Source organism: Halalkalibacter sp. HAAS-P014 (genome assembly GCF_056619965.1).
Genome location: NZ_JBWQTV010000006.1, coordinates 1 through 230,686, shown reverse-complemented (window position 1 = coordinate 230,686; position 230,686 = coordinate 1). Strand labels below are relative to the sequence as shown.

The window sequence follows — 230,686 nt, the reverse complement described above, 5'->3', positions numbered from 1 at the left end:
GCGATCGGTATGGCAGCTGGGTTAATTTATTTAATCCGAACACTGGATTTCACAAAGACGAACATACAAACTCGAGCACTTGAATTTGTTATGTATTGCTTATTATCTTTAGTAGGATTTATTTTAGTCGGCACCATCTTCAATGCAATGAATTATGAAGCTAACTTTGCGTATATCAATGAAAATGGCTTGGAAGCAGAAATGGTTTATAATCTTCCTGCTTTTATTGGTCCACACGAAGGAGAACTTCTAACAGAAGGTGTTATGGCACCATTTTTTAATGTTCCAGCAATCATTGTTGCAAATGACCTTAATACAGTTATATGGTCTTTATTTGCTGGTTTAGTACTTTATTGGGGCTTGCGTTTAGTCTTACGGAAACGAATTGGAGCAGCAATTCAACCTGTTATTAAAGGTGTTAGTCCTCAAGTTGTCGATGAAGTTAGTTACCGAGCAATTGCAATTGGATTCCCAGTCTTTGCTCTTGGTGGATTGATTTTCGCGATGATATGGGCACAAATTGCATGGACGAGATTCTGGGGTTGGGATCCGAAGGAAGTTTGGGCATTAATCACATTTCTCTATTATGCTGCTTATTTACATTTACGATTATCTAAAGGCTGGCATGGAGCAAAATCTGCTTGGTTATGTGTTGGTGGATTTGCAATTATCATGTTTAACTTAGTTTTTGTTAACCTTGTTATCGCAGGTTTACACTCATATGCTTTATGAGTTGAACCCTCGCCTGAAGCGAGGGTTTTCTTTTATATTAGTTTATTGGTAAAATAAATATAATAGCTTGATTTTGAGGAGGACATTTGGATGGAAAAAGAAGCTCGTATTTTAGTGGTTGATGATGAAGATCGTATTCGTCGTTTATTGAAAATGTACTTAGAGCGTGAAAATTATGAAGTTGAAGAAGCTGAAAATGGTGAAGAGGCATTAGAAAAAGCGATTGCCGAAGAATATGATCTTATCTTGCTTGATATTATGATGCCAGGTATGGATGGAATTGAAGTGTGCCAGGAACTCAGAAAAACAAAAGCAACACCAGTTATGATGCTAACTGCAAAAGGGGAAGAAGCAAATCGGGTTCAAGGGTTTGAAGTAGGGACAGATGATTATATCGTCAAGCCATTTAGTCCTAGAGAAGTTGTATTACGTGTGAAGGCGCTGCTTAGACGCTCTTCTTCAACGAAATTTTTGCAAACGGACACACAAACTAAAGATGTATTAGTCTTTCAACATTTGATGATAGATAACGACGCTCATCGAGTAACGGTATCAGATGAGGAAATCAGTTTAACACCTAAGGAATACGAATTGCTGCACTATTTGGCTCAATCACCAGATAAGGTGTTTTCACGTGAGCAGTTACTAAAAGATGTTTGGAATTATGATTTCTTTGGTGATTTACGTACGGTAGATACACATATCAAACGTCTACGTGAAAAGTTAAATAAAATCTCTCCTGAAGCAGCTTCAATGATTTCAACTGTATGGGGGATTGGCTACAAATTTGAGGCTGTGAAGTAAACATGTTTTGGCGAAGCGTCGTTGGTAAGTTATGGTTTACAATCTTACTTTTAGTATCGGTTGTTTTAAGTATTTTAATGGTTTTATTGCTTCAATCTTTTGAAAGATTCCATGTCAATGAGGCTGAATCTCAACTTGGTAATCATGCAACGATGATTGCTTCTATGTATGAAGGATACGAGAATAAAAGTGATGCACTGTATACAATTTCAAATTATGGACAAGCCTTTGACACGCATATCATCATTCTAGTCGATGGTGAGAAAGCCTGGAGTACAGATGAGGCAGAGGCCCATCAAGTTCCTCTCGAGACTTTCTTTACTGATCAAACATTGTCGCAAGTGTTTGAGGGAGAAAAAGTCGTGACGACTGAAGGCGATTTTGTTTTTATTGGCAATGGAGAAGAGGTTCATTCCGAAATCATGATTGTTGGTGTACCACTTTCTTCCGAGGAAATTGACGAAGGTGCAGTCTTTTTATATCAGTCACTTGCTGCTATTGATGATGCTACAAATGAAACAAGACAAATCATTTATTTTTCTGCAGGAATTGCGCTTGTGCTAACGACCGTCTTTGCATTTTTCCTTTCTACGCGTATATCTTCACCATTACTGAAGATGCGTCAGAGCGCATTGGAAGTGGCTGAAGGGAAGTTTAAGACCAAGGTACCTATATTAACCCATGATGAAATTGGACAATTAGCAATTGCTTTTAATCGGATGGGAAGAGAATTAAACAATAATATTAATGCTCTCAACCAAGAAAAAGAGCAGTTGGCACGTATTCTCGTAAGCATGGCTGATGGTGTTATTACATTAAATAGAAAAGGAAAGGTCGTATTAACCAATCCACCGGCTGAGCGATTTATTCAAGCATGGTATTATGAGCAAGGAATGAAAAAAGAGCAAGAGGAGCAATTGCCAGTTACAATTCAAACATTATTCGAGAAGGTAGTTCTTTTTGAAAAAGAGCAAACAACAGAAGTCGAAATGCAAGGCCGAAGTTGGACAGTATTGATGTCACCGTTATATGGCGAAGATGAGATTAGAGGGGCTGTTGCTGTATTTCGCGATATGACAGAGGAACGTAGGCACGATAAGTTGAGAAAAGACTTTATCGCTAATGTCTCGCATGAACTGAGAACGCCTATTTCGATGCTCCAAGGATATAGTGAAGCAATTATCGATGATATCGCTGGTTCTGATGAAGAGAAAAAAGAACTTGCGAAAATTATCTATGAAGAGTCATTGCGAATGGGTAGATTAGTGAATGAATTATTAGATATGGCGCGAATGGAAGCTGGACATGTTGAATTAAATATTGAACCGTTAGAGGTGCAACCGTTTGCCGAACGTATTGTTCGTAAGTTTCAAGGGTTGGCACGTGAACAAGAGATTGAAGTTACTCTTGATATGAACACTACTGAAACGATTCAATGTGACCCAGATCGAATCGAACAGGTATTAACAAATCTTCTCCATAATGCTATACATCACACTAGTGAAAATGGAAATGTCACATTATGTATTAGAGGTTATGAGGAAGGTTGTAAGTTTGATGTCCTCGATACCGGTTCAGGAATACCAGAAGGTGATTTACCTTACGTGTTTGAACGGTTTTATAAAGCCGATAAAGCCCGTACTAGAGAGCGTGGAGGTACCGGACTCGGACTAGCTATTGCTAAAAATATAGTTGATGCACATGATGGACATATTTCTGTTCATAGCAAAGTAAATGAAGGAACAACTTTTTCATTTTTTATACCGAAAAAAAAGCAGGACGAATAGAACATTCGTCCTGCTTTTTATAATTGGCTGTAATTCACAAGCCATCGTTCTTTTGTTAATTCAGCTGCTCCTCTTTTATGCAAGAGCGCACTTCTTTTGCAGCTTGTACCATATTCCTTATTGAAGCCATCGTTTCCTCTTCACCACGCGTTTTCAGGCCACAATCGGGGTTAACCCAAAAAAGTGATGCTGGTAATACGGAGAGGGCGCGTTCAATTATAGTTGTCATTTCAGCCTTAGTTGGAATTCTTGGACTATGAATATCATAAACACCTAGTCCAATACCATTATTATAGACTGTGGTTTCAAATGCAGATATGATTTCTCCATGACTACGAGAAGTTTCAATTGAAATAACATCTGCATCTAATGATTTAATAGCTTCAATAATTTCTTTGAAATCGCTATAGCACATGTGAGTATGGATTTGAGTTGTATCTGCAATAGTGGACGTACTCATCCGGAATGAGTCAACTGCCCACGTCAGATAATTGCTATGATCTTTCTTTTTTAAAGGAAGGCCTTCCCGTAAAGCTGGCTCATCAACTTGAATCATCGTAATTCCATTATTCTCTAATGCCTGGACTTCTTTAAGTAAAGCTTCAGCAATTTGAAATGCTACTTCTTTAGGTGGGATGTCATTCCGAACAAATGACCAATTTAAAACTGTAACAGGCCCTGTAAGCATTCCTTTAACTGGTTTTGTTGTTAGTGATTGTGCATAAATCGTTTCTTTAACTGTCATTGGACTAGTGAATGAAACATTCCCGAAGATAATCGGTGGTTTCACGCAACGCGAACCGTAAGATTGTACCCAGCCATTTTTTGAAAAAGCAAAACCCGCTAACTTTTCACCAAAAAATTCTACCATATCATTTCTTTCAAATTCACCATGTACAAGTACATCAATATCTAAGTCTTCTTGAATCCGGACCCATTTTTCAATCATTGAGTTAATCTTTGCCTCATAGTTTTCTGCTGTTAATTCACCTTTTTTCCATTTGAAACGAGCCCTGCGAATGTCCTTTGTTTGTGGAAAGCTGCCAATGGTCGTTGTAGGAAGAATTGGCAAATTCCATTTTTGATTTTGGAGTTGATATCTTTCAGAGAAAGGCTTCATTCTTTCTGTTCGAAGACTCGTTAATTCTTTCTTATCACGCCAAGATGAGGCTTCAAGTTTTTCAACGGACTGCTGATAATGTTTTAGCGCTGCAAGTCTAGCAGATGTAGGTTCTTTCGCTGCGTCTTTCAACAAGCTCAATTCATCTAACTTTTCATCAGCAAAGGCTAATGCATTCTTTATTAAAGGGTCTAACGTTGTTTCATGCTCTAAACAAACCGGAACATGAAGCAAGCTAGAGGACGGTTGTACAAGTAGGTTTTCTAATGGAATAAGTTGGGATATACTTGTTAAAATATCATGACTTTGACTTAATTTATTTTTCCAAATGTTCCTTCCATCGATTAGTCCGACTCCAAGAATTTTATCTTCTGGGAATCCATACGCTTGAATTGATTTTAGGTTTTCTGAGTATCCATTAACAAAGTCAAGGCCAATTCCTTTGACAGGGAGATTCATTAATTCCTGATAATGAGACACTGATTCAAAATATGTTTGTAGCATAATATCTAGGTGAGGAATGTTGCTTGTAATTTCTTCATACAGTTTAGAGAAAAGTGATATTTCATCCGTTGTTAAATCCATTACAAGGTAGGGCTCATCAATTTGAACAAATGTACATCCGGCATTGGCGAGTTCGGATAATAATTGGGTATATACAGGTATAAAACGTTCAAGAAGATTAGCAAACTCCTTAGACTTGTACCCTTTTGATAGTTTTAAAAACGTGAAAGGTCCGAGTATAACCGGTTTCCCTTCAATATTTAATTCTTCTTTTGCTTCTAAAAATGCTTGTAATGGCCGGTTTTCGACTAGAGTTGGCTGTCTATGATCTAGTTCTGGGACGATGTAATGGTAATTGGTATCGAACCATTTAGTCATTTCGCAAGCATGAGCTTGCTGTGTTCCACGAGCCATTGAAAAGTATGTATGAAGTGGAACAGGGCCATTAGAATAATCAAAGCGCTTTGGCACAAGACCAAACATTGTTGCAGTATCAAGAACATGGTCATAATAAGAAAAATCACCAACAGGTATTAGATCGATACCCTTATTTAATTGTTTTTGTAAATGTTGCAACCGATATGCTTTCATTTGTTCTACAAAAATTTCTTCGGAGATCGTTTGAGCCCAAAATGCTTCAAGTGTTTTTTTCCACTCTCGTTGTTCACCTATACGTGGATAGCCTAAGTTACTACTTCTAATCGTTTTCATTGTTAAATTCCTCCAATTTTATATTAATCAACAAAAAAGGATATCATTACCAGAAAAAGTGGTAACGATATCCATAGAAATATTAATGAAATACAGTTAACACCTCCCCATCTCCCGTAGGTAAGCAGTGTTGTTGAAACAGGCAGGTCTCCTGGCTCTAGTATCTTCGTTATTATGGTCTTCCCGGCGTTAACCAGTGACATTTGACATAATAACTCCTCTATTACAGTGGCGGGACCGCTCCGGAATTTCACCGGATTCCCTTTTAAACTTTGAACAAACATTCAAAGTACCTATTTCCAACATATGAAATTGATTTCAACTTTAGCGTAGAGAAGGAAACTTGTCAATAGCTTTTTGAGAATGATACAAACCGAAAAAAGTTTTACTGGTGCGAAACTATGAAAAAAATCATAATCATGTATACTATGAATGCATGCATGTACATAGTAGTTGTGTTAATTACAGCATGAATTGTGATAAAAGTTGTAAAGAAAATATTTTAATAAACTAAATTACTAGGGGGAATTTCGATGAAACTTTATACTCGAACTGGAGATGAAGGGAAAACAAGTGTTATAGGAGGACGAATTGCTAAAGATGATACGAGAGTTATCGCTTATGGTACAACAGATGAACTTAATTCTTTTATTGGACAGGTAGTGGCCCAATTAGAAGAAGACGTATTTCCTGATATCAAGGCTGAGCTTTTCAAAGTCCAACATGAATTATTCGATTGTGGTGGTGACTTAGCGATGATTAAAGTGACAAATGAGCATCCATATAAGGTCAAGCAAGAAATCGTTGACTTTTTAGAACAGCGTATAGATAACTACATCTTAGAAGCACCTGAATTAGAACGTTTTATTTTACCGGGTGGCTCAAAAGAGGCAGCTTCACTTCATATTTGTCGTACTATTACAAGACGTGCTGAACGATATGTGACGAGGCTTAAACGAGAAGGTGAGCAAGTCAATCCTATCGTACTAAAATATTTAAATCGCCTATCGGATTACTTTTTTGCGATTGCGCGAGTCGTGAACCATCGACAGGGAGTAAAAGATGTTGAATATGAGAGAAGTGCGATCGTCTTCAAAGGTGGAAAACGAAAGGAAAACGGATGATACAGTAGTTAGCTCAGCATAACCCCAAAAATGGTGCTACAACAAGGTATTTTTTAAGTTTGTTTTCATATATTGGTAAATGTGTAATAGAAAGAGGGGGAAAACAAATGAAAAAAGGTTGGTTTGTTGCATTGTTGTTGCTTGCTGGCTGTAGTGGTGAAGCGTCTGCTGAGGGCCCAAAACTTGTGGCTGAACATTCTTCTTTCTCTCAGATCGAGTCTTTATCAAAAGCGCCTGTTTATTGGAAAGTTGACTTGACTGATGAGTGGAATGATACGAAACATAATATTGTCCTAAATGAATATGGGTATATGACAGAAGATTCTCTTAATGAAGAAGCTCTTCAGAATCTTGCTAAAGAACTCGCCATACAAATAGATACCCCGATGGAAAATCCTCGTATCACCTCCGAAGGTGAGATCATCCCTGGAAAAGAGCGTGTCATATTGTCTGAAGAGGAACTAGTTGATCAATTGAAAAGCTTAGAAATAGGTACTAAGGAACTAGTAATGCCAATTTATGTAACAGAGCCGAAGGTATCAGAAGATGCTCTTGATGGAATTGATCAAAATACTATAGGGGAATTTAAGACATATTTTAATCCAGCTGTATCAGGCAGATCACAAAATGTCAAATTATCAGCCGAGGCGATCTCTGGAATCGTTCTTGGCCCTGGAGATTCGTTTTCTTTTAATCAAATGGTTGGCGAGAGGACGGTAGAGCGTGGGTATAAAGAAGCTAAAGAGATTGTCAATAAGGAGTTTGTGATGGGAATTGGAGGAGGGATTTGTCAAACATCGTCTACATTATTTAATGCAGTCGATCATGCCGGCTTGGAGATGCTAGAGCGCTATACGCATTCAAGAGAAATTGGTTATGTTCCAACAGGAAGGGACGCTACTGTATCTTGGGGGGGACCAGACTTTAAATTTAAAAATCCACACTCATACCCAGTGTTACTTAAGTCAGATGTTGACTTAGAACGAGGAGAGATTCTCGTTTCTGTACACACTCATTAGAACGTAAGCATAAGTGGCTTATGTTCTTTTTTTATCCTTAAAATGATATTTCCGTATAATTCCTATTGCTCCATTTCATACTACAATAAGATAATGTTTGGCAAATGTAAAAGTAGAGGTGACAAAAATGCTTGGTAGATGGCTATTGAAACAATTAATTGATAAACGCAAAGAAACGCTGCATGATGTGTTAGCATTGTTTCAAAAATCAAGTGACTTTGTTACCTATCAGCTTCGAGCAAAATCAAAACGATTTCATATAGCTTATTTTCAAACTTTGATTGATAACGATCGCCTTAATCGAGATTTGTTACCTTTTATAAGAGAAAAGGAAAGCGAATCATTGGAGGAAATAGTAAATGTAGTTCCAATTCAAAATAAAGAAGTGATTAATGCTTCAAAAGACTTGCGTGATAAAGTAATGCAAGGATTTGTTGTCATATATGAAGGTTCCAATCCACACAAATGTGCGGTTATTGAAGTAGCAATGGATTCTGGTCGAGAAGTTTCTCCACCGGAAAATGAATTTACAGTAGCTGGTCCACAAGAAGCGTTCATCGAATCAATCGATACAAACATTAATCTAATTAGAAAGCGTTTGCCACTTCCTAATTTGCAAGTTAAAGAAATGAAGATAGGAAAGATTACACAAACAAGGGTTGCTGTTCTCTATATAAACGGGATTGCTGATGAAGAAAATGTAAATACCATGATTCAAAGGCTTGAAGATATTGAATTTGATCAAGTACTTGATTCAAGTAGTTTAGCACAAATGGTTAGTGATCAAACGATGTCTCTGTTTCCTCAATTGATTAATACTGAGAGGCCAGAGCGTATTGCTTCTGTTTTGACGGAAGGAAAGGTTGCCTTTTTAACAGACGGTTCGCCTGAAGGTGTATTTGGACCAACATCATTGGTGGAGTTTTTTTCGTCCCTAGAAGATTATTACTTACCTTGGCATGTTTCAACATCAGTTCGTTTGCTGCGTTTCTTCGCAGTCGCATTTTCAGTTTTATCTACGCCGATTTACGTTGCGGTTTTAACCTTTCATTATGAATTAATTCCAAGAGATCTGTTATCAACAATTATTGCTTCTAGAAGTAATATTCCATTTCCACCAATCCTTGAAGCTATTTTTCTTGAGGTTACTATTGAGTTGCTACGTGAAGCGGGGGCACGCTTACCGACAAAAATTGGTCAAACGATTGGGATTGTTGGGGGAATTGTAATTGGTCAGGCATCAGTTGAAGCTGGGTTAACAAGTAATATCTTGCTAATCATTGTAGCGTTAGCTGCGCTGGCATCCTTCACAACACCGGTCTATCAAATGGGGAATACGATTCGATTACTGCGTTTTCCCTTTCTTATAGCTGCTGCCTACTTAGGTGGTGTCGGAATTGCATTTTTATTCTTACTAACAATCGTGCATCTTTTGCACTTAAAGTCATTGGGTAGACCTTATTTAGAACCGATTTTCCCGCCAAGGTTTTCAGATTGGAAAGATGCATTTGTAAGGTTGCCTTTTAATTGGATGTCTTCACGCCCAGTTTATTTAAGGCCTCGTGACAAAGGTAGATTTAATCTCTCTGTAGTGAAGCAAAAGCGTGATATTGATGAGTAAAAAGGAGGGGGTGGTTAGATGGACAAGCCAATTAAAGAACAATATTTAATATCAGGCTTTTTAACTTTATTTCTTATCAATGGGATGCAAGTAGGTGTAGGCGTTCTTGGATTTCAGCGAGGAATTGTGGAAATTGCTGGGTATGATGCATGGATTTCTGTCTTAATGGCTGGTTTGGTTGTCCATTTAATCATTGCCTGTATGTATATATTATTAAAAAGAGCAGATGGGGACTTAGTAACCATTCATCAACAAGTCTTTGGAAAATGGATAGGAAATACGCTCAGTTTTGTTGTTTGTCTCTATTTTATTTTATTAGCAACAATGGTATTAAGAGCGTATATTGAAATCGTACAAGTATGGATGTTTCCAGATTTACCAACTTGGTCAATGGCAGTTGTAGCTGCACTGTTTTTTTATTATGTTGTATCTGGAGGATTTCGAACAGTTGTCGGTCTTACGTTTTTAGGGGTTATAATTCCAGTCACGTTAATACCTATTTTTTTATTGCCACTGGAATTTGCTAGTTTTATTAATATGTTACCAGTTTGGAAACATTCAATTGGTGAGCTTGCTTTAGGAGCAAAGGGGACAACGTTAAGTTTTCTCGGCCTGGAGTTGTTATTGCTTTACTATCCATTCTTAAAAACGAAAGAACTAACGCAAAAATGGGCTCATTTAGGTGCTGTGTTGACTACAATTTCATATACTGTTCTTATGATTGTGAGCCTAGCTTTTTATAGCGAAGAACAATTAAATCGGACGATTTGGGCAACGTTGACTCTTTTTAAAGTTGTACAGTTACCTTTCTTAGAACGGTTTGAATATATAGGTATTTCATTATGGATGTTTCTAATAGCACCTAATATTGCCCTAGCTCTTTGGGGGGCAAGTCGATGTGTCAAGAGGGCTTTTCAAATGAATCAACGGATTGCCCTTGTTATATCTCTAGTTATGATGGTAATCATTGTACTATTATTACCAACTAGACAAGAGGTGAGTTTATATAGTGAATGGGTTAGTGAAATAGGCTTTTATCTAGTTTTTGTTTATGTACCCATTCTTGTAGTGTTACAAGCTGTGGTGTTTAAAATCAGGAGGGGGAAACATGAACAAACGACTAACATGTAGTATTCTGCTTCTAGTCATATTATTGTCAGGATGTTTGGAAACAAGGATTGTAGATGAAATTTCGTTGGTTCGTGTTGCGGCTTTTGATTATGATCAAGAGTATGGGATGGAAATCACAGTTAGTTTTCCGACCTTTCCAGAGCAAGGGCAAGAGGAGGAATTGCAGCAAGGGATCATCTCCACTAAGGAAAAAACAGCAAGAGGGGCAAGAGTTGGGTTGAATAAACAAAGTCAAAAACCATTGAGAACAGGACAAATTCGTCTGCTGCTCTTTAGTCAGGAGTTGGCTGAAAGAGGGATAGAAAGGTCAGTTAATGCTATGTACCGTGATCCAGCGGTTGGCAATCGAATTTTACTTGCTATTGTCGAAGGAAATGATGCTGGTTCTTTGATAAAACAGGATTTAGGGGACGGCGAATTAGCAGGAGTATTCTTACCAGATTTAATTGAACAGAATATGGATACTAATGCATTATCTCCTACGAATTTACATGAATTTCTATTTAGTCTATATAATGACGGTCGTGATCCCTACTTGCCGTTGTTAAAACAGTACGATGACGGCAATGTTGCCGTAGTCGGAACAGTCTTGTTTGACGGAGAATTTTACCATACTGCACTTGATCTAAATGATTCATTTATCTTAAAAATGATGGTGGATACAACTAGACAGTTCACTCAGCAGTTTGAAGTGTCAAATGGACGTGATCCAAGCTTTGTCGTTATCGAGAGAATAGATAGTAACGTAAAAAGAACGTTAGACAAATCTGGAGATGCACCTGTTTTCACACTCAATATTCAATTATCTGGAGCGATTGTAGATTACGATGGAAAGATGAATTTAGATGATAAAAATGTTATTGAAGAAATGGAAAAATCGATAGAGCAGCAAATAGCATCTCGTGCAGAAGAGCTGCTTATACAGTTTCAAGAAGAGGGTATAGATCCGATTGGAATTGGAGAAAAATATCGAAGTACGACTAGAAATTGGGATTCAATAGATTGGGATAATGAGTTGTACCCAACGGTTGATTTCAAAGTTAACGTTGGTATGAAAATTGTTCAATCAGGCGCCGTAGAGTAAAAATAAGTAAATGGAATATTATGTTTGGGGCCTCCATAGGATAACAATGTGAAATAATTGGAAAAAGTGTTCCTAAATCAATGAGGAGGAAAGTATGGTTGATTTTATAAAACGTCTTTGTATTGCATTGGCCTTAGCAACGTTCATTGGCTTATTGTTTGTAAGTACTTCAACATCATTTGCTGAAATGAAGGAAGAGGTGCCACAAGAGCTACGTGAAACACTCATCTGGCCTACAGTTGGTGATATTACTGATACATATGGAACAAGATGGGGGGAGCATTATGGTATTGATATCGCAGCTCCCGAAGGAACAAAGGTTGTCACAATTGCAGACGGAGTAGTAAGTCGTTCTTACTACTCTGATACATATGGTAATGTTGTATTTGTTGAACATACAAATGGTCTGGAAACGGTTTATGCTCATCTTTATAGTAGAAGTGTCGAAGAAGGAGATGTTGTTAGAGAAGGCGAAAAAATTGGACAAGTTGGTACGACAGGTAGGTCATCGGGTAATCATCTACATTTTGAGGTTCACAATGGAAATTGGAATGTTGAAAAGTCGGAATCGGTTGATCCTTTTCTAGTCCTTTCGAATGAACCTGAATATATGTATGCATCTTTAGGAGAGGAATCTCCATATGGACAAGATTGGAAACAAAGGGAGACTGTTTCGGTTATGAGTCCAAATGAACTTGAAGATGAAACAAAAGGCAACAGCAGCATAGAAACTGTTGAAATAACCGTGAACAGTGGAGATACATTATGGAGTTTGTCTTCTAAGTTTGGTGTAGAGGTAGAGGAGATAAAAGAGTGGAACAATTTAACTAGTGATGAGATTCATTCGGATCAGATCTTGGTTGTTTATCAGGCCGATCATTTACATGTGATTCAATCAGGAGAAACACTCACTTCTATTGCTAGTTCCTACGGCGTGAAAACAGAGGACCTAATCGAACAAAACAACTTACAGACAGACATCATTCTTCCAGGCCAAACGATTGTTATTAACCATAAATAAAAGGATTAGCAATGTGAAATTCCTGTCGAATATGGTAAAATTAAGTCAAGTTTTGATGTTAGGGATGAAAACAGCGATGGGAATGGAACAAGTCAAGGTGAAAACAGAGTTATTACTATGGCTAAATAAACAGGCTAATTTAAATAGTTCGCAAGTTGACTTAGTTGATGGTTTTATTTTTATGATGAAAAAGATCAGACATCATGGATCGATTCGCCTAATTCAAGAAAGAAAAATTCACCCTCGTTTTTGGAAAGGGCATGATCGAGCTTTTGGATATTGTCTTACGAATCCGAAAAAGAAACACCAAGTTGCTCACCTTTATCAATTTTACGTAGATGTTGCTTTTGCTGAAGATTTAGTAAAAACGAGTGACGATAGGCTATCCCTTACAAACAAGGGAGTGGCCTATTTATTGTCTGATCACGACGAACAGTTAGATCTTTTATTCAGTTATATTTGGTAGAGGGATTAGTTAGAAAAAGGTTGTTCACATTAGAACAACCTTTTTTGTTGTAATTCATTTATATCAGCAAGCAAACTAAATGTCTACAATTGAATCTACGTGTTTTTCTCTCTTTGTCATAAAATAAATTAATGAAATACCTAGAAAAAAGAAAAATAATTGTATGCATTTCGACTATAGCTCATAAGAATGAATAGAGGAGGGATATTATGAAGCATATAGTTAAAAAAGGGGAGACTATTAATAAAATTGCACACATGTATAATATTAGACCATTTGATCTACTTTTATTTAATCCTCATGTTTATTCCCACAATAGTTATGTCTATCCAGGAGTGGAATTGCATATACCATCTATTCAGTCTGAAACGGACCTAGTCCTGGATTGGACTTCTCATACAGAGTTTTCTCAAACTGATTTAGAAAAAAAGTTACCAAAATTAAAATCTTTAGGTGTAAGTGTGGATATAATTGGGTACTCAGTATTAAAGCAGCCCATTTACGCACTATCGATTGGTCGTGGGAAAAAAGAAATTTTTTATTCTGGGGGGTGGCATGCCAATGAATGGCATACAAGTAAATTTTTAACACAATACATACATCATGTTGCAAAGTGTAAAGCAGAAGGTAAATCGTGGCGTGGTTTCGATCTTACTAAAATATTGGATGAGGTAACCCTTTATGTTGTCCCACTCGTGAATCCGGATGGAGTTGATCTTGTTCTCCAAGGAATATATGAAAATCACCCTTACTATCATGAAGTGTTAGACATAAACAAAGGGATGAGGCGGTTTGAGCATTGGTCAAGTAATATTCGTGGAGTTGACTTGAATCATCAGTGGCCCGCTGGGTGGGAAATTGAAGCAGAAGAAAGTCCTCAAGAACCTTGGTCACGCCATTACAGTGGGTCTGCGCCCCTCACTGAACCAGAAGTTCAAGCCATTTATCACTTTACAAAAAAACGGTCTTTTGCTTATGTTCTTGCGTTTCATTCACAAGGTCAAGTCATCTATTGGGGATACCGTGGGATGGAACCAAAGAGTAGTAAGACGATGGTTGAGAAATTATCACTTGCAAGTTCATATACACCTGTACACACAGCAGATAGCGACGGAGGTTATAAGGATTGGTTCATCCAAGAAACCGGGCGTCCTGGTTTCACAATTGAAGTTGGGGTCGGGATTAACCCCTTACCTCCAGAAGCGTACAACGAAGTTTGGTCAAATAATTGTTTGCTTGCATGTGTTGGACTTACTCTCTAAAAATGTAACATAATGGCGCAGAAAAACTTAAGATTGGTTATGGTACGGAGGATTCATGGTAATTTATTAAGTTCAACTAAAGATGACTTTAGATAAGGCTCTTCAAACTGGTCTTGATACAAATTACTCTAGAAGCACTTTGTATGCTTAATGAGGGGAACCCTTGTTTAATTAGAAAAAAAGAGGGCAATCAAAACTGCCCTCTTTCCACGTACTATTCGAATTTTAGTGCATCTCCGTCAAATGACTCTTCAGCTACTTTAATTGAGTCTGTCGGACAGCCTTCCTGTGCATCAATCATGTCTTCTTCTAGCTCTTCTGGGATTACACTAGTCCCCTTATTCTCGTCTAAAATGACAAATGCAATTCCTTCATCATCATAATCGTAAATATCTGGAGCAGCGGCTCCACAAGCTCCGCATGCGATACATGTGTCTTGGTCGACGATTGTATATTTTGCCATCAGTTTACCCCTCCAATTGTTGCTATTCGTGATTTCAACTAACAGATAGTTAACAGAATAGTGTTGTTTTTCTACTGCACTATTGTAAAACGGATTGCCAAACTTTTCAACTAAACATTTTGTAATGACGAAAATTTTTGAGATCTTCTTATTATTTATTTGCTAATTGAAGCCTTTTAAGCCGTATAATTGACTGGAATTTGTTACAATAGGTGTAACTAAATTTTCTGGGTGAGGTGATCAAATGGAGACAAGACAAGCTATCGTTGCGATGGTCCTTAATGTCTTCAAGTCTGACAGAACTATATATGGAATATTTCACCTCCTAAAAGGGAAAAAATCAGCACAAACGATTCAAGATGGTGCATTTTTTGGGATGCTTTCTTTCTTTGGTTTGTTCCCATCTTTAAAACGAACCGAGATCGAAGAAGATATTCGAAAGATGCTTAAGCATAAGCAAGCCGAACAAGTTGAGAGTGAACGATTCACCCTTACAGAATATGGAAAAGAAGAGTTAGGAAAGTTTCAATTGAATAATCAATATATAAAAGATCTTGAAGGCTGGCGTTACCATACTAATACTGATGAAGTATGGTTACGTTTGTCGTTGTATATTCAAACAATTTCCAACCTAGCAGATGGAAATAAGAACTTTTTTCCTGTTACTCATGATGTAAGGATTCAACGGTGGGTGAAAAAACATTTGCCTCAAGATCTAAATCAAAGGAGAAACGTATGTGGTAAGATGTTCTCTGAATTAGAGAGCTTTTTATCCTCTAGCTTGGAAATTCAAGCATATATATTTGTTCAACAATTAAGTGGACGTGCAAAAATAGGACTAACTAAACAACAAATTGCAGACCACTTAAATTTAGAATTAACAAAGGTTCAATTGGTTCATTATTCGACTGTCCATCGCTTTATAGCAGAAGTGGACAAAAATCAGAAAAACTTTCCAATTTTATCAACTTTTTTAACTGATATGAAGCAGTCACTAGTTTTAACAGATTCAGCTAGAGAAACTCTGGTACTTTTAGACAAAGGACATTCAATTGCTGAAATATCGAGCAAACGGAAGCTGAAAGAAAGTACAATTGAAGACCATTTAGTAGAGATTGCAATTTCCAACCCTGATTTTTCAATTCGTCCTTTTGTAAGTGACGAGATTGAAAAAAAAATTCTTTCATTGGTTGATCAGCTGCAAACGGCACGTTTACGTGAATTGAAAGAGCAGATAGGAGAAGAGGTTAGTTATTTTATTATCAGATTAGTATTGGCGAGGAAGAAGGTAAACTATGGAACTTGAACAAGCTTTACAAAAATATTTTGGATATACAAGTTTTCGTCCAGGACAAAAAGAAATTATTTCATCCTTGCTAAAAAAAGAGGATGTGGTTGCTATGCTTCCAACAGGTACGGGCAAATCCATATGCTATCAACTTCCAGCTCTTCTTTTTTCTGGAGTTACGATTATAGTCTCGCCACTTTTATCATTGATGGAAGATCAAGTTCAGCAGTTACGTAGCGAAGGGGTTAAATCGGTAGTAGCTTTAAACAGCTTTATGACAAGTTCCGAACGAAGAACAGTTCTTTCAAAGTTGCATACATTTAAGATGATTTATCTTTCTCCTGAAATGTTACAAATGTCGATTATTCAAAAGAAATTACAGGAGCTTCATCTTTCATTATTTGTTGTTGATGAAGCACATTGTATTTCCCAATGGGGGCATGATTTTAGGCCTGACTATTTACGACTAGGTCATGTGAAACGACTACTTGGTGATCCTCCAAGCCTTGCAATTACTGCAACTGCAACGAAAGATGTACAGAAAGATATCAGCGAAAGATTACATATGAAATACCCGAAATTTTTCATTTACTCAGTTGATCGCCCCGCGATTTCCTACCATGTGGAAGATTGTCAGACGCAGCAGGTAAAAATTGAACAAGTCGAGTATTTGGTAAAAACGTTGAATGGACCTGGTATGATTTACTTTTCAAGTCGCTTATGGGCCCAGAATATTGCTGAAATGCTTAAACGAAAAGGTGTAAAACGTGTTGCCTATTATCATGGAGGTCTTTCAACGGAAGACAGGTTACTGATACAGCAACAATTTATGAACGGGCAATTGGACGTTATATGCTGTACAAGTGCGTTTGGCATGGGAATTAATAAAAAAGATATTCGTTATGTCATTCATTTTCATTATCCGATTGATATGGAATCATATGTACAAGAGATTGGACGAGCAGCTAGGGATGGTCAGTTAAGTGTCGCAATTTTATTGTATTGCGAAGATGATCAAGGGTTAATTTCGATGCTCCTCGAGAGAGAACGACTAACGGATATGCAGTTGAAGCAATTAGTTCAAATGGTCAGGTCTATCCGTAATCTGACGAGTGAGCGAGAAAGAGAATTCATAGAGCGAATTGACTGTAGTGAGATCTCTTGGCGTACTTTTCGTTATCAATTGGAAGAACGAGGAATCCTAAAAGACGGCATAGTGAGGCCGTTTGCAGAAGACTCACTTTTCTTTAGTATATGTGAACAAGAGAATGAACATCAACAGCACAAAAGGAAAAAGCTTGAAATTTTTTTGCGATGGATACGTACAACATCTTGTCGCAGAGAAACGCTTCTGCAGTATTTCTCAGAACAGGTAAAAAGGGAACAGTTTTCGAATTGTTGTGACAATTGTGGGGCTAAGGTCGATTTATTCATGAAAGAAAAAGTGTTGGAGGAGCCGAAAAAGGAAGAATCATGGAGAAGAATACTATTGAACTTACTTTATCAAGGGGAGAACCATGAAAAAACAGAGTGATCTTGTAGCTGAAATGAGCGATAAAGAATTACAGGCAAATGTCTTTATTACTCAAGGCATAATGATAGTTATATCTATCATTGTTGGTTTCTTTATCTTTAAAAGTTGGGGTGAATTTCTCTCCTTGTTCAAGTGGGAGCTTGGCCTTATCATAGTATTAGGTGGGGGTGTAGCACTTTTTGTCGTTCTTATTGATATCATTATAGAACGAACATTGCCTAGATCGTGGGTGGATGATGGTGGAATTAATGAAAAAGTGTTCAGGAGTCTTTCTTTGCCCCAATTAACCATTTTGTGTTTTATCGTAGCTGTAGCAGAAGAGTTATTGTTTCGTGCTGTACTTCAGACAGCTTTTGGTTTAGTTATTGCAAGTACACTGTTTGCAATGATTCATTTTCGTTATCTATATAAGCCTGTTTTGTTTTTGAATGTTTGGCTAGTTAGTTTTCTATTAGGGTTTTTATTTTATTATACAGAAAACATCCTTGTGACTATTTTTGCACATTTTTTAATTGACTTTCTTTTAGGTTTACTTATCTGGAAGCGAAATCATACACAGATGTAGAGGAGAGTGAGGGTAATGGTTGATGGATGGAAGGATCAAGCTGAACAATTACGTAAAGAGGTGTCAACTTTTGAAGGCAAACAAAATAAAAGGTTACCGTCAAGAAGAGAGGTACATAGAAAAAAGAGAAAAAAGAAGGAAGTGTTCACATTTCCTTTAATTCGTGTGCTCGTTATACTTTTCTTTATTTTAATCATTGCAGCACTTACTTCTCCTTATTGGTTATTTTAGTTTAATGTTTTTAGTTGCAAAAATTTGATGAGTTTGATTTATTACTTCTAACCAATATAACTTCCTCATAAAATATTGGGGGAGGTGATTGAATGAAACATTTCAAGGAGTGGAATGTCAAACAATATTATGGGCCTGAAATTGTAAAAGTAATGCTAGAAGAATTGGTTTCAAGGAAAGAAAAGTTCGAACAGATGGAACAAGCGAAAATAAGATGGTCATTATTTGCTATGTTATGTGCAGTTATTTTCCTTTTATTTGGCTCCAAAACTCTTAATGATCAATACACTTCTCTAAATACAAATATTTTAAACGCTATTATTGGACATCCCCTTATTTTAATTATCATGCTTCTTCTCTCAATTAGTTTTATTCAACTGCGCTTGTTTGTGAAAAAGTCCAAAAAAGCAGAACAAGAATTCGATGAATTACGTGAAGAAATTATTGATCGTAGTTCTGAGCTATGGGAAAACGATACTAACTGGGAGTCGCGTAAGGCTCTTTACTCATATGTTAAGAAAGAACATGATATTAATCTTTATCACAAATAAAGAAAGCGCCTCCGGCTAGGGAGCGCTTCTTTATTTGTGATAAAGGGGTATTATAGTTTGAGTTTCACTAAAGCAGGCTTACCAAAAAATAAGTAACTAGAGCGACAATAATTTTGATTACGAATGTGGATGTTGTAATCGTCAAATTTTCTTATTGATCCAAACGCAATCGTTTCACCTTGTTTTGAACAGAAAACTTCAACAGGTAACCCTAAACGATAATTAAGATCAAGGTCTTCATTGGTTACGAGCGATTTGTTAGTTAATTTAGTTAAAATCAAGCCTATCACTCCTAGCTGAAGAAAGTATGACTTGCTAATGTAAGCGTTTACCAAGCTTCGTTACTTTAAGTATAAAATGAATTTACTAAATTTTCAATTAATTTGTTTGTTTTTCTAACAGGTTTTTAAATTTCGATTCGTTTTACTTTTATTTAAATAACGTATAAAAATTCTTGTTTTTGTCACAATGTTGTTTTATCGATTTTCTAATTTATGCTACTATTTATATAGTGTATATGTGACTTGTTTATATCAAATTTTAATTCCTACGTGTAACTTTTAAAAAGGGGTGGAGTAAAATGACAGCAGTACAATTAGTTGCAATTCTTGGTATTGGCTTATTGGCAATGGTAGTAGCTGTTGCGATGGCTATCTACATGCTGAAACTTTCAGAGCATACGGATTAATCTTCATATTAGATGACAAATGACAAGAGACCCTTAAATGATTAGTACAAAAATAAACGAGTATTTTATTATTCGTTTCTGTTGTAACTGATCATAAGGGTCTTTTTTATTTTTTATAAAGTTGTTGGTTATTATCCTATATTTTCGAAACATTCAGGTAGAGCTATTTTCTTTTTTGAACCGTGAGAGTACAATAGATAGAGAGGAGGGTTACGTGTTGATTGAAACAATTTTAACTAGATTAGAAGAATTGCATCCAGAGATGGTTCAGTTAAGACGAATGTTGCATGCTGAACCAGAGCTATCTTTTCAAGAAGAAAAAACGCCGACGTTGATCGCCGATTACCTTGAAAGATTAGGAGTATTTGTTAAGCGAGGTGTTGGAGGGCGTGGCGTAGTCGGATATATAAAAGGAGCAAGACCCGGTAAGACCGTTGCATTAAGAGCTGACTTTGATGCACTGCCGATACAAGAAGAAACCGGATTATCATTTGCTTCAAAACGACCAGGTATTATGCATGCTTGTGGACATGATGGCCATACGGCTACGTTGCTTGTTCTAGCTAAAGTGTTAATGGAACATCGTGAACAACTAAAAGGAACAGTTGTTTTGATACATCAATTTGCTGAGGAGGTCGCGCCTGGAGGAGCGATAGCAATGATTAACGATGGTTGTTTAGATGGAGTTGACACAATCTTTGGTACTCATCTTTGGTCTCCAATACCGGTCGGACAAATAGGAGTCCGTAAAGGACCGATCATGGCAGCCGCAGATCGGTTTGAGTTAGTCATACGTGGGCGGGGTGGCCATGGTGCTAGTCCACACGAGACTGTAGATTCGATTGTTGTTGCAGCAAATGTTATAAGTCAGTTGCAGCATATAGTAAGTCGTAATATCGATCCATTGAAATCAGCTGTTATTAGCATTGGTTCGTTCCATTCCGGAGAGGCTTTTAATGTAATACCGGATACTGCAACCATTATTGGAACAGTAAGAACATTTGATGAGTCTATACAAGAGTTCATTGAAGAACGTATTGAGCAAGTTGTAAAAGGAGCTTGTTTGTCAATGGGGGCAGATTATTCGTTGGATTATAAAAAGGGATATCCTGCAGTTGTGAACGATCCTAATGAAACAGAGCATTTCATTCAAGCAAATAAAAGCATATTCGATGAAGAACTAGTCTATGAAATGGAGCCTGTTATGGGTGGGGAGGACTTTTCCTACTACTTACAACATGTACCTGGTACGTTCTTTTTTACAGGGGCAGGTAATGTGGAGAAGGGGATAGTTTATCCACATCATCATCCTAAGTTTGACATTGATGAAGATGCGATGTTAATTGCAGCCAAGTGTTTAGGGAAAGCAGCAATTGACTTCCTAGAGCGAGAATCTATTGAAGTGAAGCCAGAACATACACTTTAACGAAAACGTAATTTTGATGAGGGTGTCTCAAACTAATCTGCCACAATTTATGAGCTTTTATCGTGGTTAGTCGAGGCAGCCTCTTTTTTTGACCCTGTTTTAGTAACCCCCAATTGTGAATACTTCTTTTTCCTATAAGAACGAGCCTTCTCATTATTAGGTTAATGCATATAGATAGTTAGAGAGGAGGGGGAACTAATTGCTTGCAATGTGGATTTATAAAAGGGCCTTATTATTGCTGTCAGCATATGGAGGAGTGTTACTGTCCTTCGCCTTATTTCCTGATCTACCGAATTGGTCATTGTCATCGTTTCTTGGCGAAGTTTTGTTCTCTCCTTTGAAGCTGTTATCCGCAGTTATATTGTTTATACTTGGGTTTCTAGCCTATTCATTATTCGTTAGGGATATTGTCAAGTTATTTAATACAACATATTCAATCCCTTTTCAAAAGCCACGACTGTTTTTTGTGGGATTGGCTTGTCTTTCATGGGTTCATATTTTTTTTGTGAGTATTGCATTTGCACTTTTAGTATTAGTTTTTGCTCTGTGGTATGGTATTATGGACGTCAAAATTGAGTAATAATGGGGGCGTTGTGCCCCTATGAAGGATGAACACTAAAATTGAATTAAGGAGTTTGAAATGATCATTTATATACTCTTAGTGATGTTTGTGATCCTTTTTCTATTTATGTGGGGTGAATCAAAACGTAATCGCATTAGGTCTAAGACATTGGCCTTTGAGACGCTTCCTAAATCTTTTGACGGTTTTCGTCTTTTTTTTATAAGTGATATTCATCGAAGAACAATTTCACCTCGTTTATTAAAGATGTTAGAGGGTAAAGTTGATCTAATCATTATTGGTGGAGATTTATGTGAAAAAGGAGTGCCGTTAGAACGTGTTGAGAAAAACATTAAACATTTATCAACAATGGCAACTTGCTTATTTGTATGGGGGAATAATGATAAGGAAGTAGGAGTAGAAAACCTTCGTGCTCTTTTTCGTAAATATGGGATCATAGAACTTGCTAATTCTGAAACGACGTTGTGCAGGTCAGGTATGGAGGTCGTATTTGTAGGTGTGACTGATTTTGAAAATGAAGAAGAATTGGAGAGAGTCTGTAAATTAAAAGAGGCATTTTCAATATTAATTTGTCACTTTCCAGAAGTAGCAGAAGCACTCCCCGTGGAGCATCCGTTTTCCTTGCTGTTAAGTGGCCATACCCATGGTGGACAAATTAGAGTATTTGGTTTTGGTATAGCAAAGAAAGGTCAATGGATTGAGACAAATCGGTTCACCCAATTAATTAGTAATGGTTATGGAACAACTGGATTACCATTGCGCCTGGGTGCGCCTGCTGAAACACATCTTATTACTTTAAAGAAGAAATAAAGTCTAATTTACTAGTTGGTTTGCGTTTACACAAAATTGTGTATTCGTTATACTAAAAAACGATGAAATATAGTGTAAATATCTTCCCTGTTGTAATAAAGCAGATTGTGTTGTTATTTAGGAGGAAAAGAATATGGTCTCAAAAGAAGGGAAATATAATATAAAGGCAATCTCGAAGATGCTTAGTATCCAGCCAGGGACACTGCGCGCTTGGGAACGCCGCTATCATATTATTGAGCCAGTTCGCAATACAGCAGGGCATAGACTCTATTCAGACGAACATGTTGCGATACTTAGATGGTTAATTGGAAAGGTGAACAAAGGCTTTACAATCGGACAAGCAGTAGACTTGTTTGAAAAAGAGACAGAGTCCGTCCAAATGGTTGAAACAACATATCAAGAGGATTACTCAATTAAGTTAACCGATGAACTATTAGAAGCATTACTTGGCTTTTCAGAAGACAAAGCTAATCAACTTTTAAATCAAGCGTTTAGCATTTTTACTATCGATAAAGTCACAATTGAGATATTTGGGGCATTACTTATTAAGGTAGAAGAAATGTTGGAGAACAATCAAATAACAGTCGCGCATGAACGCTTTGTGACATGCTTTCTACGAACAAAAATTGGTGTAATTTCACATGGGATAACGGCAAACAACTATATGAAAAAAGTGGTTGTTGTTTGTGCACCAGGTGAATCTCATGAAATATGGTTGCTTATTTATTCTTTCTTCTTAAGGCTCAAAGGAATTGAAGTTGTGTATCTTGGTGTGGGAGTTCCTAAAAGGGATATTGAAGTTGCGATTCGCGAAGTGGATGCCGACATGTTTTTTGCTTCATGTACAATTGAGCAAAACCTTGATTCAACCTTAAATCTAGTTGATGATTTAAAAGTGATCTTTCCAAGTCTTTCAATGGGTGTTGGAGGGATTACATTCGACTACCTTGGCAAACGTCATTCTACATATCGCGATTATTTAGTTGGCAGGACACAGCAAGAGTGGGAAAATTGGTTAAAAAAGCAACTTAATTGAAAATTATAGTCTCGTGTATTGAACCTTCTTTTATGTCCTCTCATATTGTGTAGTAAGACGGTTTTGGTGGAAACGAGCAACTTATAAAGGGCGTTCGTAATAAGGAGGGTTTAAAATGCGTCTTGAGCGTTTAAATACCAATAAATTTAAAGCATTCCTAACCTTTGATGATATGCGTGAAAGAGGATTAACGAAAGAAGATTTGTGGCAAGATCTTCCAAAAGTTCATGAGTTATTTCGTGATATGATCCTTGAAGCTGATGATGAATTAGGATTTAAGGTAGATGGTCCTATAGCTGTCGAAGTTTATGCAATGCCAGCTCAAGGTATGGTAATTATTGTATCGAAACATACCGCTGATGATGAATTTGATGAAGAGGGATTTGAGGAAGGTTACATTGAAATGCAAGTAACACTAGATGAGACAGAGGATATTTTTTATGAGTTCTCTGATATAGAAGATGTAATCGCACTTTCATCAAGGTTATATCCTTTTGGCATTACTGGAGGTACGCTTTACTCGTTTAACGATCAATACTTTATAAAGTTTGAAGAATTTGATATTGATGTTGTCGATGAAGAATCATTTGTTGCCCTTTTGGCGGAATTTGGTAACCCATCTACAGTATCGTCATATGTTGTTGAAGAGTATGGGAAATGTTTAATAAAGTACAACTCTATTTTAGAGTTTTATAAAACCTTTATTAAAAAATAAGAGCTGATGATCTTTATTGTCAGTTCTTTTTTTTATAAAAGGTGTGACTAAGTTAATTTTATTTTTCTTTATGTAAAAGTATACTTAAAGCTGGAAAAATTTATATAGGTTCATTATAGTAAGAAGTGATATGCTTTAATACCAGTATTGAGGTGAAAGGGAATGGCAGAGAATAATAAGCAAGCCGAACAATTAGACGTGCTTGCGTCGACACAAAGTGTCGTAAAAACCGCATTGGACAAGCTTGGTTACCCAGAAGAGATGTTTGAATTAATGAAAGAACCGATTCGGATGCTGACGGTAAGAATTCCTGTGAGAATGGATGATGGATCGACAAAGATTTTTACTGGGTACCGTGCACAACACAATGATTCGGTTGGTCCTACAAAAGGTGGGGTCAGATTTCATCCTAATGTTACGGAAAAAGAAGTAAAAGCTCTTTCAATTTGGATGAGTTTAAAAGCTGGAATTGTTGATTTACCTTATGGTGGAGGGAAGGGAGGGATCGTTTGTGATCCACGTGAGATGTCCTTCCGTGAGCTAGAACGTGTTAGTCGAGGGTACGTAAGAGCGATTAGTCAAATAGTAGGTCCTACCAAAGATATCCCTGCACCTGATGTTTTTACAAATTCTCAGATTATGGCATGGATGCTTGATGAATATAGCCGAATTCGCGAGTTCGATTCACCTGGTTTTATTACAGGTAAACCACTTGTACTCGGTGGATCTCACGGAAGAGAATCAGCAACTGCAAAAGGAGTTACGATTTGTATTCGTGAGGCTGCGAAAAAGAAAGGAATTGACATTAATGGTGCAAGAGTTGTCATTCAGGGCTTTGGAAATGCTGGAAGTTTCTTAGCGAAGTTTATGCATGATTCCGGCGCTAACGTTATTGGGATATCTGATGCTTACGGAGGGTTATATGACCCGGAAGGATTGGATATTGATTATTTATTAGATCGACGAGATAGCTTCGGGACTGTAACGAAGCTTTTTAAAGATACAATCTCGAATAAAGAACTTCTTGAATTAGATTGTGATATATTAGTCCCTGCTGCCATTGAGAATCAGATCACCGAACAAAACGCACATGATATTAAAGCGTCAATTGTTGTTGAAGCTGCCAATGGACCTACAACAATGGAGGCTACTAAAATATTGACAAGCCGTGATATTCTTCTCGTTCCAGATGTACTAGCAAGTGCTGGTGGTGTAACAGTGTCTTATTTTGAATGGGTTCAAAATAATCAAGGGTATTATTGGACAGAAGATGAAGTCGAAGGTAAACTTGAATCAGTAATGGTAGGTGCTTTTGAGAATATATATAAATTGGCTAGAGTACGTAAAGTAGATATGCGGTTAGCTGCTTATATGGTTGGTGTTAGAAAGATGGCTGAAGCATCAAGGTTCAGAGGTTGGGTGTAACCAAAATAAAAAGGGAGCTCAATTGAATCTAGCCTTCAAAAGCACGAGAAGCAATTGCTTTACTTGCGTTTGAAGTCGATTCAAGACGAGTAGCCCTTTTTTTATTTTTAGAAGAAGGTGGAAAAATGAGAAAAGAAGAGGTAATCATTGTTGGTGGTGGGCCTTGTGGATTAGCGGCAGCAATTTCTTGTTCAAATCAAGGTCTAAAGCCACTTGTGATCGAAAAAGATAACGTCGTTAGTGCGATTCAAAGGTATCCCACACATCAAACGTTTTTTAGTTCAAGTGATAAGTTAGAAATTGGGGGAGTTCCTTTTGTAACAGAGGAACGGAAACCGAAAAGAAATCAAGCGCTTGTTTATTATCGTGAAGTGGTTGAGAGGAAAAAAATACGAGTACATGCATATGAACAAGTCAAACAAGTGGAAAAACAAAATGATGGGTGCTTTTACATAAGAACAACAAAAGCAGAATACTTAGCTAATCATGTGATCATTGCGACTGGTTATTATGATTCTCCTAATTTGATGGACGTGCCCGGAGAAGATCAAGACCATGTTCTCCATTACTTTAAAGAAGCCCATCCGTACTTTGATATGGATGTTGTTGTAATTGGGGGGAAAAATTCGGCTGTAGATGCCGTCCTTGAGCTTGACAAAGCAGGGGCACATATAACGAATTTATACCGAGGAAGTCAGTATTCGAGTAAAGTGAAACCATGGATCTTACCTGAGTTTGACTCACTTGTACGAAATGAAAAGATAAAAATGGAATTTAATGCTCATGTAATAGAGATTACGAAAGATGAAGTTATTTATAAAGTTGGAGAAGAAGTGAAAAAGGCCCCTGCCCAATTTGTTTTTGCTATGACAGGATACCACCCCGATCATAAGTTTCTTGAAGCAATGGGCGTTCAAATTGACCAATCTACAGGTCGTCCTCTATTTGATTCTGATACGATGGAAACGAATGTATCAGGGTTGTACATTGCTGGTGTTATTGCTGCAGGAAATAATGCAAATGAGATCTTTATTGAGAATGGTCGTTTTCATGGGGATCTAATTGCAAAGGCAATAACAAAAGTAGATAAATAATGTGAGGTTGGCAGATATGGTTTTGCCCCCTGTAAGTAGGGGGCATCCAAGAGTCCAACATTATTATTTAAAAAATAGCTCCTGTATTTTTAAACGGTCTGATGATTGTTCGAGCACTACCATTAATTTTAATCTAGCTTTTTGTCCGTTTAGGCCATTAGTAAAAATAACCCCTAATTCTTTTAATGTTCGTCCTCCACCTTCATATGCGTATGTATCTGCAACGATCCCATTAAAACAACGAGATACGAGAACAACAGGAATATTTCGATCGATTAAAGCCTTTAGAGCAGGCATAATTGTTGGTGGAACATTTCCTTGCCCAAAAGCTTCAATGATTAGTCCATCAATTTGCGTATTGGCAATCGCTTCGACGATCGCTTGGTCCATCCCTGCATATACTTTTAGTAATGGCACCTTTTTTGTTAATTGTTTAACAGGATAAGATTCACGGTTTGTTAAGGTATGATGAAAAAACACCCCTCGCTTTGTTACGATTCCAATTGGTCCATACTGTGGACTTTGAAACGTTGCAATGTTACTAGAGTGTGTTTTTGTTACATTCTTTGCTGTATGGATTTCATCATTTAATACAACCAAGACACCTTTACCTATAGCGTTCTGGCTTGCAGCAACTCTAACTGCTGATATTAAATTATGAGGACCATCGGCACCAAGTTCGTTGCTAGAACGCATGGCTCCGGTGATTATAACCGGAGTATCCCAATCAAGAAGAAGGTCAAGTAGATATGCTGTTTCTTCAAGTGTATCAGTTCCGTGTGTTACAACAATGCCGTCCAATTTATCCTCTTTTACCCTTACTTTTAATCGTTCTGCTAAATCAACCATTAAATTAGGTGTCATATGGGGAGATGGTATGTTTAAATAGTCATCCACTACAACAGATGCGATGCTTGATAGTGATTCTATAGTGGAATATAATGGATTTATTGAATTAGGTTGTACGGCACCATGTTCATTTTCCAACATAGCAATGGTACCCCCTGTATGTAATAAGAGAATTTTTTTCAAAATAATCACCCCGATTTACTCTATATAGATTACTTATCATACCATATCAAAAAGCTGCGTTGCTTTTTAGGTACTTAATAATAACACACAGGGGAAGGTTTTGAAATTTGTTTGCACTAGTTACAGCAGCCATGGCTCCAGGAATGGCTTTATTATCTTATTTCTATTTGCGTAATCATTACAGTCCGGCAATGGGGGCCCTTGTTTTTAGGACTTTTATTATAGGAATATTACTCGTTTTTCCTGTTATGGTTTTACAATTTGCTTTTACGACTGAAGGATATTTTCTACACCCATTGACTAGGGCTTTTATATTATATGGTTTTATTGAAGAGTTTTTTAAGTGGTTTCTTCTTTGGATATTTGTGTATCAACATACAACATTTGCGAGACGCTATGATGGAATCGTGTTTGGTGCTTCGCTTTCATTAGGATTTGCTTCTTTAGAAAATGTTTTTTATTTAATAGCATATGGGCTTGAAACAGCTTTTGGCCGAGCATTACTGCCAGTTTCTAGTCATGCGTTATATGGTGTGATAATGGGGTATTACTTAGGGAGAGCTAAAGTAGAAAAAGAAAAGCGTGCGAAACATTTGACGTTGGCACTATTGTTACCTATTATGCTACATGGCGTGTACGATTTTATTTTATTGAGTTTTGGGATGTATTTTCTTGTTGGATTGATTCCGTTTATGCTGTTTTTATGGTGGATAGCTCTTAAAAAGGTTAAGCGTGTTCGTCAATTAGACGAGTAGTATACTAAACGGGGTTTAGTTAAATTATTTAAAGTAAAGGGTGATACTTATGGCTAAAGGACGTTACCGTGTAATTATTCGGTGTACGGTTTGCGGCGAGAAGTATATTTTACGAGGAGTACGAAATGAAAAAGGTGAATTTGAAACAGGCTTTAAGCGCTGTGTTTGTGGGAATGAAGAAAAGTTAAACATCGATGCATCATTAGAATAAAAGATGTGATTTTATTTTCATAAAAAATTATTCCTTGCAAATTAGCGAGAATTGTTGTAATTTTGATACAATCAAAACATTTTAATAATTGAATTTCTTATCAAGAGAGACGGAGGGACTGGCCCTAGGATGTCTCAGCAACCAGCCTAAAAGGTCAGGTGCTAATTCCATCAAGTCATTGACTTGAAAGATAAGAGGAAGCGAATTTAAACAACCACCTTCTTCTTATTTTAGAAGGTGGTTTTTATTGTTATTGGAGGTATTAGAGATGAGTAGAGAAAAATTAGAAACGATTTTAGTTCAATTAGGTAACCGATCAAGTAATCCAACTGGAACTATTAATACACCGATTTATTTGTCAACAGCATATAGACATACAGGAATAGGAGAATCTACTGGATATGATTATGCAAGAACAGGAAATCCGACTCGGGAGGTTGTTGAACAAGCAATAGCTAAGCTCGAGGAAGGCGATAGGGGCTTTGCTTGTAGTTCTGGTATGGGAGCCATTCAGACGGTCCTCTCACTTTTTGAGCAAGGTGATGAAATATTAGCATCTCAAGACTTATATGGTGGTACGTATCGCTTGTTTGAACAAGGATGGAATCGTTGGGGGTTAACGTTTGCATTTGAAGACCCAAGAAACATAGAGAAATTTGAGAGTCGTATAACTGAAAAGACAAAAGCGTTATTTATCGAAACACCGACTAATCCTTTGATGCAAGAAGCGTCAATTCCAGATTTGGCCAATTTAGCGAGGAAGCATCAGTTACTGTTGATTGTTGATAACACATTTTATACACCGCTTTTGCAGCAACCATTAGTAGAGGGTGCCGACATTGTTATACATAGCGCAACAAAGTACTTAGGCGGACATAATGATGTTGTTGCTGGTTTGATTGCAGCAAAAGGAGAACACCTTTGTGAGCGTATTGCGTATTATCATAATGGTATTGGAGCAACGTTATCAGCATTTGATTCATATTTATTACTAAGAGGAATGAAAACACTGGCTTTACGTATGGAAAAACATGAAGAGAATGCAAAGGCAATTGTGGAGTATTTAGAGAAAAAGCAAGATGGAATCACGGAAGTACTGTACCCTGGTAAGGGTGGTATGCTTTCATTTAGGATTTTAAAAGAAGAGTGGGTGAATCCATTTTTACAACAGTTAAAATTGGTTTCATTTGCAGAGAGTTTAGGTGGGGTTGAAAGTCTAATGACATATCCTGCAACCCAAACACACATGGACATTCCAGAAGAGGTTCGTATTGCTAATGGTGTTTGTAATCGATTGTTGCGTTTTTCAGTTGGAATTGAACATAGCGAAGATTTAATCGCAGATCTAGAGCAAGCATTTCGCTATGTGAAAGAGAGGGAGAGTGAATGAGTTTACTTGAACAATTAGCCAACAAAGTTCTTATTGGGGACGGAGCGATGGGGACATTGCTTTATGAACAAGGGTTTGATCATTGCTTTGAGGAGGTTAATATAACTGCACCAGAAAAAGTCATTCAAACACACAAAAAGTATGTTGAAGCTGGTGCGGATGTTATTCAGACGAATTCGTATGCTGCAAATTCACTAAAACTTGAAAAGTACGGATTAAATAATGAAGTTCAAAAGTTAAACCGTGAGGCTGTTCGTCTAGCAAGAAAAGCGGCTGGTGACCAAGCTTATGTTTTGGGCACTATTGGAGGAATAAGGCGCTTCGAGCTTGATGATTGGAGCTTGGATGAAATCGAGGCAGCTTTTCGTGAACAAATGAATGTGCTTTTGCAAGAAGGAGTCGATGGTCTACTACTAGAGACATTCTATGACTTAGAGGAAGCGAAAATGGCAATCACTCTTGCTAGAAAGTTAACGAATGCACCAATTATTATTAATCTGGCTATTGGAGACATCGGTGTGATGAATGGAGGTATTTCAGTCTCGGATGCATTTGATCAACTGATTGCTTCAGGTGCTGATGTCGTAGGTTTAAATTGTCGGACAGGCCCATTTCATATGCTGAGGTCATTTGAAACAGTTGCTATCCCCGACAATGCTTATCTTTCAGCGTACCCGAATGCGAGTCTTCCTGATGTTCGGGATGGTCGAGTATTTTATCAATCGAACGCTGATTACTTTCAGGCTATGGGTGAAAAGTTTATTAAACAAGGTGTACGTTTATTAGGAGGTTGTTGTGGAACAACTCCTGCTCATATCGAGGCGTTTGCTAAAGTTAGAGATGAGACAGACCCTGTTGCAACGAAAAAAGTAAAACCACTTACTCGTTTTATTCGTGAGTCAATTGAAATTCCGAGAAAACAAAAGCCTTTAACAGACATTGTTAAGGAACGTAGATCTGTCATCGTAGAGCTTGATCCTCCGAAGAAATTAAATACAAATCGCTTTATGGAAGGAGCAAAAGCTCTAAAAGATGCAGGTGTGGATGCTATTACAATGGCTGATAACTCCCTTGCCTCTCCAAGAGTTGATAATTTAGCACTCGGGGCAATGATTAAGGAGCAAGTAAAAGCGAGGCCACTCGTACATATCACTTGTCGTGATCGGAATCTTATTGGTTTGCAATCTCACTTGATGGGACTTAATGCATTAGGGATTGATGATATTTTAGCGATTACGGGAGATCCAACTAAGATTGGTGATTTCCCAGGAGCTACATCTGTCTATGATGTGAGTTCATTTCAATTGATTTCTCTAATCAAACAATTGAATGAAGGCATCTCGTTCTCAGGGAAAGAACTTGGTCAAAAAGCCAATTTTTCAATAGGGTCTGCTTTTAACCCGAATGTTAGACATTTGGATAAAGCAGTAAAAAGAATGGAGAAGAAGATTGACAGTGGCGCTGATTATTTTATGACACAGCCTATTTATAGTGAAGCTCAAATTGAAGCTTTAGCAAAAGAGACTAAGCATATTGACGAACCTATATACATTGGAATTATGCCATTAACAGGAACTCGCAATGCTGAATTTTTGCACAATGAAGTTCCTGGTATTAAGTTAACAGATGAAATACGCTCAGCAATGGCTGCATGTGGAGAAGACCGAATTGCGTCGGCAAATGAAGGGATTAAAATAGCTAAGTCCTTAATTGATGCAGCTTTAACATATTTTAATGGGATCTATTTAATCACTCCATTTTTGCGTTATGAAATGACAGTGGAGTTAACGCATTATATTGAATCAAAAAGGCTCTTAAAGCAAGGAAGATAAAAAAGTAAGCGTGGAAGTAGAAAGGACGGACATATGGTTAAGTCTTTGTTTGAACAACAGTTAGAAAAGAGAATCCTCATCTTAGATGGTGCAATGGGAACGATGCTTCAACAGGCAGAGTTAACAGCTGAAGATTTTGGGGGAGAAGAATACGAAGGGTGTAATGAGTATTTAAATGAAACAGCACCTCACGTCGTTGAGAATATTCACCGTGCGTATTTAGAAGCGGGCGCAGATATTATTGAAACGAACACGTTCGGGTCGACAGACATTGTTCTGGATGATTATGATCTTGGATATAAAGCAGAAGAGTTAAGTCGTGTTGCTACAGCGATTGCGAAAAAGGTGGCAGAAGAATATTCAACTCCGGAATGGCCACGGTTTGTAGCAGGAGCGATGGGTCCAACAACAAAATCTCTATCAGTAACTGGTGGAGTTACATTTGAAAAATTGATTGAATCTTATCATGAACAAGCTCGTGGAATAATCCGTGGTGGAGCAGATGTGATTCTACTTGAAACAAGTCAAGATATGCGTAATGTTAAAGCTGCATATATTGGGATTAATCGCGCTTTTGAAGAAATGAATCAAAAATTACCGATTTTTATCTCAGGGACTATTGAACCAATGGGGACTACGTTAGCCGGGCAAAATATTGAGGCGTTTTATTTATCGTTAGAACACATGAATCCTGCTGTAGTCGGGTTGAATTGTGCAACAGGACCGGAATTTATGAGAGATCATATTCGTTCACTTTCTGAATTAGCAACAACATTTGTAAGTTGCTACCCTAATGCAGGGCTCCCGGATGAAGAAGGTCATTATCATGAATCGCCAGAATCACTCGCGACAAAGTTACGTGGATTTGCTGAAAAGGGTTGGTTGAATATTGTGGGAGGATGTTGTGGAACAACACCAGACCATATTCGTGCGATGGTTGAAGCAACAAAAGGATTTAAACCAAGAGAAGTAAATACAGAACATAATCACGCTGTCTCTGGAATTGAACCTTTGATTTATGACGATAGTATGCGCCCATTGTTTGTTGGTGAGCGAACAAATGTAATTGGTTCAAGAAAGTTTAAACGGTTGATTGCAGAAGGGAAATTTGAAGAAGCTTCTGAAATTGCCCGAGCTCAAGTGAAAAAAGGAGCACATGTCATTGACGCATGTTTAGCTGACCCTGATCGCGATGAATTAGAAGATATGGAGAACTTCCTTCAATACCTTGTAAATAAAGTGAAAGTACCACTTATGATTGATTCAACGGATGAAAAAGTGATTGAGAAAGCCTTAACCTACTCACAAGGAAAGGCAATTATTAATTCGATTAATTTAGAAGATGGTGAAGAACGCTTTGAAGCTGTTATTCCAATCGTGAAAAAATACGGAGCTGCTGTCGTTGTAGGAACAATTGATGAAGATGGGATGGCAGTAACAGCAGAAAAGAAATTGGAAATCGCCAAACGTTCTCATGATTTACTTGTTAATAAATATGGACTTAAAGCAGAAGATATTATCTTTGATCCACTTGTGTTTCCAGTTGGTACAGGTGATGAACAATATATTGGATCAGCGAATGCGACAGTGGAGGGGATACGCCTTATAAAAGAAGCTCTTCCGAAATGTTTAACGATTTTAGGGGTTAGTAATGTTTCTTTCGGATTGCCACCTGTCGGACGTGAAGTGTTGAATGCTGTATATTTGTATCATTGTACTCAAGCTGGACTTGATTATGCGATTGTAAATACTGAAAAACTTGAGAGGTATGCATCAATTTCAGATGAAGAAAAAGAAATGGCAAGCAAATTGTTATTTAATACAAATGATGAAACACTTGCTGAATTTACGGCTTTTTACCGTGGAAAAAAAGCAGAGAAAAAGGTTGATAATGCAAATTTAACACTTGAGGAGCGGTTAGCCTCATACATTATCGAGGGAACAAAAGAAGGACTGGCAGAGGATTTAAATGAGGCGCTTTCTAAGTACTCAGATCCATTAGATATCATCAATGGTCCCCTCATGGTAGGGATGGATGAAGTGGGGAGATTGTTTAATAACAATGAATTAATTGTTGCTGAAGTTCTCCAAAGCGCTGAAGTGATGAAGGCTTCCGTTGCTCATCTTGAACCTCATATGGAACAGAAAGAAAATGATAATGGTAAAGGAAAGATTTTACTCGCAACCGTTAAAGGTGATGTTCATGATATTGGTAAGAACCTAGTAGAAATCATTTTAGGGAACAACGGTTTTAAGATTGTAAATCTAGGGATAAAAGTAACGTCTAATGAATTAATTGAGGCGGTAAAAAGAGAAAATCCAGATGCTGTTGGTTTGTCAGGACTTCTTGTAAAGTCTGCCCAACAAATGGTTTTGACGGCACAAGATTTGCGCCAACAAAATATTTCTATTCCGATATTGGTGGGAGGGGCTGCACTTACGCGAAAATTCACCGATACAAAAATAGCAGCAGAATACGATGGGCTTGTCCTATATGCAAAAGATGCTATGAATGGGTTAGACATAGCCAATCGGCTTGCTAAGCCAGCAGAACGCGAACTACTTGCGAAGGAATTAGCTGAAGCTAGGGCGAAAAAAGAAGCTGTACGACAACCCGAGCGTAAACAAGTGAATGAAAGACCAATTGCAGAAAATGTCCAGTCTGATGTGAAGCGAGATGGTCCGATCTATACCCCAACAGATTTAGATGCGCATATATTACGTGATTACAAACTGTCTCATCTAGAACCGTATATAAATATGCAGATGCTTCTTGGACGTCACCTTGGACTTCAGGGAAAGGTTAGTAGGCTTCTTGAGGAAAAAGACAAACGAGCGGTTGAATTGAAAGAGAAAGTCGACGAATTTCTAATCCAGGTTAAGAAAAACCAACTGATTCAAGCTCATGGAATGTATCAATTCTTCCCAGCTCAAGCTGATGGGAATGATATTATTATTTATGATCCAAATGATCATAAAACGGAAATAGAGCGATTTTCATTTCCTCGTCAAAATCAAAAACCATTTTTATGTTTAGCTGACTACATAAGACCAAAAGCTAGTGGTGAAATGGATTATGTAGGTTTCCTTGCTGTTACAGCAGGAGGAGGCGTTCGAGAATTAGCAGATCAAGCGAAGCGAGATGGTGATTATTTATATAGTCATTTAATACAAGCGACTGCATTAGAGGTTGCTGAAGGGTTTGCAGAACGTCTCCATCAGCAAATGCGCGATCGGATGGGATTCCCTGATTCTGCTGATATGTCTATGAATGAAAGATTTGCTGCTAAATATCAAGGTGTTCGTGTTTCGTTTGGGTACCCAGCTTGTCCTAATCTTGAAGACCAAGAAAAATTATTTAAGCTGCTGAAACCTGAAAAGATAGGAATTCAATTAACGGAGGGGTATATGATGGAACCGGAAGCTTCTGTTACGGCAATGGTGTTTGCCCATCCGGAAGGACGTTACTTTAACGTACTATAGTGTTATAAAAAACTGTTGAGAAAAGTATTCTCAACAGTTTTTTTGTTGCGAAAACTTGTTTATCAAGGTATTTAGGAAATGTTTAGGCTTCATATTGGTAAGTTATTGATAAGAATTTGTATAAAACTAGGTTGAAAACAAACACTATCCATATCAATCATGACCCAATAAGGATGTCATGAAACAGATAACACGAACATAAGGAGGTCTACAACATGAAACGTAATCTGTTTTCATTTAAGGTTCCACTAATAATGACATTAGTTTGTATTGGATTGATTATGAACACTTCTAGTACTCACGCCTTTACAGATCAAATCATTCAAAGAGGGGCTACTGGTGATGATGTAGTCGAGCTACAAGCTCGCCTTCAGTATAATGGATTTTACAATGGAACAATTGATGGAGTATATGACTGGGGAACTTATTGGGCTGTTCGAAACTTCCAAGAGGAATTTGGTTTAGAAGTAGATGGTTTAGTAGGTCCGAAAATGAAAGATATGTTAGAAAGAGCAACAAATTATAACGAAGAATTTGTCAAGAAAGCTCTTAATGAAGGAAGAAAATTTACTCATTACGGTGGTACGCCGAAGGACATTCAAAAAGGACCAAAAGGTAGTCGCGATAAAGTAGAAAAACAGGAACAAAAGGAAACGCCGAGAAAAGACCAAGCTGAGGGACCTAGAGAAGAAACACCAAGTCCAACACCAGCTGAAGAACCGGCACCAGAAACACCAAGTCCAGCACCAGCTGAAGAACCGGCACCAGAAACACCAAGTCCAACACCAGCTGAAGAACCGGCACCAGAAACACCAAGTCCGGCACCAGCTGAAGAGCCGACACCAGAAACACCAAGTCCGGCACCAGAAGAACCTGTTCCTTATCCGGAAGAACCTGAAGAACAGGATAATGAAGCAAATATTCAAAAGGCAACGAATGTTCCAGCTGGTTACTCAGAGAACGATATCCAAATTATGGCTCAAGCCGTTTACGGCGAAGCGCGTGGTGAACCTTATGTAGGTCAAGTGGCAGTGGCAGCAGTTATTATCAACCGTATCAATAGTCCGACATTTCCGAATACGGCTTCAGGGGTTATTTTTGAGCCTCGTGCGTTTACAGCGGTTGCAGATGGACAAATTTATATGGAGCCAAATGAAACTGCTCGTCGTGCTGTTATTGATGCAATAAATGGTCAAGACCCTTCTGGAAATGCTCTATATTATTTTAATCCGGATACAGCTACATCGGGTTGGATTTGGACTAGACCACAAATTAAAAAAATTGGAAAACATATTTTCTGTCATTAATTTTTGGAGGTGAATAATATGGTACGAAATATTGTAATAGGATTGTTAGCTGTTGCTGTTGTTGCGACTGGGATTTGGGGCTTTCAGGAACGAGAAGAAAAACAAGTTCTAAAAATAACAGCAGAAAATAATTACCAAAGAGCGTTTCATGAACTGGCTTTCCATATGGATCAAATCGAGGATCAGTTAGGTGCCTCTTTAGCTATGAATTCCAGGCGTCAATTAACACCAGCATTAGCTGATGTTTGGAGAATTGTTAGCTTAGCGCAAGAAAATATCGGGCAACTCCCACTAAGTTCTGTCGATTTAGGGAAAACAGAAGAATTTTTATACAAATTAGGTAGATTTAGCTACAGAACATCAATTCGTGACTTAGATAAAGAACCACTAACTGATCAAGAATATGAAACATTAGAAAAGTTATATGGCTATTCAAAAGATATTAGAGAAGAAGTTCGTGAATCTCAAGCGATGATGCTAGCAAACGGCGACCAATGGATTGATATTGAAGCAGAAATGCGCGCCACACAAGAACCTATGAGTAATATGATTGTAAAGAATTTAGAGGTAATGAATAAATCAATTCAAAGTTATAGTGAAACCGAATGGGGGGCATCGCTGGCTTCTATTGACGATTTAAACGGTGAATTGAAAGAGGCATTGGATGGAGAGCCTGTTTCGAAAGAAGAAGCTGAAAAAATTGCTCGCGAATATTTAGATGTTGACGAAGCCACTAACGTTCATGTTGCAGAAACGGGTAATGGTTTAGAATACCCAGCATATACAATTGTTGTAGATGATCCGGAACACCAGACTAACTACTACATGGATATGAGTGAGAATGGTGGGGAACCAATTTGGTTTTTGCAAGAACGTCAAATTGAAGATGTCGACATAAGTTTAAATAAAGCAGCTGAAATTGCTGAAGATTATTTGAAAGAGCATGACAAAGAGGATATGCAATTGATAGATAGTAAGCAATACGATTCAATTGCGATGTTAGAATTTGTTCATCTTGAGGATAATGTCCGTGTCTATCCTGATCTAATTCGGCTGGAGGTTGCACTTGACGATGGAGATGTTATTGGATACGAAGCGAAAAGTTATTTAATTCATCATAAAGAAAGAGATATTCCTAAACCTGAATTAACTAATGAAGAAGCAAGAGAAAATTTAAACCCTCGCCTAGAGGTTATGGAAGACCATCTTGCTGTTATTGAAAATGATTTAGGTCAAGAGGTACTTTGTTATGAATATTATGGTGTTATAGATGATGAAACGTACCGGATTTTCATTAATGCAAAAGATGGAGAAGAGGAAAAGGTTACTCGCCTAAATCAGTCTGAACCAGTATATGATTTTTCATAACGGGCAAAAGAAGAAGCAGGAGATGCTTCTTCTTTTTGCATATTCATGAGATAATAGGAAGAACTAGAAATATAGGGGAGGAGTAAAGAAGGTGATTAAAATTGGTTCGACTATTTTCTTAGAGTTACAAGAGAGAAAAGATTCCGAAAAAAAATCGCTGCGTTATAAATGTAGGCTCGTTGACAAAGATAAGTCGACTTATGTAATTGACTACCCAATAAATGAAGAAACAGGTAAACCAAGCTTTTTTTTTGATGGGACAGAATTTAGAGCATCATTTATAGCTGATGATGATACAGCTATTTATGCTTTTGACACTGAAATTGTCGGAAGAAGAAAAGGGAATATTCCAGTTCTACTTTTAAGAAACCCAGGTAAAGATAAGTATATTCGTATTCAAAGACGTAATTATGTACGAGTAGAGACAGCGGTGGATGCAGCGGTCCATCCAGTAAATGAGGAGTTTTCGCCATTTACAACGGTAACGATTGATTTGAGTGGTGGAGGATGTGCCATTGTTGTACCACCTGATAAATCGTTTCCCGTTAGTGGAGAGGTCAATCTTTATCTGGTTTTGCATATGCAATCAGGTGATATTGTATATGTGAGAGCTTTGTGTAAAATTGTGCGAGTTTTTAGGCCGCGTAAAGAAACGAGGGATCGTGCCTCTTTGCAGTTTCTTGATCTTGATGAGCGAGATCAACAAAAAGTAATTAGATATTGTTTTGAAAGACAAGTTGCATTCCGGCGAAAATACGAAGCAGGAAATAATTGAAAGTAGGTTATCCATAAATAGATGAACTATATTTTCTTAGTGGAGATTCATCTTATCAGTAAGGGTGATATGACTTTTTATAGTTAGACCAATAACTAAAATTATGATAAAATGAGAACAATTAGAAGGTAATGTAAACACTTTCAATTGTTTGTATTTTATATGGGGTGTATTAGTAGATGAACAACGATAAGATGAACATTGCAATTGATGGTCCTGCAGGAGCAGGGAAAAGTACGGTTGCCAAATCAGTTGCAGAAAAGCTTGGCTTTCTCTATATCGATACTGGTGCCATGTATCGAGCTCTAACATTTGCAGCCTTGCAAAAAGAAATAAATCTTCAGGATGAAAGTTCCTTAAAAAAATTATTAGATGAAAGTACAATCCAACTTGAACATGATGAAGAAGGTGTGCGAGTACTTTTAAACAACGAGGATGTAACCGAAGCCATTCGAACTAAGGACGTTACATCCAATGTTTCATTGGTTTCTAGTCATGAAGTGGTTCGAATTGAGATGGTTGAAAGACAACGAAAGCTTGCTGAAAATGGCCAGGCAGTACTAGATGGAAGAGATATAGGAACATATGTATTGCCAGAAGCTAAATTGAAAGTGTTTTTAACTGCTTCGGTAGAAGAAAGAGCTAGAAGACGTTATGAAGAGCAAAAGAAAAAAGGGATTGAGTCAGAACTTGAACAATTAAAGAAAGATATAGCTCGTCGCGACGAATTAGATTCAACAAGATCTTTTGCTCCATTAAAGAAAGCTAATGATGCAATTGAAATTGATTCAACAGCTCTATCAATTCCCGAAGTGATAGAAATTATTATAAAGCTAGCGAAAGAAAGGGCAAATTAATATGGGCATTTATCAGTTTGGTCAGCAAGTAAGTAGAATCTTTCTTTCATCTTCTTATAAAGTTGAGGTAATTGGTAAGGAAAATATTCCTGAGAACGGAGCAACAATTCTTTGTTGCAACCATATTCATAATTTTGACCCCCCTTTACTAGGTGCCTACATAAAGCGTCCGTTACATTATATGGCAAAGCAAGAACTTTTCGAAAAGCCTATATTAAAAGGGCTCCTGCCTAAATTAGGGGCGTTTCCTGTACGGAGAGGGATGAGCGATAAACAAGCGATACGCACAGCTCTAAAGCTATTAAAAGAAGGCCGAATGATAGGTTTATTTCCAGAAGGAACAAGAAGTAAAGATGGTGAATTAGGAAAAGGATTGACAGGGGCTGGTTTTTTCGCATTAAGAACAGAGGCCGAGGTTATTCCTTGTGCGATTATTGGTCCCTATAGAAGGCGTCAGCCACTTAAATTAGTATATGGAAAACCAATTGATTTCAGTGAAATGAGAGAACAAAAAGCATCAGCAGAAGAAGCAACTGAACGTATTATGGGTGAGATTAAAAAATTAATTAACAATCATAGCCTATAAGCTTAAGTAATAAATTTTCTTTCGCTTGTTGTGAAAGATAGTTAAAAATAATAGTGAGTTGCCGCTACTAGACTGCGGGGATTGAAGGAGGCAAAAGTCAATGGTCGAAGAAATGAACAATGAAGTGACAGAAATGAAGTCTTTTTCTGAAGGAGACATTGTAACGGGTAAGGTGACAAAAGTCGAAGATAAACAAGCGTTTGTCGATGTGGGCTTTAAAGTCGATGGGATAATTCCTATTAGTGAATTATCAAGTTTACATGTAGAGAAAGTAAGCGATGTTCTTTCAGTTGACGATGAGCTTGAATTGAAGGTTCTGAAAGTAGAGGACGATGAGCTCATCCTTTCTAAGCGAGCTGTAGAAGCTGAGAAAGCATGGGACGAGCTTCAACAAGCTTATGAGTCTGGCCAAATCCTTGAGGTAGAAGTTGCTGATGTTGTAAAAGGTGGACTCGTTGTTGATGTAGGCGTAAGAGGCTTTATTCCAGCTTCATTAGTTGAACGTCATTTTGTAGAAGACTTTTCAGATTATAAAGGCCGTATTTTACGTTTGAAAGTGGCTGAACTTGATAAAGAAAACAATAAACTTATTCTATCGCAGCGTGTGGTACTTGATGAAGAGGTTGAAAAGAAGAAACGAAATGTACTGCAATCGTTAAAAGCTGGAGACGTTGTTGAAGGGAAAGTACAACGTTTAACAGATTTTGGTGTTTTTGTTGATGTTGGTGGTGTTGATGGTTTAGTACATATCTCTCAACTTGCTCACCACCGTGTTGAAACGCCTTCTGATGTTGTACGTGAAGGTGACGTTGTTAAAGTAAAAATTCTATCTGTTGATGAAGATAGTGAACGTGTTTCATTATCAATCAAGGATACATTACCTGGCCCGTGGGAAAGCTTCACTGGTAAGGTGAGAGCTGGGGATGTTCTTGAAGGAACTGTACGACGCCTCGTTTCATTTGGTGCATTTATTGAGTTAGCACCTGGCGTCGAAGGCTTGGTTCATATTTCTCAAATTGCCAACCGACACATTGGAACACCTTCGGAAGTATTAACAGAAGGAGATAAGGTTGATGTGAAAGTTCTTGATGTTAGTATCGAAGAAAAGCGTATCTCTTTAAGTATCCGTGAACTACTTGAAGAGGAAGAGTCGGGCGATGCTGACTTTAAACAGTATGAAGCATCACAAGCTGAAGAAGAGTCAGGTGGCTTCTCTCTTGGAGATATGATTGGTGACCAATTAAAGAAATATAAGAATTAATGAATAACTAAATATTCATTTCTAGGTTATCAGTATTTGTTTCATAATAATGTTTGGTTTTAATAAAAATCGGTGAACTTAAGTTAAGTTTGCCGATTTTATTGTTTCTTGACTCCTGCTAGAGGTGAGAGGTCTGAAATTGAGATCAATAGGTGAGAGACTTTCTAATATAGAGGTAGTTATGCAAACTACCTCTATAAGGATGGTTTCGTTACTGATTGAAGGAAAAATAAGGTAGACCGTTATGGGCGTTGTTGTTTTCTTGCTTGTTCTGCGTTTTGCATCTTAGCAGCTCCTGGGTAATCTAAACTTTGATCGCGATCTGATTCAACTCTTCCTGATTTTTTTAATTTTTGTTGTTGTCGATCTTTTCCCATTGAACATCCCTCCTTTGTCATCTATTTTATTGTGTCACCATTGGTGTATTTCATGTATTTATATGGTTAGAATAACCATACTTAGTCGATACTTAAGGTGAAGGAGGTAGGTAGAAGAATGGAAGGTGTATTTGTTTATTGGATTGGGTGGGGACTTTGGGCAATTATTACTTTTATATGGCCGAAGTCAAAAAAGAGGTTTTGGGATGCGATATGTCTATTGCTATTATTAATATTACTGCCCCAAACTTTTGTTATTGCAAATACATCTTTTCATGTTGTCTATTTCCTATTTTCTATCTATTTATACTGGCAGTTGAAACAAGTGAAACATGTTAACATATTTCTTTCGCTAGTTGCATCGACTACAATTGCTGCGGCTTACGCTGGGTTTGAAATGATACTCATTTTTGATCCTGTTGTTGAATTTATTGATAGTCGTTGGATGGTGGGGGGGATTGTCGCCATTATTGCATTTTTCTTTTCGTTGACTCTTAGACATCGTCTGCTTTTAGCTTTATCTGGTCTTATACAAGGAGAACTTTTGGTGGGGAGTTTTATTCAACATCAACTTCAAATGCCCTATATTATTGGGAGTCTGTATATTTTTGATGTGATAGCCATTGTAAGCTTATTATTTGGTACTGGTTGGACATTAAAACGACTTTCTATCCAACTTAGTAAAACTATTATAAAGGAAGAAAGAACAGACATATTAAAACAGAGTTCGTGAAACTAGCAGTCGACAAGGTTACTTAAATCAAGTAAAATAAATTAGTTGCAAGCAAGATGGAATACATTTACATAGTAAAAAGAAAGGTTGTGACGTTATGACAAAGCCTATTGTAGCGATAGTCGGACGTCCTAATGTAGGGAAGTCAACGATTTTTAATCGAATAGTAGGAGAACGAGTTGCGATTGTCGAAGATATGCCTGGAGTTACTCGTGATCGTATTTATAGTAAAGGTGAATGGTTAAATCGTGAATTCAACATTATTGACACTGGTGGGATAGAATTAGGGGATGAACCATTGCTCGTTCAAATGAGGGCTCAAGCAGAACTTGCGATAAAAGAAGCTGATGTTATTATTTTTATCGTGAACGGCCGTGAAGGGGTAACAAGTGCTGACCAAGAAGTGGCAAAAATCCTATTTAGATCAGACAAGCCTGTTGTATTAGGAGTTAATAAAATCGATAATCCAGATATGCAGGAAGAATTGTATGAATTCTATTCATTAGGGATGGACACTCCCTATCCGATTTCTGGTTCTCATGGGTTAGGCTTAGGTGATTTACTTGATCAAGTTATTAAACATTTTCCAGCTGAAGAGGAAGATCCGTATGATGAGGACACGATTCGCATATCTTTAATTGGACGACCTAATGTTGGTAAGTCTTCAATTGTGAATGCAATGCTTGGAGAAGAACGGGTGATTGTAAGTAATATTCCTGGAACAACCCGTGACGCGATTGATACACCTTTTACGCGTGATGAACAGGAATATGTACTGATTGATACTGCTGGTATGCGCAAACGAGGCAAGGTGTACGAGGCAACAGAAAAGTATAGTGTATTACGTTCTCTTAAAGCCATTGAACGATCAAATGTTGTTCTTGTTGTAATTAACGCTGAAGAAGGACTGATTGAACAGGATAAGAAAATTGCAGGTTATGCTCATGAAGCTGGGCGTGCTGTTGTGATCGTTGTAAACAAGTGGGATGCCGTTGCAAAAGATGATAAGACTATGAAGAACTTTGAACAGAAATTGCGAGATGAACTTTTGTTTTTAACTTATGCACCAATCTTGTTTGTTTCTGCCAAAACGAAACAACGACTCCACCAAGTATTACCGATGGTAAAGAATGTATCTGAAAATCACCATCTACGAGTAGCAACAAATGTGTTAAACGATATGATTATGGATGCTGTGGCCATGAATCCAACGCCTACAGATAAAGGTAAGCGATTGAAGATTAATTATGTAACACAAGTGGCTGTTGAACCTCCAACGTTTGTTTTCTTCGTTAATGAACCTGAACTAATGCACTTTTCTTATGAACGCTTTCTGGAAAATCGTTTGCGAGCAACATTTAATTTTGAAGGAACACCGATAAAAATATTTGCTAGAAAGAAAAATGTATAATAGTCTGTAGCAAACGAAATTACGGCATGTGAGCTTGCTTCATGTCGTACATTCGTTTGTCATTGTTTAAAGAAGGGAGAGTTAGAGGTGGGGGAAGTACGATGATTATTGCACTTATTTTTTCTATTTTGATTGGATACCTATTAGGTTCTCTTAGTTTTAGTTATATTATTGCAAAAAAAATTAAAAAGGTTGATATTCGCCAGCATGGAAGTGGGAATGCAGGAGCAACAAACACATTGAGAGTGTTAGGATTAGGCCCTGCGATTTCTGTTTTAGCATTAGATGTATTAAAAGGAATTGTTGCTGTGTGGATTGGGGTGTTAATTGCCCCTGATGAAGTAGGTTTATTGCCCGCATTAGCTGGTTTTGCAGCGATACTTGGCCATAATTGGCCGGTGTATTATGGGTTTCGTGGTGGAAAAGGTGTGGCAACTACAATCGGTGTATTAGCAACACTAGTTTTCTTTCCAGCTTTATTTGCTGGTATTGTAGCAATTGCGAGTATTTTTATAACTAGATATGTATCATTAGGATCGATTTTGTTTGCAATCTTAACACCTGTTTTTTCTTACTTTCTCTTTGAATACTATGGCTATCCGATTATTTATGTGTATCTAACTGTAATTGTTGCGATTCTTTCTGTTTGGAGACATCGTACAAATATAAAACGGTTATGGGCTGGAACTGAGAGTAAAATTGGACAAAAATCTTAATATTTTGGTAGGGAGTGAGTCGATTTGACTAAAGTTGCTGTTATTGGCGCAGGCAGTTGGGGAACTGCTTTGGCAATGGTTCTAGCTGATAATAATCATGAAGTTAAACTTTGGGCAAGGAGAAAAGAACTAATTGACGAAATTAATAATCATCATACAAATAAAAAATATTTACCTAATATTACGCTTTCGGAACGAATTGTCGGCTATGATCAATTAGAGGAAACGACTCGTGATGTTGAAATCATTCTATTGGTTGTCCCAACGAAAGCTGTTAGGGATACAGTAAAACAATTGAAAGAAGTTTTAACAGCACCAGCTACAGTTATTCATGCGAGTAAAGGAATAGAACCTGGCACTCATAAACGAATATCAGAGATGATCGAGGAAGAGTTTGAGGGTACAGGTCTATTGCGTGATGTGGTTGTCTTATCTGGACCGAGTCATGCTGAAGAAGTGAGTTTAAGACAACCAACAACAGTTGCAGTTTCGTCGAAAAATCACACAGCGTCAGAATTAGCACAAGATTTATTTATTAATCAGCACTTCCGTGTTTATACCAATCCTGATTTAGTAGGGGTTGAAATTGGTGGCGCATTAAAAAATACGATTGCACTAGTCTGTGGGTTAACAAAGGGACTAGGGATGGGTGATAATACAAAAGCTGCTATTATGACACGAGGATTAGCAGAGATTACAAGAATGGGAATGAAACTAGGTGCTAACCCATTAACGTTTGCAGGGCTATCAGGTTTAGGAGATTTGATTGTAACTTGTACTAGTGAACATTCACGAAATTATCGAGCTGGATATATGATCGGAGAAGGAAAGACATTAGAAGAAGTATTAGATTCCATGGGAATGATTGTTGAAGGTGTGAGAACGACAAAAGCTTCCTATGAACTAGCGACAAAATTAGAAGTTGAAATGCCTATAACAAGTGCACTATATGCTGTGTTGTTTGAAGGTTTACAACCGGAGAAAGCGACAGAGAGGTTAATGGGGCGCGTTAAGAAGCACGAAGTGGAACAATTGAATATTGATCTAAATTAAAATCGTTGAGCATGCACCTTCTTCTTAATCACGCATATGATATCGTGATATTACGAAAGAGGGAGGGCGCATCATGTTTCAAAATAATGACTCATCTTTCATGGACCAAATTCAAAAGAAGACCAATGTTAAGCCAGAAGATTTGATGAAGTTAGCGAATTCTGTTAACAATACAAACCTTCAAGATGAGAAAGCTGTAAGGCAACTGATTGCACAAGTAGCAAAGCTTGCTAACAAAAATGTTTCTAAAGAAAAAGAGGATCAAATTGTTAAAGCAATTACGAATAATGATATGCCAATGGACTTTGCTTCACTTGCAAAAATGTTCAATAAAAAATAAATATGTGTAGGCAAAAGCCACAAGCAAAATTGTGGTTCGTGCATATACTTTTAGTGAACGAACATTACTATAGGGCTGTGTTTTAAGACGAAGGGTTTCGTCAAGTTGGAGAAGTGTGCCCCCACTTCTCCAACCTTTTTTTATGTTAAAGTATAGGGGAGATGGTAACAATCTTTTATAAAACAATAGCTTTAATAATTGCCAATAGTCTATTACGACAAAATTGGACAGGCTGTGCTATAATGTGGAATGGATAATGGAAGATGGAGGCTGATAAATCGTGTCACAGGCGATGATGAGTATGTGGATATCCTTTTTTGCTCTTGCGTTAATGTTTGTTTCAGCAGGAACTGCTATTTTTAGTCGATCAAAGTTAAAGGGTTGGCTTCAAAAACTTGTGTTAGCTTTTTCGTTTATTTGTTTATTAGGTGCAGGTTGGATTGTCTTTCTTATTGTAATTATTGGGCCGACGGCTACTATGTAATAAGAAGGAGAGCTAATACCATGAACAGAAAGACTTTTACCGGATTTATTGTTTTAAGCTTAGTTTTTTTAAGTGGCTGCTTATTTCCAGCTGAAGAACGTGCTGAAAACAGGGTGGCATATCCTGATCAATTGCAATCTGTTCAACTAGCTGTTGAGCAGTTTCAAACTGATACTGGGGTGTTACCGATTCGTACTTTTGATGAGACAATTTCGCTTTACCAACGTTATGTTATTGATTTTAACCAGTTGATCCCTAGATATATACAACAACCACCTGGGACGGCATTTGAAAACGGAGGTGTGCTTCAATATGTTCTTGTTAATGTAGAAGAAGCACCAGAAGTGAGAGTAATTGATTTGACTTCACAGCGAGAGATTCAGCAAATGCAACAGCGTTTAAATGACTATATGAGGCAACATCAATTTGCTCCAATTGATGAAATGCTTGATGTCGGACTTTTTAAACTTGATCATGAAGCTTTGAATTATAAAGAAGCTCCTCATGTCAGAAGTCCTTATCATGATACTATGCTGCCTTTACTTCTAACAAATGACGGGGAAATTATTATTGATTATCGTATTGATCTTAATATAATGCTTAATGAACACGGGCATGATTTTGACGAAGGGGAAGATATACGCTCGATACTATATGAGCATGCACCTTTTGTCCCTCTTCGAAGTGTTCCTTATGTATTGGATGAAAACGGTGAACCAACGTATGCGATGGAACTGAGGTAAACTAATAGATTTTACACTTTATCATTCTAACTGTAATGAAGTGGAAATTAATACGCGCTCCAGTCAGTTAAGAGAAGTCCATTCCTAACTAACTTAGAAGGTAGCAAAAAGATAAAATCAATCTTTTTGCTACCTTCTAAAATATAATTGGTATAATGCTCCTTCTACTCTGATATATATAGTCAGAGGAAGGGGCATTTTTTCGTTTCCCCTTCTCGGTAGCCCAAAAAACGAGTTTCTTCATACTTTCTATTAAAGTTGTCATAAACCTTGTACAACATCATAGATATGATAGTGTCGAAGGTTTACGGAAAGAAGTTGAGACTTAAATTTTTACTCGATCGGGAGGGGATCACGTGGAAAAGGTTGATATTTTCAAGGATATTGCTGAACGCACAGGCGGCGATATTTATCTCGGAGTGGTAGGTGCAGTTCGTACAGGGAAGTCGACATTTATTAAAAAATTTATGGAGTTAGTCGTTCTCCCGAATATTGAAAATGAGTCAGAAAAAGCACGTGCACAAGATGAGTTACCTCAAAGTGCAGCTGGTAAGACAATTATGACAACGGAGCCGAAATTTGTACCAAATCAAGCTATTTCTATTCATGTTGATGATGGTCTTGATGTGAATGTACGCTTAGTTGATTGCGTAGGATATGCTGTACCTGGTGCGAAGGGATATGAGGATGAGCATGGTCCACGAATGATTAATACACCATGGTATGAGGAGCCAATCCCATTTCAGGAAGCAGCAGAAATCGGAACTCGAAAAGTTATCCAAGAGCATTCAACTTTAGGGGTTGTCGTTACAACAGATGGTTCAATAGGAGAAATTCCTCGGCAAGATTATTTAGAGTCAGAGGCGCGAGTAGTAGAAGAGTTAAAAGAGGTTGGTAAGCCATTTATTATGGTTGTTAATAGTGTACGTCCACACCATCCAGATACGGAACAACTACGCGCTCAATTAGCTGAAGAGTATGATATTCCATGTCTTGCTATGAGCATTGAAAGCATGACAGATCAAGATATAAATAATGTACTTAGAGAAGTGCTTTATGAATTCCCAGTGCATGAAGTTAATGTGAATCTACCTAGTTGGGTTATGGTACTTCGCGAAGAACATTGGTTGCGTCAAAGCTATGAAGAATCTGTACGTGAAACAGTTAAAGATATTAAACGCCTTCGTGACGTCGATCGTGTTGTCGGTCAGTTTGCTGAGTATGAGTTTATTGATGATGCCCGTCTAGCAGGAATTGAGATGGGGCAAGGTATCGCAGAGATTGATTTATATGCACCAGATGACCTTTACGATCAAGTGTTAAAAGAAGTTGTTGGCGTCGAAATCCGAGGAAAAGACCATCTTCTTCAATTGATGCAAGATTTTGCTTATGCGAAAGAAGAGTATGACCAGGTAGCTGATGCCCTAAGAATGGTGAAGCAAACTGGGTATGGTATAGCAGCGCCAGCTCTATCAGATATGAGTCTAGATGAACCAGAAATTATCCGTCAAGGATCTCGGTTTGGGGTGAGATTGAAGGCTGTTGCCCCATCAATTCATATGATTAAAGTGGATGTTGAATCTGAATTTGCTCCAATTATTGGTACTGAGAAGCAAAGTGAAGAGCTCGTTAGATATTTAATGCAAGACTTCGAGGAAAATCCATTATCGATTTGGAATTCTGATATTTTTGGACGCTCATTGAATTCTATTGTTCGAGAAGGAATTTCTGCTAAATTATCACTAATGCCGGAAAATGCTCGTTATAAGCTAAAGGAAACATTAGAGCGAATCATCAATGAAGGTTCTGGGGGACTAATTGCTATTATCTTATAGTACAAACGTATAAAGTGAAAAAGAGTAAAGAGAACGCCCCTTTTTGTTGAAAGGGGTTCTTTTTGCTTTATAATAACAGTTTATGCTAAGATTATTTATTATAGAAATGGAGCAATCAAGAAAGAAAAAGTTTTATGCTGGCTAGTATATGAAAAGGATGTCTTTTAAGATGTGAGCGATTTCCACGTATTGGAGTTGCTCACATTATGTAGGTTTGGACTAGCAACGAATAGAACCTACAGGAGCGCAATCAATTAATTCATGTTAAAATAGAACATGCTGGGCATGTGTTGTAGATCTTATGAAGAGGAGATAGGAGAGTTGAGATGAGTAATCAAAATGAATTTTTTGTGATAAAAGCGAAAGAAAATGGTGTGAATGTGATTGGTTTAACCCGAGGATCAGATACTCGTTTTCATCATTCGGAAAAACTAGATAAAGGTGAAGTAATGATCGCTCAATTTACTGAACACACATCGGCAGTGAAAATTAGAGGAAAAGCAGTTATCCAAACAAGTCATGGTACAGTCGATACCGAAGAATAAGGGATTTATACATATAATGTTCATTGTATGTTAGAACCTATGATATAATGGACGCGATATAAATAGGCTACTACAACAATGAAGGACGGAATTTGGGGGATTTTTAAATGGTGAGTATGGGTCAGGTTAATGACAATGTCAAAGAAATCAAAAAGAGCTTCTATAAACTAACAGAGCATCCTTATTTGGAGTCATACGTAAAAAAACCAGAAATCGATGATGATAAAGTTCGGTTTATATACGCAATGTTATATAACCGATTAACAAATGCAGAAGTAAAAATGTTTACGATTTCAGCTTTATTACTTCAATCTGCTCTGGATGTTCATGATGAGGTCTCCCTCCATCCAATTACGTCTGATAAGCTGAGAAAAAATAGGCAATTAACAGTGCTTGCAGGTGATTATTATGTAAGTCTCTACTACTATTTGCTTGCAGAAAAAAATCAAGTTCCAATGATTAAAGTATTTAGTCAGTCAATACAAGAAATTAATGTAAATAAAATGAATTTGTATGGTTCAGCTGAATTAAGCTGGAGCTATGATGAAATTGAAAGGAAGACGGCTCAAGTTGAATCTGGACTTATGCAGAATATGGCTGAACATTTTGAGGAAACTCGTTGGAAAGAGGTTATTAAGGATTACTTTTTCTTGAAAAAATTACTAGCCGAAAAGAGGTCTTGGAAAGAAGGTAAAACAAGCATTATTATTGATTCAATTTTTAAGGAATCTGGCGTCGAAAGTGATAAATTACAATCTATAGATAGAAAAATAGAAGATTTGAAAGATCGTCTATTGACTAGAAGTAAACAGTTGAGAAACTTTGATAATTTTGTTATTGAACATGTTGATAAGCTATTCGTACAATCATCATTTCAAGAGATAGCAGCAGAAGAAGGGTGAGCAAGATGACACAATCGAAAGAAGAACGCGTCCATCAAGTGTTTGAGTCAATTTACAAAAAATACGACGTCATGAATTCGGTTATAAGTTTCCAACGTCATAAAGCATGGCGAAAGGATACAATGAAAAAAATGAATGTGCAAGAAGGCGATCAGGCACTAGATGTTTGCTGTGGTACAGCTGATTGGGCAATTGCTTTAGGTGAAGCAGTAGGCACTAGTGGACATGTTGAAGGTCTCGATTTCAGTAAAAATATGTTAAAAATCGGAGAGGAAAAGGTAAAGGAAAGAAACCTTACCCAAGTACATTTACGTCATGGTAATGCCATGGAACTCCCATATGAAGATAATCGCTTTGACTTTGTAACGATTGGTTTTGGATTGCGAAATGTACCTGATTATATGAAAGTGTTACAAGAAATGTATCGCGTTACAAAACCAGGAGGAACGGTTGTTTGTCTTGAAACATCACAGCCTACTATTCCTGTCTTTAAACAATTATACTTTTTTTATTTTCGTCGAGTTATGCCGTTATTTGGAAAGTTATTTGCAAAAAGTTATGAAGAATATTCGTGGCTTCAAGAATCGACTATGTCTTTTCCAGGTCGAAAAAAACTAGCTGAAATGTTTCAGAAAGCAGGATTCGTTGATGTTGAAGTGAAACCATATTCAGGTGGAGTCGCTGCAATGCACTTAGGAAAAAAATCGAGTACCAAATAGGGAAGTAGAATTGGAGCAGATATAAAGTGATTAGAAAGTTAAAAATCATCTTAGAAATGATTAAGTTTGAACATACGGTTTTTGCCTTGCCATTTGCGTTTTTTGGTGCAATAATGGGATCTTTCATTGTCAATGGCGATTGGCCTACATTGTCACAATGGATTTGGATTACAGTGGCAATGGTGGGGGCAAGAAGTGCGGCGATGTCCTTAAATAGAGTAATTGATGAACAAATTGATAAACACAACCCAAGAACAGCAACTCGTGCTATTCCGGCTGGTTTAGTGTCTAAATTAGAAGTTTTATTATTTATTATTATTTCGTTTGGACTACTCTTTTATGCAGCGTTTAAGTTAAACATGCTGGCTGTTTATTTATTACCAGCTGCAGTCTTCTTCCTTGTTATTTATTCTTATACAAAACGATTTACATGGACGTGCCATATTATTTTAGGGATTACAATTGGAATTGCTCCTCTTGGAGGATGGGTTGGTGCAACAGGTACACTAACTTGGGAAGCATTTCTTCTATTTCTAGCTGTGGCGCTTTGGACAGCAGGATTTGATGTAATTTATGCAACGCAAGATGCTGATTACGATAAAGAACATGGACTTCATTCAATACCAAGTCGATTTGGGATTGGACGAGCACTAACAATCGCTCGCTATTTTCATGTGATTAGCTTCCTTTGCTTTCTTGGGTTGTTTTTTGTGACAGCACTTGGCTGGGTGTACTTCTTAGGGGTAATCATTGCTGGTGGAATTATGCTTTATGAACATTCACTTGTTTCGGAAAATGATCTTTCAAAACTTGATGTAGCATTTTTTACTATGAATGGTATTTTAAGTGTTGTATTGTTTGTATTTGCAATAGGAGATGTACTTTTATGGTAGTTAATGAAAAAGGAATCTATATCGTTGGAATTACAGGAGCTAGTGGGGCAGTTTATGGAGTTCGGCTCGTTCAAGAATTGTTGAACAATAGTTATAAAGTTCATTTAATTTTAACCGAAGCAGCTTGGCGAGTTTTTAAAGAAGAATTGTTATTGGATACTTCGAATCGTACCAAGGTTATAGATAATTTATTCGGTAGTTATAAAGGGGAGCTTCATATACATGAACTGAATGATTATGGTGCATCAATTGCAAGTGGTTCTTATCAAAACAATGGAATGATTATTATTCCATGTTCTATGGGAACGCTCTCGGGGATTGCGAATGGAGCTTCTGGTAACCTCCTTGAGCGAACGGCTGACGTTATGTTGAAAGAGGGGCGAAAGCTAGTCTTAGTTCCTAGAGAAACCCCACTTAATCAATTACATTTAGAAAACATGCTTAAGGTTTCTAAGGTGGGAGCAAAAGTCCTTCCTGCTATGCCTGGCTTTTATCATTTGCCCAATTCAATGGATGATCTGATAAACTTTCTTGTGGGAAAAGCATTAGACAGTCTAGGGGTTGAACATTCATTGTTTACACGCTGGGGGGGAGGTCGGTGAGTGTTGTAATTGGCGAGATTTCCTATACAAATATTCAACCATTTTTTTATCATTTAGATCGTAAGTTTTTGAAAGCAAATGGTTGTAGCTTTATACCGGCCATCCCGGCAGAACTTAATAGAGGAATGGTAACAGGACGTATCGATGTTGGAGGTATTTCCTCTTTCTCTTACGCTGAGAACGCAGATTCTTTCACTTTATTACCGGACTTATCCGTTTCTAGTTATGGTTCAGTAAATTCCATCTTTCTTTTTTCGAAAGTTCCACTTGATGAATTGAACGGTAAAAGGATTGCATTAACTTCTAGTTCTGCAACTTCACTTCATCTATTAAAAATTTTGTTAGAATATTTCTATTCGTTTTCAATATTCTACAAAGTAATGAGCCCTGATATTAACAGTATGTTATTAGATAATGAAGCTTGTTTATTAATAGGAGACGATGCGATTCTTGCAGAGAGAGAGAAGAACAGTGGTCTATACCATTACGATCTAGGAAAGTTGTGGTATGAGCAAACGGGGTTGCCTATGACGTTTGCCGTCTTTGCAGTACGCAATCAAACACTGCACGAAGAACCAAATATTATTGAATTACTTTATCGTTCTTTTGTGGAAAGTAAGATGACTTGTGAAGCTGATCAATATCAGGCAATGATCGCTGATATTGTAAAAAAACACGGTGGAGAACGCTCATTTTGGAATTATTATTTTCAAAAACTATGTAATGATTTTGGACCAGAAGAACAAAGAGGATTATCCTATTATTATGACCTGCTCTATAAAATGAATTTTATATCTCGACCGGTTAAATCATTGACTATTTGGAATGAGATTAAAAACTAGTAACTAGTAATTATATAAGGTGGACGACATGAAACTAGCAGAAATCTACATGCAATTTCAATCTGATATTACAATTATTGAAAAAGAGCTTGAAGCAAATGTTCAGTCTGATAATGCTGTGATGCAAGAAGCGGCCATTCAATTGCTAAAAGCAGGTGGGAAAAGGATTCGTCCCGTGTTTGTCTTGCTAGCAGCAAAGTTTGGACAATATGATATTAATGAACTTAAGCACATTGCTGTTCCACTTGAATTAATACATATGGGCTCCCTTGTTCATGACGATGTAATCGACGATGCGGATCTTAGGCGAGGAAAGAAGACGGTTAAGTCACAATGGGATAATCGTGTTGCTATGTATACAGGTGACTTCATTTTTGGTAGAGCTTTGGAATCAGCTGCATTTTTTGCTAATCCAGATATTCATAAAATCTTATCTAATGCGATGCAAGAAATATGTCTAGGAGAAATTGATCAAATTCGTGATCAATATAATTGGGGGCAAAATTTTCGTATTTACTTGCGTAGGATTAAACGTAAAACGGCCTTACTCATCGCGGTAAGTTGTGAATTAGGAGCAATAGCAGCTAATGCTGATAAAACGATTCAACGCAATTTATTTCAATTCGGTTATAATGTTGGGATGTCTTTTCAAATAACTGATGACATTTTAGATTTTGTTGGAACAGAGGAACAATTAGGCAAGCCTGCTGGTGGAGATCTAAGGCAAGGAAATGTTACATTGCCAGCTCTTTATGCTATGCACCATAACCCGACGTTAAAACAATCAATTGAAAAGACTTTAGTGGGAAGTTATGCAAAGAATAAGGACATTTCAGCGATCATAAACGATATTAAGCAATCAGGCAGTATTGAGTATTCTTTAAAGATTAGTGATCGATACTTAAATAAAGCTTATCAAGCTTTAGAGAGGTTACCAGATACAGAAGAGAAGATGTATTTACGTGAAATTGCAGCCTATATTGGAAAGCGCAAATTTTAATTACATAATAAAGACGACCACATTTTGTAATAGAGGAAATGTGGTCGCTTTTTTTATCACAAATGGATATGGTAATGCTTTCAAACAAATATTTCTCAACTATATTGTCCCTGTTTTAATAGTTTGTTATACTATTAAAGATTGTTATATACATACATTGGATAGGAGCGATTAACATGGAACGTACATATTTAATGATTAAGCCAGATGGTGTACAAAGAAATTTAGTTGGTGAAATTGTATCTCGCTTTGAAAAGAAAGGTTTTACACTAGTTGGTGCAAAATTGATGACGGTTTCAAAAGAATTAGCAGAAACACATTATGGTGAACATAAGGAGAGCCCTTTCTTTGGAGAATTGGTAGACTTTATAACATCAGGTCCAGTATTTGCAATGGTTTGGGAAGGTGAAAAGGTTATCTCTACTGCTCGTACCATGATGGGGGCTACTAACCCACAAGAAGCAGCACTAGGAACAATTCGTGGAGATTTCGGTGTGCAAGTTGCAATGAACGTTATTCACGGGTCGGATTCACCAGAAAGTGCAGAAAGAGAAATTTCAATTTTCTTTGAAGAAAATGAATTAAATAATTACGAAAAAACTGTTAATAAATGGGTGTAATGTAAGCGTTTAAAAGCTCGTCCTAAATTGGGCGAGCTTTTTGTGTGACCATCAGGGCCAGACTAATCATAAATATAGTGCATATTTAAAGTAGTTATTTTATATGAAAATAGAAGTACTACCTAAGGTTCTGTTAATTTACGGTTATCATAGATTTTTTTATTTTTTCGTCGTATGATAAAGCCATCACATTAAGGAAAGGTATTATTATATGAGTCAAGATTATATGCAATTTATTAGCAATATAAAAAAGAAAACAGCGATTGATCTCTCTTTGTATAAAGAGGCTCAGATGAAACGTAGACTAGAGTCATTACGCAACAAAAAAGGTTTTACGAACTTTGATACTTTTTATCAAAAAATGATTTCAAATGAAGACCTATTTAATGAGTTTTTAGAAAGGATGACGATTAATGTTTCTGAATTTTATCGAAATGCTAAAAGATGGGAAGTGTTAGAGGAGAAAATACTCCCACGGCTTATTAAAGAAAATTCGAGATTGAAATTATGGAGTGCTGCTTGTTCGACTGGAGAAGAACCTTACACATTAGCGATGATTATGTCGAAGTTTATGCCTTTGAGCAGATTATCCATATTAGCAACTGATTTAGATCGTGCTATTCTCGAACAGGCAAAAAATGGGTTGTATCCAGAACGATCCATAAAAGAAGTCCCACCTGATATGCTAACGAACTATTTTATTAAAGACCCTATGGGATATAAGGTTACCGATGATATAAAAAAGACCGTTACATTTAAACAACAAAATTTATTAGCTGATCGCTTTGATGAAAACTTTGATCTTATTATTTGTCGTAATGTAATGATTTACTTTACAGAAGAAGCCAAACATGATTTATATTTGAAATTTAGTAAAGCGCTTCGGCCTGGTGGTGTATTGTTTGTTGGAAGTACGGAACAAATATTTAGTCCAACTACATATGACCTCGAGGTAGAGGATACTTTCTTTTATAAAAAAAGATAAGTATTCGGAGGAAGATATTAGATTATATCCTTTTTACATATAATAAATTTAAAATTTTCTTAGACGTATGACAAATATTTTGATACAATCTCTAATTAATAACGAAATTGTCTAAATTTTTTGAGGCGCGTAATAGTAATATATGTTATAATTTAACGCATAAAAGCGATAAAGAGAAGTGTTGGTGAAATTGGAGGAGTCGAGATGAGATATTTAACAGCTGGTGAGTCGCATGGTCCACAATTAACGACGATTATAGAAGGTGTTCCTGCACAACTAGAGTTGGTAGCAGAAGATATTAATTATGAATTAGCACGCAGGCAAGGTGGATATGGCCGTGGAAGAAGGATGCAAATTGAAAAGGATCAGGTGCAGATTCTAAGTGGTGTTAGGCACGGACGTACTACAGGAGCACCAATTGCACTTGTTGTTGAGAATAAAGATTGGACACATTGGACAAAGGTGATGGGTGCTGAACCTATTAGCGAAGAAGAGGAAAAAGAAGTAAAGCGAAAACTTACGCGTCCACGACCAGGACATGCCGATTTGAATGGTGCAATAAAATATGGTCATCGTGATATGAGAAATGTATTAGAACGTTCATCAGCTCGCGAAACAACTGTGCGAGTTGCAACTGGAGCAGTTGCGAAAAAAATCTTATCAACCTTTGGAATTAAGGTTGGTGGCCATGTTCTTGAAATAGGTGGAGTAAAAGCTGAAGAAGTTCACTATGATTCGGTCGAGGATTTACAAAAACGCTCGGAAGCATCACAAGTGCGTTGTTTAGATGAGGCTGCAAGTGCAAAAATGATCGAAGCGATTGATGCTGCGAAAGAGGATGGGGACTCAATTGGTGGAATTGTTGAGGTTGTGATAGAAAATGTTCCTGTTGGTTTAGGGAGTCATGTTCATTATGATCGCAAACTAGATGCGAAATTAGCCGCTGCTATTATGAGCATTAATGCTTTTAAGGGTGTCGAAATCGGAATTGGTTTTGAAGCTGCCCATCTACCTGGAAGTCAAGTACATGATGAAATTATTTGGGATGAAGAAAACGGGTTTAGCCGTAAAACGAATCGCCTTGGTGGATTTGAAGGTGGAATGACTACTGGGATGCCAATTGTTGTAAGAGGTGTAATGAAGCCGATCCCAACGCTTTATAAGCCACTTCAAAGTGTTGATATCGACACAAAAGAACCATTTGCAGCAAGCATTGAGCGTTCTGATAGCTGTGCAGTGCCAGCAGCATCAGTTGTGGCAGAAGCTGTTGTAGCTTGGGAATTAGCAAGTGCGTTATTAGAAACATTTGGCCATGACCAAATCGAAACGATTAACGAGAACATAGAGCGTCACAGGGATGAAGCGAGGAAATTTTAATGAAGCAAGTTCTAATTGACACTAAATCAAAAACATACCATGTTCATATAGAGGCAGGAATACGAAGTCAAATTGATGAGCTTGTTTCTAATTTTACTGATCCGGTATCTTCTGTGCTTGTGATTACAGATTCGTCTGTTGCCCCTCTTTATTTGGAAGATGTAATAGGAAGCTTTCAGAACAAGCTTCCTATCTACACAGAGGTGATTGAAAGTGGGGAAGCATCCAAGTCATTTTCCGTATATGAACAGGCTATAACAAAGGCGTTAGAATGCGGGCTTGATCGCAAGTCTCTTATTGTAGCGCTAGGTGGAGGCGTAGTCGGTGATTTAGCTGGTTTTGTTGCTGCTACATATATGCGAGGAATTCGTTTTGTACAAGTTCCTACAACTCTTCTTGCTCATGATAGCAGTGTAGGTGGAAAAGTAGCGATTAACCACCCTCTAGGAAAAAACATGGTAGGAAGCTTTCACCAACCTGAAGCAGTATTCTATGATACAGAGACACTTTATTCTTTACCTGAGAAAGAATGGAGATCAGGTTTTGCAGAAGTGATTAAGCATGGCTTTATTAGAGACAAAACTTTACTTGATTGGTTGGAAAAAGAAATCACATCATTCGACCAACTGCCATTGCACACACTAAACCAAATGTTAGAACAATCAATCGCGGTTAAAGCGAATATTGTCGCTGAAGATGAGATGGAATCAGGAATAAGAGCGTATTTGAACTTCGGTCATACTCTCGGCCATGCAATTGAGTCTGAGTTAGGTTACGGTGCTCTCACACATGGAGAGGCCGTTGTTATAGGAATGGTGTTTGCGCTAAAAGTAAGTGAAAAGATGTTCAAAGTTGATCTGCAGGTAGCGCGATATGAACAATGGTTTAAACAATTAGGATACAAAACAGATGTTCCAGCTAACTTAAAAGTATCTAAATTGATCGAAAAGATGCAAAAAGATAAGAAAGCAGAAGTGGGTACTTTACGTATGGTTCTTTTGAAAGATATAGAGGAAGCAACTTTAGTAAAGGTCACACCTGCAATCATTGAACAGGTAATCGTGAAACAGTTGGAGGCGAAAAGTCTTGATTAGAGGTATACGTGGTGCAATTACAATTAAAGAAAATAACGACAATGAGATAGTAGAAGCTTCGAAGGAATTAGTTTCCGTTCTCATTGAGCAAAATAAGATCGATCCCGAAAGTGTGGCTCAAGTCCTTTTCACTGTAACAGAGGATGTAACGGCGACATTCCCAGCTAAAGTGTTGAGAGAATTTGAAGGGTGGTCCTATGTCCCTGTTGTTTGTGCAACGGAAATCCCAGTGCCAGGCAGCTTACCACTTTGTATTCGTGTTTTAATGACAGTAAATACGGATACAAAACAAAGTGAAATCGCACATGTATATTTACGGGAGGCTATTAAGCTTAGGCCAGATTTAACCTTGACGAATGAATAAGAACACGATAGACTTATGGCAGATGAGATGAGGAAAAAAGTTTCCTCGAGCCTAGAATAGCAAATTGCAATATAAATAGTACGAAAATTGAGATTAGTTGAGAATGAGATTGAGTTGAGGAGAGTTGAGTTTAGTTGAGGGATACGTCTATCATTATCCTCCTAAACGAAAGTAGTTTAGGAGGTTTTTAATATAATCTTATAGAGCTATACTAATCTAAATGCATAAGCTTTAGATTTATTGATTATATCATCCCCTCCCACTCATTTCATTCATTCCCATTTTAAGGAGTGATTGTAAATGATAACCCCAACGTTTTTAGAATTTGAAAAAGTTTCAGCTGTTTATGATACGATTCCCGTTTATCAACATTTTTTTGCTGATGGTCTTACCCCTGTCCAAATCGTTCACCATTTAGGTGATCAAGTGTCCTTTTTACTTGAAAGTAAGGATGAGCAATCCTCATGGTCTAGATATTCGTTCATTGGTTTAAATCCAATGTTTGAACTAGTAGAAGAGAATGGTTCATATCGAACGTATTCTAAGCATCGCGATTTAGTAATTGAAGAAAAAACATTTCATGATGCTTATGATAAAACGATGTCATATCTTAACGTTCAACCGTTAGAAATCCCTATCCCCTTTCGTGGTGGAGCCGTCGGGTACATGAGTTATGATGCTATTGAAACAATTGAACCGACACTTGAGACAAATGTGGATCATCGAATTCCCCATTATCAATTTTTATTCTGTCAAACATTAATTGCTTATGATCATATAAACAAAGAACTAACTGTATTAGTTCATGTAAGACCAAATGAAGAAGAGTCACTAGTGAATTCCTATCACGAGGCTAGAAGTGAGATTATGAGAATCTCCTCTTTGCTTGAACAACCTAGCAATGGTCTGATATTAAAAAATGTTCCGAAAATGGATGAGGAAGTTTCATTTGCTAATGTGACGTCTAATTATAATAAAAATGAATTCTTAGCTGATGTAGAGCGAATCAAAGAGTATATCTTGGCTGGTGATGTTTTTCAAACCGTTCTCTCTCAGCGTTTTGAGATGGAGGTTTCTGCATCAGCTTTAGAAATTTACCGTGTTCTTCGGATGGTGAATCCTTCTCCTTATCTATTCTATTTAAAATTTAATGAAATTGAAATAGTTGGAAGCTCACCGGAGAGGCTTGTTCAAGTTCAAGATGGTCATGTTGAAATTCACCCGATTGCTGGAACAAGAAGACGGGGAAAAAATGCAAAAGAAGACCAAGAACTAGCAGAAGATTTACTAGCTGATGAAAAGGAACGTGCTGAACATTATATGCTTGTAGACCTAGCTCGTAACGATGTTGGTCGTATAGCTGAATATGGCTCAGTTAAAACACCGACATTACTCTCGATTGAAAAGTTCTCCCATGTTATGCATATTGTCTCTAAGGTCACAGGCAGGCTACGTGCAGGGACACAACCATTGGAGGCGGTGACAGCATCATTTCCAGCAGGAACGGTTTCAGGTGCTCCTAAAATCCGTGCAATGGAAATTTTGCAGGAACTTGAACCGACGAGAAGAGGTATTTATGCTGGGGCTATTGGCTACTTAGGGTATGACGGTAATGTCGATTCTTGTATTGCGATACGTACAATGGTAATTGAAAACGGAAAAGCATATATACAAGCAGGTGCAGGAGTTGTAGCTGATTCAGTGCCAGAGAAAGAGTATGAGGAAACACAAAATAAGGCGAAGGCATTAATCAGAGCAGCTCAAATAGCTGAAAAGATGTTCGGGAAAAGGGAGGAGACAGCGCATGCTTAAACAAATTCTTCGTTCGTGTATGGAAGGTCAAACGATGACAGAAACTCAAGCCGAAGCGGTAATGGATGAGATCATGAAAGGAAGGGCAACCCCGAGTCAAATTGCAAGCCTTTTAACATTAATGAGATTTAGAGGTGAAACAGTTGATGAAATGACTGGGTTTGCAAGATCAATGCGTGCTCATTCTTTTCGGATTGAAACGGATGATATTCCAGTCGTCGATACATGTGGAACTGGTGGAGATGAGCTGAGTACGTTTAATATTTCTACTACTTCAGCAATTATTCTATCGGCAATTGGAGTACCGGTAGCCAAACACGGAAACCGTGCTGTTTCCTCTAAAAGTGGTAGTGCTGATGTGTTAGAAGAATTGAATATCCCAATTCAACATTCAATGGAAGAGGCGAGGCAATCATTAGTTCAAACGAATCTTTGCTTTTTATTCGCACCTTTCTATCATCAATCAATGAAGCATGCTGTTACTCCACGGAAGGAAATTGGTTTCAGAACAATCTTTAACTTATTAGGACCAATTACAAATCCTGCTGGAGCAAAACATCAATTAATCGGGGTGTATGATCATGAGTTTGCTAAAAAGCTTGCTGAGACGTTAATAAGATTAGGTACCTCTAGAACCCTATTTGTAACAGGTGGAGAAGGTCTCGATGAATTATCGATCACTGGCGAATCAAAAATAGTTGAAGTAAATGGTGACAATATTATGGTTTATACGATCACACCAGAAGAAGTTGGATTAAAACGAGGAGTGTTGGATGAAATTCAAGTTCAAACTCCAGCTGAAAGTGCTGAATTGATCAAACAAGTTTTAAAAGGGGAGGCAAATCATTCAGCTTGTGGAATTGCAACGCTTAATGCAGCAGCTGCTTTATATGTAGCAAATCGTGTTTCGTCGATAAAAAAAGGCGTTGAACTTGTTCAAGAGGCGATTCAATCTGGTTCTGTATACGATCATTATCTAACATTGCAAAAGGAGAAACAGCAATATGCTTAATAAAATCTTGGAAACTAAACGTGTAGAAATTTCTGAAATGACTTTACCGGAGCAAGCAAATGTTCCTCATTACTCTCTTTACGAAGCTCTGAAATTTTCAAAGCGTTCAGTAGGTCTTATTGCTGAAGTGAAGAAAGCTTCTCCTTCTAAGGGTGTTATTTGTGAGGAGTTTGAACCAGTCTCTATTGCTAAAGGATATGAAAAAGGTGGAGCGGATGCTATATCTGTATTGACAGATGTCAGCTATTTTCAAGGTCATAGGAAGTACCTTACTGCTATTAAGCATGAGATAAACCTACCTGTAATGAGAAAAGATTTTATTATCGATAAAAAGCAAGTTGATGAAACAGCAAGAATAGGAGCCGATGCAATGCTACTTATTGTTGGCACGGTGCCTATAGAAGAGTTAAAAATGCTATATGATTATGCATATTCCCTTGGATTAGAATGTTTAGTAGAAGTGCATGCAAAGGAAGAACTTGAAGAACTTCTTGCATGTTTCATCCCACAAGTTATTGGTGTGAATAATCGCAATCTGAAAACATTTAAAACGACTTTGACTCAAACGGAAGAAATGGCTAAATTAGTGCCAGAAGGAAGCCTTTTTGTGAGTGAAAGTGGTATCCATACGAACGCCGATATTGAAAGGGTAAAAAAAGTTGGGGCAGCGGGTGTATTAGTCGGTGAGTCATTAATGAGAGCAAAGACACCTGAAGTTGGTATTAAAGAATTGTTTGGAGGAGAAACCATTGCAACCTCTTCTTAAATTATGTGGCAATCATTCGGATAGCGACACACAGGTAGCACTTCAAAGCAGCGCTGATTATATTGGCTTTGTTTTTGCGAAAAGTAAAAGACAGGTTGATCGCGACAAAGTGTCTGAATGGCTAATTAAGAATACGAATACAGATAAAAAACTAGTCGCTCTTTTTGTCAATGCAAATCCAGAGACAATACAAACTTCAATTAAAGGCTTACCCATTGATGTTATTCAATGTCATGGGAGTGAAACAGCAGCTGATATTGCAGCTATTAAAGAGGTGGTTTCTCTTCCGATTTGGAAAGCAATTCATCATAATGATCATGCTCTTGAACTGATGCAGAAGTACGACGGGGTAGTATCTGGCTATATAGTAGATTGCAAGGTCGGCAACCAATGGGGAGGAACTGGTGTATCATTTGATTGGAACTATATCCCTTATTATCTTAAAGAAGGTAAAAAACAAGGAGTTCCAGTTTTCATTGCTGGAGGGATTCGCCCAGATAATGTTGAGAAGGTGCTTCAGTATTCCCCTGATGGAATCGATGTTTCTAGTGGTATCGAGGCAAACGGCAAGAAATCTAGAGAATTAATAAGGCAACTAGAGGAAAGGATGAACCGATATGACAATAACATACCCAGATAAACGAGGGCGTTTTGGTGATTTTGGTGGGAAGTATGTTCCCGAGACATTAATGAGCGTAATTGAAGAACTGGAAGTAGCTTTAGATGAAGCAAATGCTGACGAAGAGTTTCAGCGTGAATACCTATATCACTTACAAGAATATGCAGGGAGGCCTACAGCGCTATCTTACGCTGAGAATCTATCGAATTATTTCGGTGGAGCGAAAATTTATTTAAAGCGTGAAGACCTGTTGCATACTGGAGCTCACAAGTTAAATAATGCAATGGGGCAGGCACTTCTAGCTAAAAAAATGGGAAAAACAAAGATTGTAGCCGAAACGGGTGCGGGGCAACATGGTGTTGCGTCTGCTACAATTGCTGCAAAATTCGGTCTTGAATGTAAAGTTTTCATGGGAGCAGAAGACATGGAGAGGCAAGCTCTTAATGTATTTCGGATGGAATTACTGGGTGCAGAAGTAGTACCTGCTACATCTGGGAGTCAAACATTAAAAGATGCAACAAATGAGGCGATCCGTTATTGGGTTGCAAATGCGGAAGATACGTTTTATTTAATAGGTTCTGTTGTTGGACCACATCCTTATCCTAAGATGGTTCGCGATTTTCAACGAATTATTGGTGATGAGGCAAAAGAACAATTTGTTGATCGAGTTGGCCAGCTTCCTACTGAAATAATTGCTTGTGTAGGTGGTGGGAGTAATGCAATTGGTATGTTTTATCCTTTTCTTGAAGATTCAGTTACATTAATTGGCGTTGAAGCTGCTGGACTTGGGGTAGATACGGATAAACATGCAGCAACAATGACACACGGTAAAAAAGGAGTTATACATGGTTCTTTAACGTACTTGCTTCAGGATGAAGCTGGTCAAATAACAGAGCCATATTCCATATCTGCCGGTCTTGACTACCCTGGAGTAGGACCTGAACATGCCTACCTAGCTAATAGTGGACGAGTTTCATATCAAGGAGTTACAGATCAACAAGCACTTGATGCTCTAAAGTTACTATCTGAAAAAGAAGGTATTATTCCTGCAATTGAATCTGCACATGCATTGGCAAAAGCGTTTGAACGAGCTCAAGATCTTACACCGGATGACACTATCCTTGTTTGTTTATCTGGTCGTGGTGATAAAGATGTCCATACGTTAATGAAAAGATTTAGAGGTGAGCAAAATGGCCAATAGCCGAATGGAAGCAGCAACTAAGACGGGAGAACGTTTATTTATTCCATTTATTACAGCAGGCGATCCTTCAGACGAAGCGACTGTCGAGATTGCTTTATCATTAGAAGAAGCTGGGGCAAGTATTTTAGAGCTTGGGATTCCTTATTCTGACCCACTTGCAGATGGACCAACGATCCAGGAAGCTTCTAAACGTGCATTAAGTGGAGGTATGTCATTAGAAAAGGCTTTGCAGCTTGTACCTCAGATGAGAGAGAGAGGGCTAACGATTCCTGTAATCATTTTCACCTACTTTAATCCTCTTTTGCAATATGGTGAAGAGCGTTTAGTGAAAGAAAGCAGTGAGCTTGGAATCGATGGTTTGTTAGTCCCAGACCTTCCATATGAAGAGAGTGAATATTTAGATCGTCTTTGTGATGAAAATGGATTATCGCTTATTTCACTCGTTGCACCAACTTCACAGCAACGCATGAAAAAGATCGCAGAACGGGCAAAAGGATTTTTGTATTGTGTGTCTTCATTAGGAGTAACAGGAGTTCGTAGCGAACTTGACCCTAGAGTTTATGACTTCTTAAAGACAGTCCGTGATGCTAGTAATATACCTACAGCAGTGGGATTTGGAATTTCTAGCGGAGAGCAAGTGAAAATAATGCAAGAACATGCCGATGGTGTTGTAGTTGGAAGTGCGCTCGTCAATGTAATTGGAGAGCATGAAGCTGCTTTAAGGGATGAAAAAACAAGACCACAGGCACTTCAGGAAATAAAAAAGTTTGTCTCTTCGCTCATTTCATCGTAACATAAAGAGATAGAATATAATCCCAGAAAAATGAGGTGCTATCATGAAAGCAAAATCGCAATTGTACGGCTTACCTTCATATAAACCCGGTAAACCTATTGAAGAAGTTAAAAGAGAATTAGGCTTAACGAAAGTTGTTAAACTTGCTTCTAATGAAAATTCATATGGAGCCTCACCAAAAGCAAAAAAGGCAATTCAAGAGGCTGCCGGTCAAACAACTATTTACCCTGACGGCTATGCTGCTAATATTAGAGAAAAGGTTGCGACGAAAATAGGTGTAGATGAAAACCAACTTGTTTTTGGCAATGGATCTGATGAGGTTATTCAATTTTTATGCAGAGCATTTTTATCACCAGATACTAATACGGTAACAGCCGATCCAACATTTTCACAATACAAATTAAATGCAACGATCGAGGGTGCGGAAGTAAGAGAGGTACCTTCAGTTGAGGGTGTGCACGATTTAGAGGCTATGCTAGAAGCGATAGATGATAATACAAAGATTGTTTGGGTTTGTAATCCGAATAACCCTTCAGGTACATATGTTGATGAAAAGACGTTTATTAATTTCCTAGAACGTGTTCCATCTGACGTACTTGTTGTTTCAGATGAGGCTTATTATGAATATGTAACAGCTAAGGATTACCCAGAAACATTACCGTTATTGAGAAAATTTGATAATTTAATAGTGTTACGTACATTCTCAAAGGCTTACGGACTTGCAGCACTACGTATTGGGTACGGGGTAGCAAATCCGTCGCTTATTTCACTTATTGACCCAGTTAGACCACCATTTAATAATACGACATTTGCTCATCTTGCGGCTGCTGCATCATTAGACGATGATGAATTCATTGCATCATGTGTCGCCAAAAACACTGAAGCTTTAAAGCAATTTGAGCAGTTTTGTCAAAAACACAATTTAAAATATTATCCATCGCAAACGAATTTCATTTTAATAGATTTTAATATACCTGGAGATGAAGTGTTTGATTACCTGTTGAAGAAGGGCTTTATTGTTAGATCTGGACAAGCACTAGGATTTCCAACTTGTGTGCGTATTACTGTTGGGACTGATGAAGAGAATAAAGAATTGTTTTCTGTCTTAGATGAGATGCTCGTTTCAAAAGTGGTAAAAAAATGAAGCTTTTAGGAGAAATCGTCTTTCATGATTGATGAAGGGCGTTTTTTCTTCACAATGGAGGAAGGGAGTGCATCATGAAGCGAACGGTATTTATCATAGGTCTCGGATTAATTGGTGGTTCCATTGCTCTTGCAATTAGAAAGGAGCATGATGTTCACATTCGAGGTTATGATATCTCAGAGCAACAATTAAAAATGGCAATATCATTAAAAATCATTGATGAAGATATATCTACGATTGAAGAAGGGGTTCAGGGAGCGGACTTAATTGTTTTTGCTACACCTGTATTGAAGACAGAAACTCTAATAGAAGAACTAGCACATTTTGATTTGAAAGCTGGAGCTATTATTACAGATGTTGGAAGCACAAAGTCAAGAATTGTTGAAAAAGCTAGCTGTTTAAAAGATAAGGGAGTCACGTTCATCGGTGGTCACCCGATGGCAGGCTCTCATAAAAGTGGAGTAGAAGCAGCGAGATCCCATTTATTTGAGAATGCTTTTTATATTTTGACACCGGCTAATGAAACAGATATGCGATATATTATTCAACTTCAAAATTGGTTGAAAGGGACGAAGGCGACGTTCATTGAATTAACAGCTAAACAACACGATCGGCTCGCTGGGGCGATTAGTCATTTTCCACATGTTATCGCCGCAAGCCTAGTTCATCAAATTGCCAAGATAGAAGGTGAAGAACCACTTGTAGCCCGATTAGCTGCGGGAGGGTTTAGGGATATCACTCGTATTGCATCTGCTAGTCCAACCATGTGGCGTGATATCTTACTTCATAATAAAGAAAGTCTTTTGAATCTGTTAGATACATGGACAAGTGAAATGAGTGCAATTAGGTCGTTAATTGAAGAAGAAGATGCTGAGGCTATTTATACATATTTTCAGGAAGCGAAAGATTTCAGAGATGGATTGCCTGTTCGTAAAAAAGGAGCGATTCCTTCTTTTTACGATTTATTTGTTGATGTACCCGATCATCCTGGAGCAATTTCTGATGTTACAGGTATATTGGCTCAGAATCATATAAGTTTAACGAATATTCGTATTTTAGAAACGCGCGAGGATATAATGGGTGTTTTAAGACTAAGTTTTCGTTCTGAAGAGGATCGAGAACGTGCCCAAATTCATTTGAAACAAGAATTATATGACACATATATTTTATAATATTTTATAGAGTTGTTCGTAGTTCTTAAATACTTTTAAATACCAAAAGGAGAATGATTATGGATATCGCTATTGTGAAACGTTCACAAATTGGCTTGACTGGAGCAATTCGAGTACCTGGTGATAAATCGATTTCCCATCGTGCTGTAATGTTAGGAGCCATTGCTGAGGGAACAACAACGATTGAAGGGTTTCTGCCAGGTGAGGATTGTTTAAGCACTATAGCTTGTTTTCGTAAGTTAGGTATAACAATTGAACAAGAAGGTGAGAAAGTAACTGTTGAAGGGCAAGGGTGGGATGGTCTTACTGAGCCAAGTGAGATTCTTGATGTTGGAAATTCAGGCACAACGACACGTCTTATGTTAGGAATTTTGGCTACTCGACCTTTTCATTCTGTTGTAATTGGAGACGACTCAATTGCGAAACGACCAATGGCTCGAGTTACGGATCCATTACGGCAGATGGGGTCTATCATTGATGGACGCGATAATGGAAACTTAACGCCACTATCCATTCGAGGTGGTGCAACAAAAGGGATTCATTATCAATCGCAGGTAGCTAGTGCTCAAGTGAAATCAGCTATCTTGTTGGCTGGATTACAAAGTGATGGTATAACATCTGTTACAGAACCTGCTCTGTCTCGTGACCACACGGAGCGAATGCTTGAGGCATATGGGGTCGAAGTAAAACGTGATGACTTAACGGTATCTATACAAGGAGGACAATCCTTAAAAGCTGGACATATTATTGTACCGGGTGATATTTCTTCTGCGGCATTCTTCCTAGTTGCTGCAGCAATCGTGCCTGAAAGTGAAATTACGTTAGAAGGAGTGGGTATAAACCCGACACGTTCAGGGATTGTTGATGTCCTTAAGCAAATGGGTGCTAATATATCGTTACATAATGAACGAATCGATGGTGGAGAACCACTTGCTGATATCAAGATTTCTACATCAGAATTGAAAGGGATCGAAATTGGGGGAGAGTTAATTCCAAGGCTAATTGACGAAATTCCTGTTATTGCTGTTTTAGCGACGCAAGCAGTAGGAAAAACTGTCATTCGAGATGCAGAGGAATTAAAGGTCAAGGAAACGAATCGAATTGATACAGTTGTAAGTGAGTTAAGCAAATTAGGAGCAAATGTTACAGCTACTGAAGATGGAATGATCATTGAAGGGGGAAGTACATTAAATGGTGCCACAGTAAATAGTTATGGCGATCATCGGATTGGAATGGCAATGGCGATTGCTGGACTAATCTCAGAAAATGATGTGAAAATCGAACGTAGTGAAGCGATTGCTGTATCATACCCAACTTTCTTTGATCATATTAAACAACTTCAACAAACCTAGTATACAAAATTATAAGAGGTTAGCTCTAATTTTTAATCTTGCCTATTTTGTAGGGAGGAGGAAAGGGGGCAGCCTCTTTTTTATTTAAAAAAAAGCCCTTATCCGAGAAAACGTAAGCGTTTTCAAAAATAAGGGTTTAGCAAAAGCTAAATATTGTATGGATAGGAGTGGAGAGAAACCATACGCTTACTTTTATTATAACTAGAAACGATTTATTGTCAATATATATTTTGAAAAATTCTGATATTATATTAAGAACAATCTATTCGGTTCTCTTTTACGATTTGCTTTCATAGCTTGTCTATATCTAATCATTTTAGGGAGGAATGGTAATGTATTTATTAGACAATGCTACGAAAGTGGATGAAAAAGAAAATATACTACGTTCCTATTTAATTAAAAATGGGCAAATTCAATATGTGACAAGCTCTTTTGATAAGTGGAACAAGCAGCGTATCAATATGAAAGGTATTCTCATGACAGAAGGTCGTATTATGTTTGATAATCAGTTATTGGCCTGCGCTGATTTTAAAGCTTTTCAAGAACGGCAAAGTCAACTTATCAAAAGGGGTTGTACTAGTGTAGCTGTGGCACCTGAAGTTCGGTATGAAGGAGATATCGAAAAGGCTTTCAAAAGAGCTAAACATGAGTTGGCAAGTAGTACATTAGATTTTATTATAGGGTTAACATTACCGATATCATTGTTGCGACCTACAGTGCTACGCCTTTGTCAAAATCTTAAGATACCATTCGTACAAATTGAAGTTAAGTCTTTCAAAGAAATGAATTCGTTACCATGGACACATGTTTCACAAACACTCCTAACATATCCAACTGTTATAATTCCCAGTATAGCCTCTTCTACAAGAAGGTATGAGGCTACTTTATTGCAGCAATGGAATATGTTGTGTAATCATTATCAAATACACACCACGGAGCCTTTAGAACCACTTGTAGCTTGGGGGAAGCCGTTACTGCAAAAAGTTGGATTGTACCCGAGAAAAGGGAGGTTACTTACTGGAAGCGATGCAGATTATCTTCTGTTCCTCTCTGAACAAGAGCAGCAAGAGGATCCCGTAAAGCAAACAGTTGCAACGAATGGTGAGATTGTATATGATGAAAAAGGTCCAGCAATTGTTGTCTCCAAAGGTGAAATAATTAAAGCGAATGATACGGTTTCTTTAAAACCAGGATATGGGCGTTTGATCGATGTTGCTAGACCGGGGAGGTTTTTGCCATTACCTACTATTGTAGAGGATTTGCAACCTCAAAAAGTAGTTACACATAGGTAATGAGTTCCCTTTGGTATTCTACCGTCATTCAGTTTGAATGATGGTTTCTTCTATTTTTATAAAGGGGATTATAGCTTGTTGTCGAAGAGGAGTAATAGATGGTGAATAATGGGGGACTATACATGGATGTACTTGAAAAAGTCGTAAAGGATATAGAGAGTGGGAGCGTCGAAAAAGGGTTAGCAGAATTAGCACGTCTTGAAAAAGGTGCCAATCATCAATTGAAACACGACATTGCTGAACTTTACCATGAATTAGGTCATGTTGAAAAAGCAAAACAAATTGTTGATGAATTATTAATGCTCTATCCTGATGAAGGTAGTTTATTTGCATTTGCGGCAGAGCTTTTAATAGATATGAACGAAGAAGATGAAGCAATTGAGTTATTGTTAGAAATAAAAAAAGATGATCCTGTATTTTTACAGGCTCAACTACTACTTGCAGATCTTTATCAATTGCAATCTCTTGATGAAGTCGCTGAACAAAAATTGCTGCTTGCATACGAGGCTGCACCAGATGAACCGATTATTTATTTCGGTCTTGGGGAATTTTATTTAGAGCGTGGAGATTACATAAAAAGCATTCCTTTTTTAAAAAAAGCAGTTCATTCTGGTGAACATATTCCTAATGTACACATAGAATTGTTGTTAGCAGACGCATATAGTGCAACTGGACAATTTGAAGATGCGTTACTATATTACGCAAAAGGAATAAAAAATCATCTCGACGCGAATGCGTTATTTGGTTACGGATTTACAGCTTATCAATTAGGTGATATGGTTCTGGCAATAGAACAACTTGAAGCATTAATGGCATTAGATCCTGATTACTCAAGCTTATATACGTACTTAGCAAAGGCCTATGAAGCAGAGGGCAGGCTTGATGAAGCGATTGAAACGTTAGAGAAAGGGTTAAGTGTCGATGAATATAATGAAGCTCTATATATTCACGCAGGAAAATTAAGCTTCAAACGTCAACAACCTACTGAAGGAGAGATATTTTTAAGAAAAGTAATTGCCCTTAATCCTTCGAATGTTGATGCTGTTCAAACATTGGCAGCTTATTTAAAGCATACTGAATCGTTTTCAGAGTTACTTGACTTAATGGAGCATATGCGTGAGTACGGTGAAGAAGATGTACTCTATTCATGGTATGAAGCAACAGCTTTAAAAGAAGAAGACGATTACGATCGAGCCTACAATAGATTTAAAGAGATTGAGCGTGCTTTTGCTGAAGATATCGACTTTTTAGAAGAGTATGGTTACTTTCTGCTTGAATACGGAAAAAAAGCGGCGGCGATTGAAAAGTTTAACAAGATTCTTAAGCTTGAACCTGAAAGAATGGATATTGCAGAGTTGCTTCAAAATTTAACTTGATCTTGCTCTTTTTAAAGGGAATATAAATTATTTAGCGAATACTAACATCATACAATCTACCTAATGAATAGTCATGAATGGAGAAGATATAAGGAGGGGTGAAGCATGGGCAACATCATTCCAGTTGTAGATAAGAAAGAGTTTCTTAAAACTTTTTTGCAACAGTTTGAATTAAAAAGACGAGAATGTGCTTGGTTATTAAATTATTTGATGAGTGATGATGAATTAATGGAAAGAGTGCATTTTGTTGAACAGGCTGCGCATACTCCAAAAGCTTTAATTATATCGGCTAAAGGAGTCGATAGCATTCCGTTTTCGTTTCATAAGGAACAACATATTACAACGGATGCGGAAAAAGCTTTTCATGATATTCGGCTAAACTACAAGGAGGATATCTATATCGAACTTCATTTTAATGGTTCGAAACAGTATCCACCTTATCTAGTGGTTCTTGAAGAGAATCCGCATGTTCCTGAAGATTTAGAACTTGCCGTTGTTTTTCAAAAAGAAACGGAATGGCTTCTGAAGCGCTCAATAAGTAAATTTAAGAAAGAACAACTTTTACAGCAGATCGATCAGGCGTTGGATGAACAAAATCAAGACCGATTCAATAAATTAGTTGATAAATTAAAACAATTAGAAGAAGACAAATAAAATACAGGGTGACTTTCATGAATTTCTGTTGGGTGAGAATGTTCGCAATGAGAAATTTATGGGAAAAGTCACCCTGTTTTATTTGTGCTTATTTTGCGTTCAAGGTAAAATAAGAGCAGACTGTTGGAATTGGAAGGTGTTTACTATGAAATGGCAAGCGAATGAAATTGATACATATTTACAAGCGAAAGAGTATGTGGACACAGCTATCATACCTCTGGTCCCATTGGCGTGGCAAAAGGAAGTGAAACAAACAGTTGCGATGGGTGAATTTATTTCGATAATTACTCTTGAAATTGAGAAGCAATTTCGTGGACGAGTTGTCCAGTTCCCTGCTTTCACTTATTTAAAATCAGAAAATGTATCAAGTCGAATAGAACGAATTCGAAGCTGGCAAGAAGAGCTAAGCAAAGGTGGTATTAAGCACATTGTTTACTTGACATCCGATGGCGAGTGGAAATCTGTAGAGAGTGAATTGGAAGGGATGTTACTTTGGCTTCCTACGATCCCTCTTGAACATATGGAAGCGAGTTATAAAAGAGATGTCATCTCTGATCAATTGAAACAACTTATCCCGATCATGACAAATAAATGGCAAAGTGAGTAGAAAGTAACATTGAAATGAAATTAGGAGCTTCGTAATTAGGTTTGTTTTTGTAGGCCTAGAGAAGCTTCTTTTATTTCAAAAGACTGTTTTCATTTCGTAATGATTGTTGCTATTAGAAAGTTTTTACTCGTGTGAAATGAAGTGGAAGTCACTCGACTCCTGTGGGATTTAGAGGTAGGGGCGAGACCCCACAGGCGCAGCCGAGGAGGCTCGGCACCTCCCCACGGAAAGCGAGTGACTGGAGCGAAATGAAACGAACATGTGAATACACGCAAGCCCCAAAACAACAAAGTAACAGCCTTTCAAAAAGATCAATAAATACTGGTACTTTTTTCAATCTAATTATTGTTAGAAATATATAGCAAAACCTGTTATGATAGTCAAGGATGTTTTTCACACATATACCCATGTAATTTTGCCGATTTTGTGCCAGAATGCGGAAATTGTTGCTTATTATTTCGTGTTGTATTATTATGGGTATGTCCTAGTATTATATGTGCTAAATTTTACCCATTTATGGGTCGACCTTAATGTGTAAGGGGGGAAAACGAGTGAGTGAAAAAGACCACAGAGTTTCACGAAGACAATTTTTAACATACACACTTACGGGTGTCGGCGGCTTTATGGCAGCAGGTATGTTAATGCCAATGGCTCGATTTGCGCTTGATCCTGCTTTAAGGGCAGGGGCAGAGTCTGATTTGGTTTACGTATGTGATGTGGAGGAACTAACGGAGGATCCACAAAAGTTCAGCTTCTCCTTTGAGCAAGTTGATGCATGGTATGAATCTGAAGTGACTCGTGAAGCGTACATTTATATTCGGGGTAATACAGTAACGGCTTTATCTCCGACATGTACGCATTTGGGATGTACAGTAGCCTATGGAACACAGGATCCAAATGAATTCTACTGTCCATGCCACTTTGGAAGATTTGATAAAGAAGGGATTAACGTTCCTGGTACACCTCCACAGCGTCCACTAGATGCTTATGATGTTGTAGTGGAAGATGGAAAAGTATACTTAGGTCAAATTAATCAGCGAACATAAGGAGGGGCGTAATCGATGCTTCAAAAAATTTACGACTACGTTGATGAGCGTCTCGATATTACGCCTATGTGGCGCGATATTGCCGATCACGAAGTACCAGAGCACGTTAACCCGGCTCACCACTTCTCTGCGTTCGTTTACTGTTTTGGAGGATTAACATTCTTTATTACAGTTATTCAGATTTTATCTGGTATGTTTCTTACAATGTATTATGTACCGGATATCGTCAACGCTTATCAATCAGTAGCATACTTACAAAATGAAGTCGCTTTCGGTGTGATTGTACGAGGTATGCACCACTGGGGCGCGAGTTTAGTTATTGTTATGATGTTTTTACACACATTACGTGTCTTCTTTACGGGATCGTATAAGAAGCCTCGTGAATTAAACTGGGTAGTTGGTGTCCTTATTTTCTTTGTTATGCTTGCATTAGGGGTAACGGGTTACTTATTACCTTGGGATATGAAGGCATACTTCGCAACAGCAGTTGTACTTCAAATTGCTGAAAGTGTACCGATTATTGGTGACTTTACGAAGACGTTGCTTGCCGGTGGAGAGATTATTGGTGCTGCAACTTTGGCTCGTTTCTTCGCGATTCATGTCTTTTTCTTACCAGCAGCACTGCTTGGTTTATTGGCGGCTCACTTCTACATGATCCGTAAACAAGGTATTTCTGGACCGTTGTAAGATTTAATTACTCAATATGCGTTTAGCTGACAATTGAAAAGGAGGGAACGAGATGGAACGTGGTAAAGGAATGAAGTTTGTCGGTGACTCTCGTGTTAAGGCAAACAATCGTAAACCTAACATTCCAAAAGACTACTCGGAGTATCCAGGTAAAACGGAAGCGTTCTGGCCGAACTTCCTCTTAAAAGAGTGGATGGTTGGAGCTGTATTCTTAATGGGTTACCTTCTCATCACGGTTGCTCACCCAGCGCCGCTTGAGCGAATGGCTGATCCTACTGATGCTGGATATATTCCATTACCTGACTGGTATTTCTTATTCTTGTATCAGTTACTTAAATATCAATATGCATCTGGTGACTACAATGTTATCGGAACGATCGTTATGCCAGGACTTGCTTTTGGTGCGCTGTTACTTGCACCATGGTTAGATACTGGAAAAGAGCGTCGTCCACTTAGACGCCCGATTGCTACTAGTATGATGTTGCTTGGTTTTATTTCTGTATTCTACTTAACGTGGGAATCAGTTGATCAACATGACTGGGAAGCTGCTGCAGAACAAGGAGCTATTGTTGAAGAAGGTGACATTAATACCGATGCCCATGGGTATGAAATTTACACTGCGCAGGCATCATGTATTGGTTGTCACGGTGATACAATGACAGGTGGAGCAGGTGGACCATCCTTACTTGATACAGAGAAATCTGCTGAAGAAGTAATGGATGTAATCCTTCATGGTATTGGCTCAATGCCTGGTGATTTGTTTGAAGGTACAGATGAGGAACTAGAAATCCTTTCTGAATACATTGCTGCTCATGGTCAACCTGAAGATGAGTAGAAGAAAAAGCTGACTATTATGGTCAGCTTTTTTCTTATCAAAAATAAAAAAGGCAGGTATGTTGATGATAAGAAATATATTATCTATGTTTGGTTATAAATGGATCATTGTCTTTTTATTGATTGTCAATATTCCTGGAACGATATATGGGTATATTTGGTATCAAGATCAATTGGCGATTACACCTAATCAGTTCTTACTGTTTGTCCCGGATAGTCCAACTGCTAGTTTGTTTTTTGTCTTTGTTTTACTTGCATTTTTAATGAAAAGAAATTGGCCTTTAATCGAAGCGTTGGCTGCAGTGACATTGATAAAATATGGGATCTGGGCAGTCGTAATGAATATTGCCGGTGGAGTAGCTGGTGATAACCTTAATTGGCAAAATTATATGTTGATCGCTTCTCATGCTGGTATGGCATTACAAGCGATTTTATATATGCCGTATTTTCGCATAAAGCCATGGCATTTACTTATTGCTGCCGTTTGGACTTTACATAATGACGTTATTGATTATGTCTTCATGATGCATCCATGGGTATCCTCTCGTTTAATGCCCGATATTGATCTAATTGGATATTTCACTTTTTGGCTTAGTATCTTATCAATCACCATTGTATATTGGTTAGGTGTGAGAAAGAACCGGTTAAAGTTAGAAATTCAATAAATAATTTGTCTCTCTTTCTTGGTCTACTCTTGTCCAAACAATCATAGGATGTTATGAGAAGAAGGAGGGACAAACATGCGTCAAGTTATCATGGCAATGGTAGCCGTATTCGTTTTAAGTAGTCCGATGAATATTCATGCAGATGAAACGACGTTGCTACATACATGGAAAGAATTAAATCACACATCAGACCAAATCCTTCAGTTAGTCAAGCAAGAACAATTAGAGGAAGCTAAGCAATTGTTGGATTATTTCTCTGTCACCTTTTTGGACGTTGATTTTCAAGAAGAGGGTATCACGATGAGCTCGCTCAGAACGGTTACTACAACGTTTGAAGGAGCGGTTGAGGCTGTAACTGCAGTAAATATGGGAATCGACCAAAGGATTAACAAAGTAACAACCTTTCGTTTGGCAGTGGACGCTCTATCTAGTGAACACCATCCATTGTGGTTGCATACCGAAAAGACAATAATGACCTCTTTAGCAAACATGAAGGAGGAGGTTAAACAAGGAGAGAACCAAGCTTATCAACATCGTTTAAATGAATTTATGCGTCATTATGATATGGTTCGACCTGCATTGTTTATTGATATTGAACCTCAGCTTCTTCAAAAAATAGAGTCGCAAGTAACATATTTGGATCGTATGAGATCAGAAAGTGTGGATCAAGATAAAGTTATGTCTCACATAGAAATGATGGAATCTGAGTGGTCGAATTTATACAATCGTGTAAAAGAAGACAGTGCAGATCCTTCGCTTTGGTGGGTGATGTTTACGATCGGTGGTATGATCACGATGTCGTTAACATATGTTGGGTATCGAAAGTACAAAGCTGAGAAACAAAAAGTAAGGGCGAAAGAGTAATGTGACGAAAATGTGATAAGTTTGCGTAACTACTGTAATTACAGTGTTTTTGTTTGACTTTGTTTGATGTTCACTTTAAAATATTAGGTAAGAACAAACAACAGAGGTGGTACATTCGATGGCTTTTCTCGTATACTTTATTTTGCTACTTATCATCCCAATTTGGGCACAGATGAGAGTGAAAGGCGCTTATAAAAAGTATTCTCAAGTGCATGCCTCATCAGGCATGACAGGGGCACAAGTGGCTAGAAAGATTTTAGATGATAACGGTTTGTTTAATGTTCGAGTAGAGGAGACACGTGGGACACTGACAGATCATTATGACCCACGTTCAAAGATTGTTCGCTTGTCTACAGACAACTACCATGGTACTTCTGTAGCGGGTGCTGCTGTGGCAGCTCATGAAGTTGGGCACGCTATTCAAGACGCTGAAAATTATGCTTTTTTACGTTTTCGTCACGCGCTTGTTCCAGTTGCAAGCTTTGGATCCAATGCTTCCTTCTTCTTAATCTTAGCCGGTATTTTAATGGGAGCTTCGGGTTTCATTTTATTAGGTATTTTTGCAATGGCAGCTGCTGTTTTGTTCCAACTTGTAACATTACCAGTTGAATTTAATGCATCAAGCCGTGCGATGGAACAAATTGTTTCAACCGGTGTCATTCGTAATGATGAAGAGCGTGATACTAGAAAAGTGTTAAATGCAGCGGCATTAACATATGTTGCAGGTGCACTTGTTGCTCTACTTGAACTTGTACGCTTTATCTTAATGTATATTGGTATGAACGGCGATGATTAAAAAGAGGTTATCTCAATAAACCTAACCCGAAAGAGGAGACACAGTGGTGTTTACTACTGTATCTCCTGGGAATGGTTTAATTGCAGATAAGCCTCTTTTTTTTGAGTAGGTCAGGTTACAATTGTAGTGGTTTTTTATTTTCATCTAAAGTAAAGCCTTCACCAATAACGTCTTGAACATCATTCACTGTAACAAACGCATGAGGATCGATTCGTTCTACTAATGTTTTTAAGCGAATCAACTCATTACGACCCACCACGCAATAAAGAATTTCCTTATCAGTTTTCGTGAAACTCCCTTTACCTTTTAAAATTGTTGCTCCTCGGTCCATTTCATTCATAATGGCATCAGCTATTTCTGGAACTCTATCAGAGATAATATGAGAAGCTTTTGCTGAATAAGCACCTTGTTGAATGAAATCAATGACTTTCGCTGCGATAAAAACAGCAACAAGAGTGTACATTGCTTCTCGATAGTTTAGATAAATTAGCGATGATGCAATCACTAGTGCATCAAACAAGAACATTGTTTTCCCCATACTCCATCCAAGATACTTAAAACCTAGTTTGGCTATAATATCAACTCCTCCTGTCGTACCCCCGTAACGAAAGACGATTCCAAGGCCAACCCCAATAAATGCACCTGCAAATAGCGCAGCTAACGTCATATCATCTTGAAGTGGAATACGAACAACCGTGTATCGTTGAAAAATCTCAAGGAAGATGGAGACTCCTACTGTACCTATTATTGTATAGATAAAAGTAATTTTCCCTAAAACCTTCCAACCTATAAAAAAGAGTGGGATGTTTAAAATAAGGTTCGTAATTGCAGGGTTGAATAGAAACAAGAAATAAAGGATTAAGGTAATACCTGTAAATCCCCCATCAGCTAGATTATTTTCCATATTAAAATAAACGAGACCGAAAGAAAGGATAGCAGAACCTAATAAAATAAAAAGTATGTTTTTGAACTGAACCTTGTAAGCCATAAAGCCCTCCTTGTGATAATATATAGGTACAAATGAAACATAAATGGTTGTTAGAATTTCATGCTTATTATAAAGAAAGTGTTAAATAACGGCAACTGAGCTTTTTTTATTTGTCAAAAACGTAACATTTCGATAACATGGATTTGTTAGGAATGTGAGGTGAACGACATGGATGAGAAGTCGATTAAACAAATGCAAGATGAAGTTGATCAATATATCGGACAGTTTAAAGAAGGTTATTTTAGCCCGTTGGCTATGTTGGCTAGGATGAGCGAAGAAGTCGGTGAGTTAGCTCGCGAGGTGAATCATTACTATGGTGAAAAGCCAAAGAAATCAACTGAAGAAGAACAAACAATGGAGCAGGAAATGGGCGATATCTTGTTTGTCTTAATTTGTTTTGCGAACTCTTTACATATTGATTTAGAAGAAGCATTTGATTTAGTGATGGAAAAATTTTCTACTAGGGATCAGAATCGTTGGACAAGAATCGAAGGAGAAGGTGTAACAGATGAATAAAGTAAAAATTGTTGTGGCTGGACCACGAGGAAATATGGGTAAAGAAGCTGTGAAAATGGTAACGGCTACAGAGGAATTTCAATTAGTGGCTGCTGTGGATTCGAAGCATGAGGGTATGAAACTAAACGAATTAGAAGGTTTTCATGAAATTGAAGTACCGATCTATACAGACATGCAACGTTGTTTTGAAGAACTTGAAGTTGATGTCCTAATTGACTTAACTGCACCAGCCTTTGGGAAAAAACATATGGAGATCGCTTTTGCAAATGGTGTTCGGCCAGTAGTGGGAACGACTGGTTTTAGTGATCAAGACATTGTGGAATTAAGAGCAACGGCAGAAGAAAAAGGAATTGGGGCAATTATAGCACCTAACTTTGCAATTGGGGCAATTCTAATGATGAAATTTTCGCAAATGGCTGCAAAATATTTGCCGGATGTTGAAATCATTGAACGTCATCACGACCGTAAGTTAGACGCACCATCAGGTACTGCTATAAAAACGGCCCAGCTTATTTCTGAAGTAAGGGAGCAAAAGAGTCAAGGTCACCCGAATGAAATTGAAGAAATGGCCGGTGCACGAGGTTCAGATCATGAGGGGATGAGAATTCATAGCGTTCGCTTACCAGGCCTAGTAGCTCACCAAGAAGTAATATTCGGTGGTGTTGGGCAGACACTAACGATTCGTCATGATTCAATCAATCGTACGTCATTTATGCCAGGAGTTAAATTAGCTGTTGACACAGTATTACGATTAGATACGTTAGTTTATGGATTAGAACAAATTATTGAATAAGAAAATAACAAACTAGAATAAAAAAGGGGAGAATTCGGATGAAAATCGCACTTATTGCTCACGACAAGAAAAAAGAGGACATGGTTCAATTCGCAACAGCCTATGAACACATTTTAGCTAAACATGAACTATTTGGAACAGGGACAACAGGAACACGTGTGATGGAAGCTACTGAATTGACTGTAACACGTTTTAAATCAGGTCCACTAGGTGGAGACCAACAAATAGGAGCACTAGTTGCAGAAAATAAGTTTGATTTAATTTTATTCTTCCGTGATCCATTAACTGCACAACCACATGAGCCGGATGTAACAGCGCTTATTCGTTTGTGTGATGTCAGAAGCGTGCCACTTGCAACGAACCTTGGAACGGCAGAAGTCCTGATTAAGGGATTAGAACGTGGAGACTTTTCTTGGCGTGAAGCCGATAAGGACGAATATAATGGCTAGGTTAGACGTCCTTGCTTTTGGTGCCCATCCCGATGATGCAGAAATTGGGATGGGAGCTTCATTAACTAAATTTGTACAAGAAGGCTATCGCGTAGGAATATGTGATTTAACAAAAGCGGAATTATCTTCAAATGGTACGGTTGATATAAGACAACAAGAAGCGGCGATGGCAGGGAAAATTATAGGATTATCAACAAGAATTCAATTGAGCTTACCTGATCGAGGGTTGAAGACAATAACGGAGAACCAATTAGCTGAAGTGGTTTCAGTTATTAGAAGGTATAAACCGACTATTGTATTTGCACCTTACTTTGTAGATCGTCACCCGGATCATGGGGCTTGTAGTGAAATTGTCAAAGAGGCATGTTTTAATGCAGGTATAAAGCGCTATCAATGTAAAGAGCGCCTTGAAGCATATAGACCAGATGACGTATTTTTTTATTTTATCAATGGCTATGAACATCCTGACTTTGTTATTGATGTTACTGAACATATGAAAACAAAAAAACAAGCATTGTTAGCTTATAAAAGTCAATTTATAAAATCAGCAGATTCAGTTGACACCCCTTTAACGAATGATTATATATCTGTAGTGGAGGCTAGGGAACGTCTATTTGGAAGAGAAGTTGGACTTACATATGCAGAAGGCTTCAAAACTTCTAAACCGTTAGTCGTAACAAACTTATTTGCCAGAAAGGATCACCGTCTATGAAATTAAAAATTGGCATCAGTTGTTACCCAACTGTGGGGGGATCTGGAGTTATTGCAACGGAACTTGGGAAATTATTAGCGGAACGGGGGCATGAGGTACATTTTATAACCTCAAGCGTACCTTTTCGTCTTGATCGAGTCTATCCAAATATTTATTATCATGAAGTTGAAGTGAATCAGTATTCTGTTTTTCAATACCCACCTTATGATTTAACACTTGCAAGTAAAATGGCTGAAGTGGCGAAGAGGCAAGAGTTAGATCTTATTCATGTACACTATGCTGTTCCACACGCTATATGCGCTATTTTAGCAAAACAAATGTTAAATAATAATCTGAAGATTATTACGACCTTACATGGTACAGATATTACGGTACTTGGCTATGATCCGTCGCTAAAAGACATTATAAGATTTGGGATTGAGAAGTCAGATCTTGTTACGGCGGTTTCAAATGATCTTGTTATACAAACAAGGGAACTTGTTTCAACAGATAAGCCAATTGAGACAGTATATAACTTTATTGATGAACGTGTGTATACGAAACGAAAAGTTGATGAGTTAAAAGCGCATTACGGTTTGGCGGATGATGAACACGTGATAATCCATATTTCCAATTTTCGACCAGTGAAAAGAGTGTCAGATGTTGTGCGAAGTTTTGCAAAGATTTCGGGGCAGTTGAAAGCAAAGTTACTTTTAATTGGAAATGGTCCTGATTTAGTGGTGGCAAGGCAATTAGTAAAAGAGTTAGGAGTCGAGGAGAACGTTTTGTTTTTAGGGAACCAAAAGCATATTGCGGAACTGCTCTCGATGAGTGATCTCATGCTACTACTAAGTGAGAAAGAAAGCTTTGGTCTTGTCGCATTAGAAGCAATGGCTTGTGGAGTTCCGGTTATCGGTACATACACAGGAGGAATTCCTGAGGTTGTGCTTGAAGGTGAGACAGGATATCTTTGTGAAGTTGGCGATATAAACTGTGTTGCAGATAAAGCGATTGAGCTGCTTAAGGATAAAGAAAAGCATGAAGCATTTGCTCTTAGAGGTATGGAAAGAGTGAAATCTGTATTTCATTCTCAATTAATTGTATCTGAATACGAGAAACTTTATCATGAAGTTTTGAAGAACTAGTAACGAGAAATGAGGAAACTTTTTGGGGAATGGATGGAAGAAAGCTAGAGAAGTTATACATACTTTAAAAGAAAATGGCCATGAAGCCTATATAGTTGGTGGTGCGGTACGGGATTTTCTGTTAGAGAGAGAGATTGCTGATATTGATATTGTTACAACGGCAACTCCAGATAAGGTGTGCGCTATCTTTCCAAACTCGTATATAATGAATACACAACATCAAACCGTGATAGTTCGTTCTCAGATGGAATCGTTTGAAGTGACAACAATAAGAGGCACAACACTAGAAGAAGACCTTGAACGACGCGATTTAACGATAAATAGTTTAGCAATGGATAACAACGAGCATTTGATTGATCATGTGAACGGAAAGGTTGATTTAAAAAAGCAACTCTTGAGATCAACTGACTCAATGAGTAGAATGATCGAAGACCCTTTAAGGATGCTGCGTGTTATACGTTTCGTTAGTCAGTTAGGGTTTGATGTTGATGATGCTTTAATCAAAACGATAAAAGAAGAGCATCAACTTCTTGAAGCTGTCGCTGTTGAGCGAATTGTAAATGAATGGATTAAATTGTTAAAGGGTGAGTATCGAAATAAAGCGTTAACGTTAATGAAGGAAACGAGAATGTATCATTCTCTTTCTCAACTTGCTTTAACAGAATTAACTTTGAATCAGTTAAGTAAGTTACGTACGTTAAAGCTGGAATCGGATACAATTTGTTGGTCTATTTTTTGTATTTGCGTACAAAAGGAAGATGAATTATTTTTGAAACAGCTTACACTATCTAAAGAATTGACCCGTGAAGTACGGGTTAGACATAGCTATTTCATTAAACGAAATAAAATGGACTGGAATCCACTCTCTGTTTACGATGCATCGGTTCATGTTGCGATTGACGTAGAAAAATTACGCTTTTTAACTGAAAAAGAAACGCAACCGGTTGATCAACTATTAGCGATACATGAGTCTTTACCAATTAAAAAACGATCAGAGCTTGCAATAACAGGAAGAGACTTATTAGAGTGGAATCGCAAGCAAGGCCCGTGGATTAATAAAGCATTAAGATTAGCAGAGACGTTAGTGGTGACGAAGCAATGTGAAAATAAAAAGTCTGAATTATTGAACGTTTTGGATGAAAGGAGGGAAGAGCTGTGAAGGAGAAGGTCTTAAAAGTTTTTGCCGAAAATCCAGGTCAATTTGTATCAGGTGAGAAAATTAGTCAACAGTTAGGCTGTTCAAGAACTGCGGTTTGGAAACATATTGATGAACTTAGAAAGAATGGATATGAGCTCGAATCTGCCCCAAGAAAAGGGTATCGATTAGTAAGCAAAGGTGATGGTATTCATGCGCATGAGATAAAAGTGGGTCTTAAAACGAATCGGATTGGAAAAGAGATTACGTATTTTGATACGATTGATTCAACCCAGCATGTTGCCCACAAATTAGCACAAGAAGGAGCACGAGAAGGCCACGTGATCGTTGCGAATGAACAAACTGCTGGAAAAGGAAGGCTCGGAAGGAAATGGCAATCAAGACTTGGAACAAGTATATCAATGAGTATCATCCTTCGGCCGGAGCTCCCACCTCAAAAAACACCACAATTAACACTGCTTACGGCTGTTGCTGTCGTTCGAGCTATAAAATCATTAACAGGAATTAGCTGTGATATTAAGTGGCCCAATGATATTATGTTGAATGGCAAAAAACTTGTCGGTATTCTAACGGAAATGCAGGCAGACCCTGATCGTGTTCATTCAATCATTGTTGGGATTGGGATTAATGTCAATCAAAATGAGGGTGAATTTGAAAAGGAGATTGAGAATTTGGCCACTTCATTAGCTGTTGAAAAAGGAAGTCATATTGAACGAGCCCAAGTGATTTCATCGATATTAAATGAATTTGAACAACTTTATGATATATACCTCTCAGCAGGATTTGATATGATACGGTCACTATGGGAAGCAAATTCAATTAGTATAGGAACCTATATCTATGCCAGGACAATACGAGATGTTATTTATGGTTTTGCAAAAGGAATTACCGATGAAGGTGTCCTCCTTTTGGAAGATGAAAATGGTACCATTCATCATATCTATTCAGCAGATATTGAAATTGCTTCCCAATCCTAAAGAAGATCTGTTATACTTTTTACGTATGGGTGGTATCCGATTTGGAACTGCACCGATTGATTCATGAATAGCGGATCTGCCTTGATCCATTTAAGGACTAGGACAGAGGGGTTCATCATAATGACGTCAATTTATTTATAAGGGACTGACCCCTACGTGACACGTTTGTGTTCTTTTAGGTCAGTCCTTTTTTATATGACGAGTATGAAGCCCTCCTCTAAAATAAGGAGGAAGAAGAATGAAAACAACAGCTAGTTTTATGAAAATGAAGAAAGCAAGCGAGAAAATTACAATGATGACAGCGTACGATGCACCAGCTGCTAGACTGGTAGAACAAGCAGGAATGGATATGATTCTTGTCGGTGATTCTCTTGGTATGGTCGTTTTAGGTTATGATTCAACCGTTCCTGTGACGATGGATGATATGGTGCTTCATACAAAAGCAGCACGTAGAGGTGCTAAGGACACCTTTATCGTTACAGATATGCCTTTTTTGACGTATCATAGTAGCGATGACGAAACATTTTCTAATGCGAGGCGTTTACTACAAGAAGGTGGTGCGAACGCATTAAAATTAGAAGGTGCTGGCGATGTTATTGAAACAATTAGAAAGCTAACAGCAGCAGGTGTCCCTGTAATGGGTCACTTGGGGTTAACGCCACAATCCGTTGGAGTATTAGGTGGATATAGGGTTCAAGGGAAAGACGTTGAATCAGCAAGGCAGCTGTTAAAAGATGCAAAAGCGTTAGAGGAAGCTGGAGCTTTTGCCATTGTTATTGAGTGTGTTCCTGAACAAGTAGGTGCAATGCTTTCAGAGAAGTGTAATATCCCTATTATTGGAATTGGTGCTGGTGTAGATACTGATGGTCAAGTACTTGTCTATCATGATGTACTTGGTTATGGTGACGTTCATGTCCCTAAGTTCGTAAAAAGTTATGCCCAGTTATCACCAATTATTAACCAATCATTACAAACGTATGTGGCCGAAGTGAAAGAACGTAAATTCCCAGCAAAAGAGCATTCGTTTACAATGAGTGATGAAGCGTTAGCAGGCTTATACGGAGGCGTTAATTCGTGAAAGTAGTTGAAACCATAGAGTCTGTTAGAAATATAGTTAAAGAGGCGAAAAAGCAAGGGTTCTCAATAGGCTTCGTTCCAACTATGGGATATTTGCATGAGGGTCATGTAAGTCTAATTGAAGCTGCAAAAAAAGAGCATGATTTTATCGTTCTAAGCATTTTTGTAAACCCACTTCAATTTGGTCCGAATGAGGATCTAGATCGTTATCCTCGTGATTTTAAAAGGGATGAACAAATTGCTAAAGAGGCTGGCATAGACCTTATCTTCTATCCAGCTGTAAGTGAGATGTATCCTACAAAAATGCCGATGACCATCCATGTCACGAGTGGTGTAGATGTACTTTGTGGAGCAAGCCGTCCTGGGCATTTTGATGGAGTAGCAACTGTGGTATTAAAGTTATTGCAGATCGTTCAACCAGATGCAGCCTATTTCGGTCAAAAAGATGCCCAACAATTAGCAGTCATTATGAATATGACCAATTCATTCAATATACCGGTTAGTATAAAACCTTGTCCAATTGTTCGTGAGGATGATGGATTAGCAAAAAGCTCTCGAAATGTATATTTATCAGATGTAGAAAGAAAAGAGGCTCCATTTCTTTACCAAACACTTAAGGAAGCTGTAGACCTGATTCGCTCAGGAGAAACGAATCGGTTGACGATTTTAAATGAAATGAACAATCAACTCAATAAAGGTTTAGGGAAAGTTGACTATGTCGAAATATTACAATATCCAACTCTTGAACCAATTGAAAAAGTAAGTGGTCAAATTATAATCGCCCTTGCTTATCACTATGAAAAAGCACGTTTAATTGATAATTACATTTTGGAAGTGTAGGGGGAAAACTATATGTATCGTACAATGATGAAAGCAAAAATTCACCGTGCTCGTGTGACAGAATCTAATTTAAATTATGTTGGGAGCATCACGATTGATGAAGACATTATGGATGCTGTTGATATTGCAGAAAATGAAAAGGTGCAAATAGTAAACAATAACAATGGACAAAGGTTTGAAACTTACGTTATTAAAGGCCCGCGAGGCAGTAATGTCTTTTGTTTAAATGGCGCTGCAGCTAGGCTTGTTCAAGAGGGAGATGTCATTATTGTCATTTCCTATGCACTTGTAGCTGAAGAAAAGGTGAAAAATCACAATCCTAAAATTGCTATTATGAATGAAGATAATAAAATTGTTGAAATGTTAGGACAAGAGCCAGCTTCTACCGTCTTATAATTCGCATATTCCCTTCCTCTTCGATAAACACTTTTACTATAGGATCGAGAGGAGGGGTTTTTTTGAAGGACTGGTTATCATCGTGGAATGCCATTTATGAGAATATAGAAAAAAAATGGCCATATTTGCCTGAAGCAGAACAGGAAAATCAACTTGCTTATTTAGAAGAAACAGCGGGTATGCTGTTAGATAAATGGACAGAATTAGATGAAAAGATACATGATCTTAAAAGTATAGAAAATCAAGACATTAAAAAAACATCATATAAATCTAAAGGAACAAATTTTTATGAATTGGACATGTTCGAACAAGCAGCTAGTACGTTACAAAAAGAATATGCAACAGGTGAAAAAGATGACTTGCGTAGACTATATTTAGGATTTGCTTATCTTTTTTCTAACCAATTTGAAAAAGCAAAAGAAACATTTATTTACGTCATTCAAGCGAGTTATCAGCCATATTTTAAGCATTTTGCTTACGTAGGTTTAGGGTGTGTGCATACAAAGCAGGAAAGAATAGATGATGCAATTGTTGCTTTTGACAAAGCTAATGATCTAACTTCGTCTACAGATGTTATGTATAATTTAGGGGTGTGTTATTACTTTATTGAAGTATTTCACATAGCAGAAGAATACTTTTTAACATATATTGAACAAGTACCGGATGATGGTGAAGCATTTTTCTATCTCGGCTGTTGCCAGTGGCATGCAGGAAAAAAGGACGAAGCTTTTATATCATGGACAACGAGCATTTCCCTTCTAGATACAACAGAGGCTTTATTCGCTCTTGCTTACGTATGTGAGTGGCATGGTTTATATCACACAGCTATTCATTGTTATAAAAGGATACAAGAAAAACAGGTAAATTCCGTACAAGTTTTACATGGGTTAGCGTGGAATCATGCTTTGTTAGATGATAAGAAAAATGCGATGAATTACTTTCAGCAAGCAATTCAATTGGAACCTGAAAACAAAAATATTATTTATTCACTGAATTGGTTAAAAAAAAGTTGGCCGGAAATTACCCGATTTCAACTTATATAGCAGGTACGGTTATAAACGAGGTGGACTATGAACGAGCGTTTTATTGTAGTTGATGTTGAAACCACGGGTCACTCGGTGTCAAAAGGTGATCGAGTGATCCAAATAGGTGCGGTTGTGATTTGTGAAGGGGAAGTTGTAGAAACGTTTGCTTCTTTTGTGAACCCTGGGCAAGCCATTCCACCTTTTATTGAGGACTTAACGGGCATTTCCGATAATGTTGTAGCAAATGCCCCTTCTTTTCATGAGATTATTCCTGAATTATTACCATTATTTGAAGGAAGCATCTTTGTTGCTCATAATGTTGAATTTGATCAGTCTTTTTTAAAAAAACAAATCGAATTGGAAGGATATAAATTCCCTGAAATGCCAGTGTTTGATACAGTGGAACTATCCAGGGTTTTATTACCCCAACAAGAAAGTTATAAACTAGGGCATTTGGCGGATCAGTTAGGCTTTTCTCATGATAGGCCACACCAAGCTGATAGTGATGCAGAAGTTACTGCAACACTGTTGTTAAGCTTATTACATAAATTAAAAAATTTACCAGTTTTAACTCTTCAACAGTTAGTTCCAATATCAAGAAAATTTAAAAGTGACTTAGAGCCTATGTTAGAATCCTTAATTCAGGAAAAGCTAACAAAAGGGATAACGGATGATCAGAAATACGATTGTTATCGTCAAATCGCTTTAAAGAAAGTGAATGAAGTTGAGCGAGAGGAAAATAAAAAAAACGATGTAGAATTTACTGATTTTATGAAAGAGCTATTTAACCAAGATGGAATTATAAAAAATGTTTTCATGAATTACGAGCTCCGTCCTGGTCAACAGCAAATGATGCTTGAAGTCAATGAAGCCTTTGTGCAAAGTGTACATAAAATTATTGAAGCAGGAACGGGAACCGGTAAATCATTAGCCTACCTTTTGCCTGCTGCTTATTTTGCCCAAACAAGTAATGAACCAGTTATTATAAGTACACAAACTATTCCACTCCAAACACAATTATTATCACGTGACTTACCATTACTCGAAAAACTACTTCCTTTTAACGTGAAGGCTGCGCTATTGAAAGGTAGAAGTCATTATTTATGTTTGCGCAAGTTCGAACAATCAATAGTGCAAGTTCACGACGATAGTTACGATGTAGCACTAACGAAAGCTTTGATATTAATATGGTTAACGGAAACAGAACATGGTGATATTGAGGAATTGAACCTTCCATCCGGTGGTAGGGGCTTTTGGTTTGAAGTTCAAAGTGATGCTAAATCCGACTTAGGTCGTTATAGCCCTTGGTTTTCTCGGTGTTTTTACCATAGGGCTAGAAGGAGGGCGCAAGGGGCAGACTTAATTATTACGAATCATGCATTACTATGTACCGATTTAGTACATGATCAACGATTATTGCCAACATACTCCTATGCCGTTTTAGATGAGGCTCATCATTTAGAAGATACTGCTAGTGATCATTTAGGCGTGAAAGTTGACTTTATTACGTTCTCTTATTTGTTTCAACGTTTAGGATTGGGTCAAGAAGATGGGATGATTGATCAGTTTGAACAATTAGTTAATGATTACCAAATTCAAAATAATCTAAAGGCTGATGTAATATCAGAAAAAGTCCAACAGTTAAAAGAAGAAGTGGATGATTTATTTACAATGCTTCATAGTTATGTTGTGCAAAAGAATAAGGCAAGTGCAACTGATGTAGGTCGTCTACGATATCGCTACGAAAGCTATAAAGAGTCCGGTGCAAAATGGCAAGCAATTCTCGAATGTGCTATGCGTGTCCATATGCAAACAAAAGACTCTCTTGGTCAGATTAATGCATTGTTAAAGTCATTTACTGACAAAAAAGAAGACATGACCTATAAGGGTCGTGGATTTATTGCAAATTTTGAAAGTGTTGTTGAATCTATATATGAAGAAGAACAAAATTTATACGAACTTTTATTGGAATATGACCCAAATATAGTCTATTGGATTGAAGTCGAACCAAGAGGAGCTAGAAACGCAACGTTTTTATATAGCAAACCGATTGATGTATCGGAATTGCTTGCAGATCAGTTTTTTGCTAAGAAAAAAAGCGTTGTTATGACTTCGGCAACCCTTTCTGTAAATGGAACATTCGATTATCAAGAAAAGCGTTTAGGTTTAGTTGATTTTGGTGTGGAAAAGAGTGTTATCCCTTCTCCCTTTTCTTATAAGGAGCAAGCTAGGTTACTTTTACCTACTGATATACCGGCTATTAAGGAGGTATCAGAGAAAGATTTCGCTATTGAAGTTTCCATTAAGTTATGGAGAATGATGGAAGTCTCAAAAGGCAAGATGCTCGTGTTATTTACTTCTTATGAGATGCTAAAACAAGTGTATTCCCATGTGAAAAAATATAATGAACTAGGAGCTTTTCAATTAATTGGTCAAGGGGTTACAAGTGGAAGTCGTATGAAACTGATGAAAATGTTTAAACAAAGCAACCAAGCTGTTCTTTTTGGGACAAGTAGTTTTTGGGAAGGTATTGATTTACCAGGTGATGAATTACGTACACTTGTGATTGTTAGGTTACCATTTTCTCCACCTGACCAACCCTTGCTTCAAGCACAATATGAAAAAGCGAAAGAGGAAGGCCGGAATCCTTTTATGGAAATAGCCTTGCCACAAGCAATCATTCGTTTTAAACAAGGGTTCGGTCGCCTTATTCGAACCACACAAGATCGTGGTTGTGTATTTGTTTTGGATAGGCGTATTTCTGCAACTCGTTATGGGAAGCAATTTATAAAGTCACTACCGGATGTTCCAGTACATGAAGCGAAGTTAGAAGTGCTGCTTGAACAGTTCGAAGACTTTATGTAAATGTTCAATCTTCACATCAAAACTAATGGAAGGATTGAAAGCTATGCGAAACATTCTTATTGGGCTTGTGTGTTTAGGCATAGTTGGGATATTACTTGGTCTAGAGGTTCGTATTACTTCAGGTGAAAAGGAAGAAGAGGTAGAACTAGACCTCCAACTTGAGGAAGAAGATGTTGGTTTTGTTTTTTTTGACCTTCCTAATGGTGAATCGACTTTGATTGAATTACCTAGTGATGAATCGATTATGGTTGGTACAGGGGCAAAGGATTCAGCAGAAGCGTTGTTTTTACGTTTAAAGAAATTAAAGGTTACAACGATTGATACGATCGTCTTACCAAGGTTTGAAAAAGAGTATAGTGGAAATGTAGAGGAAATCGTTCTAGAAATGGGAACTCAAACATTGATTGTGCCAGAGGAAGGGCTTGAACAAGCAATATCGCAATATGAGAAACTTGATGTTGATATCATCGCCTGGTCAAGTGATCAGACTGAAGAGCTAACAGACTTTGTTTCCGTAGAAATATTACCTAGTCCTTCAACTTTAATGCCGATGTTATCTTTCATTATTACCATTCACGAAAAGCATCATTTTTTCTTTTCTGCTGAAGCAAGTGAAGAGGTAGAATTAGAATGGGTTCAGCAAGGGTTAACACCGATTTCTATTTTGAAAGTGGCTGAGTTTGGGATAGATGCAGGAACGTCTCAACGTTTTCTAAACGAGATTGATCCACAAGTTGCAATTTTATTTACAAAGCGTAACGGAGAAGTAAGCAATCAACTACTAGAACGTTTGCAAGAGACGTGGATTGATACGTATTATACAAAACAAAATGGTTCAATTATAGTAAAGGTTAATCAAACTAATTATGATCTAATGACTGTCCATGTTCATGATTAAGGAAAGGCTAGTGCATATAAGAATGTGGATGTTATAATTGAACTAAGGATTTTAAAAGCGAGTATGAGAAAAATAATGTTCTGCACGAGGCATTAGTGCAGAACATTTTGAGGTGTGAGTAGGCAGGTTTTTTATTGTGTTCAAATGTCAGTTTTGTTTATTTTTCCGAAAAATGAAGGAAATATTGTTTGACGGATTGAAACTGGCAAAGTTTGATACCATTTAAATCCGTCGCGACTTAACAAAGCAACTTCATCTTTTTCTTTTTGATATCGCTCGCTTGTCGATTGAAAATGGTTAGACATTGTGTACGCCCCCTTTCATCGGCGTACTGTTATTATCACCACATTTTTGTTCGGCTATGTTTAGCAATACTTGTGCTAATAGGAAAGAATACTTATTTATTTTTGGAGGAGTAAAGATGGAACAAAAGATGGTTGTCTTATCAACAACACGAGTGAAGAAAGCACCTGATACATATAAAATTGTTGATGCTCTCAATCGTACGTTAAAAGAAAAAGATCTTTTATTTGGCCTTGCTTTAGATGAGAAAGATCCAGATACGATGGTTTTTACAATCTATCGAACATAATGAGGTAAAATATGAAGAAGTGGATTATTTTTATATTTATCATTTTAGTGATTATGGTTACTACTGCAAGTGTGTATGCATATCAAACAGTTCGTGAGAGTTTAATTCAAACTTATGAGCAAGCTGAAAAGTATGTAGTCGAAAAATCATTAGTAAGAGAGATTACGGATGTTATATACTATCACGGTACTGAGGCTTACTATGTGATTAGTGGCTTAAATGAAGAAGATGAAGAAGTGATTGTTTGGGTAACTGATGAATTTGATTCTCATCATTTGGAAAAGGCAAGCGATGGGATATCAAAAGAAGAAGCAATTGAGATCGCAATGAATGAAAATGACATTAAGCAGCTTCAGGAGGTTAAGCTCGGCTATGAAAGAGGATTGCCGGTATATGAGGTTGTTTACGTTAATATTGAAAACAGAAAAGGATACTATTATCTAACATTTGAAAATGGTACTTTTCTGAAAAGATATCTTTTACGGACAGAATAATCTGATTTGACACTTGAATGATTGGTTATGACAATTTATAGTGTATAGTATACTACTCGGGAGGGACATACATATGAAGTTAGCAAAACGCGTTTCAACATTAACACCTTCTACAACGCTTGCGATTACAGCCAAGGCAAAAGAATTAAAAGAACAAGGTCATGATGTTATTGGTCTTGGAGCTGGGGAGCCAGACTTTAATACTCCTCAATACATAATTGATGCAGCTGTACGCTCAATGGAAGAAGGACATACGAAGTACACTCCTTCAGCTGGTTTACCAAAGCTGAAAGAAGCGATTATTGGTAAATTTGAGAGTGATCAACAAATTACCTATACTGCTAGTGAGATTCTTGTAGGATCAGGTGCGAAACATGTACTCTATACATTGTTTCAAGCGATTTTAGACGAAGGAGATGAAGTCATTATTCCAACGCCTTATTGGGTAAGTTATCCTGAGCAAGTTAAGCTTGCTGGTGGTAATCCAGTTTATATTGAAGGGCTTGAGAGTAATGATTTTAAAGTAACGGCTGAGCAACTTGAAAAAGCAATTAACGACAAGACAAAAGCATTTATTTTAAATTCTCCAAGCAATCCAACAGGCTCAATGTATTCAGAGGAAGAACTTCATAAGCTTGGTGAAGTTTGCCTTAAGCATGACATTCTTATTGTTTCTGACGAGATTTATGAAAAGCTTGTTTATGATAAAGCTACGCACACATCAATTGCACAACTTTCAACTGAATTAAAGGAACAAACTATCGTTGTCAACGGCGTATCTAAATCCCATTCAATGACTGGATGGAGAATTGGTTATGCAGCTGGTAATGCTGATGTAATTAAGGCAATGACGAATCTTGCTAGTCATAGTACATCCAACCCAACAACAAATGCTCAATATGGAACAATTGCAGCCTATACAAAGGATGACGGCTCTGTTGAAAAGATGCGACAAGCTTTTGAAGAACGTTTAAACGGTATTTTCGAGAAACTTATCGCTATTCCAGGTGTATCGTGTGTAAAACCTAAAGGGGCGTTTTATCTTTTTCCAAACGTTAGTGAAGCGGCAAAGCTTAATGGTTTTGCAGATGTAGATGCATGGGTTAAAGCGATTTTAGAAGAAGAAAAGGTAGCTTTAGTACCTGGTTCAGGGTTTGGTTCACCTGACAACGTTCGTTTATCTTATGCAACGTCGTTTGACGCATTAGAAGAAGCGTTAACTCGTATTGAAAGATTTGTTCAAAATCATACTAAGTAAGAGAAAAAGGTTGACTCGGTTGAAGAGTCAGCCTTTTTTGAATATTAAGATAATGATGTAAAGCAGTTTTTTGAACGAGGTTTAAGTGCAATCTGAAAGAGCAAGTAAAGAAATGTTACGGTCAGTTGACTGAACGTTGACTTAAATTTTTATAGAAGGGTATAATGTAACATGTTATACATAGTAGGAGGTATAAATAGTGAAAACAACAATCGCAAAAGTCGGTCAATATGTAGATAAAGAAGTGATTATTGGCGCATGGCTTGCTGGTAAACGTTCAAGTGGCAAAATTGCTTTTTTACAATTGCGTGACGGGACTGGCTTTATTCAAGGGGTAGTCGTAAAGGCTGAAGTGGATGAGGAAATGTTCCAACAAGCAAAAAACTTAACTCAAGAAAGTTCTTTATATGTTACAGGAATTGTAAGAGCTGATGAACGAGCTCCTTCAGGATACGAATTAACGGTTACAAAGATAGAGGTAATACATGAGGCAACGGATTATCCAATAACACCGAAGGAACACGGTACTGAATTTTTAATGGATCATCGCCATTTATGGTTACGGTCAAAACGCCAACATGCGGTAATGAAAGTAAGGAACGAAATTATTCGATCTACATATCAATTCTTTAACGAGAATGATTTTGTTAAGGTTGATCCACCCATTTTAACAGGAAGTGCTCCTGAGGGCACTTCAGAATTGTTTGCAACAAAATATTTTGATGAAGATGCTTATCTCTCTCAGAGTGGCCAGCTCTATATGGAGGCTGCTGCAATGGCTTTGGGTCGTGTTTTCTCCTTTGGTCCGACATTTAGAGCAGAAAAGTCTAAAACACGTCGTCATTTAATTGAATTTTGGATGATTGAGCCAGAAATGGCATTTGTTGAGTTTAATGAAAGTTTAGAGATTCAGGAACAATATGTAGCGTATATCGTTCAATCAGTACTAGAAAACTGTCAATTAGAGCTGAAAACATTAGGACGAGATGTAACGAAGCTTGAATCCATTAAAGCACCGTTTCCTCGTATAACATATGATGAAGCCCTTGAATTATTAAAAGAAAAAGGATTTGATGATATTTCGTGGGGGGATGACTTTGGTTCTCCACATGAGACGGCTATTGCAGAACATTATGAGAAGCCCGTTTTCATTACACATTATCCAACAACACTTAAACCTTTTTATATGCAACCTGATCCAAATCGTGACGAAGTCGTGTTGTGTGCAGATTTAATTGCACCTGAAGGATATGGCGAGATCATCGGTGGGTCAGAGCGTATTTATGATTATCAATTATTGAAGGATAATATTGAAAAGCACAATCTATCTCTGGAAGCATATCAATGGTATTTAGACTTACGTTCTTATGGAACTGTGCCACATTCAGGATTTGGGTTAGGTCTTGAGCGAACAGTTGCTTGGATTGCTGGTGTTGAACATGTTCGTGAATCAATACCGTTTCCACGCTTGTTAAACAGATTATACCCATAAATATGTGTATTCTTTCAGGCTTAGCAGGCAGCTGCTAAGCCTGGTTTACCTTAAAGCTCGTTTGAACTATTTTTAGGTGGCATAAGAGTTAGGAAAAGGAAACGACGAGCCGGGACTCTCATGGTATAATAATGCGTAGAGGTGTTTAAAGATGGATCAGAATTTACTACTTAAATGGACAACTCAGAGACAGCTATCCGTTCCAACATTGCTCCTTAAGCATTACAAATATTTGGGACTTAAAGAAGATGAGCTTGTTGCCTTGTTACATGTGCAGTCCTTCATTGATGATGGGGATGGTTTTCCAACACCTGAACTATTAAGTGATCGTATGACTCTCTCCATGAATGATTGTGCTGAAATGTTAGGTCGCTTAATACGTAAGGGATTTCTAACCCTAGAGAAGAAGTGGGACGAACAAGGGATTTTATTTGAATACTATACTTTAGACCCATTATGGCTTCGATTGATTCAAGTGTTAAAAGGGGAACAAGTGCAATTACAAGAACAGAAAAAAGAAAACCAGGAAGGGTTATTATATAAACGTTTTGAGGAAGAATTTTGTAGGCCACTCTCTCCAATTGAAGCTGAAACGTTAGGAATGTGGCTCGATCAAGACCAACATTCACCAGATCTTATTACAGCAGCTTTACGAGAGGCGGTTGTGTCGGGGAAATTAAACTTTCGCTATATTGACCGGATTCTCTTTGAATGGAAACGTAATGGAGTTCGCACAGTTGAACAAGCCCGAACACAAGGTGAAAAATTTCGTAAATACAATCAAATGCCAAAGCAAGAACCTAAGCGTGTAAAGCCAGACGCCTATCCGAGTTTTAGCTGGCTTGACCAATCATAACTAGCTTGAGAGAGAGGAAAGATTAATGTTATCAAAGAAACAAACGGTTGAAGCTCTTGATGTAATTGCAGGTATGTACCCGGATGCAGAATGTGAATTAACGCATTCTAATCCATTTGAATTGGTTATAGCCGTTCTTCTATCAGCCCAGTGTACAGATGCATTGGTAAATAAGGTTACACCTGGTTTATTTGCAAAATATAAAAGACCCGAAGATTACATTAATGTACCATTAGAAGAACTTGAGCAGGATATAAGGTCAATAGGGTTATTTAGAAGTAAAGCAAAAAATATCAAGAAGCTCGCCCAAGCGCTTATTGAAGATTATAATGGGGAAGTACCAAAAGAGCGTGATGAGTTAGTTAAGCTAGCAGGCGTAGGAAGAAAAACAGCGAATGTTGTAACTTCTGTTGCTTTTGGCGTTCCAGCTATTGCTGTTGATACACATGTTGAGCGTGTTTCAAAACGATTAGCAATATGTCGATGGAAAGATAATGTACGCGAAGTAGAAGAAACTTTAATGAAGAAAATTCCGAAGGAGCGTTGGTCCGATTCACATCACCAACTGATTTTTTTTGGAAGGTATCATTGTAAAGCGCAATCTCCTCAATGTGATTCATGCCCTTTGTTTGAAATGTGCCGTGAAGGGAAGAAACGTATGAAAGCTAGGGAGAAGAAATGAAAATCACGATTCCAATAGCATTTCAGCGATTCCCATTTTATAATCAAACAAGTATAGAAGTAGAAGATTCTAGAAATTCGTTTAAAGAAATTTGCGAAGTTGTCCCATTTTATTATGATATAACTGAGGAAAGAAGACCGTGGGAAGAAAAAGAACTCTTTATTCCTATGCTTCTTGAATGGTGGGAAGTGGAAGAAGCAATACTTCAACAGTTTTATAATAAACGGGATGCACAGGCAGCTAAAAGTCAAACAATTATCATGATTGCTGTATTTATAAATGGGTTGTTTTGGATGAATGGAAAAAAAGTTGATGGTTTAGATACATTAGAAGATGAAGTGAAGCAATTACATTATAAGCCCTTAAATTGTCTGGAACGACTTGGTTTCTTACTTGGTGGACCACCACGTTATCATACTTTTGTGCAACTTAGAGCATTATTTTTAGAACTCAAAAAGTTGTATGCGAAAGCTAAAGTTATTGAAAGAAATAAAAAGTCAAAATAATGAAGGGACGTAGAGTCTAGATAGTCCCTTTAAAACTTTATTACATATTATCAGAATAGATAGAATGTTACTAGGAGCAGGTGAAAAAATGAGTAAAGTCGTTAATTTGGAAACACCGATTCACATAAGTGAAGTCACATCTAAAGAAAAAGAACGAAAACATTTGATCGAAGAAAAGAAGCAAAAAGATAATTTTCAAGTTTCTTTTTGTGGACATTTTTCAGCTGGAAAATCAACTATTTTAAATCATTTACTCGGAGCAGAAATGCTACCAACAAGTCCAATTCCGACTAGTGCAAATATTATTGGTATCAAAAATGGTGAGCTTGGACTTACTGTTCATTCTCTAAACGGGGAGAAGAAAGAGTGGCATGGGGAAATCCCTTGGCAACGAGTGAGAGAATGGGGAATGGATGGAGGAGAAATTTCCTCTTTAACAATTGAAGCACCATTACCGTTTTTAGGAAATCATAGTACGATTTATGACACTCCTGGTGTAGATTCAACGGATCCCACGCATCAAGCAGTTACGTTAGAAGCATTGTATACGACCGATTTTATTGTATACGTGATGGATTATAATCATGTTCAGTCCGAAACGAATCTTACGTTTTTAAAGCAATTATCAGATGAGAAAAAGCCACTATATTTAATTGTCAACCAAATTGATAAGCACGATGAAAATGAATTGTCATTTCAGACATTCGATCAGTCTGTACGTGACACATTTCGGGCTTGGGGAATTAATATCATAAAGTTAACTTATACGAGCATGAAAAAACGTCACCATCACTTAAATCAATTAGCTCAGTTTGAACAAGATATGAAAGCCATCTTGTATTATGGTGGAGAGCTTTTACCCTATGCAAAGCAACGCTTAGAGCAAGGTTTCTATTTAAGTATTATTAATCGACTTGAAGAGGAAAAGGAAGAAGAGTTAGAACAAGTTAAAGAGCAGATGAAAGCGGCAGGTTTTTCAATTGATCAATTAGAGAAACGGCACGAAGTAGCTTCTCGTTATGATGAGATACTAAATGCGAGTAATCGTCTTGAAGAAAGATTTGAAAAAGAATGGAAAAAGCTTGTTAAAGATGTCACAATTTTCCCCTATACAACAACTGAATTAGTTCGAAATTGGTTTGAGTCCATCCAACCAGGGTTTAAAGTAGGGTTTTTATTCTCTAAAAAGAAAACAGAAGAAGAACAGGAAGCTAGATTAAAGCGTCTAATTGAAGAAGCACAAGATAAGGTGAAGAGCCAACTAGAGTTTCATCTCCACCGTATATTTCAATCTTATGACTTTACGAAACTATCTAATCGAGAAAGTGTTGAAAAAGAATTAGAACAATTATCTGTGACTATTGATCGTGAGTTCTTTCTGCAAGCGGTTCAAACAGGTCCTAAAAATAGGGAGTATGTTTATACTTTTACAAAAGACAGGACAGCAGAAGTAGTAAGGCAGTTACGTCAAAAAGCGGCATCGGTGCTTACTCTAATGGCTAAAGGACTGGAAGCTTACTGGGAACAAGAGAGAGCAGATCTTGAACGTGAACTTGAGGAACTACATGAGTTAGATGAATATGTTATTCGTTTAGCCACAATTAAAGATAGATTTAATGAAGTTATAGAACAACATCAAGAAAAAGTAACTCAGCTACAAGATGCTGGTACATTTGAAAAAGTAATTAATGAGACCATGCAAAAAACGTTACCTACATTTAAAGAAGTCGAATCGTTTGATTCTATTACGTTACCTGAAGAAACAGTTATTGATACGGATTGGGAACAGGTTGATAATAATGAAACGGCTTATTTTGACGAAAAACAAGCAGCTAAATGGACGAATCAATTTAAAAACACACTTGAAACATTTATGAGTGAAGAACGTATGAGTTATGAGCGTACTATACTTACTAAACGCATTCGCCGTTTTCAAGAACAAACCTTTACGATTTCATTATTTGGTGCGTTCAGTGCAGGAAAGTCGAGCTTTGCTAATGCTTTGCTCGGTGAAAATGTCCTTCCTGTATCACCACATCCTACTACTGCAACCGTCAATGTCGTGAAAAAGTCAGATGAGAACCATCGCTCAAAAACGGCAGTTGTTCAAGTCAAATCAAAGCAACAATTATCAGCAGAAATTAGATCAGTAGCAGAGCAGTTAGATAGTAATGTAAGTATCGAAACAATTCACACATGGAAAGAAGATGTAACTGTTACGACTAGCTGGCAAAAAACCTATCAATCATATTTAACGACATTGAAGAATAGTTTAGCTGATGGTAAATGGGAGCTTGGTAGCTCGTTTGAAGTAGAATTAGATGAGTTGCAACCATTTGTCGCAAACGAACATGATGCATGTCTCATTGAAAAAGTTATACTTTACTATGATTGTCCTTTAACCGAAAAGGGAATTATTTTAGTTGATACACCTGGTGTTAATTCAATTCATGGTAGGCATACAAATGTAGCATTTAAACAATTACGAGATTCAGATGCTATTTTCTATTTGACGTATTACAACCATGCATTTTCTAAATCTGATCAACAATTTCTACAACAGATGGCTAGAGTAAATGAAGGCTTCCGAACAGATAAGCTGTATTTCATTTTAAATGCCGCAGATTTAGCTAGTAGTACGTATGAATTAAATGGTGTGAAAAAGCATGTTTATGACCAACTTGTCGCAAATGGTATTGAAACCCCTAGACTTTTTCCGCTTTCTAGTAAAAAGGGTCTTAAAGGGAAACAAAGTGGTGAATCCGTTGATAAGCTATTTGATGCGTTTGAGAAAGCATTTTATCAAAGTACAATTAATGAACTGAAGCGATTAAGTTATGAACTAGTAAGAGAAGAAGGAAAACGCTACAAAACTCTTCTTGAGAAAGGGTTGGTGTTTGCTACAGAGGCAGAGGAGACCAAGGTTGATAAAAGAGAGCAGCTAGTACAAACGATTGAGGAATGGAATCAATCAATTAATACACTTAAGCCACTAAGTGCTGAACAAATCAGTAAACAAGAAGTATCACAACTTTTCTTGTATTTGCGTGAACGCATACGCTTTGTCTTAGGTGATCAATTTGGCGAATCAATAAATGTCACAACAGTTGTTGGAAATAGCAAACGAGTTCAGCAGCAAGCTCTTTTATCTTCATTGAAAGAATGGAGAAGTGAGGGGGAGCATTTCTTAACTCAAGAATTACAAGCTACTTTTGTACGAATTGAATTAGCTCTCCAAAAGGCGATTGAGGATTGGGTAGCTGAAACCGTAGACAAAATCCGTTTTGAATTCCCTAACTATTCTCTATCTTATGAGCCAGAAAAACTCGACCTTATCCAAACCGTAACGGGACGTGTTATCCCGATTGAGGTTGAACCATACAGTCATTATTTCCAATCGTTAAAGGCTTTCTTTGAGCAGGGGAAAGTAAAAGAATTAAAAGAGGATATTATCGAAGAAGCAACTAGAAAATCGAGTGAGGTACTCAGACAGTTAGAACAGAGAACAGAACAACAAGTGGAAGAAGGGTTTGAACGATTAATACGAAAGGCAAAGGAGTCAATGATTGAAGCGTTAGGTCGTGAATTAGACCGTTTTGATACATTATCAGATCCACAACATTTAGAATCATTAAAAGCAGAACTTGAAGCAATAAAATCATTACAATAAGTTAAAAAGGTGACTCCCTATTTGGGGTGAGTCACCTTTTTACTGTGTACGTTATTCTTCTTCAGCCTCATCTTCAGTTGAGGTTGTTTCAACTTCTTCTTCTGAAGTCTCTGCTTCTGGCGATGAGTCGCCGTTACCATTATTACTATTGTTATTATTGTTATTTCCGTTTCCGTTATTGCCGTTATTATTTTCGTTGTCTTCAACATCTTCGAGTGGATCAGGAATGGTTTCTTCAACTTCTTCTAAATCTTCTTCAATCTCCTCTTCAATTTCTTCTTCCTCTTCTTCAATTTCCTCTTCCTCTTCAGGTTCTTCCTCAATTTCCTCTTCTTCTATTTTTACATTTACAGAGACAGGGTCGCTGCGTAAGCTAGAATCATCATCTGAAATGGCTCTGACACTGAAGGTATAAGTAGATCCTGGTTGTGGATCACCGTAAATATACTGCATGTCTTTTTTTCTATCTAACGTTTGTGGACTGCCACCATCAACGGCTAGTTGGATTTCAAATGTTACATTATCTGCTTGATCATCTGGATAATTCCATGTCACAATAATTTGATTTGCGCTTTCTTCATAGCTAGCCTTTAAGTTTGAAGGAGCAGTGAGTTCTTTATACTCGTTAGAAACGCGCGTCGGTTCATTTCCTCTAACAAATAGTTCATAAATAATCTCGCTTTGAGGTGTAAAATCACTTGGTAATAAGCCAGTAGAACGTTCCACCCCTACGCGAACAACTGAGTTAGGCATCACGAAGTCTTCGGTTTCAACACTAGCTGAAATCTCTTGCATAACAGCTTTAAAGATTTGTTGTGCAGCCTGACGTTCATTCGAGCCACTAGGGAAGTAGTTATTACTATGATCATCAGCAGAACGAGAGAAACCTGTCCATACGGATAAAGTATAATTAGTTGTATAACCAGAAAACCAAATATCAGGTACGGCCCCTTCTGGGTAACCACGTTGCTCACGAAACTCACTAGTGAAGTTTGTTGTCCCAGTTTTCCCGGCCATCGGTAATCCTGAGATATTGGCAACTCCACCTGTCCCGTTTGTGACAGCAGTTTTTAACATGTCTGTTATCATGTAAGCAGTATAATCACTCATCGCTTGAGTAGATTCCGGTTCCAAGTTGATAATGCGCCCATCAGGAAACTCTACTTTTCGCACCGTATATGGTTCTGTGTAAGTTCCGTTATTTCCAAATGCAGCATAAGCACCAGCTAATTCTTTTGTTGTGACCCCGGTGTGGAATCCACCGAGTCCATATGATTCCGGCATCTCAGTAGCATCATCAGGCAGATCAATTAGAACCCCTAAATCTTCAGCAAAAGATTGTGCACGACCTACGCCAACTTCTTGAAGAGCCTTTACAGCTGGAATGTTTCGTGAACGTGCTAATGCAGTTCGAATTGACATAGGGCCTTGAAATTGGCGATCAAAGTTGTTGAACTCTACTCCATTTGAATACGTATGTGGTTCATCAACAATTCGGTGTGCAGTTGACCATTGTAAGTATTCAACAGCAGGGCCATAGTCAAGTATTGGCTTGATCGTTGACCCTGGTTGTCTGCGTTCTTCTGTTGCTAAATTATATCCTCTTTGATAGCCCGTATCTTCCCGTCCACTTCCGAGTGCCTTAATTTGTCCAGTTTTTGTATCAAGAAGTGTTACAGCAGCAGTGAAGTCTTCATTATCAGGGTAGACTGTTACATACTCATTTGTTTGAAGCACTTGGTCTACATGCTCCTGTGCGTTAACATCAAGTGTCGTATAAATTTTTAGTCCGGCATTATAAATATCGTTAATCGTAACTCCATCCATCGCTTCGAGTTCGTTTAGAACTTGATTATAAAACGCTTCATATTTATAAGATTCACGCTCGGTAATATCTAATTGATCTTCTATTGAAACAGCCATAGCTCGTTCTGCTTCCTCGCTCGTAATTTTTCCGTGTTGTTTCATTAATGAAATAACAAGGTTACGTCTGCTTTCAGCTGCTTCAGGATTTTTTGTCGGGTCGTAGAAGCTTGGACGACGTGGAATCCCAGCAAGCAAGGCTGCATCTTCAAGTTCTAGTTCACCAACAGATTTATTGAAGTATGTTCGCGATGCTAATTCAACACCATAAACACCTGAACCGAGGTAAATTTGGTTTAAATACATTTCAAGTATTTGATCTTTTGAAAATTGTTGTTCTAACTTAATTGCTAAATATTGTTCTTGTACTTTTCTTGTTATTTGTTTCTGGTCATTAAGGAATAAGTTTTTTATAAGCTGTTGTGTGATAGTACTGGCACCTTCAGCACCAAACCCTTCCGTAATATTAGCTCTTACAGCACCGAACAGACGACGGACATCTATCCCAAAATGCTCTCTAAATCGAACATCTTCAACCGCAAGAAAAGCATCTTCTACAACTGGAGGGATATCTTGAATCTTGACATTTTGCCTGCGCTCAGTTGATTCTAACTGTGAAACAAAAGTATCATCCTGGTCGTATATTTGAGACCCTTGTGTAAGCATTAATTTTTCTTCATCAAGAGGAGGGGCTCCTTGAATGATAGCAAAGACAGCAATACTTCCTGCAATCATTGCGATGGCGCCGATCACAACAAGTGTTAGGGCTATTTTTTTCCATAGTCCTTTTGTATTCTTTTTTGATTTCTTTTTTGACTGACGGGCCTGACGACGGCCTTGTCTAGAATTAGTCGTTTCATTTGACATGATGTTTCTCCCTTTCTTCATCAACTAAACTTCTCTTAAAAATAAACGGAGTCAACAACACGTAAGTAATCGATACGTGGATGATAACCTATTTTAATTAAAAATCCGTATTTTTCAATATCTATTTTTCGAATTGATTTTCTTTGAGTTTCTTTTTGATCATAAAAGTCGATTAAATGATGAGCATCTAGCAAGAATATTTCATCAGTAACAGCAAATCGTAAAATCACAAAAGCAATTCCGTTTTGTTGCTGGACTTGTTTCATATGGTCAATTTGATGTTTATGAAAATTTTGTAATGGGAATGATGTTTTATTTTTTGTTTCTTTTGCTTCAAAGTCAAGGTACCTTCCTTTATATACCCCGTTATAATCAGTAGTTGAAGCTTGTTTAAAGTATGCTTCCTTAATAACAGCTGCACTTCTTTTTGGATAATCAACGGAAACAATTTGAACAGGTGTTGGCTTTTTATGAACAACAGCAATTGATTTTTCGAGGTAATATTCATTAGTTTCATTTAGATCCTCTTCTAATGTCATTCCTCGATTGCTATAAGTCAATGCTTTATTAGGTAATTTTCTGTTTGTGGATGTACGCTCATTAAAGCGGCGTCCATTAGGGTAACGTATCGCCATTTTCTCACAAACCTTTCCAAACAAATTCAGTTCTATGCATGGAATCTGCAAGAAATAGAAAAAGTAGTAGTAGATTCCATCACATAATCTTACCATAAATCGTTGTGGGAAAGGTGAGAAAAATATGAAAAATAATTGAGGAGAATGTGGGAAAATGAAAAAACATGATGTGATTATAGAAATTAAGAGGAAAACAGAAGTCGCAAACAAAGATAATATTTCACGTACCGTAATGTATGAAGCTTTTTATAATAGAAATAAAGAAATTAAATGGTCCTTATTGGCCGGTATGGTGTCAAGGAATGCAGGTTGGAATATGACAGACTTACAAAGTAAATGGTTTCAAGAACTTTTAACAAAACAATTTCGAGATTTACTTTTTCAAACCTATGAGAGAGCGAACTGGACAATTTTTGCTGATGCATATCCACAGTTACTTTGGTATGAGTATGTAAAAGAAACGAAGGAATTAGATTTCGATTTACTGAGGGAGCTTGGTGTATCAGAGTTTATGTTATACGAATGGAAACATTTTTTTGAAAAGGGTGACCAGGAAAGGATTTGTACAGCGTTAATTGTTAATGAGCAATATATGGTTGAACAAACGGTAATGGACAAGCCCTTATATCGGCACAATGTATTTTCTTCGCTCGTCTATATACTTGAAGAACATGCTCATATGAGTTATGTTATTTTCCCTTCGATAACAGGTGATGTATATGGTTTGTATGTGCGTAATTTTAAAAATGTTAAATCAAGAATATGGCTTGGTAGGCAATTACAGAATCTATTGTTTCATCCCGACGTTCACAATCAGATATACAGATTTTGTATTTCAACCCCGCCAACGGGTTCAAGAGATGATTACCAACAATATATGAGTTGGTCGACAGGAAATACAAGCCCTTTTCTAAGAGACGTATACCCGGTTATTTCTCATCATTGGAAAAAGAAAGGTGATTGGTCAAAAACTAGAAAGAAGACGGATCAATACTTTTTACCAATAAAAAAGGTTTATCCGGTAGAGAGATCGAATTGGCTGCGAAAAAAGTGGATTGAACTTTATTTAGTACAGAAAATTAGCAAATTTATTCCTCAGAGTACCATTGAAAGATAAAATATTTAGTTGAAGGCTGCAAAAAAGGGGAAAAAGATCGACCTTTTTGCAGCGCCTCTTCATAGCTGTTTTAAATTGCTATTCGGCTGGACGGTTTGGTCCACCAAGTTTTTTGTCGCCCGTATAGCCTTGTTTTCTTTGTTCTTTTGTTTTGTCAGCTGTGTTTATTTCACTATTTCTCTTTTGATTTTTATCCATTGGAATGCCTCCTTTCCTTATCTCGTACATGAATAGTATGTGAGTAGTCACAGTTCGACATTCGAGGGGAGTACGATCAATTAATAACAAGTTTTGTCAAAAATCGAACTTATATCTTTTTGTTTTGAATATTACCACTTTCTTTGCCGAATCAGTTCTAGTTTTGTCAGGGGTGAAGGGATCTTTGAGGCAAAAGCGAATTTGTTTTGCAAGATCAATATAAGGAGGTACGTCTAATGGAAATGACAATGAAAACAAAAGAGGTATCAGAACAATTAGGTGTGAATCCAACAACGGTACAACGGTGGGCGAAATATTTTGGTTTGGTTTGTGAAACAAATGAACATGGTCATTATTTATTTACTTCTCATCATGTTGAGGTGATGCGTGAAGTTCAAGAGCAGCTAAAACAAGGGAAACGAATGAAAGATATACAAATTAAAGAAACAGGACTCACGAAAGAAAAACAGGAACAGACTGTTGAGCGAGTTGTGTATGAGGACAAGTTAGAGGAAGTGATGAATCGAGTACAAGAGTTGGACCAGAGACTTTCTCAAAAAGCAGATGATGTTGTCACTTACCAATTGTTAAAACATCGATCTGAGCTAGATGATATGATGAAAATGATTAAAAGTCTTGAAGAGCGCCTAATTAAGATGGAAAATAAAATTCAGCAACAGCCTATTGAAGAACCACACAAAACTGAATTAGCATTAGTATCTGGTGGAGATATTAAAACAAAAAAATGGCGCTCATTTAAACAACTTTTTTCCTTCTAACGAGATACCACAATCTCTAAATATAATATTTTTAAAAACTTTAGGTTGTTCAATTGAACAACCTCTTTTAAGTCACTAAGCTATTTGATAAAATTGGGGGGCGGGAGGTGTCATTATGAACGAAGAAAACCGTTCACGGTTGTTGATATTGACTGAAGAATTACGTCAAATGACGAAAGAAGCTCAAGACTTCTATGTTGAAAAAGTTAGAGGTGAAAAAGATTATAAGCCTGATTTCTATGGTTTGGTCAAACCTTTTGCCGATCGTGTCGATAAGGTACGGAATGAGTGGCTTCCACTAGCACAATTATATGTGCAGCGAGAAAAACCACTGCACCTACATCCGAGTCAGCTACAACAAACAGAAGAAAACCTTGAAATTGTAGCAATTAAATCATTCTATAAAGAAACCGGATTAAAACGTCAAATGGAGACGTTTAAGTCGGTTGATTATGTTTTGAATCAACTTAGTGAGGGAATAAAAACAAAGTAACGTAACGACAGCATAATAGTGCAAAAGAAAAATGATACCAATTACTCGATAGATTCTCCCACATTTTCATTTTCCTCCAATAGACTCCCTAAATGAAAAAACGTGGACAAATTGTCCACGTTTACATTACTTAGCCATTATCACGAAAAGAAAATACGACCATTGTAATCAGAGTTAGTACTGACAAGATTGTAAGTGCAGTGATAAGCATTCCAGATGGTTCGCTAGCTGCCTCACCACCATTTCCAGCACCTAAAACCTGTGTTGGTAACATTAATAAAATAAAAGTGAAAAACGTTAATAAAGAGGCTTTCTTTCCCATTATCAACCCTCCTTTAGTATGTAAGTGTATAAATTATCACATTATTTCTCTATTATAGATAGGACATCATAAATAATCAATCATAAACTGAATTAGGGTAACCGTATACACTCAATAGTGAAGCTTTGCTCTCTAGAGGGGTTACGCAAAGATAGTCGGTATGATAATATAAATATATTGCACAATTAGAGATAGTTTGAATTGAAAGGAACACGTAAATTATGGGAAGCGTACATATTGAAGATATTATTATTGCGAATCAACGATTAAAAGACGTAGTTACACATACTCCATTACAAAAAAATGAAGTATTATCAGAACGCTATGAATGTAATGTTTATTTGAAACGAGAGGATTTGCAAGTTGTTCGTTCATTCAAAATTCGAGGGGCATTTCACCAAATATCAAGCCTTTCTAGAGAAGAGCTAAATAACGGTGTCGTGTGTGCTAGTGCAGGAAATCATGCACAAGGTGTGGCGTATTCTTGTCGTACATTACGCATAACAGGAAAGATTTTCATGCCTACAACAACACCTCGCCAAAAGGTAGACCAAGTTAAGTTTTTCGGGAAGGAATATGTAGAAGTAGTGTTGACAGGCGATACCTTTGATGATTCTTTTAATGAAGCGAAGAGCTATTGTAATGAACATGAAATGGCATTTATTCATCCATTTGACCAAGAAAAGATCATTGCTGGACAAGGGACAGTCGGTATGGAAATAATGAACGATATTGATGAAAATATCGATTATTTATTTTCGTCTATTGGTGGTGGGGGGCTCATCAGTGGAGTTGGGACCTATATTAAAAGTATTAGTTCACATACAAAGATCATTGGATGTGAACCAGCTGGTGCAGCTTCGATGAATGAGTCTTTGAAACAAGGACAAGTTGTTGAACTCGAAAACATTGATAAATTTGTAGATGGAGCTGCAGTTAAAAAAGTAGGGCAAACTCCTTTTGAGATTTGTCAAAAAATTATAGACGATATTGTATTAGTACCAGAAGGAAAAATTTGTACAACAATACTAGAATTATATAACCAGAATGCAATTGTTGCCGAACCGGCGGGCGCAATGTCAATTAGTGCGCTTGATTTTTACAAAGATCAAATTAAAGGCAAGAATGTTGTCTGTGTTGTTAGTGGAGGGAATAATGATATCGGACGTATGCAAGAAATGAGAGAAAGGTCTCTAATCTATGAAGGGTTACAATATTACTTTATTGTTCAATTTCCACAACGTGCCGGAGCGTTACGAGAATTTATCCAGGATGTTTTAGGTCCAAGTGATGATATCACGCGCTTCGAATATACAAAGAAAAACAATAAATCAAATGGTCCAGTTTTACTAGGTATAGAGTTAAAATGTCCAGATGACTATTCAAGTCTTATTGACAGATTAAAGAAAAAAGGCTTTGATTATCAAGAAATAAATAAAGATGAGAGCTTATTTCATTTACTGATTTAAATTAAGCTTTGTATGGAGGAATACGGGTGAGTGGAGAACAGAAAGGAATCTTACTTGAAAGTGGGACAAATGAATTAGAGGTTATTGTTTTTCAAGTGGGGACAGGGACATTTGGAATTAATGTCCTAAAGGTAAGAGAAGTCATTCAAGCCCCTATAGTCACACCAATGCCAAATAGCCATCATCACATAGAAGGTATTATTAGGATAAGAGATGAAGTGTTGACGGTTGTTAATTTAAATAAAGTACTTGGGATTGCATCGTCAATTGAACCAGAACAGGATAAGCTTATTATTTCTGAGTTAAATCAAATGAAAGTTGCATTTCGAGTTCAAAATGTCTCAAGAATCTATCGCATTTCATGGGAACAAATTGAAAAGCCTACAGATCTTTCGCAAGGCTTAGAAAGCTCGGCAACGGGCATTGTTAAAATGGATGGTCAGATGATTTTGTTACTTGATTTTGAAAAAATTGTTGTTGATATTAATCCTGATAAAGGAATTAATATCAACAAAGTAAAAATGTTAGGTAATCGTGAAAGAAGTATGAAAAAATTAATCGTCGTGGAGGACTCCACGATGCTTCGAAAATTGCTGCAAGAAACGTTATCGGAGGCAGGGTATGATCAAGTTACATTCTTTGATAATGGCCAGGCTGCATGGGATTACCTAGACAATCTTGCAACTGAGTCTAATGTGAGTGATGAGGTTCAACTTGTTATCACAGATTTAGAAATGCCCAAAATGGATGGACACCACCTAACGAAGAGAATTAAAGAAGAGCAGAACTTGTCGAATATTCCTGTTGTTATTTTCTCGTCACTTATTTCAAAAGAGCTCTTTCATAAAGGGAAGGTTGTAGGAGCAGATGCTCAAGTAAGTAAGCCGGAGATCGTTAAGTTAATAGAGACGATTGATCAATTAGTTCTATAAGCTTTTTGAGGATGATATAGGCTGGAAATGAAATGGAATGTTTATTCCCTTTTGCTTCCTCCTGTGTCGTTCTCTTTTTTATTGAATAATGTATGGTGTATGTATACTTTCTTTTAGTATAATGTTCAAAACGCTCTTGAGATACAAATTTTAAATTATTCGAATGAATAAGAATTCATTAATATACATTGACCAACTCTCTTTTTTTTCGTATGGTAGTAATAGAAAAGGAGAGGTGATAGATGAAAGCTAGATTAAAAATGGTTTCATTCGTTATACTAGGCTTGTTTCTTACATCATTTGGCCTTAAGTTATTAGCGTTACATGAACTTACTTTTGGAGGAACAGCAGGGCTTGCGACTGTATTAACATTTATAAGCTCGTGGTCGTGGGGTGTGCTGTTTTTCCTAGTGAATCTTCCGTTTTTCTGGATGTCATTAAAAAAACTTGGAAAATGGTTTACGATATCAAGCTTTATGTCCATTATTGGGATTTCGGTTGTTCGTGATAGTCTAGATATGATTCAATTTGTCTCTATCCCAATTTGGTTATCGACGATTTTAGCAGGGTTAATGATTGGTTTTGGAGTTACACTTGTTTTGAATAATGGTTCATCGCTCGGAGGCATTCATATATTAGCTCTATATCTAGATCAGAAATGGAAGATTAATAGAGGAATTACGATCTTCTTCTCTGACTTATTAATAATTGTATTTGCTGGACTGTTAGTAGGTTGGAAAAATGCAATATGGTCTATCTTTGTTATCTTTGTTGCTAGTAGCATTATAGGGCGTTACAAAAAATCTCCTATTAAAATGACTGAGCAACCAGAATATGAAAATTTCTCTTCTGAACAAGCTCAAGAATCTTAGCTTTTAGAGGTTGACTCAAAGTGAGTCTGATTTATTCGACTGGCAGTGTCTGTAATATACACTAGTTCTGTGGGTCCATAGATCAGAAACTCGTTTATGAGTCAACTTTTTTATATGTAAAAAAGGATGTTTTTACTAAATTTGTTTACGTGCTATACTGATCAAGTGTAGGCTTAGGAAGTAGATTAATACAGAATAGGTGACAATATGGAATTACATTTTTTGGGAACAGGTTCCGGACTCCCTTCGAAAGATCGGAATGTTAGTGGACTGGTTGTTCGATTTCTCCAAAGGAAAAGCACACAATGGTTATTTGATTGTGGCGAGGCCACACAACATCAAATATTACAAAGTCCAATTACGCTAACGAAGATTGACCGGATTTTTATTAGCCATCTTCATGGAGATCATATATTTGGTCTGCCAGGTCTGTTATGTTCACGTTCTGCGCAAGGTGCGAAAACACCACTTGTTATATATGGGCCTGAAGGGACAGAAAATTTTGTGCAAACTGCACTTGAGGTATCGCGTTCTTATTTGTCTTACCCAATTGAATATGTGATTGTTCAGGAGGGACTCATCTTAGAAGATGAGTCAATAAGTGTTGAAGCTTTGGAATTAGATCATGTCATGCCGAGTTTTGCTTTCAAAATTAAGGAAGCAGACCGTCCTGGTTCACTAAAAGTTAAAAAACTTCAGGAGATCGGTCTTGAACCTGGTCCGGTTTATCAAAAGATTAAACGAGGAGAAGTTGTCGAACTTGATGATGGTCAAACTATTAACGGTTTGGATTATCTTGAAAATAAAAAAGCAGGAAGAACGTTAGTAATCGCTGGTGATACGAGACCTTTAGCAAAGATGGTTTCCTTCGCAGAAAATGCAACGTTACTTGTTCATGAAGGGACATTTCTAGCTGAGAAAAAAAAGCATGCAGAGCAATTTGGACATTCGACGATTCCAGATGTAGCAACTATTGCAAAGCGAGCAAGTGTAAACCAATTAATTATTACCCATATTAGCTCACGCTATGTGGGAGAGGAAAAGGAGTTAGAAAAGGAAGCGAAGTCCTATTTTTCTAAGTCACTGATTGCTCATGATTTTATGGTTTATAGGTTGATGCATAACGAATGATTTAGTTGCGCAAAGTAAGATCAAGGCTCAAACAACTTTAGGAGGAATGGTCATGACAGAGCGCACAAATCTTGAACACTTTTTAGAAAAGGCAGAAGCATCACTTGAAGAAGCTCAAAAAACATTTGCTGATTCTCAGCGAGTTCAGGCAGGTGATCCTGAAGATTACATACAAACACAAATTCATTTAGAAGAATTAGGATCAGAACTAGATGCTTTAATGCATGCCGCAACCCCTGAACAAAGAGACCAGCTATATCGCACTCAAATTCAAATTCGTCAATTGCAAAATCGCTTTATCTTAAAAAGGTAACAGACGGCGAGCATCTGAAAAGATGCTCGCTTTGTTACGCTATGTGGGAACAGACCCTATACATCATTCGTCAACTTCTGGTAAAATAGGAAGTGATGAAATGAGGGGAATAATATGGAAGAGATTTCAAGCGGCACACTGGAGAATATGTTGATCGCGCGTGATCCGATAACGATTGTCTTTGTTTATACACCTTTATGTGGGACGTGTAAATTAGCTAAGCAAATGATGACGATCATGGAATCGACATATAAATCAATACCTTTTTATTCTCTAAATATCAATCATTCACCAGACTTTGCTCAAAAATGGAAGATCAAGAGTGTACCATGTTTACTTTTATTTCAAAAAGGCTTAGGTGTTGAACGGATATATGCTTTTCGATCGATCGCTTATATCCATAATGCTCTAAAGCCCTATGCAGCAACATCGTCCATACCAAAAAAGTAGCATACTGAAAGGAGATTAGAAATATGTCAATGGCTTATGAAGAATACATGCGACAAGTTGTTTTGCCGATGCGAGCAGAATTAACAGAAAATGGTTTTAAAGAGTTGACAACTGCTGAAGAGGTTAATCAATATATGGAGCAAGCTGAAGGAACGACATTAGTTATGATTAACTCTGTTTGTGGATGTGCAGCTGGTCTAGCTCGTCCAGCTGCTGTCACGTCACTACAACACGACACGACACCCGATCAACTAATTACGGTATTTGCAGGACAAGACAAAGAGGCAACAGCACAAATGCGTTCATATTTTGCTGAAATCCCTCCATCTTCACCTTCTATGGCATTGTTAAAAGGAAAAGAAGTTGTCCATTTTATCCCACGGGAGCATATCGAAGGGGCGGCACCTGAGGATATTATTCGTAATTTAGCTCAAGCATATAATGAGCATTGCTCTAAATAAATCTATCCATGGTGACTCAAACTAAACTGAGTCACCATATTTTATTTATAAAGGATGATCGATATGAAACAAGCTCCTAATTTTAATTTAAGACAACTACATACAGCAGAAAATTGGTCTCTGCATAATGTCACGAAAAAGGTGACGATGCTTACATTTTGGACATCATGGTGCCCTGATTCCCAAAGAGATTTGCAAGCAAAACAACATTTATATCAATCGATGGATTCAGATCAAATGGAAATGGTAATGGTCCATGTAACAGGACGTGATCCTGATGTAGATCTATCTACATTCTTAGAGAAACATGAATATACATTTCCTGTATTAGTCGATGAAGGAACACGTGTTTACGATCTTTATCAATGCATGGGTGTACCGACAACAATACTCATTAACAATAGAAAAGAGGTTGCCTTCATGTATCATGATAAGGCAACCATAATGGATATTATGAAAGGTGTAACATCATTGCTTACTTAACCATTTTAGGGTCTAACACCATAAAAAATAACTCGTCCCATTGTTTCAATATTCGGATAGCCACCTTGCTTGTAGATTTCGACTACGTGCTCTCTATTATATGGAACACGATTTAGATGAAGACGATGTCTACCTTCTTGTATCTCGGCAACTAAATAAGAGGCAAGGGGGTGTCCGTCAAAGGGCATACCGACACTACCCGTATTGACAACATTTTTTCCATGTAACGAACGAATAAATGGCTGATGGGTATGACCATATACATATAGATCAGCATCATCACGCTGCATGAGGTTATTCTCAATTTCAGCCGTTTGATCGGGAAGAACAACATCAAATAAACTAGTTGGTGTAGCATGAAATGCATGAACAATGGAATCTAATCCATCTTGTAATACTAATTCCGTTGGTAAGTTCTTTAAGTATGTTAAATCGTCTTCGTTCAATCGTTGTAATGTCCAATCTCGCTCTTGTTGCATAATTTCAAAAGCGCTTTCAGGAACTTCATCTTGTTTAATTCCGCGAACTAGCCATTCATCAGCATTCCCTTTTATCACGTCTGCCTCAAGGTTTTGTACAATTTCTAGTACGCGTTTTGGTTCTGGACCACGGAAGCACAGATCACCTAGGAAGCAAATCTTATCTACTTGTTGTGATCTTACATCACGCAAAACCGCTTCTAATGCAGTGGCGTTTCCGTGTATATCAGACAAAAAAGCTATTCTCATTGAAAAACCTCCCTTTTATATCTATTATAACAGACAAGCTCCAATTTTCATGTTCTTAAATCGTTTTTTTTCTCTTTACATTCGAAAAAGGAGGTATAAGCCCTGTGAATGGCAGTTATTTTAGTGCTATGATAAGATCAAAGAGGTAGAAAATGTGACTGGAGGTATCATAATGCATATTACATCAATTGAACCAACACCAAGTCCCAATACAATGAAATTAACATTGAGTGAAAGTCTTGGTGAAAGTGCAAGAAATAGTTACACCGAAAAAAATAAAAATGAAGCACCATCCTATATAAAAGCTTTATTTGAAATTGAAGGAGTAAAGGCAGTCTATCATGTTGCAGATTTCATAGCGATCGATAGACACCCTAAAATAGATTGGAAAGTAATTCTCCCACAAGTTCGTACGGTCTTTGGAGAAGATGTTGAATCAGCCTCTGACCAAAATACTGTGAACGATCATTTCGGTGAGGTAAATGTATTTGTTCAAACTTTTAAAGGAATCCCGATGCAAATTAAGTTGACGGACGGTGAGCAAGAGAGAAGAGAAGGGTTACCAGATCGCTTTGTTGACGCTGTTGCAAAAGCGCAAAAGCCTGACGATAATGTTGTTATGGAACGTAAATGGGTAGAAAAAGGCGTGCGATATGGTGAATTAGATGATGTGGCAAAAGAAGTAGCTGATGAATTATCGGCTGCTTATACAACTGAACGGTTAAACGGTCTTATAGCGATGGCTAATGGCACTGAGGATATACAAGCAGCACAACGAGAACGTTTTATTAATGTGACTCTTGATATGCTTGAGCAAGAAGACTGGCGTGACCGGTATGCGATACTCGAGCGCATGGATCCGAAGGAAAAAGATATTCCTGTTTTGGAAAAAGCACTTAACGATGAGAAAGCATCTATTCGTCGCCTTGCTACGGTTTATTTTGGAATGATCGAGACAGAAGAAGTTTTACCTTATTTATATAAGGCATTAAAGGACCCTTCCGTAACGGTCCGTCGTACAGCTGGTGACTGCTTGTCAGACCTTGGTAATGAAAAAGCTATTCCTTCAATGATAGAAGCTCTAGAAGATAAAAATAAATTAGTTCGTTGGCGTGCAGCTATGTTTTTGTATGAAGTTGGAGATGAGCGTGCGATTGAAGCACTAAAGCAAGCAGAGTCTGATCCTGAATTTGAGGTATCGCTGCAAGTAAAAATGGCTCTTGGAAGAATTGAAGGTGGTGAACAAGCCAAAGGTTCAGTGTGGAAACAAATGACCGAATCAAGAAAAAATAACGATTAGGGGTGTAAGAACTTGTCAAAAGAAGAAGTCTTAGAAGAACTTAAAAAACATAAAATGGAGGACATAATTGAACTAATTGAAGACGCTGAAGCCGGCCAACTTGAGGAGTTAGAATTGGTTGAATCAATTGGTTTAGTATATGACACAACGTTGAATGGTGCTTTACTTAGCTTGTTAAAGGATTTAGGTGTTACGATTATTTATGTAACTGATGAGGATGAAGACTAACACTAAATGGTTAACGATCAAGAGAGGTTGTTCAAAAGGAGTTTCTTTTGGGCAACCTCTAAACAATGATCTTACAAATTAAAAGTGTTTTGTAACAGGAGGGTTAGATTTGCGACTCGAACCATCACAATCATTATCAAAAAAAGCATTGCCTGCATGGAGACTTCAAGCGTTTTTTGAGAGTCTTATTATCGCTTTAGTGCCTATTGGTTATGGTCTTATTGTTTATTTTTTTCAAATACCGATTTGGATCCTTTGGTTGCTTATAGGGGGATATATCATTTATACCCTTATAACAGTCTTTGTTCTACCACCAATACGTTGGAAGCGATGGCGCTATGATGTGTTAGCAGATGAGATTGACTTGCAACGTGGCGTTTTTATCGTTAAACGAACATTGATCCCCATGTCACGTGTACAGCATGTTGACACGGAACAAGGTCCATTACTAAGAAGGTATAAATTGGCAGCTGTTTCGATCTCGACTGCTGCAACTGTTCATCAAATCCCTTCGCTAACAACAGAGGTAGCAGATGAATTACGCGATCGAATTGCTGAGCTAGCGGCGGTGGCAGAAGATGAATAATCTTAAACGGTTACATGTTGCAGCTATTTTTGTTTCGTTTTTAACGGCATTAAGAAGTTTTCTGATTCCTTTGGTTTTAAGTTTCTTTTTAGGAAATACAGGGGAATCGACCGGCTTTTTTAGATTCGAATATATTTGGCTTGCTATTCTACTATTTATTATTATTAACGGGATCCTTCATTGGTTTACATTTAAGTACAGACTTGTTGAGGGAGAGCTCTACATACAAAGAGGGATCTTTGTTAAAAAAAGACGATATATTCAACAGCAACGTGTACAAAGTATAGATATAACTGCTGGAATATTTCAACGGTTGTTTGGCCTTGTGAAATTAAAAATTGAGACAGCTGGAGGGGGAGCTGAACCGGAAGTTAACTTAATAGCAATCAGCCGTGAAGAAGCAGAGGAAATAAAAGCTGAATTACGAAAGAACCATATTGCAGTGCCTCATGAAGAAGAGCTGGAAGAAGGGAGCAACTTTGAATATTCAGACCAAAGAATAGTGGACTATACTTGGAAGCTTAAAACTAGAAATTTAATTATTGCTGCTTTAACATCAAGTGGGATTGGTCTTACAGTTTCAGCTGTTGCAGCGTTATTCAGTCAAGTTGAACAATTTCTACCTGAGACCATCTATGAACGTATGTTTGGATTCTTTGCAAGTTCTGGGCTGTGGATCGTCTTTTCAATCGTTGTGTTTGTCATATTTGTATCATGGATGATATCTTTTATTGGAACTGTAATAAAATATGGTGGATTTAGGATTGAGAAATACGGGAATGAGTTAGTCATTTCAAGAGGGTTACTTGAACAGAGGCAATTAACGATCCACACGGATAAAGTTACGGCTGTTCGTGTTGTTCGTAATGTTTTTCGACAACCTTTTGGTTATGGTGCAGTGTACGTTGAGAGTGCGGGTGGAGGGACCGATGATGAGCAATTATCAACCGTACTGTTCCCTTTAGTAAAAGAAAAAGAAATGGTTGAAGTCATGACTAAGATCCTACCGAATTACGCTTTGTCGGCTAAGGTTAACTCAGTTCCCCAAAGATCATTGATACGATTTTTTATTCGCGCTTCATATATACCTATTATTGCTACGATTACATTCGGCTGGTTCGTTAATTCAATAGGCTATTATGGCTTTATATTGGTTGTCATTTGTTTATTATTCGGATATTTACAATATAAGGATGCTGGATCCGGATTTAATGATACTCATTTATGGATTCGGTACAGGAAAATAAGTCAGATGATTGTGATCTCGAAAAAAACGAAAATACAATCCGCTGAATTACATTCATCCTATTTTCAAAGAAGGAAAAATCTAGCTAGTTTTCGATTCTCAGTGCTATCAAGTGTTGTGGGGAAATCCTTTACTGCTGTAGATCTTGATCAAGCTGAAGCCAATAAAATGCTTTTCTGGTATTCAACCAGATTAAAAAAAGAAAACTAGTAAAAGCAAAAATGAGGTTGTCTCACCAGGGAGTAGTGTGGTCTGTGACTAGGTGAATACTGGTTTTTGAGCAACCTCATGTTATATTAAAAGGAATATTCATTTGTATAGGTAGCGATTGAACGTTTCCCTAGTTCAGTTGTAAATTCAAAGCGGTCATAAATCTTATCATTTTTGTCGTTGTGGAGTGAACGTTCAAAATGGTGTTGGACAAAAACAATTCCATCTTTCCCTTGATACTTTAAAAAGTTAACACCCTGATAAGTTTTTTGTTTATCTTTGTGAAGCAATTGTGCCAACAAGGAGTTATGACAGTCGATTATATCGTCATGAGAAACTTGGAAATGACCTAGTGTTGTTTCTAGTGAGGATAAAGCTGCAGGTTCAAGTTCATTTCGCAAAATTACATATGGGTCAAATTGCTCCTTATTAATTGTAAAGAGAGCACCTTCTTCTGGAGAATACCGATTACCATTTGATGATACAAAAGTTCCGTTACCTACGTAGTGACCTGACATTTGCTCTCCTTCTGCGTTCCAAGAGATTGTGAAAGGGCATCCTTCTAAGTCAAGACGATCCTCATTGTTATCTCTTAAAATAAAACGATCTCCATCATGATGAAACGTGTATGTAATATGGCTAGAGTGCAGTGTTGGTTGATCTAGTAAATCCATACGTAAACCAGAACTAGCTAAAAACCCTAATAAGCCTTCTTGCTTTTTTTTCAGTAGTTCAATCTCGTTTTGAAATTGGTCATGTCGATCCTTTATGGAAGTAATGACACTTTGGTCATATGAGGGGGTGTCATTTATCTGCAGTTCAGATAATTTTATTCCCTCACATTCAATGATTTCTTCTTTCTCATATTGAAAAGGTTTTAGCTTCACTTCATTCTCATTATCAAATAAAATCGGAACATTCAAGACACCTAATATTTTTACAATTCCTCTCCAAGGTTTTTTGGGTTCTGTAACTATATCTAGTAGTTCGCCAAAATAGGTTCCGGACTCACCTTCTTCTATTTTTACAATCTTCCCTATAATTGATTGTGCTTGTTTACGATCCATAAAACCCCTCACTTCTACAGTGTTGTAGGCAAATTCTATTCTCCTATTATAGCTAAGAGTGGATTTATTTCGCAAGTAACACGGTCGGTACTTAAGGTTACTATTTAGATTTATTCATTTTTTGAAAATAATCAAGGATTCCCATTGAACAAATTTCTAAGTCAAGATGAAGGTGATTATAGATAGAGTGACTTCTAGGAACCTTCATGGTATCTAATTCTTGTTGAACTTGCAAAAATAACCTATTACTCAGGTCTAGGTAATTACCTTGTTCGTTGTAAACAGAATGCCCTATAGAAACAAAAATAGGTAGCCATTTTCTAATCTGTTTATAGACTGTTTCTGGTTCATTAGATGCGCTATAATGCCCAAAGAAAATAGTCTCAACCTTTAAATCTTCAATTTTTTTCAGTGATTTAAGAGTGGCTTCAGGATCAAACTGATTAGGAGATGTGGAAGGGAGGACAAAGTGATGCCCTTCTTGTGCAAGTAATTCATAATGAACGCCTAGTGTATCTCCAGTGAAAATTCCTTTTGAGTAATTATCATAGATGGAAAAGTGATGGTTTGAATGGCCAGGAGTATCGTAAAAGTACAATGTTCTATTTGGACCTATTTGTAATGTTTCACAATCTTCTTTAATAATCATTCGTTCTTTTGGAACCGGAATAATAGGATCAAACAATTGATCAAACTTCTCCTGATAAACTACTTTTGCTCCTGCTATAAGACGAGATGGATCAATCAAATGTCTGGCTCCCTTAGGATGGACAACAAGTTTAGCATTAGGGCAGTGCTTGAGTAACAAACCTGCACCACCTGCGTGGTCTAAGTGGATATGTGTAACAATGAGATATTCAATGGTTCTAGGGTCGATATTTAATGTTTCTAAACCTTTTAATACATGCGTAACGGAAGGCGATGGTCCACTCTCAATTAGCGTTGGTCTTTCAGCGTGTAGAACGTATGTTCCTGTTCGATTGGAGAGACCTAAGTCAAACCCATCAATTAAAGAAATATCAGATGAAAAGTTTGTAATGTTGGACATATCTTTTTCCTCCTTGTAAAAAAAGAAAACACTTACAAATAGTGTAAGTATTTATTAGGAAAGTGGCAAGCTTCATTTTGAAATTTACGAAAAAACTATTGTTTATCATATCTTAAGGACTGTAATTTAAGGAGGTGATTCATACGATCTACGCGCAATTGTTCCAAACGTTCTACATAGCGAATTAGTGCTAGTTCCATTTTTGATAAAGCGACATAAAGTTCTTCTTTGTGTACTAATTGATGTTGTGGTGAGAGCGATAAATATGTATTAAGGATTGACGGGATGTCCTCTTTGAACATACGTCTCACGATATGTCGTTCTTCAAAATCTAGTAGAGTGAAGTCATTTTGCAATTTTTCAGCCTGCTGAATAATTCGGTGTAATCTGCTTTCGATAAGTGGATCCACTGAAAATTGTTTTACGGTTTGGATGTAGCGTCTGGATTCCTCTATTAAAAATGTTACATCATTAGTGTTTGCTTCTTTTAATAGTGTTTGTTGATTTTTAAGTAATTCTCTAGAAGGCTGTTCGGTTCCAAGTAGATCATTTGAATATGCTAAATCAAGCTGATGAATTTTATAGAACAAGCTATGGAACAATGGAGATTCACGTATGGAACGAATTTGAGCACGACCATCTTTCATATAACGTATTGATGATTCTTTACAAATGCCGATACCATTTTTAGCTTTCATATATTTTCGATAGCATGTGATGACGAAACGTTTTTTTATAGGTGATGTGGAATGTTTCTGGTCCATCAACACAACGGAAATAAATTTGTGGGTAACTTTTACTTTGATTACCCATTCTTTTTGTTTTCGACGTACTGTTTTCTTTTTATTGGAGGAAGGAGCATTTTTAGCAATTCTACTAAGTAGCTCCTCAGCATCTTTTATCATGTTTCTGGTAGTGGAATCTTTAATTAAGTGATCTTCAACTGGCTTTTTATGTGCTGGAGTAAAAAGCAGCTTAACTTTATCTGCCCATTGCATCGAAACCCTCCTTTCTTTCTAAGGTACATTATTGAAGAAGTTTCGTTTTCATTTCATTGTTTAAAGACTCTAGTTCGATAATGAATTCTTGACCAGATTTTACAATGCGTTTGTTAGATTCTTCTGTTAGTTCAATCGCTTCAAAAACATTATTATATGCCTTTTTAAATGATTCAATTGCAATTGCAGGTTCTTCAAGTGTTTTTAACGTCTCTTCTGTATTTTGTTTAAGTAGTTCAGAATTTGATAAAAGCATAGATTCTGTTGCCTCGTTTACATTTCTTACAGCTTTTATAACTTTTTGTTGATTGGATAATGCCAATTGAATAGAAGCAGAAACAGTAATAACGTTTTTGGTCATAGTAATCGCATTAAAGATTGCTTCTTCGAGCTTGTCATTGTTTTCAACGATTAAATCAACAGAAGCCAAAGACTGTTGGAGAACCATGACTGCTTGAGACATATTTTTTACGCGAGAAACAACTTTTAATTGGCCTTTTTTTATTTCATTTGGATTATCTACCCACTCTTCTTTTGTCATCTCTTGCTCGAGCATTTCATTTAACTGATTACCTATATTGATCTGTTCATTTAATTTACTTATACGTTCTTTCGCAACATCTTTTAGTTGATGGAGCATGAGAGTGTCTTCTTGTAATTTGTCTTTCCCACTAAGTAAATTTTCAACGATATTCTCAACCTGAGCTTCGACGGTTTGGTATTTACGTGCGTATTCTTCTATCGGATTACGTCGTAACAATTTGTTGATCCATTTTCTAGTTTGACTTGCTTTTAAATGACTTGGTTCAAGTTGACTAACCGTTTCTTTTAGTTGGTGAAGTTGAGTAGGTAATTGATTCGATTGGTCCTTCATCATTTCTTTCACTGGTCTTTTTAGGGCTTCTAGAGACTCACCGGCTTTTTGTTGTTCCTCTTCTCCTAATGAATCTAGGGATTTCAAAAGCTGTGAGATATCTTCGTTTTGTTTATATTGATCTAAGACGTTCTTTGAATTGTTGCTTGGTTCACTCATTTTTTACCTCCTATAGATCTTCGTTTATAATGTAACTATTTATGATACGTTTATCCTTTATTTTCGTTTCAGGTTATGTAATATTATGATGGAATTTAGCGATGAATACAATCATTGTCTATTTGAAAATAAGAAGGGTGACAAGAACTTTAAACATATAGCGTAATTACTAGGTAGTTATTATAAGGATGTGATAAATGTGTGTTTATTAGCTTTAGGACTAGATGTACATTCTGATTATAACCTGATTTTGTGTAGCAATAGAGATGAATTCTTTCACCGTGAAACGAAGCGAGTTCATGTTTGGGGGGATGAAAACGACATTATCGCTGGCCGTGATCTTGAAAAAGGTGGAACTTGGCTTGGAGTTACTCAAGCAGGGAAGCTTGCTGCAGTAACTAATGTCAGGGAATTGCGAGAGGTTGAAAACCCAAAATCTCGAGGGAAGTTAGTAACCGATTACTTAACTGAACATTTAGATTCTAAGTCATTTCTGAAAAAGCTTGAAAGTCAATCTGAACAATATCAGGGGTATAACTTAATTATCGGTGAAGGGGACGAGTGGTATTATTCTTCAAATCGCTCTAAAACGGAGGAATTAACTAAAGGTCTACATGTAATTAGCAATGCGTACTTAAATGCTAGCTGGCCCAAATCTATAAAGATAAAAGAAAATCTTCATAAAATTTTTCGAAATTCAACGGATGAAGAAAAATTGATTACTGAATGCATAGCGATACTTAAAGATGATGAATTAGCTAAAGATGAACATCTTCCAAACACCGGGTTCGACTTAGAAGTCGAACGGAGGCTATCATCGATCTTTATAAAAGGAAAACATTATGGAACTCGTGCATCTACAATTGTCCTTTTTCACCGGAATGGCAGTATTCGAATTGTTGAGCAAGGTTATGGACCTAATGCGAAATTGTTAAAGAAAGTTGATTTAACAATTTAGAGTGAAGTCGTTTTTATAGAAAAATAATTCCTGAATTCAAGCATTGAATTTTTATTCATATTAATTAATAAAAATTCAATGCTTTTATGTATTTTTTTGGAACCTGTCAAAAAAAATACGTTGAAAAGCTGAAAGGTAAGCGTTTTCATAGAAAAATTAAACAAAAAACAATTTGCCGAAATGTCAGAAAAATGATATGATCCTGTATATTGACTCGGAATTATTGGGGAGAGTTGATTGATTTTACTTTTTTGGAGAAAGGGTTGATGTACAAATGCAGTACTCACAATTACCGAAAAAACAAGGCTTATATGATCCACAATTTGAGCATGATAATTGTGGTATCGGTTTTTTAGCCCACTTGAAAGGGAAAAAATCTCATCAAGTAGTTGAAGATGTACTACAAATCTTGCGCAACTTAGAACATCGTGGTGGGCAAGGTGATGAAGTAAACACCGGAGATGGTGCGGGGATTTTATTACAAGTACCACATCGTTTTTTTGAAAAAGTTTGCTTGGCAGATGGAATAATGCTTCCTGAAGCTGGCGACTACGGTGTAGGGATGCTGTTTTTGCCACAGGATGAAGAAGCAAGGGTTAATTGCAAACAAGGCTTGGAAGCGATTATAGAAGAAGAAAAGATGGAGCTTCTAGGCTGGCGCGATGTTCCTGTTGATGATTCAATGCTTGGTAATGCGGCAAAAGCAGCTATGCCATTTATACGTCAATTATTTATCAAACGTAACTCGGATTTAAAAACAGAGCTCGAGTTTGAACGCAAACTTTATGTGATTCGTAAACGCGCAGAAAATGAACTGGCTTCAATGGTTCCTGAAAACGAATCATTTTATTTCGCAAGTTTTTCGAGTCGCACGATTGTTTATAAAGGAATGCTTACAACAGTACAAGTGGATCAATTCTTTCTAGATATTCCTGATCCTGATTTTGAAACTGCGATTGCACTTGTTCACTCAAGGTTTAGTACAAATACTTTTCCAAGCTGGGAAAGAGCTCATCCGAATCGTTATATGATTCATAATGGTGAAATTAATACGGTTAAAGGAAATGTGAATTGGATGCATGCGCGTGAAGCAATGTTTGAATCAGATGTTTTTGGTAAAGACATCAAAAAGATTTCCCCAGTTGTCGATAGCGATGGATCTGACTCATCTATGTTTGACAATACAATTGAATTCTTGTCACTTGCAGGCCGACCGATGGCTCATTCAGCTATGATGATGATTCCTGAACCGTGGCAAAATGACGAACAAATGAGTGCTGAGAAGAGAGCTTTTTATCAATTTCACAGTACACTTATGGAACCTTGGGATGGACCAACGGCGATCGCTTTTACTGACGGAAAACAAATTGGTGCATGTTTAGACCGAAATGGTCTACGTCCATCTCGTTATTACGTTACAAAAGATGATTATATTGTTATGTCTTCTGAAGTAGGGGTTCTTGATATTGATCCTGAAAATGTATTGTATAAAGAACGCTTGCATCCAGGACAAATGCTTCTAGTTGATACTGAAGAAGGACGTATTATCCCTGATGAAGAGATTAAACATCAAATAGCTAGTGAACATCCTTATGAAGATTGGGTTAAAGAAAATTTAATTCAACTGGAAGATGTACTTGAAACTGCCCATGTTGAGAATACCGATTTTAAGAACTTAACAACACGTCAGCTAGCCTTTGGTTATACGTATGAAGAATTATCCAAAGTACTTCAACCAATGGTAAAAGACGGTGTAGACCCTATAGGCTCAATGGGTTATGATTCACCACTTGCAGTATTATCTAAGAAACCTCAACTTTTGTACAACTACTTTAAACAATTATTTGCTCAAGTAACGAACCCTCCGATTGATGCGATTCGAGAGGAGGTAGTTACTGCAATCGGGACGACTATTGGAGCAGAACGTAACTTGTTGGACCCTGAACCATTAAGTTGTCGTCATATTCACCTTCCTTATCCGATTTTGGATAATGAGGAATTAGCCAAATTACGACACAATAAAATGAACGGCTTCAAGTCTATTACGCTCCCAATCTTATTTGATGTTTCAAAGGATGACAGTCAACTTGAAGACGCCCTAGACTCCTTGTTTGCTCGCGCTGATGCTGCTATTAAAGCTGGACATACGCTTATTATTTTAAGTGACCGTGGGATGAATCAAACGCAAGCAGCTATTCCTGCATTACTTGCAGTTTCAGGTTTGCATCATCACTTGATTCGTCAAGGAACAAGAACAAAAGTAAGTCTTTTAGTTGAATCTGGGGAGCCGAGAGAAGTTCATCATTTTGCATGTTTATTAGGTTATGGGGCAGAAGCTATAAATCCGTATCTTGTGTTTGATTCCATTGATGGTCTCATTCAAGATGGCCTCTTAGAAGACATTTCGTATGTAGAGGCAGTTAATAAATATGTAAAAGCAGCTGCTAAAGGAATTATGAAAGTCCTATCAAAAATGGGTATTTCAACTATCCAAAGTTATCGTGGTGCACAAATCTTTGAGGCGGTTGGTGTTCATGAATCGGTTGTTGATCGTTATTTTACTTGGACAACAACTAGAATCGGGGGAGTTAATCTAGAAATTATTGAAAAGGAAGTGCGAACCCGACATGGGCGTGCTTATTCAGATCAAGAAGGCATAGACAAAGCATTAGATGCTGGGGATGATTTACAATGGCGTCGTAATGGGGATCCGCATCAATATAATCCACATACGATTCATATGCTTCAAAATGCTTGTCGCAATAATAACTTTGACTTATTTAAAAAGTACTCAAAAGCGATTAATGAGCAAACAAAGGAACAAACCAATTTGCGTGGGTTAATGACCTTTAAAGAAGGGCAGAAACAGATTCCATTAGAAGAAGTAGAACCAGTCGAAGAAATTTTCAAACGTTTCCGTACAGGTGCAATGTCATTTGGTTCAATATCAAAAGAAGCTCATGAAACACTTGCAATTGCCATGAATCGTATTGGTGGGAAGAGTAATACGGGCGAAGGTGGAGAAGATCCTGACCGTTTTACACCTGATGAAAATGGAGATTTACGTAGAAGTTCCATTAAACAAGTTGCTTCAGGGAGATTTGGAGTTACGAGCAATTACCTTGTGAATGCTGACGAGATTCAAATCAAAGTGGCACAAGGAGCTAAGCCGGGAGAAGGTGGTCAATTACCTGGAAACAAGGTATATCCGTGGGTAGCTGAAGTTCGAGGATCTACTCCTGGCGTTGGATTAATCTCACCACCACCTCACCATGACATTTATTCAATTGAGGACTTAGCAGAATTAATTCATGATTTGAAAAATGCTAATCCTACTGCAAAAGTTAGTGTCAAACTTGTTGCAGGTACAGGTGTAGGGACTATTGCGGCAGGTGTTGCAAAAGGTCGCGCAGACGGAATTATCATTAGTGGATATGATGGTGGTACCGGAGCTGCAGCTAGAACAAGTATTAAGCATACAGGGCTACCTTGGGAGATGGGGTTAGCAGAAACACATCAAACTCTATTGCTGAATAATTTACGTGATCGTGTAACTCTTGAGACAGATGGAAAACTGATGACTGGCCGAGATGTTGTCGTAGCTGCTTTACTTGGAGCAGAAGAGTTTGCGTTCTCTACAGCACCACTCGTAGTGTTAGGCTGTATCATTATGAGAGTTTGTCATTTAGATACGTGTCCTGTTGGAATTGCGACACAAAATCCAGAGTTACGTAAGAAATATATGGGTGAGGCTGATCATGTTGTTAATTTCATGCATTTTGTTGCTGAAGAAATTCGTGAGTTAATGGCGGAGCTTGGGTTTAGAAAACTTGATGAATTAATTGGTCGCACAGACCTATTAGAACCTAATAAGAACGTAGAAAATTGGAAAGCTGAACACGTTGACTTGTCGAATCTATTGTACCAACCAAAACCTGAAGATCACAAAAGAAATTATTGTACAAAAACTCAAGATCATCAACTTGAGTTGTCATTGGATAGTCGTGAATTATTAGCAGCGAGTAAACCGGCTCTTGAAAATGGGGAAACGGTGAATGGTAGCTTCATGATTAAAAACACTGACCGTGTAGTTGGAACAATTGTAGGAAGCGAAATTAGTAAGCGTTATGGAGCTGAAGGATTGCCTGAAGATACGATCACGTTTGACTTCAAAGGTTCAGCAGGTCAAAGTTTTGGGGCATTTGTTCCTAAGGGTATGACGTTGCGCCTTGAAGGTGATGCGAATGATTATACTGGAAAAGGATTATCAGGTGGGAAAATGATTGTGTATCCACCAACAACTTCTTCGTTTAAAGCAGAGGAGAACATTATAATTGGTAACACTTCTTTTTATGGTGCAACGAGTGGTGAGGCGTATATTAATGGAATAGCTGGTGAACGCTTTGCTGTTCGTAATTCGGGACTAAACGTTGTTGTTGAGGGTGTTGGCGATCATGGTCTTGAGTATATGACTGGTGGCATCGTTGTAAACCTTGGCTCGGTGGGTAAAAACTTTGCTGCGGGTATGTCTGGTGGTATCGCATTCGTATTAGATGAAGAAGGAACGTTTGCTTCCAAATGCAACAGAGAAATGGTTCTGCTTGAAGAAGTTAGCGAATCAGAAGATATCGAACAACTACGTACATTATTAGAAAATCATTTTGCTAATACGAAGAGTACTCGAGCGGCGTTTGTTCTTGGTAATTGGAAGGAATTATTACCAAAGTTTGTGAAAGTGATTCCAAAGGATTATAAGAGAATGCTTGATGCAATTAATCGCGTTAAGCAAGAAGGTCTTACAGATATTGACGCTGTAATGGTTGCCTTTGATGCTAATAAAAGTGATAAGTCTCGTGTCAGTGGGAAATAGATAGTAGTTTGACAGGTTAACTCTTAAGGGACGATTTTGGTCTTAAGCATCCGATAAAATCATGAGGATGTTTAAGATCTAATCGTTACTGTTTAGGGCCTTCTTAGATAACAAGAGAGAAGAGATTGGAGTGAGTGCGATGGGGAAGCCGACTGGTTTTATTGAATATAAAAGAGAGAATCCAAAGAAGCGAAATCCGTTTGAACGGACAAAAAGTTGGAAAGAATTTCAAATATTGATGCCTGAACCTGCTTTGCGTCAGCAAGGCGCTCGTTGTATGGACTGTGGGGTTCCATTTTGTCAAACGGGTACAACTTTGGATGGCTCTGGTGAGATAGGATGTCCAGTATATAATTTGATACCAGAGTGGAACGATTTAGTCTATAGAGGTAAGTGGAAAGAAGCGCTTGATAGACTTCATAAAACAAATAATTTTCCGGAGTTCACTGGAAGAGTTTGTCCTGCACCTTGTGAAGGGTCTTGTACCGTTGCAATAAGCGATGAATCAGTTTCGATTAAAAGCATCGAATATCATATAGTTGAGCGAGGGTTTCAAGAAGGATGGATTACACCACAACCGCCGTTAAAGAGAACTGGAAAAAAGGTTGCTGTTGTAGGATCTGGACCAGCAGGTCTTGCGGCTGCAGCTCAGTTAAACAAAGCTGGTCATTCTGTTACCGTTTTTGAACGTGAAGATCGTATTGGTGGTCTATTAACATATGGTATTCCTGATGTGAAACTTGCAAATCAAACAGTTGAACGTCGTGTGAAGATCCTAGAAGAGGAAGGAATCACGTTTAAGACAAACGTGGAAATCGGTAAGGATGTTTCTGCGACTGAATTAAAGAATGATTTTGAATCTGTTTTGTTATGTACTGGTGCTACAAAGCCGCGTGATGTAGAAGTAGAAGGTCGTGAGTTGAAAGGGATTCATTATGCAATGGACTTCTTAACAGCTAATACGAAGAGTCTTTTAAACTCAAATTTTAAAGATGGTAATTATATCACTGCCAAAGATAAAAATGTTATTGTAATTGGTGGTGGAGATACGGGAGTTGATTGCATTACAACATCAGTTCGTCATGGTGCAAAATCAATTACTCAATTTGATATTAATCGTAAAAAGCCTTATGAGCGTAGTGATAAAAATCCATGGCCACTTTTCCCGATTGTTCATTCAGTAGAAGATGGTCAAAAAGAAGCAACTGCTGTTTATGGGTCAGACCCTCGCAGTTACCAAGTGAGTACGACAAAGTTTGTTGGTGACGCAAACGGAAATGTTAAAGAAATTCATACAATCGGAGTTGAAACGACGATTGACGAAAAAGGAAGAAAGATCCGTACACCGATACCCGGAACTGAAAAAGTGTGGCCTGCAGACCTTGTATTATTAGCGGTTGGCTTTACTGGTCCTGAAGAACGAATTATAGAAGAGTTAGCACTTGAAACGACTTCGCGATCAAATATAGATGCAAAATACGGTCAATACATGACCAGTGTTCCAGGTGTTTTTGCTGCAGGTGACAACCGCCGTGGACAAAGCCTAGTTGTATGGGCTATTCATGAAGGGCGTGAAGCTGCAAGAGAATGTGATCGTTATTTAATGGGAAGTTCAAATTTACCATAGAATGTTCAAATGCTTGTAATGGGATTGTAATAGCGTTTTCATAGATTTCATGAGAAAATAGATGAAAGACTGAAACTATGAAAGGACGTATGTATATGCTTCGTTCAGTGAAGCGTGGCCTCGTCATTTCATCAGCTCTTCTAACGTTTGGACTATTTGTTCCGTCGATGGATTCTGTAAGGGATATACAAGCAGAAGAGCCACAGAAGACGCAAGATGAAAGTAATGATAAGCCACTCATTTATCAAGTTAATGAAGATAGCTATGATTTATTTGTTGAAGTTCTACCGGCTAATATAGATCAGTATATTCACCGTAGTGCATCCTCTGCCAGTTTGCTGACCAATTTTATATTAAAGCAAGCAGAGGAACAGAGTTTGCAGAAGTTTGGTTCTGTAATTACTGAAAAAATAAGTACTCCTTTCAAGCAATTGATTTTGCCACGTTTAGATGAAGTGCTTCGTGAAACAACAAGTACATTAGCGGATGAAGAATGGGAGAAAATTAAAATGTCCTCATCCCCAACGGCTGGTTTGGGAGAAAAAATTTTCCACCTTTATAATGAAGAGACTGGAAAAGATTACTTAAGATTTCATGTGAGAAGAGATCAACCACCAAAGCAAGGATATACATTTAACTTCCATTGTCATACTTATTTAGACCATTATGAAAAGCATCATACGATTGGTAATATTTATTGGGGCAAGGACATGCCTCCTAGGTGGAATAGCATTGACCGTGTATAATTGATATACACGGTTTTTTTCTGTGAAAAGACGAAAATTATTGTCACAAAGATATTCCTCACTGGGCAAAAAATAACAATGTTTAATTGTTTAATATCGTTACATGCCTCTTCGATAAGAGTGTTTTGCTTTTAACAAAAGACAAAAGTTCAATATGATAAATTTTTAGATAGATAGGTAATGCCAAAATCTTTGTTAAAAAGTGTTTAGCAGTATATATATAAGCTTTTGATATGATATGATAATTAAAAAGAAATAATAGATAAGTAGGGAGACGATGATTAAACCAATAGCAGTCTTATCACTGGTTGTTTTGATGTTTATGACCATTTGGGCTCTTGTATTTGCGCAGTTCAGTAAACCTTTAGAAGTTGATGTATCAAATTTTAGCTATATTGAAAATGTTGAAGGTGAGACAAGTATAGAAGAGGATGTACTAGATGATGAAGAATTAAAAGAAGATTTGAGTGCTCCGACTTCCACAGATTTAATTGACTTTGAACAGAATGATCGTAAACAAGAGATAAATAACGATTTAGATGAATGGATAAACCTTGAAAATTATGACTTCAGTGATGTTTCGACCTCTGAGGGAGTGCCAATTGATGCTATTCTAAAGAGGCTTAATTTAGAATAAAGAAGTTCATTATTTTTTCGTAAATCACCTTCTATTTCTTCCTCGTTTTTTGGTAGGATTAAGGAGGAAATAAGTTTTTGATGGGGGGGATGATTTGATTTGGGTTCACATGTAGAAGCAAAAAAACGTCCTGAATGGTTAAAATGGACGTTGCGAATCATATTAGGCTACGCTATTTTATTAGCAGTTATTTTAACCATTACAATTATTGCTATTTTAATAACATTTACATTAATTATTATTGACAGTTTTTCAGATACGAGCTCATTAGGGGCCATTTCAGAACAGTATTTAGTTCCTATTTCTGAATCAATGTGGCAGCTTTTTACTTGGTTAGTACCAGGTCTATAGAGGAGGAGCTATGCAGGAAATATGGATTGTGTTAACAGTGTTTTTATTATTTATTTTAACAGGTGTGTTTGGTGGTTTAGGAATTTACAATTTACTACATCATAATAAAAAGAGGGCTATCTGGAGTTTTGTTATTGGTTTTGTTATGATCGTTGTATATTTAATGGTAATGTTTGGGTTAGGTTTAGGTTGAGTAAGGAGTGTATGAGTATGGCAAATACCAATTATGTTCGAGCTTTTTACAAAACGGGTGTGTATGTTGCAGAGCTAATAGAAAGACAAGAAGAGGATGGACGTGCTCTTGTAAAAATTGTTGCGGTTTTAAAGCATCCAACTCAGGGAGATTTGCATAATCCAAAGCAAATAAATGTTCCTCTTTTTCATCAACGGAAGGCCTTAGCTGAATTTGAAAAAACTTGGGTCCCGCTCTCTTCCTTAAAAGGTTATGATGATGAGGTTCCTCCTTATAAAGAATCATTGCTTAAAGCTGTTGAAGCTCAAATTAAAGAACTAAAAGAAGAGCAAACAGAATGGGCAGCTAGTTCATTAGAACAACTAGCTGAGTGTAAGAAAGATTATGGGTTTGAGTGATCAATACAACAAAGTGAAAGAAACCGAGTGCCATTAATTTGCGCGCTCGGTTTCTTTCATTTCCATCCCGTTTAACCATAAGCGTACACTTAGGTCTAATAAAAATAGATCATCTGCATTTTCCAAAGAACAACTTGTTAAGGATTCGATTTTTCGTAGTCGATAAAGCAACGATTGCCGGTGTAGATTTAATTCGCGAGCTGTCTGGCTAACGTTACCCCTATTTTTGTGATATGTCGTAAAGGTATGAAGTAGATCAATCTGTCGTTCTTTTGCATAGCGTAATAATGAATCTAGAACGCCTTTTGCAATGTCAACTAATTCTTCATTTTTTAATAGGTTTTCCATTACTCTATCAACTTTAGTATCAGCATACACTGATATCGTATTCGGTCCATTTCTTTTTCTTCCGATTTCTAATGCTTTTTTTGCTTCTTCATAGCTGGTCGAAAAACAAGAGTAGCCATATTGCTTGGCAATTCCCCATCTAATCCTAATTGAAGGGGTTAGGAACTGATATCTGCTTTGTAACTTTGTGATGTACGTTTTCACTTGTTTGATGACATCATGATGATTTACTTCTAGGAAAATAATGAGTTCTTCATTTTGGTAGGTGACCATGGATTTTAAAGCCATAGACTTGGCGATATTTTCAGCTTCTTCTTCCATATGACGAATCCATTCGTGTAACCAATGATCAAACGTTATTGAAAGATGTTTCATGGAATGGAAGCTTTCTTTTAACTGTTCGGCTTTTGCAACGATACATATATAGGGTAAATTAATTTGATAGTTGAGTGATTTCGCTCTTGAAGTCATATGCTCTGCAGAAGGAATAGCATCTCTAGATAATTCCCATACAAAGTCATCACGTAAACGCCATTCGGCTTCTTTGGCTGCTTGTTCATGTAGGAAATGAATCGCTACTGCAGTAGCTACATGTTCAAGTAACATTACCCATTCGTTATGTTCTTCTTCACTAAAAGGATCGGGCCCAAAACCTCCAACGACAATATACCCTTGAATGTTACCAGTTGAATGAATTGGTAATTGTAAGGCGTGGCCATCAGTATATTTGATCCATTCAAAGGTTGGTTCTAATGAGTGGTATATTCCATCCTCCTCCAACTGTGAACGCAAAAATTCAGCCCATTTGTTAAGTAAGTTATCAGGGAAAGGACTTGATTTTCCTCGAATACCACCACGTTTGTCAGCAATTAAGACTGGACAGTCTATTGACTTTGCTACATGTTTGGCTACAAGAGTTAAAGGTTGGCCTGATAGGATGAAGTCCAATAAAGATTTTCGAATGTTTTCGACTTTCTCAAGATGCTTATGTTTTTGTTCGTGGATTTCTCCAAGAACTTGCTCAAGTATGTCAGAGAAACGAATTGCCCAGTCGATCTCCATTAAAATAAAATTTTGCTTAGAAGCAAGGTTAATAACTGATTGAGGAATCTTCTTGATGAAAGGGCCTATTGCAACAGCTAATGCTGATGCACCAGATTCTATAATTTCTTTTACAAATTCATAAAATTGTTGATCATTGTGGGCGCATCCAACTCCAGATGTTAAGACTAGCTCTTTCTTTCGAACAAATGTCTCCACAGGGGTTTCAATGACAGAAACCCAGTTCACAATTGTTGATTCTAGTATCGTTTCTCCAGTTCTGATAGTTGCTGTATTTAACGTATCTAAAGAATAAATATGCTTCATCGTAAGACTCATATACCCTTCCTCCTTACTTCAACGACCTTACTTCACGATATTTCCTTACTTCAAGAAGATGAGAATATCCTTATTGTAAAGTGTTTTTCTGAATATTTAGTGAAAACAGGTGGATAGATCTGATTAGTTTTCATACAAATTGTTGAATGTTTTCCATATCTGGTTTGAATAAGATAAAAGTAACAAAAAGAAAGGGGTGGCAACATGGAAGCAAATAAAAAGATTGGCATGAGTACTAAGTTGGTTTGGTCTGGAGATAGTGAGTATCTAGTGCAGGGGGAAACTCAAGTTCCATTCGTCTTTAGTGTTGCCTGTAATTATGATGAATTTTATGAATGGTATAGGTAGCATAGGGAATCACAAAGGCCATTGATCCGACCGTTCAATTATATGAAGATAAAATAAAACACTTAATGTGCGAAGCTGCTACAAGCTTTACTACAGGTATGATGGCATCTCGAACTCACTCCCTATATTATTATGGCGAGATGACAGGATTGTCTTTATTAAAGATACCTATGGAGGAACACATAAAATATTCTCTGAATTTTTATCTCAGCTATAGAGCAAGAACTTGATTATATTAACGTAAGTGGGTGATGCGTATATGGAAACAGAGAAATGGCTGAATCGTCTAATTAAATGGAGAAGACATTTGCATCAAAACCCTGAGCTTAGCTTTCAAGAAGTGGAAACCACGAGCTATATTATGAAGCAATTACAAGGATTACCAGGGGTGCACATTCAATCCGGTACTGGACAATTAGGTTTTAATACTGGAGTACTCGTGACTGTAGGAGATGGAGAGCGTCCGGTAGTAGGGCTCAGGGCGGATATTGATGCTTTGCCGATACATGAAGAAACGGGAGCACCCTACCAATCTTGTAAACCTAATGTGATGCATGCCTGTGGGCATGATGGTCATACAGCAATGCTAATAGGTGCGATTCATTATTTATCTAATTTATATGAATCTAAATCATTGCGAGGAACAGTTAAGTGTTTATTCCAACCGGCCGAAGAAACAGAAGACCATCATGGCAAAACAGGCGCGCAATATGTATTGGAGAGTGGGGCTTTACATGATATAGAAATGATCTTCGCTCTTCACTTAGACCCAGAGATTCCTTTAGGAGTTGTAAAGTTACATTCTGGAGTAGCGATGGCTAACGTAGATACATTTGCCATTACCATTTCAGGTACAGGTGGGCATGGGGCATATCCAGAACAAACGATAGATCCGTTATGGCTCACTTCGTTAGTGTTGCCGTATTTTTATAGTATGACTTCAAGGCAACTTTCAGCGTTAGAGCCTTCAGTATTGAGTGTTTGTGAAATAAAAGGAGGAACATCCTCGAATGTTCTTCCGTCAACTGTTACAATTCGAGGAACGATGCGAACGTATTCAGAATCAGCTAGAAAGCACTTAGAATTAGAACTTAAGAAAGGTTTAGAATTAATAACTTCAGTAGGAGGATCCTACCAATTGAAGCTACATCACGGTGAGCCTGCTTTGGTAAATGATCGAGAAGCCGTTAATGTATTAGCTGAAGCAATCCAAAAAGTTGATCCAAATGTTGAGATTCGATCAGTTCCATATGGAATGGGAGGAGAGGACTTTAGTCATCTGACGAAAGTTATTCCTGGGGCGATGATGTTCTTAGGTGCTAAAGAACCAGCTATGAATACAAGTTTACATCAACCAACGTTTTGCTTCGATGAACGTGCGTTAGAAAGGGGTATGCATACTCTTGTAAATGCAGCGTTACTTTACATGAAAAAGGGAGGAAGCAAAAATGTCACATAAGCTAGCTTTAATTGGTTTTGGGGGAGTCGGTCAAGGATTTGTTGATATTCTGAGAGAAAAAGATGCAAGCCTAACGAAAGGCAATAATTTGCATTTTAAAGTCGTTTCTATTTGCGATTTATATAAAGGCTCAATTCACCATCCTGAAGGACTATGCTTGGATAAGGTGATGGCCTCTATTAAAGAATCAGGTACTTTAGATGGGTATCCAGATGAACCAGGTCTTGTACGTGGGTGGTCGAGTAAAGAGACAATTGAGAGAACGAATGCTGATTCGGTAGTGGAGATGACATTTACTGATGTGAATACGGGTCAACCAGCCATTGATCATTGCACGTGGGCATTTAATAATAAGAGAAATGTCGTGATGACTAATAAAGGTCCTGTTGCACTAGCTTATGAAACATTATCAAACCTCGCAAAGGAAAATAGTGTTCGTTGGTTGTTTGAAGGAGCCGTGATGAGTGGTACACCAGCTTTACGTTTGCCTGAAGCAACTCTAACAGGAAATGAAATTACGGAAATTAGAGGGATATTTAACGGTACTACAAACTACATGTTAATGCGCATGGAAGATGGGTTAGATTATCATGAAGCATTAAAAGAAGCGCAAACTCTAGGTTATGCAGAGGCAGATCCGACTGCTGATGTTGAAGGGTACGATGTTTTATACAAAGTGTTAATTTTAGCTAATGTCGTGTTAGGTTATCCATTAAAGCGAGAAGATGTTGAGTGCTTTGGTATATCAAAGTTAACAAAAGAAGATTTAAAAAATGCAAGTGAGCAGAATAAACGATGGAAACTAATTGGGTCATTGAAACAAACTTCTAACGGAATTGAAGCTGCTGTTAAACCTGAAATGATTTCACTTGATGATCCTTTAGCAGGGGTGTCTGGTGCAATGAATGCAATCACGTATTCGTGTGATTTATCTGGGCCTATTACACTAATGGGAGCTGGTGCTGGAATAAAAGAAACAGGATTTGCTGTTTTAATTGATTTAATTGAGATCGAGCGCAATCAATAAGTAATGGAGGGATAAGATGGCCAAACAAATCGTTAAAGAACGCATGTTAATAGGGGGAAAGTGGATTGATCGGAAAGCTGGATTAGAGGTGCATGATCCAGGTACAGGAGAATTAATTGCAACGGTTCCAGAAGCGACAGTTGAAGATGTGAAATTTTCAATAGAAAGGGCCAAAGAAGGGGTACAGCAATGCTCGAGCTTACCTGTACATGAAAGAATGAGAATTCTTCATGATGCAGCATCCTATATTGAAGAAAATAAAGATGTTTATGCAAGGACAATTGTATTAGAAAGTAGCAAGACAATTCGTGAGGCTAGAAAAGAAGTATTACGTTGTATTGAAACATTGAGATTGAGTGCTGAAGAAGCAAGACGGATTGCTGGTGAAACAATTTCATTCTCTCAAATGCCAGGACATGAAAACCGAGTTGGGTATGTTTACCGCTTTCCAATTGGAATCGTTGCGGCGATAACACCATTTAATGATCCTCTTAATCTTGTAGCGCATAAAGTTGGGCCTGCGATTGCAGCAGGTAATGCCGTAATCGTTAAGCCGGCGTCGCTTACACCATTAAGTGCATTACGATTAGCAGAAGCCTTTTTACATGCAGGCTTGCCTGCGAAGGTACTCTCTGTCATTACTGGCCGTGGTTCTATTATATGTGATCCACTAATAGAACATGATGATGTTCGCTTTATATCTTTTACTGGAGGCTATGAAACTGGTAAGGAGATTATAGAAAAAGCAGGTGTGAAGAAAACAGCTATGGAATTAGGGTCCAATTCACCAACAATTGTACTTGAAGATGCTGATCTAGGTGAAGCGATATCATCAACAGTTTCTGGTTCATTCGGAGTCGCCGGTCAAAATTGTATTGGGGTGCAGCGAATTTTAGTAGAACGCTCTGTTTATAAACAATTTATAGAGCGATTTGTAGAGGAAACAAAAAGGTTAAAGCTCGGATCAAAAGTAGATGAAACAACCGATATTGGACCGATGATATCGGTTAAAGAAGCAGAACGAGTTGAACAATGGATCAATGAAGCGAAGAAGTTAGGGGCAACAATCTGCTGTGGAGCCAAACGGAAAAAAGCATTTTTAGAACCGACAGTATTAACAGATGTTCCTGAAGATGCAACCATTGCTACCCAAGAAGTATTTGGGCCTGTTGTAATCATTGAAGCGGTTGATTCGCTTCAAGAGGCCATTCAGAAAGCTAATAGCAGCAGTTATGGTCTCCAGGCTGGTATCTTCACGGAGAAACTAGAGCAGGCTTTCGAAGCAATTCATAACCTGCAATTTGGTGGTGTCATGATTAATGATAGCAGTGATGTGAGAATTGACAGTATGCCTTTTGGAGGGATAAAAGGTTCAGGAATAGGGCGTGAAGGCGTTCGCTATGCGATAGAAGCGATGACAGAGCAAAAGGTTGTAGCGTTTAAATTACAAAAATCGCCGTTCTTGTAAAGAGAAAAGTACGGGGCGAGAAAGAGGGTGAAAAAATTGTTCGCATTAGAGGAGTACACTAGAAGGTTGGAGGCTGTCAAAAAGCGAATGGTCGACGAAGGGGTGGATGTTCTCCTGATCTCGAACCCGTCAAATATGTACTACTTGACGAATTATTCAGCATGGAGTTTTTATGTTCACCAGGTGTTAATTGTAACGTTAGAGGATGCACAGCCGATTTGGATAGGAAGACAAATGGATGCAAATGGAGTCGCAAAAACAACCTGGCTTGATGAACATCATATTATTGCGTACCCTGATTATTACGTTCAATCAATAGAGAGGCACCCGATTGATTTTGTAACAAATATTTTAACGGAAATTGGTCAAAGTACGAGAACAATCGGCGTGGAGATGGACGTTCATTATTTTACCGCTCTTTGTTATGAACGGTTAAAATATGGCCTCCCTAATGCTTCTTTTAAAGACACTTCAAGCCTAGTGAATATGATTAGGCTAATTAAGTCTAAGAATGAAATTAAGTATATGAAAAGAGCTGGGAAAATTGTTGAAAATGCAATGAAAGCTGCATACGAACGCGTTCAAGTAGGGGTAAGGGAATGTGATGTTGCTGCAACTATCTATCATGCTCAAATTCAGGGAACTTCTGAATTTGGTGGAGATTACACTTCTATTGTACCAATGATGCCTACAAATGAAAATACCTCTTGTCCCCACTTAACATGGACAGATCGTAAGTTTGCGAATGGTGATTTTTTAACATTAGAAATTGCAGGTGCTTATAAACGGTACCATGCCCCAATGGCTAGAACAATGTCAATCGGTACAGCACCACAGGAAGTAAAGGAGTTATCTAAAGTAGTAGAAGAGGGAATTGAATCAACTTTAGATTTTATAAAACCGGGAGTTTTGGCGGAAGATGTTGAACGTATTTGGAGTAAGGCTATTGGGAAACATGGTCACCGAAAAAGTTCAAGGCTTGGTTATTCAGTTGGTTTAAGTTTTCCACCAGATTGGGGAGAGCATACAGTGAGTTTTCGCCCGGGGGATCAAACGGTCTTACAAAAGAATATGACGTTCCATCTAATGCCAGGAATATGGTATCAAGATTATGGGGTCGAAATAACAGAAACGATAAGAGTCACAGATGATGGTGTAGAACTATTAACGAACTTCCCGAGGGAATTGTACGAAAAGCCAATGCTATCAGTTATAACCGATGAGAACCTTTCTTAAAAAGGTGCCTGATGTTTGTGAGGCTGTCTCAAAGCAGCAATTTTTGAGATAGGCTCACACTTTTTATGAGATTCCGTTATGTAATTGGTTGTGTATACATAAATGTAGAAAAATACGTGACCAAATATAGAGGTGATGGTATGATACAATTCAAATGGGAGTGAGGAGACGGTATTAAGTGAAAGAAAAATCATTGCTATTTACATACTTAATGATCCTTTTTGTAATGATTGTTTGGGGTCTTAATGTCGTAATGCTAAAGGTTCTTGTTGATTATTTTCCTCCTATAACGATGACGTATTTTCGAATTTTGGTTGCGGGCATTGTAACAATTTCTATTGTTATCGTCGGGAGAAGTATGAGAAGTTTAACAAAAAAAGAATGGGTATATACAATTGCAGGTTCATTGTTAGGGGTTGTTGGACACCAATACTTCTTAGTAAAGGGACTAACGTTAACAGATGCCTCTAATGCAGTTTTGATTCTTGCGCTGCTGCCGCTTACTACATCGATCTTTGCAATGATCTTTCTCGGTGATCGCTTAACAAAATGGAGGATACTAGGGATTGGTTTAGCGTTTATCGGAGTTGTTTTTATTCAAGGAGGGGGAGGTCAAGGGATTATTAGTCTTGGGGAGTTTTATGTATTTATTGCAATGATCGTCCAAGCGCTGAGCTTTATCTATATCAAAAAAGCAACTGCAACTCTTGATTCCAAACAAATGACTAGCTTTATGCTTTTGGTTGGCTCTGTTGGCCTTTTTATCATTAGTTTAATGCTCGAACCTTCTGGTACTGGAAATCTCACTAGTGCACCTATTAGTGTGTATATCATCTTTTTCGTATCTGGAGTCATTGCCACGGGCATAGGTCATTTTCTATTTAATGCAGCTATTGAACGGATTGGTGCAGGACAAACAGCTATTTTCAATAACTTTGTACCATTTTTTGGATTAATCAGCTCAGCTATTTTTCTCGGTGAACGGGTATATTGGTATCAGTCTTTGGGCTTCATGTTGATCGTTGTAGGAGTGCTATTTGGGACAGGTTATTTAGAGAAGACTTTTTTCAAAAGTATAGCGGAGGATAAATGCAAAGTTATTCAGGGAAAGAGCATGTAGGTGTCTAACACTACATGCTCTTTTTAATATCGATTAACTAACAAAGAAATTCATTGATGGTTGAATCACCGTTTGAAGTTCTTGTTGTTGTTCAGCTGTCAATGGGACAAGAGGTAAACGTACTTGTCCTGCTTTAATCCCTTTCATTTCGAGTGCTGCTTTGACGGCAGTAGGATTAGGTGCCATAAATAAAGTCTTCATAACCGGAAGCATTTGCCGATGTTGCATCGCTGCTGCTGTCACTTGACCTGCTTGATAGTTACGAACCATTTGTTGCATTTCGTTTCCGATAATATGTGAAGAAACTGATACGACTCCTGCACCACCAATAGCGAGTAATGGTAATGTCAAGCTATCGTCACCACTATAAACCGTAAATCCTTCAGGTGCGTGCTCGATGATTTCAGCCATAACGTCCAAATCACCACTTGCTTCTTTTATTGAAGTAATATTAGGAAGCTGTGCTAATCGTAATGTTGTTTCTACACTCATATTTACTCCTGTTCTGCCAGGAATATTGTAAAGCATAACTGGAAGCTTTGTCTTATTTGCAATCGCGCTGAAATGTGCAAACATTCCTTCTTGTGATGGCTTGTTGTAATAAGGTACTACAAGCATAATACCATCTACACCAATTTCTTCAGCTTGTTTAGTTAATTCTATCGATGCCTGTGTATTATTTGAGCCAGTTCCTGCAATAACAGGAATTTGGCCATTTACAGTTTCTACAACGGTTTTAAAAAGAGTAAGTTTTTCTTCTGTTGTAAGGGTAGGAGATTCTCCAGTTGTTCCTCCTACGACTAATGCGTCTGTTCCATTTGAGATAAGATGTTGTACAAGCTCTTTTATTCCCACAACATCAAGTTGTCCATGTTGATTAAATGGTGTAACCATCGCTGTAATAATTCTTCCAAAATTCATCCAATTCACCCTCAATTCATTTAATTTTCCTTGTACGTATGGGGTTAGATGGGCTCCTGTGAGGCACAAAAAAACAACAATGAGGCCTCTACTCATTGTTGTTAGGTTAAGCAAAATTAGCAAAACCAATTCAATGTGTGAGATAGCCCTCCATATAGCTTGTTTGCTATATGACAGTACTGTCCTTATTCAGAACAGTCCCAGCTAATGAGAAATGAGAACTCATTAAACTTCGGCAAATACCCCTTTCAGTTAGAATCAACGGACCTCATTCTCCTCAACTAACTTACTAATGATATCTGCACCTCTACCCTCACTTCAATGTATGAAGTAAGATATAACGTAATTTGAGTTAACCTTATCAAATGTTTTATTGGAATGCAATGGTTTAACGAGAATTTCTTTGTATTAAATTTAACAGCTTATCTAATTCTTGACTACATTGGATCGTAACTTTTGCAGTCATTCCGTATTTTTTAGCAAGATTCAACATTTGTAACCGTTTTTGTTCTATCTCACATAACATCTGTAACACTCCACCTCAAATGAACTAAAACAGACATCTACGCTATTATGGAGTTTTTCGTTGATGTGCCCTTAGCAAATATCTATTTATAAAAATTATTATAACCGAATGAAATATGTTGAAAAGTGATTCTTGTAAAGTTGTCATAAAAAGATGAAATTAGCAAAAAATCGACAAGTGTCGAGTGTCTTTGTGGATTGTTATATTTTTTCAAGAGTGAGAAAAGGTATTAAGTTGCACAATAAGTGTAGGAGGGAGATTATGATGAAAATTGTTAGTTATCTGTTCGTTTCAGCCTTAATTTTATCTGGCTGTACGGTATCGCAGGAAGCAGAAATGGGAGCGAGTTATGACCGTCATGAAGGATTTAGTGGGTATGGAGTGGAGCAAGTTCGCGATTTAGAAGGGCCTCTTTCCGATATGATGGTACCTGATGAAATGCCTAAAGGATTAACGGATTCTGCCCCTCATTTAACAGACGAAGGATCCTATACGACAAGAAAACGTAATTTAAGTATGAAGCATGAAGGAGTTAATCGACAAGGTCCAAGAATTTTAAGTAATCGTCCTGGTGTATTACGTGATAAATACGCACTTAGCAATGACCCAAATGTAGAAAAAAAAGAACAGAGAAACCAACATCTTCAAGCGACAACGGAATTAACCAGAGAGATCGAAACTCGAGTTGAATCGTTGGAAAACGTAAGAGATGCACATGTAATCACGGATGGACAACGAATTGTAATAGGTCTAGAGTCAAGTGAACAGGATAAAGGAAAGCTACTCCATGCAGTTGAACAGGAAGTGGAGGACATAACAGAACGAAAAAATGTTTATATTACAACTAATCGCAAAATGATTAATAGAATGAATGCTCTTGAACATCACGTTGGTCTTGGGAAGCCATTTGATTCAATCGGAGGAGCGATAGGGGACCTCGCTGATTTGATTGATGACGCAGCTAATAATCGTAGATAAGAACAGGGATAAACGTACCCTGTTCTTTTTTTGTAGCTATTTAAGGAGTTTTATCGGGGACTCTTTTTAGTAACTTAATGAATGCCGAACTCTTCTGTCACAGAAAGGTATTCACGTTCCATTAGCTTATGTGACATAACGGCATTCTCATAGTAAACTCGTGCGTTGGTAACCTGCATTGGATGAATTGGATCTTTTATGTCGTTTAAAACTCGTTCTAATGAATCAACTTCAATAAGTGTTGATAAATGAACATTATGAAATCCGTCGAAAACTTCAGGACGCTCCTCTTCCATAAACTCAGAACTTTTTTCTCTAAGTATGGCGAGTTTTGCTTGAGCACTATTGATATCTGAAGTATCAACCTCTTTTTGGTCGAATAAGTGAGCAATATCCTCTAATAATGTTGCTGTTTCACTTATATAATGACCTGCATCATCAGCATATGATTGTAGTTGCTCTGTGCGTTGAACTCTTATCTTGTTTTGATCTCTGTTACTAGATGGCTCCGGGAAAGCATGATAATCGCTCGTAAATTGTTGAGCTTCTACATCGTTCACAATATCTGTTTCTGTATCTGCCCCACAACTCGCTAAAACGAGACTTGCACCTGTTGCCAAAATTAGCAAAGATTTCTTTTTCAAGGTACATCAACCTCCGATATACAAACGTTTCCTTTAGTATGAAGCTAGAAGGAAAAAGTATGCATTAACTGTGAAAGTACTTCGTATGATGTAAAAAGGGAACGAGGAGGGCTTCTTATGTATATGGCAATATTGATTATTTCTGTCTCGTTGTTTTTCTTACTGTTTTTTGGGGTTATGATGCTAGGAAACAAATTGGCGCACGATATTCAATATTGGCAAGCGAAGGAAGCAGACCAAGAGTTAGAAGAAGTTGACGAAATGATGAAGAAATTATAATAAATAATAAAGCTGGGAGAATGTATCATTAATTTGAGTAAACTAATGCTCAAATTTACTAATACAGATTCTAGGTTGACTCAAGTCAGCCTATTTTTTTTTTTGAAAAAAGAGAGAAAATATGTATTAATACAATAATAAAAAACTGTTGACTATTATATTACAGATGCATATAATAAAAACAAGAAAAGAAAATAACTATTCAAACTATTCGAAAAGGAGAGAGGGAAATGAACAAAATTAAAACGAACAATGATAACAGATCAGTAGAAATTCAGGAGGATCAGTCCATTCTTGAATCAATTAATGATTATTATAGCCGTAATTAAAGCAGGTATCATCACAGGATGGCTTGAACATGACTCCGGGTATAAAACACACATAAAAAGAAAAAGTGTTTTGACCGGGGTCTTGTCTAAGTGAAATATACTGTTATGAAACAGTTGGCTTTAATAGATAATGGAAAAGACAAAAAACAAGAAAGAATTGGAACGCACTTGCAATTCATCATTGTATAGGTTATAGTTAAAACAAGGTCGAAAACTTCACTTATGATAGTGCTTTTCATTCAGCTGGCGCGACTAAAGAGTCGCAAGGATGAACGAGAGGAAGGGCTTTCATCGTTTGGAGATTGATTATAGGATTCTTATATGATTCCATTTAGAAAAACATGCATCAATAGGCAACACTTAGGAGAGTTTAGTATTCACATGTTATAAGGGATATTCACTCGAAACGTGGTTGATGTTCCTTATAATATGTGAATTTTTATTTACCTCGGATTGTAAATACGATTGCATATTAAGAATAATTTTTAGATTGGGGTTTTAAAGCATGGCACAAACAGGAACAGTAAAATGGTTTAACGCAGAAAAAGGATTCGGTTTCATTGAAGTAGAAGGCGGCAATGACGTATTCGTACACTTCAGTGCTATCACTGGTGAAGGTTTCAAATCTCTTGACGAAGGTCAATCTGTTGAATTTGAAATCGTTGAAGGCGACCGTGGACCACAAGCATCTAACGTTGTAAAACTATAAATTGCTTATTTAAAAACAATGTCTCTTAATGGAGGCATTGTTTTTTTGGTTTATAAAAGAGAATGGATCACAATAGGAACTTTTATAATTAGTGTTAAAGGAATTAAGTCTAACGTGGGAATTGAGTTAGATGTCTAGATATGTGGCATGAAATTCAAATCATGAATATAATGATAATGTAAGGGCTTACATTCGAGTTTGTGTTTTGATAATGTCTATAAAAAGTTGTTTTTGTATACACATTACTAATGCTTCTGTTTACTAATATCATGTAAGGGGTGTTTAACAGATGAAAGCAACTCATTATGATGATCTATCTATCTATGTTCCTAAAAGTCAATTAGATAAAATGATTACTGGTGTGCTTCAAGATAAATACCGAATATTTTGGGGGTTTAATAAGGGAAAGATGATTCTAAATATATACAATAGTGAAGTAAATAATAAATTGATATTCAAACGTCATAAAGGATTTTTAGAGTTAGTTGAAGCAAAATTGAAATGTCCTACGATTCTTAAAGTGTTAGACAACGATATAGATTTTACGATTAAAGTAGCTGCCAAAAACAAGGAAGCTATACAAAGAGACAAAGAGGTTGTTTACAGTGAAATTGATCATTATTTAGTTGAATTATCACAATTAAAAAAAATAGGTGATGAGGCCTCTTCTCAAAATATCAAAGATAAATTAGCTGAATTAACTCATGAATTGAATAAATTATCACTATAATTGATATCTATGAGGAATTTAGGTATTAGTTCAATTAAGAGTTGAAGCTGAATGGCTACTTTCGTCTTCAACTCTTTTTTGAACTGAACCATTTGGAGTGCATTTCAGGAAGTTTTTCTTTTAGTCTTAAGGTGTAGCATAAGTCTAATCCTTAACGCCTAATTCTTTTTTTATCCAAGGGATTGAGCTGATTAAATCTGGAAATACAGCATCAGCTCCGGTGGTATTATTATCTTCATTTCCGATAAATACTGTTTTACAGCCTGCTTTTTTTCCTGCTCCAATATCCGGCTCGCGATCTCCGACCATTATGCTTGACTTTAAATCGATTTTATATCGAGAGGCCAAACCAGTTAACATTTCTGCCTCTGGTTTTCGGCAAAGACAACCGGCATGTGGCTTATGTGGACAATAAACCACATCATCAACTTTGGCATCGTGTTTTGCTAATTCTTCTCGCATTTTGTTATGAATTTTTTGCAAGGAGGTTTCCTTCAGGAAGCCTAGTCCAACACCACCTTGATTGGTTACGACAAATGTTGGTATGTTTGCTTTATTAAGTAAGTGAATTGCCTCTCCAACCCCATCTAATAAATGAAATTGTTGTGGATTATTTACAAATTTCACTCGTTTTGTGAGCACTTCATTTATAACTCCATCACGATCTAAAAAGACAGCTTTCTCCATATTGACCTCCTGTATTATGTAGAAGTAGTTTTTCAATTTACCCTTTAACTATACGTGGCTTTACTCAAATAAAAGGATAAAGAAAACTTTGATTAATATACACTTTGACAAAGAATATATTTAGTCCTTCAAAATCAAAATAATCTTGGCAGGTAAAAGTTAATGAGGGAGTGAAGCTAAATTGAAATGGCAAAAAGCACTTTTAACTACGATTCAACGCCAAGAAGGAAAGAAAATTGCTCTAGCTGTTGATACCTCAACAGATGAAGTTAATACAGAACTAATAAATAACATTATTGCTCTTTTTGCACAGGTGAATCCAGAAACGCAATTAGTTCAATCTGACTTTAAGATTAGGGGTGTTTCCTCAATAAAAGAAGCAAACATCACTTTTTTTAAGCACGGAAAATCATCCTACACAGAAGTATTAGAATGGGGAGAAAAAGAAGCTATTGATGTTTTGTTTTATATTACAGATGTAACAGGTTACTTTTACGAAGAGTTAACAGTTGATTATGAAGTCATGTGGTTAGTACCAAATGACTTCGTTCCAAAAGTACCTTTTGGAAAAACCTTGAAAATAGCTTAAAACAATAAGTTAGATCAGTTCAAAACGAACTGATCTTTTTTGAAAAAAAAGAAGAGGATAAGCCTTTTGACTTACCCTCACTGAACAATTATTGTTGGTTTTGGTTCTGGTTTAACATGTCTTTGATTGGCTCCATCATGTTCATGCCACCACCATTATTACGGTTTCTCATCATTGAGTAAGCGGCAGCTCCAACACCTAAGCCAATTACAGACATCATTAACCCATTGTTATTCTTTTTGCGTTTACGACCACCGAACATTTGCATGTTGCCTTCCCCCTTTTTGGACTGACTGTTTGAATGTTTTTATCAAACATTAGTTATCTTCTGTTATTTTTCTTTGCTTATTCTAGGATATTGCTGCCACATTTTTAAAAGTATAAAGTAGTTTACATTGCAATATAATATTCGCACCCCATGCAACGGGAATAAAAAGGTATATGAAATGAATAAAGAAGTATAAGTCGTTTTTCACCTTGGCGGTCCAACGTAAAGACACTTTTAACGAATTTTAGGATCATTAATATTTAGTTAAATGAAATTGAATGAGCTGTGCACTTTCTTTTGCATATTCTTTTGCCTTTTCCTGAGAATCGGCCGCAGCGATCACATAAGCGTATCGATTCCCCATAGATAGAGGGGGAGAAAGCATGGCTCCTTTACGAGGCTTTACATATACTTCCACAACACCCGGGCATTGTAGGGCCCGTTTTTTTCCAGTTACCTTTAATAGCATGCCACTTGTAGAGATAGTAATGTATTGAGTGAAAACATGTAAATTTCTTTTTCTATCTAAAACAGGTCTCTCTCTTAGGAAAAGCTTTAGTGATTCTTTAGCATAATCGATCCCATATGCAGCTTTAATCATCCTGTTCATTGCGCCACCTGACATTCGTGGATTAACTTCTATAAGCTTCCAATCGCCCTTACTAGTATGTTTCAATTCGACATGTAAGCAGCCATGAGAAAAGCCTAATTGGGATGTAATATCTTCAAGACAATGTTTAAGCTCTTGGTAAAGTGTGGGGGGGACATCTGCTAATACGGAATAACCAGTTACAATAAAACGCTGCCACCTCGTAATTTCCTGTTGGATAATTGCCACAATTTTAACGGTATTATCATACACAATTGATTCAATTAAATATTGCTCCCCTTTAATAAATTCTTCGACTAAAATAGGACAGTTCGGGAACTCCTCCTTTAAAACATGTAATTGTTTTTTTAGTTGTTTCTTTGTTGTTACTAAGAATACATCTTTTGACCCAGTAGAGAGTGGAGATTTTACAATTAAAGGTAGATGATTCTTTTGAGATTTTGTAAATGCTTTGATTGATTTTGTGTGATCGTAGATGGCGAAATATGGATTACATTTAATGTTCTTTAACTCGATTCTTGTTTGAGCTTTATCCTCCATTTTAGAAACAGCTTTAGAAGGTATTTTACTATTGCAAAATTCCTCTGCAAGCAACGTCGCAGTGTATACATAGGAATCAACTAAGCTAACAATCGCTTTAATTTGTTTTCCTTTCGTTTGCAGCTTTTTTATTGAAGCCCTGAGCCCGTTTAGATCTGTTAAGTCTTGATAATACATTTCATGTACATCTGTATACTCTTCACGTTGTTGTAATGGCTTAAGTCTATTTGTATAAAGCACAGTAAAAAAACCCATTTCCTCAGCTGCTTTTATCGCATCTCTGCTTGAACCGGATTTGTTACTCTCGATAAATACGATTGTATGCACTTGTATGCCACCTCAACATGTGCTGTATATTCTCTTTCGAATTCCTTATTATGGTATGTTTGCACTACGAAATTTGCTTTAGTTAAATGCCCAGGACATACGCCGTAACAGAAAGGGCTTATAGGAATAGAATACAGTAGCTTACGGGAAGGGGAGGCGAAAAGCGTTGTCATTGCCTGATGTACCGGATTTTGATCCGAAAATAAAAATTTCTAAGAAAAAAGCACTTAATTTACTACTGGTTTCGATTGCCATGGAAGAGATAGCACTTTCACATATTATGAATGCTGAAGGGGAAAAGCTACAAGCTGTCGTAAAAGATTTTAAAAAAGGCCAGAAGAAAAAACACAAAAAAAAGAAAAAGCATAAGCATCACTGTAATGATTGTAGTTTTCATGAATTAATGGTTGCTAATAAAAGCGTCCAAGAAACATTACGGGGTGTCATCAAAAAAGAAATGTTACTTCAATTTAAACTAGAAGATATCGTTGATTTATACGATGTTCATAGCTTTGATGACGATGATAAATGTTGATAGCAATAAAAGGTCTTTTGTTGTGGGAAAAGGCCTTTTTTTTCTGGGAATTAACCTTACCATTTATCCTTTATTTACATAATATAAAGAGAAATAAAGGGAGGATTCACATAATGGTAAAGAAGTGTAAAGTGAGACGAATAGAATCACCAGGGAGAATATTAATGGTTCATCCAGGGCAACTAGAGCATCTAGGTGTAAGGAATCTTAAAAAGATTAATTTGCGTTTCGGAACAGAGGTATGTGATGTCGATATCTTGTATTCAAATGATATCAAAAAAAATGAATTGCATCTAACAAACAAAGTAATTGAGCTATTATGTTTGCCCCTTTTTCCTCTTTATGACCTAACTGTTAAAGAAAGTGAATTAATAATTGGGCCTGTAATTGGAATTGCAGCAACCAAGGAAAAAAAAGATTTAGATGAAAAAATAGTAAAGTTAGGAAGGTATGTACGAAACTATAAGAAAATACGAGGCGTCATTATTGCCTTTTCAAGCGAAGGAATTAACAAAGATCAGAGAACGGTTGAAGGCTATGCTTACCATCACCGTAAAAACGAATGGATAAAAGGAACTTATCCAATTCCTTCAGCTGTATTTAGAAATTCATTAATGCCCCATGACTGTTTAATTTATTTGAATTCTCTGATTGGAGATAAGGTCTTTAATGCCCAGCGCTTCGATAAATGGCAAATGTATGACTGGTTAAAAGATTTTCCCCGAATAAAGCCGTACCTTCCAGAAACGAAATTATTTGAAACTGCTAAAGACGTTGAAAGGTTTATCGATAAATACTGTGCAATATACGTCAAACCAGTTAAAGGAATGCAAGGAAAACGTGTTGCCAAGTTTGAAAAAAAAGAACAGGAAACTATAGTAACCTCTATTATCAAAGGTGAAAAAGAAGTATACCATTTTCAAAGTCAACAAGAAGTAAGAGACTTTCTAAAGAAGAACTTTTCTCCTAGCAGGTATATTGTTCAACAACCCCTCAATTTACAATTAAAACCACAGACAGTTATGGATTTTCGGGTTATTTTAATAAAAGACGAAACGAGCGAATGGAAAAATTTTGGTACTGTTAGCAGGAGTGGTCAAATCGGAAATATTGTTAGTAACCGACATCGTGGTGGGCAAGTACAAATGGCTGAACAAACATTATTGGAATTATTTAATGATGCAAAAACAGTCAGATTGTTTCTTCAGAAAATGTCTGATCTAGCCATTGAGACTGCAAAAGCAATAGAAGAATGTGGCATGCACTTCGGAAAACTGGGCATTGATATCGGACTAGATGAAAATCAAAAGATTTGGCTTATTGAAATCAATCATCGTAATCCAAATGATTTCGTTGCAAGCTTTGGAGGAAACAAAAAAATAGTAAATCAAATTAGGCTGGCAAATATGTTATACGCAAAAAAACTTGCTGGTTTTAGCGAGTAAATAGGAATTTTGACTATTACAATAGTTAGAAGGTGAGAAATATGACATTAATCGGCATGATGCATTACCGATATCACCCAAAAGACGTCAAAAAAGCTTATGCATGTGCTGCTGTAGCTAAATTAGAAGGGGAGGAATTTTTTTATTTTTCACCTGGTGCAGTCGATATTGATGATAAAAGCATTATGGGATGGCTTTATGAGTCAGGAGAATGGGTGCAAAGGAAGATGCCTTTTCCCGATGTTATTTATAATGCAGGAGGCGCAAAGAAGCAGGCTCAAAAAGAGGTTTATCGAACGTTAAAATCAATGATCCCATTTACAAGTTTTTCAGTAGGTACAAAAATAAATGTCTATCAAAAAATCCAAAAGGGTAAAGAATTTGCTGAGTTCCTTATTCCATTTAAAAAAATTGAGAGTTATTCTTCCATTATTGCGTTTATGAATACACATAAAAAAGTTGTTATTAAGCCCTCTACGGGAAGCAAAGGACGAGGTGTTTACTTCTTAGAACGAACTAAAGACAACTACGTTTTGCATGACGGACAGATTGAAAAAAAAGTAAATGAAGCAGAGTTAAGGCAATTTTATGACGAACATATAAAAGCGAATATATATATCATTCAAAAATTTATTTTGTGTAAAACGAAATCTGGATTACTATATGATTTTAGGATGCATGTACAAAAGAATGGTTTGGGTGAATGGGTGATTAATAAAATTTACCCACGACTGGCTGGTGGTAATAAGCAGATAAATAATATTAGCAGCGGTGGATTCCGGGGAGAATTAGAATCTTTTTTGAAAGATGAATTTCAGGAAAGTTATTTTGATATACAACAACTTTTGTACCGATTTGCATTGATGTTCTCACAGCATTTTGAAAGCTTGTACAAAGTAAACTTTGATGAACTAGGGATTGATGTTGCTCTAGATAATGAACAAAAGCTTTGGATTTATGAAGTGAACTGGCGCCCAGGCAGTAAAACTCGTGAACTGGATTTCGCGAAGTATCTTATTCCCTATGCAGTTTATATTGCGAAAAATCATTAAAAGACTTGAAAAAAATCGCATTTAGAACTTATACTAAATGCGATTTTTTATGTTTTTATTAACAATTTTCTTCCATTTACTTTTTATCTAGTAAATATTTTGCATAACCGATAGGGTTGGAGTGTTTTGCTTTCCACTCTAAATATCGTTTTCCTTTATAGCGAACATTCCCATATCGGCCGCGAAAATTACTTTCGATAAATAAGGGCTTTCCCTCTTTGTTAACAGCTAAATCAAGAGCTATATCGGCAATGTGGTGTGTGTATTTTTCCAAATGTCTTGCGATTGATAACGATAACGATGAAACATTGTCAAATACCTGTTTATCATCTAAATATGGATGTGATTTAAATACACGGTCAAAGCTTAAAGAACTCCCACCTTGACTTATATTCGTCACGAACCTGTCTTTATTAGGTGCTACTTTACAGAGAATGCCGGCAACAACCCAATTTGCTGTTTCGTTTTTCTGTACAACTACCCGTAAATCAAAAGGACGTTCTTGGTAGGTTGCAAGAGCAATTTGTTCTTGGATAATATACTGTTTTTTTGTAAGAGCATGATGTAAGATATCAGGGAGGTGATCTGTAAACGTAATGTTATTCCACTTTCTTCTTGCTACAGGGAAGTCTAGTTTCCAGCCTTCTTTGCCTTCTAGTTTCATTAATTTCATAATTCCTCCCCCTAAACTTCCGGAGGCTGGCTTTAGGATTAATTTTGAGTGCTTTGCCATCATTGTCCGTAAATTTTGTACAGACCCTAACAGTGTAGAGGGAAGATGTGGGGCTAGATTTGAATTCTCACTTATGATTTTATGCATCTTATATTTATTTTGACTAATTCCTTTTGTATTAAAGACGTCAATATTATTTTGATGTAAAAATGCTACTTGTTTTTTAGTCAAAAAACTTCTACTATAGATTACTTTTGGGATGGAAATCGTTTTTAATTCATAGCTACTGCCATTTTTTATAAAGCCTTCGATGTGGTGTTGTCCGGGTTTAATATTCCTTACACGTATAAAAACCGGAATAACATTGTATTTTTCGCCTGCTTCTTGATAAGCGGAAACATTAATTTGTTTGTTTCCTTTTGCTAAAACATTATAAATACCATCGGGTAAAATAACTCCAACATATTCTTTCTCCATTTTCTCAACTCCCAAATTTAAGTTTCCTATCTATAACTATTTGAAGAAAGTATTTGCTGTGTAGGCATAGCGGATATTATTTTCTAAGTCATTAGAAAGAATTGAAAAGCACCCTATCTATTAAAATAGGGAGCTAACAAAGCGTTCACGTTGTTTTTAATTTCTTTATTAATGGCTTGAACGACTCCCTCATCGAGGTTTTTACTAAAACGATAAAATTTTCATCAATTAAATCTGTGATGGCAGTTAAGACATCGGCTTCGTTATAACATTCAAAGACATTTTCTTGTTTCATGCCTGCTTTTTTGGCTTTTTGAGCAATAATGGAGGCCGTTTGGCCAATTGTTAGTAAATAGTCTACTTGGTTGTCTACAACCATTTGTCCGATTTTTTTGTGTTCATTTTTTTCTTCAATTCCCAGCTCAGTTATTTGTCCTAGTATGGCAACTGTTTTTTTACCGTCAGCTTTCTTAGTTAATACTTTTAATGCAGCTTCAACAGAGGAAGAGTTCGTATTCCATGTATCATCGATAATGGTAGCACTACGCATTCCTGTTGAAAATTCAAGATGCCGTTTCATAGGAACAAATGACTTTAATCGCTTAATCGCCTGTGCCGGTTCTATCCCATGGAAGGTAACCACTGCTAATGCAGCAAGCGCATTATACACATTGTGTATACCAAAACCGGGTACATACACATGATAGTTAGAATCCTGGTAATGTAAGACGAATTTCATACCGTTTTTAGCATATTGAATATCTGTAGCTTGATAATCAGCTTTATTTTTATGGCCAAAAAACAAAACCTTATTTTTAATATGGGATAGATCAATTTTCTTTGTATTTTTACAGTCTGCATTTAAAATTACGGCATTTTTTTTTCCGATCCCTTGGAGAATTTTCGTCTTTTCTCTAATATAATCTTCCTTTGATTTATACCTAACAATATGATCTGTACCAATTGTGGTGATGACAGCAGTAAATGGACCGAAATGTTCTCCACAGCGTCTTAAATGCCCTCTGTGTCCGACTCCAAATTCAAATATACCAAAATCTGTTTGTTCGTCAAAGCTGGAAAGAACGGCTGCATTTGAGCGAAATAAATTAAAATTTTTTTTTGTTGATTTTACGTTATGGTTTTCTGAAAAGATATGAGTAATCATTTCTTTTGTAGTTGTTTTACCTGAAGATCCCGTAATCGCAATTACTGGGATGGAAAATAGGTTTCTATAATAGGAAAGAAACCGTTCAAAGGCTTGTTTAATCTGCTTCACCATAACGATCGTGATTCCACCATTAAAATACTCGGCATATTCAACTCGATCTATCACAATTGTGCAAGGAGGAAATGAGCTGTTTTTTAACACCTCAGAAATTTCACTTTTTTTTAAAAAAAATAATATTCCATTTTTCTCAACCTTTTTTGTACGAGTAATGACTCTATTGATGAACGGATTTTCATCTCCTTTTATGACCTTACCTTGGAGAATGGGGAGGATATCTTGTAAATATAGAGGTTTCAACTGGAAACTCCTTTCATACTTCTTTTCTTTTTACTATATGTAGTAACAACCACTGGGTGCCGTTATAAGGGGCCAAAATCATTTTAGGTTGTAATATTTTGATAAATATTTTGATAAATTATTGAGTTTTGGAAAAGATAAAAACGAAAAATCTGAAAAAGGAGATAAAAAATGAAAAAGAATTATTTGATTGGGGTCATCTTGTTATTTGTTTTTAGTTGGTTGGTAGCATGTAATGGTGAGAATAACGCGATGGAACAAACAGAAGTTCCAGGTCAGATTTCAAGTGATTTTACAACAGCATCAAGTGAGGAATTTCCTCATACTAAAGCTAAATTGATAGAACACGCGAAGTATGATTATGATGTTCAAACATCAGTTCAATTGTCGAGAGAAGAAATTGCTCGTATCCTGCCAGGGAATGTATCTGAACATTTACCTGAAAATGTAAATCAGTTAACGCCAGAAGATATTTCAAGATTGTTACCTGAAGGAACAACAAGGTTAACACCTGAGGAAATTACTGAGAGGTTAAAAGTAGAGGCTCCAGAACAAAGAGAATCTCCTCAGCAAGAGCAGCCAGCAGAACAACCAGCGCCAGCACCAGAAGAGGACGAAGCACCCCAACAAGAAACAGAACAAGGGGACGCGGAAGGAATTAGTGAATTAGAGGCCAAAGTGATTGAATTAACAAATGCAGAAAGAAGAAATAATGGATTATCTGATTTACAATCAGATGCTTCATTGAGTAACGTTGCAAGAGAAAAATCCAAAGATATGCAACAAAATAATTATTTTTCACATACGAGTCCGACCTATGGTTCACCATTTGATATGATTAGGGACTTCGATATATCGTATAACTCTGCGGCTGAAAATATTGCTCAAGGCCAACGGACGGCAGAAGAGGTTGTTCAACAATGGATGAACAGTGAAGGGCATCGAGCCAATATACTAAATGGTGATTATACTCATATTGGTGTTGGGTATAACGAAAAAGGCCACTATTGGACACAAATGTTTATAAGTAAATAAATTTTTAAAACAAAAGAGCAACTATACATGAGTAAGTTGCTCTTTCGTTCTTGTTCAAGGATTCTTTGCATCTAGTATCATGTTTAATAAATGCAATCGGTTGCTATCATTAACATGGTGAAGTGTTCGATTAATAAATCGGTCTGAATCAACACGATGAACAAATACCAAGTTTTCTTCTGGCACGATATCAATGGATTGTCCGTACCTGCCTATGGCAGAATATAAGCCCAGCTCTTCAAAGTGACCAGTATCGGCAACCCACCACATATAACCATACCCATATTCTTTAGAGTTGGGAACAGGAGTATGTACAGAAGTACTCCTATTTATCCAATCCATTGGAACGATTTGCTGGCCGGCCCATTGTCCATTTTGTAAATATAATTGACCGAATCTTGCCATATCTCTGGCGGACATTCGAAACAAATACGATGGATGCATGGTTCGGTTTAACTCATACTTATAGTACGAATCTTCAAGGACATAATCTTCCATTCCAATAGGGACAGCGATTCTCTCATAAAACTCTAAAAAGATATCAGAGCCAGTCCTGTCGTTAAAAACCGTCCCTAACACATTGAAATCCCAGTTATTGTAATGGAAGTATGTACCGGGGATATGGCTGTCACGTTCAGGCCGGTTCCATTTCATCAATATAGATTCTTCCCCTGCTCTTAGGAAAATACCTGAACGTGATGTGAGTAGGTCTTCAACTCTTGCTTCTTTTTCTAACACAGAAAGGGGAAGGTTATCTGATACTTCTAACTCCTCTAATGTCTTATCTAGTTGTATACCACTTTCTTCTTCGTGAATTCCATATAGAGCACTTAAGAAACTCTTTCTTACTGAATGAACATTACTTTTTTTTGCTGTATCTCCCCATTCAAATAAGACTTTTCCATCGTACACTACCATAGCAGCAGTTGACCCTAATGAATCGTAAAATCTTTTTGCTTCGTTTAACTTTTTGGGCGACCAGCCAGCTTCTTCAATATTTTCGTGTCTTGCCCACGTTGATTCAGTCTGGGGAGCAGAATTTTTACAGCTTATTAGAAAGAGGGCTAATATATTAACGATACCAGCTAACATAAACAGCTTTCTCTTTTTCTTTTTATTCATTGCGATTCACCCTATTTGTAATGTTTTTAGATTATTTGCAGAAAATATCAAACGTTATTTAGAGTCTGCATACATTGATTTAGATTTGATAGTAAATAAAGAATTATTTTGTATGTCTACTTTTCCAACGATGTATTTCCCGAATGTAAAATGATTTAGATAATAAATGGTTAAAATGGAAGCTAAGGTACTTCCAGCAAACAGTACCAAAATTGTGACCACTCCAAGGTCGAATGAAAACAAAGCAAACAACACAATTAAAACGGAAAGGTAACAAGTATGAAGCAAATAAATTCCGTACGAGTATTTATTAATGACTAACAAAAACAATGGAATGGTTTTCATTTTCTGACCAAAGTAAAGCACAAATGCAATAACACTCATTGTATGAAATAAAATATCAATCCTTTTTGAACTATGGATTGTAAGCAGTCCGCTATGATAAAAGTACAAGAGCAGAATGCCTGTAAGAAAAGGTGCCAAAATGACTATTTTTTTGTACTTTGTAATCAAATTTGTAAAAGATTGATAATTACGGCCGGTATAATAGGCTAAAGCAAAATAAAAAATCCAGCCAGGAAAGGGAATCCAATAAAACCGTTCCCAAACATATTCACTGATTACACCATCAATAGGGGTCGTGAAATTAAAAATCACTAAATAGGCTGCATTTAGGAGTAACGAATAAAAAATGACTTTACTAGGGGCAGCCCGGTCCAGCCAATTTTTACATAGAACAAATAATATATAAAATTGGAAAATAATTAAAACAAAGTAGGCATGAAAATCACCAATGAAGATATTTAACAGTACTTTGACAGCAAATTCTTCGACAGACAATAAGCTATATGGGAGAGCATACAGGATTGCCATAAAGAAATAAGGAATCAAAATAAACTTTAACCTTTTATAGAGAAAGTCTTTGGGAATGTTGGCCTTCTCTTTATAACTATAGCCTAAAATAAAAGCAGTAATAAAAATAAACGTAGGCGTACCATAGTATAAAAAGACATTAATTGAATCTAATAAGATCTTACTGTATCTCGGAAGGTCAGATAAAAAGCTGATAAACTCCATACCCCATGCAATAGAATGAAGAAGCACTATACTTAAGCAAGCAATACTTCTTAAAAAAGATATTTCATGCACATGTTTTTTCTCCATTTTTATCAACAGCTTTCCGTTTATTTTTCCCCTTAGATGACAGACCTACACTTTGCTTATACTTTTCATTGATTAAAAGAATAGTTATTCGAGATTATTATTTTTTAATCGAATTTATTCTCTTCTATAAGAGTAAATTGCTATATGTATTTCTCCCCAATGATAAGAAGATGTAAAGTCGATGTCAAGAAAAGTACCAAACTGTGACTAGTTGATCGTTTGATCTTCTCATAAGCTTGAACCATCTGACTGAATAATCCATATAGTAAGTAAGAAACATAGCTTAGTTGATGTTCAGTTTACCAGGAAAAGTAGGTGAGAGGGCGTGTATCTCAGAAGGGTTGAGACTGAATTAGATAACCATATCTTTGTAAATAAAAAAACAATGGAAAATACGGAATGCCCAGAAGGTGAGATCATATTCAGTTTTGGTTCGTGGAATGAAAAGGTAAAACTTATTTATTCAGATCATTTAGATGAAAATGTTATGGAAATTCCAAAGAGTTTTATGAATTCAATAACGTTACCTGAAAATATCGATTTCAAATGGTATGTAAAAGATAATCAGTTAGTTATAGGTCCCTTTATCGGGATTGTTCGATATCGTGATAGAAGCAAAATTACATTTAGACATTTAAATACTCTTCGAGCGTATTTAAAAGATTATGAGAACATTGGTGGGTTAGTTATTGTTATTCCACTATCTGAAATCAACAAAAATAAAAATCGAATAAAAGCTTATTATTACAATCCACATAACAAAAGGGATGATAAATGGAAACTTGGTACGTTTCCATATCCAAATGCAGTTTATAACCGCCCTTTTTTAACGATGGGGAGTAAATATCACGAACTTGTTCAGATTATTGGCCACAAATGTTTTAATAAAGGCAAAATTGGCAAGTGGGAATTTTACCGTTGGATGTCCCAAGACCCCCAAACGAAACAACTAGTTCCCTATACGGAAAAACTTGAATCGTTTGAGCAGGTCTCCTCACTCTTAAATAAGTATGACAACCTTTATCTAAAGAAAAGGTACGGTGCTCAAGGAAATGGGATTTTGCAAGTTTGCAAGAAAGAGGGCTGCTATGAAGTGACAGATACAAATAGAGTGAAACAAACCTTCGAATCGAAAAATGATCTTGAGCAGTATCTAGGAATTATATTGAAAAGGAGAAGATATATCGTTCAACAAGGGGTGCCTTTTTCAAAAGAGGGTAGGCATGTTGACTTTCGTGCTTATTTGCAAAAGGATGAAAGTAAAGAATGGAAAGTATCAGCCAATATAGCTAGGGTAGCAAAGCCTGGGAATATTGCTACAAACATAAGGTTCAGTGAAGGCATATTAAAAGGGAAAGACGCTTTAAAGGCTATTTATGAACTTGATGAAGAAATGGTTTCAGGAATGGAAAAGAAAATTAATGATACATGCAAATTAGTTGGAAGGTCCCTGGATTTGCACGCTGGGCATTATGGTGATATAGCTTTAGATTTTGTTCTTGATCGCGATGGGAATTTTTATTTTCTAGAAGCCAATACGATGTATGGAACAAAGAGTTTCCGGAAATTAAACGATAAAGAGTTGCGAAATAAAGTTTTACAAACACCTATGAGTTATGCAAAAGCATTAGCCGGATTTTCCGACCGGTAGTTTAATAACTGTTTGGGTTTCCTTAACAGTTTCTTTTTTAATTTCTTATAACTGTCTAGTCCGTCAGATGAGGCCTCTTCATACAATAAACGAACAAAATAATATCACTAAGAAAGGTAGAAATGTATATGGAAACTAACTACATTGGTGTATTGGTTGCAGATAGTGTATATAGGGGCATCCCAAAAGGGCGGACAAAATTTGAGAACCTGCATTATTATGAGGAAGCAGGCGAGATATATAATGTCACGCCCTGTTACTTTCGTTTAAGAGATATTTTACCAGGGCAAAAATACATTAAAGCCTATGTGAAAATCAATAACAGCTTTAAGAGAAAGGAGATCCCCACGCCGAAAGTCATTCATAACCGTGCAACTTGTTTTCCTAAAAAAGCAGATGCCAAGTTGAAAAGTCTACTAGCAGATGGAAAGATTATTTATAACCAAGCAAGATATAGTAAATTAGATATTCATCAAAGGTTAGTGAAAAGTGATGCGCTAAAACCGTTTATCCCGGAAACCTTGCCAGCGACGGAAAAGAATATCTTTAAGATGCTAGAAAAACACAAGACGGCCGTTATCAAACCAAGTGTTGGAAGCCTTGGGAATGGTATTTTAAAGGTTGAACAACAAAAGAACAAAAATATTCTTGCTTATGTAGATAAGAGAAATCGAGCTTTAAAAGAGGTTTCATTTTCCGAGCAAATACCCGGTCTGATAGCAGATACACTTGCAAAAAAAACATGCATTGTTCAGGAGCGTATACCTCTTGCAACGTTTAAAGGAAGACCTTTTGATATTCGCGTATCTGTACAACGTGATCAAACAGGAGAATGGCAGATTACTGGAATGGCCGGGAAATTAGCTAAAGCGGGGTTATTTGTAACAAATGCTGGAAGTGGAGGATCTATTGTACTTGTTGATACGCTATTAAAACAGTTTCCAGCAATTGATGACATTAAGAACAAAATCGAAACACTAGCATTCATGATTGCACATGAACTTGATAAGAGCATCCCGTATTTAGCCGATATAGGATTAGATATTGGGATTACCCCACAAGGTGAACCGAAATTTATTGAGTGTAATGGAAGAGATTTACGGCTTTCTTTTAAATATGCCAAAATGTTTCGTGAATGGAAAGCCGCACACGCAAATCCGATTGGCTACGGGAGATATTTATTCGAGCAATAATAGTAATAAGGGTGTTCTGATCACAAAGGATGTTTTGACTTTGGGGTTAGGGCACCCTTATACGTAATTAGCGAGGCTATGTCGTAAAAAGGGTAACTGATTATATTATCTACTTTTTGCTACGGGTTACCGACAGAACAAATAGTGAAAATCGTTATTTGTATTTACTCACCGCAACATGACCCATCTCATAAAAAGAATAGATTTGTACCTATTTTTCTAAACATATCCGTCACCGTACAATCACACTCCCGATATTTTTCATCTACTGTAAATAAAGCTGGATAAGAACTTGATAAAAAAAATAGTTAGAAGCCTAGGCAGTTTTAAAGGAGGAAATGTATTGAGCAAAACTTTAGCAAGATTACTCAGAAGAAATTATCATCTGCAATTGGTTAACGCAGAAGCCATTGTGAAGAAACCCGATCGGTCAGTTTGGAAAGTCATGACGGATAAAGGGACATTTTGCTTAAAGTTTTTTAAATTTGCCAAAAAGGCAGCTAGAGTGGCCAGTGTGCAAAACTTCCTTTTTACAAATAAAGGTCCAGTTACCAAAGTAATACCGACAGTAAATAAAAAATTATTTGTACGTTATAACAAAATGAGAGGTTGTACGCTGACTGAATGGATAGATGGTGATTATGCAGGGTGTGAAGACGAAGAGGTTCTGATGAAAATGGTGGATACATTAGCACAATTTCATCAAGTATCGAAACAATTTTTTCGCTCAGCACCTTGTAAAGTACATTACGAAATGAGCCCAAATAGGTATTCGATACGGTTTGAGAGATTAAATACAATAAAATCATTTATGGAAGAAAGACATACTGAGCCTTTTGCCAAAGTATTTTTACAACATTTTCCTACTCTCGTAAAACGAGCTAAATGGGTGAGGGACAATATTGAGAAGGCAGGCTTCCATGAAGTGAGACGAAAATACGAGTCAGAACCTGTACTGATTCATGGTGATTATGCAATGCAGAACTTAGTTTTACATGGTAACAATCAGTTAACGGTTATCGATCTTGATTCTGTAAGGGCAGGTTTGCCAATCTGGGACTTATCAAGAATTATGTATTGTTCTGACAACTATTTGCAAAATTGGTCAGAGGAGCGCTTTTCAAAAATGCTTAAAGCGTATGAAGATACGTTGCAGCTAAGCGAAAAAGAGAAAGAAATACTGGTATTTGATCAGATCTTTCCATATCATGCGATTAGTTTAAGTCGTGAATTTTATAAAGGAAGGAAGAAGAGTACCTTATTAGAAGAATTTGAGCGGTGCATCAAAATTGATGAAGATAGAGTAAAAAGCTTTAATGTTTCACTAGATAAATAAGAAATGCCGTTGTAAGAGAGGAGGGTATGCAATGAAAAGAAACATAGCAAGAATACTAAAAAAACATTATGGGTTGGACCTCGTTAAAGCTGTTCTTATAAGCAATAAATCAAATCGATTATTATGGAAAGTTACGACTAATACAGGTTCTTATGCGGTGAAGTTCTTTCATAACCACTATTCCAGAAGAACAGAAAATATTTCAAGTGCCCAAAGTTATCTATATAACAATAATGGACCTGTAATAGAAGTAATTCCAACGATAGAAAATAATTTATTTGCTCGTATAAACAAACGATCAGCATGTATCTTGTTTCCATGGATTAATGGCGCTAGACCAACTTACGATGACAGAGAAATAATAACAAAGATCGTAGAGGTGCTTGCAGATTACCACTGTGCGTCAAAGGGATTCATTCAGTCAACATCCAATAAGGTATCGTTTCACTTGATTCCTGATCGATATTCTTTTTTATACCGTAAGCTAAAGCAACTAAGGAAATGGTCAGAGCAAGATCAACATGATCCATTTGCTAAAAGCTTTATAGAACATTATCCCTTTCTAAAAAAGAGAGCTAAATGGACAAAATCTAATATATATAATGCCGGATTTAATGAGGTCGTCCAACAGTATCAAACGGATCCTTTGCTAATACATGGAGATTATGCAAACCATAACCTTTTACTACAAAATGACGGGCAGTTAAAAGTAATTGATCTTGATTATGTCAGAGGAGGACTGCCAGTCTGGGACCTTTCAAGAATGATTTATTATACGGATCATGATCTGCACAATTGGTCAGAAGAGCGCTATAAAGATATCGTTGAAACCTATGATACTAAACTAAAGCTTAAAGAGAAAGAGAAGGATATTCTTCTAGTTGATCAAGTCTTTCCATATCAAGCGGTTAGTTTAGGAATTGATTATTTTAGTGGGAAGAAGAAAGATACATTTTTAGAAGAGTTTCAACGTTGCATGAAAATAGATCAGGATAAGCTAAAAAGCTTTCATGTACTGTTAAAAGACTGACTTTAGAAATAGGCATAATAATATATATCAAGGAAAAGCTCACTTAGCATTTTCGACAAAGTTAGTTACAGCTTGGGTTCAATTATTAAAAGAGCTCATTTGCACGATCGCACAAGCATTTTTCCTTAATCCATCATTTACTAGTAGAAATTCGCACTACAAGGAGAAGTTCAGTATGGAACGTTTAAATATAAACCCGCAGTGCAGTTTGGTAAAACTAGATGTCTTCATTCCGGTAATTGAAAAAGATCTTCAAACCCTTCCATATGTAATTAGTTTTATTAGAAAAAACCTTCTTCATCCGATTGGCGATATTTTTATTGTCGCTCCCAATAGCAAGGATATAAAAGAAGTATGTGAAAGGAAAAACTGTAAATTCGTTGATGAAAATACAGTGTTACCAATTACAAAGCAAGACATTGATTACCGTGTTAAGAACTGGGATGGGTCAGGTTGGGTGTTTCAGCAGTTATTGAAACTTAGTGCAGACGGGTTAGGTCGAGAGGGTTATTGTTTAATTATGGATGCGGATACTTTGCTTCTTCGTCCTCATCTATTTTTATATAATAAAAAGCCAATCTTTTATTGCAGAGATTGGAGCAATGATCAATATTTTACGACGTATGAAAAACTTCTAGGTCAGAAAGCAGAAAGTCCTTTATCTTTTGTAACGCATTATATGTTATTCGAAAAAAAGAAGCTTTATTCGTTAAAAAAGAAGATTGAATCAATTCACGGGACGAATTGGTATACTGCTATTTTAAAACAAAAGAATAAATCGATTCGGTATTATTTCTCAGAGTATGAAACTTACGGTAATTTTCTTTACTCTAGAGAACGTGAATCCATTTACTATCAACCGGCACTAAATAAAAGAGTGCGTTTAAAGAAGATAACTAGATCAAAACTAAACCAGCTCTCGAAAAAATATAATTCTGTTTCATTACACAAAAGAAAATGGTATTTGAAGTAGATTTTAGGAGGTGCTTTTAAATTAGTACTCCATATCAAGTAGTTTGGAAAGGACCAATTTTTAATTTAACTGGATTAGGTTATGCAAGTAGGGAGTATCTTTTCGCTTTAGAAAGAAAAGGGGTTGATGTAAAGGCAGAATCAAAGATAAAAGAAATAAAAGAGATAAATAGCAGCGATCAAAATCGATTAAGACAACTAGTGAGCAAACCAGTCGTATCAGAGAAAATAAAAGTATTAATCTATCATTATTCACCAACTAAGATCAATTTTGAGAAGGAACGAAAAAAATATCAATATATCATCTTAAATACAGTTTGGGAAGCGAGTGTAGTTCCTAAGTCATGGTTGCCAAATTTAAATAAATTTGATGCTGTATTCGTTCCTTCTTCACACAATAAGAGAGCATTGATTGAAAGTGGCGTAACTATTCCAGTATTTATTGTACCACATGGTATTCATCTTGATAAATTTTCTCCTGAAAATAAGCAGCTCTCGGTTGAAAAAGCAAAAAATAAGTTTGTATTTGTTTCCGTATTTGGTTTCCAACATCGGAAAAACCCTGAAACCTTATTAAGGGCCTATTGGGAAGAATTCACCACAGATGATCAAGTAATTCTAATCATTAAAACAAACGGCTATGGATATCAAAAAAAGAAGGGTTGGATTAAGCGAAGGATACAGAATTTTAAAAAAAGTTTAGCGTTGAATCATAAAAAAGCCCCACTAATACTTTATACAAGTCCTGTTTCGGAGGAAAGGATAAAAAGATTATATAGCTTAGCTGATGTATTTGTCCTCCCAACGAGAGGGGAAGGAGTAGGTTTGCCGTTTCTTGAGGCGATGGGGAGTGGAACTCCTGTTATTACAACAGGGTGGGGAGGTCAAATGGATTTTTTAAATCAGTATAATTGCTTTTTATTAAACTATCAATTGCAGCAACCTTTAAAAAGCATGAATGAGAGAACTTGTATAGCGTATAAGTTCAAACAATTATTTAGTGATAAGAGAATGCTATGGGCAGAACCTGACCTTCCACAGTTGAAAAAAACGATGAGGTTTGCCTATGAAAATCCTATTCTATGCAACCAGAAAGGACGTCAAGGAAGAGAGGATGTAGCCAAACTTTCTTGGGATTCTGTTGGCGACAAATTACAAGAAGCGATAGAAAGGGTGATAAACTAACATGAAAATCGTTTTACTTGCAGGAGGCTCTGGAAAAAGACTATGGCCATTGTCAAATGATATAAGGTCGAAAATATTTCTAAAGCTATTACCAACAGAAGATGGTGGGAGGGAATCAATGCTGCAAAGAGTTTGCAGACAATTGGATAGCGTCGGCCTTCTTCATTCCACGTATATCGTAACTAGTCAAAACCAAGAAGAGCTTATTAGAAGCCAAGTAGGGAGTGATATTACGATTATTAGTGAACCAGCTAAAAGGGGAACTTTTCATGCTGTTTCGTTAGCCGCTAATTATTTACACAAAAAAGAAAAAGTAAAAGGAAAAGAAACAGTTTGTGTATTACCTGTAGATCCTTACGTCGAAGAAGACTTTTTTCGTCTATTCCATCAATTCCCAAAAGCATTAAAACAGTCCAAAGCAGATATTGCCTTAATAGGTGCGCGACCTAATTCACCTTCAGACCAATATGGTTATATTATACCTCAAGAAAAAAGCAACAAACATTATCAAATGGTAGATCGTTTTGTTGAGAAACCAAAGCTTCAGTTAGCAAAGGAATTAATCGAACAACAAGCGTTATGGAATTGTGGTGTCTTTGCGTTTAAATTATCATTTATGACCAACTATTTAAAAGATTGTGGACTTCCTAGTAAATATGATGAATTTGTCAAAAAATATGAGGAGTTTACTGAACTTAGCTTTGATCAGGAAGTGGTCGAAAAAAGAAAGCGTGTAATCGTGATTCCTCATCAAGGTATATGGACAGATTTAGGGAGTTGGAAAACGTTTACTAGTTACATTGATCATGTAATCGGTTCTGGAACCATTGAAGGAGATTCAGAAAATACGCATTTAGTTAATGAAATAGCTTATCCAATTAATATCATAGATATTCCAGATATTATAGTAGCTGCAAGCCCTGAAGGAATACTTGTAGCAAACAAAGAAACTTCATCCAAAATTAAAGAATTAAACCCTAATAAAGGTAGAAGACCAATGTATGAAGAAAAAAGGTGGGGCGAATATCAAGTTCTTGACCTTTCTCATTCAGAGAGCGAGTTGAAGTCATTAACTAAACGCATATCTATTCAGCCTAATAAAAATATCAGCTATCAAGCTCATGATAAGCGAGCCGAAGTGTGGATTATCATTTCAGGTATGGGAGAATTCATTTTAGACGATCGTTTGTATTCTGTGAAAACAGGAGATGTGCTTCAAATTCCTAGAAAATCTAAGCATGCTGTAAAGGCAATCACTCCTTTAGAATTTATTGAAGTTCAAATTGGTACTGAACTTGTTGAAGAAGATATTCAAAGAGTAACGAACGATTGGAAAGAGACAATCGATTATTGTAATATTGATCCCTCGGAAATAAAAAAATGGGGAGAGTGATTGGTCATGGGAAAAGGTAAAGTGATCATTTGTACCACCCACATTCCCTTTGTTACTGGAGGAAGCGAACTATTTACAAATCGTTTAAAAGAAGAATTTTGTGAAATTGGATACCAAACTGAAATAATTAAATTTCCCTTTTGGATTAATCGATTTAATAGAACGGTAATAAATAATTATAGTGAGCCGTGGAGGAAACTTGATCTTACTCGTTTCGCAGATGTAGTAATTCCGATTAAGTTTCCTACTTGGCAGGTGAAGCATCCTAATAAGATTGTCTATTTAAATCATCAGTTACGAGTAGCGTACGACTTATTTAACCGTTCAAATGGTATGAAAAAGACGAAAACATCAATAAGGGCACGTGAACTGGTAAGAAACATCGACTCCAATTATTTACCTCAATCGAAGAAGATTTTTGCCGTGTCCAAAAATGTCCAAAAGCGTTTAGAACGATATAATGGCTTGCAAAGTGAGGTTTTGTATCACTCTTTACCGAACGAAGGCGAATATTACCACAATGAATATGGAGATTATATTTTAAGTGCAGGCCGTTTAGCTAAAATTAAACGCAATGATCTTTTAATAAAAGCAATGGCGCATACGAAAAGTCCGGTACGATGTATGATTACTGGTCAAGGAAGCCAATATAATAGACTTGTACAACTTATTCAAAAATATAAAGTTGAAGATAAGGTGAAATTACTTGGGTGGGTCTCCTCAGCTGAGTTACTTCACCTATATGCTAATGCACTGGGTGTTTATTATGCTCCGATAGATGAGGACTTTGGTTTAGTTACCTTAGAGGCATTTCATTCATCTAAACCGGTATTAACAGCATGTGATTCGGGTGAAGTCTTAGAATTCGTCAAATCTGGTAGTAACGGTGAAATCCTTCCTCCTAATGATCCAAAAGCCTTTGCTGAAATAATTGATCAGTGGTACATGGATAAAAAGAAAGTAGAAAGTTTAGGAAAAGCAGGACTTGAAACCGTTCAACATATTAGTTGGTCCAACTGCGTGAATAAGCTTACGGAATATTTCTAAAAAAATATCACTTTGATAGATTGCAGTATAATTAATAATGCAGTGAGGCTGAAGTAAGTCTAGAAAAGACTATCCTTTAGCCTATTTTACGTGTTTGCTAGATTTTTTATGGTAGATAAACAAACAAACATTCGCTAAAATAAAGCTATATGTCTTGTCAAAAAAACAAAAACATTAAAATGATCTTAGCAGTCTTATAAATTGCTGCAACCTAATAAAATTGAGGTGTAACATGTTTAAAAAGGAATTACAACATATATTAGAGGGCTTCCGTGTAAATAAAGAATGGAATGAGAGAATTGTTCATTGGCATGAAATGGACGCAGTTGAAGCGAAAATAGTTGACTTTCCAAAGTCTTTAGATATTCGAATACAACAAGCGATGCAGCGACGTGGAATTGGTTCCCTCTATTCGCACCAAGCTGAGGCATTCAATTTCACAAGAAAGAAGGAAAATATTGTCGCAGTTACCCCTACAGCATCCGGAAAAACGCTTTGCTACAACCTTCCTGTATTGCAAGAGATCATTGAAGATGAAGAGAGTCGTGCCCTTTATTTGTTCCCAACAAAAGCATTAGCACAAGATCAAAAAAGTGATCTGAATGAAATTATAGATGAGATGGGTATTGATGTTAAATGTTTTACATATGACGGCGATACGGCTCCAAACATTAGACAAGCCGTAAGAAAAGCAGGGCATGTCGTAATTACAAACCCTGACATGCTCCATTCAGCGATTTTGTCTCATCATACTAAATGGGTTGCTTTTTTTGAAAATCTTAAGTACGTCATAATAGATGAACTCCATACATATAGAGGAGTGTTCGGAAGTCATGTGGCAAACGTGATTAGGAGACTTAAGCGTATTGCAAGCTATTATGGCAGCGATCCAATCTTTATTTGTACATCTGCAACTATCGCCAACCCAAAAGAGCTAGCAGAAGAGCTCACAGGAAAGACTATGAGCTTAATTGATCAGAATGGTGCTCCAAGAGGGAAAAAGCACTTTCTTTTTTATAATCCCCCGATTGTCAATCAAGCGTTAAATATTCGCAAAAGTGCAACGGTAGAAGTAAATGATTTAGCTAAGGAGTTTTTGCAAAATAAAATTCAAACCATCGTTTTTGCTAAAAGTCGTGTTCGGGTTGAAATTATATTAAGCCATTTGCAACATTTGACGAAAAAGTATATTGGACCTGAAACAATTCGAGGGTATCGTGGTGGATATCTGCCGAAACAAAGGCGAGAAATAGAACGTGGGTTAAGGCAAGGAGAGATTATAGGCGTTGTTAGCACGAATGCTCTAGAATTAGGTATAGATATTGGCCAACTACAAGTTTGTATTATGACTGGATATCCAGGATCAATAGCTAGTGCGTGGCAACAAGCTGGCCGTGCAGGGCGTCGCCAAAATGAGTCAGTCATTATTATGGTAGCTAGTTCAACGCCAATTGACCAATATATTGTACAACACCCTGAATATTTTTTTGATAAAAGTCCGGAAACAGCAAGGATTAATCCCGATAATTTAGTTATTCTAGTTGATCACTTAAAATGTGCAGCCTATGAGCTCCCATTTAAACGTGGAGAAAGATTTGACGGTGTTGAAATTGAAGATATCTTAGAATTTCTTACAGAGGAACAAGTTTTGCATGAGAGAGTAGGGAAATGGTATTGGATGAATGATGCCTTTCCGGCACATGGTATCAGTCTTCGTTCAGCATCACAAGAGAATGTCATTGTTATTGATCAGAGCGATGTTGCCAAACCAACTGTAATAGGAGAGATGGACCGTTTTAGCGCGATGACGCTTTTACATGACGAAGCTATTTATTTACATCAAGGAATACAATATCAAGTAGAATTTTTGGACTGGGATGAGAAGAAAGCTTTTGTTCGCGAAGTAGATGTTGAGTATTTTACTGATGCAAATTTAGCTGTGCAGCTTAAAGTATTAGAAGAAGATCAAGTTCGAAATGAAGATAAGGTAACTGTCAGCTATGGTGATGTTATGGTGAATGCAAAAGCAACAATTTTCAAGAAAATTCGTCTATCAACATTTGAAAACATAGGATCAGGACCAATTCATTTACCTGAAGAGGAGTTGCATACAAGTGCAATGTGGATGAGTTTTGCAGAACGTTTAACGAATCAATTTAAAGAAGTGTCATTTGATCAAGCTCTAACTGGCTTAGCACAATTAATCCAACAAGTAGCGCCTGTTTATGTGATGTGTGATCGCCATGATCTTCATGTTGTACCACAAATGAAAGCGGAGCACTCTGAATTGCCGACGATCTTTGTGTATGATCGTTACCCGGGAGGGATCGGGTTGGCAAAAGAAGTATATCGTCACTTACCAAAGATCTTAGATCAAGTAGATCACCTTATTTCAGCATGTCCTTGCGATCAAGGTTGCCCAGCTTGTGTAGGTGCAAGTGAAACGAATACAAAGGTAGTTGTTAAACGATTTATTCATCATCTAAAATCGGAAAAAAGAGGCGATGTTTATGATGAAAAATAAATTGCAACGAATGAAACAGCATATGGGAATTCAAAAGGGCGAAAAGCATACACCTACCAATTTGTTAGAGCCAATTAAAGAAAAGAAGATGGTTCCTTTTGAACATGAATGGCGGTCATTTCAAACAACGCCCTTTTGGTTTGAAGAACAGTATACTCTCATTAGAGAAAAACAATATCCTCTCTCCTACCAACATGGACGTTACACGTTTGCAAAGACAGCTGAGGCAGTCAATAAGTGGCAAGACCATATAGTAAATCATCCCCTTTCGACAAAAGGAAAAAAAGTTACTGATTTACTGTTTTTTGACACGGAAACGACGGGGCTTTCAGGAGGAGCTGGAAATACGATCTTTATGCTAGGTTACTGCCAAATCCAATCAGATTCTGTGAACGTTAAACAATACTTTTTACCAGGACCAGAATCTGAAGTTGCTCTATATCATTCGTTTTTGACAGATGTAGGTTCTCTAGGAAATCTTGTAACATACAACGGCAAAGCTTTTGATTGGCCTCAAGTGAAGACACGTCATACATTTGTTCGAGATCAAGTGCCAAAGCTTCCTAAATTCGGCCATTATGACCTGCTCCATGCAGCAAGACGTTTGTGGAAGAATATCCTGCCTTCATGTAAATTACCGGTTGTGGAAAAAGAAATTCTCTTATTTGAAAGAAAAGAAGATACTCCAAGTTATATGGCGCCGATGTTGTATTTTGATTTTTTACAGGATCCAGACCCTGAATATATGAAAGGGATTTTCCAACATCATGAGTGGGATGTTTTGTCTTTAATGACTTTATATACACACCTATCAATGTTGATTTTACAATGGGGTTCAGACGCAATGCTTCCCAGGGAAAAGTATGAAGTCACAAGGTGGTATGAAGCAATCGGTGAGAAGGAAATTGCAATGAAGCAATATGAATTGTTAATGGGGACCGGAACAGAGGAAGCTGAATCTAGTTTATTTGCCTATGCAATGGGCTTAAAAAGAGAAAAACAATGGGGACGAGCCTTAGAATGTTTTACATCCCTAGTTGAAACACCCTCTTATAGTTATTTTTCTACAGTAGAATGTGCAAAAATTTATGAACATCAATATAAAGATTTTGAAAAAGCTTTATATTTTACGAAAATGGCTCTGCAAGATGAATCTTTCCTTTCTAAACAAACGAAAGAGAAGGAGTATAAAATGAGAACCTATTTACAACAGCGATTTAATAGGCTAAAACAAAAGTTATCTATATAAAAAGGAGAAAGAGCAAATCAATTCATAGGGAACCACACAAATGACGATTTTTTTACAAATTCTCATCTCTTTTTATAAATCTTAAAAAAGGAATTGTCTTTAGTTGAAGAAAGATTTACAATGTAGTACGGAATTCTTTTAGGAAATGAGTGAACAATATGTATCGTGCAATTTTAGTTTTATTTTTTGTCATGATTGGATTAACATTGTTTATTATGAGTGAGATTCGTGATTCCGCTCTAGTTCTATTATAGGTAAGGACCTAAACTGTTGGAAACAAAGGGATTAGGCTATTAAATAGGTCAAACATCTAGTACGTTAAATGCTCTATTTACATAGGTTAATATTGACTCAAATAAAAAAGGAGGAGTTAATCTATGTTTTGTAGACCTAGACCACATGTTTGTAAGCTTCCAACAACTACGCAGGTGATGCCTGCACAGGTAGCACCAACACAACAGAATATTGTTGATAAGACGTGTGAATATATCGTGCCACACGTATATCCTTCACACACACACTACAATACAAATCATGTGTATAACCATGTTGCGAGCTTCCCTCATACAACGTCTCAAAGTCAGCAAGTATTCCATCAACAGCATGTTGCACCAACTCCAAGACCAGGATTTGGACCAAGACCAGGATTTGGACCAGGAGCAGGATTCGGGCCAGGAGCAGGATTTGGACCACGCAGACCTTTTTAATAGTTTGAAAGAGAGCGAACTGTCTTCAGTTCGCTCTCTTTTTAAAAGAAAGTGGTGAAGAAAGTGAAAACGATAGCTGTTACAGGCTATAAAAGTCATGAGCTAGGAATTTTTGACCAGAAACACAAAGGAATTTATTACATAAAGAAAGCTATTGAACAACGATTGCGTATACTGATTGAAGAAGGGCTAGAATGGGTAATTATTTCAGGACAATTAGGTGTGGAGTTATGGGCTGCTGAAGTAGTTCAGTCGTTAAAAGACGAATATCCTAAAATACAGTTAGCAGTTTTAACGCCCTTTCTTAAGCAAGAAGATCGCTGGCAAGAGGCCACGAAAATATATTATGAGGAAATACTAAAGCAAGCCGATTTTGTCGATAGTATAACGAAAAGACCGTATGATAGCCCAGCACAACTAAGGCAAAAGAATGAATTTATCATTGCAAAAGCAGATGGACTGTTATTGCTTTATGATGAAGAGAATCCCGGTTCTCCCAATTATTACTTAGAAATTGCAAAGAAACGTCATATGAAAGAGTATTTTCCAATCCTTTATATAACGCCTACCGACTTAGATATGTTAGTCCAGGAAGAGCAATTTGAGCAAGAAGCTATAGAATTCGATTCATAAATTCAAATTGACAAGAAGCCGATCTTTTGGAAGAATAGAGAGAAGGCTGTTCATACATGTGGGTAGAGGTGATGGAAATGAACCAACAACAAAGTATTCGCTTTACTGCGAAAGAAATTCTTGAAAAAGATTTTAAAACAAGTATGAGGGGTTATAATCCTGACGAGGTTGATAAATTTTTGGATCTTATTATACAAGATTACGAGCTTTTCCAACGTAATATGGAACTTCTTGAACAAGAAAACGCTCAGCTTAAACGTGAAGTGAAGAAATTATCTGAGAGATCTCAGCGTCAAGCGCCAACACAGACCGTTGGTAGTACGAATTATGATATTTTACAACGTTTGTCTAATTTAGAGAAGAAGGTATTTGGAAGTAAATTGTACGAATAGGGGATATTCATGGTCGAAGTATATATTGACGGCGCAAGTGCTGGAAACCCTGGTCCTTCTGGAGCGGGGGTATTTATTAACTACAAGAATGGGATTGTTGAAAATTATTCGGTTCCACTTGGTCAGATGTCTAACCATGAGGCTGAATACGAAGCTTTAATTATTGCTCTTGATATATGCTTAGATCAGGATATAAAGTCTGTATCTTTTCGAACGGATTCGAAATTAATTGACGATGCTATCGAGAAACGTTATGTCAAAAATAAACAGTTTCAAGAGTACTTAGAAAAAGCATTCATACGAATAGAGCAATTTGAGTTGTTTTTTATGAAATGGATTCCTAGTAATCAAAATAAACAAGCTGATTTATTAGCGAGACAGGCAATTCAGAAGAATAGCAAATAATTCCTGTTGAAACATATCCGGTTTACATGTATAATTATTTTTGTCGCTTAAGACAACTTTAAACATTCAGGTAATCGCTGCACGCTTGTCGTGTAGAGGAAAGTCCATGCTCGCACGGACTGAGACGTCCGTAGTGATCGTGCCTAGCCAATAAATAAGCTAGGGTAGTCTGGTTATGACTGGACTAACGGCAAGGTAAGCACCTACGTCCTTGGATATGGTGTGATGCCTTTGAAAGTGCCACAGTGACGAAGTCCATTTGGAAACGAATGGAGTGGAACGAGGTAAACCCCACGAGCGAGAAACCCAAAATTTGGTAGGGGCATCTTCTTAAACGGGAACTGAACTGTTGAGAAGGACAAGGGAATACTCCTTGTAGATAGATGATTGCCACCGGAGTACGAGGTTCATCACCGTTTGTAGTACAAAGGTACAGAACATGGCTTATCGAATGTTTAATGGATGAAAAAATGAATGGTGTCATGGTAAAACTTCACTATGTGGAGTTTTTTTTCGTTGTTTTATTGCCTGGCTCTACTCATTTACGTATTCAAAAACTTAGTTGAATAATTTTTATCGTCTCGTTTCTTGTACCTTGTGTCTATAATACGTATAATGGTAAGACGATGTTTTATATAAGGAGTTATACATAATGGAAAAAGTAACGTTAATTGCAACGGCGACGATGGGTCTTGAGGCACTTGTTGCACGAGAAGTAAAAGATTTAGGATATGAAGATGTTCAAGTTGAAAATGGAAAGGTGACGTTCACTGCTGATGTTTCAGCTATTCCAAGAGCTAACTTATGGTTACGGACTGCTGATCGCGTCAAGTTAAAGGTAGGAGAATTTAAAGCATATACATTCGATGAATTATTTGAAAAAACGAAGGCTTTACCATGGGCCGATCTCATTCCGGTACATGCCGAGTTTCCAGTAATCGGAAAATCAGTTAAATCAAAATTATTTAGTGTTTCAGACTGTCAAGCAATTGTAAAAAAAGCTGTTGTGGAAAGTATGAAAAAACGTTATAAACGTGGGTGGTTTGACGAGAATGGGCCGTTTTACCGGATAGAAGTGGCCTTACATAAAGATGTTGCCACATTAACAATCGATACTAGTGGATCTGGCCTTCATAAACGAGGATATCGCTATTTACATAATGAGGCACCATTAAAGGAAACATTAGCAGCTGCGATGATTATGTTAACAACCTGGAAGCCTGATCGACCTTTTGCAGACCCTTTCACTGGTTCAGGCACGATTCCGATTGAAGCAGCAATGATCGGCCAAAATATTGCGCCGGGTTTCAATCGTGACTTTGTATCAGAAGAATGGCATTGGATTGGGAAGGAACGTTGGAATGCAGCACGACAAGAAGTAGAAGATGTTGCCAATTATGATCAGCCACTTGAAATTTTAGGTGCAGATATTGATCATAGAAGTGTGGAACTTGCTACAAACAATGCGATGGAAGCTGGATTCGGTGATATGCTCACGTTCAAACAAATGCAAGTTAAAGACTTTAGACATCGAGGTGAGTATGGGGTAATCGTCGGTAATCCTCCGTACGGTGAACGATTAGGTGAACGACCAGAAGTCGAACAAATGTATAAAGACATGGGGAAGGCCTTTCAATTATTAGATACATGGTCAATCTATATGCTTACATCCCATGAAGGTTTCGAAGAGTTGTATGGCAAAAAAGCAACGAAAAAACGAAAGCTTTACAATGGTAATTTAAAAGTAGATTATTATCAATTCTTTGGTCCACGACCTCCAAGAAAAGAAAAGTAACGTTTATAAAAAGGCTGTCTTTACATGATGTGGATTTTCTTTGTTGTTAAGAAGATGCATAGAATTGTTAAAGACGCCTTTTTGCGTTTTAGCAGGTAGCCTATTTTGTCATTTCTTATTGATACAAGTTCCAAATAAAGGACAAAATAATAGCCTATAGATAAGAGCACTGTAAAGTAAAATCTATAGGAGGATGAACAAGATGAGCATGCCAAAAATACCGAAGGGGAAACATAGACCGAATGAAAAGGAAGTCGTTGTTGATTTGTTAGAATCGATTGCCCTAGAGGAAATGGCTTTATCGCATGTGATGAATGCCGAGGCTGAAAAGATACAAGCTTTTGTTGGTGATAAACTAGATTTTCCGACATGTCCTACAAATAAAGAAATTAACAAGTTTAACTATGGAGTTGTGCAATTGTTAGAAACGGTTGTTATGAAAGAATGGTTACTCTTACGGAAGTTTGAAAATGTCATGCAGTTGGTTGATGATCATGATTTTAGTGGGAAAAAGCACAAAAAAGACAAAGAGAAGGAAAAGCACCATAAACATTGCAAAAAAATGAAAAAAGAAAAGCATTGTTAAATCTAAGAAGGAAATTACAAGGGTGAATGGAGATGAGTGAAAACGATTTACTATTTGATGCATTTGGAGAAATAAATGAGAGTGTAGAGACCCTTATGAAGCAAGTTCTACAACTGTTTCTAAATCAGTCAAAAGGGCCAGATCCTGATGATGTATTTTACTTTCTTTGTCTTACATTAGAGAATGTCACCATGCTTCAAAAGTTACAAGCAAAAAGAGCTCACTGTTACGAATATTTTTTTGGAGCGAAGTTATGTGAAGACTGTATGAACCTAGATGTTTTCAAGGATGAAGAAAGTTGTAATCAATTAAAAGAAACAGTTATGAATAGTGATGTAGATGGCGATAAGAAAGCTCTGCTTTTGTCTTTATTTGAAAATGTAATATATGAAAAAGAAAAGTACCTTAGTCTGAAAAAAGAACCAGATTGTTCGTGTGAGAAAGCGCCAAGGGTAGAGTGGTATTTTGATGAAAATAAAGAAGAGTTTATTTGGTTCTCAAATCAATTTATAGAAGCTTAAAAAAGGGGATGACCAACGCAATGTGGTCATCCCCTTATACCTTTCACCTAACAAGTTACATTATGCGGCCGTAACGATTATTATTTGCCACAGACACCTCATTTCACTTATATGTTACAAAAGAACATTTTGGGAAATCGTGAACTGTGTACAAGCGAACCACCTCTTAGAGAGTTGTTCAAATCGAAAGCATTACCTAAAAGCACCCTATGCGGCCGTAACGATTATTGTCTTTCACAGACACCCCTCATTTCATTTATGCTACAAAGAACACGTTTGAAATTCATGGATCCTGTTCAATGCTATCACCTCATAAAAAGTGATAAAAATCGTTAACATGCTATTTTGGTGAATCCTATGTGGCCGTAACGATTATTGTCTTTCACAGACACCCCTCATTTCATTTATGCTACAAAAGAACACGTTTGAAACTCGTGGACCTGTCCATTGCAACCACCTCATAAAAAGTGATAAAATCGTTAGCTGCGTTGACTATTTAAATCTTATGCGGTCGTAACGATTATTGTCTTTCACAGACACCCCTCATTTCAATATATGCTACAAAGAACACGTTTGAAATTCATGGACTGTGTACAAGCGAACCACCTCTTATGAGTGATAAAAATCGTTAATGCTATTATAACTTGTTGGTGCTGGTTGTGAAAAGCAACTGTATTGCTCTTCGTTTATTATGATAACCGATTTACAAAGAACTATTCGTCAAACAAAAAAAATTTTAGCGAGGCTGATTGTGGATTAATTAGTAAGTATGTTTTTGTAAGAGGTGGACATGCTGAAATTGAAGATTGTCATTAAGTTAGAAGGAGGAGTGAAATTATGACAAATCAGCAGCAAAATCAATCTGGTTTTAATGATATAAAACAAGTTGAAATGTCGGTTTTATCAGCAGAACATATGGTAGGACAAGCAACTAGAACCATGGATGAGGGACAGCTTGAAGCTGCAACAAATGCTTTAAATGATGCCAAAGAACAACTTCATAAAGCAATGGCGCACCAAACGGGTGTTGATCAGGCTTTCTTTGAAATGTCACAAGAGCTTATAGAAAAAGCTGACCACCAACTGAAAGAAGCTAAGGAGTAAGCTGAAATTCCTCCAACTCACATTGCAAAAGGACGTTCGAAGTAAGAACGTCCTTTTTTTCAGCTATTTACTCAGGGTGGTCTAATTGTTCAAATTGTGGGTTTGAAAATTGTAGAAAACCAAGGTCCTCGTTATAATCAATGGTCATCCCATCTAGATACCAAAAGTCATCTTCGTTTATAAAGAAAGTTATTCCATTTTTATTTAATTTGAAAGATGTTGGCTTTGGTTCTTCTTTTGTAACCCCAACAGAAAATCCACCTGATCCGACGCCACCGACACGAACATATAACCTTAATGAATCACCTTTCTTAAGTGGAATTTCATTTTTATATAATTCTATAGCAGAATTTGTAATGGTAAAATTCAATTGTTTCCCTCCTTCACTAGTGAAAACAATATCATAGCAAGCATCTTTTTTCTATCATTTAGCTAAGTAATGGCAGGTAAACTTAGTTTAAATGAGAATTACTTATGAGAAGACATTTTGAAAGGTGGAAGATATATGTCAGAGAAAACCCTGGAAATGGAATTTAGACAATATATTAAGAAGATTGAAGACTACGGACAAGCACTAGCTGTTCTTGCATGGGATTCACGTACAGGAGCCCCGAAAAAGGGCGTAGCACAGCGATCAGAAGTAATTGGTACATTATCATCGGAAGTATTCGCACTCTCGACCTCTGCTGAAATGGGGAATTACCTTCAACAATTACGTCGTGAAGAAGTCTATAATAACCTTTCTGAAGTTACACGTAAATGTGTGGATGAATGCTTTAAAGTCTATGAGCGTAATCGAAAAATCCCTCAGGATGAATACAAGGAATACGTGATGCTACAAGCTCAATCTGAATCACTTTGGGAAGAGGCAAAAGAAAAAGCTGACTTTGAATTATTCCGACCGAATTTAGAAAAATTAGTTGAATTTAAAAAGCGGTTTGTTAAATATTGGGGGTATGAAGGCCATCCATATAATACGTTGCTTGACGATTATGAGCCTGGTGTTTTTGTAGATACAATTGATCAAGTCTTTGGTGAGTTGCGAGATCAATTGGTCCCATTGGTAAAAGGGGTCATGGAATCATCGAATCAACCGAAAACAGATTTTCTTTATAAGAAGTTTCCAAAAGAAAATCAAAAACAGCTAAGTTTAGCAATTTTAAAAGAGATCGGTTATGATTTTGATGCAGGTAGATTAGATGAAACTGTCCATCCTTTTGCTATTGGGATTAATCCACATGATGTAAGGGTCACCACGAAATACAACGAAGACGATTTCCGTGTAGCATTGTTTGGGACTATTCATGAAGGTGGCCATGCATTGTACGAACAAAATATTTTAGAAGAGTTAATCGGCACGCCCCTTGCTGATGGAACTTCAATGGGCATACATGAATCTCAATCACTTTTCTGGGAGAAGTTTGTAGGGAAGCATTATGGTTTTTGGGAGCGTAATTATGATTTATTAAAAAAACATGCTCCGGAGCAGTTTGCAAGTGTGCCACTAGAGGATTTTTATTTTGCGATCAATCAAGCTAAACAGTCATTAATTCGTATTGAAAGTGACGAGTTAACCTACTGTTTACACATAATTTTACGTTATGAACTTGAAAAAGCGTTAATGGAAGGGAGAATTGAAGTTTCGGAGCTTCCACAAGCATGGAATGACAAAATGGAGGAATATTTAGGTATTAGGCCGTCTCACGATGGAGAGGGTGTCTTACAAGATGTTCACTGGTCTTTCGGGGCGTTTGGATATTTCCCTTCTTATGCACTCGGGTATATTTATTCAGCTCAATTAAAAGAAGCGATGCTCAAAGACTTGCCACAATTTGATGATTTAGTCAAACAAGGTGATCTAGTACCAATTCGTCAATGGTTAACTGAGAAAGTACATAAATATGGAAAAATGAAGAAGCCGGCTGAGATTATTAAAGATATCACAGGTGGAGGAATTGATTCCAAGCCACTTATTCGTTATCTAGAAGGAAAGTACCGTCGCTTATATAAATTTTAATGAAACCTGTTTAACCTAGGTAGCATTTGGATAAACTTATACTATTAATTTAGTCGGAGTGAAATCAATGCGTATTGTCGAGATACAACCTAGACAAAGTCCATTGGTCAAAGCACTGGACGGTAGTCTAGAAACATACTTTCATGGAGAAGTGCAAATTCTTAGCTATTTACTTGATGGTAAGAAATATGGCTTTGTCTGTCATCAAGATGGAGTCCAAATAAAAAACAATCAAGTAAAGGCATTATATGGCCCCGTGATTGTCTGTGATCAAGAATTAGAAGGATTGTCTGAAGAAGAAGCAAGCCTAGTAGAGCGTTATATGAATGATAACCAATTTGAGTTATCGAATATACAACTGCATTAAAAGGTTTTATGAACTGCATCCCAATTGGGGGTGCAGTGCTTTGTTGTAGGTGAAGAGATATGGAAGCCATATAGTAGTGGAGAAAGGAACTTTTGTGTAACAAAAATGAGGTTGAAGATAAGTATAGCTCCAACCTCATTTTGTTACACAATGCCTTTTTGTGACTGGCCACTCACGAAAATTCTTTCGCATCTTTCATCAACAGTCAATAAAAAGATTTCCTCTTTATTTTCAAAACCATGTTTTCGGATTTGCTGTTCTAACCATTCATGGTCAAGTCCTAGTCGTTCTAATTTCAAGTTATTTACTTTTCCTTCAATAATTAAAATGTTTGGATACCCTCTATCTGGTGGATCTTTATGAAGGTCACTAGGAGTTATGTTATCGTATTTTGCTTTCTTAATAACACTAATTTGACCATTTGGCTCTAATATCGCATAATCAATCTCTGATAACTCACTTGCATGATTTAACCGTAAATCCATCATGAGGGACTCGACTGTAATTTTGGCTTTGCGTAATTCTTCCACTAATATATGTCCCTTTTTAATAATAATAATCGGTTCAGCTTCAACGAATCGTCTAATTCTAGCATTTTTCAGTGCTAAGTATGACAAGGCTAAATGAAGTCCAGCAATAAATGAGGCGGCAGCAAGTGGCCCAGTAAGTGCTATATCTCCACTAGATAATGGCTCTCCAACGACGTCTCCAATAATCACTGCAAAAATAAAGTCAATCGGATGAAACGCGACCATCGATCTTTGACCGAGTATCTTAACAACTAAAAATATATAGGCATAAACGATTATTGCGCGTATGATAAAACCATATACCGGTAAATCCTCAGAACCCATCCAAACTTCCAAATTCATTTCCCCTTACTATTAAAATGATGTTGTTAATCACTTAAACCATTATTACCACCATTTCCTTTTTTTATAATTCTATACTAGGAGCCTTTACATAAAAGTAGGGGAAAATGAATAGAAAAAAGTTAAGCTAAATGATAAAAAAAGTGAGAGGGGAGGTGCTCTCACTTTTGATAAATACCATTTAGTGTTAAGATATATAATCTAATGCTTGTTTTAGATCAGCAATTAAATCATCAACATCTTCAATTCCGACTGAGTACCGTACAAGTCCTTCCGGTATACCAAGGGCTGCTCTTTCTTCAGGTGTATTTTCTATGTGGCTAGTTGTACGAGCAGGTCCTACTGTGGTCTCAACTGCACCTAGATTCGCTGCTTTATTTGCATACTTTAATTTCGGTAAAAACTGTCGTACAGAGTCTAAGTCACCTTTTACTGCGAAACTTAACATCCCCCCAAAGCCTCGCATTTGTTTTTTCGCAATTTCATGATTTGGATGTGTTTCTAATCCAGGGTAAAAGACGCTTTCAACTTTTTCATGTTGTTGCAAAAACCGTGCAATTTTATCGGCGCTTTCGCATTGTTGTTTAATACGTATCTGAAGCGTTTTCATACCCCTTAATAATAGATAAGCGGCCATAGGATCAAGACTTGCGCCATTAATTTCACGGTAATGATAGATGCTTTCTACTAAAGATTTGTTATTACTACATACTACCCCACCAAGTGCATCGGCATGACCACCGAGGAATTTAGTTGCACTGTGAATGACAAGGTCTACATTAAAATCAAGTGGATTTTGAAGGATAGGGGTAGCGAACGTGTTATCAACAAAGACGAGGGCACCAGCTTCATGTGCAACTTTTACCATTCTCTCAATATCCGTTATTTTTACTGTTGGATTCGTAGGGGTTTCTAAATATAAAATCTTACAGCCTTTTTTTACTTCCTCTTCAAGGGCTTCATGGTTTCCAGTTTCACAAAGGGTTACATCAATATTTAATTTCGGTAAAAATTCAGAAAAAATTTTATTTGTCCCACCATACGTATCCCTAATGGAGACAATACGATCACCAGGAACAAGGACCGTTAATAAGGCATTACTAATCGCAGCCATTCCTGTTGAAAAGCTAGTAACTGCCGCTGCACTTTCTAGATCTTTCACTTTATCTTCAAACGCTTGGACAGTAGGGTTTGTGTTTCGCCCATATATATGACCTGGTGCTTTACCGGTAGCTACTTGAAACCAGTGATCAATATCGTTATAACCAAATGCTACACTATGAACTACTGGGACCTGAGTCGCGCCATGTACGAGGTAGTCTTTTTCACCAGCCCATACCGAACGAGTACCTAAGTTTGCAACATTCTCTTTTCTTTTCATTCAGATCACTCCTTTATAATGCTAAAAGTAATGCCCTCACATCTATAGTACTTTATTAAAGAGATTCTTCCATCCGTAAAAGTATATGATAATTTGATTACGATACTAGACAGTTTAAAAGGGATAAGAGGTAGGGGGGAAGTAGTGATTCTAATATACGAGTTGTAAGATAATATAAAAAAGGACGAGTAATGGAGGTGAATAATAAAAAAGGAGTGATTCATCAATTGCTGAATGCAGTTGATGAATCACTCCTTTTATTGATCTAACTAATTATAGTACTCCTTGTGCAATCATAGCATCAGCAACTTTTTTAAAGCCTGCAATATTTGCTCCAACAACTAAGTTACCTGGAACTTCGTATTGTTCAGAAGCAGTTACACTGCTTTTATAAATATCAGTCATAATTTCTTGTAATTTTGAATCGACTTCTTCAAATGTCCAAGAGAGCCTCATGCTGTTTTGAGCCATTTCCAATGCAGAAACTGCTACACCACCAGCATTTACAGCTTTTGCTGGACCGAAAAGTACATTATTGTTATGGAAAACGTCAATGCCTTCTAACGTTGTTGGCATGTTCGCACCTTCACCAACAGCAATGACACCATTTTTAACTAAAGTATTGGCAGAAACTTCATCTATTTCATTTTGTGTCGCACAAGGAAGAGCGATATCACATGCGATTGTCCAAATTCCAGAACAGCCTTCAACATACTTGGCATCTGGATGTTGATTTACATATTCACTAATTCTTTTGCTTTCTACTTCTTTTAATTGTTTAACCGTATCAAGGTTAATACCGTTAGGATCATAGATATATCCACCTGAATCACTACATGCTACTACTTTGGCACCAAGCTGTTGTGCTTTTTCTATTGCATAAATAGAAACATTGCCCGAACCTGATACGACAACTGTTTTTCCATTAAAGCTAAGATCGTTGTCTTTTAGCATTTCTTCTACAAAGTATACCGTTCCAAATCCCGTTGCTTCTTTTCTTCCAATGCTTCCACCATATGATAAACCTTTACCTGTTAACACGCCCGCTTCATATGCACCACGGATTTTTTTATATTGTCCAAACATATAGCCAATTTCTCTAGCTCCAACACCAATATCACCAGCAGGCACATCGGTATCTGGCCCGATGTATTTACAAAGCTCACTCATGAAGCTTTGAGTAAAACGCATAATTTCACCGTCTGACTTCCCTTTTGGATCAAAGTCTGAACCACCTTTACCACCACCAATTGGTTGGTTTGTTAAAGAGTTCTTGAAAATTTGTTCAAAACCAAGAAATTTAACAATACTGGCGTTAACCGAAGGATGAAAACGAAGCCCACCTTTATAAGGTCCAATTGCACTGTTAAACTGAACACGGAATCCGCGATTCACTTTAACAGCGCCTTGATCATCTACCCAAGGTACTCTGAAGCTTATAACTCTCTCTGGCTCAACAATTCTTTCTAGAATATTGTGCTTAATATAAATTGGATCTTTAGCAAGAACAGGCACTAAAGAATCAAAAACTTCTTTTACAGCCTGATGGAATTCTGTTTCATTCGGATTGCGTTTTAATACCAATTCGTAGGTTTTATCCACATATTCTTTCGCCAATTGAACTTCTGGCTGGTTGATTTTCTCTAATGTAAGCATGTTTTAATTCCCCCAAAGTTAGAAATAAGAAAATAAAGACCTGAAACTACATATTTGTTAATCTTGGTGTTATGGTGTATTTTATTATTAATAAACGATCTAAACAATATTAAAAATAGATAATATTCATGCCGCAATGAGATGAAAGGTGTAGATGGAATGTTATGGAATTAAGACAAATTAAATATTTCATGGAAGTGGCTAAACGAGAGCATGTTACAGAAGCGGCAGAAGCATTACATGTAGCCCAATCAGCTGTTAGTCGGCAAATCTACAATTTAGAAGAAGAGCTCGGAGTTGACCTTTTCATTAGAGAAGGCAGAAGGGTAAGACTAACGCCGATTGGAAGAATGTTTCTTGAACGAATGCAACAAGCAACAAATATCATTGAAAATGCCCGACTTGAAGTAAGGGAACACCTTGATCCAGAGCAGGGGACAATACGAATAGCTTTTCCAATTAGTATGGCTGCTTATACGTTACCAACTGCAATTGTCGCGTTTCGAAAGCTTTATCCCGATGCTAAATTTCAGCTTAAACAAGCATCTTATTATGATTTAATTGAAGGTGTTGTTAAGGGAGATTTTAATATGGCATTAATTGGGCCAGTTCCATTCAAGGAAAAAAAAGTAAAAAGCGAGATATTGTTTACAGAAAATGTGGTTGCACTTTTGCCGTTCAATCATTCGCTTGCAGATCGGAAAACATTAACCTTAAATGAATTAAAAGACGAACCCTTTATTTTACTTCCAAAAGGGTATGTTCTTAGGGATCTAATAGTTAATGCTTGTTCTGAATTTGGATTTCATCCCGTCGTTTCGTTTGAGGGAGATGATATAGATGCATTAAAAGGGTTAGTATCAGCAGGCCTTGGCATCACTTTAATTCCTGAAGTGACCCTCGTTGATACTGTACCACATGCTACTGTAAAGATACCTATTGTTGAACCTAATGTTCAACGTACCGTAGGTTTAATTATACCGAAAGAACGTCAACTATTACCTACAGAAAAATTATTTTATAAGTTTCTAAATGAATTCTTCAATAAATTAGAAGGGTTTCAAAGGTAAGAAATATAGGAAAAGCCTTCACATTTAGATGTCGTGAATGTGAAGGTTGTTGTCATTATTTTCTTTCGCTAAGGGGATATGAAGTACAACGGTTGTTCCTTGATTTAGCTGACTTTCAATCGTAATTTCCCCACCATATGATTGTACAATGCGCTTACATACAACTAAGCCTAACCCTGTACCATGTTCTTTCAATGTGAAAAATGGATTAAATATTTGATTTAATACTCCTTTTGGCATACCACTGCCATTATCAGACACTGTTATGATACAATTCTGCTTGTGTTTTTTGAGGGAAATCGTAACTTCTCCATTTCGGTCAATTGCTTCTAAAGAGTTCTTGAGTAAATTAAGGATGACTTGTTTTAGATGATCTCCTACACACGAAATTGGAAGTTCTTCTTCTGAATATATGATTGTAAGATCTACACTATTGTAATTTGCTTCAGACCTTAAAATGGGTTCTATTTCTTTTATAATTCCATTTGCATTGTAAACTCTTAATGTGTGCGCTGTTGGTTTTCCTAATAGGAGTAATTCGCTAACAATTGTATTAATCCTATTCACTTCATCTTGAATAATTTCAAAGTATAACTGGTCCTTACGATCAGAATACTTTTCACTAAGTAACTGAATGAGCCCCTTAATCCCAGTTAAAGGGTTTCGAATTTCATGAGCTGTACTTGCTGCAAGATTTTCAACTAATTGTAATTTTTGCATATTATTTTGCGCTTGTTCAAATTTGACACGTCTTTTTAGTAAGATGAGTTGCAACAGTAAATAAATGATATGAGTTACAATAAGGAATAATCCCAAATGTGTAATGAATTCTCGCTGATAAAGGTTGTTGTCCTCAGGAGCCACATACGTCTTAATAGACCAAGGTACTATGTTTGATTCCATTGTAAAACTAAAGGTTTTATCAGAAGGAGGAGGTGCGGATTCAAAAAGAATTTGGCTCGATTCCTCTATGACAGAGATCGTTTCATCTTTCATATTCCTTTTTACCATTTCCTCTATTTTGTCAATCCGTAAACTCCCAAGCAACACCCCGTTAATGAGGTCATCTTGAAATACTGGAACAGCGATTGTAATAATAAAACGATCTGTGACTCTACCAAAGTGCGCAGGTGAAATTGTATAGTTCCTGGTTTTGAGTGCTTGTTGAAAATACTCTCTATCAGAAATATTTATTGGATTTGATAAGTCATTATTTCCTATAAGTAGATCACCTTCTGGATTTGCCCAATAAAAGCCTGAAAAACGCACATCAGTTTTAATCGTTCTCTCGAAAATTTCTTGAACAACCGATAGGTCATTTTGGTTAATATCGACTAACGTAGCCAACATATCTAGCCGACTTATGGTCTCGCCAATAAATTTATCAATATCATTCATATGTAGAGTCGCGCTACTTTGAGCGCTAATCATATATTGAACATCCTTCTCCTGAACTTTTTGAACAGCGATTATATGGCTTACAAAGATAGCAGGAATCATCGCAATCAAAAAATAGATAAAGATTTTCTTTTTCGATTTGGTGAATCGCCTTAACAAATTTATAAGCCCCCCATTTTAATGACTATTTTCTTGTATCTTACCATTAAACTACATTTGAAGGTAGATACTATTATAAGATAATGGTAAGGGAATTGAGAGTAGTCATTTGAATCCATTATGAGGTGCTAACTTTTGTTGATGTTACATGTAGAGGCATAGAGGTTGTATCAGTTAAATCTACCAATATCAATTATTGGAGGAAGAAATGAACTTAAACAACCTCGTTGGCGTAAACCACTTGCTAGAAATTTTATTTGAGGGTCGTTGAGGAAGAGTTGGAATGATTCTTAGAAGTATTCTTATCTTTGTGCCGAAATCTAGATCGTTTGTACTGTTTATAATGATTTTTGATTTCTTTAGAAGAGAGTTCATTTTCTTGTAACTCAATACGCTCGATAAACTTTATAAACAGCGAAGCTGTGTTAATAGCATCATCGATCCCTCTATGTGCTTTCCCTGTTGGCTCAATTCCGGCAATTCTTAGCGCGTTTTTTAATCCTAATTGATTGTTAGTATTATCCGATAGCAAACGACCAATTGGTTTCTGGATATCATTATAATTTTTTAACCAAGATAGGTCGAGTTTATTTTGTACGGATTGATTAATAAAGTGAGCTCGATCGTCTTTTCCCCATGAGCATAAAAAATAATTATCCCCAATCCAATCAGTAAAACGCTCTATAGCACTTGTGAAAGTGACCATATTTTTTAAATCTTCTTCTTTCATTTTAATAAATTTCCGCGTACTTTTTGAAATGTATCCTCGTTTAGGAACTAGATATTGCTGAAAGTGGTCAATTATTTCTTTTTTCTGCAAATCAATTTTACAAGCGCCAATCTCAACAATTTCACTTGGTTGCCCTTTTTTAAACCGTTTAATAAGTTCTAGATCAAAAACAATGGCATTCACATCACATCATCCCTTCACAAGTCATACTTATACTGTGTATGTCTACCTGTTTATCTATTCAATTAATCCCTAAGAAGATTCTACCCTATAGACGAGCTGGGTGAAAATATTTGATTAAGAATCTAAAGACGTTTTATACCAAAGAAGTTAATGATTAGATCAATGACGATACATATTTTAGTGCGATAAAGGTTTAGTATGTATCAACAACAAAATCATATGAATCCGATGGCTCAATCGAATGTTAGTAGTCAATTGCAACAAATGTTACATCAAATGCAACAAATGGAGCAGCAGCATGCTGCCAAGTTAAAGCAAGTGACAAGCCAACTTCAACAGATTGCTCAACATGAAAGTATGGCTGGTCAACAAATACAACAAGTCTTACAAATGTGCAATCATATAATTCAAGAAAATCAACGCTTATCGCAGGCTCAGATCCAACCGATGAATCAAGGCCATAGTCCGATAAACCACATTCAACATAACCCGAATCAATTCCAGCAATAGATTTAGTAGTATCGTTTTACTGACGATAGTATCGGGAAATGTCTGATAACCCCTAAACAATGTGCGAAGTTGCTACACATATTAAACGCCTTGAGAGGGATTGACAACTCCTCTCAAGGCGCGTAGTGAACAAAGCCTTCCAAATCTCTGTTCAGGGATTTTGTGATACTTAGTAAACCATTGAATCGTCCTGATAAAATTTGAATTCTATGAGGTTATTCGCAGGGTCAATTAGAAAGAAAAGAAGATGTTCTTCTTGTTTACCCGAAAAGCGAGTGGTCAATTCTTGGAAGAATGGAAGTTTGTTTTGTTGGGCAATCGCTAGCTTTTGAAGAAATTCATCTTTGTTCGTGAAAGTTATTCCATAGTGCCGTGGATACATAGTAGGTGAATCATCAATATTGTTGGGGCTAAGATGGCAAACGACTTGATCACCAAAGAAATTAAACGTCACACGGTCCGTATATCTTCTTGCAAGTGTACAACCTAGTTTTTCATAAAATTCAACTGTTTCGTCTAAGTCTTTGCAAGGTATAGCAAGGTGAAACAATTTATTTTGATCCCGCATCCATGAATTCCTCCTAGTCAAATAAAGTAAGTGTATCTGAACGTAAACCTAATCGCAGTGTCTCTAATGATAAAGCATCAGTAAATGGGATATTTGCTAAGTTAACATTAGTACCAAATTTTTTAATGAAAAATGTTTGCATCTTCTTATTTGGCGCTTCAAAAATGATTTGACTCCTATTGAGGTCCGATAAGAAAATTTCTTCAACTACATCTGTTCGCAGATCTCCGTTACTTTGACAAATACCACTAGTGCCACTTTCTCTTGCTTCGGTAATGACTTTTGTGGAGCCGGCTTCAACGTCTTCAAGAATGTACTCAATCCATTCTGAGTCGCAATACCGATCAGATTTCTCGCAATCTTTGCTGCCTACCTCGCTAAATACTTTAAAATCCTTTGAAAAATCAGTTATAAATTTTGCTTTCTCTTTATTTGAAATATCAATTGTTCCGTTTGATATTTCAATGTATTTACATTGATACTGTTGGCAATAGGTGAAAAATTGATCAATTTTTCGCTGGCTTAAAAACTTCTCGAAAAGTGTTCCTCCGAAGAAAAAATCAATGGCATAATCATGTAAGTAATCTATTTTCTCCTGTAGTTGTCGCGTAATAATCGATGTCCCCCAACCAAATTTAACAAAGTCTATAAATTCAAAAGAGCTAGTGATTGTGTCTTTAAAAGTATTTAACGATATACCGTTATCAATTAAGATAGTCAGGCCAATATTTCGTGGTTTTTGTTGCCTGTCCGGAAGGGATAATCCAGATGTAGTTGTTATATTCATACGTTTTCCCTCTCAATCATCGGTATTGGGGTGGTTTTATTGACGCGCATAATAAAGTCAGTGTTTCTCTCCAACGTACAAAGCTTAATATCTTCAACATCAAAATCTGGATTCGTTACATCAAAAAATTTCTTTGCGACCTGTGAACCTTTGATTCTTCTTATTACATCTGTAGAGGAGATTGTCTCTTTTCCTAAGATGATTCCTTTTATATATTCTGCACAAGCTAAATCATCATCTCCTGTAGGGTGTGAAGCAACGATGTTAATGGTAAGGTCACTTTTTGCCTTAGAACATAACCGTCTGACATAATTAGCCGTTGTTTTTGCATTTGAAAACCCTGTTACCAAAAGGTGTTTTGTATTTAAAGAATGCAAGGCGGCTTTTACTCCGTTTGTTGTTTTTTGGACAAGTTTCTTATCAGTCAACCTTTCTTGTGATATTTTTTTAGGAGAGTTATCTAAGTCAAATCCAGCGATTGCGATACCATTTTCTTCACCAGCTAATAAATAATTTGGGCAAGCGTCTTTGAGTGCAAATGCCTCGCTTTTTGTTTTAACGAGGGATATGTTTGTAACTCCTGCTATAAAAGCATAATGAGCAACAGTGAAAGCACGAATGACGTCAATTACAATATTAATATCGGAAGGACCTAAGTGGTTATTATTGCCTTGGTGGATAAAGATCGTCATCATCATCTCCCTTTAAGTAATTTCCTGTTACTATATTCGCCTAATAAAAATGTTGTTACTAACGACAGTATTACAAACTGTTGTTTTAAACTCGATCAGGATCTTTTATTTGCTAAAATAAAGGTAATGCGTTAGCTTCAACTGTAAGATACCTAGGAGAGATAATTGAAGGAGGAATATATGCTTAATCAAAATTCTAAACGTAGGGAACTTAAAGATATAAAGTTATCTGTTCTTGACCTTGTACCTATTGTCCAAGGCGGAAGCCCTACAAATTCATTTAAAAACACTTTAGATTTAGCAAAGCATGTTGAGAATTTGGGATTTCATCGTTACTGGCTAGCTGAGCATCATAACATGCCTGGTATTGCTAGTTCGGCAACAACTGTTTTAATTGGGTATGTTGCACAAGGAACGTCGAAGATTCGGGTTGGATCGGGTGGGATTATGCTACCTAACCATGCTCCTTTAATGGTAGCTGAACAGTTTGGAACGTTAGAATCGCTCTATCCTGGACGAATTGACCTAGGATTAGGAAGAGCACCTGGGACCGATCAGACAACGGTGCAAGCCCTTCGAAGAGATAAACGTTTTGGGCATGATTTTCCAGCAGATTTAGAAGAACTACGATCTTTCTTTCAACCAATAGTTGAAAACCCTAGTGTGAGAGCCATTCCAGGTGAAGGGCTAAACATACCGATTTGGTTACTTGGATCAAGTGGCTTTAGTGCTCAACTTGCAGCTGAGTTAGGATTACCATTTGCATTTGCAAGCCATTTCTCACCAGACAATACTCTTGGAGCATTAGAGTTATATCGAAACAATTTCAAACCATCTGCTGTACTAGAAAAACCCTATGTTATGGTGGGAGTCAATGTTATCGCAGCGGATTCGGACGAACAAGCGCAAAAAATAGCAACCTCTCACAAGCAGCGTATTTTAAATCGATTAAGAGGACGTCCTGCACCATTAGACCCTCCTGTTGAGACAATGGATGATATTTGGACGACCTATGAAAAAGAGGTAGTAGAGCAACAATTACGATCATCGATTATTGGAAATGCTAATGTGGTTAAAGAAAAGTTCCACTCTTTTTTGGATGAAACACGAGCAGATGAATTTATATTGAACAGCCATATGTATCATCATCAAGACCGTTTACGCTCATTTAAAATAGTAGCAGATATATGGAAGAGTTAATAAAAGAGGTTGTTTCTTGTAGGTGTGATACTATTTAGGAGACAAGCTTTATTACAACATAAAAAAAGGTCTAATCTCAGAAGTAGGGGAGATTAGACCTTTTGCGTACTATTTGGTTATTTATTTTCCCGATCATTTTTCTTTATTTTAAACATATCTTTTAGTGCTGGCTTTTCTAATGCTTTGTCATTTTTCTTATCATTTTTAGTCTCTTTATGAGCATACCAAGAAATAATCTTCAAAATAAGCACCACCGATCATTGTTTTAATTAAATAGAGTTTATCACTCATTTGTCCAATTATATGAGCTCTAAAAGCTATATATGTTAATAATCAATAGAATTCTTTCAAATAGTGAGGTGATTTCGTTTTAAGTTGTTTAATTATAGATGGTGATAATCTTTTGTATGCTCTGTATAAACGGCTAATTGCTGTAACTTTTCGTTTAAAAATGTTCTATCAAGATCCAATAAGGATTCCTTTTTTATCCCTTGTTGAATATATGTTGAGAATTTCCAAATCATGTCCTTTGTTCTTCTATCATTTTGCGAGGCAATGTATTGTAACGATTCGATCATTGCAGCAACTACTGATATATCCTCAATTCCATAATGGCGGATTTGGTAATAGCAACGATAAAGGTAATCTTCGAAATGTCTTTGCCTGACAATAACACGAAGACTTTCATGTTCGTCATTATAATAGGAACGATGAAGGTTCTTTTTAGCTAATATAGTTAAAATTCTTGCAAGGGCTCGGATACCACTTATCGCGGTATTGGGATCATTTGTCCCTGGTGAAAGGGCTCGTAACGTAATTTCTACTAGTTTTGTAAGCCCGAAATCAATATCTTGAATCGTTGCTCGTTCATCGCCGACATGAAATAAACGATGGTAAAGCTCAACATTAACATGTTGTGTGCTACCCCAAAAAGACAAAAAGCTTGTTCCTTCTTCAACATAGTCACCAAGACCTACTTCAATTTTTATGATAATTTCATCCTTACTTGCTCTTTTTACTAATTCTTCTAACTCAATGACTAGTAAGTAACCTGATTTCTTAGCGTGAAGATAGGTTGGTTCTACTAAGTTTAACTCTTCACTTTCCCAATCTTTCCACGGTTCATCAGGAGCCTCCTTGTTGTTATCTAAATAGTTATCATGAATTGTATCAATCGTATTTTTGGTGATATGATGGATTAAATTGCTTACTTGGATCCATCTTCCAACGTGGTGAACGAAGAAAACAAAAAAACCAACACAAATCAATGCATATATAACAGCTAATGTAGGGGAGATAAATAGAAATTGCTTATTAGACTCGTTCATTAATAGCAATAAGACTAATGAATACACGAATCCACCAATAAATACACCAAGAATTCTTTGTGTATGTTTATCTGTTAAAAAATCTTGCATTGTCCGTGGAGAAAATTGTGACAAATAGGTGGTAAGGACGACCATTATGGTTGAAAATGAAATAGTTGTCATTGTTAACAATGAGGATGTTATTGTACTTAATAATCTATGAGCTAAGTTTAAGTCAACGGTGAGAAAAGCAGGGAAAAAACTGTGGTTGACAGATGAATCAAGTACAATACTGATACTTGCTAATATAATGGAACCTGCTCCGTACAAAGCAGGAATAAACCAAAAATATGATCGTAACATCAGCAAGGCTGGACGAATTTTCATAATTTGTGTCCTCCTATACTACATATTCATATCAATAGTTTCTGCTTGAAAAATGAAATTAAACATTTCTTTCCTGTTATTGCAGGAATAGATAAGGATCATGCTGAAAAGGTAAGTGATCTAATTAGGGGAGTGAGCGATTTGAGTATTCAAAATCCTAGTAATGAAGAAATTAAACAAATGCTTCAAGAAAGTAAAAGAATTGCGGTGGTCGGTCTTTCTTCAAATCCAGAACGAACGTCGTATATGGTAACAGAAGCCATGCAAAAGGCTGGCTATGAAATTATTCCTGTTAATCCTGTTGTTGATGAAGTGCTTGGAGTGAAGGCAGTAGGTTCTTTAAAGGAAATTGATGGAGAAATTGACATTGTAAATGTGTTTAGAAGAAGTGAACACCTTCCAGAAGTTGCGAAGGAAACGATTGAAGTTGGAGCAAAAGCTTTTTGGGCGCAACTAGGTGTAGAAAATGAGGAAGCATATAAAATGCTAAAAGATAATGGAATTAAGACGGTAATGAATCGATGCATAAAAGTTGAACATGCAAAGTGGAAGTAAAAAGTTGTAGAGGCTTTTAAATACGTAAAAGGTCCTCATCCTAAGGATATGGGTTTTCTTATTACGTACTTGTAGCTTCTTGATTTGTTTGTTTGAGTTGATGTAAAAGGCTATATACATACCCCTTTTGTATCAACTCCTTTTTCTGTCGAATTAAACAACGAAATGCACGGTGGTTGGAAAAGAGGTTGCGAATACTGAAATTATCGCTACAATAGATTAAGCAACAGTGTTAGAGAAATAGAAACGCTTGTTCGTTTATGCTACAATGTAATAGTGGCATGTTGAAAGGAGTAGCAACTTTGGCTAAGAAACAACATTTGGATTATAACGATGATGCAATACAAGTATTAGAAGGTCTTGAGGCTGTAAGGAAGCGTCCGGGGATGTACATTGGTAGTACAGATGCGCGTGGTCTCCATCACCTTGTATATGAAATAGTAGATAATTCCGTTGACGAAGCCTTAGCAGGACACGGATCTTACATAAATGTTACAGTTCATCGTGACAACAGTATTTCTGTTAGTGATGAAGGACGAGGAATGCCAACAGGGATACACAAATCGGGGAAGCCAACACCTGAAGTAATTCTTACGGTTCTTCATGCCGGTGGGAAGTTTGGGCAAGGAGGCTATGCAACAAGTGGCGGTCTTCACGGTGTTGGGGCTTCAGTCGTGAATGCGTTATCGGAATGGTTAGTTGTTGAAATTAAACGGGACGGTCACATTTATAAGCAACGTTTTGAAAATGGAGGCAAACCAGTTACGACCCTTGAAAAAACAGGCAAAACGCGTAAATCTGGTACGACGATTCATTTTAAACCAGATCCAACTATTTTTAATGCGATAGCATACAACAGTGAAACATTAACAGAGCGACTACGTGAAGCTGCATTTTTATTAAAAGGACTTAGTATAGAATTAGTTGATTTACGAGGAGAAGGTTCAAAACAAGAATTCTGCTTTGAAAATGGTATAGAGGCGTTCGTGGAATATTTAAATGAGGATAAAGAAACATTATGCCCTGTTGTCTTTTTTTCAGGTGAACAAAATAACATCGAAGTGGAGTTTGCTTTTCAATTTAACGATGGCTATACAGAAAATGTGCTTTCCTTTGTCAACAATGTTCGGACAAAAGATGGAGGAACGCATGAACTTGGTGCCAAAACTGCAATGACTCGAGCGGTAAACGAATATGCTAGGAAAGCGAAAATAGTAAAAGAAAAGGATAAGAATTTAGATGGTTCAGATATTCGTGAAGGTTTCACTTCGATCATCTCTGTCCGAGTTCCTGAAGAGAAGCTTCAATTTGAAGGGCAAACTAAAGGAAAACTAGGAACCTCAGAAGCACGATCTGCCGTGGATAGCGTTGTATCAGAAAAGTTGTCTTATTTCTTTGAAGAAAATCCAGACGTAAGTTCCATGCTAATCAAAAAAGCACTGAAAGCACAACAGGCTAGGGAAGCAGCGAGAAAAGCTCGGGAAGATGCGCGAAACGGGAAGAAAAGTAAGCGAAGAGATGTTCTCTTGAGTGGTAAGCTTACACCTGCTCAATCAAAAAATCCACATCGAAATGAACTGTACTTAGTTGAGGGAGACTCTGCTGGAGGCTCTGCGAAACAAGGCCGTGATCGTAAGTTCCAAGCCGTTCTGCCATTACGTGGTAAAGTCATTAATACTGAGAAGGCTAAGCTTGAGGATATTATGAAAAACGAAGAAATCCGTACGATCATCCATACGATTGGTGCTGGAGTAGGTTCTGATTTCAATTTGGACGATGTTAATTATGATAAAATTGTAATTATGACTGATGCAGATACAGATGGTGCCCATATTCAAGTACTTTTGCTCACGTTCTTTTACCGGTATATGCGTCCGTTGTTTGATTCTGGGAAGATATATATCGCATTGCCCCCTCTTTATAAGGTAAGTAGAGGCAGTGGAAAAAAAGAAGTAATTGAATATGCTTGGGATGAACGCGAATTAGATAAAGCGATAAAAAAAGTTGGGCGTGGGTATACATTACAACGTTATAAAGGGCTAGGTGAAATGAATGCAACTCAGCTTTGGGAGACGACAATGGACCCAGAGACAAGAACCCTAATCAGAGTAAAGCTCGACGATGCAGCGCGTGCAGAGAAGCGTGTAACAACATTGATGGGGGATAAGGTAGAACCTAGACGTAAATGGATTGAGTCTCACGTTGCATTTGGAATGGAAGAAGACTCAAACATCTTAGAAAATGAAAACTTAGCAATCATTGAGGAGGAGTAAGCTTGGCACAAACAGAGCGTTACTTAGACCTTCCCTTAGAAGAAGTCATTGGCGACCGTTTTGGTCGCTACAGTAAATATATCATTCAAGAGCGTGCATTACCTGATGCAAGAGATGGTTTGAAGCCAGTTCAGCGTCGAATTTTATATGCCATGTTCAAGGATGGAAACACAGCGGATAAACCTTTCCGTAAATCAGCCAAAACCGTTGGTAATGTTATCGGGAACTATCATCCACACGGAGATTCCTCAGTGTATGAGGCGATGATCCGTATGAGTCAAGAGTGGAAGGTACGTAATCTTTTGGTTGATATGCACGGTAATAATGGATCTATTGATGGTGACCCACCTGCTGCGATGCGTTATACTGAAGCACGGTTATCCAAAATAGCATCTCAGCTATTACGTGACATCGATCGCGAAACGGTTGATTTCATCCCTAACTTTGATGATTCAGAGGATGAACCAGTCGTTTTGCCAGCAATGTTTCCTAATTTATTAGTAAACGGTTCTACAGGTATTTCTTCCGGGTATGCAACAGATATTCCACCACATCACTTGGGCGAGATTATTGATGGTGTGATTATGCAAATGGAAAAGCCGAACACGACGCTCGATGATTTACTTGAGGTTGTCAAAGGACCCGATTTTCCAACCGGTGGTATTGTTCAAGGTATCGATGGAATTCGACAAGCATATCGGACAGGAAAAGGGAAAGTGATTGTGCGTTCAAAAACGGAGGTACAAGAACTTCGGGGTGGTCGTGAACAAATCGTCATTACAGAAATACCATATGAAGTTGTAAAATCCAATTTAGTGAAGAAGATGGATGAGCTTCGCTTTGATAAAAAAGTAGATGGAATTGCTGAGGTAAGAGATGACACAGACCGTACAGGATTGCGTATCGTCGTTGAGCTAAAAAAAGAAGCAGATGCTACGGCCATATTAAACTATTTACTTAAAAATACTGATTTACAAGTTACATATAATTTTAATATGGTAGCAATTGCAAATAAAGCTCCTAAGTTAATGGGCCTCCAAGAATTAATTCAAGCATATATTGAACATCAAAAATTGGTCGCTACAAGGCGAGCAAAATACGATCTTAAAAAAGCTCTCGACCGTCAGCACATAGTGCAAGGGCTCATCAAAGCCATTTCTATCCTAGATGAAGTGATTAGTACAATCCGTGGATCAAAAGATAAAAAAGATGCGAAAGATAATTTAATAGCCAAATATGATTTTACAGAAGCTCAAGCTGAGGCTATTGTTACCTTGCAGCTTTATCGGTTAACCAATACTGATATTACAACTCTTGAAGAAGAGGCTGCAGAACTTGAACGTCGTATCCATGAATTAGAAGCTATCCTTGCAAGTGAAAAGAAGCTTATTCAAGTTATTAAAAAGGATTTACTAGCAATTAAAAAGCAGTTTGCAGATCCAAGACGTACAGTGATTAAAAAAGAAATAGAAGAAATCAAAATCAATATGGAAGTGTTAATTGCTTCGGAAGATGTTATGGTAACGGTGACAAAAGAGGGATATGTTAAGCGTACTAGTATTCGTTCATATACAGCCTCAAATGGGGAAGACCCTGGAATGAAAGAAGGAGATTATCTTCTTACCCATTTTGAAATGAATACGACTGAAACATTGATCTTATTTACGAGATCCGGAAATTATTTATATATTCCGGTTCATCAACTTCCTGATATTAGATGGAAAGAAAATGGACAGCATGTGGCTAATCTTGTAAGTGGGTACAATTCAGATGATGAAATTGTAAAAGCAATGTCAATCAAAGAATTTAAAGAAGAATTATCGCTACTTTTTATCACGAAAAATGGAATGGCTAAGAGGTCGCAACTATCTCTTTATCAAGCACAACGCTATTCAAAACCTCTAATGGCGTTGAAGTTAAAAGGTGACGATGAAGTAGTATCTGTAATGTTAACGGACGGTAATGAAGATTTATTTATTGCTACTCACCTTGGTTTTGGCTTGTGGTTAAATGAAGATGAAATTAATTTAGTTGGGCAAAGAGCAGCGGGTGTAAAAGGCATTAATTTAAAAGAAGAGGATTACGTTGTTGACGCTTCAACGTTTTCTAAGGTTGAGAAAAAAGTAGAGTTTATCATTGTTACACAGCGAGGAGCTGTAAAGAAAATATCAATTACGGAGTTTGATAAATCAAATAGAGCGAAACGTGGGCTTGTGATGTTACGAGAGTTAAAGTCCAACCCACATCGAGTGATCGCTTGTAAAAAGGTTAAAAAATCCAACGGTCAATTTGTTGTTGTTACGGCAAAAGGACAAATGGAACACATTGAAGCTTCTAGTTATAAGAACAGTGATCGCTATAACAACGGATCGTTCATCATTGATGTTACAAGTGCTGGGGAAGTCTTAGAAGTACGAGAAGAGATTGATACTACACAAAAAACTGATGAGGATTAAACTCATCAGTTTTTTAAAATAAAACCGAATTACAGTAATAATATTATGTAAACTAAAAAGGGGAAGCTTCATGAAAGGAACTACACATATCATTGGTGGTATAACGGCAGCCGTTATTATAGAAAACCAATTTAATTTAACCATTACTGATCCAGTCTTATTTTATAGTGGAGCTATAGTTGGTGCAATCATCCCCGATATTTGCCATCCCAATTCAATGATTGGAAGGAGACTGCCTTTATTATCAACGGTGTTCAGCAAAGTTTTTGGCCATCGGTCGCTCAGTCATAGCTTATTATTTCTTTTTGCACTTTACCTACTTACGGACCAATTGCAATATCCTTGGATAGGCGCGCTGCAATTAGGGTTGCTAACAGGTGTTGGCAGTCATATTATCCTTGATGCAATGACTCCACAAGGTGTTAAATTATTTTATCCATTAAAATGGAAAGTGCGCACGCCGGTTTACGTAAAAACAGGCTCTTTAATTGGTGAAACGCTAGTCAACACAGTACTCATTGCTGTAACGATATTTTTACTATTGCCTATTTAAAGAGGACTTATAATTTCATTTACCGTAGTTATTTTGGAATTTTAAAAGTTAATAAACCCAACGAGCAAGACTACACTACCTATGATGGGAAGTGTAGTCTTGTCTTTTACTGGCCTGTCCGTTGAGATGTTTCTTTTGATGTAACTGTGGCACCATCGTACTCTTTATCAATTTGTCCTGTTGTTGCTTTTTTAGAGGTTAACTTATAATCAGCGATTTCATCAGGACCTGTTAAACCAAATAAGCCCATTGTTCCTCCTTGGCCCATTCGAACATGTTCTCTCACGCCACTCTCTTCATTTGGCATTGCAATCACCTCACTTTGACATTAAGGTTATTCAGCAGGGTTCGCTTCAACAGCTATCTCATATGCTTGTAAAATTGAATCTCTTTCATTTGGATCGCTTATTCCTACAAGGTACTGATCATTTTCTTCTTCTTCTATTCTCATAACGACAGTTTCATCGCCAGAAGTCAAAAGGGCATAAGAGTTTTCTTCCATATCAAATAACGCTTCGACCGAATAATCTTTCGTCGCTCCACTCTCGTCTTCAATTGTGATTTTATCTCTTAGTTCTTCTGACTCCATGATAGGTCACCTTCCATATTTGGGCTTTGTCTCCTCGTACGTTTAGTATACCTACGTACATTTTATAATCTTCCCTGAAATACATCGTTTATTTTTAATTTGAATTGGTTGATTCTTCATTTTACATACTAACTAATATCAAATGGTACAACCCCAAAAATAAGTTAAAGAATAGAAAAGAGGAATAAATTATGCGTGAGGTTTGCTATGTTTTAGTCACTTTGTTAACTGCTGTCTTTTTGTATACACCCACCATTCATGCAGCTATCCAAATGGATAATGTGACACAAGAGCTTAACCGTCTAATTGAAAATGATGCTAATTTAAATGGTGGTCAAGCCAGTATAAGCATTCGGTCTGCAGAGACGGGAAAGTTGTTGTATGAATATGCTGGTTCAAAACGATTACGTCCGGCTTCGAATATGAAAGTACTTACAGCTGTTGCCGCATTAGAGGTTTTAGGAGAGGACTATACATTCGAAACTGAATTACGAACAGACGGGAGAATTAAGTGGAAGGTATTAAATGGAAACCTTTTTGTTCGAGGAAAAGGAGACCCTACGCTATTAAAAGAAGATATCGATGAAATGGTTGCTGCTCTTAAGCAAAAAGGTGTAAAAATGATCCGTGGTGATCTGGTCGGAGATGACACTTGGTATGATGATGTCCGGTATTCCATTGATCTCCCTTGGAGCGATGAGACCATGAATTATGGTTCTGCGATTTCGGCATTAACGTTCGCACCTGATATGGATTATGATGCAGGTACAATAAAGTTCGAATTAAGTCCTAGTCAAAAAATAAACGAAAGGGGACTAATCTCATCAAGTATACCAATTGATTACGTCACTATTGTTAATAAAACAGTGACAGTTCCAGCGAATGTAGAAGAAGAAGATATTACTGTTAAAAGAGAACATGGTAACAATACGGTAGTCGTTTCTGGTGAAATTCCGATTGGTTCAAAAAAGAAAACCTATCGGGTAAGTGTTTGGGAGCCAACCGATTATACGCTTCATCTTTTTCAGGAAGCTTTAAGAGAAAATGGGATTAAACTGTTAGGAAAAGTTAGAAGAGGGCTTACCCCAGATGAGACCACACAATTAGTAAAACATCAGTCTATCCCTTTATCTGAACTTTTAATTCCATTTATGAAATTGAGTAATAACGGTCATGCAGAAACGTTTGTAAAAGAAATGGGAAAAGTAGTGAAGAACGAAGGCAGTTGGCAAAAAGGATTAGAGGTAATAGAAGATCAGCTACATTCTTTTGGACTCGAACCGGAAATGATGGTTATCCGGGATGGATCAGGTATTTCACATGTAAATTTAGTTCAAGCAAATCAACTTTCAAAAATTTTATATTTAGTTCAATCATGCCCGTGGTTCTCCGTATTTCATGATTCACTGCCAACTGCAGGTGGAATAAGTAGAATGGAAAAAGGAACCTTGCAATCGAGAATGAGTAGTTTGGAGGCGAAAGGAAAAATAAGAGCCAAAACAGGGACGATAAGTACCGTAAGTTCCTTAGCTGGTTATGTGGAGACAAGTAGTGGCGAGTTGCTTATTTTTTCAATTATTCAAAACAATGTACTTGACGAAACAAAAGCAAAAGAGTTAGAAGATCAATTGGTATTAAAGTTACTTGATTTGTAAGTGATTAGAATAGCTTTTTTGCTGTTGAGGAATTATAAATATTATCTAAAATTAGATCTTTGAATGTTTAAGGAGGTTGTAATGGAATATCAACCGTTAACATATTTTGAAAAGCTAGAAAATGTATATGTACTAATGGAAACTAAGAAGATGCTCGAGGTAAAGTTAGAACAATTAAAAGCAGAAAATCAATTAACAACGTTAGTTGAAGATGATCTTAAAAAAATTGAGGAGGAGCTACAAGAGTACATGGATAATGCTCCAAACGAACAAGACCAAACTGTTACAAGTTCGTTGTTTAACCCAGCAAGGGTTGAGCAGTTAGATCATAGTAAGGAATAACTTGATTATCCTGTTTATGAAAACTAGTGGCGAGAAAAAAATTTAATAAAATAAACAGGAGTTAAAGAAATGAAAAAATTACTACTAAGCTTATTTTTGCTGATTACGTTTTGCATAGGTTTACCCAACGCCAGCGTTGCTGAAGAAAATGGACAAGTTTCTTTAATTGTGAAGTCCTCAAGTCAATCGTTACATCAGACCGTACTGAAAATCAAATCTCCTACCATCGTTGAAGCTTTCTATCAGGCAGATCAAGTGAAACCAGTATCTGATGTTCCACCGACTAACTTTTATGTGTTGTTTGAAGATCGGGGAAAGGTAAGAATACTTGCGATGGATATCAAAAATGAGCTGTATGATGTTCAAAATAAACAAAAGCTTGAGATAGACCAAAAAATAAAAAATAAGTTAATTCGTTATTTTAAAGGATTGGACAATCAACATTTTGGTAAGCTTTACACGTGGGAAGAAATAGATGAACGTATTCCACGTTATAGTAGTTTCACTATTACTGATGTTGAAACAGGTCTTCGTTTTGAGGCGCAGCGGCGAGCTGGTAGCAGTCATGCTGATGTCCAACCATTAACGACTAAAGATACAAAAATTATGAAAGAAATTTACGATGGGAAATGGAGCTGGAAGAGGCGAGCTATTTTAGTTCACTATGATGGAGAAATATTTGCTGCATCTATGCACGGGATGCCCCATGGAGGAGGAGCTTTAGCAAACAATTTTCCTGGTCACTTTTGCATTCATTACTTAGGTAGCACAACACATCGCTCAAAAAGTGTTGACCTTTCGCATCAAGTTATGGTTCATAAAGCTGGTGGCAAACTTATACCATATGTAAAACAATTACCACCTAATCATATTGTTGAATTATTTCTAATAGCACTAAACCAACAAGACCTTGATTTACTTCAGTTGATTTACGACGATCAGGATGGTGAGAGTAAGAAACTCATTGAGGAAGTAGAATCCATTCGATTAGTAAAGAAAAAAAATTATCCTACCATTAATGCTCCACTTCTTTATGAAGTACCTCTATCCTTTATAATCAAAAAAAAGGGTGAAAGGGAAGTGACATCGCATTATACGTTTCGAGTTAAACGAAATGGGCTAACAAGTGAATGGGAGTTAGAAGGGATTCCGTTGGAACGATAGAAGAGGTTGACTTATTGTGAGTCAACCTCTTCTTCTAGGTTTATTTCTTTTGGAAGTTTGTGAGGTGCACCAGGAACTCTTCGTTGTTCATAATCAACTAAGTCAGAAGAAAGTACAATCACACTCATTTGCCCACCGTAAATTTTGGCCTGCAACAAAATCGGCTGATTCAATTTATTGCGAAAAACAAAATCAGGGCCATACCAGCTTACAGTCGCGTCTCGCCCACTTGGCACATAGGGAACACGTCTGCTATGAGAGTAACGCTCGATAATTTCTAAGCCGGCATGATCGACAGCATTGTATAGCGTAGAAGATACTTGGCAAATTCCTCCACCAATCCCTTCTGATAATTCACCCCTAACGATTACAGGTGCAGGTAAATAACCTCGTTCTTTCGTACGCTTTCCTACTATTTCATTAAAAGAAAACGTTTCACCAGGGAAGACAACTTGGTTGTTGATCGCTTCTGTAGCAAGTGCAATATTATGCGAGCGCTGCTTGTTACGTCGATTAAAATACGTCACATATTGACCTATGCGTTGCAGCCGTATATTTGAGAGAAGTTCACTGTCAACACGAGGGTGAATTGTTTGTCTGGGCACTTCAACAACGACAGGACCATTATTGTAATAGTATTGATAAAAAATCTTCTTAAATTTTTGACGGTTCAGTTGGTAACCAACTTGTTCGCCAACGATTTGACCAAATTTATCGATTCTCGCGTTGACGGGAGGTTGGTAGGTTTGTTGTTCAATGAGGGTTTCAAAATGAAGATATTTTTCAACATCAATGACTTCTTTGCCCAAAGTTTCTTCTATAAACTCAGACCTATTCACTTTGGCGATTGGTTGACCATCGAATGAAATAGTTAAGTCATCTTCTAGTTCAGTTATCGGGAAAAAGAGCATGAAAATAGACAAACAAATATGTACCATGAGCTAGTATACCTCCTAAACTTAGTATGAGTAAGGAAGGTCCATTTCATGTGGTTTAGATAAGTAAAAAAGGCACTATTGAAATTTTTTCAACAGTACCTAAAACATACTTCTTTTAATCGTTTACCATCTAGTTTTAACCCAATTTTCCATCTTACGCTTAAAAACAATCTGAATTGGTTCATGTTCTTGTCCAATTGGTTTTACCAAGGCTGTTCTCATTCCTACACGTTTTCCACACCAGACATCAGTGAATAATTGATCTCCTAAAAATAAACTTGTTTCTCTTTTAGCCCCTATTGAATGCATATGCCTTTGAACTTCAGAAGCTGCAGGCTTTTTGCATCTACCAAATCCAATGATTTCAAAAGGTTCGCAAAAGCGATCAACCCTACCCTGGCTATTATTCGAAGCAATAACCAATGTAACTTCTTTTTTCTTAAGCATACTTATCCAATTTCTTAAATCCTCGCTAGGGGGACGATCATGGCTAGCTAATGTACTATCTAAGTCGGAAAAAATGGTCTTAATATTGTTTTGTTCCAACCATTCTTCTGTTATTTCTGAAAAATGCTGGAGTTCAAAATCGGGTTTGAAATATTGCATTTATTATCCACTGCCTTTATGTTTTATGTATTCTATCTCAATTCATTTTAGCAAAATATTAGAGAGATGTTTACTAGTTGAAGCTGAATACTTTAAGAAATTGTAATGGGAGGGAAACTCCCATCCAATTTAATCATTGCTATTTTGATGCATCTTTTGTACAAGGTTGACATATTCATTTTCTACACCGATATCAAAACGTTCAGAAGATACAATATGACCAAATCCTTTTTGGCTGCTTAATAACATTTTTATCGCGTCCGTTAATTGAAGCTCTTCTCCTGCTCCAAGTGGAGTTTGTTCTAGCATCGCAAAAATGGCGGGTGTTAGAATATACCTTCCAATAACGGCTAAGTTAGAAGGAGGAGAGTGCTGTGGTTTTTCAATAATATCGACAATTTGCCTAATCGAACTAGAGATTTTTTTTTCTTTAACAACACCATAGTTGGATAATGCTTCAGTCGCGACATATTTTAATGCTAAAGTACTAGCTCTATATTGGTTAAACGTTGCGAGTAACTCATTCAGAGGGGGGTTTTTATCATATAAAAAAATGTCATCTGGTAGAAGAACAGCAAAAGGCTCGTCTCCAACAAACTGCTTCCCCTGTAGAATAGCATCGCCTAGACCCATCGCAAAAGGTTGGCGAATATAATATATTTTAACATTAGGCGTTTTGGTCTTTTCTAACAAGTGTATCTTATTCTTCTTTTGTAAGAAAGTTTCTAGTTCTAACGACCGATCGAAATAGTCGATTATCATATTTTTATTACGCGATAAAACAATCAATACTTCTTCAATTCCAGCTTCGGCAGCTTCTTCTACAATATAATGCAAAGCCGGTTTGCCACCGATCGGAAACATCTCTTTCGGTAATACTTTTGTGATAGGTAGGCTTCTTGTCCCATATCCTGCAGCCGGTATGATGGCTTTTTTTATTTTAGGCACTTTGAATCCTCCTTTTACCCTGTTTATATAGTATAAAAAATTTGAAGAAAATAGAAAGTTGTCCTCCCTAAAAAAGGCGAATACCATGGGGGATTGAAGATTGTAATTAAAATAATAGGAACGATCCTGTTCTTTTTAATGAACAAATTCCATGGAATTGCAAATAAGATATTGACATGTTCGTTATACAGAACTAAAATAGTTGTAAGAGTTACATGTCGGTTTATATTACTAGTTCAGAAGTTCTGCTTTACTCAAACACTATTATTTTTTTGTGTTATTGTGCTTTATTAAGAACTTAAAATGATTAAGAAGGTGAATTAGGTGGAGCAAGGGAAGAATAAAGAAATTGAACTGAAAAAGATTTATGACGTCATCAAAAAACGCCTTTGGATTGTAGTATTGATTACGGTCATGACAACATGTGCGGGAGCATTATATAACCACCTAAATAAACCAACGCCGCTTTATGAGTCAACAGCAAGAATTATGATTAATGAGAGCTCAAATTATTTCGATACTTTAAGAGTTGTCATTACTGAGCCACCCGTATTAGAAGCTGTCATTGAAGAGTTGCAGCTAAATGCCAGCGTTGATGCATTAAGAGGCCAGATTAACGTTTCAAGGGTTGATAGTTCACAAATTGTTACCATTACAGTGGTTAATCGGAATCAAGAACAAGCCACACTCATTGCAAATACAGTGGCAAGTGTCTATCAAAAAGAAGTGGTAGAGCTTTTAAACTTTGATGGAGTTGATCTTTTTTCTGAAGCAGTCGTTCAAGAGCATCCATCACCCATTAACCCAGCGAGTAATCGAATCGTACAAATTGGTTTTGCGTTTGGCATTATTATAAGTATTGGTTTTGTTTTTCTACTAGACAGCTTAGATAACAGATTACGTTCTAAACGCCAAATCGAAAAGCTCCTAGAAGTTCCGGTCTTAGGCACTGTTTCAAAAATGAATAAACGATCTCTTAGCAAACAGAATACTAAGAAATCAAATCCGTCTTTACGAGGTGAAACGATTGTTCCTTAATCTGATAAAAAAGAAATACCACACTATTTATAAATACCCCGACTCTCAAATAGCTGAAGAGTTTGAGTTGATGAAGAACAATATTGAGTTTTCGATAACAGAAAACCATTGCCGTTCGATCTTGATCACTTCACCTAGTGATGGAGAAGGAAAATCGGTCACGACAGCCAATTTGGCAATTGCATTAGCTCAAGGAGGCAGGAAGATTCTTGTCATTGATGCAAATGTGAAAAAACCTGCCATTCACCAAATTTTTAAAATCAAAAATAAAATTGGTTTAACAAATATCTTGATTGGGCAAAAACTATTTGAAGAAGCGATTAATAATACAGAAGTTCCACTAGTAAATGTGGTCACGAGTGGTCCGATTCCGTTAAATGCAGAAAAATTATTTCGTTCAACGTTGATGGATAATCTTCTTGAAAAAGCAAAAGAGATGTATGATCTTGTATTAATTGATGCTCCACCTGTTCTGACTGATAATGAAACAAATACAATTGCAGCACGGACAGATGGAACGCTAATGGTTATTCGAAACGGAAAAACGGAAGATAATTTAGCTGTTGAAGCGAAAAAATCGTTAAGTTTCTCTAATGCAAAGATACTTGGTGTTATTTTTAATGCTAAATCTAAAGGGATTCTCTAAAAAGAACAAAGGTGTAGCATTTCTTTTTTTGATTAATTTGTTCTTTATTAAGAACTATAACTAATTATTTGGCGATGTCTCCTTGCCGTTATCGATGGAGGTACTCGGTCATACTGTGGGTTTTGTAAACCTTAGATGCTTGTCATCAATAGTGTGGTGTGAGGGTGGGTTAGATGCCCAATATTCAATTGAAAATTTTATTCATTACCAGATAAATAGTAATGAATAAAGTTTTTAATTGAAAAGGAGAGGGATATCCATGAAAGATATTGATAAATTTCCAAAATCAATCAAAAAAGCAGTCAGATACATTAAACAAGATGCTTCGAAAGAACAGTTGGAAGAAATTAGAAAGTTAATTGATTATGCGATTGAACGAAGAAGCTTACGATTATAGAAAGGGGAAGGAGGAAGACAATGGCTTACCACCAAAGGTTATCTCTATTAGTTTTAATTGATTCACTCTTTATTGTTACGACGATTTTTTTAAGCAATTTATTGGTTTATGACAATCGGATTATTTTGAGTTCAACCCTTGTCATAACAGCTGTTACAATCTTAATCTGCCATCATAGTTTTTCATTTTACTATAAGCTGTATAAAAAGGCTTGGGAATATGCAAGTATCGGTGAATTGCTGATCATCTTGAAGGTTGTAACGTTTTCCGTTTTACTAGCTGCAGGCGTTCAACAATTGCTTACACAAGGTGTGTATGTTCGATTGCTTGCTACAACATGGATGCTGCATTTGCTTTTTATTGGTGGGTCTCGTTTTTTTTGGCGTGTCGTTCGTGATACATATATTTCAAAAAAAACAAATCGAATACGTACATTAATTATTGGAGCTGGAGCTGCCGGGACAATGGTTGCTAGACAACTACAAAATAGCAATGAAGCAGAACTGTGTGCGATAGCATTTATTGATGATGACATAAAAAAGCATAATCTAGATATTTTAGGAATACCTGTTGTCGGTGGGATCGACCAAATCGAACAAACGGTCGAAAACTTTCAAGTTGACAATATTATAATAGCTATTCCGTCACTGTCAAAAAGAGAATTAAATAAGATCTTTCAAGAATGTGCTAAGACGCAAGCGAAAACAAAGATCCTCCCGATGTTGGAAGATTTAGTGACAGGAAAAGTCTCAGTAAAACAATTTCGCGATGTTGAAGTTGAAGACTTACTCGGAAGGGATCCAGTTGAGCTGGATATTGAAAGTATCTCTGAATATGTAACGGGTAAAACCGTCCTCGTGACAGGAGCAGGTGGTTCGATCGGTTCAGAGGTATGCCGCCAAGCAGCTCATTTCAATCCAAAGAAACTCATTTTGTTAGGGCATGGTGAAAATAGCATCTATTCAATTGAAGTGGAATTAAAGGAGATGTTTCAGAATTCAACAATTCAGTTTTCTACAGAAATAGCTGATATTCAAGATTTTGAAAAGATGCTCATGATTATGGAAAAGCACCATCCTGATGTCGTCTATCATGCTGCAGCACATAAGCATGTCCCTTTAATGGAACGAAATCCTGAAGAAGCAGTTAAAAATAATATTATCGGCACAAAAAACGTTGCGATAGCTGCTGATTTACATGAAGTAAAAACCTTTGTGATGATTTCTTCTGATAAAGCTGTTAACCCGACAAGCGTAATGGGCGCATCAAAAAGGCTCGCTGAAATGATCATTCAAGACATGGGCAGAACGAGCAAAACAAAATTTATTGCCGTACGCTTTGGCAACGTCCTTGGAAGTCGGGGAAGCGTCATTCCTCTTTTTAAAAAGCAAATTCAAAAAGGTGGCCCTGTTACCGTTACGCATCCAGATATGGTGCGTTATTTTATGACGATACCAGAAGCGTCGCGCCTCGTGATCCAGGCTGGCAGTTTAGCGCGAGGGGGAGAAACGTTCGTTCTTGACATGGGAGACCCTGTGAAAATTGTTGATTTAGCTAAAAATCTCATAAAACTATCTGGTAATTCAGTAGATGAGATTGGCATTAAATTTAGTGGTATGAGGCCTGGAGAAAAACTGTTTGAAGAACTTCTTAATGACAATGAAGTGAACGACAAGCAAGTGTACCCGAAAATTTATATCGGAAAAACGTCCACAATCTATATAGATGAAATTGAAGAGATTATCCAAACATTTAAGGTTCAAGATAAAAATGCATTAGCGAGTACACTAGTTTCATTAGCTAACCGAAAAGAACAAGTGATTGAGAATAAACCATTACCAATACCGGGTTAAATAGAGGAGTCGATTACATGCAAGTCAAAAAAGCAATCATACCAGCTGCGGGCCTAGGAACTCGCTTTTTACCAGCTACAAAGGCAATGCCAAAAGAAATGCTTCCAATCGTCGATAAGCCAACCATTCAATATATTGTAGAAGAAGCTGTCGAATCAGGTATTGAGGACATCATCATTGTGACAGGAAAAGGGAAAAGAGCAATTGAAGACCATTTTGACCATTCTTTTGAGCTAGAACAAAATCTGTTGAACAAAGGAAAAGTTGAACTTTTTAACGAAGTGCAGAAGTCATCCAAGCTCGTTGATATTCACTACATCCGTCAAAAAGAACCAAAAGGATTAGGCCATGCCATATGGTGCGCTCGGAAATTTATCGGCAATGAACCGTTTGCCGTATTATTAGGCGATGATATCGTCCGAGCAGACAAACCTTGCTTAAAGCAAATGATCGAACAATATGATCGCTATAAGTCATCAATCCTTGGTGTTCAAACCGTTAGAGATCAAGATGTCTCGCGATATGGAATCGTTGATGGCAAAGAAATAGGTGAGCGTTTTTATAACGTCATGAATCTAGTTGAAAAACCAAAGAGAGAAGAGGCGCCTTCAAACCTAGCTATTTTAGGGCGCTATATTCTTAGTCCGCAGATTTTTAATATATTAGAGAAGCTCGAACCGGGAGCCGGTGATGAAATTCAATTAACAGATGCTATTGCGAGGTTAAATCTAGTAGAAGCAGTGTATGCTTATGATTTCGAAGGTGTTCGCTATGATGTAGGTGATAAGATGGGCTTTATTCAAACGACAATTGAATTTGCCCTCCAACACAATGAATTGAAGTATGAATTACTAGATTACTTATCAGAAGTAATGGAAAAAGAATACATTAAGTAGGGTGGAAATGGTGATGACTGTGGCAAAAAAAATTCTATATTGCGCAACCGTTGATTATCATTTCAAAGCCTTTCATTTACCTTATATGAAATGGTTTCAAGAACAAGGCTGGGACGTACATGTAGCAGCATCAGGAACGATGGAATTGCCATTTACAAATCAGAAATTCGATATCCCGATCGAACGTTCGCCATTTCATCTAAACAATCTAAAAGCTTATCACGAATTAAAAAAAATCATTGATGAACATCAGTATGATATCATCCATTGCCATACACCTCTTGGTGGAGTGATTGCTCGTTTGGCTGCACGTAATGTAAGGAAAAAAGGAACAAAGGTACTTTATACGGCTCATGGGTTTCATTTTTGTAAAGGTGCGCCGGTTTTGAATTGGATTGTGTATTATCCGATTGAAAGTTATTTAGCAAAATATACGGATGATTTAATTACAATTAATACTGAGGATTATCAATTAGCCCATCAACATCGCTTTAGGGCAAAATTTATCCAACATGTCCACGGTGTAGGAATTGATACCGAACGCTTTAAACCGGTTGATCAAAAAAGCAGGGTAAAAGCCCGAAAAGATTTCGGTTATACAGCTGATGATTTTCTTATGTTTTACGCTGCTGAATTTAACAAGAACAAAAATCAACAACTACTCATACGTGCATTAGCATTGATAAAAGACGAGCTCCCACAAGCTCGTCTTTTATTAGCTGGAGAAGGGCGAATGTTAGATGAGTGCAAAACTTTAGCTGATTCTCTTCATGTGAGAGACAAGATTGAATTTCTTGGCTTTCGGAAAGATATTGATCGTTTATTGCCTTTATGCGACATCGCAGTGGCATCAAGCCTCCGAGAAGGCTTGCCGGTAAATATTATGGAAGCCATGGCTTGTGGATTGCCTGTTGTCGCAAGTGCAAATCGGGGGCACTGTGAGCTCGTACTTAATAACAAAAACGGATGGGTCATTGATCCAAACGATCCAAAGGAGTTCTCTGAAAAGATACTAAAGGTAAGCAGAGATCAAGAGCTGTTAAAGAATTTAGGTTCTAACGGAAGAACAATCATTAGAAATAAATATTCAACCAAAAATATTATGGATGAAATTAGCAGAATTTATAAAAAGTACATGAGTGAGAAGGAGGGGGTTGAATGGGCATTCCATTGAGGATATTGCATGTTGTTGTCAATATGAATCGCGGCGGAGCGGAAACGCTCTTAATGAATTTATATCGTAATATTGACAGAACAAAAGTCCAATTTGATTTTTTAACATGTAAAGAAGGAGTATTTGATAAGGAAATTATCGAAAAGGGTGGCAAAGTTTATCGGATACCATATATAACAGACAAAGGTCATTTTGGCTATATTCAAGCACTCAATCAATTTTTCAAAGAGCACAGTGATTATAAAATTGTTCATTCCCATTTAGATAAAATGAGTGGTTTTGTATTGCGTGTAGCAAAAAACAACAACATTCCTGTTCGAATAGCCCATAGCCACAATACGAACAGTGAAGGAAGTCTGCCCGCCAGACTTTATAAGTGGTATGCCGGAAAATATATTATGCAAAATGCCACCCATTTATTTGCTTGTTCGCAAGCAGCGGCAGATTGGCTATATACCGACAGCAAGAAAGAGGTGAAAATCCTTCAGAATGGAATTGAATGTGAGAGATTTAAGTTTTCAGAGAAAAAGCGCGAAGAAGTCAGAGGGGAACTAAATATAAAAGATGAATTTGTGATCGGCCATGTTGGCAGGTTTAACCATCAAAAAAATCATACCTTTCTGTTGGATATTTTTGCAGATGTGTTAAAAGATCTTCCAAAAGCAAAGCTTGTGTTAGCAGGGGACGGACCTTTACGGAAAGAGATCGAAACAAAAATAAAGACGTTAAACATTGAAGAGAACGTCATGTTACTCGGTGTACGGAGTGATATTGATCGCCTACTTCAAGGATTTGATTTATTTTTGTTTCCATCATTGCATGAAGGTTTGCCCGTAACTCTAATAGAGGCACAGGGTGCAGGGTTGCCGTGTGTGATCTCTGACCAAATTACGAAAGAAGCCGACATGAGAATAAATTTGGTTCAATACTGCTCTTTGAATGACAAAACACAATGGAGAAGTTCAATACAGCAAGCTGCGACAACTGAATCTAGAGTTATACCACGTCAATCTTTATCAAAGAATGGCTATGATATTAAAGAAACAGCCGTGTGGACACAAGGATTTTACACAGCTATATAGAGGTGACATATGAAACAGCTAACCGTTTTCACACCAACATTTAATAGAGCCTACTGTCTGCACAACTGTTATGAAAGTTTGAAGAGGCAAACGAATAAAAACTTTATATGGTTAATTATCGATGATGGCTCTACTGATCATACAAAAGAATTAGTAGATTTATGGATGAAAGAAAACATAATAGAAATCCAATATGTTTGGCAAGAAAACCAAGGTATGCACGGAGCACATAACACAGCATATGAATTAATACAAACGGAACTAAATGTATGCATTGATTCGGATGATTTCTTGCCAGAAGATGCAGTCGAAAAAATCATAACGTTTTGGTCTAAGTATGGGAGCGATAGGGTAAGTGGGATTGTTGGTCTGGATTGTTACTCAGACGGCCAAGTAATTGGAACAAAATTACCTGAACATCTACAAACAGCAACCCTTTTTGAATTGTATTCTAAATTTGGTGTAACTGGTGATAAAAAGCTCGTCTATCGAACAGAGCTGACAAAGCGTTACCCTTATCCGGTTTTTAATGGGGAAAAATATGTAGGCTTAGCTTACAAGTATTATAAATTAGACGAAGATTATGAACTATTAATTATGAATGAAACACTTTGTATCGTTGAATACTTGGCAGACGGCTCATCATTAAATATGTTTAACCAATACCGCAAAAACCCTTGTGGTTTTGCATTTTACCGTAAGGAATTAATGAAGTTGCCCTTTGCTAGTATCCCATTTAAATTTAGACAGGCAATACATTATGTGTCTAGTTCATGTCTGAGTAAAAATGGAAAGTTTCTAAAAGATACTCCAAACAAAGCATTGACGATAATGGCAGTACCATTAGGACTAATCCTATATATGTATGTGTTATCAAAAACAAAAGTTGTGAATGTGTAATATCTTGCCAGCCTTTTTGAGAGGAAAATGATCATGACCATTCTTTGGCTGAATCTTACCTTCGTTTCTACTTTAGCGTTTTTTGCCAGATATGTATCAAAACCAGTAATAAAGGTAACAGAATCACCTGTAATAGTAAAACCTAGCAGGTTTTTTGCATTTTTAGCTTATATGACATTGGTGTTCGTTTCCGGTTTGCGAAGGAATATCGGCGATACTTATGTCTACCGTGAGATCTATGATGAAAATGTCTTTACATGGGAATTTATCCGTGAAGAGAAAGATATGGGGTTTGGTGTTCTGCAAATGTTTTTGCAGAATTTTTCTGATGATGCACAAATTATGATCTTTACAACTGCACTCATTACGAATGCATTCATTGTTCTTGTCCTCTATAAATATGCACGCTTGTTTGAATTAAGTCTCTATGTGTATGTAGCTAGTGGCTTATTTTTAGTTTCAATGAACGGGATTAGACAATTTCTTGCAGCCGCAATTATCTTTGCAGCAACAAAATATATATTAGATGGCAGTTGGAAGAGATTCACGCTCGTTGTTGTGTTGGCATCAACATTTCACCAGAGTGCTTTGATTTTAATTCCGATGTATTTCTTAGTGAGAAGAAAGGCTTGGACGAAAACAACTTTTTCTATTATTGGATTAGCGGTTGTAATCGTACTCGGATACAACCAATTTTCAGAAATGTTATTTTCAGCGATTGCCGACAGCCAGTATGGAAATTACGTGAACTTCTCTGAGGGCGGTGCAAACGTTTTGAGGATCGCTGTTAATGCGGCTCCTCTTATTTTAGCGTATCTAGGACGGGATAAATTAAGAGAGCTATTTCCTAATAGTGATTATATCGTCAACTTATGTTTGCTAAATCTTGTTTTCATCATCATTGCTTCTCAGAACTGGATTTTTGCTAGATTTAATATTTACTTTGGGTTATATCAATTAATCTTAATTGGTTGGGTTGTGAACCTTTTTAAAGAAAGAGACCGGAAGTTGATTTATTATGCGATTGTTATTTGTTATTTGTTTTATTTTTACCAAGAACACGTAAGATCGTTAAATATCATTTATAGAAGTGACTTTCTGCCATTTTCATAAAACATGTGAGGGTTAAAAATGAGTATAACAGAAAATATTGATGAAAAGAGATTGAAAGAAATCTTGGTAGCTATATATCAAAAAGGGACAGAATCAGAAAACATTGGTGTAACTGAGCTCATTGAAGATATTAAACAAGAATTAGTGACAGCAACAAAAGCGACAAAGTAATGTCCGTTACTTGTTTTGGGAGGTGAACAACATTAAACGCATTTTCGATTTAGTTGTTTCGTCAACTCTCTTGTTAATGCTTTTCCCGGTTGTTGTTATGATCACTTTATTGATTAGGGTAAAGCTTGGTACACCAGTGTTCTTTACGCAACAGCGTCCAGGGTTGCATGGAAAACCGTTCTATCTGTATAAATTTAGAACCATGAATGATGAAAAAGATGAGCGAGGTAACTTATTACCAGATGAAGTCAGATTAACTGGTATTGGAAAATTCATTCGAAAATATAGTTTAGATGAGTTTCCTCAATTAATTAATGTGATAAGAGGTGACATTAGCTTAGTTGGACCAAGGCCTTTATTAATGGAATACCTTCCCCTCTACACTAAAAAGCAAGCTATGCGCCACCTTGTTCGGCCAGGTATTACCGGTTGGGCACAAGTAAATGGTCGCAATGCTATTTCTTGGGAAGAAAAATTCGAATTAGATGTTTGGTATGTACGAAACCAAACATTTCTACTCGATTTAAAAATACTCTTTTTAACAGTTTATAAAGTGTTTAAATCAGAAGGAATTAACCAGCCTGGTAATGCTACGGTGGAACGTTTTCAAGGGACAAATTCCAAAGTGGGTGAGAATCAGTGATAAAGGTTGTTATTATCGGCCAAGGTGGCCATAGCAAGGTCATTCATGAGCTTGTCTTGGCTAATGAAAATGCTGAAGTAATCGGTTATTTAGATGACAAATACAATCATTTTTCAAGAAAAAATGATCTATTTCTTGGTCCAGTTGCAGCAGTTAATGAGTTCCTTCACCATTTTGACGAAATCAAATTTGTTATGGGGATCGGAAATAATTACACTCGAAAGAAAATCGTCCAACAATTAAACTTGCCAAAGGAATTATTTATATCATTAACTCATCCTTCTGCCGTGATCAGTCCGAATACAAAGGTTGGAATTGGAACGGTCATCATGCCTAATGCCGTTATTAACGCAGATACTCATATTGGGGAACATACGATTATTAATACAAATTCGGTTGTTGAGCATGACTGTACCGTTGGGAGCTTTGCTCATATTTCACCTAATGCAACGATTACCGGTTCCGTTGAGATTAACGAGGGTGCTCATATAGGAGCAGGGGCAACAGTCATTCCAGCCAAAAAAATTGGTGAGTGGTCCATTATTGGAGCCGGAGCAACAGTCATTAATCACATTCCGGCCGGTTGTACGGCAGTGGGGATTCCAGCCAAAATCAAACTGAAAGAAGGTGATAGGGTTGTCCGATCAATTGTTCAAAAGTAGAATTCATCTCTCTCCACCCCATATGAATGGAGATGAACAAAGGTATATTAAGGATGCATTCGAGTCCAATTGGATTGCCCCACTTGGTCCGAATGTGGACGCTTTTGAAAAAGAAATAGCAGAGTACGCAGGAGTCAAAGATGCTGTAGCCCTAAGTTCCGGAACCGCAGCAATTCATTTGGCTCTTTCTTTTTTAGGAGTGCAAAATGGTGATAAAGTATTTTGTTCAAGTCTTACATTTGTAGCAAGTGCGAATCCGATTCTCTACCAAGGAGCTGAACCGGTATTTATCGATTCAGAGCGAGATACGTGGAATATGTCACCTCAAGCTTTGGAACGGGCACTTATTGATGCAGCGATTGAGAGGAAACTTCCAAAAGCCGTGATTGTTGTCAATTTGTACGGACAGAGCGCTAAAATGGATGAAATCGTTGCCTTATGTAATGCATATCGTATCCCTATTATTGAAGATGCAGCTGAATCTCTTGGTTCGAACTACAAAGGAAAACGTAGTGGGAGCTTTGGAGAATTCGGTATTTATTCTTTTAATGGAAATAAGATAATTACGACATCCGGTGGTGGAATGCTTATTTCAAATAACAGAGAAGCTCTCACAAAAGCACGTTTCTTAGCTTCTCAAGCAAGAGATCAAGCTAGCCACTATCAACATAGTGTTCTTGGCTATAACTACCGAATGAGTAATATTTTAGCCGGTGTCGGTAGGTCGCAACTAGCCATGCTAGATGAAAGAGTTCAGGCAAGAAGAACGGTTTATGAGCGCTATACTCAAGAATTAGCAGGCCTTCCGGGTATTAAATTTATGCCCGAATTAGAAGGAACCAAGTCAAATCGTTGGCTAACCGCTTTAACAGTCGAGGAAGCAAAAGCAGAAGTATCAATAAAAGAAATACTAGACTCATTGGCTGAAGAGAATATCGAGGCCCGTCCCGTTTGGAAACCGTTGCATATGCAGCCTCTGTTTAAAGGGACATCGTATTACCCTCACAGTGAAAGGGAAAATGTTTCTGAATCATTGTTTTATACAGGGGTTTGTCTTCCTTCGGGGTCTAATCTAACAGAAGAAGAGCAAAGTCGAGTGGTCCAATGTATTAAAAAATCTATTAAAATGAAAGTATAAAGAATATGAGGCAGCAAATGAATGATGTAAAACCATTGAAAGTCCTTCACGTTGTCGGTGCAATGAACCGCGCTGGGACAGAAACTATGTTAATGAATATCTTCCGAAACATAGATAGGACAAAAATACAATTTGATTTTATTTCCTTTAGTCAAGAGGAAGCTCATTATGACAAAGAAATAAAGAAATTGGGTGGGAAAGTGATAAAGGTATCAAAAACCCAATCAATTAAAGAATTGATAGAAGTAATGAAGAAACATGGCCCATACGATGTGGTCCATTCTCATACACTGTTTCACTGTGGGATTGCTAATGCAGCAGCAAAGCTTACTGGAGTGAAGGTGAGAATTGCCCATGCACATACCACATTGGATAAAAACGATAGTTTAATTAGAAAAATTTATATTCATACTATGAGAACGGTGATTTCAGGGTTTTCAACGAAGTTACTTGCATGCAGCAAACAAGCAGGAAGTTACTTATTTGGTGATCATGTATTTAACAGTAAAAAGTATTCGTTTTTTCCTAATCTTATCGAGTATTCAACGTTTTTAGGTGACCATAAACATGCAGTAGTGGAATTCAAGAAAGAAGCAAAGTTAGAAGACAGCTTTGTCATTGGCCATATTGGCAGATTTATTGAACCTAAAAACCATACCTTTTTATTAGATATTTTAAAAAGTACACTAAATAAAAACAGTAACACCAAATTGCTTCTTGTTGGAGATGGAGACCTTCGCAAACAAATCGAAGAAGAAGCAAAAGCAAAAGGCTTATATGAACACATACGTTTTGTGGGACTTAGAGATGATATCCATACTATGTTACATAGCATGGATGTTTTTGTGTTTCCTTCTATTTATGAAGGATTGGGCTTAGTGTTGTTAGAAGCTCAAGCTTGCAAAGTGCCCTGTATTGTCTCTGAAGCGATTCAACCAGAAGCTGACTTACACATGAACTTAGTTACAAAATTAAAGCTAGCTGCTGGCCCTGATGCTTGGGCAGAAACGATAATGAATCAAGCTAACAATAATGAAACGAGTAAAGTGAACGTAACCGAAGCATTTGAAAAAAATGGTTATTCATTATCGATTGGGATTCATAATCTGATGAGTATCTACCAATCTTAATGAATAATGGAGGGACGTATGAAAAAGTTATTAATCTCCTCATTTGATATGGAGGTTGGTGGAGTAGAAAGAAGCATGATCAGTATGCTCAATAACTTTGACTATCAAAAATATAATGTTGACGTCATGCTCTACAGTCATACTGGTGACTTTATGAACTTACTTCCAAGTAAACCAAACCTATTAACAGAGTTAAAGCCATATAAAACGTTTCGACTCTCCATTGGAGAAACGTTAAAAAGTGGAAACCTTTCATTAGGGCTTGTTAGATTGATTTCCAAATACAAAGCAAGTCTTAGTAAGTCTACTGAAAATGGCTATAAGCAAATGCAATATATGTGGAAATATTCACTGCCCTTTCTACCGAAAATAGAAAAAGAGTACGATGTTGCTATTAGTTACTTATGGCCACATTACTTCATTGCCAATAAAGTGAATGCCAAAACAAAAATAGCCTGGATCCACACCGACTTTTCTACAGTCGAAACGGATGTGAAGTTGGACATTCAAATGTGGAATCAATTTCACTACATTATGGCTGTATCTGAGGAATGTAAAAATTCATTTATTCAAAAGTATCCAAGATTGCAAAAGAAGGTTGTAGTTATGGAGAACATTACTTCTCCAGATATGGTTAGACATCTAGCAAACGAAAAAGTTGAAAATCCAATGGTTAAGGATCCAAGGTTTAAAATCATTACAGTAGCTAGGCTATCTCATGCGAAAGGAATTGACAACGCTGTACGTGCATTAAAGGTATTAAAAGATCGAGGCTATGACAACATTGCTTGGTATGTTGTTGGATATGGTGGAGATGAAATAATGATAACGGATTTGATTGAAAAGAATGGTCTAAATGACCAATTCATATTATTAGGGAAACAAATCAATCCTTACCCATTTATGAAAGCAGCTGATTTATATGTGCAGCCATCACGCTATGAGGGAAAAGCTGTAACAGTTGGAGAAGCTCAAATTCTATCTAAGCCAGTGTTAATCACAAACTATACAACAGCAAACAGCCAGGTTAGAAATGGTTTTGACGGGTGCATTTGTGAGATGTCTGTTGAAGGGATTGCAAATGGTATTGCAGAGCTTTATCTAGATACTCAATTACGGACTGACTTAGCTCAAAATTGTAAAGGTACAAACTATGGTAATAATGAGGAATTAGAGAAGTTATATCAACTAGTGTAAGGAGGGACAAAACATGCTACCAAAAGTGAGTGTTGTTGTTCCTATCTATAAAGTAGAGAATTACCTTGCTAGATGTGTAGATAGCATTTTGAATCAAACTTACTTAAATCTTGAGGTGTTTCTTGTCAATGATGGTTCTCCTGATCATTGCGGGAAAATGATTGATGAGTATGCAGCTAAAGATAACCGTGTAATAGCAGTTCACAAAAAAAACGGCGGTCTATCAGATGCCCGAAATTATGGGATGAAGTACGTAACAGGAGAGTATACTCTATTTGTTGATAGTGACGATTGGGCCGACCTTTCTATGATTGAGGATATGGTATCAACTAGTTTGTCGTTTCAAGCTGATGTGGTGCAGTCAGCTTTTTATTATGCCTATGAAGATCATTTACTGTTTGATAATAGGTACTATTCGCAAGACGATCCTCCAGTCATCTTAAATAAAAAAGAAGTAATGTCTGAGTTAGTCATTAATGAAAGAGTGAAGAACTTTGCTTGGGGGAAGCTCTATAGAACAAAGCTGATTAAAGACATCCCGTTTAAAAAAGGCGTTCTATTTGAAGATGTGTTCTGGGCTCATAAGGTGATGCATCAGGTGAATAAATATGTGATATTGCATCGACCAAAATTCTATTATCTGCAGCGAAGTGACAGCATAGTTGCAACCTACACGCCGAGAAACTTAGATATTATCAAAGGGTTAAAAGAAAGGCATTCTTTTATCGAAAGACATTATGAAGGGCTTGTTGATGACTCGTATAAGGTGATAGTAAGAACGTGTTTGACTCACTTTAACCTTCTTGTATTAAATGGACAAAAGGATAAGGGCGGCATACATAAGCTAGAAATCAAAAACTATATTCAAACTCATGCTGCACAATTTATTAGAGCTGTCAAGAAGGATAAGGAATTAAAAAAACAATTAGCTTTATTTTTAATTCATCCGTACTTAAATGTTGTTTTCCTTGCAGCAAAGAAATTATTAAGAAAAATAAAAGTGCTTCCAAAACCGATTGGACTAGAGCGCATTAATACGTAGAGGAGGCATGTTAAATGAATAAGTTAATAGGGAGGATAAAAAAAACACTAGTACTCTTACTCATCCATCTATTTAACTGTTTTCCTATTAAGAAAAATAAATTAATTTTCTTTAGCTATTATGGAAGCCAATATGGATGCAACCCCAAATATATCACCGAGTACATTCTTGAAAATAACGATGCTAAAAAATATGATCTTGTATGGGCTTTTAATAATCCAAATCTCATTCCAAAAAAACATGGAATCAGGAAAGTTAAGGTGATGACAGTAAGATATTTTTATGAATTATGTACATCGAAAGTAATTATTACAAACTTCCGTACTACTGAACTATTCGTAAAAAGGAGAGAGCAGTATTATATCCAAACATGGCACAGCTCGCTGAGGTTAAAACAAATTGAACTTGATGCTATAGAATCTCTGCCAGAACAATATGTTCAGATGGCTCAGAAAGATTCGCTGAAATGTGATTTGTTATTATCTGGTTGTAAATATAGTACAGACATCTTTAAAAGAGCATTTTGGTATTCGGGCGAAATCTTTGAACAAGGCACTCCAAGAAATGACCTTTTAATTCAAAATAATAAAAGCATAAATAGAAGGATTTTCAGTTCTATAAATATACCAGTAAACTCAAAGGTTATCTTATATGCACCTACGTTTAGGAAAGATAATCAACTAGATGTTTATAATCTTGACTATGCAAAAGTGTTAGGACAATTACGAAAGAAATATGGAGGAGAGTGGACATTTCTTATCAAGCTCCATCCTCACCTATTGTCTAAATCAAATGAATTAGTTTATGGCAAAGGGGTTATTGATGTTACGGCTTACGATGACATTCAAGAATTGTTAAGCATATCTGATGTTCTAATAAGTGATTATTCTTCTTTAATGTTTGATTTTAGCTTAACGAAACGACCATGTTTTTTGTATGTTCCAGACCTTATAGACTATACAAAAAATGACCGTAGCCTCTATTTTGATATTAATAAACTGCCATTTAAAACCACTGTTAGCAATAAAGAGCTGTTACATAAAATAGAAAACTTCAGCAGTGAAGAGTATCAAAAAGATCTATCTAGATTCCAAAAAAGTGTAGGTTCATTTGAGAACGGAGAAGCTTGTAAACACTTAAAGGATAAACTAGATGAAGTTTGCTTAAACAAGAAAAGGAGGGAATTTAATGAAGCCATATAAAATTGGTTATACCACAGGAGTTTTTGATTTGTTTCATGTTGGCCATTTAAATATATTAAAAAAAGCAAAAGAGCAATGTGATTACTTAATCGTGGGCATTAGTACAGACGAATTAGTATTGAGCTACAAAAAGAAACAGCCAGTGATTCCACATAATGAACGAATGGAGATTGTTGAGGGAATCAAATATGTAGATAAAGTAGTGCCACAAGTGAATCGTGATAAGTATGCTGCTTGGGAACAAATTCAATTTGATGTGATGTTTGTTGGAGATGATTGGAAAGGGAGCCCTATTTTTAGTGAGGTTGAAACTAAGTTTAATCAAGCTGGAGTGGAGTTGGTGTTTTTCTCTTATACGAAGGGCGTTTCTTCGACGATTGTGAAGGAGAAGATTGAAATAGTTTAAAAAACATGGAGATTGATACAATGAAAAAGAAAAAATTGTTATTTGTGATTGAATCTTTGGATTGTGCAGGAGCGGAGAAGAGTTTAGTCACATTACTATCTCTGCTCGATTATTCTAAGTATCAAGTCGACTTAATGCTCTTTGCACATGGAACAGTGCTGGAAGAGCTAGTCCCTAAAGAAGTTAACATTTTAAAACCACTTGAATATACAACATTCTCTACTCTAGGTTTAAAGGATGCCTTCGTATATTCAATTAAGAAAGCTAATTTTAAGATGTTAACTTCAAGATTGAAATTTTCTCTCAAAATACGTAAAAATAATTATAAAAATGCTCAAAAAGCACGCTTATTTTGGCAATATGCTTCGAAGGTGATAGAAACTAATCCTACATTCTACGACATTGCCATTAGTTATTCCCAAGGGATCCCAACATTCTATGTTTCTGAAAAGGTAAAAGCAAAGAAAAAAATCGCGTGGGTAAATGTTAGTTACAAACTCGAAGATCTAGAGAAAAGATTTCAGCAGCAATTTTATAATACGTTCGATAAAATTGTTGCAGTTTCCGATTCTACAAAGGATATATTTTTAGAAACCTTTCCAGACTACTCAAATAAAGTCAAAGTCTTATATGACATTAACGATCCCGGTTTTATAACAAAAATGGCTGAATTAGACGGAGGATTTGAGGATGATTTTGATGGCATTAAAATTTTAACAATTGGTAGACTGGCTAATCAAAAAGGTTATGATATTGCAATAGAAGCATGTAAGAGACTGAAAGAAAAAGGGATTAACTTCAAATGGTATGCGTTAGGGAAAGGCCCATTAAAAGAAGAAATCGAACAATCGATCATAGACAACCATTTATCTGATCGATTTATCCTATTGGGTGTAAAGGCTAATCCCTATCCATATATTAAACATGCTGATTTATATGTGCAAACCTCAAAATTTGAAGGCTTTGGTCTTGCTATTGCAGAGGCTCGAATGCTGAATGTACCAGTCGTTACAACTAGGTTTGATGCTGTATACAATCAAATGGTTGATGGAAAAAATGGTGTCGTTGTGGATATGAATCCAGCAGCTGTGGCAAATGGGATTATGAGGGTTCTACAAGATGATATTCTTAAAGAAAACATTGTAAAGTATTTGAAAGCAGAAAAGAAAGGCAACGTCGAAGAGTTAGATAAATTTTATCAATTAATTGGATAATCAGATAAATTCATATCGAAAGAGTGTAGTGCCTAATGAAGAAAAAAATAGTATTCATGGTTAAAAATATGAATATCGGTGGGACTGAAAAAGCATTACTGAACATGATAGCTGAAATGCCCAAAGATGAATATGATATAACAATATTTATGCTAGAGGAGTTTGGTGGTTTCTTAAATAATATTCCAAGCAACGTCAACGTTGAATATTTTAATGGATTTGAGGAAATAAAAGATGCTTTAAATAATCCACCACTTTTAACTGCAAAGGGTTTATTGAAGGAAGGTAAAATAATCAAGGCATGTCAGATTGCAGCTATAAACATTCTATCCAAAGTAACTAAAAATCGATGCCATTTCTTCAAATATTTATTGAAGGATCATCCAAAACTGAATCAAGAATATGATATCGCGGTAGCTTATGCTGGTCCAATGGATCTCATAAGCTATTTTGTTGTCCATAAAATTAAAGCAGCAAAAAAGATTCAATGGATTCACTTTGATATTTCGAAAATAGGATTTGATCAAGAGTTTGCATCAAAGCTCTACCCAATATTCGATGAGATCTTTGCAGTTTCAAATGAAGCTAAAAATGTCCTGATGAATCAGCTTCCTGAATTAAAAGGGAAAATTAATACGTTTTATAATGTTTTATCAAAAAATCAAGTCATTACGTTAGCGTCAAATGCAAAAGGGTTTGATGATCATTTTAATGGGGTAAGAATCCTGACTGTTGGTCGCTTAAGCAAAGAAAAGGGGCAAGATCTCACTATTCCTGTATTAGCAAAATTAAAAGAAAACGGGTATAACGTTAAGTGGTATTGTCTTGGTGAAGGGCATGTGAGAAAGGAGTACGAACAACTTATTAAACAGTATAGGGTTGAAGATGATTTTATCTTATTAGGAAGTAAATCTAATCCTTATCCTTTTATGAAAGAGTGTGATGTATATGTACAATCGTCTCGTCATGAAGGATATTGTATAACACTAGCGGAAGCCAAATGCTTTTCTAATCCAATTGTTAGTACGAAATTTACTGGGGCAGAAGAACAGATCACTCATAACCACACGGGTTTAATTGTGAATTTTGATGAGGAAGAGATGTATTCAGCAATCAAAAAAATATTAGATGACAAAATATTAAAAAATAAGCTCAAAAAAAATCTTAGCAATGAAATTGTTGATTCGACAAAAGAAATAGAAAAACTTTCAAGCTAATTTAATTAGTAAGTCTCAAATAGTATTTTTATACTGTTTGAGACTTACTTAATTAATAATTATCCAATTTTCAAGAGGTGGCCATAATGAAGAAAGTATTATTCATGCTTAGCAGTATGAATATTGGTGGTGTAGAAAAGTCATTGCTTTCACTTTTATCTGTCATGCCAAAAGACCAATATGATATTACAGTTTTACTTTTAGAGAAAAAAGGTGGTTTCTTGAAGGAAGTTCCAGACTGGGTGAAAGTAGAGGAAGCTACTTGGTTTAATGAGATTAAACCTGTTATTATGCAGCCACCTCAACAAACAGTTAAAGATTATTACTCAAGAAAACAATATATAAGGATTCCGAGTTTTGTATGTTCTTATTTAGTGTCGAAATACTTTGATAACAGATATTTATATTACAAAGAAGTATTAAAAAGTGTTCCTATAAAAGAAAGAACATATGATGTTGCCATTTCATATCAAGGACCAACGGACATTATTGATTATTATGTAGCCAATAAAGTAACAGCGCAGAAAAAGATATCCTGGGTTCATTTTGATGTTTCTAAACATTTAATTAATGAGAAATTATATAAAAAACTTTACATTAAATTTAATAAAATCTTTGCGGTTTCTGAAGAAGCGAATCAAAAAGTATTAAAAAAATTTCCTAATATCAAAGATAAAGCAGATGTCTTTTTAAATATTGTATCTAAAGATTTAATAAGAGAGATGTCAGAGAAAACAGTTGAATTTGATGATAGTTTTAATGGAATAAAGATTGTCACTGTTGGGCGACTCTCAAAAGAAAAAGGGCAAGATTTAGCAATTAAAGTACTCTCAAAACTTCAAAAAGAAGGCTATAACGTTAGATGGTATTGTGTCGGAGGTGGAAAAGCTAGGAAAGAGTATGAAATGTTAATAGAAGAGTATGAATTGAAAAGCGATTTTAGATTACTAGGAGCTAAAGTAAACCCTTATCCTTTTATAGCAAAAGCTGATATTTATGTTCAAACATCTAGACATGAGGGTTATTGTATAACTTTGGCAGAGGCAAAGTTGTTAAAAAAACCTATTATTACAACGAACTTTATAGGAGCTTTTGAACAGATAATGGATAACAAAACTGGCTTAATTGTAGATACTGATGAGAATGCACTATATAAAGAAATAAAATTTTTAATTGACAACAAACATGAGCGAGACCGACTAAGTAAAAACCTTTCAGATTTTAGAGAAAATAGTGAAGAGGATATATTAAAAATAATATGAGCAGGTAAGAAAAGAGGGAATTGTTACATGAAGCCTAAATTTAGCATTGTTGTCCCAGTCTATAAGGTGGAAAAATATATTCATAGGTGTATAAGCTCAATACTTGAGCAAACTTTTCAAGACTTTGAATTAATTTTAATCAATGATGGTTCTCCAGATAAGTGCGGAGAAATATGTGATATTTATGCCTGCCAAGATGATAGAGTAAAAGTAATTCATAAAGAAAATGAGGGGGTATCTTCAGCACGTAATTATGGCATAGCAATAGCTAAAGGAAAATATCTATTGTTTGTTGATAGTGACGATTGGATTGACCGGTACTCACTAGAAATATTATTGAAAAATGTTAATGATGAGAAAGCAGATGTATTAGTATTTGGGGTGACGGAACATCTTTCTTCGAAAAACAACGTGGTAAAAAGTAAACTTAATGGATTTTATAAAAAAGAAACAATGGACATTAAAGAACTAGGTAGTAATTTCATATATTTTCTTAACTCTGCTTGGATGCAACCCTCTTGGATGTATTTATTCAAAACGGAAATAATTCATAAACATAAATTGAAATTTAATAAGGATATGGTTTTATACGAAGACTTTGACTTTAATTTAAGGTATCTAAAGAATTGTAATACAATTACTTTCATCCCAGAGGCGTTGTATCATTATTATGTATATACATCAATAAACCAACTAGCAAAGCGTAATAAAAGCAATATAGTTTCGGATATTAGTACTGTTAGTAATTCATTGCTTGATTTTTTAAATTATACAGATGCTAAAGAAGAGGTCTTTATTCAAACATATTCTTATATATTGCCAATGTATACACTTTGTTTAAGGAACATTATTATCCATAGAAAAACAATTAATTATAAATCCAAAAAAAGATTTCTTAAAGAATTAAATTCAGATAATGTTTTTAAAATGATTCTAAAAAAACAAGGTGAATATTTACGGTTTTATCGTCTATTAGACCAATTATTAAAGAAACGACTATATATGATTAGTTACAGTTTATTGTTAATTAAATTATCCAGATAAACTACAATGTCTTATTCATTAAGATTAAGGTGTCTGTTATATTTGTTAATTTAAAACAGTGCCACAAGAAATGTTTAGATTAACATTACATTAAGGACTTGAAAGGAGAAATAATGTTTGTTTTATTAAAAAAATTATTAATCATGATCCTTAACAAATATCATCTAAAGGTTATCAGTTTTTTTAGATTGTATAATAAATTTTATTTTCCTTACCTAACTATAATTAAAGGTTATAAGGAAGTTTCATTTGAAAAAGACATTAAAAATGGAATATTTAAGATATTCTTAGATGAAAAAAATAACAAAGTTATTAAGGTTGTTAAGAGAGATACTTTTTATAGTTATTTATTTTTCAGAGAATTGCAAAGAAAAGGAAATTTTAAGATGTACAGGGAAATTTTGTCATGTTCAAACGATACTGAAGATATAGGTGATCATATTTCTAGAACGATAAAAGTATATAGAAGTGGAAGCTATGAATCTCCTTATATAAAAGGTCTGAACTTAGAAATATTGAGATTGAAATTAAAGGCAGGTGAAACAATAAGTAAAATAAAAACATATGACTTATTCGAATCTTTAGATAACTTAGTCTGTAACTTAGACAAATATAAAAGAAAACAAGAAGTGTTATCTGGTGACTGGATGCTTCAAAATCTACTTTATGATAATGAGAGTAAGAAGATTATTAACATTGATTTAGAAGGGTTTTATACATTTAAGGGAAATCAAGAACAAAATAATATTGACCATATTAAAAGTGATTTAGAAGAAATTAAATTGTTACTTGAAAAATATGACAATAAAAAATGAGTAATAATTAATATTACAAATTTAATTCTATATTTTAAAGTATATTATAACTTTCTTAAGTTGCATTGTTCGTTAGATCAGCCAAATATTCTGTTGTTATATCGTAAGTATCAGTATTAGGGGGATTAAATGAAAAAAATTGATTGTTCAAAAGGAAAAATTATAAAAATAAAACAGGCAATTTGGAATTGTACACCGAGAAAATTGAAATTTTATTATCGAAAATTCCGACCAAGTAATGGAGAAATATGGGTGGAAACTTCTTCTATTACTCATACATTATGGCAACGAGACTTACCAAATCAAATGAGAAAAATGGGTTATCGTTCACTTGTTAATGGGAATTGGGATAATTATAAAATAACTTTTGAATCAACAGCGGTCTACCGAGGTTTTTATCAGCATTTTATAGAGGGCATAGAGTGGGAGGACACTGTTTATTATACTTATTTAAAAGATGGTTATTTATCAGACCGTGTCAGTTTAGCGGGGTCTATAAAGAAGTTTCTTAATTCATATGATTGTCTATTTCAGATCATGAAAAAAAATGGGTATGATCAGCTACCTCCAATAGAAGTTCATATAGGACGAAATGGTGAATTGATTCGTCATGACGGATCACATAGATTGGCAATTGCAAAAATTATCGGGTTAACAAACGTCCCAATAAAAATAAATCTTATTCACTGTGCTTGTGATGTGAAGAAGGTGCTTAAAGAGAATATTGTGAAAGAATTAGCTAATTCAATTAACCTGCAAAAGTTGAGAACTTAAGTATACTATCTTGTATGATAATTAGAAAATAAATATTTAATAAAGCAAAGGTAATTATTATGATTAAGACATAGGATTGGTGAGGAATATGAAGGAGTCAATAAAGAAATTATTAATGCTTTTTGATAAAAAGCAGAAGAAAAAGTTAGTAATAATCTTTTTTATGATGATAATAGCAGCCATTTTTGAAACAGTAGGAATTGGTATGATTGTTCCTTTTGTAGGTATTGTGACAAACCCTCAAATAATACACGAACAAGCGATGCTATCTTTTGTATACGAATTATTAAATTTTCAATCTACATCAGCATTTATAGTTTTTGCTGTTTTACTTTTACTTACAGTATTTGTATTGAAAAATGTTTACCTATTATTCTTTCATTATATTCAATATAGAATTATTTTAAATCAACAGGTTAAATTATCTCGAAGCCTATTTAAAGAGTATTTGACTAAGCCTTACACTTTTCATTTAGAACGAAATACTTCTAGACTTCTACGTAATGTTAATGGGGAAGTCCCTAAAGTGTTTCAGGGAATTATTATGTCGAGTTTTCACTTAATGACAGAGATATTAATTATTACGTGCATACTGACTCTTCTACTTTACACGGCACCTACTGCTACAATAACAGCAACAATTCTTTTAGGTGGTAGTGTTATTTTGTTTTTTAAAGCATTTCGTGAAAAAATTACTCACTTAGGAAAAGAACAACAAAAAGTAAGTTCTTCAATGATCAAGTGGGTCAATCAAGGATTAGGAGCTAGTAAAGAAGTTAAAGTGTCAGGGAAAGAAAGTTTTTTTGTTAATGCTTATACAAAACAGAGTAAAATTAAAGCTAATAATAGCCGATATATGAAAATGTTAGAACAAGTACCAAGACTTTTTGTAGAAACATTATTGGTATCAATAGTTCTAATGACGATGCTCATTATAATCTTTCAAAATACAGATACAACTCAGCTCGTATCAACAATGGCTCTTTTTGCTATGGCTGCTTTTCGACTCATGCCTTCAATTAATCGTGTTGTTGGATTGATTACTACAATTCGCTATAGTCAACCTGCGTTAGCTGTGGTGTATGAGGATTTGTTTGTTAATAGAGATACCAGTTCATTAAATGAGCTTAACAGTTCACAAAACGGAATAATTAGTAACGGTAAGAAAATATTCACTAATGCAATAAGGTTAAATAATGTGTCATTTAGATATCCAAATCAAAAGGATTATTCTATAAAAGATGTATCGTTAACAATACCTATTGGCAATTCAGTTGCATTTATCGGTGAATCAGGTGCAGGGAAGACTACACTTGTCGATATTATTCTAGGTGTATTACAACCAGAAGAAGGTCGAATTTTAGTAGATGGAAAAAGTTTAGAGGAGCAGAAATCACTCTGGCAACGGAAAATTGGTTATATTCCACAGTCTATCTTTTTATCTGATGATACCATTCGTGGAAATATTGCATTTGGTATTAGAAGTGAAAAAATAGATGATGAAGCTGTCTGGAGAGCTTTAGAACAAGCACAATTGAAAGAATTTGTTGAAAGCCTTCCTGATAAGCTGGAAACTACTGTTGGAGAGCGTGGTGTGAAACTTTCAGGAGGACAGCGTCAACGGATTGGAATTGCAAGGGCACTATATCACAACCCCGAGATTTTGTTTATGGACGAAGCAACTTCCGCATTAGATAACCAAACGGAAAAAGAGATAATGAAAGCTATTGATGGATTAAAAGGTCAAAAAACACTGGTTATTATAGCTCACCGACTGAGTACAATAGAGAACTGTGATATTGTTTTCAAAATCAATAAAGGAAGATTAGCAACAATGGAAAATAAAATAGAGCAGTCCATAGTATAGAATAAAGCTACTAATTAGGAAACGGGTAAAAGGTATTGAATTTAGCTAAAGATTTTGACCTATGTAAGAAATAATTTTTATCTATGCAAGGATAAAAATTATTTCTTATTGGCCTTGTTGCTTTTATTTAAAACAAGGCCTTTTAATATACACATTCCGAACTTATAGTAAGTATTTCTTATATGTTTTTTCTAATTTATTTGGAATTACAAATCCAAATTATACCGAAATATTCTCAGAAATCAATAAATTCTTATCTAGATCATTATTTCAAGAGGAATTTAAGGAATTAATATAACTGAACTAAATAGTAATTTATACAGGTGGTTATTCTATTTAGAATATGTATACCTGGATTTTGAAAAGCGTTTAGAAGCATTAAGAGAGGGGATAGAAGTTCAATCCCGATTAAGAAAAACTAGTGAATGTATTGAGGTATTTAAAAAAATTGAAAGCAATATGACAATTGAATGGTGAAGCGCTTTAAATCCATCTGGTCTCTAATAATCATAAAGAATAAATTGTTGGTGTTAATAATGAAAAAAATTAGAATATGTGCTGTAGCGACTACTTCAATAACTATAAAAAGCTTTCTTTTGGAACAACTTAAATTCTTAAGTCGTAATGGGTATGATGTTACAATAGTTTGTGACCATGATGATGAAATTAAAAAAAGCTTACCGAATAGCATTAATTATAGACCAATAAGTATGAAAAGAGGTGTGGAAGGGTTAGGTGCATTGAAAAGTATTTATCTTCTCAGGCGTTTTTTCCAAAAAGAGAATTTTGACATAATCCAATATTCCACACCTAATGCTGCACTATATGCTTCAATTGCTTCATGGCTAACAAGAACCCCCGTTAGACTGTATTGTCAGTGGGGAATACGCTATGTCGGTTTTAGTGGTTGGCGTAGAAAAGTTTTTAAAGCTATTGAGAAAGTAGTGTGCTCTCTTTCTACCTATATAGAACCAGATAGTTATGGAAATCTGGAATTTAGCAAATCAGAAAAGCTTTATACTAGTCACAAAGGTAACGTTATATGGAATGGAAGTGCGAACGGGGTGGATCTTACTAGGTTTGATTTTACATCAAATGGATAGGCTACACTAAGTTGGACAGATGAAATAAGGGCTTGTAAACTTAGACTATTAAATTAAGGGAGCGTGCTACTATGACACGTCAACGTCGAACTTTTACACCCGAATTTAAACT

The 230,686-nt window shown here is 36.7% G+C and carries 229 protein-coding genes, 1 other RNA gene and 3 riboswitches (1 of these 233 cut by a window edge); of the genes, 187 read left to right on the top strand and 43 right to left on the bottom strand.

The features are described from left to right. From ccsB to AC1FXZ_RS05915, 3 genes are all read left to right on the top strand, one after another. Nucleotides 1-732 carry the 3' portion of a c-type cytochrome biogenesis protein CcsB gene (ccsB, locus tag AC1FXZ_RS05925; protein WP_480051786.1) on the top strand. Its footprint begins 459 nt before the window's first position, so only the last 732 of its 1,191 coding nucleotides appear in the window; its start codon lies off the left edge, out of view; the stop codon is at nt 730-732. Nucleotides 733-822: 90 nt separating this feature from the next. After that, nucleotides 823-1,536: a response regulator gene (locus tag AC1FXZ_RS05920; protein ID WP_480051785.1), complete on the top strand. Its 714-nt coding sequence runs from the start codon at nt 823-825 to the stop codon at nt 1,534-1,536. Between the two features lie 2 nt (nt 1,537-1,538). Continuing rightward, on the top strand, nt 1,539-3,323 hold the full coding sequence (locus AC1FXZ_RS05915) for an ATP-binding protein (RefSeq protein WP_480051784.1): 1,785 nt from the start codon (nt 1,539-1,541) through the stop codon (nt 3,321-3,323). A 55-nt stretch (nt 3,324-3,378) separates the two neighbouring features. On the opposite strand, the gene metE is transcribed toward AC1FXZ_RS05915, so the two are convergent. Then, a complete protein-coding gene (gene metE, locus AC1FXZ_RS05910; protein WP_480051783.1) occupies nt 3,379-5,658 on the bottom strand; it encodes a 5-methyltetrahydropteroyltriglutamate--homocysteine S-methyltransferase in 2,280 nt (759 codons plus the stop codon). 124 nt (nt 5,659-5,782) lie between these two features. After that, a riboswitch (cobalamin riboswitch) is annotated at nt 5,783-5,970 on the bottom strand. A 221-nt stretch (nt 5,971-6,191) separates the two neighbouring features. Here metE and AC1FXZ_RS05905 point away from each other — a divergent pair. The 8 genes from AC1FXZ_RS05905 (at nt 6,192) to AC1FXZ_RS05870 (ending at nt 14,386) form a co-directional block, all read left to right on the top strand. Next, nucleotides 6,192-6,782: a cob(I)yrinic acid a,c-diamide adenosyltransferase gene (locus tag AC1FXZ_RS05905; RefSeq protein WP_480051782.1), complete on the top strand. Its 591-nt coding sequence runs from the start codon at nt 6,192-6,194 to the stop codon at nt 6,780-6,782. Between the two features lie 107 nt (nt 6,783-6,889). Further along, the gene (locus AC1FXZ_RS05900; RefSeq protein ID WP_480051781.1) at nt 6,890-7,801 is read left to right on the top strand and encodes a VanW family protein; all 912 of its coding nucleotides are present in this window, start codon (nt 6,890-6,892) and stop codon (nt 7,799-7,801) included. Between the two features lie 127 nt (nt 7,802-7,928). Then, the gene (locus AC1FXZ_RS05895; RefSeq protein WP_480051780.1) at nt 7,929-9,422 is read left to right on the top strand and encodes a spore germination protein; all 1,494 of its coding nucleotides are present in this window, start codon (nt 7,929-7,931) and stop codon (nt 9,420-9,422) included. A gap of 18 nt (nt 9,423-9,440) precedes the next feature. Beyond that, complete coding sequence (locus AC1FXZ_RS05890; RefSeq protein WP_480051779.1) at nt 9,441-10,553, top strand: GerAB/ArcD/ProY family transporter; 1,113 nt, start codon at nt 9,441-9,443, stop codon at nt 10,551-10,553. Further along, nucleotides 10,531-11,637: a Ger(x)C family spore germination protein gene (locus AC1FXZ_RS05885; protein WP_480051778.1), complete on the top strand. Its 1,107-nt coding sequence runs from the start codon at nt 10,531-10,533 to the stop codon at nt 11,635-11,637. Before AC1FXZ_RS05890 ends, AC1FXZ_RS05885 begins: the two co-directional genes overlap by 23 nt. A 94-nt stretch (nt 11,638-11,731) precedes the next feature. Then, nucleotides 11,732-12,658, top strand: coding sequence for a peptidoglycan DD-metalloendopeptidase family protein (locus tag AC1FXZ_RS05880; RefSeq protein ID WP_480051777.1), 927 nt, complete (start codon nt 11,732-11,734; stop codon nt 12,656-12,658). A 13-nt stretch (nt 12,659-12,671) separates the two neighbouring features. Then, nucleotides 12,672-13,124: a hypothetical protein gene (locus AC1FXZ_RS05875; RefSeq protein WP_480051776.1), complete on the top strand. Its 453-nt coding sequence runs from the start codon at nt 12,672-12,674 to the stop codon at nt 13,122-13,124. A gap of 209 nt (nt 13,125-13,333) precedes the next feature. Continuing rightward, nucleotides 13,334-14,386, top strand: coding sequence for a M14 family zinc carboxypeptidase (locus AC1FXZ_RS05870; protein ID WP_480051775.1), 1,053 nt, complete (start codon nt 13,334-13,336; stop codon nt 14,384-14,386). 214 nt (nt 14,387-14,600) lie between these two features. On the opposite strand, the gene AC1FXZ_RS05865 is transcribed toward AC1FXZ_RS05870, so the two are convergent. Continuing rightward, nucleotides 14,601-14,849 carry a ferredoxin gene (locus AC1FXZ_RS05865; protein ID WP_480051774.1) on the bottom strand — a complete coding sequence of 83 codons (249 nt, stop codon included), beginning with the start codon at nt 14,847-14,849 and terminating at the stop codon, nt 14,601-14,603. Between the two features lie 244 nt (nt 14,850-15,093). Between AC1FXZ_RS05865 and AC1FXZ_RS05860 the strand changes: the two genes are divergently transcribed. From AC1FXZ_RS05860 to AC1FXZ_RS05840, 5 genes are all read left to right on the top strand, one after another. Next, entirely contained in the window at nt 15,094-16,155 is a 1,062-nt protein-coding gene (locus tag AC1FXZ_RS05860; protein ID WP_480051773.1) for a YpbB family protein, read from the top strand. Further along, a complete protein-coding gene (locus AC1FXZ_RS05855; RefSeq protein WP_480051772.1) occupies nt 16,145-17,671 on the top strand; it encodes a RecQ family ATP-dependent DNA helicase in 1,527 nt (508 codons plus the stop codon). Before AC1FXZ_RS05860 ends, AC1FXZ_RS05855 begins: the two co-directional genes overlap by 11 nt. Next, entirely contained in the window at nt 17,655-18,236 is a 582-nt protein-coding gene (locus AC1FXZ_RS05850; protein WP_480051771.1) for a CPBP family intramembrane glutamic endopeptidase, read from the top strand. Before AC1FXZ_RS05855 ends, AC1FXZ_RS05850 begins: the two co-directional genes overlap by 17 nt. Before the next feature lie 15 nt (nt 18,237-18,251). Further along, the gene (locus tag AC1FXZ_RS05845) at nt 18,252-18,467 is read left to right on the top strand and encodes a hypothetical protein (protein ID WP_480051770.1); all 216 of its coding nucleotides are present in this window, start codon (nt 18,252-18,254) and stop codon (nt 18,465-18,467) included. Nucleotides 18,468-18,559: 92 nt separating this feature from the next. Next, complete coding sequence (locus tag AC1FXZ_RS05840; RefSeq protein ID WP_480051769.1) at nt 18,560-19,018, top strand: DUF2663 family protein; 459 nt, start codon at nt 18,560-18,562, stop codon at nt 19,016-19,018. A 50-nt stretch (nt 19,019-19,068) separates the two neighbouring features. Here AC1FXZ_RS05840 and AC1FXZ_RS05835 read toward each other — a convergent pair whose 3' ends face one another. Next, entirely contained in the window at nt 19,069-19,299 is a 231-nt protein-coding gene (locus AC1FXZ_RS05835) for a hypothetical protein (protein ID WP_480051768.1), read from the bottom strand. Nucleotides 19,300-19,923: 624 nt separating this feature from the next. Here AC1FXZ_RS05835 and AC1FXZ_RS05830 point away from each other — a divergent pair. The 6 genes from AC1FXZ_RS05830 to AC1FXZ_RS05805 all read left to right on the top strand — a co-directional run bounded on the left by AC1FXZ_RS05830 (nt 19,924) and on the right by AC1FXZ_RS05805 (nt 26,792). Continuing rightward, nucleotides 19,924-21,132 carry a M20 family metallopeptidase gene (locus tag AC1FXZ_RS05830; protein ID WP_480051767.1) on the top strand — a complete coding sequence of 403 codons (1,209 nt, stop codon included), beginning with the start codon at nt 19,924-19,926 and terminating at the stop codon, nt 21,130-21,132. A gap of 640 nt (nt 21,133-21,772) precedes the next feature. Further along, a complete protein-coding gene (locus AC1FXZ_RS05825; RefSeq protein WP_480051766.1) occupies nt 21,773-22,522 on the top strand; it encodes a metallophosphoesterase in 750 nt (249 codons plus the stop codon). A gap of 133 nt (nt 22,523-22,655) precedes the next feature. Further along, nucleotides 22,656-23,558, top strand: coding sequence for a MerR family transcriptional regulator (locus AC1FXZ_RS05820; RefSeq protein ID WP_480051765.1), 903 nt, complete (start codon nt 22,656-22,658; stop codon nt 23,556-23,558). Between the two features lie 115 nt (nt 23,559-23,673). Further along, nucleotides 23,674-24,273 carry a genetic competence negative regulator gene (locus tag AC1FXZ_RS05815; RefSeq protein ID WP_480051764.1) on the top strand — a complete coding sequence of 200 codons (600 nt, stop codon included), beginning with the start codon at nt 23,674-23,676 and terminating at the stop codon, nt 24,271-24,273. Nucleotides 24,274-24,435: 162 nt separating this feature from the next. After that, the gene (locus AC1FXZ_RS05810; protein ID WP_480051763.1) at nt 24,436-25,698 is read left to right on the top strand and encodes a Glu/Leu/Phe/Val family dehydrogenase; all 1,263 of its coding nucleotides are present in this window, start codon (nt 24,436-24,438) and stop codon (nt 25,696-25,698) included. A 125-nt stretch (nt 25,699-25,823) separates the two neighbouring features. Further along, nucleotides 25,824-26,792, top strand: a complete 969-nt coding sequence (locus AC1FXZ_RS05805) for a YpdA family putative bacillithiol disulfide reductase (RefSeq protein ID WP_480051762.1) — start codon at nt 25,824-25,826, stop codon at nt 26,790-26,792. 63 nt (nt 26,793-26,855) lie between these two features. Here the strand turns inward: AC1FXZ_RS05805 and AC1FXZ_RS05800 are convergent, their stop codons facing one another. Continuing rightward, a complete protein-coding gene (locus AC1FXZ_RS05800; RefSeq protein ID WP_480051761.1) occupies nt 26,856-27,824 on the bottom strand; it encodes an asparaginase in 969 nt (322 codons plus the stop codon). Between the two features lie 107 nt (nt 27,825-27,931). Between AC1FXZ_RS05800 and prsW the strand changes: the two genes are divergently transcribed. The 11 genes from prsW to rpsA all read left to right on the top strand — a co-directional run bounded on the left by prsW (nt 27,932) and on the right by rpsA (nt 41,649). Next, nucleotides 27,932-28,579, top strand: a complete 648-nt coding sequence (prsW, locus tag AC1FXZ_RS05795) for a glutamic-type intramembrane protease PrsW (RefSeq protein WP_480051760.1) — start codon at nt 27,932-27,934, stop codon at nt 28,577-28,579. A 49-nt stretch (nt 28,580-28,628) separates the two neighbouring features. Further along, entirely contained in the window at nt 28,629-28,790 is a 162-nt protein-coding gene (locus AC1FXZ_RS05790) for a hypothetical protein (RefSeq protein ID WP_480051759.1), read from the top strand. 94 nt (nt 28,791-28,884) lie between these two features. Further along, nucleotides 28,885-28,987: riboswitch (SAM riboswitch) on the top strand. A gap of 71 nt (nt 28,988-29,058) precedes the next feature. Continuing rightward, the gene (locus AC1FXZ_RS05785) at nt 29,059-30,180 is read left to right on the top strand and encodes a methionine biosynthesis PLP-dependent protein (protein ID WP_480051758.1); all 1,122 of its coding nucleotides are present in this window, start codon (nt 29,059-29,061) and stop codon (nt 30,178-30,180) included. Next, nucleotides 30,177-32,012, top strand: a complete 1,836-nt coding sequence (locus AC1FXZ_RS05780) for a bifunctional homocysteine S-methyltransferase/methylenetetrahydrofolate reductase (RefSeq protein WP_480051757.1) — start codon at nt 30,177-30,179, stop codon at nt 32,010-32,012. Before AC1FXZ_RS05785 ends, AC1FXZ_RS05780 begins: the two co-directional genes overlap by 4 nt. Before the next feature lie 33 nt (nt 32,013-32,045). After that, on the top strand, nt 32,046-35,495 hold the full coding sequence (metH, locus tag AC1FXZ_RS05775) for a methionine synthase (RefSeq protein WP_480051756.1): 3,450 nt from the start codon (nt 32,046-32,048) through the stop codon (nt 35,493-35,495). 215 nt (nt 35,496-35,710) lie between these two features. Next, complete coding sequence (locus AC1FXZ_RS05770) at nt 35,711-36,802, top strand: cell wall hydrolase (protein ID WP_480051755.1); 1,092 nt, start codon at nt 35,711-35,713, stop codon at nt 36,800-36,802. A gap of 18 nt (nt 36,803-36,820) precedes the next feature. Then, nucleotides 36,821-38,170 carry a germination protein YpeB gene (gene ypeB, locus AC1FXZ_RS05765; protein ID WP_480051754.1) on the top strand — a complete coding sequence of 450 codons (1,350 nt, stop codon included), beginning with the start codon at nt 36,821-36,823 and terminating at the stop codon, nt 38,168-38,170. A gap of 91 nt (nt 38,171-38,261) precedes the next feature. After that, the gene (locus AC1FXZ_RS05760; RefSeq protein WP_480051753.1) at nt 38,262-38,945 is read left to right on the top strand and encodes a flagellar brake protein; all 684 of its coding nucleotides are present in this window, start codon (nt 38,262-38,264) and stop codon (nt 38,943-38,945) included. 179 nt (nt 38,946-39,124) lie between these two features. Then, complete coding sequence (cmk, locus tag AC1FXZ_RS05755) at nt 39,125-39,802, top strand: (d)CMP kinase (protein WP_480051752.1); 678 nt, start codon at nt 39,125-39,127, stop codon at nt 39,800-39,802. A 1-nt stretch (nt 39,803) separates the two neighbouring features. Continuing rightward, nucleotides 39,804-40,388: a lysophospholipid acyltransferase family protein gene (locus AC1FXZ_RS05750; RefSeq protein WP_480051751.1), complete on the top strand. Its 585-nt coding sequence runs from the start codon at nt 39,804-39,806 to the stop codon at nt 40,386-40,388. A gap of 100 nt (nt 40,389-40,488) precedes the next feature. Further along, nucleotides 40,489-41,649 carry a 30S ribosomal protein S1 gene (gene rpsA / locus AC1FXZ_RS05745; protein ID WP_480051750.1) on the top strand — a complete coding sequence of 387 codons (1,161 nt, stop codon included), beginning with the start codon at nt 40,489-40,491 and terminating at the stop codon, nt 41,647-41,649. 242 nt (nt 41,650-41,891) lie between these two features. Here the strand turns inward: rpsA and AC1FXZ_RS05740 are convergent, their stop codons facing one another. Continuing rightward, nucleotides 41,892-42,026, bottom strand: coding sequence for a YpzI family protein (locus AC1FXZ_RS05740; RefSeq protein ID WP_480051749.1), 135 nt, complete (start codon nt 42,024-42,026; stop codon nt 41,892-41,894). 118 nt (nt 42,027-42,144) lie between these two features. Here AC1FXZ_RS05740 and AC1FXZ_RS05735 point away from each other — a divergent pair, with 118 nt between their 5' ends. The 39 genes from AC1FXZ_RS05735 (at nt 42,145) to AC1FXZ_RS05545 (ending at nt 77,976) form a co-directional block, all read left to right on the top strand. Further along, nucleotides 42,145-42,759, top strand: coding sequence for a YphA family membrane protein (locus AC1FXZ_RS05735; RefSeq protein ID WP_480051748.1), 615 nt, complete (start codon nt 42,145-42,147; stop codon nt 42,757-42,759). Between the two features lie 97 nt (nt 42,760-42,856). Then, nucleotides 42,857-44,170, top strand: coding sequence for a ribosome biogenesis GTPase Der (gene der, locus AC1FXZ_RS05730; RefSeq protein ID WP_480051747.1), 1,314 nt, complete (start codon nt 42,857-42,859; stop codon nt 44,168-44,170). Nucleotides 44,171-44,271: 101 nt separating this feature from the next. Beyond that, nucleotides 44,272-44,886 (top strand): glycerol-3-phosphate 1-O-acyltransferase PlsY, encoded by a 615-nt coding sequence (gene plsY / locus AC1FXZ_RS05725; protein WP_480051957.1) that lies wholly within the window; start codon nt 44,272-44,274, stop codon nt 44,884-44,886. Nucleotides 44,887-44,910: 24 nt separating this feature from the next. After that, entirely contained in the window at nt 44,911-45,939 is a 1,029-nt protein-coding gene (locus tag AC1FXZ_RS05720; RefSeq protein WP_480051746.1) for an NAD(P)H-dependent glycerol-3-phosphate dehydrogenase, read from the top strand. Between the two features lie 73 nt (nt 45,940-46,012). Then, nucleotides 46,013-46,279, top strand: coding sequence for a stage VI sporulation protein F (locus AC1FXZ_RS05715; protein WP_480051745.1), 267 nt, complete (start codon nt 46,013-46,015; stop codon nt 46,277-46,279). Between the two features lie 280 nt (nt 46,280-46,559). Then, nucleotides 46,560-46,763 carry a DUF2768 domain-containing protein gene (locus AC1FXZ_RS05710; RefSeq protein ID WP_480051744.1) on the top strand — a complete coding sequence of 68 codons (204 nt, stop codon included), beginning with the start codon at nt 46,560-46,562 and terminating at the stop codon, nt 46,761-46,763. Between the two features lie 20 nt (nt 46,764-46,783). Further along, a complete protein-coding gene (locus AC1FXZ_RS05705) occupies nt 46,784-47,506 on the top strand; it encodes a hypothetical protein (RefSeq protein WP_480051743.1) in 723 nt (240 codons plus the stop codon). A 356-nt stretch (nt 47,507-47,862) separates the two neighbouring features. Further along, complete coding sequence (spoIVA, locus tag AC1FXZ_RS05700; RefSeq protein WP_480051742.1) at nt 47,863-49,341, top strand: stage IV sporulation protein A; 1,479 nt, start codon at nt 47,863-47,865, stop codon at nt 49,339-49,341. Between the two features lie 326 nt (nt 49,342-49,667). Continuing rightward, entirely contained in the window at nt 49,668-49,886 is a 219-nt protein-coding gene (gene mtrB / locus AC1FXZ_RS05695) for a trp RNA-binding attenuation protein MtrB (RefSeq protein ID WP_480051741.1), read from the top strand. A gap of 107 nt (nt 49,887-49,993) precedes the next feature. Next, nucleotides 49,994-50,788, top strand: a complete 795-nt coding sequence (locus AC1FXZ_RS05690; protein ID WP_480051740.1) for a heptaprenyl diphosphate synthase component 1 — start codon at nt 49,994-49,996, stop codon at nt 50,786-50,788. Between the two features lie 5 nt (nt 50,789-50,793). After that, nucleotides 50,794-51,507, top strand: a complete 714-nt coding sequence (menG, locus tag AC1FXZ_RS05685) for a demethylmenaquinone methyltransferase (RefSeq protein ID WP_480051739.1) — start codon at nt 50,794-50,796, stop codon at nt 51,505-51,507. Nucleotides 51,508-51,533: 26 nt separating this feature from the next. Continuing rightward, complete coding sequence (locus AC1FXZ_RS05680; RefSeq protein WP_480051738.1) at nt 51,534-52,400, top strand: UbiA-like polyprenyltransferase; 867 nt, start codon at nt 51,534-51,536, stop codon at nt 52,398-52,400. Further along, nucleotides 52,394-53,002, top strand: a complete 609-nt coding sequence (locus AC1FXZ_RS05675) for a UbiX family flavin prenyltransferase (protein ID WP_480051737.1) — start codon at nt 52,394-52,396, stop codon at nt 53,000-53,002. The genes AC1FXZ_RS05680 and AC1FXZ_RS05675 overlap by 7 nt, the downstream gene beginning before the upstream one ends. Further along, nucleotides 52,999-53,844 carry a menaquinone biosynthesis protein gene (locus tag AC1FXZ_RS05670; protein ID WP_480051736.1) on the top strand — a complete coding sequence of 282 codons (846 nt, stop codon included), beginning with the start codon at nt 52,999-53,001 and terminating at the stop codon, nt 53,842-53,844. The genes AC1FXZ_RS05675 and AC1FXZ_RS05670 overlap by 4 nt, the downstream gene beginning before the upstream one ends. Nucleotides 53,845-53,872: 28 nt before the next feature. Next, nucleotides 53,873-54,844 carry a heptaprenyl diphosphate synthase component II gene (gene hepT, locus AC1FXZ_RS05665; RefSeq protein WP_480051735.1) on the top strand — a complete coding sequence of 324 codons (972 nt, stop codon included), beginning with the start codon at nt 53,873-53,875 and terminating at the stop codon, nt 54,842-54,844. 176 nt (nt 54,845-55,020) lie between these two features. Continuing rightward, on the top strand, nt 55,021-55,464 hold the full coding sequence (gene ndk / locus AC1FXZ_RS05660; RefSeq protein ID WP_480051734.1) for a nucleoside-diphosphate kinase: 444 nt from the start codon (nt 55,021-55,023) through the stop codon (nt 55,462-55,464). Between the two features lie 211 nt (nt 55,465-55,675). After that, nucleotides 55,676-56,449 (top strand): CheR family methyltransferase, encoded by a 774-nt coding sequence (locus AC1FXZ_RS05655; RefSeq protein ID WP_480051733.1) that lies wholly within the window; start codon nt 55,676-55,678, stop codon nt 56,447-56,449. Nucleotides 56,450-56,653: 204 nt separating this feature from the next. Next, complete coding sequence (gene aroC / locus AC1FXZ_RS05650; protein ID WP_480051732.1) at nt 56,654-57,826, top strand: chorismate synthase; 1,173 nt, start codon at nt 56,654-56,656, stop codon at nt 57,824-57,826. Then, the gene (gene aroB / locus AC1FXZ_RS05645) at nt 57,826-58,920 is read left to right on the top strand and encodes a 3-dehydroquinate synthase (protein WP_480051731.1); all 1,095 of its coding nucleotides are present in this window, start codon (nt 57,826-57,828) and stop codon (nt 58,918-58,920) included. Before aroC ends, aroB begins: the two co-directional genes overlap by 1 nt. Continuing rightward, entirely contained in the window at nt 58,913-59,284 is a 372-nt protein-coding gene (aroH, locus tag AC1FXZ_RS05640) for a chorismate mutase (RefSeq protein ID WP_480051730.1), read from the top strand. Before aroB ends, aroH begins: the two co-directional genes overlap by 8 nt. Nucleotides 59,285-59,584: 300 nt before the next feature. Next, nucleotides 59,585-61,096 (top strand): anthranilate synthase component I, encoded by a 1,512-nt coding sequence (trpE, locus tag AC1FXZ_RS05635; RefSeq protein ID WP_480051729.1) that lies wholly within the window; start codon nt 59,585-59,587, stop codon nt 61,094-61,096. After that, nucleotides 61,089-62,108 carry an anthranilate phosphoribosyltransferase gene (trpD, locus tag AC1FXZ_RS05630; protein ID WP_480051728.1) on the top strand — a complete coding sequence of 340 codons (1,020 nt, stop codon included), beginning with the start codon at nt 61,089-61,091 and terminating at the stop codon, nt 62,106-62,108. The genes trpE and trpD overlap by 8 nt, the downstream gene beginning before the upstream one ends. Beyond that, nucleotides 62,101-62,874, top strand: coding sequence for an indole-3-glycerol phosphate synthase TrpC (trpC, locus tag AC1FXZ_RS05625; protein ID WP_480051727.1), 774 nt, complete (start codon nt 62,101-62,103; stop codon nt 62,872-62,874). The genes trpD and trpC overlap by 8 nt, the downstream gene beginning before the upstream one ends. Beyond that, nucleotides 62,858-63,514 carry a phosphoribosylanthranilate isomerase gene (locus tag AC1FXZ_RS05620; RefSeq protein ID WP_480051726.1) on the top strand — a complete coding sequence of 219 codons (657 nt, stop codon included), beginning with the start codon at nt 62,858-62,860 and terminating at the stop codon, nt 63,512-63,514. The genes trpC and AC1FXZ_RS05620 overlap by 17 nt, the downstream gene beginning before the upstream one ends. Continuing rightward, on the top strand, nt 63,492-64,694 hold the full coding sequence (gene trpB, locus AC1FXZ_RS05615) for a tryptophan synthase subunit beta (RefSeq protein ID WP_480051725.1): 1,203 nt from the start codon (nt 63,492-63,494) through the stop codon (nt 64,692-64,694). The genes AC1FXZ_RS05620 and trpB overlap by 23 nt, the downstream gene beginning before the upstream one ends. After that, a complete protein-coding gene (trpA, locus tag AC1FXZ_RS05610) occupies nt 64,684-65,487 on the top strand; it encodes a tryptophan synthase subunit alpha (RefSeq protein WP_480051724.1) in 804 nt (267 codons plus the stop codon). Before trpB ends, trpA begins: the two co-directional genes overlap by 11 nt. 43 nt (nt 65,488-65,530) lie before the next feature. Next, the gene (gene hisC, locus AC1FXZ_RS05605; protein ID WP_480051723.1) at nt 65,531-66,631 is read left to right on the top strand and encodes a histidinol-phosphate transaminase; all 1,101 of its coding nucleotides are present in this window, start codon (nt 65,531-65,533) and stop codon (nt 66,629-66,631) included. A 74-nt stretch (nt 66,632-66,705) separates the two neighbouring features. Further along, a complete protein-coding gene (locus AC1FXZ_RS05600) occupies nt 66,706-67,803 on the top strand; it encodes a prephenate dehydrogenase (RefSeq protein ID WP_480051722.1) in 1,098 nt (365 codons plus the stop codon). A 59-nt stretch (nt 67,804-67,862) separates the two neighbouring features. Then, nucleotides 67,863-69,155 (top strand): 3-phosphoshikimate 1-carboxyvinyltransferase, encoded by a 1,293-nt coding sequence (gene aroA, locus AC1FXZ_RS05595; RefSeq protein ID WP_480051721.1) that lies wholly within the window; start codon nt 67,863-67,865, stop codon nt 69,153-69,155. 332 nt (nt 69,156-69,487) lie between these two features. Continuing rightward, nucleotides 69,488-70,447, top strand: coding sequence for a hypothetical protein (locus AC1FXZ_RS05590; protein ID WP_480051720.1), 960 nt, complete (start codon nt 69,488-69,490; stop codon nt 70,445-70,447). Between the two features lie 122 nt (nt 70,448-70,569). After that, entirely contained in the window at nt 70,570-71,823 is a 1,254-nt protein-coding gene (locus AC1FXZ_RS05585; RefSeq protein WP_480051719.1) for a tetratricopeptide repeat protein, read from the top strand. Nucleotides 71,824-71,928: 105 nt separating this feature from the next. Then, nucleotides 71,929-72,477 (top strand): ReoY family proteolytic degradation factor, encoded by a 549-nt coding sequence (locus AC1FXZ_RS05580; protein WP_480051718.1) that lies wholly within the window; start codon nt 71,929-71,931, stop codon nt 72,475-72,477. Between the two features lie 145 nt (nt 72,478-72,622). Beyond that, nucleotides 72,623-73,084, top strand: a complete 462-nt coding sequence (locus tag AC1FXZ_RS05575) for a YpiF family protein (RefSeq protein WP_480051717.1) — start codon at nt 72,623-72,625, stop codon at nt 73,082-73,084. Between the two features lie 551 nt (nt 73,085-73,635). Next, the gene (locus tag AC1FXZ_RS05570; RefSeq protein ID WP_480051716.1) at nt 73,636-74,130 is read left to right on the top strand and encodes a Rieske (2Fe-2S) protein; all 495 of its coding nucleotides are present in this window, start codon (nt 73,636-73,638) and stop codon (nt 74,128-74,130) included. Nucleotides 74,131-74,145: 15 nt separating this feature from the next. Beyond that, nucleotides 74,146-74,817, top strand: a complete 672-nt coding sequence (qcrB, locus tag AC1FXZ_RS05565; protein ID WP_480051715.1) for a menaquinol-cytochrome c reductase cytochrome b subunit — start codon at nt 74,146-74,148, stop codon at nt 74,815-74,817. A gap of 52 nt (nt 74,818-74,869) precedes the next feature. Next, nucleotides 74,870-75,652 carry a c-type cytochrome gene (locus AC1FXZ_RS05560; RefSeq protein WP_480051714.1) on the top strand — a complete coding sequence of 261 codons (783 nt, stop codon included), beginning with the start codon at nt 74,870-74,872 and terminating at the stop codon, nt 75,650-75,652. Nucleotides 75,653-75,719: 67 nt separating this feature from the next. Beyond that, on the top strand, nt 75,720-76,316 hold the full coding sequence (lhaT, locus tag AC1FXZ_RS05555; RefSeq protein ID WP_480051956.1) for a lipoprotein heptaprenylglyceryl N-acetyltransferase LhaT: 597 nt from the start codon (nt 75,720-75,722) through the stop codon (nt 76,314-76,316). A gap of 75 nt (nt 76,317-76,391) precedes the next feature. Further along, the gene (gene ypjB, locus AC1FXZ_RS05550; protein WP_480051713.1) at nt 76,392-77,180 is read left to right on the top strand and encodes a sporulation protein YpjB; all 789 of its coding nucleotides are present in this window, start codon (nt 76,392-76,394) and stop codon (nt 77,178-77,180) included. Between the two features lie 118 nt (nt 77,181-77,298). Beyond that, complete coding sequence (locus AC1FXZ_RS05545; protein ID WP_480051712.1) at nt 77,299-77,976, top strand: zinc metallopeptidase; 678 nt, start codon at nt 77,299-77,301, stop codon at nt 77,974-77,976. 115 nt (nt 77,977-78,091) lie between these two features. On the opposite strand, the gene AC1FXZ_RS05540 is transcribed toward AC1FXZ_RS05545, so the two are convergent. Beyond that, nucleotides 78,092-78,964, bottom strand: a complete 873-nt coding sequence (locus AC1FXZ_RS05540; protein ID WP_480051711.1) for a YitT family protein — start codon at nt 78,962-78,964, stop codon at nt 78,092-78,094. Nucleotides 78,965-79,132: 168 nt separating this feature from the next. Between AC1FXZ_RS05540 and AC1FXZ_RS05535 the strand changes: the two genes are divergently transcribed. The 13 genes from AC1FXZ_RS05535 to AC1FXZ_RS05475 all read left to right on the top strand — a co-directional run bounded on the left by AC1FXZ_RS05535 (nt 79,133) and on the right by AC1FXZ_RS05475 (nt 91,792). Further along, nucleotides 79,133-79,480, top strand: coding sequence for a nucleotide pyrophosphohydrolase (locus AC1FXZ_RS05535; protein WP_480051710.1), 348 nt, complete (start codon nt 79,133-79,135; stop codon nt 79,478-79,480). After that, the gene (gene dapB, locus AC1FXZ_RS05530; RefSeq protein WP_480051709.1) at nt 79,473-80,273 is read left to right on the top strand and encodes a 4-hydroxy-tetrahydrodipicolinate reductase; all 801 of its coding nucleotides are present in this window, start codon (nt 79,473-79,475) and stop codon (nt 80,271-80,273) included. The genes AC1FXZ_RS05535 and dapB overlap by 8 nt, the downstream gene beginning before the upstream one ends. A gap of 38 nt (nt 80,274-80,311) precedes the next feature. Beyond that, on the top strand, nt 80,312-80,722 hold the full coding sequence (locus tag AC1FXZ_RS05525; RefSeq protein ID WP_480051708.1) for a methylglyoxal synthase: 411 nt from the start codon (nt 80,312-80,314) through the stop codon (nt 80,720-80,722). Continuing rightward, on the top strand, nt 80,715-81,434 hold the full coding sequence (bshB1, locus tag AC1FXZ_RS05520) for a bacillithiol biosynthesis deacetylase BshB1 (protein WP_480051707.1): 720 nt from the start codon (nt 80,715-80,717) through the stop codon (nt 81,432-81,434). The genes AC1FXZ_RS05525 and bshB1 overlap by 8 nt, the downstream gene beginning before the upstream one ends. Beyond that, nucleotides 81,431-82,558, top strand: a complete 1,128-nt coding sequence (bshA, locus tag AC1FXZ_RS05515; protein ID WP_480051706.1) for an N-acetyl-alpha-D-glucosaminyl L-malate synthase BshA — start codon at nt 81,431-81,433, stop codon at nt 82,556-82,558. The genes bshB1 and bshA overlap by 4 nt, the downstream gene beginning before the upstream one ends. A gap of 22 nt (nt 82,559-82,580) precedes the next feature. Further along, the gene (locus AC1FXZ_RS05510) at nt 82,581-83,717 is read left to right on the top strand and encodes a CCA tRNA nucleotidyltransferase (RefSeq protein WP_480051705.1); all 1,137 of its coding nucleotides are present in this window, start codon (nt 82,581-82,583) and stop codon (nt 83,715-83,717) included. After that, the gene (locus AC1FXZ_RS05505; RefSeq protein WP_480051704.1) at nt 83,714-84,691 is read left to right on the top strand and encodes a biotin--[acetyl-CoA-carboxylase] ligase; all 978 of its coding nucleotides are present in this window, start codon (nt 83,714-83,716) and stop codon (nt 84,689-84,691) included. Before AC1FXZ_RS05510 ends, AC1FXZ_RS05505 begins: the two co-directional genes overlap by 4 nt. A gap of 238 nt (nt 84,692-84,929) precedes the next feature. Continuing rightward, complete coding sequence (panB, locus tag AC1FXZ_RS05500) at nt 84,930-85,769, top strand: 3-methyl-2-oxobutanoate hydroxymethyltransferase (protein ID WP_480051703.1); 840 nt, start codon at nt 84,930-84,932, stop codon at nt 85,767-85,769. Continuing rightward, entirely contained in the window at nt 85,766-86,608 is an 843-nt protein-coding gene (panC, locus tag AC1FXZ_RS05495) for a pantoate--beta-alanine ligase (protein ID WP_480051702.1), read from the top strand. The genes panB and panC overlap by 4 nt, the downstream gene beginning before the upstream one ends. Nucleotides 86,609-86,620: 12 nt before the next feature. Further along, nucleotides 86,621-87,004 carry an aspartate 1-decarboxylase gene (gene panD, locus AC1FXZ_RS05490; RefSeq protein WP_480051701.1) on the top strand — a complete coding sequence of 128 codons (384 nt, stop codon included), beginning with the start codon at nt 86,621-86,623 and terminating at the stop codon, nt 87,002-87,004. A gap of 62 nt (nt 87,005-87,066) precedes the next feature. Further along, nucleotides 87,067-88,047 (top strand): tetratricopeptide repeat protein, encoded by a 981-nt coding sequence (locus AC1FXZ_RS05485; protein WP_480051700.1) that lies wholly within the window; start codon nt 87,067-87,069, stop codon nt 88,045-88,047. Nucleotides 88,048-88,074: 27 nt separating this feature from the next. After that, a complete protein-coding gene (gene dinG, locus AC1FXZ_RS05480; RefSeq protein ID WP_480051699.1) occupies nt 88,075-90,894 on the top strand; it encodes an ATP-dependent DNA helicase DinG in 2,820 nt (939 codons plus the stop codon). 43 nt (nt 90,895-90,937) lie between these two features. Further along, nucleotides 90,938-91,792, top strand: a complete 855-nt coding sequence (locus tag AC1FXZ_RS05475; protein WP_480051698.1) for a ComEC/Rec2 family competence protein — start codon at nt 90,938-90,940, stop codon at nt 91,790-91,792. Between the two features lie 140 nt (nt 91,793-91,932). On the opposite strand, the gene AC1FXZ_RS05470 is transcribed toward AC1FXZ_RS05475, so the two are convergent. After that, the gene (locus AC1FXZ_RS05470) at nt 91,933-92,097 is read right to left on the bottom strand and encodes a hypothetical protein (protein WP_480051697.1); all 165 of its coding nucleotides are present in this window, start codon (nt 92,095-92,097) and stop codon (nt 91,933-91,935) included. Between the two features lie 116 nt (nt 92,098-92,213). On the opposite strand from AC1FXZ_RS05470, the gene AC1FXZ_RS05465 reads away from it, so the two are divergent. The 8 genes from AC1FXZ_RS05465 (at nt 92,214) to AC1FXZ_RS05430 (ending at nt 101,342) form a co-directional block, all read left to right on the top strand. After that, on the top strand, nt 92,214-92,384 hold the full coding sequence (locus AC1FXZ_RS05465) for a YpmA family protein (RefSeq protein ID WP_480051696.1): 171 nt from the start codon (nt 92,214-92,216) through the stop codon (nt 92,382-92,384). Nucleotides 92,385-92,395: 11 nt separating this feature from the next. Next, nucleotides 92,396-92,878, top strand: coding sequence for a cell wall elongation regulator TseB-like domain-containing protein (locus AC1FXZ_RS05460; RefSeq protein ID WP_480051695.1), 483 nt, complete (start codon nt 92,396-92,398; stop codon nt 92,876-92,878). A gap of 73 nt (nt 92,879-92,951) precedes the next feature. Next, on the top strand, nt 92,952-94,136 hold the full coding sequence (locus AC1FXZ_RS05455; RefSeq protein ID WP_480051694.1) for a pyridoxal phosphate-dependent aminotransferase: 1,185 nt from the start codon (nt 92,952-92,954) through the stop codon (nt 94,134-94,136). A 196-nt stretch (nt 94,137-94,332) separates the two neighbouring features. Continuing rightward, a complete protein-coding gene (asnS, locus tag AC1FXZ_RS05450) occupies nt 94,333-95,628 on the top strand; it encodes an asparagine--tRNA ligase (RefSeq protein WP_480051955.1) in 1,296 nt (431 codons plus the stop codon). A gap of 151 nt (nt 95,629-95,779) precedes the next feature. Next, nucleotides 95,780-96,484, top strand: a complete 705-nt coding sequence (locus AC1FXZ_RS05445; RefSeq protein WP_480051693.1) for a DnaD domain-containing protein — start codon at nt 95,780-95,782, stop codon at nt 96,482-96,484. 25 nt (nt 96,485-96,509) lie between these two features. Continuing rightward, a complete protein-coding gene (gene nth / locus AC1FXZ_RS05440; protein WP_480051692.1) occupies nt 96,510-97,166 on the top strand; it encodes an endonuclease III in 657 nt (218 codons plus the stop codon). Then, the gene (locus AC1FXZ_RS05435; protein WP_480051691.1) at nt 97,163-97,672 is read left to right on the top strand and encodes a YpoC family protein; all 510 of its coding nucleotides are present in this window, start codon (nt 97,163-97,165) and stop codon (nt 97,670-97,672) included. Before nth ends, AC1FXZ_RS05435 begins: the two co-directional genes overlap by 4 nt. Nucleotides 97,673-97,760: 88 nt before the next feature. Beyond that, nucleotides 97,761-101,342, top strand: a complete 3,582-nt coding sequence (locus tag AC1FXZ_RS05430; protein ID WP_480051690.1) for a dynamin family protein — start codon at nt 97,761-97,763, stop codon at nt 101,340-101,342. 51 nt (nt 101,343-101,393) lie between these two features. Here AC1FXZ_RS05430 and AC1FXZ_RS05425 read toward each other — a convergent pair whose 3' ends face one another. Beyond that, nucleotides 101,394-104,072, bottom strand: a complete 2,679-nt coding sequence (locus AC1FXZ_RS05425; protein WP_480051689.1) for a PBP1A family penicillin-binding protein — start codon at nt 104,070-104,072, stop codon at nt 101,394-101,396. Nucleotides 104,073-104,107: 35 nt separating this feature from the next. Next, complete coding sequence (gene recU, locus AC1FXZ_RS05420) at nt 104,108-104,707, bottom strand: Holliday junction resolvase RecU (protein ID WP_480051688.1); 600 nt, start codon at nt 104,705-104,707, stop codon at nt 104,108-104,110. Between the two features lie 154 nt (nt 104,708-104,861). On the opposite strand from recU, the gene AC1FXZ_RS05415 reads away from it, so the two are divergent. After that, nucleotides 104,862-105,824, top strand: a complete 963-nt coding sequence (locus AC1FXZ_RS05415; protein WP_480051687.1) for a DUF2515 family protein — start codon at nt 104,862-104,864, stop codon at nt 105,822-105,824. A 78-nt stretch (nt 105,825-105,902) separates the two neighbouring features. On the opposite strand, the gene AC1FXZ_RS05410 is transcribed toward AC1FXZ_RS05415, so the two are convergent. Next, nucleotides 105,903-106,022 carry an acid-soluble spore protein SspM gene (locus tag AC1FXZ_RS05410; RefSeq protein ID WP_480051686.1) on the bottom strand — a complete coding sequence of 40 codons (120 nt, stop codon included), beginning with the start codon at nt 106,020-106,022 and terminating at the stop codon, nt 105,903-105,905. A 236-nt stretch (nt 106,023-106,258) separates the two neighbouring features. Here AC1FXZ_RS05410 and racA point away from each other — a divergent pair, with 236 nt between their 5' ends. Beyond that, on the top strand, nt 106,259-106,801 hold the full coding sequence (racA, locus tag AC1FXZ_RS05405; protein ID WP_480051685.1) for a chromosome-anchoring protein RacA: 543 nt from the start codon (nt 106,259-106,261) through the stop codon (nt 106,799-106,801). Nucleotides 106,802-106,916: 115 nt separating this feature from the next. Continuing rightward, nucleotides 106,917-107,294 carry a YppE family protein gene (locus tag AC1FXZ_RS05400; protein WP_480051684.1) on the top strand — a complete coding sequence of 126 codons (378 nt, stop codon included), beginning with the start codon at nt 106,917-106,919 and terminating at the stop codon, nt 107,292-107,294. Between the two features lie 130 nt (nt 107,295-107,424). Here AC1FXZ_RS05400 and AC1FXZ_RS05395 read toward each other — a convergent pair whose 3' ends face one another. Next, entirely contained in the window at nt 107,425-107,616 is a 192-nt protein-coding gene (locus AC1FXZ_RS05395) for a hypothetical protein (protein WP_480051683.1), read from the bottom strand. A gap of 221 nt (nt 107,617-107,837) precedes the next feature. Here AC1FXZ_RS05395 and ilvA point away from each other — a divergent pair, with 221 nt between their 5' ends. The 8 genes from ilvA (at nt 107,838) to AC1FXZ_RS05355 (ending at nt 113,727) form a co-directional block, all read left to right on the top strand. After that, nucleotides 107,838-109,085 (top strand): threonine ammonia-lyase IlvA, encoded by a 1,248-nt coding sequence (gene ilvA / locus AC1FXZ_RS05390; protein ID WP_480051682.1) that lies wholly within the window; start codon nt 107,838-107,840, stop codon nt 109,083-109,085. Between the two features lie 26 nt (nt 109,086-109,111). Then, the gene (locus AC1FXZ_RS05385; protein WP_480051681.1) at nt 109,112-110,017 is read left to right on the top strand and encodes a chemotaxis protein; all 906 of its coding nucleotides are present in this window, start codon (nt 109,112-109,114) and stop codon (nt 110,015-110,017) included. Nucleotides 110,018-110,259: 242 nt separating this feature from the next. Beyond that, entirely contained in the window at nt 110,260-110,889 is a 630-nt protein-coding gene (locus AC1FXZ_RS05380; RefSeq protein ID WP_480051680.1) for a YitT family protein, read from the top strand. Nucleotides 110,890-111,096: 207 nt separating this feature from the next. Further along, entirely contained in the window at nt 111,097-112,020 is a 924-nt protein-coding gene (gene rnz / locus AC1FXZ_RS05375) for a ribonuclease Z (protein WP_480051679.1), read from the top strand. 52 nt (nt 112,021-112,072) lie between these two features. Next, the gene (locus tag AC1FXZ_RS05370) at nt 112,073-112,333 is read left to right on the top strand and encodes a DUF2524 family protein (RefSeq protein ID WP_480051678.1); all 261 of its coding nucleotides are present in this window, start codon (nt 112,073-112,075) and stop codon (nt 112,331-112,333) included. 114 nt (nt 112,334-112,447) lie between these two features. Then, complete coding sequence (locus tag AC1FXZ_RS05365; RefSeq protein WP_480051677.1) at nt 112,448-112,783, top strand: thioredoxin family protein; 336 nt, start codon at nt 112,448-112,450, stop codon at nt 112,781-112,783. 23 nt (nt 112,784-112,806) lie between these two features. Next, nucleotides 112,807-113,244 carry a BrxA/BrxB family bacilliredoxin gene (locus AC1FXZ_RS05360; RefSeq protein ID WP_480051676.1) on the top strand — a complete coding sequence of 146 codons (438 nt, stop codon included), beginning with the start codon at nt 112,807-112,809 and terminating at the stop codon, nt 113,242-113,244. A 63-nt stretch (nt 113,245-113,307) separates the two neighbouring features. Then, nucleotides 113,308-113,727 (top strand): TlpA disulfide reductase family protein, encoded by a 420-nt coding sequence (locus tag AC1FXZ_RS05355; RefSeq protein WP_480051675.1) that lies wholly within the window; start codon nt 113,308-113,310, stop codon nt 113,725-113,727. A gap of 5 nt (nt 113,728-113,732) precedes the next feature. On the opposite strand, the gene AC1FXZ_RS05350 is transcribed toward AC1FXZ_RS05355, so the two are convergent. Beyond that, nucleotides 113,733-114,455, bottom strand: a complete 723-nt coding sequence (locus AC1FXZ_RS05350) for a metallophosphoesterase family protein (protein WP_480051674.1) — start codon at nt 114,453-114,455, stop codon at nt 113,733-113,735. Nucleotides 114,456-114,627: 172 nt separating this feature from the next. On the opposite strand from AC1FXZ_RS05350, the gene AC1FXZ_RS05345 reads away from it, so the two are divergent. The 4 genes from AC1FXZ_RS05345 (at nt 114,628) to AC1FXZ_RS05330 (ending at nt 118,025) form a co-directional block, all read left to right on the top strand. Continuing rightward, a complete protein-coding gene (locus AC1FXZ_RS05345; RefSeq protein WP_480051673.1) occupies nt 114,628-115,755 on the top strand; it encodes a conserved virulence factor C family protein in 1,128 nt (375 codons plus the stop codon). Nucleotides 115,756-115,767: 12 nt separating this feature from the next. Next, nucleotides 115,768-115,983, top strand: a complete 216-nt coding sequence (locus AC1FXZ_RS05340) for a hypothetical protein (RefSeq protein ID WP_480051672.1) — start codon at nt 115,768-115,770, stop codon at nt 115,981-115,983. A gap of 109 nt (nt 115,984-116,092) precedes the next feature. After that, complete coding sequence (locus tag AC1FXZ_RS05335) at nt 116,093-116,569, top strand: PH domain-containing protein (RefSeq protein WP_480051671.1); 477 nt, start codon at nt 116,093-116,095, stop codon at nt 116,567-116,569. After that, nucleotides 116,562-118,025, top strand: coding sequence for a PH domain-containing protein (locus AC1FXZ_RS05330; RefSeq protein WP_480051670.1), 1,464 nt, complete (start codon nt 116,562-116,564; stop codon nt 118,023-118,025). The genes AC1FXZ_RS05335 and AC1FXZ_RS05330 overlap by 8 nt, the downstream gene beginning before the upstream one ends. An 86-nt stretch (nt 118,026-118,111) precedes the next feature. Here AC1FXZ_RS05330 and AC1FXZ_RS05325 read toward each other — a convergent pair whose 3' ends face one another. From AC1FXZ_RS05325 to AC1FXZ_RS05310, 4 genes are all read right to left on the bottom strand, one after another. Continuing rightward, nucleotides 118,112-119,092: a DUF2777 family protein gene (locus AC1FXZ_RS05325; protein WP_480051669.1), complete on the bottom strand. Its 981-nt coding sequence runs from the start codon at nt 119,090-119,092 to the stop codon at nt 118,112-118,114. Between the two features lie 100 nt (nt 119,093-119,192). Further along, nucleotides 119,193-120,140 carry an MBL fold metallo-hydrolase gene (locus AC1FXZ_RS05320; protein WP_480051668.1) on the bottom strand — a complete coding sequence of 316 codons (948 nt, stop codon included), beginning with the start codon at nt 120,138-120,140 and terminating at the stop codon, nt 119,193-119,195. A 95-nt stretch (nt 120,141-120,235) separates the two neighbouring features. Next, nucleotides 120,236-121,138 carry a hypothetical protein gene (locus AC1FXZ_RS05315; protein WP_480051667.1) on the bottom strand — a complete coding sequence of 301 codons (903 nt, stop codon included), beginning with the start codon at nt 121,136-121,138 and terminating at the stop codon, nt 120,236-120,238. Nucleotides 121,139-121,166: 28 nt separating this feature from the next. Beyond that, nucleotides 121,167-122,171 (bottom strand): toxic anion resistance protein, encoded by a 1,005-nt coding sequence (locus AC1FXZ_RS05310; RefSeq protein WP_480051666.1) that lies wholly within the window; start codon nt 122,169-122,171, stop codon nt 121,167-121,169. Between the two features lie 199 nt (nt 122,172-122,370). Here AC1FXZ_RS05310 and AC1FXZ_RS05305 point away from each other — a divergent pair, with 199 nt between their 5' ends. From AC1FXZ_RS05305 to kapB, 8 genes are all read left to right on the top strand, one after another. Then, nucleotides 122,371-123,129 (top strand): NRDE family protein, encoded by a 759-nt coding sequence (locus tag AC1FXZ_RS05305; RefSeq protein ID WP_480051665.1) that lies wholly within the window; start codon nt 122,371-122,373, stop codon nt 123,127-123,129. A gap of 274 nt (nt 123,130-123,403) precedes the next feature. Beyond that, nucleotides 123,404-127,999: a glutamate synthase large subunit gene (gene gltB, locus AC1FXZ_RS05300; RefSeq protein WP_480051664.1), complete on the top strand. Its 4,596-nt coding sequence runs from the start codon at nt 123,404-123,406 to the stop codon at nt 127,997-127,999. A 139-nt stretch (nt 128,000-128,138) separates the two neighbouring features. Further along, on the top strand, nt 128,139-129,626 hold the full coding sequence (locus AC1FXZ_RS05295; protein WP_480051663.1) for a glutamate synthase subunit beta: 1,488 nt from the start codon (nt 128,139-128,141) through the stop codon (nt 129,624-129,626). Nucleotides 129,627-129,721: 95 nt separating this feature from the next. Next, nucleotides 129,722-130,372 (top strand): YpjP family protein, encoded by a 651-nt coding sequence (locus AC1FXZ_RS05290; protein ID WP_480051662.1) that lies wholly within the window; start codon nt 129,722-129,724, stop codon nt 130,370-130,372. A gap of 277 nt (nt 130,373-130,649) precedes the next feature. After that, nucleotides 130,650-131,009: a hypothetical protein gene (locus AC1FXZ_RS05285; RefSeq protein WP_480051661.1), complete on the top strand. Its 360-nt coding sequence runs from the start codon at nt 130,650-130,652 to the stop codon at nt 131,007-131,009. Between the two features lie 99 nt (nt 131,010-131,108). Then, nucleotides 131,109-131,360, top strand: a complete 252-nt coding sequence (locus AC1FXZ_RS05280; protein WP_480051660.1) for a hypothetical protein — start codon at nt 131,109-131,111, stop codon at nt 131,358-131,360. Between the two features lie 10 nt (nt 131,361-131,370). Continuing rightward, nucleotides 131,371-131,553: a hypothetical protein gene (locus AC1FXZ_RS05275; protein ID WP_480051659.1), complete on the top strand. Its 183-nt coding sequence runs from the start codon at nt 131,371-131,373 to the stop codon at nt 131,551-131,553. A 17-nt stretch (nt 131,554-131,570) separates the two neighbouring features. Next, nucleotides 131,571-131,951 (top strand): kinase-associated lipoprotein KapB, encoded by a 381-nt coding sequence (gene kapB / locus AC1FXZ_RS05270; protein WP_480051658.1) that lies wholly within the window; start codon nt 131,571-131,573, stop codon nt 131,949-131,951. Between the two features lie 33 nt (nt 131,952-131,984). Here the strand turns inward: kapB and AC1FXZ_RS05265 are convergent, their stop codons facing one another. Continuing rightward, entirely contained in the window at nt 131,985-133,679 is a 1,695-nt protein-coding gene (locus AC1FXZ_RS05265) for a PucR family transcriptional regulator (RefSeq protein ID WP_480051657.1), read from the bottom strand. A gap of 607 nt (nt 133,680-134,286) precedes the next feature. Between AC1FXZ_RS05265 and AC1FXZ_RS05260 the strand changes: the two genes are divergently transcribed. The 5 genes from AC1FXZ_RS05260 to AC1FXZ_RS05240 all read left to right on the top strand — a co-directional run bounded on the left by AC1FXZ_RS05260 (nt 134,287) and on the right by AC1FXZ_RS05240 (nt 140,337). Next, nucleotides 134,287-135,486, top strand: a complete 1,200-nt coding sequence (locus AC1FXZ_RS05260; protein WP_480051656.1) for a M20 metallopeptidase family protein — start codon at nt 134,287-134,289, stop codon at nt 135,484-135,486. Next, nucleotides 135,476-136,513, top strand: a complete 1,038-nt coding sequence (locus tag AC1FXZ_RS05255; protein WP_480051655.1) for a homoserine dehydrogenase — start codon at nt 135,476-135,478, stop codon at nt 136,511-136,513. Before AC1FXZ_RS05260 ends, AC1FXZ_RS05255 begins: the two co-directional genes overlap by 11 nt. Before the next feature lie 16 nt (nt 136,514-136,529). Beyond that, complete coding sequence (locus AC1FXZ_RS05250) at nt 136,530-137,981, top strand: aldehyde dehydrogenase family protein (RefSeq protein WP_480051654.1); 1,452 nt, start codon at nt 136,530-136,532, stop codon at nt 137,979-137,981. Between the two features lie 36 nt (nt 137,982-138,017). After that, nucleotides 138,018-139,217 carry a M24 family metallopeptidase gene (locus AC1FXZ_RS05245; protein ID WP_480051954.1) on the top strand — a complete coding sequence of 400 codons (1,200 nt, stop codon included), beginning with the start codon at nt 138,018-138,020 and terminating at the stop codon, nt 139,215-139,217. 178 nt (nt 139,218-139,395) lie between these two features. Further along, entirely contained in the window at nt 139,396-140,337 is a 942-nt protein-coding gene (locus AC1FXZ_RS05240; RefSeq protein ID WP_480051653.1) for a DMT family transporter, read from the top strand. 33 nt (nt 140,338-140,370) lie between these two features. Here the strand turns inward: AC1FXZ_RS05240 and dapA are convergent, their stop codons facing one another. After that, nucleotides 140,371-141,258, bottom strand: a complete 888-nt coding sequence (gene dapA / locus AC1FXZ_RS05235) for a 4-hydroxy-tetrahydrodipicolinate synthase (protein WP_480051652.1) — start codon at nt 141,256-141,258, stop codon at nt 140,371-140,373. Nucleotides 141,259-141,393: 135 nt separating this feature from the next. Continuing rightward, a riboswitch (Lysine riboswitch) is annotated at nt 141,394-141,576 on the bottom strand. Between the two features lie 70 nt (nt 141,577-141,646). After that, a complete protein-coding gene (locus AC1FXZ_RS05230; RefSeq protein ID WP_480051651.1) occupies nt 141,647-141,784 on the bottom strand; it encodes a Spo0E family sporulation regulatory protein-aspartic acid phosphatase in 138 nt (45 codons plus the stop codon). 261 nt (nt 141,785-142,045) lie between these two features. On the opposite strand from AC1FXZ_RS05230, the gene AC1FXZ_RS05225 reads away from it, so the two are divergent. Continuing rightward, on the top strand, nt 142,046-142,762 hold the full coding sequence (locus AC1FXZ_RS05225) for a YhcN/YlaJ family sporulation lipoprotein (RefSeq protein WP_480051650.1): 717 nt from the start codon (nt 142,046-142,048) through the stop codon (nt 142,760-142,762). A gap of 74 nt (nt 142,763-142,836) precedes the next feature. On the opposite strand, the gene AC1FXZ_RS05220 is transcribed toward AC1FXZ_RS05225, so the two are convergent. Next, a complete protein-coding gene (locus AC1FXZ_RS05220; protein ID WP_480051649.1) occupies nt 142,837-143,406 on the bottom strand; it encodes a hypothetical protein in 570 nt (189 codons plus the stop codon). A 117-nt stretch (nt 143,407-143,523) separates the two neighbouring features. Between AC1FXZ_RS05220 and AC1FXZ_RS05215 the strand changes: the two genes are divergently transcribed. The 3 genes from AC1FXZ_RS05215 (at nt 143,524) to AC1FXZ_RS05205 (ending at nt 145,453) form a co-directional block, all read left to right on the top strand. Continuing rightward, on the top strand, nt 143,524-143,685 hold the full coding sequence (locus AC1FXZ_RS05215; protein WP_480051648.1) for a hypothetical protein: 162 nt from the start codon (nt 143,524-143,526) through the stop codon (nt 143,683-143,685). Nucleotides 143,686-144,519: 834 nt separating this feature from the next. Further along, entirely contained in the window at nt 144,520-144,723 is a 204-nt protein-coding gene (gene cspD, locus AC1FXZ_RS05210; protein WP_480051647.1) for a cold-shock protein CspD, read from the top strand. A 289-nt stretch (nt 144,724-145,012) separates the two neighbouring features. Beyond that, entirely contained in the window at nt 145,013-145,453 is a 441-nt protein-coding gene (locus tag AC1FXZ_RS05205) for a hypothetical protein (protein WP_480051646.1), read from the top strand. Between the two features lie 144 nt (nt 145,454-145,597). Here the strand turns inward: AC1FXZ_RS05205 and AC1FXZ_RS05200 are convergent, their stop codons facing one another. Then, entirely contained in the window at nt 145,598-146,140 is a 543-nt protein-coding gene (locus AC1FXZ_RS05200; protein WP_480051645.1) for a D-glycero-alpha-D-manno-heptose-1,7-bisphosphate 7-phosphatase, read from the bottom strand. Between the two features lie 181 nt (nt 146,141-146,321). On the opposite strand from AC1FXZ_RS05200, the gene AC1FXZ_RS05195 reads away from it, so the two are divergent. Next, the gene (locus AC1FXZ_RS05195) at nt 146,322-146,729 is read left to right on the top strand and encodes a VWA-like domain-containing protein (RefSeq protein WP_480051644.1); all 408 of its coding nucleotides are present in this window, start codon (nt 146,322-146,324) and stop codon (nt 146,727-146,729) included. An 88-nt stretch (nt 146,730-146,817) separates the two neighbouring features. Here the strand turns inward: AC1FXZ_RS05195 and AC1FXZ_RS05190 are convergent, their stop codons facing one another. Together AC1FXZ_RS05190 and AC1FXZ_RS05185 are read right to left on the bottom strand one after the other, a co-directional pair. Further along, entirely contained in the window at nt 146,818-146,997 is a 180-nt protein-coding gene (locus AC1FXZ_RS05190) for a hypothetical protein (RefSeq protein WP_480051643.1), read from the bottom strand. A gap of 253 nt (nt 146,998-147,250) precedes the next feature. Next, nucleotides 147,251-148,474, bottom strand: coding sequence for an ATP-grasp domain-containing protein (locus tag AC1FXZ_RS05185; RefSeq protein WP_480051642.1), 1,224 nt, complete (start codon nt 148,472-148,474; stop codon nt 147,251-147,253). A gap of 166 nt (nt 148,475-148,640) precedes the next feature. Between AC1FXZ_RS05185 and AC1FXZ_RS05180 the strand changes: the two genes are divergently transcribed. The 3 genes from AC1FXZ_RS05180 to AC1FXZ_RS05170 all read left to right on the top strand — a co-directional run bounded on the left by AC1FXZ_RS05180 (nt 148,641) and on the right by AC1FXZ_RS05170 (nt 151,506). Beyond that, nucleotides 148,641-149,009, top strand: coding sequence for an alpha-helical endospore appendage domain-containing protein (locus AC1FXZ_RS05180; protein WP_480051641.1), 369 nt, complete (start codon nt 148,641-148,643; stop codon nt 149,007-149,009). Nucleotides 149,010-149,122: 113 nt separating this feature from the next. Then, the gene (locus AC1FXZ_RS05175) at nt 149,123-150,454 is read left to right on the top strand and encodes a YheC/YheD family endospore coat-associated protein (RefSeq protein ID WP_480051640.1); all 1,332 of its coding nucleotides are present in this window, start codon (nt 149,123-149,125) and stop codon (nt 150,452-150,454) included. A gap of 41 nt (nt 150,455-150,495) precedes the next feature. Beyond that, the gene (locus AC1FXZ_RS05170; RefSeq protein WP_480051639.1) at nt 150,496-151,506 is read left to right on the top strand and encodes a YheC/YheD family endospore coat-associated protein; all 1,011 of its coding nucleotides are present in this window, start codon (nt 150,496-150,498) and stop codon (nt 151,504-151,506) included. 76 nt (nt 151,507-151,582) lie between these two features. Here the strand turns inward: AC1FXZ_RS05170 and AC1FXZ_RS05165 are convergent, their stop codons facing one another. Beyond that, on the bottom strand, nt 151,583-152,656 hold the full coding sequence (locus AC1FXZ_RS05165; protein WP_480051638.1) for a YheC/YheD family protein: 1,074 nt from the start codon (nt 152,654-152,656) through the stop codon (nt 151,583-151,585). Nucleotides 152,657-152,801: 145 nt separating this feature from the next. Continuing rightward, a complete protein-coding gene (locus AC1FXZ_RS05160) occupies nt 152,802-154,181 on the bottom strand; it encodes a UDP-N-acetylmuramoyl-tripeptide--D-alanyl-D-alanine ligase (RefSeq protein ID WP_480051637.1) in 1,380 nt (459 codons plus the stop codon). Nucleotides 154,182-154,352: 171 nt separating this feature from the next. On the opposite strand from AC1FXZ_RS05160, the gene AC1FXZ_RS05155 reads away from it, so the two are divergent. Further along, a complete protein-coding gene (locus AC1FXZ_RS05155; RefSeq protein WP_480051636.1) occupies nt 154,353-155,216 on the top strand; it encodes a CAP domain-containing protein in 864 nt (287 codons plus the stop codon). 54 nt (nt 155,217-155,270) lie between these two features. Here the strand turns inward: AC1FXZ_RS05155 and AC1FXZ_RS05150 are convergent, their stop codons facing one another. Continuing rightward, the gene (locus AC1FXZ_RS05150) at nt 155,271-156,338 is read right to left on the bottom strand and encodes a serine hydrolase domain-containing protein (RefSeq protein ID WP_480051635.1); all 1,068 of its coding nucleotides are present in this window, start codon (nt 156,336-156,338) and stop codon (nt 155,271-155,273) included. Between the two features lie 54 nt (nt 156,339-156,392). Next, nucleotides 156,393-157,487, bottom strand: a complete 1,095-nt coding sequence (locus AC1FXZ_RS05145; protein ID WP_480051634.1) for an acyltransferase family protein — start codon at nt 157,485-157,487, stop codon at nt 156,393-156,395. Between the two features lie 340 nt (nt 157,488-157,827). Here AC1FXZ_RS05145 and AC1FXZ_RS05140 point away from each other — a divergent pair, with 340 nt between their 5' ends. From AC1FXZ_RS05140 to AC1FXZ_RS05050, 19 genes are all read left to right on the top strand, one after another. After that, nucleotides 157,828-159,153 (top strand): YheC/YheD family endospore coat-associated protein, encoded by a 1,326-nt coding sequence (locus AC1FXZ_RS05140; RefSeq protein ID WP_480051633.1) that lies wholly within the window; start codon nt 157,828-157,830, stop codon nt 159,151-159,153. A 128-nt stretch (nt 159,154-159,281) separates the two neighbouring features. Next, the gene (locus tag AC1FXZ_RS05135) at nt 159,282-160,346 is read left to right on the top strand and encodes a YheC/YheD family endospore coat-associated protein (protein WP_480051632.1); all 1,065 of its coding nucleotides are present in this window, start codon (nt 159,282-159,284) and stop codon (nt 160,344-160,346) included. A 343-nt stretch (nt 160,347-160,689) separates the two neighbouring features. Further along, nucleotides 160,690-161,682 (top strand): phosphotransferase, encoded by a 993-nt coding sequence (locus tag AC1FXZ_RS05130; RefSeq protein WP_480051631.1) that lies wholly within the window; start codon nt 160,690-160,692, stop codon nt 161,680-161,682. Between the two features lie 31 nt (nt 161,683-161,713). Continuing rightward, nucleotides 161,714-162,712, top strand: coding sequence for a phosphotransferase (locus AC1FXZ_RS05125; protein WP_480051630.1), 999 nt, complete (start codon nt 161,714-161,716; stop codon nt 162,710-162,712). Between the two features lie 175 nt (nt 162,713-162,887). Next, nucleotides 162,888-163,685, top strand: a complete 798-nt coding sequence (locus tag AC1FXZ_RS05120; protein WP_480051629.1) for a DUF6492 family protein — start codon at nt 162,888-162,890, stop codon at nt 163,683-163,685. 200 nt (nt 163,686-163,885) lie between these two features. Then, nucleotides 163,886-164,869, top strand: coding sequence for a glycosyltransferase family 4 protein (locus tag AC1FXZ_RS05115; RefSeq protein WP_480051628.1), 984 nt, complete (start codon nt 163,886-163,888; stop codon nt 164,867-164,869). 1 nt (nt 164,870) lies between these two features. Next, nucleotides 164,871-166,262: a sugar phosphate nucleotidyltransferase gene (locus AC1FXZ_RS05110; protein ID WP_480051627.1), complete on the top strand. Its 1,392-nt coding sequence runs from the start codon at nt 164,871-164,873 to the stop codon at nt 166,260-166,262. A 6-nt stretch (nt 166,263-166,268) separates the two neighbouring features. Next, on the top strand, nt 166,269-167,309 hold the full coding sequence (locus AC1FXZ_RS05105; protein ID WP_480051626.1) for a glycosyltransferase family 4 protein: 1,041 nt from the start codon (nt 166,269-166,271) through the stop codon (nt 167,307-167,309). A gap of 232 nt (nt 167,310-167,541) precedes the next feature. Beyond that, nucleotides 167,542-169,833: a DEAD/DEAH box helicase gene (locus AC1FXZ_RS05100; RefSeq protein ID WP_480051625.1), complete on the top strand. Its 2,292-nt coding sequence runs from the start codon at nt 167,542-167,544 to the stop codon at nt 169,831-169,833. Further along, nucleotides 169,820-171,082 carry a ribonuclease H-like domain-containing protein gene (locus AC1FXZ_RS05095; protein ID WP_480051624.1) on the top strand — a complete coding sequence of 421 codons (1,263 nt, stop codon included), beginning with the start codon at nt 169,820-169,822 and terminating at the stop codon, nt 171,080-171,082. The genes AC1FXZ_RS05100 and AC1FXZ_RS05095 overlap by 14 nt, the downstream gene beginning before the upstream one ends. A 377-nt stretch (nt 171,083-171,459) precedes the next feature. Then, a complete protein-coding gene (locus tag AC1FXZ_RS05090) occupies nt 171,460-171,789 on the top strand; it encodes a CotD family spore coat protein (RefSeq protein WP_480051623.1) in 330 nt (109 codons plus the stop codon). Between the two features lie 63 nt (nt 171,790-171,852). Next, complete coding sequence (locus AC1FXZ_RS05085) at nt 171,853-172,422, top strand: SLOG family protein (protein ID WP_480051622.1); 570 nt, start codon at nt 171,853-171,855, stop codon at nt 172,420-172,422. Nucleotides 172,423-172,499: 77 nt separating this feature from the next. Further along, nucleotides 172,500-172,814: a cell division regulator GpsB gene (gene gpsB, locus AC1FXZ_RS05080; protein ID WP_480051621.1), complete on the top strand. Its 315-nt coding sequence runs from the start codon at nt 172,500-172,502 to the stop codon at nt 172,812-172,814. A 9-nt stretch (nt 172,815-172,823) separates the two neighbouring features. After that, on the top strand, nt 172,824-173,219 hold the full coding sequence (locus AC1FXZ_RS05075; protein ID WP_480051620.1) for a reverse transcriptase-like protein: 396 nt from the start codon (nt 172,824-172,826) through the stop codon (nt 173,217-173,219). 62 nt (nt 173,220-173,281) lie between these two features. Continuing rightward, an RNA gene (rnpB, locus tag AC1FXZ_RS05070) (RNase P RNA component class B) lies at nt 173,282-173,671 on the top strand. 200 nt (nt 173,672-173,871) lie between these two features. Continuing rightward, a complete protein-coding gene (locus AC1FXZ_RS05065; RefSeq protein WP_480051619.1) occupies nt 173,872-175,014 on the top strand; it encodes a THUMP domain-containing class I SAM-dependent RNA methyltransferase in 1,143 nt (380 codons plus the stop codon). Nucleotides 175,015-175,216: 202 nt separating this feature from the next. After that, complete coding sequence (locus tag AC1FXZ_RS05060) at nt 175,217-175,600, top strand: alpha-helical endospore appendage domain-containing protein (RefSeq protein WP_480051618.1); 384 nt, start codon at nt 175,217-175,219, stop codon at nt 175,598-175,600. A gap of 32 nt (nt 175,601-175,632) precedes the next feature. After that, on the top strand, nt 175,633-176,121 hold the full coding sequence (locus AC1FXZ_RS05055; protein WP_480051617.1) for a hypothetical protein: 489 nt from the start codon (nt 175,633-175,635) through the stop codon (nt 176,119-176,121). 837 nt (nt 176,122-176,958) lie between these two features. Next, nucleotides 176,959-177,225, top strand: coding sequence for a DUF2564 family protein (locus AC1FXZ_RS05050; RefSeq protein ID WP_480051616.1), 267 nt, complete (start codon nt 176,959-176,961; stop codon nt 177,223-177,225). 67 nt (nt 177,226-177,292) lie between these two features. Here the strand turns inward: AC1FXZ_RS05050 and AC1FXZ_RS05045 are convergent, their stop codons facing one another. Then, nucleotides 177,293-177,595, bottom strand: coding sequence for an iron-sulfur cluster biosynthesis family protein (locus AC1FXZ_RS05045; protein WP_480051615.1), 303 nt, complete (start codon nt 177,593-177,595; stop codon nt 177,293-177,295). A 135-nt stretch (nt 177,596-177,730) separates the two neighbouring features. Between AC1FXZ_RS05045 and AC1FXZ_RS05040 the strand changes: the two genes are divergently transcribed. Further along, nucleotides 177,731-179,242, top strand: a complete 1,512-nt coding sequence (locus AC1FXZ_RS05040) for a carboxypeptidase M32 (protein WP_480051614.1) — start codon at nt 177,731-177,733, stop codon at nt 179,240-179,242. A gap of 67 nt (nt 179,243-179,309) precedes the next feature. Beyond that, nucleotides 179,310-179,609, top strand: coding sequence for a hypothetical protein (locus AC1FXZ_RS05035; protein WP_480051613.1), 300 nt, complete (start codon nt 179,310-179,312; stop codon nt 179,607-179,609). Nucleotides 179,610-179,752: 143 nt separating this feature from the next. Here the strand turns inward: AC1FXZ_RS05035 and AC1FXZ_RS05030 are convergent, their stop codons facing one another. From AC1FXZ_RS05030 to gdhA, 3 genes are all read right to left on the bottom strand, one after another. Further along, nucleotides 179,753-180,475 carry a DUF421 domain-containing protein gene (locus AC1FXZ_RS05030; RefSeq protein ID WP_480051612.1) on the bottom strand — a complete coding sequence of 241 codons (723 nt, stop codon included), beginning with the start codon at nt 180,473-180,475 and terminating at the stop codon, nt 179,753-179,755. Between the two features lie 193 nt (nt 180,476-180,668). Further along, nucleotides 180,669-181,862: a cystathionine gamma-synthase family protein gene (locus AC1FXZ_RS05025; protein ID WP_480051611.1), complete on the bottom strand. Its 1,194-nt coding sequence runs from the start codon at nt 181,860-181,862 to the stop codon at nt 180,669-180,671. Nucleotides 181,863-182,135: 273 nt separating this feature from the next. Then, entirely contained in the window at nt 182,136-183,518 is a 1,383-nt protein-coding gene (gene gdhA / locus AC1FXZ_RS05020; RefSeq protein ID WP_480051610.1) for an NADP-specific glutamate dehydrogenase, read from the bottom strand. Between the two features lie 164 nt (nt 183,519-183,682). Here gdhA and gltC point away from each other — a divergent pair, with 164 nt between their 5' ends. Beyond that, nucleotides 183,683-184,588: a glutamate biosynthesis transcriptional regulator GltC gene (gene gltC, locus AC1FXZ_RS05015; RefSeq protein ID WP_480051609.1), complete on the top strand. Its 906-nt coding sequence runs from the start codon at nt 183,683-183,685 to the stop codon at nt 184,586-184,588. Between the two features lie 24 nt (nt 184,589-184,612). On the opposite strand, the gene AC1FXZ_RS05010 is transcribed toward gltC, so the two are convergent. Both AC1FXZ_RS05010 and AC1FXZ_RS05005 read right to left on the bottom strand, forming a co-directional pair. After that, nucleotides 184,613-186,145 (bottom strand): ATP-binding protein, encoded by a 1,533-nt coding sequence (locus AC1FXZ_RS05010; RefSeq protein ID WP_480051608.1) that lies wholly within the window; start codon nt 186,143-186,145, stop codon nt 184,613-184,615. Nucleotides 186,146-186,398: 253 nt separating this feature from the next. Further along, entirely contained in the window at nt 186,399-187,058 is a 660-nt protein-coding gene (locus AC1FXZ_RS05005) for a 3'-5' exonuclease (protein WP_480051607.1), read from the bottom strand. A gap of 198 nt (nt 187,059-187,256) precedes the next feature. On the opposite strand from AC1FXZ_RS05005, the gene AC1FXZ_RS05000 reads away from it, so the two are divergent. After that, nucleotides 187,257-187,568 (top strand): hypothetical protein, encoded by a 312-nt coding sequence (locus AC1FXZ_RS05000; RefSeq protein ID WP_480051606.1) that lies wholly within the window; start codon nt 187,257-187,259, stop codon nt 187,566-187,568. 169 nt (nt 187,569-187,737) lie between these two features. On the opposite strand, the gene AC1FXZ_RS04995 is transcribed toward AC1FXZ_RS05000, so the two are convergent. Genes AC1FXZ_RS04995 through AC1FXZ_RS04985 form a run of 3 tightly spaced genes read right to left on the bottom strand, consistent with a single transcriptional unit; the run spans nt 187,738 to nt 189,615 of the window. Then, on the bottom strand, nt 187,738-188,136 hold the full coding sequence (locus tag AC1FXZ_RS04995) for a VOC family protein (protein WP_480051605.1): 399 nt from the start codon (nt 188,134-188,136) through the stop codon (nt 187,738-187,740). Nucleotides 188,137-188,149: 13 nt separating this feature from the next. After that, a complete protein-coding gene (locus AC1FXZ_RS04990; protein ID WP_480051604.1) occupies nt 188,150-188,923 on the bottom strand; it encodes a phosphosulfolactate synthase in 774 nt (257 codons plus the stop codon). Beyond that, entirely contained in the window at nt 188,920-189,615 is a 696-nt protein-coding gene (locus tag AC1FXZ_RS04985; protein WP_480051603.1) for a 2-phosphosulfolactate phosphatase, read from the bottom strand. The genes AC1FXZ_RS04990 and AC1FXZ_RS04985 overlap by 4 nt, the downstream gene beginning before the upstream one ends. Before the next feature lie 180 nt (nt 189,616-189,795). Between AC1FXZ_RS04985 and AC1FXZ_RS04980 the strand changes: the two genes are divergently transcribed. Beyond that, the gene (locus AC1FXZ_RS04980; RefSeq protein ID WP_480051602.1) at nt 189,796-190,815 is read left to right on the top strand and encodes an LLM class flavin-dependent oxidoreductase; all 1,020 of its coding nucleotides are present in this window, start codon (nt 189,796-189,798) and stop codon (nt 190,813-190,815) included. A gap of 116 nt (nt 190,816-190,931) precedes the next feature. Here AC1FXZ_RS04980 and AC1FXZ_RS04975 read toward each other — a convergent pair whose 3' ends face one another. Both AC1FXZ_RS04975 and AC1FXZ_RS04970 read right to left on the bottom strand, forming a co-directional pair. Next, nucleotides 190,932-191,057, bottom strand: coding sequence for a hypothetical protein (locus AC1FXZ_RS04975; RefSeq protein WP_480051601.1), 126 nt, complete (start codon nt 191,055-191,057; stop codon nt 190,932-190,934). Nucleotides 191,058-191,198: 141 nt separating this feature from the next. Continuing rightward, entirely contained in the window at nt 191,199-192,509 is a 1,311-nt protein-coding gene (locus AC1FXZ_RS04970; RefSeq protein WP_480051600.1) for a DUF2254 domain-containing protein, read from the bottom strand. A 141-nt stretch (nt 192,510-192,650) separates the two neighbouring features. Between AC1FXZ_RS04970 and AC1FXZ_RS04965 the strand changes: the two genes are divergently transcribed. The 4 genes from AC1FXZ_RS04965 (at nt 192,651) to AC1FXZ_RS04950 (ending at nt 198,346) form a co-directional block, all read left to right on the top strand. After that, nucleotides 192,651-193,064 carry a CoA-binding protein gene (locus AC1FXZ_RS04965; RefSeq protein ID WP_480051598.1) on the top strand — a complete coding sequence of 138 codons (414 nt, stop codon included), beginning with the start codon at nt 192,651-192,653 and terminating at the stop codon, nt 193,062-193,064. A gap of 281 nt (nt 193,065-193,345) precedes the next feature. Further along, entirely contained in the window at nt 193,346-195,337 is a 1,992-nt protein-coding gene (parE, locus tag AC1FXZ_RS04960) for a DNA topoisomerase IV subunit B (RefSeq protein WP_480051596.1), read from the top strand. Nucleotides 195,338-195,339: 2 nt separating this feature from the next. Continuing rightward, the gene (parC, locus tag AC1FXZ_RS04955) at nt 195,340-197,793 is read left to right on the top strand and encodes a DNA topoisomerase IV subunit A (protein ID WP_480051594.1); all 2,454 of its coding nucleotides are present in this window, start codon (nt 195,340-195,342) and stop codon (nt 197,791-197,793) included. A 70-nt stretch (nt 197,794-197,863) separates the two neighbouring features. Beyond that, the gene (locus AC1FXZ_RS04950; protein WP_480051592.1) at nt 197,864-198,346 is read left to right on the top strand and encodes a metal-dependent hydrolase; all 483 of its coding nucleotides are present in this window, start codon (nt 197,864-197,866) and stop codon (nt 198,344-198,346) included. A gap of 106 nt (nt 198,347-198,452) precedes the next feature. On the opposite strand, the gene AC1FXZ_RS04945 is transcribed toward AC1FXZ_RS04950, so the two are convergent. Together AC1FXZ_RS04945 and AC1FXZ_RS04940 are read right to left on the bottom strand one after the other, a co-directional pair. After that, nucleotides 198,453-198,653 carry a hypothetical protein gene (locus AC1FXZ_RS04945; protein ID WP_480051590.1) on the bottom strand — a complete coding sequence of 67 codons (201 nt, stop codon included), beginning with the start codon at nt 198,651-198,653 and terminating at the stop codon, nt 198,453-198,455. 27 nt (nt 198,654-198,680) lie between these two features. Next, a complete protein-coding gene (locus tag AC1FXZ_RS04940; RefSeq protein ID WP_480051588.1) occupies nt 198,681-198,935 on the bottom strand; it encodes a DUF1292 domain-containing protein in 255 nt (84 codons plus the stop codon). Nucleotides 198,936-199,126: 191 nt separating this feature from the next. Between AC1FXZ_RS04940 and dacB the strand changes: the two genes are divergently transcribed. From dacB to AC1FXZ_RS04925, 3 genes are all read left to right on the top strand, one after another. Continuing rightward, on the top strand, nt 199,127-200,590 hold the full coding sequence (gene dacB / locus AC1FXZ_RS04935; protein WP_480051586.1) for a D-alanyl-D-alanine carboxypeptidase/D-alanyl-D-alanine endopeptidase: 1,464 nt from the start codon (nt 199,127-199,129) through the stop codon (nt 200,588-200,590). Nucleotides 200,591-200,671: 81 nt separating this feature from the next. Beyond that, nucleotides 200,672-200,932 carry a hypothetical protein gene (locus tag AC1FXZ_RS04930; protein ID WP_480051584.1) on the top strand — a complete coding sequence of 87 codons (261 nt, stop codon included), beginning with the start codon at nt 200,672-200,674 and terminating at the stop codon, nt 200,930-200,932. A 69-nt stretch (nt 200,933-201,001) separates the two neighbouring features. Beyond that, entirely contained in the window at nt 201,002-202,096 is a 1,095-nt protein-coding gene (locus AC1FXZ_RS04925) for a hypothetical protein (protein ID WP_480051582.1), read from the top strand. 11 nt (nt 202,097-202,107) lie between these two features. On the opposite strand, the gene AC1FXZ_RS04920 is transcribed toward AC1FXZ_RS04925, so the two are convergent. The 3 genes from AC1FXZ_RS04920 to AC1FXZ_RS04910 all read right to left on the bottom strand — a co-directional run bounded on the left by AC1FXZ_RS04920 (nt 202,108) and on the right by AC1FXZ_RS04910 (nt 204,588). Beyond that, entirely contained in the window at nt 202,108-203,034 is a 927-nt protein-coding gene (locus AC1FXZ_RS04920; protein WP_480051580.1) for a VanW family protein, read from the bottom strand. A gap of 123 nt (nt 203,035-203,157) precedes the next feature. Then, the gene (locus AC1FXZ_RS04915) at nt 203,158-203,640 is read right to left on the bottom strand and encodes a YqeG family HAD IIIA-type phosphatase (protein WP_480051578.1); all 483 of its coding nucleotides are present in this window, start codon (nt 203,638-203,640) and stop codon (nt 203,158-203,160) included. 129 nt (nt 203,641-203,769) lie between these two features. Further along, nucleotides 203,770-204,588: a UTP--glucose-1-phosphate uridylyltransferase gene (locus tag AC1FXZ_RS04910; RefSeq protein ID WP_480051576.1), complete on the bottom strand. Its 819-nt coding sequence runs from the start codon at nt 204,586-204,588 to the stop codon at nt 203,770-203,772. Between the two features lie 324 nt (nt 204,589-204,912). Here AC1FXZ_RS04910 and AC1FXZ_RS04905 point away from each other — a divergent pair, with 324 nt between their 5' ends. The 26 genes from AC1FXZ_RS04905 (at nt 204,913) to AC1FXZ_RS04780 (ending at nt 230,574) form a co-directional block, all read left to right on the top strand. Further along, entirely contained in the window at nt 204,913-205,626 is a 714-nt protein-coding gene (locus AC1FXZ_RS04905; RefSeq protein ID WP_480051574.1) for a YveK family protein, read from the top strand. Then, nucleotides 205,607-206,272 carry a CpsD/CapB family tyrosine-protein kinase gene (locus AC1FXZ_RS04900; RefSeq protein WP_480051572.1) on the top strand — a complete coding sequence of 222 codons (666 nt, stop codon included), beginning with the start codon at nt 205,607-205,609 and terminating at the stop codon, nt 206,270-206,272. The genes AC1FXZ_RS04905 and AC1FXZ_RS04900 overlap by 20 nt, the downstream gene beginning before the upstream one ends. Before the next feature lie 259 nt (nt 206,273-206,531). Then, nucleotides 206,532-206,669: a hypothetical protein gene (locus tag AC1FXZ_RS04895; protein WP_480051570.1), complete on the top strand. Its 138-nt coding sequence runs from the start codon at nt 206,532-206,534 to the stop codon at nt 206,667-206,669. A 20-nt stretch (nt 206,670-206,689) separates the two neighbouring features. Continuing rightward, nucleotides 206,690-208,522 (top strand): polysaccharide biosynthesis protein, encoded by a 1,833-nt coding sequence (locus tag AC1FXZ_RS04890; protein ID WP_480051568.1) that lies wholly within the window; start codon nt 206,690-206,692, stop codon nt 208,520-208,522. A gap of 17 nt (nt 208,523-208,539) precedes the next feature. After that, nucleotides 208,540-209,418, top strand: coding sequence for a UTP--glucose-1-phosphate uridylyltransferase GalU (gene galU, locus AC1FXZ_RS04885; RefSeq protein ID WP_480051566.1), 879 nt, complete (start codon nt 208,540-208,542; stop codon nt 209,416-209,418). Between the two features lie 13 nt (nt 209,419-209,431). Then, nucleotides 209,432-210,592 carry a glycosyltransferase family 4 protein gene (locus tag AC1FXZ_RS04880; RefSeq protein WP_480051564.1) on the top strand — a complete coding sequence of 387 codons (1,161 nt, stop codon included), beginning with the start codon at nt 209,432-209,434 and terminating at the stop codon, nt 210,590-210,592. Then, the gene (locus AC1FXZ_RS04875) at nt 210,577-211,674 is read left to right on the top strand and encodes a glycosyltransferase family 1 protein (RefSeq protein WP_480051562.1); all 1,098 of its coding nucleotides are present in this window, start codon (nt 210,577-210,579) and stop codon (nt 211,672-211,674) included. Before AC1FXZ_RS04880 ends, AC1FXZ_RS04875 begins: the two co-directional genes overlap by 16 nt. Before the next feature lie 9 nt (nt 211,675-211,683). Continuing rightward, the gene (locus tag AC1FXZ_RS04870) at nt 211,684-212,574 is read left to right on the top strand and encodes a glycosyltransferase family 2 protein (RefSeq protein WP_480051561.1); all 891 of its coding nucleotides are present in this window, start codon (nt 211,684-211,686) and stop codon (nt 212,572-212,574) included. Between the two features lie 33 nt (nt 212,575-212,607). Next, nucleotides 212,608-213,687, top strand: coding sequence for an EpsG family protein (locus AC1FXZ_RS04865; RefSeq protein ID WP_480051560.1), 1,080 nt, complete (start codon nt 212,608-212,610; stop codon nt 213,685-213,687). 18 nt (nt 213,688-213,705) lie between these two features. Continuing rightward, nucleotides 213,706-213,858 carry a YwzD family small protein gene (locus AC1FXZ_RS04860; protein WP_480051559.1) on the top strand — a complete coding sequence of 51 codons (153 nt, stop codon included), beginning with the start codon at nt 213,706-213,708 and terminating at the stop codon, nt 213,856-213,858. A 31-nt stretch (nt 213,859-213,889) separates the two neighbouring features. Then, nucleotides 213,890-214,501, top strand: coding sequence for a sugar transferase (locus AC1FXZ_RS04855; protein ID WP_480051953.1), 612 nt, complete (start codon nt 213,890-213,892; stop codon nt 214,499-214,501). Continuing rightward, complete coding sequence (locus AC1FXZ_RS04850) at nt 214,501-215,163, top strand: acetyltransferase (protein ID WP_480051952.1); 663 nt, start codon at nt 214,501-214,503, stop codon at nt 215,161-215,163. The genes AC1FXZ_RS04855 and AC1FXZ_RS04850 overlap by 1 nt, the downstream gene beginning before the upstream one ends. Nucleotides 215,164-215,185: 22 nt before the next feature. Further along, nucleotides 215,186-216,301, top strand: a complete 1,116-nt coding sequence (locus AC1FXZ_RS04845) for a DegT/DnrJ/EryC1/StrS family aminotransferase (RefSeq protein WP_480051951.1) — start codon at nt 215,186-215,188, stop codon at nt 216,299-216,301. A 17-nt stretch (nt 216,302-216,318) separates the two neighbouring features. Next, complete coding sequence (locus AC1FXZ_RS04840; protein WP_480051557.1) at nt 216,319-217,431, top strand: glycosyltransferase family 1 protein; 1,113 nt, start codon at nt 216,319-216,321, stop codon at nt 217,429-217,431. 18 nt (nt 217,432-217,449) lie between these two features. Then, nucleotides 217,450-218,628 carry a glycosyltransferase gene (locus AC1FXZ_RS04835; RefSeq protein WP_480051555.1) on the top strand — a complete coding sequence of 393 codons (1,179 nt, stop codon included), beginning with the start codon at nt 217,450-217,452 and terminating at the stop codon, nt 218,626-218,628. Between the two features lie 13 nt (nt 218,629-218,641). Further along, nucleotides 218,642-219,670, top strand: a complete 1,029-nt coding sequence (locus tag AC1FXZ_RS04830; protein ID WP_480051553.1) for a glycosyltransferase family 2 protein — start codon at nt 218,642-218,644, stop codon at nt 219,668-219,670. Nucleotides 219,671-219,684: 14 nt separating this feature from the next. After that, complete coding sequence (locus tag AC1FXZ_RS04825) at nt 219,685-220,872, top strand: CDP-glycerol glycerophosphotransferase family protein (protein WP_480051551.1); 1,188 nt, start codon at nt 219,685-219,687, stop codon at nt 220,870-220,872. Then, nucleotides 220,859-221,278, top strand: a complete 420-nt coding sequence (locus AC1FXZ_RS04820) for an FAD synthase family protein (protein WP_480051549.1) — start codon at nt 220,859-220,861, stop codon at nt 221,276-221,278. The genes AC1FXZ_RS04825 and AC1FXZ_RS04820 overlap by 14 nt, the downstream gene beginning before the upstream one ends. Before the next feature lie 20 nt (nt 221,279-221,298). Then, the gene (locus AC1FXZ_RS04815) at nt 221,299-222,492 is read left to right on the top strand and encodes a glycosyltransferase (protein ID WP_480051547.1); all 1,194 of its coding nucleotides are present in this window, start codon (nt 221,299-221,301) and stop codon (nt 222,490-222,492) included. A gap of 35 nt (nt 222,493-222,527) precedes the next feature. Continuing rightward, complete coding sequence (locus tag AC1FXZ_RS04810; protein ID WP_480051545.1) at nt 222,528-223,709, top strand: glycosyltransferase; 1,182 nt, start codon at nt 222,528-222,530, stop codon at nt 223,707-223,709. 86 nt (nt 223,710-223,795) lie between these two features. Continuing rightward, the gene (locus AC1FXZ_RS04805) at nt 223,796-224,971 is read left to right on the top strand and encodes a glycosyltransferase (protein WP_480051543.1); all 1,176 of its coding nucleotides are present in this window, start codon (nt 223,796-223,798) and stop codon (nt 224,969-224,971) included. 27 nt (nt 224,972-224,998) lie between these two features. Further along, nucleotides 224,999-226,015: a glycosyltransferase family 2 protein gene (locus AC1FXZ_RS04800; protein ID WP_480051541.1), complete on the top strand. Its 1,017-nt coding sequence runs from the start codon at nt 224,999-225,001 to the stop codon at nt 226,013-226,015. Nucleotides 226,016-226,128: 113 nt separating this feature from the next. Continuing rightward, nucleotides 226,129-226,830 carry a hypothetical protein gene (locus tag AC1FXZ_RS04795; protein WP_480051539.1) on the top strand — a complete coding sequence of 234 codons (702 nt, stop codon included), beginning with the start codon at nt 226,129-226,131 and terminating at the stop codon, nt 226,828-226,830. Between the two features lie 129 nt (nt 226,831-226,959). Beyond that, a complete protein-coding gene (locus AC1FXZ_RS04790; RefSeq protein ID WP_480051537.1) occupies nt 226,960-227,604 on the top strand; it encodes a hypothetical protein in 645 nt (214 codons plus the stop codon). Nucleotides 227,605-227,692: 88 nt separating this feature from the next. Beyond that, a complete protein-coding gene (locus tag AC1FXZ_RS04785; protein WP_480051535.1) occupies nt 227,693-229,471 on the top strand; it encodes an ABC transporter ATP-binding protein in 1,779 nt (592 codons plus the stop codon). A 536-nt stretch (nt 229,472-230,007) separates the two neighbouring features. After that, complete coding sequence (locus AC1FXZ_RS04780) at nt 230,008-230,574, top strand: glycosyltransferase (protein WP_480051533.1); 567 nt, start codon at nt 230,008-230,010, stop codon at nt 230,572-230,574. The last annotated feature ends 112 nt before the right edge of the window (nt 230,575-230,686 follow it).

Coding starts and splice junctions, on each gene's coding strand:
- AC1FXZ_RS05920 (WP_480051785.1), top strand. CDS start 823: ATGGAAAAAGAAGCTCGTATTTTAGTGGTTGATGATGAAGATCGTATT.
- AC1FXZ_RS05915 (WP_480051784.1), top strand. CDS start 1,539: ATGTTTTGGCGAAGCGTCGTTGGTAAGTTATGGTTTACAATCTTACTT.
- metE (WP_480051783.1), bottom strand. CDS start 5,658: ATGAAAACGATTAGAAGTAGTAACTTAGGCTATCCACGTATAGGTGAA.
- AC1FXZ_RS05905 (WP_480051782.1), top strand. CDS start 6,192: ATGAAACTTTATACTCGAACTGGAGATGAAGGGAAAACAAGTGTTATA.
- AC1FXZ_RS05900 (WP_480051781.1), top strand. CDS start 6,890: ATGAAAAAAGGTTGGTTTGTTGCATTGTTGTTGCTTGCTGGCTGTAGT.
- AC1FXZ_RS05895 (WP_480051780.1), top strand. CDS start 7,929: ATGCTTGGTAGATGGCTATTGAAACAATTAATTGATAAACGCAAAGAA.
- AC1FXZ_RS05890 (WP_480051779.1), top strand. CDS start 9,441: ATGGACAAGCCAATTAAAGAACAATATTTAATATCAGGCTTTTTAACT.
- AC1FXZ_RS05885 (WP_480051778.1), top strand. CDS start 10,531: ATGAACAAACGACTAACATGTAGTATTCTGCTTCTAGTCATATTATTG.
- AC1FXZ_RS05880 (WP_480051777.1), top strand. CDS start 11,732: ATGGTTGATTTTATAAAACGTCTTTGTATTGCATTGGCCTTAGCAACG.
- AC1FXZ_RS05870 (WP_480051775.1), top strand. CDS start 13,334: ATGAAGCATATAGTTAAAAAAGGGGAGACTATTAATAAAATTGCACAC.
- AC1FXZ_RS05865 (WP_480051774.1), bottom strand. CDS start 14,849: ATGGCAAAATATACAATCGTCGACCAAGACACATGTATCGCATGCGGA.
- AC1FXZ_RS05860 (WP_480051773.1), top strand. CDS start 15,094: ATGGAGACAAGACAAGCTATCGTTGCGATGGTCCTTAATGTCTTCAAG.
- AC1FXZ_RS05855 (WP_480051772.1), top strand. CDS start 16,145: ATGGAACTTGAACAAGCTTTACAAAAATATTTTGGATATACAAGTTTT.
- AC1FXZ_RS05850 (WP_480051771.1), top strand. CDS start 17,655: ATGAAAAAACAGAGTGATCTTGTAGCTGAAATGAGCGATAAAGAATTA.
- AC1FXZ_RS05845 (WP_480051770.1), top strand. CDS start 18,252: ATGGTTGATGGATGGAAGGATCAAGCTGAACAATTACGTAAAGAGGTG.
- AC1FXZ_RS05840 (WP_480051769.1), top strand. CDS start 18,560: ATGAAACATTTCAAGGAGTGGAATGTCAAACAATATTATGGGCCTGAA.
- AC1FXZ_RS05825 (WP_480051766.1), top strand. CDS start 21,773: ATGATCATTTATATACTCTTAGTGATGTTTGTGATCCTTTTTCTATTT.
- AC1FXZ_RS05820 (WP_480051765.1), top strand. CDS start 22,656: ATGGTCTCAAAAGAAGGGAAATATAATATAAAGGCAATCTCGAAGATG.
- AC1FXZ_RS05815 (WP_480051764.1), top strand. CDS start 23,674: ATGCGTCTTGAGCGTTTAAATACCAATAAATTTAAAGCATTCCTAACC.
- AC1FXZ_RS05810 (WP_480051763.1), top strand. CDS start 24,436: ATGGCAGAGAATAATAAGCAAGCCGAACAATTAGACGTGCTTGCGTCG.
- AC1FXZ_RS05805 (WP_480051762.1), top strand. CDS start 25,824: ATGAGAAAAGAAGAGGTAATCATTGTTGGTGGTGGGCCTTGTGGATTA.
- AC1FXZ_RS05790 (WP_480051759.1), top strand. CDS start 28,629: ATGGCTAAAGGACGTTACCGTGTAATTATTCGGTGTACGGTTTGCGGC.
- AC1FXZ_RS05785 (WP_480051758.1), top strand. CDS start 29,059: ATGAGTAGAGAAAAATTAGAAACGATTTTAGTTCAATTAGGTAACCGA.
- AC1FXZ_RS05780 (WP_480051757.1), top strand. CDS start 30,177: ATGAGTTTACTTGAACAATTAGCCAACAAAGTTCTTATTGGGGACGGA.
- metH (WP_480051756.1), top strand. CDS start 32,046: ATGGTTAAGTCTTTGTTTGAACAACAGTTAGAAAAGAGAATCCTCATC.
- AC1FXZ_RS05770 (WP_480051755.1), top strand. CDS start 35,711: ATGAAACGTAATCTGTTTTCATTTAAGGTTCCACTAATAATGACATTA.
- ypeB (WP_480051754.1), top strand. CDS start 36,821: ATGGTACGAAATATTGTAATAGGATTGTTAGCTGTTGCTGTTGTTGCG.
- cmk (WP_480051752.1), top strand. CDS start 39,125: ATGAACAACGATAAGATGAACATTGCAATTGATGGTCCTGCAGGAGCA.
- AC1FXZ_RS05750 (WP_480051751.1), top strand. CDS start 39,804: ATGGGCATTTATCAGTTTGGTCAGCAAGTAAGTAGAATCTTTCTTTCA.
- rpsA (WP_480051750.1), top strand. CDS start 40,489: ATGGTCGAAGAAATGAACAATGAAGTGACAGAAATGAAGTCTTTTTCT.
- AC1FXZ_RS05740 (WP_480051749.1), bottom strand. CDS start 42,026: ATGGGAAAAGATCGACAACAACAAAAATTAAAAAAATCAGGAAGAGTT.
- AC1FXZ_RS05735 (WP_480051748.1), top strand. CDS start 42,145: ATGGAAGGTGTATTTGTTTATTGGATTGGGTGGGGACTTTGGGCAATT.
- der (WP_480051747.1), top strand. CDS start 42,857: ATGACAAAGCCTATTGTAGCGATAGTCGGACGTCCTAATGTAGGGAAG.
- plsY (WP_480051957.1), top strand. CDS start 44,272: ATGATTATTGCACTTATTTTTTCTATTTTGATTGGATACCTATTAGGT.
- AC1FXZ_RS05715 (WP_480051745.1), top strand. CDS start 46,013: ATGTTTCAAAATAATGACTCATCTTTCATGGACCAAATTCAAAAGAAG.
- AC1FXZ_RS05705 (WP_480051743.1), top strand. CDS start 46,784: ATGAACAGAAAGACTTTTACCGGATTTATTGTTTTAAGCTTAGTTTTT.
- mtrB (WP_480051741.1), top strand. CDS start 49,668: ATGAGTAATCAAAATGAATTTTTTGTGATAAAAGCGAAAGAAAATGGT.
- AC1FXZ_RS05690 (WP_480051740.1), top strand. CDS start 49,994: ATGGTGAGTATGGGTCAGGTTAATGACAATGTCAAAGAAATCAAAAAG.
- menG (WP_480051739.1), top strand. CDS start 50,794: ATGACACAATCGAAAGAAGAACGCGTCCATCAAGTGTTTGAGTCAATT.
- AC1FXZ_RS05675 (WP_480051737.1), top strand. CDS start 52,394: ATGGTAGTTAATGAAAAAGGAATCTATATCGTTGGAATTACAGGAGCT.
- hepT (WP_480051735.1), top strand. CDS start 53,873: ATGAAACTAGCAGAAATCTACATGCAATTTCAATCTGATATTACAATT.
- ndk (WP_480051734.1), top strand. CDS start 55,021: ATGGAACGTACATATTTAATGATTAAGCCAGATGGTGTACAAAGAAAT.
- AC1FXZ_RS05655 (WP_480051733.1), top strand. CDS start 55,676: ATGAGTCAAGATTATATGCAATTTATTAGCAATATAAAAAAGAAAACA.
- aroC (WP_480051732.1), top strand. CDS start 56,654: ATGAGATATTTAACAGCTGGTGAGTCGCATGGTCCACAATTAACGACG.
- aroB (WP_480051731.1), top strand. CDS start 57,826: ATGAAGCAAGTTCTAATTGACACTAAATCAAAAACATACCATGTTCAT.
- trpE (WP_480051729.1), top strand. CDS start 59,585: ATGATAACCCCAACGTTTTTAGAATTTGAAAAAGTTTCAGCTGTTTAT.
- trpD (WP_480051728.1), top strand. CDS start 61,089: ATGCTTAAACAAATTCTTCGTTCGTGTATGGAAGGTCAAACGATGACA.
- trpC (WP_480051727.1), top strand. CDS start 62,101: ATGCTTAATAAAATCTTGGAAACTAAACGTGTAGAAATTTCTGAAATG.
- trpB (WP_480051725.1), top strand. CDS start 63,492: ATGACAATAACATACCCAGATAAACGAGGGCGTTTTGGTGATTTTGGT.
- trpA (WP_480051724.1), top strand. CDS start 64,684: ATGGCCAATAGCCGAATGGAAGCAGCAACTAAGACGGGAGAACGTTTA.
- hisC (WP_480051723.1), top strand. CDS start 65,531: ATGAAAGCAAAATCGCAATTGTACGGCTTACCTTCATATAAACCCGGT.
- AC1FXZ_RS05600 (WP_480051722.1), top strand. CDS start 66,706: ATGAAGCGAACGGTATTTATCATAGGTCTCGGATTAATTGGTGGTTCC.
- aroA (WP_480051721.1), top strand. CDS start 67,863: ATGGATATCGCTATTGTGAAACGTTCACAAATTGGCTTGACTGGAGCA.
- AC1FXZ_RS05590 (WP_480051720.1), top strand. CDS start 69,488: ATGTATTTATTAGACAATGCTACGAAAGTGGATGAAAAAGAAAATATA.
- AC1FXZ_RS05585 (WP_480051719.1), top strand. CDS start 70,570: ATGGATGTACTTGAAAAAGTCGTAAAGGATATAGAGAGTGGGAGCGTC.
- AC1FXZ_RS05580 (WP_480051718.1), top strand. CDS start 71,929: ATGGGCAACATCATTCCAGTTGTAGATAAGAAAGAGTTTCTTAAAACT.
- AC1FXZ_RS05575 (WP_480051717.1), top strand. CDS start 72,623: ATGAAATGGCAAGCGAATGAAATTGATACATATTTACAAGCGAAAGAG.
- qcrB (WP_480051715.1), top strand. CDS start 74,146: ATGCTTCAAAAAATTTACGACTACGTTGATGAGCGTCTCGATATTACG.
- AC1FXZ_RS05560 (WP_480051714.1), top strand. CDS start 74,870: ATGGAACGTGGTAAAGGAATGAAGTTTGTCGGTGACTCTCGTGTTAAG.
- ypjB (WP_480051713.1), top strand. CDS start 76,392: ATGCGTCAAGTTATCATGGCAATGGTAGCCGTATTCGTTTTAAGTAGT.
- AC1FXZ_RS05545 (WP_480051712.1), top strand. CDS start 77,299: ATGGCTTTTCTCGTATACTTTATTTTGCTACTTATCATCCCAATTTGG.
- AC1FXZ_RS05540 (WP_480051711.1), bottom strand. CDS start 78,964: ATGGCTTACAAGGTTCAGTTCAAAAACATACTTTTTATTTTATTAGGT.
- AC1FXZ_RS05535 (WP_480051710.1), top strand. CDS start 79,133: ATGGATGAGAAGTCGATTAAACAAATGCAAGATGAAGTTGATCAATAT.
- dapB (WP_480051709.1), top strand. CDS start 79,473: ATGAATAAAGTAAAAATTGTTGTGGCTGGACCACGAGGAAATATGGGT.
- AC1FXZ_RS05525 (WP_480051708.1), top strand. CDS start 80,312: ATGAAAATCGCACTTATTGCTCACGACAAGAAAAAAGAGGACATGGTT.
- bshB1 (WP_480051707.1), top strand. CDS start 80,715: ATGGCTAGGTTAGACGTCCTTGCTTTTGGTGCCCATCCCGATGATGCA.
- bshA (WP_480051706.1), top strand. CDS start 81,431: ATGAAATTAAAAATTGGCATCAGTTGTTACCCAACTGTGGGGGGATCT.
- panB (WP_480051703.1), top strand. CDS start 84,930: ATGAAAACAACAGCTAGTTTTATGAAAATGAAGAAAGCAAGCGAGAAA.
- panD (WP_480051701.1), top strand. CDS start 86,621: ATGTATCGTACAATGATGAAAGCAAAAATTCACCGTGCTCGTGTGACA.
- dinG (WP_480051699.1), top strand. CDS start 88,075: ATGAACGAGCGTTTTATTGTAGTTGATGTTGAAACCACGGGTCACTCG.
- AC1FXZ_RS05475 (WP_480051698.1), top strand. CDS start 90,938: ATGCGAAACATTCTTATTGGGCTTGTGTGTTTAGGCATAGTTGGGATA.
- AC1FXZ_RS05470 (WP_480051697.1), bottom strand. CDS start 92,097: ATGTCTAACCATTTTCAATCGACAAGCGAGCGATATCAAAAAGAAAAA.
- AC1FXZ_RS05465 (WP_480051696.1), top strand. CDS start 92,214: ATGGAACAAAAGATGGTTGTCTTATCAACAACACGAGTGAAGAAAGCA.
- AC1FXZ_RS05460 (WP_480051695.1), top strand. CDS start 92,396: ATGAAGAAGTGGATTATTTTTATATTTATCATTTTAGTGATTATGGTT.
- AC1FXZ_RS05455 (WP_480051694.1), top strand. CDS start 92,952: ATGAAGTTAGCAAAACGCGTTTCAACATTAACACCTTCTACAACGCTT.
- AC1FXZ_RS05445 (WP_480051693.1), top strand. CDS start 95,780: ATGGATCAGAATTTACTACTTAAATGGACAACTCAGAGACAGCTATCC.
- nth (WP_480051692.1), top strand. CDS start 96,510: ATGTTATCAAAGAAACAAACGGTTGAAGCTCTTGATGTAATTGCAGGT.
- AC1FXZ_RS05435 (WP_480051691.1), top strand. CDS start 97,163: ATGAAAATCACGATTCCAATAGCATTTCAGCGATTCCCATTTTATAAT.
- AC1FXZ_RS05430 (WP_480051690.1), top strand. CDS start 97,761: ATGAGTAAAGTCGTTAATTTGGAAACACCGATTCACATAAGTGAAGTC.
- AC1FXZ_RS05425 (WP_480051689.1), bottom strand. CDS start 104,072: ATGTCAAATGAAACGACTAATTCTAGACAAGGCCGTCGTCAGGCCCGT.
- recU (WP_480051688.1), bottom strand. CDS start 104,707: ATGGCGATACGTTACCCTAATGGACGCCGCTTTAATGAGCGTACATCC.
- AC1FXZ_RS05415 (WP_480051687.1), top strand. CDS start 104,862: ATGAAAAAACATGATGTGATTATAGAAATTAAGAGGAAAACAGAAGTC.
- AC1FXZ_RS05410 (WP_480051686.1), bottom strand. CDS start 106,022: ATGGATAAAAATCAAAAGAGAAATAGTGAAATAAACACAGCTGACAAA.
- racA (WP_480051685.1), top strand. CDS start 106,259: ATGGAAATGACAATGAAAACAAAAGAGGTATCAGAACAATTAGGTGTG.
- AC1FXZ_RS05400 (WP_480051684.1), top strand. CDS start 106,917: ATGAACGAAGAAAACCGTTCACGGTTGTTGATATTGACTGAAGAATTA.
- AC1FXZ_RS05395 (WP_480051683.1), bottom strand. CDS start 107,616: ATGGGAAAGAAAGCCTCTTTATTAACGTTTTTCACTTTTATTTTATTA.
- ilvA (WP_480051682.1), top strand. CDS start 107,838: ATGGGAAGCGTACATATTGAAGATATTATTATTGCGAATCAACGATTA.
- AC1FXZ_RS05380 (WP_480051680.1), top strand. CDS start 110,260: ATGAAAGCTAGATTAAAAATGGTTTCATTCGTTATACTAGGCTTGTTT.
- rnz (WP_480051679.1), top strand. CDS start 111,097: ATGGAATTACATTTTTTGGGAACAGGTTCCGGACTCCCTTCGAAAGAT.
- AC1FXZ_RS05370 (WP_480051678.1), top strand. CDS start 112,073: ATGACAGAGCGCACAAATCTTGAACACTTTTTAGAAAAGGCAGAAGCA.
- AC1FXZ_RS05365 (WP_480051677.1), top strand. CDS start 112,448: ATGGAAGAGATTTCAAGCGGCACACTGGAGAATATGTTGATCGCGCGT.
- AC1FXZ_RS05360 (WP_480051676.1), top strand. CDS start 112,807: ATGTCAATGGCTTATGAAGAATACATGCGACAAGTTGTTTTGCCGATG.
- AC1FXZ_RS05355 (WP_480051675.1), top strand. CDS start 113,308: ATGAAACAAGCTCCTAATTTTAATTTAAGACAACTACATACAGCAGAA.
- AC1FXZ_RS05350 (WP_480051674.1), bottom strand. CDS start 114,455: ATGAGAATAGCTTTTTTGTCTGATATACACGGAAACGCCACTGCATTA.
- AC1FXZ_RS05345 (WP_480051673.1), top strand. CDS start 114,628: ATGCATATTACATCAATTGAACCAACACCAAGTCCCAATACAATGAAA.
- AC1FXZ_RS05330 (WP_480051670.1), top strand. CDS start 116,562: ATGAATAATCTTAAACGGTTACATGTTGCAGCTATTTTTGTTTCGTTT.
- AC1FXZ_RS05325 (WP_480051669.1), bottom strand. CDS start 119,092: ATGGATCGTAAACAAGCACAATCAATTATAGGGAAGATTGTAAAAATA.
- AC1FXZ_RS05320 (WP_480051668.1), bottom strand. CDS start 120,140: ATGTCCAACATTACAAACTTTTCATCTGATATTTCTTTAATTGATGGG.
- AC1FXZ_RS05315 (WP_480051667.1), bottom strand. CDS start 121,138: ATGCAATGGGCAGATAAAGTTAAGCTGCTTTTTACTCCAGCACATAAA.
- AC1FXZ_RS05310 (WP_480051666.1), bottom strand. CDS start 122,171: ATGAGTGAACCAAGCAACAATTCAAAGAACGTCTTAGATCAATATAAA.
- gltB (WP_480051664.1), top strand. CDS start 123,404: ATGCAGTACTCACAATTACCGAAAAAACAAGGCTTATATGATCCACAA.
- AC1FXZ_RS05295 (WP_480051663.1), top strand. CDS start 128,139: ATGGGGAAGCCGACTGGTTTTATTGAATATAAAAGAGAGAATCCAAAG.
- AC1FXZ_RS05290 (WP_480051662.1), top strand. CDS start 129,722: ATGCTTCGTTCAGTGAAGCGTGGCCTCGTCATTTCATCAGCTCTTCTA.
- AC1FXZ_RS05285 (WP_480051661.1), top strand. CDS start 130,650: ATGATTAAACCAATAGCAGTCTTATCACTGGTTGTTTTGATGTTTATG.
- AC1FXZ_RS05275 (WP_480051659.1), top strand. CDS start 131,371: ATGCAGGAAATATGGATTGTGTTAACAGTGTTTTTATTATTTATTTTA.
- kapB (WP_480051658.1), top strand. CDS start 131,571: ATGGCAAATACCAATTATGTTCGAGCTTTTTACAAAACGGGTGTGTAT.
- AC1FXZ_RS05265 (WP_480051657.1), bottom strand. CDS start 133,679: ATGAGTCTTACGATGAAGCATATTTATTCTTTAGATACGTTAAATACA.
- AC1FXZ_RS05260 (WP_480051656.1), top strand. CDS start 134,287: ATGGAAACAGAGAAATGGCTGAATCGTCTAATTAAATGGAGAAGACAT.
- AC1FXZ_RS05255 (WP_480051655.1), top strand. CDS start 135,476: ATGTCACATAAGCTAGCTTTAATTGGTTTTGGGGGAGTCGGTCAAGGA.
- AC1FXZ_RS05250 (WP_480051654.1), top strand. CDS start 136,530: ATGGCCAAACAAATCGTTAAAGAACGCATGTTAATAGGGGGAAAGTGG.
- dapA (WP_480051652.1), bottom strand. CDS start 141,258: ATGAATTTTGGAAGAATTATTACAGCGATGGTTACACCATTTAATCAA.
- AC1FXZ_RS05230 (WP_480051651.1), bottom strand. CDS start 141,784: ATGTTATGTGAGATAGAACAAAAACGGTTACAAATGTTGAATCTTGCT.
- AC1FXZ_RS05225 (WP_480051650.1), top strand. CDS start 142,046: ATGATGAAAATTGTTAGTTATCTGTTCGTTTCAGCCTTAATTTTATCT.
- AC1FXZ_RS05215 (WP_480051648.1), top strand. CDS start 143,524: ATGTATATGGCAATATTGATTATTTCTGTCTCGTTGTTTTTCTTACTG.
- cspD (WP_480051647.1), top strand. CDS start 144,520: ATGGCACAAACAGGAACAGTAAAATGGTTTAACGCAGAAAAAGGATTC.
- AC1FXZ_RS05205 (WP_480051646.1), top strand. CDS start 145,013: ATGAAAGCAACTCATTATGATGATCTATCTATCTATGTTCCTAAAAGT.
- AC1FXZ_RS05200 (WP_480051645.1), bottom strand. CDS start 146,140: ATGGAGAAAGCTGTCTTTTTAGATCGTGATGGAGTTATAAATGAAGTG.
- AC1FXZ_RS05190 (WP_480051643.1), bottom strand. CDS start 146,997: ATGCAAATGTTCGGTGGTCGTAAACGCAAAAAGAATAACAATGGGTTA.
- AC1FXZ_RS05175 (WP_480051640.1), top strand. CDS start 149,123: ATGGTAAAGAAGTGTAAAGTGAGACGAATAGAATCACCAGGGAGAATA.
- AC1FXZ_RS05170 (WP_480051639.1), top strand. CDS start 150,496: ATGACATTAATCGGCATGATGCATTACCGATATCACCCAAAAGACGTC.
- AC1FXZ_RS05165 (WP_480051638.1), bottom strand. CDS start 152,656: ATGGAGAAAGAATATGTTGGAGTTATTTTACCCGATGGTATTTATAAT.
- AC1FXZ_RS05155 (WP_480051636.1), top strand. CDS start 154,353: ATGAAAAAGAATTATTTGATTGGGGTCATCTTGTTATTTGTTTTTAGT.
- AC1FXZ_RS05150 (WP_480051635.1), bottom strand. CDS start 156,338: ATGAATAAAAAGAAAAAGAGAAAGCTGTTTATGTTAGCTGGTATCGTT.
- AC1FXZ_RS05135 (WP_480051632.1), top strand. CDS start 159,282: ATGGAAACTAACTACATTGGTGTATTGGTTGCAGATAGTGTATATAGG.
- AC1FXZ_RS05125 (WP_480051630.1), top strand. CDS start 161,714: ATGAAAAGAAACATAGCAAGAATACTAAAAAAACATTATGGGTTGGAC.
- AC1FXZ_RS05120 (WP_480051629.1), top strand. CDS start 162,888: ATGGAACGTTTAAATATAAACCCGCAGTGCAGTTTGGTAAAACTAGAT.
- AC1FXZ_RS05110 (WP_480051627.1), top strand. CDS start 164,871: ATGAAAATCGTTTTACTTGCAGGAGGCTCTGGAAAAAGACTATGGCCA.
- AC1FXZ_RS05105 (WP_480051626.1), top strand. CDS start 166,269: ATGGGAAAAGGTAAAGTGATCATTTGTACCACCCACATTCCCTTTGTT.
- AC1FXZ_RS05100 (WP_480051625.1), top strand. CDS start 167,542: ATGTTTAAAAAGGAATTACAACATATATTAGAGGGCTTCCGTGTAAAT.
- AC1FXZ_RS05095 (WP_480051624.1), top strand. CDS start 169,820: ATGATGAAAAATAAATTGCAACGAATGAAACAGCATATGGGAATTCAA.
- AC1FXZ_RS05090 (WP_480051623.1), top strand. CDS start 171,460: ATGTTTTGTAGACCTAGACCACATGTTTGTAAGCTTCCAACAACTACG.
- gpsB (WP_480051621.1), top strand. CDS start 172,500: ATGAACCAACAACAAAGTATTCGCTTTACTGCGAAAGAAATTCTTGAA.
- AC1FXZ_RS05075 (WP_480051620.1), top strand. CDS start 172,824: ATGGTCGAAGTATATATTGACGGCGCAAGTGCTGGAAACCCTGGTCCT.
- AC1FXZ_RS05065 (WP_480051619.1), top strand. CDS start 173,872: ATGGAAAAAGTAACGTTAATTGCAACGGCGACGATGGGTCTTGAGGCA.
- AC1FXZ_RS05060 (WP_480051618.1), top strand. CDS start 175,217: ATGAGCATGCCAAAAATACCGAAGGGGAAACATAGACCGAATGAAAAG.
- AC1FXZ_RS05055 (WP_480051617.1), top strand. CDS start 175,633: ATGAGTGAAAACGATTTACTATTTGATGCATTTGGAGAAATAAATGAG.
- AC1FXZ_RS05050 (WP_480051616.1), top strand. CDS start 176,959: ATGACAAATCAGCAGCAAAATCAATCTGGTTTTAATGATATAAAACAA.
- AC1FXZ_RS05040 (WP_480051614.1), top strand. CDS start 177,731: ATGTCAGAGAAAACCCTGGAAATGGAATTTAGACAATATATTAAGAAG.
- AC1FXZ_RS05035 (WP_480051613.1), top strand. CDS start 179,310: ATGCGTATTGTCGAGATACAACCTAGACAAAGTCCATTGGTCAAAGCA.
- AC1FXZ_RS05025 (WP_480051611.1), bottom strand. CDS start 181,862: ATGAAAAGAAAAGAGAATGTTGCAAACTTAGGTACTCGTTCGGTATGG.
- gdhA (WP_480051610.1), bottom strand. CDS start 183,518: ATGCTTACATTAGAGAAAATCAACCAGCCAGAAGTTCAATTGGCGAAA.
- gltC (WP_480051609.1), top strand. CDS start 183,683: ATGGAATTAAGACAAATTAAATATTTCATGGAAGTGGCTAAACGAGAG.
- AC1FXZ_RS05000 (WP_480051606.1), top strand. CDS start 187,257: ATGTATCAACAACAAAATCATATGAATCCGATGGCTCAATCGAATGTT.
- AC1FXZ_RS04995 (WP_480051605.1), bottom strand. CDS start 188,136: ATGCGGGATCAAAATAAATTGTTTCACCTTGCTATACCTTGCAAAGAC.
- AC1FXZ_RS04990 (WP_480051604.1), bottom strand. CDS start 188,923: ATGAATATAACAACTACATCTGGATTATCCCTTCCGGACAGGCAACAA.
- AC1FXZ_RS04985 (WP_480051603.1), bottom strand. CDS start 189,615: ATGACGATCTTTATCCACCAAGGCAATAATAACCACTTAGGTCCTTCC.
- AC1FXZ_RS04980 (WP_480051602.1), top strand. CDS start 189,796: ATGCTTAATCAAAATTCTAAACGTAGGGAACTTAAAGATATAAAGTTA.
- AC1FXZ_RS04970 (WP_480051600.1), bottom strand. CDS start 192,509: ATGAAAATTCGTCCAGCCTTGCTGATGTTACGATCATATTTTTGGTTT.
- parE (WP_480051596.1), top strand. CDS start 193,346: ATGTTGAAAGGAGTAGCAACTTTGGCTAAGAAACAACATTTGGATTAT.
- AC1FXZ_RS04950 (WP_480051592.1), top strand. CDS start 197,864: ATGAAAGGAACTACACATATCATTGGTGGTATAACGGCAGCCGTTATT.
- AC1FXZ_RS04945 (WP_480051590.1), bottom strand. CDS start 198,653: ATGCCAAATGAAGAGAGTGGCGTGAGAGAACATGTTCGAATGGGCCAA.
- AC1FXZ_RS04940 (WP_480051588.1), bottom strand. CDS start 198,935: ATGGAGTCAGAAGAACTAAGAGATAAAATCACAATTGAAGACGAGAGT.
- dacB (WP_480051586.1), top strand. CDS start 199,127: ATGCGTGAGGTTTGCTATGTTTTAGTCACTTTGTTAACTGCTGTCTTT.
- AC1FXZ_RS04930 (WP_480051584.1), top strand. CDS start 200,672: ATGGAATATCAACCGTTAACATATTTTGAAAAGCTAGAAAATGTATAT.
- AC1FXZ_RS04925 (WP_480051582.1), top strand. CDS start 201,002: ATGAAAAAATTACTACTAAGCTTATTTTTGCTGATTACGTTTTGCATA.
- AC1FXZ_RS04920 (WP_480051580.1), bottom strand. CDS start 203,034: ATGGTACATATTTGTTTGTCTATTTTCATGCTCTTTTTCCCGATAACT.
- AC1FXZ_RS04915 (WP_480051578.1), bottom strand. CDS start 203,640: ATGCAATATTTCAAACCCGATTTTGAACTCCAGCATTTTTCAGAAATA.
- AC1FXZ_RS04895 (WP_480051570.1), top strand. CDS start 206,532: ATGAAAGATATTGATAAATTTCCAAAATCAATCAAAAAAGCAGTCAGA.
- AC1FXZ_RS04890 (WP_480051568.1), top strand. CDS start 206,690: ATGGCTTACCACCAAAGGTTATCTCTATTAGTTTTAATTGATTCACTC.
- galU (WP_480051566.1), top strand. CDS start 208,540: ATGCAAGTCAAAAAAGCAATCATACCAGCTGCGGGCCTAGGAACTCGC.
- AC1FXZ_RS04880 (WP_480051564.1), top strand. CDS start 209,432: ATGACTGTGGCAAAAAAAATTCTATATTGCGCAACCGTTGATTATCAT.
- AC1FXZ_RS04875 (WP_480051562.1), top strand. CDS start 210,577: ATGGGCATTCCATTGAGGATATTGCATGTTGTTGTCAATATGAATCGC.
- AC1FXZ_RS04870 (WP_480051561.1), top strand. CDS start 211,684: ATGAAACAGCTAACCGTTTTCACACCAACATTTAATAGAGCCTACTGT.
- AC1FXZ_RS04865 (WP_480051560.1), top strand. CDS start 212,608: ATGACCATTCTTTGGCTGAATCTTACCTTCGTTTCTACTTTAGCGTTT.
- AC1FXZ_RS04860 (WP_480051559.1), top strand. CDS start 213,706: ATGAGTATAACAGAAAATATTGATGAAAAGAGATTGAAAGAAATCTTG.
- AC1FXZ_RS04845 (WP_480051951.1), top strand. CDS start 215,186: ATGAATGGAGATGAACAAAGGTATATTAAGGATGCATTCGAGTCCAAT.
- AC1FXZ_RS04840 (WP_480051557.1), top strand. CDS start 216,319: ATGAATGATGTAAAACCATTGAAAGTCCTTCACGTTGTCGGTGCAATG.
- AC1FXZ_RS04835 (WP_480051555.1), top strand. CDS start 217,450: ATGAAAAAGTTATTAATCTCCTCATTTGATATGGAGGTTGGTGGAGTA.
- AC1FXZ_RS04830 (WP_480051553.1), top strand. CDS start 218,642: ATGCTACCAAAAGTGAGTGTTGTTGTTCCTATCTATAAAGTAGAGAAT.
- AC1FXZ_RS04825 (WP_480051551.1), top strand. CDS start 219,685: ATGAATAAGTTAATAGGGAGGATAAAAAAAACACTAGTACTCTTACTC.
- AC1FXZ_RS04820 (WP_480051549.1), top strand. CDS start 220,859: ATGAAGCCATATAAAATTGGTTATACCACAGGAGTTTTTGATTTGTTT.
- AC1FXZ_RS04815 (WP_480051547.1), top strand. CDS start 221,299: ATGAAAAAGAAAAAATTGTTATTTGTGATTGAATCTTTGGATTGTGCA.
- AC1FXZ_RS04810 (WP_480051545.1), top strand. CDS start 222,528: ATGAAGAAAAAAATAGTATTCATGGTTAAAAATATGAATATCGGTGGG.
- AC1FXZ_RS04805 (WP_480051543.1), top strand. CDS start 223,796: ATGAAGAAAGTATTATTCATGCTTAGCAGTATGAATATTGGTGGTGTA.
- AC1FXZ_RS04800 (WP_480051541.1), top strand. CDS start 224,999: ATGAAGCCTAAATTTAGCATTGTTGTCCCAGTCTATAAGGTGGAAAAA.
- AC1FXZ_RS04795 (WP_480051539.1), top strand. CDS start 226,129: ATGTTTGTTTTATTAAAAAAATTATTAATCATGATCCTTAACAAATAT.
- AC1FXZ_RS04790 (WP_480051537.1), top strand. CDS start 226,960: ATGAAAAAAATTGATTGTTCAAAAGGAAAAATTATAAAAATAAAACAG.
- AC1FXZ_RS04785 (WP_480051535.1), top strand. CDS start 227,693: ATGAAGGAGTCAATAAAGAAATTATTAATGCTTTTTGATAAAAAGCAG.
- AC1FXZ_RS04780 (WP_480051533.1), top strand. CDS start 230,008: ATGAAAAAAATTAGAATATGTGCTGTAGCGACTACTTCAATAACTATA.